Here is a 219,925-nt window from a genome sequence, read left to right as displayed (position 1 = left end):
CTGCACCCGGGAGGGTGTGGGAGAGTAGGTCACCGCCGGAACATCATTAAAACGGTCGAGAGCCCCCCAACCACCAGGTTGGGGGGCTCTCCCACTTTAACCACCACACCACAAACACCCCCCACGCACAGACAACCAGGCCCGGCACCCAACCGAAGACGCGGCACCCAACACACCCGCCGCCGTGGCACCCACCACACGCTCCGCCGTCGTGCACCACACAACCCGGCACCCGAAGTGACAGAGCGTCCGGCTGAACGTCGCACGAACTTAGAGAGCATCCGGCGGAACACTGCAGGAACTGCGAGAGCGTCCGCTGAGGGCGCAATTCCCCCGCAATTCCCCGGAAAACCGGTGATTTTAGTCAAAAAATGGCGGAAACACGCGGAAGTTGCGGACCTCGCGGGCCCAAGCTGGTAAGTTTTCGAAGAGTGGCTTGCACGCATGCCGCGTTCAGGCTCCAGAAATCGTGACCGTCCAGGAGGACATCAATGGCTAAGAACCGTAGTGAACTTGTTTCAGAGGTAGCAGGCAAGGCCGGCACCAGCCAGGCAGCCGTCAACTCCGTCCTCGATGCACTGTTCGAGGTATTCGAGACTTCCGTCGCCGCCGGCGAGAAGATCACCATCCCGGGCTGGCTCGCAGTTGAGCGCACCGACCGTGCAGCACGCACCGGCCGCAACCCGCAGACCGGCGAGACCATCCAGATCGCGGCAGGCCACAGCGTCAAGCTGACCGCCGGCTCCAAGCTGAAGGCTGCAGTCGCCAAGAAGAAGTAGTCTTCTTCAGCAACATCAGCAAAGGAGCGGCAACCTCAGGGTTGCCGCTCCTTTGCTTTAAGCCGATTCTGCTTTAATCCGATTCGCCGCCTGGGCACCCGTAGCGGACAATGGATAGGTGCCTTCTGCAGCAAAATCCCGTCCCACAGCACCCCAGCCAGGCCCCGACAGGGGCGCGTCGGCCCGGGCTGGCGGCGTCGTGGGGATTTCCCGGCCGTGGCAGCTCGCGGGCCTTGCAGCCCTCTTCCTGGGACTGACGGCGGCACTCCTTTTCTCCGGCGCCGCCGCGGCCCGTGAGGTCTCTGACCCCGGAGCCCTGGTCCGCTGGGGGCTTCCCGTCAGCAAGGCCATCCACAACGTGGCACTGGCGACCGTGATTGGCGGACTGATCTTCGCCGTCGGCATCCTCCCCAGAACTGTGGGTTCCCGGTCCCGGACCCACAAAGGCGACGCTCCGGAACATCCGGCGTTCGCCCGGGCCCTGGCCATTGCTGCCGCTGCGGGTGCTGCCTGGACGCTGTCGGCGGTGGCCGTACTGGTCCTCACCTACTCAGACGTTGCGGGCCAGGCCGTCGGCGGGGACGCCGAGTTCACCCGCGCCCTGGTGTACTTCATGACGGACATCGAGACCGGCCGGGCATGGCTGAGCGTGACCGTCATCGCGGCCGTGGTGACCACCGCGCTGTTCGGCGTCAGATCCCTTGGCGGCCTTGCCCTCACGCTGATCCTGGCGCTGGCCGGGCTGGTTCCCGCCGCGCTGATCGGCCACTCCTCAAGCTCGTCGGACCATGAAGGCGCCATCAACTCCTTGGGCCTGCACCTTGTGGGCGTCAGCGCGTGGGTTGGCGGCATCGTCGTCCTGGCGCTGCTGTCCGGAATCTTGACCGGTTCGAAGCCCGGCACGGCCGCCGACATCACCGAATCTACGCTGCGGCGGTTCTCCTCCCTGGCCGGCTTTGCGTTTGTGCTCGTCTTTGCCTCCGGCGTCATCAATGCCAGCGTCCGCATCACCAACTGGGGTGACCTTTTTGGTTCCCCCTACGGCCGATTGATCCTTGCGAAGTCGGCTGCCACCCTGGTTCTTGGCGGCATCGGCCTGATGCACCGGCAATGGGTGATCCCCCAGCTTGGCCGCAAAGGCTCGGCCATGTCCTCACGCCGCGTGCTGTGGCAGCTGGTGCTTGTGGAACTCCTGGTTATGGGAGCCACCTCCGGCGTCGCCGTGGCCCTGAGCCGGTCGGCACCGCCGCAGCCCACCACGTTTGCACCGGACGCGTCGCCGGCCTTCATACTCACGGGCTACGAGCTGCCGCCTGAACTGACGCCGGAACGCTGGCTGACAGAGTGGCGCTTTGACTGGCTCTGGGTGGCCGTGGTGCTCTTCGGGCTGGTGGCCTATTTCCTGGGCGTCGCCAAGGTGCTTCGACGCGGCGACAAGTGGCAGTGGTTCCGCGCCGTGAACTGGGTGATCGGCCTCCTGGTGCTGACCTTCATCACGTCAGGGCCGCCGTCGGTCTATGGCAGGATCCTCTTCTCCGCGCACATGGTGGACCACATGGCGCTGACCATGGTGGCACCCATCTTCCTGGTGCTCGGCGCCCCGGTGACGCTGGCCCTGCGAGCGTTGCCTGCCCGCGGCGACGGCACCCGGGGCGCGCGCGAGTGGCTGCTCGTGTTTATCCACTCCAGGTTCTCCCAACTGGTCACGCACCCCATCTTCGCGGCGGCCAACTTCGCGGGCTCCATCGTGCTGTTCTACTACTCGGACGCGTTCGGCTTCGCCATGCGGGACCACGTGGGCCACGAGCTCATGATCCTTCACTTCTCGCTCACGGGTTACATCTTCATCCTGAGCATGATCGGCACGGACCCGTTGCCCCGCCGCGCACCGTACCCCATGCGCCTGCTCCTGCTGCTGGCGACCATGGGCTTCCACGCGTTCTTCGGCGTCGCCATCATGGGCGGCACCAGCCTGCTGGCGGCCGACTACTTCGGCAACCTTGGCCGCGCCTGGGGGCCGTCCGCTCTCCTGGACCAGCAAATGGGAGGGGCCGTGGCCTGGGGCATCGGCGAAGTCCCCACCCTCCTGGTGGCTCTTGGCGTGGCCATCATGTGGTCCCGGTCCGATCAACGGGAGACCAAGCGCGTGGATCGGGCGGCGGACAGGAATAACGACGCCGATCTCACCGCTTACAACGATATGTTTGCCAAATTGGCTGAACGCGATGCCAGATTGGCTGAACGCAACTCAAAGCTGGAAGGACGCTGATGAGCGAAACCGTACGCACCCAACTCCGGGTCCGCGCTTCCGAACTGGTGGGCCGTAACTGGCTGAACACCGGCGGCAAATCGCTGGACCTCGAAGCCCTGCGCGGCAAGATCGTGCTGCTCGACTTCTGGACCTTCTGCTGCATCAACTGCCTGCACGTCCTCGATGAGCTGCGCCCGCTCGAGGAACAGTACTCCGACGTCCTGGTCACCGTGGGCGTCCACTCGCCCAAATTTGAGCACGAAGCAGATCCCGTGGCCCTCGCCGCCGCTGTGGAGCGCTACGAGATCCACCACCCCGTCCTGGACGATCCCGAGCTGGAGACCTGGAAGGCGTACACGGCGCGCGCCTGGCCCACCCTGGTGGTCATCGACCCCGAGGGCTACATCGTGGCGCACCTGTCCGGCGAAGGCCACGCTGACGGTCTGGCCGTGCTCATCCCTGAGCTGATCGCCGAGCACGAGGCCAAAGGCACGCTGCACCGCGGCTCCGGCCCGTACGTGGCGCCGGAAGCGACCTCGGGCACGCTGCGCTTCCCCGGGAAGGCGCTGTTCCTGCCCGCCGGGCGCGGTTCCGCCGGACCCGGTTCAGGCGCCCAGGGTTCAGGCGCGCAGGGAACGTCCGACGGCGGGACTCCCGCCGCCGCTGATACCGCCACCGACGGTTCCTGGCTGGTAACCGACACCGGGCACCACCGACTTGTGGAGCTGGGCACCGACTTCGAGACCGTCCTGGCGACGTTCGGCTCCGGTACCAGGGGCCACGCTGACGGCCCGGCCGCCGCCGTCGACTCCGTCGAGCCCACCGCACGGTTCAACGAGCCGCAGGGCCTCGTGCTGCTTCCGGAAGAGGTGGCAGCGAAGGCGGGCTACGACGTCGTCATTGCAGACTCGGTCAACCACCGCCTCCGGGGACTCTCGCTGGGGGACGGCAAGGCCACGACGATTGTTGGGAACGGCGTGCAGCGCCTGCTGGAAACCGGCCCCGCGCGGGTGGACGAGGACGCCGCCGGCTTCACGGGCCAGCTCAGCGAGCACCCGCTGGAGGTTTCCCTCAGCTCGCCGTGGGATGTCGTCTGGTCCACCAAGCTCAACGCCGTGGTGATCGCCATGGCCGGCACGCACCAGATCTTCAGCTTCGACCCCCTCACCGGCGCCGTGGCAATTATTGCGGGCAACGGCTTGGAGGGCCTGCTGGACGGCCCCGCCCACGAAGCCTGGTTCGCGCAGCCGTCCGGCCTGGCCGAGGACGCCGACGGCAACATCTGGGTGGCGGACTCCGAAACCTCCGCCATCCGCAAGCTGGTCATTGACGACGGCGGCACGGTCACCGTGGTGACTGCCGTGGGCAAGGGCCTGTTCGACTTCGGCTTCCGCGACGGCCCCGCGTCCGAGGCACGCCTCCAGCACCCCCTCGGCGTCACCGTCCTGCCTGACGGCTCCATTGCCATCGCCGACACCTACAACGGGGCTGTGCGGCGTTACGACCCCGCCGCCGGGACCGTGTCCACGCTTGCCCGCGGACTCTCGGAACCCTCCGACGTGATTGTGGACCACACGCACGCCGCCGGCTCCGAGCCGCTGCTGGTAGTGGTGGAGGCCAACCAGCACCAGCTCGTCTACGTGCCCATCCCCAAGGAAGCCCAGCAGGTGGACGAGGGCGCCTCGCAGACCCACCGGCCCAAGAGCCCCGTAGCCCCCGGGCTGCTCGAGCTCACCGTGCGCTTCACCGCACCCACCGGGCAGAAGCTCGACGACCGCTGGGGCGACCCCACGCAGCTGAAGATCTCCTCCACGCCGCCGGAGCTGCTTGTTGCCGGCGGAGGAACCTCCGTGGGGCTGCTCCGCACGCTGGAGCTGGCTTCCGGCATCCCGGAGGGCATCCTGCACATCACCGCCCGCGCCGCGGCCTGCGACGGCCCGGAGGATGCGGACGGCGAGATCCCGGACCACGCCGCCTGCCACCTGTACCAGCAGGACTGGGGCATCCCTGTTCTCCTGACGGACGACGGCGACACGGAGTTGGTCCTGGACCTGCGCGGAATGGACTGATCACCGCCGCCGTGCATTAACCAGGCGCTGAACTGGCCCGGTTTTCGACCCCCGGTGGTTGGGAACCGGGCCAGTTCTGTCACTGCCGGCGGAAAGCGGGCCAGTGTGGGCTGTGCCGTCTTGTCCACATAGCCCGCTTCGGCCCTGTCGGCAGGCTTGGGCGGCCGACATTGTGGACTTATGGACGCAACGGAGATCCTCCGGTCGGCTGGAGGAGTGCTGCTCACACGGGATGTGCTGGCCGCAGGTGCAACGCAAACAAGCCTTCGCAGGGCGGTACGGAGCGGGGATGTGGTCCGTCTGGAGCGAGGGCTTCTGTCCGTCCCGGGCGCTGATCCGGAGTTGGTGGCCGCAGGACGCGCCCGCGGGCTCCTGACATGCGTGTCGGCCGCCCCAATGTTCGGGCTCTGGCAGCTTCGTCCCCCGGTGCGGCCTCACTATTGGCAAAGCAACGGTAGAAACGCCGCCCGCTGTGTCAGCCATCGTCTTGCGCTGACGCAACCACCCGACCATGGGACTCTTGCAGCACTCCCGGATGTACTGCTGCATGCGCTGCTGTGCCTGCCGGAACTCGAATCCTTGGTCATGGTGGAATGTGCCTACAACCGGGGTGACATCGACCCCGTTTTTCTTCTCCGCCACCTGACCGGCAATCGTTCAGGCAAGGCGCGGAACGTGCTGTCCAAGGTTGACCGGGGCGCCGATTCACTCCTTGAGTCCTTGGCCAGAGTGCTGTTCAGGGACGCCGGCATTTCCACTGAAACCCAGGTCTGGATTGACGGAATTGGGCGGGTGGACTTCCTCTTGGAGGGTTTCCTGATCGTGGAAATTGACGGGCTCGCCTTCCACCTCGGAGCGCGGCAATTTAAGAAGGACCGCCGCAGGGACAACTCGGCAACACTTCAGGGACTGCCCGTGCTCAGGTTCTTCTACGATGATGTGGTTCACGCGCCCGAAACTGTCCTGGTGCAGGTCCGGGAGGTGCTGGCGCGGGGTTCGCTGCGATGGCCACAACCGAACCGGCCCAGTTTCCAACGCAACCATGTCCGGAGCGGCTGGTGATGCAACAACCTCCCAGCCAAAACTGGGCCAGTGCGGCCGGCGGACGGAGCCGCGGGCCCGCCGATAGCCGGGGCTGGAGCTAGTAGCTCAGGAGCGGGGTGACCCTGATGGTGTCGCCGGCGACGTCCAGGCGGGTGGTGAAGCTGAAGTCCACCTCTTCGTTGAGCGGGGACCAGGCGCCCGTGAAGGAACTCTGCTGGACCGCCTCCACCTTGGCCTTCCCGTCGAGGGGAGCAACCACCCAGCGGCCGTCAAAGGGCTCGATGGATATCTCCGGGTACTCCGTGATGGTCCACTTGATGGTGCCGTCGTCCACGTTGTTGGTGCTGGCGAAGTAGAAGGGGCAGTCCGGCTGCAGCTTTTGCTGCTTCACGGCTTCGGCGGCGCAGGTGTCCAGAAACTCCTGTACCTTCGCGCCCACATCCTTCCGCAGCTGGTCGGTGGCCTCGGTCAGCAGGTTCAACGGAGCCGACGGGACATCACGGGATGTCACCGTGGCGCGTGTGGCGGGCGCGGCGAAGTATTCACCGTTCAGGGATGCTTCGTATTCACCCGGATAGAACACGGCGAACGAATTTCTGCCTTGGGGCATGTTCACCGGCACGCCGTTGAGGTTGGCTTCGCTGGCGTTGACCACCGTCAAACCCACCGTGGGCAGTCTCGACGGCACAAACGCCCACGTGTTAAAGAACAGCCATTCGGTGCCGGTCTTCTCCAGCAGGAACTCGGTGCGAAGCCTGCTGCCATCGATCGTGTACTGCACGGGCACCATGACCTGGTTGCCTGAGCGTTCCTCGGCATCGCCGATGCTGACGTTCGCCAGCCGGGAAGAGGCCGTCTGCAGCGCTGTGCCGTCGAGCATGGCGGCGTTGCTGGGCGGCACAGTGGCCCGCAACAGACCCAGCGCCTTGCCGCCGTCGCCCTCGTGGAGGGCGTCCAGATACTCCCGGACAGGCTGCTGTGGACTCGCCACCGTACTGTTCACCACGTTGACCCCAACGACGGCCGCGGCCACGGCTAGCATGAGGCCAAGCAGCCACCCTGCTGCCATCCTCACCAACGCCTGACTCATCTGCACTTCCCTTACGTTACCTGCAAGCCCGCTGAACACAGGTGTTGCCGTCGCCCCGTGTAGTGGGGTGCGGCGGCTTTCCTGATGCCCGACGGCGGGAAGTCCAGGGTGGGACATCGTCCGGTTTTGCCTACCGGCGGCGCCGGGACGAGGTGCCGAAGACGCCGCGGAGCAGCTCCCGGCCAAGCTGGGTGCCCAGGGAACGGACCATACTCTTCAGCCCGCCGCCCAGTGCCCCGCCGAGTGTACCGGCGATGTCGCCCACCATCCCGCCGCCGGCCGGGGCCGCAGGCTCCGGTGCACGCCGCGCGGGCGCATCAGTGCCGGCACCACGATCCGGCGCGGGACGGCTGCTGGGCCGGCCCAGGATTTCCTCTTCGATCCTGCGGGCCTCGGCGTCGACGTCGGCCTGGTCCGAACCTGCCTGCCCCGAATCTGGCTGCCCGGAAGTCCCCGGAACCGGGGGCTCGCCGGGCGCGGCTCCGCCGGTGGGCGCAGCGCCCCTGCCGGTGAGCTTCTCGTAGGCGGAGACGTTGTCCACGGCGGTCCCATACTTGGCGAGCAACGCGGACCCGCCCACCGTGCTCTTGATGAGCTCCTCAGTGCTGGGGCCCATGACGGATTCCGGGGCGCGCAGCCGAGTGTGCGCGACCGGCGTCGGGGCGCCCTTCTCATTCATGACGGTAATGACGGCCTCGCCGATCCCCGCGGACGTGAGGGTCTCCTCGAGGTCATAATCGCTCATCGGGAACGTGGACACGGTGGCTTTCAGGGCCTTGGCGTCCTCCGGGGTGAAGGCGCGGAGGGCGTGCTGGATGCGGTTGGCCAGCTGGCCCAGGACGTCGGCGGGGACGTCTTTGGGTGTCTGGGTGACGAAGAAGATCCCCACACCCTTGGAACGGATCAGCCGGACTGTGGTGGTGATGGCGTTCAGGAAGGCCTTGGATGCGCCGTTGAACAGCAGGTGGGCCTCATCGAGGAAGAACACCAGCTTGGGCTTGTCCAGGTCGCCGGCCTCGGGGAGGTCCTCGAACAGGTCAGCCAGCAGCCACATCAGGAAGGTCGAGAACAGCATCGGTTTGGTCTGCAGCGTGGGCAGCTCCAGGCAGGTGATAACGCCGCGCCCGTCCGGGGCGGTCCGCAGCAGCTCGGCGGTGTCGAACTCAGGCTCGCCGAAGAACCTTTCCAGGCCCTGTGCTTCAAGATTCACCAGTTCGCGGAGGATGACGCCGGCGGTGGCCTTGGACAGGCCGCCCAGTTCCTCCAGCTCGTCCTTGCCCTCGTCCGAGGTGAGGAACTGGATGACCGCGCGGAGGTCCTTGAGATCGATCAGCTCAAGGTTGTTCTTGTCCGCAAAGTGGAAGACCAGCTGCAGGCTGGATTCCTGGGTGTCGTTGAGCTCCATCACACGAGAGAGCAGGATGGGGCCAAACGAGGTGATGGTGGCACGGACGGGAATGCCGTTGCCGTCGCCGCCCAGGGCCAGGAACTCCACCGGGAACGTCTTGCCGGCCCAGGCCTGGCCGATGCTGTCCGTGCGCGCCTTCAGCTTCTCACTGCCGGCGGCCGCCGTGGCCAGGCCGGACAGGTCACCCTTGATGTCCGCGAGGAACACGGGAACTCCGGCCGCGGACAGCTGCTCGGCCATCATGTGCAGCGTGACGGTCTTGCCGGTGCCGGTGGCGCCGGCTACCAGGCCGTGCCTGTTCATCATGGCCAGCGGCAGGCGGACCTGGGCTTCCTTGTGGAGTTCGCCGTCAACAATGGCGGCACCCAACTCGATGGTGGCACCTTCCAGGGTGTAGCCCTTCTGGATGGTGGCGAGCTTTTCTGCAGTGGTTTTGTTGGCCATGCCGCTAGCCTAGCGGGGCCGCCGGGAGATCCTTGGTGAACGCGAGCGACCTGATGATCTCCGGATCCTGGTCCAGGTCGAACTGCGGCTCATAACCCGAGGTGAGGTACAGGTGCCTGGCTTCAGGCTGGCGCGGACCGGTGGTCAGGAAGACTCGACGGTAGCCCCGGCGGGCCGCCAGCGCCTCCAGCTCCGCCAGGACGAAACGGGCGAGCCCGCGGCGGCGGTGCGCCGAGTGCGTCCAGATCCGTTTGAACTCCGCCGTCTCGTTGTTCTACCGGCGGAACGCCCCGCCGGCTATGGACTCGCCGTTTTCCTGGGCCATCAGCAGCGCACCGCCCGGTCCCTTGAATTCCGACGCCGGGTAGCGGTTGAGTTCCTCGGCCGCGGCTCCGCGGCCAAAGAGGTCGCCGTAGTGGGAGTCGTATTCCACGGCCAGCTCATCGAGGAGCGGGCGGACCCGCGGATCGTGCATGGGTAAGTTGTGGACGGTCAGCGCGGACCTGTTCAGGGCTGCCGGGTTCAGTGGCGCCTGTGTGAGGGCGTCCGGCCTCAGTGCCGCCGGGCTGGCGGGGATGCTGGTTTGCACGTTCATTCTTCAGGACCTTCCGACGGCGGCGGGTTCGGCAGATGCGTTCTGGCCGGCGGTGCGGGAGGAAGCCAGTTCCGCCGCGACGCCCAGGACAGTCCTGGCCAGGGCATCGTTCTCGCGGAACGGGGCGGCGTTGGTGCCCGGCCTGGCAAAGGCGCCGGCACCCCAGCCGGATGTTCCCGGCCCCACGCTGAAGAGCCGGCCGGCTGCCCTGCCGTGCCCGTCCAGCAGCTCGTGCCGGTCCGAGACGAGCAGCTTTCCGGTGGAGTGGATGCCGTCCGCCGTGAGCAGCTGCTGTCACACCACGTCAAGAGACGCAAGAAACCGACTAATGACGCGGACTGTGGGCCACCCCACCGCAGGCCGCAGAAATAACCCGGGAGCCGCCGTCGTTGTCCACAATGTGCCCGCCGCGACCCGGCCGGCCACCCTACGCAACGCATTGAAAGGCCGGCACCGACGTGACGCTTCCCCTCTCCATCCTTGACCTGGCAACCATCGGCAAAGGCCAGACGGCGGCGGAAAGTTTCGCGGGCAGTGTGGCCATGGCACAGCGTGCCGAGGAGCTTGGCTACCGGCGGATCTGGTACGCCGAGCACCACAACATGTCCGCGATCGCGTCGTCGGCCACCAGCGTCCTGATCGCCCACGTCGCCGCCCACACCAAGACCATCAGGCTGGGCGCCGGCGGCGTCATGCTGCCCAACCACTCGCCGCTGACCATCGCCGAGCAGTTCGGCACCCTGGAAACGCTGCACACGGGCCGGATCGACCTTGGCCTGGGCCGCGCCCCCGGCAGCGACCAGAACACCATGCGCGCGCTGCGCCGGGACCCCATGTCCGCGGACACTTTCCCCCAAGACGTCCTGGAGCTGCAGGGCTACCTCACCGGTCCCACACGGATCCAGGGCGTGGAGGCCACACCCGGCAAGGGCACCAACGTCCCGCTGTACATCCTCGGATCGTCGCTGTTCGGAGCCCGCCTCGCCGCCCAGCTGGGCCTGCCGTACGCCTTCGCCTCGCACTTCGCCCCCAACTCCCTGCAAGATGCCGTGGCGCTCTACCGCACCGAATTCAAGCCGTCGGCCCAGCTCGATGCCCCGCACGTGATCGCCGGCGTCAACGTGGTGGCCGCCGATTCCGCTGCCGAAGCCCAGTCGGCTTTCCGGGCCACGCTGCGCGCCCGCGTCGGTCTGTTCTTTGGCGGCGGGCGCGAGTTCACCGACGACGAAGCGGACATGATCCTGGACTCCCCGCAGGGCCAGCACGTCTCGCAGATGATGATGTACTCGGCCATTGGCACCCCGGACGTTGTGAACGACTACCTCGAGGAGTTCGCCAAGCACTCCGACGCCGACGAACTCATCGTGGCGCACCAGAACACCGGCACCGAGGCCAGGATCCGCTCCGTGGAACTGCTGGCGGAGGTTGCCGGGCTGGCCCGGGTCTAGGTCCCGCGCCACCAGCAAGCGGGGACGCGCCCGCGTCACGCCAAGCACCCTTTTGGAAAGCCCGACGGCGGGGTCGCCCGGAATCACGCGGCGGGCGCCGCCGTCGTGGTCCAAAAGCGCGCCCTGCGTGACGCGATTCGTATCCGTAGGTCCGCCGGGCCCTTGACATCCTTCAGCTGAACCGGTTAAGTAGAGCCTACTGAACCGGTTCAGTGGCGTGAGTCACGGGACCCGAAACCCGAAGGGCCCCACATCATGGCAGTAACCATCAGCGACGTCGCCCACGCGGCCGGCGTCAGCAAAGGTGCTGTCTCGTATGCGCTCAACGGCCAGCCCGGCGTCAGCGACGCCACCCGGGGCCGGATCCTCCAGGTCGCCAAAGAGCTTGGCTGGAAGCCGAGCCTCCGCGCCAAGGGCCTGTCCTCCGCGAAGGCGTACGCCTTGGGCCTGGTGGTGGCCCGCGATCCCAAGCTCCTGGGCACGGACCCGTTCTTCCCGGCGTTCATTGCGGGCATCGAAACGACCCTCGCCGAGCACGATTACACGCTAGTCCTGAGCGTTGCCACCGCCCCCGGTGCCGAAGAGCGGGCCTACCGCAAACTGGCCGACGGCGGCCGCGTGGACGGCGTGATCCTGACCGATGTGCGGCACAACGATTCCCGGATCGGCCTGCTGCGCGAGCTCAAGCTGCCGGCGGTGACGCTCAACAGGCCGGATTCGGACTCACCCTTCCCTGCGGTATCCATGGACGACACGGACGGCATCACGGACGCCGTCGAACATCTTCTGGCCCTGGGGCACGTCCGGATCGGCCATGTGGGCGGCGCCCAGGAATACATCCACGGCCGCAGCCGCCGCCAGGCCTGGGAGTCGGCTATGGCCGCTGCTGGCCTGGCCGCAGATCTGTTCGCGGAGGCTGATTTCACGGCGCCCGGGGGAGTGGCCGCCACCGCGGAACTGCTCCGCCGGCCGGACCGCCCCACCGCGATTGTCTATGCGAACGACCTCATGGCGACGTCCGGCCAGTCCTTCGCCCAGTCTCAGGGCCTGAACGTCCCGGGTGACCTGTCAGTCACCGGCTACGACAACGCAGAGTTCACCCAGTACCTCAACCCGCCCCTCACCACTATCTCCACTGACCCCATGCGCTGGGGCAGAGTTGCCGCGCAGGCCCTCCTGGACCAGCTCAACGGCACCCACTCCGGTGAGGATACGGACCTGCAGGCACCCTCCCTGCTGATCCGGGCCTCCACCGGCCCCGCCCCATCCATAACCACCAAGCCAGCCCCCTAGCAATCCCCAAAGCAAGCAAAAAAGCACACCAACCAGTAGAAGTTCCCCACCGGGACCAGTACCAAGGAGTCGCAATGAAGCGCTTTACCAAAGCCACGCGAATATTGTCAGTGGCCGCCCTGACCGTAATGGGGGCGGGCCTGGCTGCCTGCGGCGGCAGCGGAGGGGGCGGCGACGGTGGCTCCGCCATATCCGCCAAGGGCCCCATCAAGATCTGGTACTCCAACAACGAGTTCGAGGTTAAGTGGGGCAAGGCCATGGTGGAATCCTGGAACTCCGCCCACCCGGACGAGAAGATCGATGCGCAGGAGATCCCTGCCGGCAAGAGCTCCGAGGAGGTCATCGGCGCAGCCATCACGGCCGGCAACGCTCCCTGCCTGGTCTTCAACACCGCGCCTGTGGCAGTTCCCCAGTTCCAGAAGCAGGGCGGTTTGGTGGCCCTGGATGAGTTCCCGGACGGGCTCCAGTACATCAAGGACCGCACCGGTGACCTGGCGGACCAGTACAAGTCCGCGGACGGCAAGATGTACCAGCTGCCGTGGAAGTCCAATCCCGTAGTCCTGTTCTACAACAAGGACATGTTTGCCAAGGCAGGGCTGGATCCGGAGAACCCGAAGCTGGGGACCCACCAGGAACTGCTGGACACAGCCCGGACCCTGGTGTCCTCGGGTGCTGCCACCAATGCCATCTGGCCATCACCGGCCAGTGACTTCTTCCAGGCCTGGTTCGACTTCTACTCCTTCTACGCCGCCAACTCCGACGGCACCCCGCTGGTGAAGGACGGCAAGGCCACGTTCGACAGCAAGGAGGGCAAGCAGGTAGCCACCATGTTCGAGACCCTTTACAAGGAGAACCTCGCCTCCAAGGAGGTCTACCAGGGTGACTCCTTCGCCGAGGGCAAGGCGGCCATGTCAATGGCCGGGCCCTGGGCCATCGCGGCCTACAAGGACAAGGTGAACTGGGGTGCAGTTCCGGTCCCGGCGGCCACGGCCAAGGCTGATACCTCAACCTTTTCCGACGCCAAGAACGTGGCCATCTACTCCGCCTGCGGGAACCAGGGCACCGCTTGGGAGGTCCTGAAATTCGCCACCAGTAAGGAGCAGGACGGCAAGCTGCTGACTGACACCGGCCAGATGCCGATGCGCAAGGACCTTCCCACGGCCTACGCGGACTACTTCGCCAAGAACCCGGCGTACACCCAGTTCGCCGAACAGGCTGGGCGGACGGTGGAGGTCCCGAACGTCTCGAACTCCGTCGAAGTCTGGCAGACCTTCCGCACCGCCTACGCCAAGGCCGTGATTTTCGGGAACGAAAGCATCGACACCGCGTTCAAGGACGCGGCAGACAAGATCAACCAACTGGTAGCCCAGAAGTAGCGTTGACCCCCAATGTCACTCCGCTCTTCCAGTGGTAACCCCGTCACGGGGAAACCGGTTGGCGGGACGGCGGACCGGCGGCTGGTGCCCAGGAAGCGTAAGAACTTCCTGGGTCCCCAGCCGCTGGGGCTGCTGTTCAGCGCCCCCTATGTCATCTACATCCTGGCTGTCCTGGCGTTTCCCCTCGGCTACGCCGTCTACATTTCCTTCCACGATTTCTTCTTCACCGCACCGCGGGTCACGGTGGACAGGCCTTTCGTGGGGTTCGACAACTACATCACCGTCCTGTCAGACCCCGCCGTCCAGCGTTCCTTCCTGAACATCGGCGTCTTCCTCATCATCAACGTCCCGCTCACGGTGGGCCTGTCCCTGCTGCTGGCCAACGCACTGAACCGCGTCACCCGGCTCAAGACGTTCTTCCGGCTCAGCTACTACGTGCCCTACGTGACGGCGAGTGTCGCCGTCGTGGGTGTCTGGCTGTTCCTGTTCCAGGGAAACGGGCTCCTCAACACCCTGCTCGGACCGCTCGCTCCCACCCCGTCCTGGCTGGTGAATTCGTGGCTGGCCATGCCCACCGTGGCGCTCTACGTGACGTGGAAACAGCTGGGATTCTTCATCCTGCTCTATCTCGCGGCGCTACAGAACATCCCCGATGAGCTGTACGAATCAGCGGCTGTGGACGGCGGCAACAAGTGGGTCCAATTCTGGAACATCACAGTGCCCGGCGTCCGGCCCGCCAGCGTCCTGGTCACGCTGCTGGCCACCATCACCGGCGCGAACCTCTTCACCGAGCCGTACCTGCTCACCGGCGGCGGCGGCCCGGACGGGGCCTCGGCCTCCCCGGTGTTCATCATGTACCAACGGGGCATCCTGCAGGGGAACCCCGACGTCGCAGCCGCGCTGGGCGTGGTGCTGGTGATCGGCGTCCTGCTGATCGCCCTGATCCAGAAACGCCTCGTGGGCGGGAAGGAGGACTGAGAATGTCCGTCACCAATGCGCAAAACGCCAAGAACGACGACGACGCCAGCCGGCTCCCGGAATCAGCGGAAGCCGTCCTTCGTCACGGCTCGGGCGTCGAAAAGCGCCGCAACCTGGGCGTGGGCAGTTTCATCCTGCTGGGCGTGGGCGCTTTCGTTTTCCTCTTCCCATTCTATTATATGCTCATCGGTTCACTGCAGACAGCTCCGGACACGTCGATTTTCGGCGCGTTTCCCAATCCGGCCAACATCACCGGGGCGAACTATGTGCAGATCAACGAGTCCATCAACCTGTTCCGCGGCCTGCTCAACTCCGGCATCTTCACCGGCGGCGTCATCTTCTTCACGGTGATTTTCGGGCTGCTGGTGGGCTATGCCCTGGCGCAGATGAAGTTCCGTGGCCGCGGCGCGGTCTTCGGGATGATGCTGCTGGTCCAGATGATCCCGTTCCAGCTGCTGCTCATCCCGCTCTACGTCATGATCGTGCGCGATTACGGCCTGGCGGACAGCTTCCTGGGCATGATCCTGCCGTTCGCCATCAACTCCACGGCGGTGTTTGTGTTCCGCCAGTACTTCCTCCAGTTGCCCTCGACCCTGTTTGAGGCGGCCCGGATCGATGGCGCCTCGGAGCTGCGGATCCTGTGGCAGATCGCCATTCCGCTGGTCCGTCCTGCCATTGTCACCGCCGTGCTGCTGACCTTTATCGGCCCCTGGAACGAATTCCTGTGGCCGTTCCTGGTCACCAAGGAGCAGTCCCTGCAGCCCCTGGCAGTGTCCCTGGCCAACTTCATCTCCAACATTGCCGGCCAGGCCGGCAACCCGTTCGGTGCCATCCTTGCCGGTGCCTGCGTCCTGGCGGCCCCCGCCGTCGCGCTGTTCATTTTCTTCCAGCGCCAGTTCATTTCCACCAATATCGGTTCCAGCGTAAAGGGCTAATCCATGACTTCCCCCCATACTTCTGCACTCCCCGCTGTCCCCTTCACCCTCACCCGCGCCGGCGTCATCATGACCCCCGAACCCGGCAACGACTTCGAGGCCGAGGGCGTCCTCAACCCCGCCAGTGGCCGCGGCCCGGACGGCGAGCTGTACCTGCTGCCGCGGCTTGTAGCCACGGGCAACGTGTCCCGCGTGGGCCTCGCCAAGGTGGTCATCAACGACGAGGGCGTGCCCACCGGCGTGGAACGCGAGGGCGTGGTCCTGTCCCCGGACGAGGGCTGGGAACGCGGCATGAACAACGCCGGCACCGAGGACCCGCGCACCACCTGGGTGCCCGCCCTTGGCAAGCACCTCATGACCTACGTGGCCTACGGCCCGCTGGGTCCCCGCCTCGCCTTCGCCCACTCTGAGGACCTCCGGAACTGGGAGCGGCTGGGCCCGTGCTTCTTCGAGTATCAGGCCGATCTCTCCATGGACCTGAACCTGTTTCCCAACAAGGATGCGGTGTTCTTCCCGGAGCCGGTGAACGACCCCGACGGCGTGCCCTCCTACGCCATGCTGCACCGCCCCATGTGGGACCTGGGCTGGATCCGTCCCGGCGAAGGCGAGCACCTGCCCGCCGGCGTCACGGACAACCGCCCCGGCATCTGGATCTCCTACGTGGCCGTGGCCGACGTCGAGCGCGACCTGCGCAATCTGGTCCACATGGGCAAGCACCGGCTGGTGGCCCTCAGCGAGTTCCCCTTTGAGGAACTGAAGATCGGCGGCGGCCCGCCCCCCATCCGCGTGGACGAGGGCTGGCTCCTGATCCACCACGGCGTGGCCGGCAAGATGGCCGCCTCCGCCTTCGAGCAGCAGCAGAACGTCAACTACACCGCGGCGGCCATGATCCTGTCCGCGGACGACCCGTCCAGGGTCATCGCCCGCAGCGACAAGCCTTTGTTGGCGCCGGAAACCGAGGACGAGATTTCCGGGATCGTGCCGAACGTGGTATTCCCTACCGCGATCGAAAAAATCGGCGACCAGCTGTTTGTGTTCTACGGGATGGCCGACTCCAAAATCGGTGTGGCCAAACTGGACAGGGTCTGACGGTGATGCTTTCACCGAAGGCCACGCGGCCGGTGGTGACGGCGGTGGCCGTTTCCCTGCTGGCTGTTTCGCTCCAGGCCAGTGCCGTCACGGCGGCCCCTCCCGCGCCGCCGTCGTCCGTCAGCACTGTCACCGCACCCGCGGCGCCTGTCCTGGCCGACGGCGGCAGCCTGACCAACCTGGACCACCTGGACTTCCTGCTGGACACGGTTCCGCTGGCGCCGGTGGCCGGGCACACCACCTACCGGCTGGAGCAGGACCCCGAGGCCGAAGCGCCGTGGACCTACGCCGACAGGAACGACGACGGCAGTTATGACCGCGTGGGCGGCGGGAATCTGGACCCGGTCACGGGCGACTGGACCCAGGGCGCCTACAACGCGGACGACATCGCCCGCACCGCCGTGGTGTACCTGCGGCACTGGAAACAGACAGGGGACCTGGCGAGCAAGGAGCACGCCTTCCAGAACCTTCGTACGCTCACCTACCTGCAGACGGTGGACGGCCCGAACGCCGGCAACGTCATCCTCTGGCAGCAGGCGGACGGCAGCCTGAACCCCAGCGCCATTCCCGTGGAACTGCCGGATCCGTCCGACTCCGCGGAATCCTACTGGCTGGCCCGCACGGTCTGGGCCCTGGGCGAAGGCATCGCAGGGTTTGCCGAGTCCGATCCGGAGTTCGCCGCGTTCCTGCAGGACCGGCTGCACCTCTCCCTGGGCGCACTGAACCGCCAGTCCCTCGCCAAGTACGGCACGTTCGACACCGCCGACGGCGTCCAGGTCCCGGCCTGGCTCATCGCCGGCGGCGCGGATGCCTCCGCCGAGGCCGTGCTGGGCCTGGCCGCCTATGTGGAGACCGTTCCGTCCGATGCCGTGGCCACCACGGCGCTGTCCCAGCTGAGCGAGGGTGTGGCCGCGATGTCTTCCGGCTCGGCCACCCAATGGCCGTTCGGCGCGATCATGCCGTGGAACAAGTCGCAGAGCCTCTGGCATGCGTGGGGCGGCATGGCCCCGGCCGCTGTGGCCACCGCATCCACTGTCCTGGACCGGCCTGACCTGCTGACGGCAGCCGTGAAGGACACCGCGCAGTTCACGCCGCAGCTGCTCGCTGCGGGCGGACCGGACAACGCGTGGAGCCCCGCTCCCGGCGAGGCCCAGATCGCGTACGGCGTGGACTCCCGCGTCCAAAGCCTGGTGGCGACGGCGGAAGCCGCTGATGCCCCGGGCCTCCTGGACGTGGCCGCCATCGCCGCGGGCTGGTTCTTCGGCGCCAACCCCAACGGCGCCCCCGCCTACAACCCGGCCACAGGCACGGCCATCGACGGGATCGAAACGGACGGCCGGATCAACCCCAACTCCGGCGCCGAATCCACCATCCATGCCCTGCTCACCATGCTGGCCCTCGACGCCGACCCGCAACTCCGGGCCAAGGCCTTGGGGATCAGCGTGACCGAAGGGACCAACGGGCTCAGCGTGGTGGAAGCCGAAGCCGGCACCATCACAGGCAACGGCACAGTGGTGCGGCCGCCGTCGTCCTGGACCGGCGAAGCGAACATCTCCGGCGGGGCATATGTCGACCTGAACGCTGGCGGCAGCCTTTCCATCCCGTTGCCGGCAGCGGACCAGCCCAGCAACATCTTCGCCATCGTGAACCAGGCAATTGCGCCCGCGGGCACCACCACCTGGACCTCGGCCAAGGGCCCGCTGGGCACCACGGCCAACGGCGGGGCAGGGGCGCAGGGCATCACCGACGCCCCCGGCATCCTCATCCCGCTCACGCTGAGGCGCGCCCTGGCTGCCGGACTGACTTCGGTCACCGCCACCACCGACGGCCACGCGGCACTGGACGCACTCCTGGTCCAGCCGCTGATCTCCACGGTGCGGGTCTCCGGTTCCGGCGGCGACTCAACGCTGTACGTCAGCGCGGCCAAGTCCACTACGGACCAGCAAGTGAGCGTGCCGGAAGGGTTTGTGCTGGTCCAGCGCCAGTACGACTCCGCCGGCCAGCCCGTCAAGGGCTCCAAGGACAACGCCGGCACCACGTCCGGACGCGTCACGGTGGCCCCGGGCGGCTTCACCCTGGTGACGCTGACCGCCGGCTGAGGATTGGTCGGCTGAGATTCACTTCCAGCGGACCGGCGTCACGCACGGCACCCATTTGGAAAGCACGACGGCGCCCTGCCGCGGATTTGCGCGGTGGGGCGCCGTCGTCGGGCGTTAAAGCCTGCCCTGCGTGACGTGACGCGACGCCACGTGAGGCCAGCGGCGGAAGGGAGGTCCGCCGTCGGACTTTTACACAGCCGCAATAAGTGGGACTTTCGGGGGTAATCGTCCGGGCGGACAATTAGATTGCCCCTCCGGCCTTTCCGGGCCAGGCCCTGCTTAAGGAGTGCACGCATGGCTACGCCGTTGAACCAGAGCGTGGCGGATTCCGCCCTGCTGACCAGATCGCTGCCGCTGGGCCTGCTGCGGACGTTCATCCAGTCGGACCTGGCGGACGAAGGTTTCACGCCCACTCTCCTGGCCGAACTGAAGGTCCTCGCCCGTGTCCCCGGGCTGCTGGTGGCCTGCAACTACGGCGGAACACTGTGCGACGCGGAGGGAATCTCCACCGAGACCCTACCCCTGGGGAGCGCTGCGATCGCGCTCCGCGCCCTGGCCGCCCTGCCCAACACCCATGCCGCCGTCATCTCGGGGCGCTCACTGCGTGACCTCGCCGCAGTGTCGCGGCTGCCCGCGGAGGTGCATCTCATCGGATCGCACGGCGCGGAGTCGGACATGGCCTACGCCCATGTCCAGGACCTTGCCACCGAAGCCACGCTCCACACGGTAAGCACAGCCCTGACTGAGGCTGTGGGTTACCAGGAGGGGATCTGGATCGAGCGGAAGCCGGTGGCCGTGTCCGTGCACACCCGGCCGGCCTCGCCCGAAGTGGTGCAGGTGGTGACGGAAACGGCGCGGGAGATAGCCAAAGCGCATGGGCTGTTCTTCATCGTGGACGGTTCGGTCCTGGACCTCTCGGTAATGGAACCGGCCAAGGCGGACGCCCTGGAAAACCTCCGGTCCCGGCTGGGCGCCAGTGCGGCGTTGTACGCCGGGGACGCCTACAGCGACGAACTGGCCATCGCCACGCTCCGCGGTCCGGACCTGGGGTTGCGTGTGGGCCCGGGGGAGACCCGCGCTTCCCACCGGCTGCGGGACCCGGAATCCTTCGCCCGCGTCCTCGCCCTCCTGTTCGAGCTGCGGCGGGCCTGGCTTTTCGGCGAGGACGCAGTAGGGCTCGAGCGGCACACGATGATCGGCAACGGATCCTCCACCGCTTTGGTCACGCCGGATGCCAAGGTCTGCTGGATGAGCCACCCGCTCCCGGATTCAGGGTCGCTGTTCGCCCACATCCTGGGCGGGGACTCCGCCGGGCACTTCTCGGTGGAGCCGGTCAAAGCTTCGCAGGTTCTGGGCCAGCGCTACGTGGACAGCACCATGATCGTGGAGACGCGCTGGGCGGACGTGACCGTCACGGACTACCTGGAGCCGGCACCGGACGGGATCACCAGCCTGGTCCGGGTGCTCTCCGGCACCGGCGGCGCCAAGATCGTCTTCGCGCCACGGCCGGACTACGCCAACGCGCCGTTCAGCATGGAAGCCCGCCGCGACGAACTCCATGTGGTGGGAACCTCCGATCCCATCATCCTTTTTGCCCCCGGTGTCAGCTTCACCATCACCTCGGATGGCCTCCACGCCACGGCCACCGCTTCGGTCAACCTCCAGGACGGGCCGGTGGTCCTCAACCTGCGCTGCGGCGACACCGAGCCTGCGCTGGCGGACCCCGCCGGGGAGAACGACCGGCGGGCGGGAGTAGCGCTCCACTCCCGCCGCTGGGTGCAGGAACTGGAATTGCCCTCGGTGAAGCCATCGCTGGTCCGCCGCTCAGCGCTGGTCCTCCGCGCCCTCGTGCACGAGCCCACGGGTGCCGTGCTGGCCGCACCCACCACGTCGCTGCCCGAAGGAATCGGCGGCACACGGAACTGGGATTACCGCTACTGCTGGCTGCGGGACGGCTCCATGACGGTGAACGCGCTGGTGGACCTGGGCTCGACGGCGGAGGCGGCCGGGTTCCTCAGCTGGCTGGGCCGGATCCTCGAACATGCACCGGGCCCGGAATGGCTGCATCCCCTGTACTCGGTGACGGGGGCGCCGTTGTCCACGGAGGCCGTCATCGACAGCCTGCCCGGGTATGCGGGGTCCCGGCCGGTCCGGATCGGCAACGCCGCGGATCACCAGGTCCAGCTGGATGTCTTCGGGCCGGTGGCTGAGCTGATCCACGGCGTCAGTTCGCGGAATGGTGGCCTCGAGGATGACCACTGGGACCTGATGGTGCAGATGGCGGCCGCAGTCCTGGCAAGGTGGCACGAGCCTGACCACGGCATCTGGGAAGCCCGGCGGCCGCCGCGGCACCACGTCTACACCAAGGTGATGTGCTGGGTGACGCTGGACCGCGCACTGCGGACCGCCGCCCGGCACGGCAGGACGCCGGATTCGTCGTGGGAACCCACGGCCCGGATCATCCGGGAGGAAGTCCTGCGCGAAGGCTGGGATGATTCGGCCGCGTCCTATACGGTGGCCTACGACAGCCCGGACCTGGATGCAGCCGTCCTGCACATCGGGCTCTCCGGCCTGCTGGATGTCACTGACCAGCGGTTCCTGGACACCGTCACCGCCGTGGAACGGGAACTGCGGGTGGGTCCCACCGTGTTCCGGTACAGGTACGACGACGGCCTGCCGGGTTTGGAGGGCGGCTTCCACATCTGCACCACCTGGTTGATTGAGGCGTACGTTGCGGTGGGCAGGATCGAGGAGGCCTGGGACCTGTTCGACCAGCTGGTGAACCTCTTCGGCCCCACCGGTCTGCTGCCCGAAGAATACGATCCCAGTACGGAAACGCACCTGGGGAACCACCCGCAGGCCTACTCGCACCTGGGGTTCATCCGCTGCGCCCGGATCCTGGACCGGCACAAGCCAGAGGCTAAAAGGCCCTAGCCCCGCGGGCTCATTGGCGCCCCTTCGTGCCGGTGTGTCACGCAGGTTTGTCACGCGCGGCACCCTTTTGGGAAGCACGACGGCGGCCTGCCGCGGAACTGCGCGGTGGGCGCCGCCGTCGGGGGCTAAGAGCCTGCCTGGCGTGACGCGGGAACCTACCGGAGGGCGCAAGCCGCTGGTCAGTTCAGCAGCAAATCAGTTAAGCAGCAGGGCGACCCCGGTCATGGCGGGTACCGCCACCACCGTGGTGATCAGGACGGTGTCCTTGGCCACGGTGATGCCGGTCTGGTAGCGGCTGGCCGCAACAAAGACGTTCTGCGCCGTGGGCAGGGACGCAACCACCACGGCCGCGAACAGGGCCTGGCCTTCGACGCCCAAGGCGAAGCGGGCAAAAACGTAGGCGATGGCCGGCTGGACCACCAGTTTGAAGGCACTGGCCAGGAGGGTGTCCACGCGCCTGCCCGCGGCGGCCTGCAATGGCCGGCTGCCGTTCAGGCTCATGCCGAACGCGATCAGCATGGCCGGAATCGCGGCGCCGCCAATGAGGTGGATCGGCTCAAGGAGCAGCGGCGGAACCCGCCAGCCCGTCCCCGCCACCAGGAGGCCCAGGCCGGAGCCAACAATCATCGGGTTCCGCAGGATCATAAGAATGAATCCCCAGGGCGTGGTGCGGTGTGAGCTGGTACTGGCGTCCAGGATCATCAGGAAAATCGGCGTGAAGAACGCCAGCTGGAAGATCAGCAGCGGCGCCACGTAACTGGCGTCGCCCAGGACGTAGACCGCGATGGGGATGCCAAGGTTCGCGGAGTTGGCCAAGGACGCGGCCATCGAGGACATCAGGGCTTCCGGCAGCGCGCGTTTCAGGACGAACTTCACGATGCTGAAGAAGACAAGGGCGGTGCAGACGGCGGACACCGCCGTGACCAGTAACGGTTCCGCGAAGACTTCCCGCAGCTGCGCCTTGCTGAGGGTCTCGAAGAGCAGGGCAGGGCTGGCCACAAAGAAGGTCAGGCCACTGAGGACCTGGCGGGCGTTGTCGCCCAGGATCCGTTGGCGGCCCACAAACCAGCCCACCATGATGATGAACCAGACAACAAAGAAGCCCTGCAGCACACCTACCAGGAAAAGCCTCCGAGGCTGCGGCGGCGGTGTCTGCCCGGACTCACGCTCCGGCTACAGGGCGGCGTTGTTCAGTGCGAATGGCGGACGCATCAGGCCCGGTGTGAGGCCCTCGGCCGGATCGTTTCCGATCCGGACAATCTTGTTGTCCTTATCCACATGGATAACCTTCGGGTTGTAGGCCTTTGCCTCTTCCGTGGTCATCTGGGCATAGGTGATCAGGATGACAACGTCGTTCTCGTGCATCAGGTGCGCGGCTGCCCCGTTAATGCCAATGACACCTGAGCCGCGCTCGCCGGCGATGGTGTAGGTCTCCAGGCGCGCACCGTTGGTCACGTCCACGATGGCCACGAGCTCGCCGGGAAGGATGTCGGCAGCATCCAGGAGGTCCAGGTCAACAGTGACCGATCCTACGTAGTGCAGGTCGGCATGCGTGACGGTGGCCCGGTGGATTTTGGACTTGAACATTGTGCGATTCATAACCCGCCCAGTCTAGCGCCGGCACCCGGATCGCGCTGTGACGCACTGAACATGGCAGCGGAGACTGTTTCCCCGCCTGCCCGGCAAGTGGCCGGGCGATCCGGCACCTAACTGGATGCGCCGCCGTCGTCCGTCCTTGCTACTGATATGGCGGTGGCCGCCAGCGTCTCGCGGGCGGCGAGGATGGCCGGCCGCTGCGCGCTGGAGCGGCGCACCGATGTGAACACGGTGCGGTGCGGATTGCCCGGCAGGTCCAGCAACAGGGCGGTGGTACCGCGGCCGGTCCAGACGAGGTCCGGCATCAGCGCCACGGCATTTCCGGACTCGATCAGCCTGATCTGCGCCTGGAGGTCGGCTGTTTCGAAGCGCACATCGGGTTCGAACCCGGCACTCCGGCAGGCCTGCTCTGCCCAGTGCCGGGAGGCCGCGCCGCGGGGCTCCATTACCCAGGGCAGCGCGGCAGTATCCTCCAGCGACGTGATGGGCGGCCGGCCGGGAGCGGCCGGCGGAACGGCCAGCCGGATCGCGTCAGTGGTCAGCTTGATGCGGTCCAGCTCCGGGTACCGCGGGGCGGCGTGGCCCGGATACTGTTCGGCGATGACCAGGTCAAAATCGCGCGCCCACGTCTCATGAAGTGCCGTTTCGGGTTCGCGCTGGATCATTTCGATCCGGACCTCCGGGTACTCCGCCGTCATCCGCGAGAGCGTGTCCGGCATCAGCGCCAGGGCCGCGGACTGGAACACCGCAATCCGGACGGTTCCCGTGACAGTGGTCAGCGACGCCGCCAGGTCTGCTTCCGCCTGCTCCATGGTTTCGAGCAGCTGGGCGGTGTGGGCCACCAGGACTTCGGCCTGGGGCGTCAGCTGCACGCGCCGCCCCGTCTTCCGGAGCAGCTCCACGCCCACTTCCTTTTCCAGCAGGGCAAGCTGCTGGGAGACCGACGACGGGCTGTACTGCAGTGCCTCCGCCACCTCCGCCAGGGTGCCCCGGATCTTCAATTCGCGGAGAAGCCGCAGGCGCCGGACATCGAGCATGGCCACATTCCTTGATGAATCTAATGAATACTAATTAGAAGTAGTCACTTTATCTAATGCAAGTGCGCTTGCATACTGATGAGGATGAGTTACCCCCGTCACAGTCCGTTCACAGGGCGCCGCGACGGGGTCGCACCCCAAGCAGGAGTTCCTGATGAGCACTAAAGACATGACCCAATCGATCATGAGGCGCAAGCCCATCGACGACATTGAAGTGGAGAACAAGCACAGCGGGCTTTTCAAGTCCCTCGGCCTCTGGCAGCTCACCGCCATCGGTGTCGGCGGCATTATCGGCGTCGGCATCTTCTCCCTGGCAGGGCTGGTGGCGGCAGGCAGCGAAGATGCACCGGGTGTGGGGCCCGCGGTGCTCTTCTCCTTCCTGATCGCCGGCCTGGCATCGGCGGCGGCAGCACTGTCCTACGCAGAGTTCGCCGGCATGATCCCCAGGGCTGGCTCCGCCTACACCTACGGATACGTTGCTCTGGGTGAGGTGATTGGATGGTTCATCGGCTGGGACCTGCTGCTGGAGTACATCGCCATTGTTGCCGTGGTGGCCATCGGTATCTCGGGCTACTTCGACGCGTTCCTGTCCGGAATCGGCATCCATATGCCTATCTGGATGACGTCAACGCCGGATGAGGGCAAGGGCGGCATTGTGAACCTTCCCGCCATCCTGGTCTGCCTTCTGGTGACCTGGATCCTCTCCCGCGGGACGAAAGCATTCGGCCGGTTCGAACTGGTGGCCGTTGCCGTCAAGGTTGTCCTGATCCTGTTCATTATCGGCCTCGGTGTTTTCTACATCGACACCAACAACTACAACCCGTTTATGCCCAGCGGCTTTGGGCCGGTCCTGGCCGGTTCCGCCACCGTCTTCTTCGCGGTGTTCGGGTACGACGCCATGAGTACCGCGGCGGAAGAGGCAACCGACGGCAAGAAGCACATGCCGAAGGCCATCATCCTGTCGCTGATCATTGCCATGCTGCTCTACGTCGCGGCCACCCTCGTCCTGACCGGCATGCAAAACTACCAGGACATCGATCCCAAGGCCGGATTTGCTTCCGCCTTCACCAGTGTGGGCCTGCCCGTCATCGCCACCATCATTTCTGTTTTCGCCGTCCTCTCCATCCTCACGGTGATGCTGACCTTCCTCCTGGGCGTCACGCGTGTCTGGTTCTCCATGAGCCGCGATGGCCTGCTGCCAGGCTGGTTCGCCAAGACGGACCGGCACGGAACCCCGCAGCGCGTTACCTGGATTGCCGGCGTCGCCTCCGCCCTGCTGGCCGGCGTGTTCCCCATCAAGGCCGTCGCGGACCTCACGAACATTGGCATCCTGGCCGCGTTCGTCGTCGTCTGCTTCGCCGTGATCGTGTTCCGCTACAAGAAGCCGGACGCCCCGCGCACCTTCCGCCTGCCGCTGATGCCCGTTATTCCGGCCTTCGGTGTGCTGGCGTCCGCCTTCCTCATGTTCCAGCTGCACTGGGAGACCTGGGCGCGGTTCGGTGTCTGGCTCGTCATCGGCCTGGCCATCTACTTCTTCTACGGCCGCAAGCACTCCCTGATGAACCCGGACAGCCCGCGCCACGAAGAAGCCGTGGAGATGCACCGCCCCATCAGCTGACCCCCCTACGCGTTGCTCTATCACTTTTGGTCCCTAAACCCACGTTTTAGGAACCAAGAGTGATAGAGCAACTCGTGTTTAAGGGGCGGTGGAACCGTTGGTTTTTCTAACCTGTATCGCTTAGAAAACATCGCTTTATCTTATGTGATTGCAAGCTCATACTGATGGATAAGACCCCTTCCACACCAAGGAAAGAACGAGCAAACCATGACTCACACTGCAACGGAAGCCACCGGACAGACAGACGTCCCGCAGGCCCGTGCCCTCGCGGCGGACACCATCACCTTGGTGCGCCGCTGGCTGACCGAGGCTTCGAAAGTTCCTGTTGATGCCTCGGCCGAGCAGCTCGCCGGTGTGCTGAAGGACCCGAACGGCCTGGACTTCACCGTTGGCTTTGTGGACGGCGTGGTTCGTCCCGAAGACCTGCACGTCGCTGCCCGCAACCTGGCTGCCCTCGCGCCAAAGGTCCCGGCGTTCCTGCCCTGGTACATGCGCAGCGCCGTCCGGCTCGGCGGCACCATGGCCCCGGTCCTGCCCCAGGTGGTCATCCCGATCGCCCGCCGCGTGCTCCGCGAAATGGTGGGCCACCTGATCGTCGACGCCACCGACGCCAAGCTGGGCCCGGCCATCGCCAAGATCCGCAAGGACGGCATCAAGCTCAATGTGAACCTCCTCGGCGAGGCCGTCCTGGGCGAGCACGAGGCTTCCCGCCGGCTCGCGGGAACCCACACACTCCTGGCCCGCCCGGACGTGGACTACGTTTCCATCAAGGTTTCCTCCACCGTGGCCCCGCACTCCGCGTGGGCGTTCGACGAGGCCGTGGAGCACGTCGTCGAGAAGCTCACGCCGCTGTTCACCAAAGCCGCCTCCTTCGCGGGCGCCGGGAAGAACGCCAAGTTCATCAACCTGGACATGGAGGAATACAAGGACCTGGACATGACCATCGCGGTCTTCACCCGGATCCTGGACAAGCCCGAGTTCAAGAACCTGGAAGCCGGCATCGTGCTGCAGGCCTACCTGCCCGACGCCCTTTCCGCCATGATCCGCCTGCAGGACTGGGCCGCCGAACGCCGCGCCAACGGCGGCGCCGCCATCAAGGTCCGCGTGGTCAAGGGCGCCAACCTGCCCATGGAACACGTGGAGTCCTCGCTGCACGACTGGCCGCTGGCCACCTGGCACACCAAACAGGATTCGGACACCAACTACAAGCGCGTCATCAACTACTCGCTGCACCCGGACCGGATCAACAACGTCCGGATCGGCGTGGCCGGCCACAACCTCTTCGACATCGCCTTCTCCTGGCTGCTCGCGAAGCAGCGAGGCGTGGAGTCCGGCATCGAATTCGAGATGCTGCTGGGCATGGCGCAGGGCCAGGCTGAAGCGGTCAAGAAGGACGTCGGCTCGCTGCTGCTGTACACCCCGGTGGTGCACCCGGCCGAGTTCGACGTCGCCATCGCCTACCTGATCCGCCGTCTCGAAGAGGGTGCCAGCCAGGACAACTTCATGTCCGCCGTGTTTGAGCTCAGTGAAAACGAAGTGCTGTTCGAGCGCGAGAAGCGGCGCTTCCTCGCCTCCCTGGACACGCTCGACGACGAGGTCCCCCCGGCCAACCGGCAGCAGAACCGCAGCCTCCCGCCGCAGCCCCTGCCGCGTGACACGTTCGCGAACACCCCGGACACCGACCCGTCGCTGCCCGCCAACCGCACCTGGGGCCGGGCCATCCTGGACCGTGTCCCGTCCTCCACGCTGGGCAACGCCGCCGTCGACGCCGCTACCATCAATGACGCGGATACTCTCAACACCGTCATCGCCACCGCCGTCGAGAAGGGCAAGGCCTGGGGCGCCCTGTCCTGCGACGAGCGCGCCGAGATCCTGCACCGCGCCGGCGACGTCCTCGAGGCCCGCCGCGCGGACCTCCTGGAGGTCATGGCCAGCGAAACCGGCAAAACCATCGACCAAGGCGATCCTGAGGTCAGCGAAGCGGTGGACTTCGCGCACTACTACGCCGAGTCTGCCCGGAAGCTGGAAAAGGTCGACGGCGCCACGTTCGTCCCGGCCAAACTCACCGTGGTGACCCCGCCGTGGAACTTCCCGGTGGCCATCCCGGCAGGGTCCACCCTCGCGGCACTCGCCGCCGGCTCCGCCGTCGTGATCAAACCCGCGAAGCAGGCCCGCCGCAGCGGTGCCGTGATGATCGAAGCACTCTGGGAAGCCGGCGTCCCGAAGGACGTGCTGACCATGGTCCAGCTCGGCGAGCGTGAACTCGGCCAGCAGCTGATCTCACACCCGTCCGTGGACCGCGTGATCCTGACCGGCGGCTACGAGACCGCGGAACTCTTCCGCTCCTTCCGCAAGGACCTGCCGCTCCTGGCCGAAACCAGCGGCAAGAACGCCATCATCGTCACGCCCAGCGCTGACCTGGACCTGGCCGCCAAGGACGTGGCGTACTCGGCGTTCGGCCACGCCGGCCAGAAGTGCTCGGCCGCGTCCCTGGTGATCCTGGTGGGCTCGGTGGCCAAGTCCAAGCGCTTCCACAACCAGCTCGTCGACGCCGTCACGTCCCTCAAGGTGGGCTACCCGCAGGACCCCACCAGCCAGATGGGCCCCATCATCGAGCCCGCCAACGGCAAGCTCCTTAACGCCCTCGCCACCCTCGGCGAAGGCGAAACCTGGGCCGTGGAACCCCGCAAGCTCGACGAAACCGGCCGCCTCTGGAGCCCCGGCGTGCGCTACGGCGTCCGCCGCGGATCCTACTTCCACCTCACCGAATTCTTCGGCCCGGTCCTGGGCGTCATGACCGCTGACACGCTGGAAGAGGCCATCGCCATCCAGAACCAGGTCGATTACGGCCTCACCGCCGGCCTGCACTCCCTGAACCCGGACGAGCTCGGCACCTGGCTGGACTCCATCCAGGCCGGAAACCTCTACGTGAACCGCGGCATCACCGGCGCGATCGTGCTGCGCCAGCCTTTCGGCGGCTGGAAGAAGTCCGCCGTCGGCGCCGGCACCAAGGCTGGCGGACCCAACTACCTCGCCGGCCTCGGCGACTGGGTCAGCGCGGACGCCTCAGCTACGCGAGCCGTCACGAACGCAGGCGTCGGCCGCATCCAGAACGCCGTGGCAGGAGAACTGGAGCCCACCGAGATTGATTCGCTGCAGCGCTCCCTCGGGTCTGATGCCCTGGCCTGGGCCCACGAGTTCGGCACCGCCAAGGACGTTTCCGGCCTGAGCGCGGAACGGAACATCTTCCGCTATCGCGCGCTGCCGGTCACCGTGCGGCTCTCCGAAGGTGCCCCGCTGGCCCACCTCGCGCGGACCGTGGCGGCCGGTGTCCTGGCCGGCTCGGCACTGACCGTGTCCACCGCCGTCGAACTTCCCGCCCAGCTGCGCGCCGTGCTCACCGGGCTGGACATCACGGTCACGGTGGAGTCCGACGCCGGCTGGCTGGCTTCGGCGGCACGCCTCGCCGCGGCGGGCAAACTCTCCGGCGCGCGGATCCGCCTGATCGGCGGGGACGCCACCGCCCTCGCCGAGGCCACGGACGGGCGTCCTGACCTGGCGATCTACGCCCACGCGGTTACCGAGGCCGGACGGGTAGAGCTGCTGCCGTTCCTGCACGAGCAGGCCATCAGCATCACGGCCCACCGCTTCGGCACCCCGAACCACCTCTCCGATGAGCTGATCTAGGGCGGACCGAAACCCAACAAAACACGAAAGGCCCGGTGGCCGCCATCGGGGCGGGTGCCGGGCCTTCGCTATTGAATAGTTGAGTAGTGATCAGTTGGCTGCGCTCGGCGAGCCTGGAGACCGTAGTTAGTCAGCCCAGATACCAGCCTGGGGGAGTCCACGATGCAGGAACATTGTGGGCGGAGAAATCTTCGCAACGGGTGCAGGTGTAGGCGACTTCGCCCAGTGTCCTGACCGCCCCGTCACGCCGGTAAACCGGTGGAATGTAGGACTCGAGATAGATGAATTCATCCGTGCCACATTTGTCGCACGTGGGCTTGCCGATGTACTCGGCGGCCCGCGAAATACCGGCGTTATGGCTGGAATGATGCGTGACCAGCGGCCGTCCAGTGCTGTGTCGCTGGGTATGTACCGTGTGTAAATGGGTGTTCTCGGCTGTCGTCATTGGCTGCCTATCCCGAGTGCGGCCGCATCATGGGCTGCATGGCGCACTCGTAGTGTTGAACCGGCCACTGCTTGACCCATGGATATTCCAGCATAGGCGAGGCGGGCTTTTACTTCAATGGTTCGTTTCCAGCCCTGATTCCTGCGGCAAATTCGGTCAAACCGACTTCTTGAGCGTCCGCCCGACGATGGTCTGGGTCAGCGCATCGATCACTTCGGCGTTGGCCAGCGGGTTACGGATCAGGGTGAAATCCACGTCGCCCACTGGAGGCAGGTCGAACCGGCGGGTGATGATCTTGAGGTCTTCGGGAACCAGCGACGTCGGCATCACGGCAACGCCGATGCCTGCCCGGAGTGCCGCCAGGACGCCACTGATCTGCCGGGTAGTGCACGTGATCCGCCAGGTCCGGCCGCTTGATTCGAGTGCATCGATGGCCAGTTTCCGGCTGAGGCTGGGGGAGGGGTAGGAGATCAGCGGTACGGGGTGCCCGGGCTCCAGTGACGTCTGTTCCAGCCCCACCCAGCAAAAGGTGTCGTGCTGGACCACGGTGCCGTCTTTGACGCCAGCCACCCACTTCACAAACACCAGGTCCAGCTGGCCGGCATTGAGTTTCTTGTACAGCTGGTCGCTCTGGCCAACGGTGAGCTCGAGGTTGATCTGTGGATAGACCTGGCGGAACTCCCGAAGGATCCGGGGGAGACCGGTGATGGCGAGGTCGTCCGCCGTGCCGAACCGCAGCCGGCCCCGCATGGCCGAGCCGGAGAAGTATCGGGTGGCGGCATCGTGGGCCGAAAGGATGGTGCGGGCGAAGCCGGCCATCGCGTCACCGTTGTCCGTGAGCCGGACATCGCGGGTGTCCCTGCTGATGAGGATGCGCTTCGCCGCCGTCTCTAGCTTGCGGACATGCTGGCTGACGGTCGGCTGTGCCAGGCCCAGGCGCTCCGCGGCCTTGGTGAAGCTGAGCGTCTCGGCCACGGCCAGGAAGGAACGGAGCTGGGTGGGTTCGTACACAGTGGACTCCTTTGGCTACGGGCTGACTGTCCACCCACGTCAGCGTGGGTGCTATTACGCTTTGTAATGGTAGTTATAGTCGTGATAGGGCTACATAATCACCTGGAACCAGCCTAGCGTGGGAAGCATCCCAGTCCGCCCGCTTCCCTGAGGACATCCCTGTGGCACCCCCACCGCCAACGTCGGCAACCGTCAGCCAGCCCGTCATCGACTCCGCCTCCGCTACCACCGCCTCCACACAGACCCAACCCATCGCCGTCGTCAGTGAACACCTTCCCTGGCGGCACACGTTTATCTCCCTGAGAGTCCCCAATTTCCGGATCTTCGCGATCGGGCACTTTGTCGCCGTGATCGCCCTCTGGATGCAGCGGATCGCCCAGGACTGGCTGGTGCTGGAACTGTCCGGTTCCGTTACCGCCGTGGGCATCACCGTGGCGCTGCAGTTCATGCCGTCGCTGCTCTTGGGGCCGTGGGGCGGCATGATGGCGGACCGGTTCGCCAAGCGCCGGATCCTCATCCTGTGCCAGAGTCTCGCCGCGGTCCTCGCCGCGGCGCTCGCGGCGCTTGCCCTGACCGGCGCCATCGAAGTATGGCACGTGTACGTCATCGCGCTTCTGCTGGGCCTGGTCACCGTGCTGGATCAGCCCGCGCGCCAGGTGTTCGTCAACGAGCTGGTGGGCCCCAAATACCTCCGGAACGCCATCAGCGTCAACTCCACTACGTTCCAGCTGGGCGGGCTGATCGGCCCGGCACTGGCGGGACTGCTGCTCACCGCCGTCGGCGCCGGCTGGGCCTTCGCCGCGAATGCGCTGGCCTGCTGCTCCACGGTGGCCATGCTGCTGCTCCTGCGCAAGGACCAGCTGTTCGTCAGTGCCGCCGCGCCCAAGAAGAAGGGCATGTTGCGCGAAGGACTGCAGTACGCGCTCAGCAAGCCCACGATCTACTGGCCATGGCTGATGGCCGGCTTCATCTCCGTCTTCGCCATGAGCCTGCCCGTGCTGCTCGCCGCGTTCGCGGACCACGTGTTCGACGTCGGCGCCGGCGGCTATGGCCTGCTGAACGCCCTCGTGGCACTGGGTGCGTTGGCCGGTGCAGTCGCGTCCACGCGGCGCCGCCAGTTACGGCTCCGTTCCGTCGTGTTCTGCGCCGGCATGTATGGCCTGATGCTGTGCCTGGCCGCGCTGGCGCCGTCCATGGTGTGGTTCAGCGTGGTGATGGTCCTGTCCGGATTCTGGTGCCTGATGTTCCTCACCGGATCCAACCAGCTCGTCCAGATCAGCTCCAACATGGGCATCCGCGGCCGGGTCATGAGCCTGTACATCATGGTGCTGATCGGCGGCCAGGCCATCGGCGGGCCCATGCTCGGGTGGATCGCCGAGCACGTGGACCCGCACGTGGCACTCATGGTGTCCGGCGGGGTGCCGGCGCTCGCCGCGGTGACTGTCGCCGTCGTCCTGGCCCGAAAAGGCGCGCTGGCGCTCCGGGTGGACCTCAAGGACCGCCGCCACCCGCTGCGGATCGTCCGCCAGGTGGCCACGGCGTAAAGGGCTATGGCGTTAAGGGCCGCGGGGTAGGCGCCGCGGCCCAAAGCGGCAGAGCCTAAGCCGGCAGGTGCGGGTACTCGGCCTCGCGCCGCTGGAACTCCAGCACGTCCTTGTTGAGGACCACGCCCTCGCGGATTTCGATGGCGCGGGAAATGGTTTCGTTCCCGTCCCACTCCGCGGGGCCGCCGATGACCGTCTCAAGGAACGGCAGCAGGGCTTGGCTGATCTCCCAGCTGGAGGAATTCCAGAGGTAGGACGGGCTGTGGTCCACCGCGTAATAGTTGATGTGGTCGCCGATGGTAAACATCGGTTCTGCGAACGTGGTGGACCGCGCCCAGCTGAAGCCCATCCCCTCATCGCACGAAACGTCCACGATCAGGCTGCCCGGGCTGAACGCCGCGAGGTCCTCAGTCCGCAAATACGTCAGCGGATTGTTCGGATCCTGCAGCGTGCAGTTGACCACGATGTCGCTCTCGGCCAGGAACGGCGCCAGCGGAACCCGGCCCCGCTCGGTGATGACCTGGCTCAGGAAGGGGGCCTCGTCGTCGTGATCAAACTGGACGATGTTCACCGAGTGGATCGGGGCGCCAACCGCCGCAACTCCGCGGTTGGTCAGCACCTGCACGTCATGGATGCCATGCGCGTTCAGCGCGGTCACGGCGCCGCGGGCGGTCGCGCCGAAGCCGATCACCACGGCACTGAGCCGGCGGCCGTAGTCACCCGTGGAGCCGGTGAGCGACAGCGCATGAAGCACCGAGCAGTAGCCGGCCAGCTCGTTGTTTTTGTGGAACACGTGCAGCCCGAAACCGCCGTCGCTCGCCCAGTGGTTCATCGCTTCGAAGGCGATGAGCGTGAGCTTCTTGTCGATGGCCAGCTGGGTGATGGCGCGGTCCTGGACACAGTGCGGCCAGCCCCAGAGGATCTGGCCGTCGCGCAGTCCCGCGAGGTCCTCCGGCTGCGGCTTGGGCAGGAGTACGACGTCGGCCTCCGCCAGCAGCGCTTCCTTCGTGGCCATTTTGCCCACGAGGGTTGCGAGCTGGTCATCCGAGACGCCGAAGCGCTCACCATAGCCCTGCTCCAGGATGATGCGCTGGCGCAGTTCCGGAGCGATCCGCTCGAAATGCAGGGGGTGGATGGGGAGGCGGCGTTCGTCCGGTTTCCGGGTGGATGCCAGTACGCCGAGGGCCAGGTGGCTCTGTTGGCCACTCACTTCTTTTTTGCGGCCTTGGACGTGATGTCCAGGGACGTGGCTGGCGCTCCGGCGGCCCGCTTGTCGGCGCGCTTTTCCTTGATGGACTTGCCGGCTTTTTTGGATGCTGCTTGACGCGGGGACTTGTCAGCCATGATTGCTCCTGTAGCGGAACCGAAGAGGTTCCTGACTTCTGACGATACACGGCTGGGCCTAACGGCCCCCGGGTGATGGCCGTATGGAGTGGGAGTCGACCCGCCGGCGCGCCAGCTGCTGTGGTGCGAAAAACGGTGGTGAGAAACATTGGAGCGGCTGACGGGAATCGGACCCGCGTATCAAGCTTGGGAAGCTAGCGCTCTACCATTGAGCTACAGCCGCATCGCCCCGTTTCGAGCGGGGCAGAACTCAGCTTAGCGCAGATGCGATCACGCGCCAGCAACCGTGACCACGCACTGGACCCGTGTCCGCCGGGATGGCCGCTACCGGCCGCGTCATCCAGTAACTCTTCAATAACGGCGCCGGCGGTGGCTAGGTCCGGGGCGGGCCGAGTGGCTACTCTGAACCCGTTAGCTGCGGTGTCATGGGGGTGGGGCGGGCTACCACCTGACCAGCCGCTAACTAAGGACTCCCATGGCATTTGCAGAGCACGAGGTGCTTATCCGGTGCGACGCAATGACCGTGTACGCGTTCCTGGTGGACGGAATGAACCTTCCCCTATGGCGCAAGGGCATCCGCAGCATCGGCCTGATGTCCGGTGCCGCCGGAACCAAGGGCGCTGTGTACCGGCAGACCACCACGGGCCGGTCAGGACGGACAATCCCCGCCGACTTCGAAATAACGCAGGCCAGGCCGGGCGCCGAGATCCAGTTCCGTGTGATCTCGGGACCGTCGCAGCCCACCGGCGGGTACTACCTCAGCAGCGAACCGGCCGGCACCCGGGTCAGGTTCGCCCTCGAATACCAGCCCAAAGGCCTCCTGGGCCTGATGAACACCGGCATCCAGCGCACCATCAAGGCTGAGGTGTCCCAGCTCGCCCGGCTCAAAGATGTCCTGGAAGTACGGACGGCCGCCTGAGGCTACTGTGCCAGCCGCTGGCCCGCCCAGCTTCCGGTGATGTTCGACGGCGACGCCAGGGTTCCGGTGCTCAGGTTCCAGTACTGCACCACGTCATTGGCCCGGCGCAGCGCCACCCCCGTGGAGTTCAGGGCTGTCACGTCGCGCAACGGACGGATCCCGGTGACATCAGTCCAGCCGGTGGCGACGGTGAGCCGTGCTTCGGCGCGTGGCGCCGGAGCACCAGCTCCGCGGTAAAGCTGCACACCGCCGTCGGACCTAATGGCCAGGAGATCCTGGAAACCGTCGGCGTCATAATCCACCATGCTCAGCTTCCTGGCCGCCACGCCGGACGCCATGAGGGTGCGTGAGGACATGTCGACCAGGCCCACGTTCGGGTAGAGGTAGAGGTTGCCGGCAGTATCCAGGGCGACCAGTTGGGGAAGCCGGTTGTTGGCGCACCAGCCGCCGACGGACAGCGTCAGGGTTTCCCAACCGCCACTGCCCAGGGTGACCGACGCCTGGAACCCGCCGGTGGCGATACCTCGGTGCAGGGTCAGCCGGCCGTCGTTCCACTGCGTCAGGAGGTCATAGGCGCCGTCGCGGTCCCAGTCCGTGGTGAACACTTCCTTGGCCGTTCCGAAGCCGGAGCCGATGACCTTGGCAGCACCAAAGGTCCTGTTCCCTGTGGAGGGGCGGTTGATGAGCTGGCCTGAGGCGTTGATGGTCACCAGATCAGCGGCACTGTTGATCGCCGCGCTGCTCAAATCCAGGGTGGGCGGCATGTGTTTGACGGCCGGATCGCACACGGTTGGCGTTGGGGCGGGGAAAGCGCCCCCGCCGGCGGAGCTGCCTCCGGGGGAGGTGACGGTGCCGGCGGGCAGGGTGGTGTAGCCGAAGAAGTTCACCACACCCCAGATGGTGTACAGGCTGTTCGTGTAGGAGATCCCGGCGCCCATGACGTTGAACCGCGGATCGAGCAGCATGGCGTTGTGGCCGGGCGAGGTTTTCCACCACTCCACCAGCTGCGCCGCGTTGCGGTCCGTGCGGATGGCAATGACCTCACCGGCGCTGGTCGGGTTCAGGGCGCGGGGGTCGGTCCAGAAGCTGGCGCGGTGCTCAATGACGTCGCGGGATGCGATGCTGTCGGACCATTCCTGCGCCATGCCGGCCACGGTGGGGTGGTACTTGACCGGGGCCAGGCTGTTGGCCGCCCTGTAATTGTTGATTTCGTTGAAAACCGTGAGGATGGCGGCCGTGTTGCTGTCCGGCACCAGGGCCTCGGTGCCAAGGGATTCGGTAGTGAGGGATTCCGTTGCGGGGGCTGGAGCGGTGGGAGCCGCGGTCTTGTTGTGGGCCAGTTCGGTTTCGGGGGCCCAGAGGGGTGGCAGGGAGGGCGGCTCGGGCGCGATTGGTTCGGACGTGGTGGTCTCGGGTGCAGCCACCGTCGTCGCCGGCGGCGCCGCTGCGGTCCCTGACGTGCCTTCTCCGGCGGGTGACGCCGGAGTGATAACCGGTTCCACGGCTGGGGCGAGCGGGGAACCGGTACCGGTATCCGCGTCGGCCCCGCCGCCGTCGTCCGCTGTTCCCGACGGTCCCAACGTGACCGTGCGCGGTCCAAAGGCACCTGCCTGGACTGACAGCGCATTCGCTGGCGGGCCGGAATACATGCCGGCGGCCGGGGACACGAGTGCGAGCACGCACAACATCGCCACAACGGCGGGCGCCGCAAATTTATTCAAAACCAACCCCAGATCAGTTCAGTTGTACCAACCGGGAGACCATCCGGCGGCTGACATACTGAGGCAACATTAGCCCCACTAGGTGACAGCAACAACGAAAAAGTGTGCGCTGTGGACAACGCATAGTAATTTGGGACGGTGCTGATCTCTGACCGCGACATTCGTGCCGAACTAGACACCCAACGGATCGTCCTCGAACCGTACGATCCCGCGATGGTCCAGCCATCCTCGGTGGACGTGCGGATCGACCGGTTCTTCCGACTTTTCGACAACCATAAGTACGCGCACATCGACCCCGCCGAAGAGCAGCCCGAGCTGACGCGGCTTGTGGAGGTGGAGAGCGGTGAGCCGTTCATCCTGCACCCCGGCGAGTTTGTCCTGGGTTCCACCTACGAGGCCGTCACGTTGCCGGACGACATCGCTGCGCGGTTGGAAGGCAAGTCCTCCCTGGGCCGTCTGGGCCTGCTGACGCACTCCACGGCCGGGTTCATTGATCCGGGATTTTCCGGCCACGTCACGCTGGAGCTGTCCAACATGGCCACGCTGCCCATCAAGCTGTGGCCCGGTATGAAGATCGGCCAGCTGTGCTTCTTCCGGCTGACCTCTGCTGCTGAGTTCCCGTACGGCTCCGGCGAATACGGCAACCGCTACCAGGGCCAGCGCGGGCCGACAGCCAGCCGCAGCCACCTGAACTTCCACCGCACCGAGGTCTGAGCCTTTTCCTTCGAGGGGTGAGGTCTCGGCTCTAACCGTCCGTCTTGGCGCCGAGATCTAACCTCTCGGTGCGGCAGCTTGGGAACCACTACTCCTCCACTCTGTGGATAACCGGGTTGGGGCAGCCCGGCTGTGCCAACAATGGGTCATGCGGCAGCCCTCACCTCTTCCGGACCACCTCGCTGGACGTTCCTTTACCCTTCATGAGCAGGTCCACGCCGGCGTCCCCGCTGCGCGTGCATGGCGGAGTGATCTCCGCGTGGCAAGCCGCGGAGTACGGGTTCCCTGGGGTGCGTCGCAGCCTCTTCACCACACCTGCGCATTGCTGGCCACACTTTCTCCCGGTCTCGTCTGCTGTCTGGCCACCGCGGCGCTGCTGTGGGGCTGCCCGCTGCCATTGGCACTTCAGAACGAACTGAAATTCCACTTGGCGAAGATCGGCGGAGGCGCCCGGCCGGTGCGCAAGGGGGTATCCGGTCACCGGCTGGCCCTTCGCAGCCAGGATGTGGGGGAACTCGACGGCGTCCCGGTCACCTGCCCTGCGCGGACGTGGCTGGACTTGGCCGCGGTCCTGGACTTGGAGGATTTGGTGGCGGCGGCGGACTACTTCATCTGCAGCCAATCGAGGAGCTTCGGACCTAAGAAGGACGCGCTGTGTTCACTCGGGGACCTTCTCAAGCAGGTCCACTCCACTCCGGGCGCCCGCGGTATCCGGAAAGCCAGGCAGGCTCTGGAACTGTGCCGGGTCGGGGCCGATTCCGCGCCGGAGACCCGGCTGCGGCTGGCCATCGGGAGGCTCGGACTGCCGGAACCCGCGCTGAGGTACGTGGTGCAGGACGCTACTGGGTGGGAACTTGCCTGGCCAGACGTGGCGTTTCCGGACTTCAAGGTGGCCGTTAATTACGATGGCCGGCATCACTTGGAAGAACGCCAGCGTGAGTCAGACATCCGGCGGGACGAGTCCATCGCGGCCATCGGCTGGGCATCGGTGACCGTCACAGCCGGGCATGTACGCCAGTGGGGCTTCGATGGGTGCGCCCACCGCGTACTGGACTCCCTTGCTCGGGCGGGATGGCGGATCGAGGGGTGAGGTCTCGGCGCCAACGGTCCGTTATAGCGCCGAGATCTCACGTCTCGGTGCGGGGAGCGTGGTGGCCTACGCCTTCGCGGCCAACCGGACAGGCCCGCCGAACGCCTTGACCATCGGCTCCACGTAACGCGCTGCCAACGGCCCCAGAATGGCCATGATCAGCACGTAAGCCGTGGCCAGGGCTGCGAGCTCGTCCGGGACCACGCCGGACGCCACTGCCAGGCCGGCGATGACGATGGAAAACTCGCCGCGGGCAATCAGTGCCGCACCTGCACGGAAGCGGCCGGGACGGGCAATGCCAGCGCGCTTGGCGGCCCAGATGCCGGTGAGCATTTTGGTCGCGGCGGTGACAACGGCCAGAACCAGCGCCCAGCCGAGCACCGGCGGGATCGAGGAAGGATCCGTGTTAAGGCCGAAGGCGACAAAGAAAAGCGCCGCGAACAGATCCCTCAAGGGCTCCAGGATCCGGGTGGCGCTGTGGGCCGTGGCGCCCGAAATGGCGATGCCGAGCATGAACGCCCCTACGGCTGCCGAAACCTGCATGGCCGAGGCCACGCCCGCCACCAGCAGTGCGGCACCGAGCAGGTTGAGTAGGAACACTTCGGAGTTTTCGCTGTGCACCGCTTTTGATACACGGTGGCCGTGCCGCAGCGCCACCATTAACACGACGGTGACCACCGCCAGGGAGATTGCTACCGTGGTGAGCCCGCCCAGGAAGCTCACGCCCGCGAGGGTGGCGGTGAGGATGGGCAGGTACACGGCCATGGCCAGGTCCTCGAATACCAGGATGGACAGCACCACGGGGGTCTCGCGGTTACCGATCCGGCCCAGGTCCGTGATGACCTTGGCGGCGATCCCTGAGGACGATATGTACGTGACACCGCCCATAACCATGGCGCCCACCGTTCCCCAGCCCAGCAGGAAAGCCAGCGCCGCACCCGGCAGGAAATTCAAGACCAGGTCAAGAACACCGGCCTGCCAGGACCTGCGCAGACCGGTGAAAAGCTCGGCAGCCGTATATTCCAATCCGAGCATAAGCAGCAGCAGGATCACGCCGATTTCGCCGGAGAGATGTGCGAATTCCTGCATACCTTCGAGCTTGACCACGCCGCCTGCGCCGAAGGCGAGTCCGCCAACGAGGTAGAGCGGGATGGGTGACATTCCGAGCCGTCCGGCCAGCCTGGCCAGGAGGCCAAGGCAGAACACAATGGCCCCCAGTTCAATGAGGGTCAGGGCCAGCGGGTCCATGACGCTCAGCCGTTGCGCAGGATATCGGCCGCCGAATCGAGGCCTTCTTGCGTTCCAACTGCAACGAGGAGGTCGCCGGAGTGAAGCACGACGTCGGGTCCCGGCGACGGGAGCACTTCGCCTTCACGCATGATCGCCACGATCGACACTCCGCAGCGGGTGCGGATGCAGGCCTTCCCCATGGGCTGGTTCTGGAACGGGGATTCCGGCGCGATGGAGAACTGCCGGGTCACGATGCCCGGGATTTCCCGGTGCTCTTCAGTCAGCTTCATGGCAAGGTGCTGCCCGCCCAGGAGGTTACCCAGGGTGGCGGCCTCATCGCCGGTCAGGGGAATCGACGCCTGGCAGGTGTCGGGATCGTCCCAAGTGGAAACGATGAGTTCCATCGTGCCCTCGCGCAGCTCCACGACGCCGATGCGGCGGCCGGAAGTCGTCATGAAGTCCTTCCGCCGGCCCAGGCCGGGGAGGTCAGTCTCGTCCACGTTCATACCACCAGCCTAGTCTTTGCAGGCCGGTTTCGGGCGGGTGTGCGCAAGGCGGCGCGAGCGGACAGTTGCGGCCCTCGGCGCACACACACGCAGCGCTGCCAGTTCGCGCTTCAAGGGTGTGGGGCCTAAGCGGCCGTTCGCGCTAGGAGGCTGGAACCACGGCGATGGCGGTCTTGTCCGGTGACTTCACCGGCAGCAGGACCAGCAGCCCGGCGAGCAGCACCACCATGATGCCCAGGATCCCCCACCGCTGGGCCTCGCCGGGCGCAACCAGCGGCGTGGCCAGGGCGATGCACAGGGTGAACAGCGCCGGGGCCAGGAAACTGACGGCACGGCCGGTGGTGGCGTAGAGGCCAAACAGTTCGCCGGACTCGCCGTGCGGCGCCAGCCGGGCCAGGTAAGCCCGCGATGAGGACTGGGCAGGCCCCACAAACAGGCACAGGAACAGCCCGAAGACCCAGAAGGTGGTGCTGCCGGCCCACGCCGTGCCAAAGAAGATGTAGCTTTCGTTGCCGAGGACCAGGATCATGGTCCCGGCGACCAGCAGCCCCACCAAGGAACCCATGATCACGGCCTTGGGCCCCACCCGATCGTCCAGGAACCCGCCGATGATGGCGCCCACGGCAGCCACCACATTGCCGAAGATGGCAAAGAAGATGACCTGGGACAATTCGAAGCCAAACGTGCCGGCCGCGATGATCCCGCCGAAGGTGAACACGGCCGCGAGGCCGTCCCGGAACACTGCGCTGGCCAGGAGGAAGTAAATGGTGTGCGGGCTGGTGGCGTAGATGGCCTTGATCCGGCGGATCAGCAGGCGGTAGGAGGCCAGGAAACCCAGCGGTTGGGCCCGCTCCGGCCGCGGCAGCTCCGGGACGGCGAACAGCACCGGCAGAGCAAAGATGAAGAACCACAGGGCGGAGAACACGGCCACCAGCCGGATGTTCAGGCTGTCCTCGGTGGAGGCGCCGAACCAGTCGAAGCTCGGCTGCACAAACAGCTGCAGCACAATCAGCAGGGCCACGATGCCGCCCAGGTAGCCCATGCCCCAGCCGAATCCGCTGACCTTGCCGATGTTTTTCGGGGTGGAGATCTGGGCCAGCATGGCGTTGTAGTTGACGCCGGCGAACTCAAAGAACACATTCGCCAGCGCGATCAGGGAAACGCCCAGCAGCAGGAACTCCGGCCGCGGGAACACAAAGAAGCACAGGCCCGTCAGGATGGCGACGGCGGCCGTGTTGACCCCCAGCCACAGCTTGCGGCGCCCGCCGTTGTCCGAGCGCTGCCCGGTCACCGGAGCGAGCAGCGCGATGGCGATCCCCGCAATGGCCAGCGCACCGCCAAGAACGGCCGAAGCCTGATCTTTGCCGCCGAAGGCATTGGAGGTGAGGTAGACGGTGAAAACGAAGGTGGTCATGATCGCGTTGAAGGCCGCAGATCCCCAGTCCCAGGCGGCCCAGGCGAGGACTCGGCCCTTGCCCGTGGCCTGGGTTCCGGACGCGAGTTCCGATGACGGCTGCATGGCCTCAGGAGCGCTGGCGGTGTTCATAGGCTGAATCGTATCCGCCCCCTGGCGAACATCGCGGAGATGGTACGCCGGACACCGGGGAAATTCCAGGGACCCACGGTCCGGGGCGGGAAAAGTGTCAGTGGTGCCTTGATAAACTGTGGCCACCGAACCTGACGAATGACCGCCTGCCCTAACTTTTTGACAATCGAATCCCTGACGTTGCGGAGATACCAGTGATCACAGTCCTTGCCGTGCACTTTGCGGTTGCTGCCGTGGCGCCGTTTCTCTTCAGGGCATGGGGCCGCAACGCTTTTTATTCGCTGGCCGCTGTTCCTGCCGTTTCGTTTGGCTGGCTGCTGTTCCAGCACGGCGCCGTGTACTCGGACGCCGGCGCGGTCTCGGAAGTCTTCCCGTGGATCCCCGGGCTGGATCTTGAATTCGCCTTCCGGCTCGATCCCCTTGCCTGGGTGATGTCGCTCCTTATCCTGGGCATCGGCGCCTTGGTGCTCGTCTATTGCGCGCGATACTTCAGCCTCAAGGACCAGGACCTCGGAAGCTTCGGCGCCCAGTTCCTCGCCTTCGCGGGAGTGATGTTCGGCCTGGTGATCGCTGACGGTCTTCTTCTGATGTTCATTTTCTGGGAACTCACCACCATCCTGTCCTACCTGCTGATCGGCTTCGCCCGCACCAGGCTGGCGGCCCGCCGTTCTGCGCTGCAAGCTTTGATGGCAACCACAGCGGGCGGGCTGGCCATGCTGGTGGGCCTGATTATGCTGGGCCACAGTGCCGGCACGTACCGGATCTCGGCGATCCTGGCTCAGGCTCCCACGCTGATAAGCGGACCTTCCGGCGCAATCGTTGCCGCCGCCGTCGTACTTATCCTGGCGGGCGCCATCAGCAAGTCCGCGCTGGTTCCTTTCCACTTCTGGCTTCCGGGAGCCATGGCGGCCCCCACTCCGGTGAGCGCGTACCTCCACGCCGCGGCTATGGTGAAGGCCGGGATCTACCTGGTGGCGCGGCTTGCTCCGGGATTTTCCGACACCGCCTACTGGCAGTCCATTGTGCTGGGCCTGGGCCTGGCCACCATGCTGGTTGGCGGCTACCGGGCGCTCCGGCAGACCGACATCAAACTCATCCTGGCCTACGGCACCGTCAGCCAGCTGGGTTTCCTGACCATGGTTGTGGGGCTGGGCACGCCGGACGCGGCCCTCGCCGGCCTCGCGATGCTCCTCGCCCACGGATTGTTCAAGGCCACCCTGTTCCTGGTGGTGGGCATCATCGACCACCAGGCCGGTACCCGCGATGTGCGCCAGCTTTCCGGCGTGTTCCGGCAGTCCCGGGCGCTCGGAATTGTGGCCGGCATCGGTGCCGCCTCGATGGCCGGCGTCCCGCTGCTCGCCGGATTTGTGGCCAAGGAATCAGTCCTGGAAGCCTTTGTCCACCACGCTTCCGGCGGCGAGGCCTGGAGCATGGTGGTGCTCGTGGGCATCGTCCTCGGGTCCATTCTCACGTTCGCCTACAGCGCACGCTTTATGTGGGGAGCGTTCGCGGTGAAGCCCGGGATTGAGCGGACAACGTTCAAGGCGGTCAAGCCTTCCTTCCTGGCAGCCCCGGCCGTCCTCAGCGTCCTCAGCATCGTCTACGGCCTCTGGCCGGCGGCGGTGGACGCCTGGGTCCAGCCCTACGCCGCGCTGTTCGCCTCCACCGCGTCCGACGCCGGCACACCGGCCGAGCAGGCCGGCCACCTTGCGCTGTGGCACGGTTTCACCTCCGCCCTGGGACTGACCGCCCTCACGTTTGCCCTGGGCCTGGCGATGTACTTCGGACGGAACCTTGTGGCCCGCGCGCAGTCCCGCGTTCCCGGCTGGATCGACGGCGACCGCATGTACCAGCTCACCATCGGCGCCCTGGACGACACCGCGGTCTGGATTACGGGCCGCACGCAGCGTGGTTCCCTGTACTTCTACCTCGCCGTGATCCTCACGATGGCGTTTGCGCTGCCGCTGGCCGCCATGGTGCTGGCGGGCAAGCCGCTGCCGGGCAACCTGTACTTCATCGATCCCTACTCGCCGCTGCAGCCCGTGGTCGGGGCGGGAATTGTGATCGGCGCGCTGGCCGCGGTCAAGGCCAACAAAAGGTTCCTCGCCGTGCTGATGGTGTCCGTGACCGGATACGGGATCGCCCTGATGTTCGCGCTCCAGGGCGCACCGGACCTGGCCCTCACGCAGATGCTTGTGGAAACCATCATCCTGGTGGCCTTTGTCCTGGCCATGCGCAGCCTGCCCGCCGAACTCCGTGACCGCACCGGCGGCAAGTACCGGGTGATCCGAGTGATCATCGGGGCGGCTTTCGGAGTCACCATGGTCTTCGCCGCCATCCAAGCCATGGGCGCCCGGGTGGCCGTGCCCGTGTCCCTGGAATTCCCCCGGCTCGCCTATGAAGGCGGCGGCGGGCTGAACATCGTCAACGTGACCCTGGTGGACATCCGCGCCTGGGACACCTTCGGTGAAATATCCGTCCTTGCCCTGGCCGCCACAGGTGTTGCCAGCCTCATCTTCGTCCGCGGCCGCGGCGACCGGAGCAGGGTCTCTGAAACCATTGCCGAGGGCAGTGTAGGCCGCCAGGTTGCGGTGGATCCCGGGTCGCGGGAGGCAGCGGCGCTGGCCATCAGCCGCAAATTCGCAGCCTCCGCCCGGGATGCCTGGATCGTGGCAGGGCGGACCCTGGCACCGGAACGGCGCTCCATCATCTTTGAAGTGGTCACGCGGCTGATCTACCACTCCCTGATCATCTTCTCGCTCTACCTCCTCCTGGCCGGCCACAACCTCCCCGGCGGCGGCTTCGCTGGCGGCCTGACTGCCGGGCTTGCCCTGGCCATCCGCTACCTGGCCGGCGGCCGGTTCGAACTGCGCGAGGCCACGCCCGTCGGCGCCGGAACGCTGCTGGGGATCGGGCTCGCCACTGCGGCGGCATCCGGTGTGGTGCCGCTGCTGCTCGGCGGCCAGGTATTCCAGACCGCCATCATCGAACTCTGGCTTCCGGTGTTCGGGGACATCAAGTTCGTTACGTCCACCATCTTCGACATCGGCGTCTACATTGTGGTGATCGGCCTGGTGCTGGACGTGCTGCGCAGCCTGGGCTCCGAGATCGACGAACACTTTGAAGAGCAGAGAACGGCGCCCGCCGAGGACGCGCCAAGCGACGACGCTCCTGCCGCTGCCGGGGTGCAGGCGGACGTGCAGGCGGACGTGCACGCCAAGGAACCCGTGGGCGTCCACGCCGAAACCACCGCGAAGGGCCAAGGATGAGCGTCAACCTGACCCTGCTGACCGTGATGGGTGCCCTGTATGCGTGCGGCATCTACCTAATCCTGGAACGCAGCCTCACCCGGGTGCTGCTCGGGCTGATGCTGCTGGCCAACGCCACCAACCTGCTGATCCTGGCCACCGGCGGCTATGCCGGCCTGGCGCCGCTGTACAACAAGGACACCGGCGCGCAGGAATACGCGGACCCGCTTCCGCAGGCCCTGATCCTCACGTCGATCGTGATCTCCTTCGCCGTGACGGCTTTTATGCTCGGCATCATCTACCGCACGTGGGTCCTGGCGCGCCAGGATGAGATCCAGGACGACGTCGAGGACCTCCGCGTCGCCGAGACGCCTAGGTTCGACGCCGAGGACGATGCCCCGATTCCGGCCGAGACTTCCGAGTTTCCCCTGACGATGCTTGGCAGCGACGGGAGCTCCGTCTCGGACCACGCCTCGACGTCGGACGGCCCGGATGAGGCCGGTTCCGTCACGGCCGGTGCCAAGGAGATTCCTGCCGCGGATGCCGCCGCTGAAGAGCAACCCGGCTCGCGGAACGTAACCCCTGGTCCCGAAGGAGGTGTGAAGTGAACATCGCAAGCTTTGCCCCGCTCGCCGTCGTACTTCCCATCCTCGGTGCCGCCCTGGCCTTCCTGCTGATCCGGCACTCCAGCGCCCAGCGCGCAGTGAGCATCGCCGTGCTGTCCCTGACGCTCCTGCTGGAGTGCCTGCTGCTGGCCTCCGTGTGGGACGGCGGAACCGCCGCCGTGAACATCGGTGGCTGGCTGCCGCCGTGGGGCATCACGATGGTGGTGGACCAGTTCTCGTCCCTCATGCTCGTGGTGTCCTCCGCTATCAGCCTCGCGGTGCTGGTCTACGCCACCGGGCAGGGCATGGCCGACGGCGACCAGGACGCACCGGTGTCGATCTTCCACCCCACCTACCTGATCCTGGTGGCCGGCGTGTCCAACGCGTTCCTGTCCGGGGACCTGTTCAACCTGTACGTCGGCTTCGAGATCCTGCTTACGGCAAGCTACGTACTGATGACACTTGGCGGAACCGGCCCCCGCATCCGCGCTGGCGTCACCTACGTGGTGGTTTCCGTGGTGTCTTCGGTGCTGTTCCTGATCTCCATCGCCATGGTCTACGGCGCCACCGGAACCGTGAACATGGCCGACCTCGCCATCAAGCTCGCGGACCTGGACGAGGGAACCCAGACCCTGCTGCACGTGATGCTGCTGGTGGCCTTCGGCATCAAGGCGGCCGTGTTCCCGCTCTCGTTCTGGCTGCCCGACTCCTACCCCACGGCGCCGGCGCCGGTCACTGCCGTGTTCGCCGGACTGCTGACCAAAGTCGGCGTGTACGCAATGGTGCGCACTGAAACCCTGCTCTTCCCCGGGGACAGCCTGAACACTCCGCTGATGGTGGCGGCGCTGCTGACCATGGTGGTGGGAATCCTTGGCGCCCTGGCCCAGAGCGACATCAAACGTCTGTTGTCCTTCACCCTGGTGAGCCACATCGGCTACATGGTGTTCGGCCTGGCCATGTCCTCGGTGGCCGGGCTGGGCGCCGCCGTGTTCTACGTGGCCCACCACATCACCATCCAGACGAGCCTCTTCCTGGTCACGGGCCTGATCGAACGCCGCGGCGGCAGCTCCTCCGTGGACCGGCTGGCAGGTCTGGCCAAGCTGTCACCCATCCTGGCCCTGCTCTTCTTTATCCCCGCCATGAACTTGGCCGGAATCCCGCCGTTCTCCGGGTTCCTGGGCAAGGTGGGGCTCATCCAGGCGGGCATCGAACTGGGCACGCCCCTGGCCTACACCCTGGTGATCGGCGGCGTGGTCACCAGCCTCCTGACTTTGCTGGCCGTTGCGAGGGTCTGGAACCGCGCGTTCTGGCGCAAGCCCTCGGACGCTGAGCACCCGGACCCGGTCCTGCTGGCCGAGCTTAAGGACTCTGATACCGGCAGCCGGGCCGGCCGCAAGAACGTCACGCTGCTGCCCCGAACCATGGTGGGCTCAACCTTGGGCCTGGTGATCCTGGGCGTGTCACTCACGGTCTTCGCGGGCCCGCTGTTCACCGTCTCGGACCAGGCCGCCCACGAAATGCTGGACAGGTCCGCCTACATCCAGGCCGTACTGGGCGAGGACACGCAAGTTCCCCCGCTGGCCCTGAAAGACGGAGGGGGCAAATGAGCCGCCGCCGGATTTCCCTGCGCCAGGAACTGCCCCTGCTGGTATGGCTGGTGATTGTCTGGGCTGCCCTGTGGCAGGACTTCAGCCCCGGCAACCTGCTCTTCGGCGCGTTGCTGGCCGTGCTCGTGGCCCGGATGTTCTACCTGCCGCCGGTGGAACTCAGCGGCCGCTTCAACATTCTGCACGCCGTGCCATTTGCCCTGCGTTTCCTGGGCAGGGTGGCGGCTGCCAGCATCGAGGTCATGTATCTGGCGGCTGTCCGCGGCCCGAAGGTGATCAACGCCGTCGTCGCAGTCCCGTTGCGAAGCCATCAGGACCTGATGGTCACCGCCACCGGGCACGTGATTTCGCTGATCCCGGGCTCCCTGGTGGTGGAAGTGGACCGGTCAACGTCCACCCTGTACCTCCACGCGCTCAACGTCAGCAGCCCGGATGAGGTGGAGAACCTGCGCAAGGAAGTCCGCTCCATCGAAGCGGGCCTGATCAGGATCATGGGCACCCGCGAAGAACTCGAAGCAATCCGGCAGGAGGCCGCAGCATGATGCAGACCGTCCTGGCTGTCACGGCAGTCATTCTTTCGCTGGCAGCGGCAGGCGCCATCATCAGGATCTCCCGCGGCCCGTCGCTGCTGGACAGGGTCCTGGCCTCCGACGTCCTGCTCGCGATCCTCGGCGCTGCCCTGTGCATCGATATGGCCGTCAACCGGCACCTGAACAACCTGATGCTGCTGGTGGCGCTGTCCGTGGCTGGCTTCATCGGTTCGGTGACCGTTGCGCGCTTCGTGGCCGACCGGCGGGAGCAAGCCAATGAGTCCTGAGGCCAGCGTGGTTGATAACGTCATCGATACTGTGTCGGCGGTGTTCCTGGTGGTGGGTGCCCTTATGTCGCTCGCCGCCGCCGTGGGCCTGCTCCGCTTCCCGGATCTGCTGAGCCGGATGCACGCGGCCACCAAGCCCCAGGTGCTGGGCCTGTTCCTGCTCCTGGCGGCCATCGGCCTGCAGCTGCGCACCTGGTGGGTGTGGCCGGTGCTGCTGGTGGCCTGGATTTTCCAGCTGCTGACCGTGCCGGTTTCCGCCCATATGGTGGGCCGCGCCGGTTACCGGACCAAACACCTGCACCGCGAGCTGCTCAGCTCCGATGAACTCGAAGCCGTGGTTCAGAAGGCGGCGCAGTCCGCCCGGGATGAGTCATCCCGGGATGACGAGTCCGATGGCGGCCGGCGGGACTGAGCGTCACGCGCAGCCCCCAGCGTCCCGTGTAGGTTTTTTGTCCAGATAATCGTATATCTCGGCCGGTTCGGGCCGATTATCTGGACGAAAACTCCGGGGTGGTGATGCGGCTAGACGATGTCCTGGGACTTGGCGAAGCGGGTGATGGCCCGCTGCGTGCCACGGTTGGCGAGCACCTGGATGATAGTGCTGACCGAGGCCGAAATGAGCGCGAACGTCAGCGCCGAGCGAAGGCTCGTGGGGGTGTCTTCATCCCTGCCGGTCGGGGGCTTCCGGCCGGTGGACTTTTCCCATACGGTATTGACCATCTTGGTGCCGACGAATCCGGCGCCGAGGCTGATTGCAGTGCCGAGCAGCTTGATGAACAGGTTCATTCGTTGAACTCCTTGTGAGCGGATCCGGGACTGCCTTAGCCTAACCCGGCCGCATCGACTCCAGAATCTCCCGCAAGGCCTCCACCACGAGATCATGGTCCTGCTGCTGGGGCAGGCCCGAGACCGTCACTGTGGCCACTGCACCCACGCCGGTGACGTAGACCGGGAAGCAGCCGCCATGCGGGGCGTAGGTGGACTCATCGAACCAGCCGTGGTCCTCGATCCGGCCGCCGTGCAGCCGGCCGCGGAGGCCCACCAACAACGACGGGATCTCATACCTGGCGGCGGTGCGCTGCTTCGCCCGGATCCAGCGCTCGTTGTCCGGGGTGGCGCCGTCCAGGGCCACGTGGAAAAGGACCTGGTCACCCTTGGTGATGTCGATCGCGATGGGCAGCTTTCGGCTCTTGCCCAACTCCACCAGGAGCAGCCCGAGGTTGAGGGAGTCGTCCTTGCTGAAATGCGGAAACTGCAGCTCGTTGATCTCGGCTTCGATCCGAGCAATCAGGGCCTCAAGCAGCCCCGCCGGCTGGGGCACCGTCGAATCGGGATTGAACGCAGTCACAGTCGGATTGTTGGCAGTCATGGCCCACAATCTACCCCGCCCGCGGTGTAAACTGGATCACGCCCATCAGGGCAGATTTATTACGACAGGGGAGCGCCGCCGTCGGACATCACTGGCATTGCCAGGGAACCGCAGGTGGGCGCTGAGAGTGCGGACAGCCGCAGACCCTCGAACCTGATCCGGTTAGTACCGGCGCAAGGGAGTCGAGTTCTCGAAGTGTCCGGAAACGGCGGCAGCGCCGCACGCCGGGGCACTTTCCCCTCCTGTTCCTCAGGAGGACCGAATGACAACTGCAGCATTCAAAAAGACCGGCAACACCTGGCGCGTTGTGGACATCGTGGTGGCGGCGCTCATCGCCATCACCGGCGGCGTGATCTTCTGGGCCTGGTCCCAGGGCGCCGGCATCGTCTCCGCCCCCATGAACGCCGTTTACCCCCCGCTGACCGGCCTGATCGCCGGCGGCTGGATGATCCCGGCAGTGCTGGGGATGCTCATCATCCGCAAACCCGGCGCGGCGCTCTTCTGCGAAGCGGTGGCCGCCACCGGCGAACTCATCATGGGCTCGCAGTACGGCGCCACGGTGCTGATCTCCGGACTCCTCCAGGGCCTGGGCGCCGAACTGGTGTTCTTCCTGCTGGTGTACGGCAACTTCCGGTTCAAGTCCTTCCTGCACCAGAAGTACAACCTCATCGCCGCACTGCTGGCCGGTGCCGGGGCGGGCCTGTTCTGCGGCCTCAATGACTCCTTCCTGCCGTGGGGCTGGAACATCGCCTACGAGCCCGGCGACAAGCTCGCGTACATCGTGTTCTGCACCATCTCCGGCGCGGTCATTGCGGGTGCGCTGTCCTGGATCGCCACCCGCGGCCTGGCCAAGACCGGCGTGCTGAGCTCGTTCGCGTCCCGGAAGGCAGCGTCGGAGCCCGTCTTCAACTGATGACCGCTTCCGACGCCGGCGCCTCCGCAGTGCGCCCCGCCGCGGTATCCGCCCGTGGCTGGGGCTGGCGGCATTCCGGACGTTCCGCGCCCGCCGTCCACGGGCTCGACCTCGACATCGCTCCCGGCGAGCGGGTGCTGCTGCTGGGCCCGTCGGGCGCGGGCAAGTCAACGCTGCTGCACGCGCTCGCGGGGGTGCTTGGGGATGAAGGGGACGACGCCGATGAGACCGGTTCGCTGCTGATCGACGGTGTGGTGCCTCGCGGGCAGCGCGGCCGCTCCGGCCTGATGCAGCAGGACCCCGAAACGCAGGTGGTCCTCTCCCGCTTGGGTGACGACGTCGCCTTCGGCGCCGAGAACCTCGCCGTGCCGCGGGACGAGATCTGGCGGCGCGTCCACGAGGCGCTCGACGACGTCGGGCTGCGAAGTGCCGGGGGCGGCGGTTTGAACGCCGACGGCGGCGCTGGTGCCGGCGGGCTCCCGCTGGACCACCCGACGTCGGCCCTGTCCGGCGGGCAGAAGCAGCGCCTGGCGCTGGCCGGGATCCTCGCAATGCGGCCCGGGCTGATCCTGCTGGATGAGCCCACCGCAAACCTCGATCCCGCCGGCGTGCTGGAAGTCCGCGACGCCGTGGGCCGCTGCCTGGACAAAACCGGAGCCACACTCGTTGTGGTGGAACACCGCGTGTCCGTCTGGAAGGACCTGGTGGACCGGATTGTGGTGCTCCAGCCGGGCTCGGTTGCGGGCTCCGCTGGAAGTTCCGCCGCCACGTCCGCAGTCCTGCTGGACGGGCCGCCGGACCAGGTGCTTGCGGAGGCACGGGACATGCTGATCGGCGCGGGCGTCTGGGTGCCGGGCTATGTTCCGGCAACCCGTCGCCGCGTGTCCGCAGGCTCCGGTGACCTGCTGCTGGCTGCCGAGGACCTGGCCGTCTCCCGCGAGCGTCCGAGGCGCCGCGGCTTCCGGACCATCCCGCCCGTGCCGGTGCAGCAGGGCATTACCGCCCAGGTCCGTTCCGGCCAGGCACTCACCGTCACGGGGCCCAACGGCGCCGGCAAGTCAACGTTTGCGCTGACGCTCGCCGGGCTTCTGGCGCCGGTGGCGGGGAAGGTGTCCGCCGCCGTCGAGCTTTCCGAGGGGGCCGGGATCGATCCCTTCAAATGGAAAGCCAACCAGCTGATTTCTCGCATCGGAACCGTGTTCCAGGAGCCCGAGCACCAGTTCGTCACCGGCCGCGTGCTGGACGAACTGATGTTCGGCCCGCGGCATCTGGGCCATGGCGAGGAGCGGGTTGATGAACTGCTGGAACGGCTGCGCCTGACGCACCTGGTGGACGCCAATCCGTACACACTGTCCGGCGGCGAAAAGCGGCGCCTCTCGGTGGCCACTGTCCTCGCGGCCCACCCTCGTGTGCTGGTCCTCGACGAGCCGACCTTCGGCCAGGATGCCAACACCTGGGCCGAGCTCGCATCGTTCCTCTCAGAATTGCTCGACGCCGGGACCTCCGTGGTTTCCGTGACCCACGACCAGGAATTCAGCGCCGTTCTGGGCGGGGCTGAACTGCGGCTTGGCCCGGCCTCGCGCGGCGGCGCCCGCCAGGAAGCAGGTGCGGCATGAGGGGTGCCCTGACCCTCCGCGACAACCACGCGCTGCTGACGCGCGCCAACCCGCTGGCCAAGTTCGCCGTCGTCTTCTTCATCACCCTGGTGCTGGCGCTCTCCATCGACTGGGTGTCTGCCACCACCGCGCTCGTGGCGGAACTGGCACTCTTTCCGCTGGCCGGCCTCACCCTTCGCCTGCTGTGGCAACGGGGCTGGCCGCTCATCATCGCGGCAGCCCTGGGCGGCTGGAGCACGGCGATCGTCGCGGCGGACAGCGGCGCTGTACTGCTCGACGTCGGGATCTGGTCCATCAGCGAAGGTTCCCTGCAGCTGGGAATCGGTTTTATGCTGCGCGGCCTCGCGATAGCCCTGCCGGCGATCCTGCTCATGACCTGCACAGATCCGACCGACCTCGCCGATGCACTGGCCCAGAAGGCCCGGCTGCCGCACCGTTTTGTCCTTGGCACGCTGGCCGCGATGCGGCTGGTAGGGCTCATGGCCGAGGAATGGCAGACCATCGGCATGGCGCGGCGGGCCCGCGGCGTGGGCTCGCAGGGCAGCCCGCTGCAACGGCTGCGGGCCACCCTCGGGCAGAGCTTCGGGCTCCTGGTCCAGGCCATCCGCCGCGCGTCCCGGCTGGCCATCACCATGGAAGCGCGCGGTTTCGGCACCGGGCAGCGGACGTGGGCGCGGGAATCCACGTATTCGCCGCTGGACGCCTGGGTTCTGGTGGGCGGCGCCCTGATCGCGGCGGCTGCTGTGGTTGCCGCGGCTGTAATGGGGACCTGGAACTTCGTCTGGCGCTAGTAAGGGCGGGCCATGCTTCCGGATTCTGGCTACGGCGCGCAGTGCTTGCTAAATGCACGAGTGGTTGTAGTCGAAGCCCCTGGAGACGAACTGGGTCAGGGTGACTGTGCCACCGGGGTTCAACGGCGCATTCGAGCAGTTGGCCGTGGCTCCGAAGGCATTGAGGGCGCCTGCCAGCCAGGTGGGCAGGGCATAAAGGTTGCTGGAGCTGCTGACGGTGCCCACGATCTGTCCCCATTGATAGGCCGAGGAGTAGATGCCGACGTCGGCGCCGATGCTGTGAAAAAGGTCGGTCATACCTTCCAGGACGGCACGGTTGGCATTCTTGTCGAGGGACCAACTGTTGCCGGTTTCAACATCGAGCCACCACAGGTAGTCCGAGGGGCTGCTGATGCCGCGGATGTAGGCGTCGTCGTACGCCTTGGCGTAGCCGTACATGTATGCGCACGCCGTGCCAACGTCCTTGTCCTTGCAGGTGCCGTAGGGGTTGGATACAGCGTGGGCTGCGGGGTAGTTGTTACTGGTGGGCCACCAGGAGCCAGCGTGCCCCGGGTTGGCGGTGTTGACGTAAAGGGCCACGGACGGCTGATCGGTCGGGTTCACCGTGATGGCTTCGGCCCAGCGGAGCAGTTCGGCGAGGCAGGGGTTAGTGGTGCTGGCCAGGCCATTGTTGACGCCCACGATCCCGAAAGCTGGAGCGGCGGGAAGCGCCTTGTTGCACTGAGGCCACGAGACATCGTTACCCAGTGCTTGCTCGGCGCCCTCGCCGGGTGAAGGGGTGGCCACGGACGCCGGCGCCACGATAATCCCGCAAAGGGCCAAGAGCAGGCACAAGATGGCACACGCTAAAGCACGGGATGCTGTAGCCGCATTCCCATACATGGCAGGCCTCCTGCATGGCATTCTTCCGCTTTTCGGGTGGACCCGATGTTTCAGTCTCCCGCCGAGCGAGTGGCGGGGTCAAGGACAACCATCAAGGAGCGGCTATCTCATGAGTCGGGTATTTGCTGGGAGTTCAGTCGCCACTCCGATTTCATATCCCATAAAATAGCTCATTTGTGATATTTTTTTGTTATGACTCAGGAAACTGCCGAGCACATCGCCGCCACGCTCAAGGATGCCCGGACCGAGAAGGGCTGGACCCAGGGCCAGCTCGCCGCCGCGCTGGGAACCAGCCAAAGCGCCGTCGCCCGGATGGAACAGGGCAAGCAGAACCTCAGCCTCAAAATGATCCAGCGGCTCGAAACGATCTTCGACCGCAGCATCGTCAAAGTGGGCAAACCGCAGATGACGCACCTGCGGATCGAAGGCGGCCGCACGCTTTCCGGGGCGGTGGATGTCAACAGCAGCAAAAACGCCGGTGTGGCGCTGCTGTGCGCCAGCCTGATCAACCGCGGCACCACCGTCCTGCGCCGACTCGCCCGGATCGAAGAGGTCAACCGGATCGTGGAGGTCCTGACCAGCATCGGCGTCGAGTGCACGTGGCTTAACGACACCGATCTCCAGCTCCGCCGCCCCGCCGTCCTGGACCTCAAGGCCATGGATGTGGACGCGGCGCGCCGCACTCGCAGCGTGATTATGCTCCTGGGCCCGCTTCTTGACGAATCCGCGGAATACCGTCTGCCGTATGCCGGCGGTTGCGATCTGGGCACCCGCACCGTGGAGCCGCACATGCAGGCGTTGCGCCAGTTCGGGCTCTCCGTGGAAGCCACTGCCGGTTTCTACGCCGTGCAGGCTCCGCTGCCTGACACTGACGACCGGTCCTTTGTGCTGACCGAGCGTGGGGACACTGTCACCGAGAACGCGATCATGGCAGCGGCGCACCGCCGCGGCACCACCGTCATCCGCAACGCCAGTCCCAACTACATGGTTCAGGACCTCTGCTTCTACCTCGAGATGCTGGGCGTGAAGATCGACGGCGTGGGCACCACCACACTGAAGATCACCGGGCAGCCGCTGATCGACGTCGACATTGAGTACTTCCCGTCCGAGGACCCCATTGAGGCCATGAGCCTCATCACCGCCGGGATCGTCACCAACTCAGAGGTGACCATCCGCCGCGTCCCCATCGAGTTCATGGAGATCGAGCTGGCCACACTGGAGCAGATGGGCCAGCAGCTGGAGATTTCCGGCGAGTACGTGGCGCGCAACGGCCGCACCCGGCTGGTGGATGTGACCACCAAACCGTCCGAGCTGCGGGCGCCCGAGGACAAGATCCACCCCATGCCGTTCCCCGGACTGAACATCGACAACCTGCCCTTCTTCGCGGTCATCGCCGCGAACGCCCACGGCCAGACCATGATCCACGACTGGGTCTATGAGAACCGGGCCATCTACCTCACGGAACTCAACCGGCTCGGCGCCCAGGTGCAGCTGCTGGACCCGCACCGGATCTACGTCAACGGCCCCACGAAGTGGCGAGCCGCCGAGGTTGGCTGCCCGCCGGCACTCCGCCCCGCCGCCTGCCTGCTGCTGGCCATGCTCGCGGCGCGGGGTGTTTCGGAGCTGCGGAACATCTACGTGATCGAGCGCGGCTACGAAGACCTGGCGGAACGGCTCAACACCATCGGCGCCAAGGTGGAGTACTTCCAGGACTAGGGCGAACGTACACTTGCGGCCCTCCGCCCCGCGCGAACTGGCAGATAACGACCCCTAGAGGCGGATTTGAGCGCTTTATCTGCCGGTTCGCGCTTCGTCATGATCGGCAGTAACCGGGTCAACCTGGCGGGCGTTGCAGCACAATATAAGCATGCGTACATTCGGCGTCGAGGAAGAGCTCCTGATCGTTGATCCGGACACGGGGGAGCCGCTTGCCCTCGCGGACGCGATGCTGTCCGGCCACCGGATGGCAGCCGACGACGCCCCGGAACGTCCCTATGCGCTGGCAGCCAAGGAAAAAGCCGCTCGCGACGACGGTACTGGCCTGACCGCCGAGCTGAAGCTTGAGCAGATCGAGACCCAAACCCGTCCCTGCCTCGAGTACTCAGAACTGCTGCAGCAGATTCGGGCCGGCCGGCTGCTGGCGGACCAGGCGGCCACCAAAAACGGTGCAAGGGTCGCCGCGCTTGCCACGTCTCCGTTTGGCCTTGCGAGCCACACCACCCCGGACGCCCGCTATGCCCGGATGCTCGAACGCTTCGGCCTGACCGCGCAGGAGCAGCTGACCTGCGGCTTCCACGTCCACACGTTCATCGAATCCAAGGACGAGGGCGTGGCCGTGCTGGACAGGATCCGGGACAAGCTGGCAGTCCTCACGGCACTGAGCGCGAATTCGCCGTTCTGGAACGGGATGCCCACAGGATTCGAGAGCTACCGCACCCAGGCCTGGAACCGCTGGCCCATGTCCGGCCCTTCGGCCATTTTCAGCACGTACTCCGCATATCGGAGGGTGGTCACGCGTCTGCTGGACAGTGGCGTGCTGCTGGATGAAGGCATGATCTACTTCGACGCCCGACTGTCCCGGAACCACCCCACGGTTGAGGTCCGGGTGGCCGACGTCTGCCTCCGCGCCGAGGACGCTGCCCTGATCGCGGTGCTGGTGCGGGCCTTGGTCGAATCGGCCAGCCGTGAATGGCGCGACGGCGTGGAGCCGGCCCCGGTGCCCACTGTGCTGCTGCGGATGGCGGCATGGCAGGCGAGCAGCAGTGGCCTGAACGGTGAGTTGCTGGATTTTGGCACGTTCAGGCCGGCGCCGGCCGTCGACGTGGTGCGATCCTTGGTGGACTATCTGGCTCCGGTCCTCGCCGAGCAGGACGAGCTTTCCCTGGCCCGGCAGGGCGTCGAGGACATCATTGCCCGCGGCACCGGCTCCTCCGAACAGCGCAGGGTGCGGGACGCGGTGATGGAAGAATCGGCGCCCGACGACGGCGGGCTGGGGGCCGTGGTTGCCCACGCCGTGCGTGTCACGATGCGCGGCACCTCCGGGTTGCGTGAGGCGGACGAAGTCCCGGAGCTGCTGCGCGTGCGCCTGTCCTGAGTTCCTCCGATACCCTTGCGCGAACTGGCAGGTAATGCCCTGTTTTTCGTGTTCTGGGGTCATTATCTGCCCGTTCGCGCCGGCTCCAGCGTCAACGCCTGGGGAGTGCGTCCGTGTGGTCCTCGGACGGAGCCATGGGTTCCTCGTAGCGCATCAGCTGGACTCCCACCGCGGTTTCCACCAGGTAGAAAGCGAACGGCGGAATGTCCTTGGTGCCGGCCAGGATTGCAGCAAAGACGGGCGCGCTGGCGGCCGCCGTGATGCCGGTCCAGGGCTTCAGCGGCAAGAGCAGCAGCCCGGCTCCCAGGGCTGCGAGTCCGCTGATGTGCAGCCCTGAATATGTAAGGAACGGCCAGTTGGAACCCCGCCGATAGGCGAACCTCTCCAGGTCCGAGGCGCGGTCCGCCAAGGCCACGACGAACAGCGGTGCGCCCGCGAGCAGTGCAGCTGCTGCGCCGGCGGCCAGTGTCTTGGCGGGGCCGGGGGCGGGGCCGGAACGGATGGATTGGGCGAACCGGGAAAATCCGACGGGAACGGCCATGGTCCCGGCGGCTGCCAGGAATTGTCCGGCAACCCAAAGACCTCGGTGGCGCTCCAGCATGGCCAGCCTCGCGGCAGGGTCTCGGGTGGCGTGCACGTTCCCCACGAAGGAGATTCCGAGCCCCCAGCAAGCGCCCGCCGCGACGATGACTGCTCCGGCCTTTTGATAAGGCTTGCTGCCCTGCACTGGCTGGTTTCCGTTCATGGCTGGCTTTCGGTCCGGCGGATGCGTTGGCCCAGCAACATCGCGGTGGTGACCATGAAGCTACGCCGCACTGCCGCCGAGGTCAACGGCAATGCTCGAACGGGCAGATAATGCCCTGTTTTTCGCGTTTTGGAGTCGTTATCTGCCGGTTCGCGCCAAGAAACGACGTCGTCACGCACCGACTGCCAGGCGCATACCCAGCGTGAGCATGACCGCAGCGACGAGCCCGTCCAGGATGCGCCACGAGGCGGGCCGCGCGAAGAACGGCCGGAGGACCCTGGCAGCGAATCCCAGCGCACTGAACCAGGCGATGCTGGCGGCAATGGCTCCGCCCCCGAACCACCAACGCAAATCCTGTGCCTGCTGGTTGGCCACCGATCCGAGCAGCAGTACCGTGTCCAGGTAGACATGCGGGTTGAGCCACGTCAGGGCCAGTACCGTGCTGAGGGCGGCGCCGAGGCCGACGGCAGGCTGCCGCCCCGACGCCGTTAGTGCTCCAGGACGAATCGCCCGGCGCGCCGCCATAACGCCGTAGCCCACCAGGAAGGCGGCGCCGGCAAATCGGACCACGTCTACGATCACGGGACTCGACTGGAGCAGCGCCCCCACTCCGGCGATGCCCGCAGCGATGAGCAGCGCGCATCGGAGACGCTGCAGACCAGGACGACGGCGGCCACATGCTCGCCGCGGATGCCCTGCCGGAGGACAAAGGCGTTCTGGCTGCCGATGGCCACGATGAGGGCGAGGCCCGTGCCGAAGCCCAGCACGGTGGGGCCGATAAATGCAGTCAGATCCATATCCTCCAACGTACGGGCGGACGTATGATTACTCCAGCTAAATATTCTTAGCTCTATTAAGGAAAGCTAATGAAGATGTTCCAGTTCGAGCAGCTCCGTACCTTCGCGGCCGTCGTGGACGAGGGGACGCTCGAGGCGGCGGCCCGCAGCCTGTACGTCACGCCGTCGGCCATTTCCCAGCGTCTCAAGGCGATGGAGGACGCGGCCGGCCAGATCCTGTTGCAGCGCACCAACCCCGTCCGCCCCACCGTGGCCGGGGAGGCGGTCCTGCGGTTCGCCCGGCAGCTCCGGCAACTGGAATGGGACGCCCGCCGGGAGCTCGGTGACAGCGGTGGCAGTCACGGCGCGCCCATTCCCCTGGTGGTGAACGCCGATTCGCTGTCCACGTGGTTTCTGAAGGCCCTGGCAAGCCTTCCCGCCGACGTCGGCGCCTTCTTTGAACTGCACAGGGAGGACGAACAGCATTCCACGCAGCTCCTGCGCACCGGGGCGGTGATGGCTGCCGTGACCGCAACTCCGGAACCGGTCCAGGGCTGCAGCGTGGAACCGCTGGGTTCCCTGCGATACCGTGCGGTGGCAAGCCCCGGGTACCTCCGTCATTGGTGGCCGGACGGGCCGGAACTTGTTGCAGGGAGCCAGGCCCCCGTGGTGGACTTTGACCGAAAAGATGACCTGCAGGACCGGTTCTTCCGCACGATGACCGGCGCGGAACTGACCGCGCCGCGGCACTATGTGCCGTCGTCGGCCGAGTTCGCCCAGGCCATCCGGCTGGGACTGGGATGGGGGCTGCTGCCGGAGCAACAGTGCCTGGCAGACCTCCGCAGCGGCGCCCTCGTGGAGCTGGCCTCCGCGAGCCCCGTTGACGTGTCCTTGTACTGGCAGCGCTGGAAAATCGACTCCCCGGTTCTCAACCAGCTGACCGCCGCCGTCCGGGAGACGGCCTCCCGGGAACTGCGCCAGCCAGGCGCCTAAGCCACCGTTCTCCTCACGCGCCATTCGCCTGGCCCGGCCATGACAGGGGATGCGTCCGGCAACGCGGCATGCCATACTCAGGCCGTGACGTCGTCGTACTCATTCCGGGCCGGACTGTGGCGCTATCGCGACGAATCCGGCTGGCACTTCCTGACCCTCCCGGCGGAGGTCGCAGACGACCTCCGGGAAGAGGCAGCGGCGTTCCGGAAGGGCTTCGGCTCGGTCAAAGTCACGGCGGAAATCTCCGGCTGCAGCTGGCAGACCTCGGTCTTTCCGGACAGCAAAAGCCGCTCCTACCTGTTGCCCGTCAAGAAGGCCGTCAGGGACGCGGCGGGCATCAGCGACGGGGATGAAGTGGCAGTCCGGCTCGCCATCCACGGCGAAGGCGAGGCACGTACCGGGGAACGGACAAGCGGTACTGGCTGAACTCCACCGGGAACGACGCCGCCAGGATCTCTTCTTCTCGAAGCACCCCGCGGTGCACTGCGACGGAAGCCAACGGAAGTGCAGCCACCATCCAGGCATCATCGCGCAGCAGCCCAATTCCCAGGTGCGCCAGGGCCCAGCCCACGTACATCGGGTTCCGCGAGTGCGCATAGGGCCCGGCGGTTAGCAACGCATCGGGCCGGGACAACCGGGTGTTCCGGGCAGCCAGCAACGCCCAGGTGACGATTGCGCCACCCGTCGCCAACGATGCAGCGCCGATGGTCCGTACCAGAAAGTCTGGCCCGCCGAGCCGGAGCGGCATCAAACGCTGAAGGACCACGCCGACGGCGATTCCCGCCAGGTTCTGCTCGGGCAGCGGGATGTTGGACAGCAGCCGGCCCCAGTCCCGGTGTGCGTTCATACGTCACCGCCTCCCGGCGCGAACGTGCAGATAATCCCCTCAAAACGCCTCGAACAGGGCATTATCTGCCAGTTCGCGCCAACCGTTCGCGCGCACGAGATCTGCGCCAATCAGAACCAAGCCGATCAAATGTGCTTCAGGGCCTGCTCCAGGTCGCCGATGAGGTCGTCCACGTCCTCCAGGCCCACGGACAGCCGCACCACGCCATCGCTGAGCCCGATGGCGGCTCGGCCCTCGGGACCCATGGCGCGGTGCGTGGTGGTGGCCGGATGGGTGATGAGGGACTTGGCGTCGCCCAGGTTGTTGGAGATGTCGATGATCCGCAGGGCGTCCAGCAGCGCAAAGGCGGCGTCCTTGCCCGAGCGGCCGCCCGTCGTCGCAAGTTCCAGCGTGAGGACGGTGCCGCCGGCCTTCATCTGCTTGGCGGCGAGCTCGTACTGCGGGTGTGACTTCAGCAGCGGGTACCTGACCCAGCTGACGGCCGGCTGCTGTTCGAGCCATTCGGCGATCCGCAGTGCGGACGTGGAGGAGTGTTTGACGCGCAGCGCCATGGTCTCCAGGCCCTTGGTGAGCACCCAGGCGTTGAATGCGGAGAGAGCCGGGCCGGTGTGCCGCATGAGCTGCTTGACCGGGCCGTCGATGAATTCCTTGGTGCCCAGGATGGCGCCGCCCAGGACGCGTCCCTGGCCGTCGATGTGCTTTGTGCCGGAGTACACAATCACGTCCGCGCCCAGCTGGCCGCAGCGCTGCAGGAGGGGAGTGGCAAAGACATTGTCGACGACGACGGTGGCCCCGGCGGCGTGCGCCAGCTCGCTGACCGCGGCGATGTCCACGATTTCCTGCATCGGGTTGGACGGGGATTCGAAAAACACTGCGGTGGTGGGCTCCGACAGGGCAACCCGCCATTGCTCGAGGTCCGGGCCGTCAACAAACACGGTTTCCACGCCCCAGCGCGGCAGGATCTCGTTCAGGATCACAAAGCAGGAGCCGAACAGCGATCGCGCGGCAACCACCCGGTCCCCGGCCGCCAACAGGGCGCCCAGTGCGGTGAACACAGCTGACATGCCCGACGCCGTCGCAAAGCACGCTTCGGTGCCTTCGAGCAGGCGGAGGCGTTCCTGGAAAGTGGCCACGGACGGGTTGCCGTACCGGGAGTAGACGAAGCGTTCGTCCTCGCCGGTGAAGGCGCGCTCGGCGGCGGCAGCGGACTCGTAGACGAAGCCCGAGTTCAGGAAGACCGGCTCGGTGGTCTCCTGGAAGTTGGTGCGGTCCAGCCCGCCGCGGACCGCCTGCGTCTCGGCGCTCCAGCCGGCGGCGTCTGGGTTGAAGGTCACTTGGCTATTCCCAGGTTGGTGGGCAGGCCGCGGTTCTTCCAGCCGTTGACGGTGCGCTCGCCGTAGCGGTCCGGCTCGCCTTCGAAACCCTCCAGGACGTTGTAGGAGGTGAAGCCGGCCTGCGTCGCGGCGATGGCGGCGGCGATGGAGCGCTGGCCCGAGCGGCAGAGGAATACCAGCTCCGCGCCGTCGTCCTCCGGGGCCTGCTGCGTCAGGTCGGTGATGAAATCCGGGTTGGGGATGCCGCCGGGGAACGTCCACGGGATGAACAGGGGATCGTTGTCCGTGGCCTTCGTGTCGGGGATGCCGATGTGGGCCCATTCGCCTTCGGTCCGGACATCCACCAGGATGGCGCCCTGCTCCAGCTTGGCCCAGGCCTGCTGCGGGGTGAGGTCTCCGGCGTAGCTCATGCGTGGCCCTCGCCGTCGAAATCGAGGTCATCCACGGCGGAGGCGACGGCGGCATCAGCGGTGGCGATGGCCGACGGGAGGATGAGTGCCTGCGCAACAATCACAACGCCGCCGTTGGACGTCGCGGCCGGGCTGCCGTGCAGGACATACCCTTCGGCCAGGGCAGTGGAAATCCGTTCACAGAAAGACCTGTCATCCGGTCCGGTGACAAGCCGGTACGACAGTTTCTCTTCAGGGGCGGGGGCGGGGGCGTCAGACACGACGGAACTCCTTCTTTCACGCTTGCAGCTCGAATGGGTCGATATGCCGAGTATTCACCTGAGGCACCCCGCCGCGAAAGGGAGGGTTGCCGACCGGCCAGTCAGGGCTTGGCGCCGGTTCTCATTACTCCCCAAAAACGTAACATCCGGGCCGCCCGGCCGCACCGCCGCCGACGTCATGTTCCGTAACCAACGCGTGCTTCCGTGACCCCGCCGTGCTTCCGTAACGCCGGCGCCCTGCATGCCGCCGGAGTTTTCCGTCTCGCCTGCCGCCGCCAAACCCGGCAACCAGATCACCGTCAGCGCCCCGGATACCACTTGCGATGCCCGCTACGGCACCGATGCGCAGGTCCAGGTGACGGTCAAGGATGCGACCGGTACCGCGGTGCTGGAAGAGCTCGCTCCCATGTCCGACGACGGCGGCTTCACTTTCGTGTTCACCGTCCCGGCTGGCGTGGCTCCCGGGAAGGCCGGGGTCACCGCTTACCCGTACAACCTGGACTGGTGCGACGACACCGGAGTGAACAACCGGGCGGCTCAGGGGCCGGCGGAACTGGTCCGGGTTTCGTGCGCGGAACGCCTGGTGCCCCTCATAGTGCTTCGATCCGGAGCCTGAACCTGGCGTCAGGCTTTGAGGATCAGGGCGTCGCCCTGGCCGCCGCCGCCGCACAACGCAACCACGCCTGTCCCGCCGCCGCGCCGGTTCAGCGCGAGTGCCTGATGCAGGACCAGACGGGCCCCCGAGGCGCCCACCGGGTGGCCCAGGGCGATGGCGCCGCCGTCGGCGTTGATCCTGTCCGCGTCGATCCCCAGGTCCGTGGCGGACTGCAGCACCACCGAGGCGAAGGCTTCGTTGATCTCAATGAGGTCCACGTCGTCAATGGTCATCCCTTCGAGTTTCAGGGCTCGCTCAATGGCGCGGGACGGCTGGGAATGCAGGGATCCGTCCGGTCCGGCGGTCTGGCCGTGGCTGCCGATTTCCGCGATCCAGCTGAGGCCGGCCGCTTCCGCAGCTGCCTTGCTGGCCACTACCACTGCGGCGGCGCCGTCTGACAGCGGGGAGGCCGAACCGGCGGTGATGGTGGCCGCCGGATCCTTGGAGAAGGCGGGCTTCAGTGCCGCCAGCATCTCGATGGTGGTACCGGCGCGGATGCCTTCGTCGGCATCAATCACGACGGCGGGTCCCCGGCGCTGCGGGACCTCCACCGGAGCGATCTCCTCAGCCAGGATGCCGGCCGCCCGGGCGGCCTCCGCCCGCTGGTGCGAAAGGGCGGCGACGGCGTCCTGGTCCTCGCGGCTGATGCCCAGGCGGGCGTTCCCGGCGTCCGTGGCGGAGCCCATCAGTTCACCTGAGACGGGGTCCTGCAGGCCGTCAAAGTTCAGCGAATCCAGCAGCGGCACATCGCCGATGGCCACGCCGCCGCGAAGCCGGGGGAGCAGGTGCGGAGCGTTGGTCATGGACTCCTGGCCCGCCGCCACAACGAAATCAGCCTCGCCGGCGCGGATCATCCGGGCGGCATCAATCACGGCAGTCAGGCCGGACAAGCACAGTTTGTTGATGGTCACGGTGGGCACATCCCAACCGATGCCGGCGGCGAGGCTGGCCTGCCGGGCGGGTCCCTGGCCAGCGCCCGCCTGGATAACCTGGCCCACGATGACGGCCTGGATCTGTTCCGGCGCCACGCCGGACCGTTCCAGTGCGTTCCGGATGGCGTGGGCACCCAGTTCGCTGGAGGTGAGCCCGGAGAGGCTGCCGCGGAACTTGCCGAAGGGGGTCCGTGCGCCGCCCAGGATGACGGGGATGTGAGCGTCGTTGCTCATGGTCTGCCTTTCGGTTGCGGATTCAAGAGTGCTTGAGGCCAGCTTAGGCGAACCGTGAGGGCCGGTGAGGTGGCGCGGGCGCTGTGGATTCGGCCGCGATCGCGTCAGCCGTGGAGGAGCAGTTGGTGGAGCAGGTGGTCCTGCCAGCGGCCGGCGATCTTCAGGTACTGCGGCGCCACGCCGATTTCCCGAAACCCGGCGCGTTTGAGGATTTTGCGTGAGGGCTCATTGTGGAGCAGCGTTGCCGCCTGGACCCGGTGGAGGCCCAGTTCTGTCCGGGCATGATCCGTGGCGAAGCGGACCGCGGCAGCTCCGATGCCCCGCCGGTTGAGGCTGGAATCAACCCAGTACCCGAGGTTGGCGTTGAGGAACGGCCCACGGACGATGCCGGTAAGGGTGACGGCGCCGACGATGTACGCGGGATCGTCGCGGTTCACCAGCACCCACGGAACTTCCTGGTCCACGGAATGCTGGGCGAGCTTGGCCCGGATGATGTCCAGCTGATGCCTGGGAGTGAAAAAGGCTTCGTCCCGCTCCGGTTCCCACGCAGCGAGGTGCTGTCGGTTCCGGAGGTAGGCCTTACTCAGGCCGGCCGCATCGCTCCGCCGCAGCAGCCGGATCCGGACCCCCGGGACGAGCGGAGCGGGGGCTTCGCCGCCCATAAGCTCTCCCGCGCTACTCGAAGGAAGCACGACGGCGGTCCGACAACCGGGTGTTCCAAACGTCCGGTTTGGCAACCTGGAAGCGGCGGCCAGTAAGTGCGAGCGGGTTTAGCCGGATGTAGTAGTCCTTGGGTCCGGGCTGCCAGGGCTCCAGATGCAGGGCGTCAACGGCGTCCTTGTCAGCCTGTGCCTCGATCACTTCGGTGTCTCCGCGCACCACCACACTCCAGGCCACCTCCGTGCGGGGATCGTATCCATCGATCTCCAGCGCCGCGGGACGGTCTGCCTTGGCGCCCCACAGTTTGGTGCCGCCGGCGCTGCGGAAGACGATGCTCCTGCGGTCCAGGACGTAGTTGACCGGAAAGATCTCCGGATGGCCGTCCACTACAAGGGCCAGGCGCCCCAGTGTGTCCCCGGCAAGGAATTCCCAGCATTCGTCGAACGTCAATTTGGTGGTCGGCTGCGTGTGAGAGTTCATGCACCAAACCATACGGACCTGCGGGACGGACCAACAGGGTATTGCCACGCTTTAACCCCCAGGCCCGGGCCTGGGCAGGTCGACTCAGGGCAATCCAACATGCTCCAGCAGGGCGTCCAGGAGGGGAAGCTGGCCCTTGACCAGCTTGCTACGGGCCTCGGATTCCGTCACCCACCGGGCATCGTCCACCTCGGGAAAGTCCTGGATGACGCCGGATCCTTTGGGCCACTCCAGCGGGAACGTGTTGCTCACAATCCGTTCGGGCTGGAAGTCAGACTCCGCGGCGAACACTGTGATGATCTTTCCCGACGGTTGCCTGAACGCGCCCAGCTCAAAGTAGGCAACAGCTGGCGGCGGCGTGCCGATTTCTTCGGCAAACTCGCGCAGCGCGGCCAGCAGGGGTTCCTCGTCGGGAAGGTACTCGCCCTTGGGAACCGACCAGGACTGGGTTTGTTTGCGGGCCCAGAACGGTCCGCCCATGTGCGCTATCCACACTTCCAGCCCGTCTGCTCCCTGCCGGTACAGAAGGATCCCTGCACTGCGAACCGCCATGGCCTCAGACCTCCCTGCTGAACTTCGGAAAACTACGGGATCCGGGAAACTGCTGAATCCCGGAACCTACTGGATCCCGGCCAACAATGCGTTGAGTTCGGCCGTCAGCTGCTTCTGCACCGCAGGCGTCCCGACTTCCTTGCCGTCAATGTGGTTCACCGGCGCGAGCAGCCTGATGCTGGAAATCAGCCACACGGCGTCGGCGTCCAGAAGGTCCCGCGGCTCCAGCGGCCCGTAGCCGAGCTCCCAGCCGGCTGCCTTGGCCGCCGCGAACAGGGCACCCTGGGAGGTCCCGGGGAGAATCCCGCTGTCCAGCTGCGGGGTGATGAGGCGGCGCACCGTGCGGGAGGTGCCGGCGCCGTCGTCGGCGGTTTCCAGATGTGCCAGCAGCACCGTGGACGTGGGGCCCTCCAGGACCCGGCCGTCGGAGGAGGTGAAGATGACGTCGTCGGCGCCCTGTTTGTGGGCGTATCGCAGGGCAGCCATGTTCGTGGCATAGGACAGGGTCTTGGCGCCGAGCAGCAGCCACGGGGCACGCTCAGCCACATCGCTGTTGTAGCCGCGGTCCAGGAGGATGACGTCGATGCCTGTTTCGCGCTGGCGGCGTCCGAGGGCGCCTACCGGGGAGACCTGAACCCAGCACGTGGGGGACTCTGCGCCTTCCGGGCCGCGGGTGACCACGAGTTTCACCACCAGCTCGTCCTCGGCGGGCGACGGCGCGGGGTGCTGCGTGCGGTGCCCCGCGAGGCCCGTGGCGATCGCCGCCCGCCACGCATCCTGCGCCGGAATCACCAGGTCCAGGGCGTCCGCGGACCCGCCGAGCCGGTCCAGATGCGCCTGCAGCTTCCGCACCGCGCCGCCCACCGCAAGCATCGACTCGAACACGCCGTCTCCGCGGGTGGCGCCCTGGTCCGTGGCCATCAGCTGGGGCTGCGCAGCGTCGGCCAGCCGGCCGTCCGGGAACGCTGGGTCAAGGAAAACGAGCACCACGGGCGCAGGAGAAGTCATGGCTCCAGCTTAGTAGGGCCGGCCGCGGCTAAGCTGTGGTCATTGCCCCGCCGGAACCGGTCCGCGGGTGCGCGCAATCCGGGGGTATTCCAGTGCTGTGGCCAGTTTCGCTTGTCGGTACCGCGCCGATGTGGGTGGTGGTGGTGCTCAGCATTGCGGACCTGGTGATCCGGGTTCTGGCCATCGGCATCATCCCCGGCAACAGGCGCCCCACCACGGCCATGGCCTGGCTGCTGGGTATCTTCTTCATACCGTTCCTGGGCCTGGTCCTTTTCCTGCTGTTCGGAAACTTCAAGCTCTCCAGCCGCCGCCGCCAGCAGCAGGAGATCATCAACACCCGTGTGCGGTCCGGCATCTCGGCGCTCGCCGACGTCGTCAGTGAATATGAAGGACCCGAATGGGTGACGTCCGCCGGGGAACTGAACCGTCGGCTCGGCTCCCTCCCCATGGTGGACGGCAACTCCGTGGACCTCCTTCCCGGCTATCCGGACTCGATCCTGGCCATGACCCAGGCCGTGCGGAAGGCCAAGACGTTCGTCAACGCCGAGTTCTACATCATGAGCACGGACCACGTCACCGATGACCTGCTGACCGCCCTGGAGGAGGCCGCCGAGCGGGGCGTGGAAGTGCGCGTGCTGTTTGACCACATCGGCACGCTCCGTGTCAAGGGTTACCGCGACCTGCTCAAACGGCTGCGGGCGGGAAAGATCCAGTGGAAGCGCATGCTCCCGGTGCTGCCCATCCACGGACAATGGCGCCGCCCGGACCTTCGGAACCACCGCAAAATCATGGTGGTCGACGGCGAACTCGCCTTCACGGGCTCGCAGAACCTGATCGAGCCCTCCTACAACAACCCCAAACACCGTAAGGCCGGCCGCGAATGGGTGGAGCTGATGGCCTGCCTGCGCGGACCGATCGTCTCCACGCTCAACGTGGTGTTCGCCACGGACTGGCTGAGCGAAACCGATGAGTCCCTGGAACACCAGCTGCAGCTCCCGGCCAACCCCGAACCGGGCAACGTCACGGCCCAGGTGGTGCCCAGCGGACCCGGGTTCAGCACCGAAAACAATCTGCGGCTCTTCAACACCCTGATCTACTCAGCCCAGCACCGGATCTCCATCTGCAGCCCGTATTTCGTGCCCGATGACTCCCTGCTCTACGCCATCACCACCGCAGCCCAGCGGGGCGTGGACGTGGAGCTGTTCGTCTCCGAAAAGGGCGATCAGTTCCTGGTCCACCACGCCCAGCGCTCCTATTACGAGGCGCTGCTGGAGGCCGGCGTCCGGATCTACCTCTACAAAGCGCCCTTTGTGCTGCACGCCAAGCACTTCACCATCGACGACGAAGTGGCCGTCCTGGGCTCCAGCAACATGGACATGCGCTCCTTCTCGCTGAACATGGAGGTCTCGGTGATGCTGCTCGGCGCGGAAATCGTGAACAACATGCGCGCGGTCGAAGACACATACCGCGACATTTCCAACGAGCTCATACTTGAGGACTGGCTGCAGCGCCCCCTCGCTGCCCGCTATGTCGATAACGTCGCCAGGCTGACCGCCACGCTCCAGTAACTCCGGGGGTCAGGCGGTGGGAAAGTCCGCACCCAGCGCGGAAAGCACACCGTGCGCCTTCACGCGGATTTCGTCGTACTCCTCGTCAGGTACCGAGTCGGCAGTGATGGCGCCGCCGACGCCGAGGGTGAGTTCCGCCGTCGCCGCTTGTTCGCTGCCGTCCCCGGCCTCCGCGGTGGTTACCAGGGTGCGGATCGCCACCGCCAGGTCCGTGGCCCCGTTGAGGGAAAAGTAGCCGATCGCGCCGGAATACAGGCCGCGCGGGCCCTCCTCCAACCGGTCCAGGATTGCCATGGTGCTGATTTTCGGGGCGCCGGTCATGGAGCCGGCCGGGAAACAGGCGGCCACCGCCTCGGCCCGCGGCGAGCCGGGCAGGAGCCGCGCGTCGATGGTGCTGACCATCTGGTGCACCGTGGCGTAGCTTTCGATCTCGCACAGCCTGCTGACCGTTACCGATCCGGGCTCCGCGAAGTGGCTGAGGTCGTTCCGCAGCAGGTCCACAATCATGATGTTTTCCGCGCGGTCCTTCAGCGAGGTCGCCAGGTCCTCCCGCAGCTGCCTGTCACGCTCCGGATCAGCACCCCGGCGGCGGGTGCCCTTGATCGGTTCGGCGCGCATGCCGCCGTCGGACGTTATCCTCAGGAACCGCTCCGGCGACGTGCTGGCCACCGTCAGCCCGCCGAACCGCAGGTAGCTGGCGAACGGCGCGGGATTCTTCCGCCGCAGCGCGAGGTACGTGGGCCAGGGGGCCGCCGCGGCGGCGGGCAGCCGGGCCGTGAGCGTGGTGGTCAGGCACACCTCGTATGAGTTCCCCTCACGGATTTCGTGCTGGGCGGCCGCGATTTTGGCCAGGTAGGACGGCTCCGTGTCGCGGCTGCTGAACGCGGGCCCAACGGGACGGACGACGCCGTTGCTGCCGCCGGCGTGCGTGCGTTGGTCTCCTGGGCCTGGTGTGCTCGCGGCGACGGCGACGGGGGCGGCGGCGGCAGCGACGGCGGCGCGGGCGGCGGTCAGCCAGTGGTCGGCGTCGGGCGCTTCCAGGGCAAGGAGCCAGGCCGTTCGTTCCACGTGGTCCAAAACGACGGCCCGGCCCGCGAAGATCAGGGCCGCGTCGGGAGTCGGCGCCGCCACGTCCGTTCCGCCGGTTTCGCGCTTGAGCTCATAGCCCAGGCAGCCCAGCCAGCCCAGGGTGAAGTCGCCCGGGTAGCCGTCCGGCGTGCGGACTGCCCGGCGCCCCCAGACGGTGTCCAGCCAGCGGAAAAAAGGCCCCGGCACGCGCGCCGTGGCGGAGCCTGCCGTGATGACGCTTTCGCCGGACCGGTGCGTGACGGCCTGGCCGTAGGTCCCGCCGTCGTCCGCCAGGATGCTGAAGCGGCTCCGCTCAGTGGCGGGCGACGGCTGCGGGAGCGGCCCGGCGGGTGACTGCTCCCGAGGTGACACGGCAGGTGCGCCGGCGGACGTGTTTGGGGAGTCTGCGTTGGTGATGTCCGCGCCAGCCACTCCTGCGTTGGAGGAGTCCAGCCAGACGGCATTTGCCGAGCCGCCGTACAGGTTCTCGAAGAGCACCGCGGCGTCCGGCCTGGCGTCCAGCCGTTCTGCGCGCAGCCTGAGGCCGCGGCGGGCGGCAAGCTCGGGAACAAGCGCCGGTCCGAGAGCGGGCAGGTACGCGAGGGCCTGCATGACGTCGGCGGTGGCGGAACCGTCGGCATTGTTGAGGACGCGGATATCGGCTTGGTAGGGGACGTCGTCGGCGGCGAGCCAGGCTTCCTCCTGCTCAGCCCACTGGTCCCAAAACGGCTCATACGTGCCGCCGTCGCGGTCCAGGGCCCGCTTCCGGCGGATGTCGTCCGGCGAGTCTGCCCAGATGACAGCGCTGAGCAGGGGCCGGGCGTCCGCAGCCGCCGCCCCCACTCCCTCAATGATCACGATCTCGGCGGGCAGCGTGACCCGCGTGTCGCCGTCGTAATGCCTTTCCCAGTCCCAGCTGGTCCAGGTGGCGGGCTCGGCGCGGCTCAACGGCGTGAGCACCGTGGAAACGTAGCGCTCGATGCCAGCGGTGAGGCCGTTCCAGCCCGGGTAGATGTCCTCCAGGTGGAAGAGCGCGACTTTGTGATGGTTCCGCAGCTGCGCGGCCAGTTCGATGGCCAGAGTGGTTTTCCCTGCGCCGGATCGCCCGTCAATGGCGATGATCACAGGTGCGGGGGTCATGAAATAGAGCGTACCTGCTGCTGCATCAGCTGCTGTCGCGGCGCCGCCTGGCCAAGGACCGTGCGGACATGCGCGACGATGCCGGGCACAGCGCCGCGGATCTGCTCCCAGATGGTGTCAAAATCGGAATCCGTCCGTCCTTCTGCCTTCCAGGATCGGCCTTGCTAGGCGTCCCGCAGCGGGCGCCGCGCCAGCCATGCTGCCACGATCGCGCCGGAGATGTTGTGCCAGAGCGAGAAAACGGCGGACGGCAGTGCGGCCAGCGGGGTGAAATGCGCGGTGGCCAGCGTGGCGGCCAACCCAGAGTTCTGCATGCCCACTTCGAAGGCGAGCGCCCTCCGTGCTTTATCGTCCAGCCGGCCCAATTTGCCCGCCAGGTAGCCCAGGCCCAGGCCGAAGCCGTTGTGGAGGACCACTGCGAGGAACACAATGCCGCCCGCGGCCACGATCTTGGAGGCGCTGCCCGCCACAACAATCGCAACAATGAAGGAAATTACGACGGCGGATGCCCAGGGCAGTGCCGGCAGCAGCTTGGCGATGAGGTTCTTGAAGAACAGCCGCGCCAGCAGCCCGGCGATGACGGGCAGGAGCACCGTCTTGACGATGTCCAGGACCATGCTCCCGGCGTCGATTTCCAGGAACGATCCGGCCAGGAACAGGACCAGCAGCGGCGTAACCACCGGTGCGATGAGAGTGGATACCGAAGCGACGGCTACGGACAGGGCCACGTCCCCCTTGGCCAGGAATGCCATCACATTCGAGGCGGTGCCGGATGGTGCGCAGCCCACCAGGATCAGGCCCACGGCAAGCTCCGGCGGAAGCTGGAGCGCCACGGCAATCAGCCAGCCCGCGCCGGGCATGATCACATAGTGCGCCACGATGCCCAGAACCACTGCCCACGGACGCTTCACTACCGAAGCAAAATCCGGCGGCGTCAGGGTCAGGCCCATGCAGAACATGATGATGCCCAGCAGGTACGGGACGCTGGGCCCCAGCGGCTGGAAAGTTGCTGGCACAAGGAAGCCGGCGACGCCCGCCACGACCACCAGCGCCGGGAAGATCGTGACGGCAAGCCGTGCGATTTTCGCCTCGGCGGCCAGCGCCGGGTTGGTGGGTGCAGGGGTGGAATCTTTGCCGGATTGTGTCGATGTGGGGGATTTGGTTGCCTCGAGCATTTATCGATCGTGGCATTGATGTCCGGCAGGTGGCCACTTCATGACCACGCTCCGGGCAAAAATGTCAGACATATGCGCGTTGGTGGACTTCAGTGGATCAGCGCGAGGAGAATGCCTACCGCCACAAAGAGCACCCCGAAGATCCGGCTCAGGATCTTCTGGCCGCGGGCGTTGTGCGTGAACCGCTGGAAGGACTTGGCGGCAAAGGCGAAGAAGAACCACATGACCAGGATGTCGATCACCACCACGGTGGCTGTGAGCACAAGATACTGCGGCAGGAGCGGCTGTTCCGGGCGGATGAACTGTGGCATAAACGCGAGGAAGAAAACGATGGCCTTCGGGTTGAGCAGGTTGACCCAGAGGCCGCGCCGGAACATTGACCAGGCGGGCTCGTTCCGGAGAGCGGCGGCCTGTTCCTGGTCCACTACCGGCTTGCTCAGGAACTGACGGATGCCCAGGTACACCAGGTAGGCGGCTCCGGCGTAACGGATCACATTGAAGGCCACCGGGGAGCTTGCCACCAGCACGCCGACGCCCAACGCCACGATCACCACGTGGACAACCAAGGCTGCTTGTTGGCCGAGGATCCCCCAGATGGAGCGGCGGAACCCGGACGTCAGCGAGTTGCTCATCGTGTTGATGGCGCCGGCGCCGGGCGTGAAACTGATCAGGACGCCAGCGCCCGCGAGGGCGAGCCAAAGGGAGAATTGCACTTGGCAAGTTTAGTGCCGCTCTCACCAGAAGAGCGCCGTCAGCACCTCAACAGTGCCGCCCTCACCACAGGGTGGTCACGGGCTCAAATGCCTGGAGTGCCTCATCTGCTGTAACAAGTGTGAGCCCCTCCACCAGGGCTTGTGCAGCCAGGATCCGGTCAAAGGGATCCTTATGTTCCCAATCCAACTGGCCGGCGGCCAAAGCGTGCGGGGCGGAGACGGCCAGCTCCGAGGCGTACAAGTGGGCCAGTTGACGTCCGAAACTTGCCACTATCGCTGCCCCTGACGGCAGCTTGCCCAGATGGTGTTTGTAGGACAGCTCGTATGCCGTTATCGGCGAGACGTATACGGAGTTCTCCAACGTGGTGATGGCGTTCCTGGCCTTGGTGGACAGTTTCTTGGGTTCGGCGATGGCCCATAGGAAGACATGCGTGTCCAGGAGGAGGCGTTTCACAGTCCGCTACCTGCCACGTCACCCATTTCCTCCTCGGTCCACGGATCGTAGAATTCATCCGGGATCTGGAGCGGCGCCAAGAAGCCCAGCTCACGCTTGTGTGGGCGCTCGATTTTCACGAGCCGGGCCACTGGGCGGCCTGCCTTGGCAATGACCACATCCTCGCCGTTTTCAACGAGGTTCAACAGCTCAGACAGGCGGGTTTTTGCCTCTTGGACGTTGTATTGTCCCATGTTGACCAAGTCTAGTTGGTCAACCTCGGCTGTGTAAGGCTCTGCCCAGTATTCGTTCTCTCCGTAATAGCTCATACTCCGACGCTATTGCCGCCAGTGCTGGGTTGATAGGCGTTGTCATGCCTATGTGGAAATCATGCCCGGGCGATGACCTCACCGTTCGGGATCAGGAACCAGCCGTCGTCGGTGGATCCCCAGCGGTGCCAGCCTGCCGAAATCCGGGCCAGGTCCGCTGGATTTGCGAAGCCGTATTCAAGGGCCTGCTCCGCGAAGGCCGAATGCAGCACTCGTTCGCCCCAGACCCGGGCCTGCCATCTCCGCTGTTGCCCGGTGGCATACAGCCAGTTGCTGCTGGTGGGCGCCACGTTGCTGAAGCCTGCGGACTGGGCCCAGGACACGAGCCGGCGGCCGGCATCGGGCTCGGCCCCGTTGCGTCGTGCGATCCGCTGGTACAGGTCCATCCATTCGTCCAGCTCAGGGATGGCGGGGTACCAGCTCATGCCGTGGAAGTCGGCGTCGCGCACTGCCACTATGCCGCCCGGCTTCGCCACCCGGCGCATCTCGCGCAGCGCCTCCACCGGGTCGGTCAGGTGCTGGAGCACCTGGTGGGCATGGACGACGTCGAACGTTTCGTTCTCGAAGTCGAGGTCGTAGATGTTGCCGGCCAGGAACTCCGCATTGGCCACGCCGCGTTCGGCGGCCAGCGCCGTGGCCTGGGCGATGATGTCCGGTGACCGGTCCAGGCCGGTGACCTTTCCGGGCGACACCAGCCCGGCGAAATCGCAGGTGATGCTCCCAGGGCCGCAGCCGACGTCGAGCACTGAAACCCCGGGCGTGAGGTGCGGAATGACAAAGGCCGCGGAGTTCTCCGCTGTCCTGGAGGCGTGGGCGCGGACCACCGACTCGTGGTGGCCGTGCGTGTACACATCGTCGTCAGGCTGCTGCGTACTCATAACCAAACGCTACCGCCGCAGTGGCGCGAATGGGAGGAGCCTGCGCGGCGGCAACCCCAATGTCCTGCCGCGGCGTGGAGCCCGGACGAAGCGCGGCCGCACTCCGCCGCCACGGCCATGCGGCGTCACGCCAGGCACGCTTTTGGCTGCTGACGAACGGTACGGCCCCGAAATTCCGCGTCTCGCTTTTTTGGCCGGGCCAAAAGCTTGCTTCGCGTGACGCGGACTCTGCCTGAAGGGCGGGCCTCACCCCTGCGCGCGCCACCAGGCCACCGTGGTCGCCGCCGCCTCGGCCGGGGGTGTCGGGCGGAGGCCAAACCCGGCTTCACTGGCGGCCGAGTCCATCACAAAGGGCTGCTCGAACTGATAGAGCAGTTCCGCCAGTTCCCGCATGTCCTTCGAGAACACACCCATGGCCCGGAGCGCCCAGCCCGGTATGGCTCCAAGCTTCGGCGCCAGTACACCGCCCGCCTCGGTGAACGCTGTGGCCAACTGCCGCTGCGTGACTGCCGGACCCGCGGGCGCGTGCCACACGTTGTTCCACAGCGACGGCGTGGCCGCGGCATGGATCATCGCGGCGGCCAGGTCCGGGACGTACGTGAACGAATGGGGCTGATCGGCGTTCCCGATGACCCAGACTTTCTTGCCGGCCAGGACTGCGGGGACTATGCGCTCGCCGGCATGTGAGGTTCGCACGCGCGGGCCAAAGAAATCGCCGGCAACCACGCTGACAGTGTTGGTCGGCGAGGCGTCCCGTGCCTTGAGCAGCGCGGTCCGGACGCCCCGCTTGCCGCCCCCGGCAGTCCGCGGACCCGCCTCGATCATGGGGCGTCCAGGCTCGCTGTACGAGTAAAGGCTTTCGGGAAAAACGACGACGGCGCCTGCCTCCCCTGCTGCGGACAGCACCGTTTGCTCGGCCCGGGGCAGTTCTGCTTGCCACGCGTCCACGGTGTAGGAGGAGCCATGGATGCAGTGGAAGACGGCGGTGGCGCCCGCGAAGGCGTCCCGCAGTTGGGCGGCGTTCTGGACGTCGGCCTTCACCCGCTCCACCAGCGGGTGCTTGGGGCCGCTGCCCGAACGGGTGAGGATTCTGACGTTTTTCCCCTGCTCCGCGAGCTGTTCTGCGACTGTCCAGCCCACAGGCCCCGCGCCCGTTACTACGTATACATCGTTCATGACTTCCCCTTCAGGATTCGCTATTGAGAGCACCGCTCTCCAATAGCGTGCACCCCCGGCTGACGCCTGTCAAGAGCGGTGCTCTCAATTGTTGACACTGCTCTGCTTTGTGCGATGCTGGACCCATGAACGCCCCTGCCGCGGACGCGGAAACCACGCTTCGGACACCGCGGGAGCGCGCCCGCGCCCAGACCATTGCTGACATCGTCAGGCTGGGCAGGGAACACCTGGCGACGCAGGGCGCGGCCGCCTTGTCCCTCCGCGCCGTGGCAAGGGATCTTGGCGTGGTCTCCTCCGCGGTCTACCGCTACGTGGCCAACCGCGACGAGCTTCTCACGCTGCTTCTGGTGGACGCCTACAGTGAGCTCGGCGACTCCGTGGATGCCGCGGTGAACGCGTTGCCGGAGCGCGACTTCGATGGCAGGTTCAGGGCGCTCGGCCGGGCAGTCAGGGCATGGGCGTTGCGAGAGCCGGCGCGGTACGGTCTCCTTTTCGGGAGTCCGGTCCCCGGCTACCAGGCTCCCTCGGGCCAGACCACACCCCCGGGAACGCGCGTGATCTACCGCCTGATCGACATTCTCGACGGCGCCCACCGGGCAGGTGAGCTGACCGCGGCGGCGCGCACCGCCGTCGTACCTTCTGCTTTGTCCGCCGATCTGGAGGCGATCCGCAGCGAACTCGGGCTCGCCATGCCGGACGAACTCCAGGCGAACGGTGCCCTCGTGTGGACGTCGCTCTTCGGGGCCGTGAGTTTCGAGGTCTTTGGCCAATATGGAGCGGATACGTTCCGTGCCCGGGACGAACTCTTTGAACACCACCTCACCGTCCTCGCAGGGATGGCCGGGCTCGTGCCTGACAGAAACCCGCGGGACGCCCCGAAGTCTGCGGCCACCCCTGTTTAGCCCGCCTCCGGCTGAGTAGACTCCAAATGCGCCCGGATGGACGCGGAAACTCAAAGGAGAGGTCACGTCATGAGTGAGAACACCGCACCTGAAGAAGATCGCCGCAAGGGCAGTACCGAGCCCGGGCTGGAGGGTGAAGGCGGCCAGTATGAGGAAGGCGATTACGGCGAGGCCGGCGTCGTAGGCGGCGCGGAGAACCAGCCCGAGGAGGGCGACTATCCCGAAGGCGACTACGGCGAGGCCGGCTCTGTTGACAGCGCGCGCGAGGTGGAAGTGGACGAGGACAAGAACCGGTAGCGGCCGTTCACGCACAGCGAACTACTGCCAGGGAAGCGGATTTCCCTCCTGAAATCCCCGGGATTCCGGGGGTTCGACTGAGGGTGCCGTGACCCAAAAATCCAAAGTTGAGCGTACTCCGCTCAACTTTGGATTGACATCGCCTACGCCCGGAGTAAAGTTGAGTGCAGAACGCTCAACACGAGCGCCAGCAAGTTTCCAAGGAAAGAAGGAAGCAACACATGTCACGTGCAGTAGGTATCGACCTCGGAACCACCAACTCCGTCGTCTCCGTTCTCGAAGGTGGCGAGCCCACCGTTATTGCCAACGCCGAGGGCGGCCGCACCACGCCGTCCGTCGTTGCATTCTCCAAGTCCGGCGAAGTCCTGGTTGGCGAGATCGCCAAGCGCCAGGCCGTCAACAACATCGACCGCACCATCGCCTCCGTCAAGCGCCACATGGGCACCGACTGGGGCGTCGGCATTGACGACAAGAAGTACACCCCGCAGGAAATCTCCGCCCGTATCCTGATGAAGCTGAAGAACGACGCCGAGTCCTACCTGGGCGAAAAGGTCACCGACGCTGTTATCACCGTCCCGGCCTACTTCAACGACGCCGAACGCCAGGCCACGAAGGAAGCCGGCGAAATCGCGGGACTCAAGGTCCTCCGCATTGTCAACGAGCCCACCGCGGCTGCACTGGCATACGGCCTGGACAAGGGCAAGGAAGACGAACTCATCCTGGTCTTCGACCTCGGCGGCGGCACGTTTGACGTCTCCCTCCTTGAGGTCGGCAAGGACGAAGACAACTTCTCCACCATCCAGGTCCGCTCCACTGCGGGCGAAAACCACCTCGGCGGCGACGACTGGGACCAGCGCGTTGTCGACTACCTGCTGAACCAACTCAAGGTCAAGGGCATCGACCTGTCCAAGGATAAGATCGCCCTGCAGCGCCTCCGTGAAGCTGCCGAGCAGGCCAAGAAGGAGCTCTCTTCTTCCAGCAGCACCAACGTTTCGCTCCAGTACCTCTCCGTCACCCCCGACGGCCCGGTCCACCTGGACGAGCAGCTGACCCGCGCCAAGTTCCAGGACCTCACCAAGGACCTGCTGGAGCGCACCAAGAAGCCGTTCCATGACGTCATCAAAGAAGCCGGCATCAAGCTCTCCGAGATCGACCACATCGTCCTCGTTGGCGGATCCACCCGTATGCCTGCTGTCTACGACCTGGTCAAGGAGCTGGCTGGCGGCAAGGAGCCGAACAAGGGCGTCAACCCGGACGAAGTTGTAGCCGTTGGCGCAGCACTCCAGGCCGGCGTCCTGAAGGGCGAGCGCAAGGACGTCCTGCTGATCGACGTCACCCCGCTGTCCCTGGGCATCGAAACCAAGGGTGGCGTGATGACGCACCTGATCGAGCGCAACACCGCCATCCCCACCAAACGGTCCGAGACCTTCACCACGGCTGACGACAACCAGCCGTCCGTGGCCATCCAGGTCTTCCAGGGCGAGCGCGAGTTCACCCGCGACAACAAGCCGCTGGGCACGTTTGAGCTGACCGGCATCGCGCCGGCTCCGCGCGGCGTCCCGCAGGTCGAGGTCACGTTCGACATCGACGCCAATGGCATCGTCCACGTCTCCGCGAAGGACAAGGGCACCGGTAAGGAACAGTCCATGACCATCACCGGTGGCACCGCGCTCTCCAAGGAAGACATTGAGCGCATGGTCAAGGACGCCGAGGAGCACGCGGCCGAGGACAAGGCCCGCCGTGAGGCGACCGACACCCGCAACACCGCCGAGCAGCTCGCCTACTCCGTGGACAAGCTGATCGCCGACAATGCCGACAAGTTGCCCGAAGAGGTCAAGACCGCGGTCCAGGCCGACGTCGACGAGCTCAAGAAGGCCCTCGAAGGCACCGATGACGCAGCCGTGAAGACCGCGTTCGAGAAGCTCCAGGCTTCCCAGTCGAAGCTCGGCGAGGCCATCTACGCCCAGGCCGGTTCGCCGGACGGTGCCACCGGTGCCGCAGGTGCCGAAGGTGGTGCCGCTGGTGGCGCCCCCGCCGGGGACAAGGCTGCTGATGAGGACATCGTCGACGCCGAGATCATCGACGAAGACGAAGCGAAGAAGTAGCCATGCCGCACCACGGTAACGAGGAAGAGCACAACTCATCCGCGAACCAGGAGCCGGTCATCCGGGACAACCGCAAGGTTGATCCGGTGACCGGGCAGGCCCGGCACCCGGAAGGCGAATCAGCCGGCAAGGCTGACGCCCCGGCCGGATCTGGCCCGGCGGCCGGGCCCGTCGACACCGACGGCGATGCACTCGCCCAGGCCGAGGAAATCCTCAACGGCATCGAGGTGCCGGCCGAGGAATCGGTGGCACAGGGGGTTTCGGCAGGCTCAACCACCAACGCTGAAGCTGCCGAGCTGAAAAACGATCTCCTCCGCCTCCAGGCTGAATACGTCAACTACCGCAAGCGCGTTGAGCGCGACCGGGCCGTGGCAGGGGAGATGGCCGTTATCGGCGTCCTGAACTCCCTGCTGCCGGTGCTGGACGACGTCGATGCTGCCCGCCAGCACGGTGACCTGACCGACGGCCCGTTCGCCGCGATCGCCACCAAGCTGGAGAGCGCGCTGAAGACGTACGGCCTGGTCCGCATTGATGAGACCGGAGTGGAGTTCGATCCCACGATCCACGAGGCCCTCATCCAGCAGCCGGGCGAGGACATCGAGGTTGACACCGTCAGCCAGGTCCTCCGCTCCGGCTACCGGTCAGGCGAACGCGTCCTCCGCGCAGCACAGGTCATCGTCGCAGTTCCTGCGTAGCATTACCTCCGGTGGTTGAGCTTGTCGAAACCCAGGTTTCGGCAAGCTCAACCACCGACCCATAACTTTTGAAAGGAAACGCCATTGGCTAGCCAGGATTGGGTGGACAAGGACTTTTACGCGATCCTTGGTATCGCCAAGGACGCTTCCGACGCCGACATCAAGAAGGCCTACCGGAAACTTGCCCGCCAGCACCACCCGGACACCAACTCGGGAGACGTTGCGTCGGAGAAGAAGTTCAAGGACATCTCCGAGGCCTATTCAGTGCTGTCTGATCCGAACGAGCGCCAGCAGTATGACGCCATCCGGGCCATGGGTGGCGGCGCGCGGTTCGCTCCCGGCGGTGCAGGTGCCGGTGCCGGTAACGGCGGCTTCGAGGACATGTTCGGCGGCCTGTTCACCGGCGGCGCGCGGCGTCAGCCCGGCGGGTTCAACACCTCAGGCGGCATCCCGCCCGAGTTTGCTGACCTGTTTGGCGGCGGCGGCTTCGGCGGGCAGACGGGCTTCCAGCGTCCGCCTTCGAAGGGTGCCGACCGTACGGCGACCACCAGCATTTCCTTCTCCGGGTCCATCCGCGGCACCACTATCGGCCTGCGCGAACCCAGCGGTGACGTCATCGACGTCCGCGTTCCCGCCGGCATCAAGGACGGCCAGAAAGTGCGCGTCCGCGGCAAGGGCCAGCCAGGTTCCGCCGGCAACGGCGACCTCATGGTGGCCGTGTCCGTCAAGCCCCACGAGTTTTACACGCGCGACGGCGACAACCTCCGCATCCATGTCCCGGTCACCTTCCCGGAAGCTGCCTTGGGCGCCGACATCCAGGTCCCCACCATCGACGGCGAGACCGTCAAGGTCCGCGTTCCGGCCGGCACACCCTCGGGGCGTACGCTCCGGGTCAAAGGCCACGGGGTGAAGACCTCCAAGGTCACCGGCGATCTCCTGGTGACCATCGACGTCGCGGTTCCGAAGAACCTGAACAAGGAAGCCGAAGCGGCCGTGAAGGCCTTTGCCGAAGCCACCGCCGACGCCGATGTCCGTGAAGGCCTGGCCGCCAAGGCCCGGCTCTAAGCAACGGAGCAGACCGTGGACATCAGCGCTGACCAGCCGATCTTCGTGATCTCCGTCGCGGCTGAACTGGCGGATATGCACCCGCAGACGCTCCGGCAGTATGACCGGCTGGGCATTGTCTCGCCCAGCCGGGCGCCGGGGAAGTCGCGCCGCTATTCGCAGCGGGACATCAACATGCTGCGTGAAGTCCAGCGGCTGTCCCACGAAGGCGTCTCCCTTGAAGGCATCAAACGGATCCTTGAGCTCGAGAACCAGGTGGCCGCGCTGCAGCGCAGGGTGGGCGAGCTGACCGAGGAGCTGGGCCGCCGTCGTGATCCCCTTGATTCGCGGATCTTCGCGGCCGGTGCCGCCGGCGATGTTGTGAGCCTGGCCCGCGGCCAGCGCCCCCGCGCGCGGTCCCAGGCCGTGGTGGTTTGGCGGCCCAGGGCGCTGGGCGAATAGTCGCCACTCAGGCCGTTCGATCGACGCATAAATAGCCCGGTCCACAGCTCGGGTGCTGCGCATAGCCGCAGGTGAGAACAGCTTAACGGCGCCCAGACCGGATTGTGTCCGGCTGCCGGGCGAAAGTTACGCCGCGGCAGGTTTCCCGCAGGTTAACTCTCTGCCCCGTGCTTTCCCGCGGTTTTCTCCCGCACAGCTGTCGTGCGCCTCAACTCCCGGCCGGCCCGGCGAGCCGCCCCGAAACGGTCTCGAAACCAACCGGGCAGGCGCCGAAACAATTCGCTCCTACGTTCATCGCAAGGGGTCACTTCTGACGGACCTCGGAGGCGAGTCGCTGCCCAGCGCAGCGGCGGAGTGAGAAGCAGGTACACATGAGTTTTTCGGTCACCAAACGCGCTTTCCTTCCTCTGGCGGCAGCCGCCATGGCCACTGTCCTGGCAGGTTGCGGCAGCCAGATAGCCGATCCGGCGTCCGCCGGCTCCACCGCGAGCAGCGGCAGTTCCTGTGTCAACACCTCAGGCAGCAGCATCAAGGTGGGGTTCATCAACTCGCTCTCAGGCACCATGGCCATCAGCGAGAGCACCGTCTTCGACTCCCTGACCCTGGCCGCCGAGGAGATCAACGCTTCCGGCGGTGTCCTGGGCAAACAGCTTGAGGTCATCAGTGAGGACGGCGCCAGCGAACCGACCAAGTTCGCGGAGCGCGCCGGGAAACTGATCCAGCAGGACTGCACCGCCGCGGTGTTCGGCGGCTGGACCTCGTCAAGCCGCAAGGCGATGCTCCCCGTGTTTGAGGCCAACGACGCGCTGCTGTTCTATCCGGTGCAGTACGAGGGCCTGGAGTCGTCGAAGAACATCTTCTACACCGGGGCCACCACCAACCAGCAGATCATTCCTGCCTTGGACTACCTGGCCGAGCAGGGAACCAAGTCCCTTTTCCTGGTTGGCAGTGACTACGTCTTCCCGCGAACAGCCAACAAAATCATCCAAGCCTACGCCGCGGCCAAGGGCATCGAAGTCCTCGGCGAAGAGTACGCCCCGCTGGGCTCCACGGAATTTTCCACCATCGTCAACAAAGTCCGGGACTCCAAGGCCGACGCGGTCTTCAACACCCTCAACGGCGACAGCAACGTGGCCTTCTTCCGCCAGTACAAGAGCGTTGGCCTGACGGCGGACAGCATGCCCGTGGTCTCTGTTTCCATCGCCGAAGAGGAAGTCCCCGGCGTCGGCCTGGACAACGTCGAAGGCCAACTGACGGCCTGGGATTACTACCAGACCCTGGACTCGCCGGCCAACAAGAAGTTCGTGGCGGCGTTCAAGGCGAAGTTCGGCACCGAGCGCGTAACGAGCGACCCCATGGAAGCCGCCTACACCTCCCTGTACCTCTGGAAGGCAATGGTGGAGAAGGCGGGATCCTTTGAGGTGGACAAGGTGCAGGCCGCCGCGGACGGTGTGACCTTCGAAGCGCCTGAAGGCCTGGTCACGGTCAACGGGGAGAACAACCACATCACCAAGACACCCCGCATCGGCAAGATCAATTCAGCGGGCCTGATCGACACGGTGTGGTCATCGCCCGCGGCCGTTGAACCGGATCCGTATCTGTCCACCTACGACTGGGCCAAGAGCCTGGCCAAGTAGCGGCCGCGGAAAACATCGACGAAAGGCCTGCTGGAATGGAACTCCTAATAGGGCAGATGTTCGCCGGACTCAGCCTCGGCTCGGTGCTGCTCCTGGCGGCACTGGGACTGTCGTTGACCTTCGGCCAGATGGGGGTCATCAACATGGCCCACGGCGAGTTCATGATGGCCGGGGCCTACACGGCCTTTGTGGTCCAGCAGGCCATCTCCGACGCCGGCGTATCGCTGCTGGTTTCCATTCCCGCAGGCTTCCTGGTGGGAGGTGTCCTGGGGCTGGTGCTCGAGGCGGTGCTGTTGCGCCGCATGTACCACCGGCCCCTGGACACCCTCCTGGTAACTTTCGGGGTGGCCCTCATCCTGCAGCAGGCCGCACGTGACATTTTCGGCGCACCCAGCGTCGATGTCCGCGCACCGGGGTGGCTGCAGGGAAACATCGAGTTGCTGGGCGCTCCCATCCCGCTGACCCGGCTCTTTATCCTGGGGCTCTCGCTGCTGTGCCTCGCCGGCCTGGTCCTCCTCCTGAAGGCCACGCCGCTCGGGCGCCGTATCCGGGCCGTTGTGCTGAACCGGGACCTCGCGGAAACGAGTGGGGTGTCAACCCGGCGCAGCGACCAACTGACGTTCTTCATCGGTTCGGGCCTGGCCGGCATCGCCGGCGTCGCGGTCACTCTAATAGGTTCAACAAGCCCGTACCTCGGCACCAACTACATAGTGGATGCCTTCCTGGTGGTGGTGGCCGGGGGTATCGGCCAGATCAAGGGGGCCGTCATCGCTGCCTTTGCCCTGGGAGTGCTGCAGTCCGTCTTCGAGTACTCGACGACGGCCAGCATCGGCAAGGTCCTGATCCTGATCGTGATCGTGGTGTTCCTCCAGCTTCGGCCGCAGGGCATCTTCAGCCTCAAAACAAGGAGCCTGGCATGAAAAGCCTGTTGCGCGGGCGGTTGGGAACCGTGGCCGGATTCACCCTTGGTGCGGTCCTGCTCCTGGGAGTTGCACCCGCGGTGCTTCCGGCGTTCAACCTCGGCCTGCTAGGGAAGTTCCTCTGCTTTGCCATCGTGGCAGTCGGCATCGGCCTGGCGTGGGGACGCGGCGGCATGCTGACCCTGGGCCAGGGCGTGTTTTTCGGGCTTGGCGCCTACATTATGGCCATGCACATGAAGCTGGCCGACGCATCGCTCTTCGGCGGCTCCGGGGTGCCGGACTTTATGTCCCTCTACGGCAGCGGCGAGGTTCCCGGCTGGTGGGAACCGTTCCGGAGCCCCGCGGTGACGCTCCTCGCCGTGGTCCTGGTTCCGGGGCTGGTGGCACTTGTCCTGGGCCTGGCGATTTTCAAGCGCCGCGTCAAAGGTGCCTATTTCGCAATTCTCAGCCAGGCCCTGGCGGCCGCCTTCGCCGTGTTCCTGATCGGCCAGCAGGCAACAACCGGCGGTTCCAACGGACTCAACGGGTTCCGGTCCTTCTTCGGTTTTGACCTGAAGGACCCGAACAACAAGCTCATGCTGTACATGATCGCGGCGGTGGTCCTACTGCTGTCGCTCGCCATCGCCCGGCAGCTGATGCGCAGCCGTTTCGGCGAGCTGCTGGTGGCGGTCCGGGACCAGGAGGAGCGCGTCCGTTTCCTGGGCTACGATCCGGCGACCGTCAAAACCGTCATCTACGTTGTTGCAGCTGTCCTGGCAGGCGTTGCCGGGGCGCTGTTCGTCCCGCTGGTCGGGATAATCTCACCGGCGGATGTGGGCGTGATCCCGTCCATTGCATTCCTGATCGGCGTCGCGATCGGCGGCCGCGGCACCCTCCTGGGGCCGGTCCTCGGCGCCGTCTGCGTCGCCGCGGCCCAGTCCAGCCTGTCATCCACTTTCCCGTCCTTCTGGGTGTACTTCCAGGGCCTGCTGTTTGTCCTGGTCATCGGGTTTATGCCGGGCGGGCTTGCCTCATTGCCGGCGCTGCTGGGCAGGCGGCGCAGAACGCCGCCCGAAGCGTCAGCGCCTGGTTCCAAAGCGCCCAGTGCCGCGCCGCCAGATCCCGTAGCGCCGCCCTACGCGCCAGATCCCGACGTTGAGGAGCGAGCCACCAAGCCTGAGGAGGTCAGCAGATGACGACGCCCACGCTGCTCCCTGACGGGGAGCCCCAGGCCGGGGGCTGGCGCCGCGGCCGGCCAAAATACCTCGAAGTCCGTAACCTCTCGGTTTCCTTTGACGGATTCCCCGCCGTGGACAACGTCAACCTTGATGTGATCCAGGGTGACCTGCGGTTCCTGATCGGACCCAATGGTGCCGGGAAAACGACGGTAATTGATGCCATCACCGGGCTGGTGCCGGCTACGGGATCGGTGAACCACACCGGCACAGAGATCCTCGGCCGCAAAGTGCACAAGATCGCCCGGCTCGGTGTGGGGCGCACGTTCCAGACCGCAAGTGTGTTTGAGAACCTCTCCGTACTCCAGAACCTCGACATCGCTGCCGGGTCCGGCCGCAGCCCGCTGCAGATGCTCCGCCGCCGGACGTCCGTGGACCCGGCCGTGGAAGAGGCCCTGGAAATCATCGGCCTGGCAGGCGCGGCGGACAAGAAGGCAGGCATCCTCGCCCACGGACAGAAGCAGTGGCTGGAAATCGGCATGCTCCTGGTGCAGAACTCGGACGTGCTCCTGCTGGACGAGCCAATCGCGGGGATGAGCCAGGACGAGCGCGGGGAAACCGGCGAGCTGCTGCGCCGCATCGCAGCCAACCGGATCACCCTGGTAATTGAGCACGATATGGACTTCGTCCGGGAGTTCGCCACGTCAGTCTCTGTCCTTGCCGCGGGCAAGGTCCTCAGTGAGGGAAGCGTAGCGCAGGTGCAGGCCGACAAGAAGGTGCAGGACGTGTACCTGGGGACCTCGGCAACGGAAGGCCAATGATGCTCGAAATCGAAAATCTGCAGACCGGTTACGGCCGTACCCAGGTGATCTCCGGGGTGAGCGTGACCGTCCGGGAGGGAGCCGTCGTCTCGGTTCTGGGGCACAACGGCGCCGGCAAAACGACGCTGCTGCGCGCCGTCGTCGGGCTCCTCAAACCCATGGCCGGACGCATCACCCTGGACGGGGAGGACATCTCGGCCCTCCGCCCACACCAGCGGGTGGCGCGGGGCATGGCCTATGTACCGCAGGGCCAGCAGTCATTCGGGCAGCTGTCCGTTATGGAGAATCTGCAGCTCATCGCGGACGGGCGCAGAAACGGCAATGAACGCGTGGCAGAGGCCCTCGATATGTTTCCCGCGCTCCGGCCGCTGCTGGCACGGCGGGCCGGGCTGTTGTCGGGTGGCCAGCGGCAGCAGCTTGCCATTGCCCGGGCGTTGATCACCGGGCCGCGCCTTCTGATCCTGGACGAACCAACCGAAGGCATCCAGCCCAACGTTGTGGCCGAGATCGAACGGACCATCCTCAAGCTGTCCCAGCGCAACGGCATGAGCATCCTCCTGGTGGAGCAGCACATCGGTTTTGCCCTCCATGCCGCGGACAGCTACTACGTCCTTTCGGCCGGAAGGGTTTCCTCCTCGGGAGCCGGCGGCGCCGGATCAGCGGGCAATGTGCGGCAGGCGATGCTCATCTGAGGCGAGAACAATGCTTGTCTGATGCCGAAAAGCGAGTACTCACTACTCGTGACCGGACCACCCCCACTGGCTTGAATGGAACTTCAGCTAGGTCTCACAGTGCAGGTTCGAGCCTTTGGGGGTTTTCGCGTGTTTGGTTCTTCAGTCGTTATGTTCGCAGGGTCCAGTGCCGGGCTGATCCTGCTTGCCATCGGTCAGACCGTCGTTGTGGTTTGCATGTGCTTTGACATGGTGCGGGCGCTGTCCGTGCCGAGGTCGCACCGGCGCTATGTGGCCAGCACGGTCTTCCGGACGCTGGCCGTTCCGTCCATCATCGCCGCGGGGATGAGCGTGCTGATCGACGCACTGGCGTGGTCCTGGATGGACGTTGGCATGTCGATGTTCGTGATGGTGGCGATCATCTTCCGCCTGCACCACGACAAGGACGAGGACAACTGGTGGAAGGGCAAGGGCAAAAAACTCGCCCGCTGGGCCCGCCGACAGCTCAGTTCCGGAACGTCGGTAGCGCCGGCGATGGGGTAGGACTCCGCTGGTCCCGGCTCACGGTCGCACGGGCCGGTTGTGGCTTGCATCACGGCCGCGTAGACTTCCACTTCAGGGCAGGATTCATATATAGAACATCAAGTTCTATTATCGAACTCGATACCTGCCAGCCGCACAACGAAGTGAGGAAAGCCCGTGCAGTTCCACCACCACGGTTACGTATCCGGTGACCCGCGGGTCCAGCCGGCCGCCGGCGAAGGCCTGGACCGTCCCGCAGAGCTTCCCGACGAAGTGGACGTGCTCATCGTCGGCACCGGTCCTGCGGGCATGCTCACTGCGGCCCAGCTCTCCCGGTTCCCCGGCGTCACCACGCGCATCGTGGAGCGCCGCCCCGGGCGGCTCGTCATCGGCCAGGCGGACGGTATCCAGGCCCGCAGCGTCGAAACCTTTCAGGCGTTCGGGTTCGCGGAGCGCATCATCGCCGAGGCGTACCGCATCACCGAAATGGCGTTCTGGAAGCCGGACCCCGCCGACCATTCCCGGATCGCCCGCGCCGCCCGCACGCCGGACGACCCCACGGGCATCAGCGAGTTCCCGCACCTGATCGTCAACCAGGCCCGCGTGCTGGACTACTTCGCCGAGTACATGGCCAACGCGCCAGCGCGGATGTCGCCCGACTACGGCTATGAGTTCCGCAGCCTCGAAATCGGCGACGGCGACCACCCCGTCACCGTGAGGCTCGTCCACACTTCAGGACCTGAGGAGGGCCAGGTGCGTGTGGTCCGCGCCAGGTACGTCGTCGGCGCGGACGGCGCACGCAGCAAGGTGCGCGAATCGATCGGCTGCACCATGGCCGGCGACCAGGCCCATCACGCGTGGGGAGTCATGGACGTCCTCGCCGTCACCGACTTCCCCGACATCCGCACAAAATGTGCCATCCAGTCCGGTGCGGGCGGCAGCATCCTGCTGATCCCGCGCGAAGGCGGCCACCTCTTCCGCATGTACGTTGACCTCGGCGAGGTCGCGCCGGAGGACCACGGGGCCGTGCGCAGCACCACCATCGAGCAGATCATCAGCCACGCGAACACCATCCTGCACCCCTACACCCTGGACGTCCGCAACGTCGCCTGGCACAGCGTGTATGAGGTCGCCCACCGCCTCACGGACAGGTTCGACGACGTCCTTCCGGACCAGCGCGGGACGCGCACACCCCGCGTGTTCATCACCGGCGATGCCTGCCACACGCACAGCGCCAAAGCCGGCCAGGGCATGAACGTCTCCCTGCAGGACGGCTTCAACCTCGGCTGGAAGCTCGGCCATGTGCTCGAGGGCCGCAGCCCCGCCAGCCTGCTGGCCACGTACTCGGCCGAGCGCCAGGTGGTGGCGAAGAACCTGATCGACTTCGACAAAGAGTGGTCCACCATGATGGCGAAGAAGCCGGAGGAGTTTGCGAACCCCTCCGAGCTTGAGGACTTCTACGTCAATACCGCCGAGTTCCCCGCGGGCTTTATGACCCAGTACACGCCGTCCATGATTACCGCAGAACCGGTGCACCAGCACCTGGCCGCCGGCTTCCCCATCGGCAAACGGTTCAAGTCCGCGCCCGTGGTGCGGGTGTGCGACGGCAACCCGATGCATCTCGGCCACCACGCCACGGCGGACGGCCGGTGGCGCATCTACGTCTTCGCCGACGCGGCAGCACCCCAGACGGCGTCGCCGCCCACAGAACATCCGACGCCGGGACAACGGGATGCCGGACAGCCGACGGCAGGACAGCAGGCGCCGCCGTCGGCCGTCGTCGACTTCGCCGAGTGGATCGCGAACTCGCCGGAATCGCCGCTGGCCGCGACGCCGTCGGGCGCTGACCGTGACGCGTGGTTCGACGTGAAGGTCATCTACCAGCAGGACCACACGAGCGTTGATATCGGTGCCGTTCCGGCGGCGTTCAAACCCGCCGTCGGGCCATTCCAGCTGACCGACTACGAGAAGGTCTACGCCACCGATCCCGCCGCTGACATCTTCGAGCTCCGCGGCCTGGACCGCGGCGGCGTGGTGGTGGTGGTGCGGCCAGACCAGTACGTGGCGAACGTCCTGCCGTTGGGTGCGACGGCGGAACTCGCCGCGTTTTTCGCTCCCCTCCTACTGCTCCGCGAGACGCGGGAGCTGCCCAAGGAGGCATGACCGGCGGGGCATCGGTCCGCGGTCCCAACTTCGAGAATCGCCCTCCCGCTCCAGCGGCCAGCGATCAGGCAGTGACTGTCTGCGCGGTCCGGAACTCGGCAGCGGGATAGACACCCAGGATGCGGACTTCGGTGGTAAAGAAATCCAGTTCCTCAAGGGCCAGGCGCAACGGCAGGTCCTCGGGGTGTCCTTCGACGTCCACCATGAACATCGTGGCGGCGAATTCGTCGCCCACCATGTAGCTTTCCAGCCGCGTCATGTTCACACCGTTCGTGGCGAATCCGCCCAGGGCCTTGAACAGCGCCGACGGGACATTCCTGACGCGGAACACAAAGCTGGTCACCGCCGGTCCGGGCAGCTCTTCTCGGGTGGGCAGTTCCTTTTCCCGCGCCAGGACCACAAAACGGGTGGTGTTGGACGGGTCGTCCTCGACCCGCGACGCCAGCACCTCGAGGCCATAGATCTCGGCCGCGAGCGGGGGAGCGAGGGACAGTTTGGTGGGGTCGTTCCACTCCCGGACCTCCCGGGCGGATCCGGCGGTGTCCCCGGCAATGACCGGACGCAGCCCGGCCTCCCGGATCAGGCGGCGGCACTGACCCAGGGCGTGGATGTGGCTGTGGACCTCGGTGGCCGCCTCGAGGGTGCTGCCCGGAATGCCCAGCAGGTCAAAGTGGATGGGCAGGAAGAACTCGCCCACGATCTGCAGGTGCGACTGGGGGAGCAGGATGTGGATGTCCGCCACCCTGCCGGCGATCGAGTTCTCAATCGGAATCATCGCCAGCTCCGCCTCGCCGCTGGAGACCAGCTCGAAGGCGTCCTCAAAGCTGGCGCAGGGAACACTGTCCAGCTGGGGGAACATCTGCTTGCACGCGATATTGGAGTTGGCGCCGGGCTCACCCTGGTACGCAATCTTCTGGGCCATGGTCCGTATGGTTTCACGGCAGGTGCCTGCCCACCCAACTGAGTAGCGTCAAGTGCCGTTTTGAGGGTCCAAGACGGCAGATAGCGCTACTCAGTTGGGGAATCAGAGGTGGGTGACGCGGAGCCAGAGGCATTGGTGCGGCGCAGCAGTCTTGGCTTAGCCCGCGCCCAGCCGCATGGATACCTGGTACCGGTCGGAGCGGTACGTTGAGACGGCGTATTCGATGGGCGTGCCGGGGTCCTCCTGGCCGGTGAACGAACGGCGCCGGAAGAGCAGGACGGGTGCCCCCGGTTCGATGTCCAGCAGCGCGGCGGTCTCGTCAGGGGCGGCGGCAGCCTCGACGGTCTGCTCCGCATGCTGCACCGGGTGCCCCGCGGCGCCAAGGGCCCGGTATAGGGATCCCGTCAGGTCTTCCGAGAGTAGCCCGGGGACCAGCGCGGGCGGCAGCCACGATTCGTCCACACTGACGGGCGCGCCGTTCGCGAGCCGCAGCCTGCGGACGCGATACGCCGCTTCCCCGGGCGCCAGGCCGAGGTGATCGGCGGCCGCCGCCGGCGGCATTGCGGTGGTGGCGTTGATGACCCGTGTGCTGGGTTCGAATCCGGCTGCCCGCATGTCCTCGTTGAACGAGGCCAGGTGCAGGGTGGAACGCACCAGCCCGTGGGAGACGAACGTGCCCTTCCCCTTGATCCGCACCAGCGCGCCGTCCTGGACCAGATCCGAAATGGCCCGGCGCACCGTGATGCGGGAGACGCCGAACTGCTCCTCCAGTTGCCGCTCACCCAGCAGGGCGTCCCCGGGCCGCATTGTGGCGGCCACCAGATGCTGGAGTTGCCTGCGGACCCAGACGTGTTTTAGTTCCCCTGCCGTTTCCATGTCTCCTATTTTCCGGGAATTTTGAACAGGTGGCCGCCTGCTTCCACGCGGCCACCGGAGGCCGGAGGTTCGATGGCGTCCGCCCTGCTGTCCAGGACGACCACGGGACTGCACATGCTCAGGTCCTTTGAGCGGACGAATGTGACGTCCACGGTGATCATGGGGTCCCCGGCACGGACCTGGTCGCCCTTCTGCGCGAGCACGGTGAAGCCCTCGCCCTTCAGGCCGACGGTGTCGATGCCGACGTGGACCAGCACTGCGGGCCCGGACGCGTGCTGGACGATGTAGGCGTGCGGCATGACCTTGATGACCCGGCCGTCCAGCGGTGCGACGGCGGTGAGGACGCCGGCGTCGTCGTCGGGAATTACGGCGGCGCCGCCACCTACAAGCCCCTTGGCGAACACGGGGTCCGGCACCTCGTTCAGGGGAATGAGCCGGCCCGGCAGGGGGGCGACAACGCTGATGACCTGGGCCGGTGCTTCCGTGCCCACATCAGGCGTGCTCACGTCAGGCGTGCTCACCTCAGGACTGCTCACATCAGGTCCTGGATGTCTTCGGCGAGGCTTTCGGCTTCCGGGCCCACAACCACTTGGACCACCGTGCCGGACATCATGACGCCGTGGGCACCCGCGGCCTTGAGTGCGGCCTCGTCAACCCGGGAGGAGTCCACCACCTCGGTGCGAAGGCGGGTGATGCACCCTTCGATTTCTTCGACGTTCTCGGCGCCGCCAAGGGCGGCGAGGATGATTTCTGCTTTGGACATGTCCACTCCTGAATTCGTTTCGCGGTGAATGACGCCGGGTCCGGAAGCTTTTTTACGGCCTGAGGTTGACAACTGAGGTCGGCGCCCTTCACAGTGATGGTTGTCACTGGTTATAACCAGTTAGCTAGACTCTACTGAATCAAGCATCCACGCACAAGCACCACCCTCTTCGAGACGAGGAACATCATGACCACGGAAAACCCATCAGCTTCCGCCGGGGCCGGCTCGCTGGCCGCCCCCGCCCCCGCCCCGGGCAAGGGCAAGGGCAGCGGAAAAGCGCTGCAGAACATGCAGCGCTTCGGCCGCAGCCTTATGCTCCCCATCGCCGCCCTGCCCGCCGCGGCGCTGCTTTTGCGCCTGGGCCAAGACGACCTGCTGGGCAGGTTCGAATCCCTGACCACCGTCGCCCAGGTCATCGGCGCCGCCGGCGGCGCCCTGTTCGAGAACCTGCCGCTGCTCTTCGCCGTCGGCATCTCCTTCGGTTTCGCCAAAAAGGGTGACGGTTCCACGGCCCTTGCCGCCGTCGTCGGATACCTGGTCCTCACCAACGTCTTCAAGGTCATGGCCCCGCTGGTGCTGGGAGCCGCCCCCGAGGGCGGCAAGGATCCCGTCATCAATTACGGCGTGCTGGCAGGCATTGTGATGGGCCTGACGACGGCGCTGCTGTGGCAGCGTTTCCACCGCACCACCCTGCCGGACTGGCTGGGCTTCTTCGCGGGCCGCCGCCTGGTGCCCATCCTGACGTCCTTCGCCGCCATCGTGATCGGCGTGGCCATGGCGCTGCTGTATCCGCTGTTCAACAACGGGCTGACTGCCGTGGGCAACACGGTGGCGGACAACACCGTGGTGGGCAGCGGGGTCTACGGCGTCCTCAACCGGCTGCTCATTCCGCTGGGCCTGCACCACATCCTGAACTCCATCGTCTGGTTCATTATCGGCGACTACGACGGCGCCCACGGCGACCTGAACCGGTTCTTCGCCGGGGACCCCACCGCTGGCGTCTTTATGACCGGCTTCTTCCCCATCATGATGTTCGCCCTGCCCGCAGCCGCCCTCGCCATCTGGCAGGAAGCCAAGCCGTCGCAGAGGAAGATCGTGGGCGGCGTGATGCTCTCCACCGGCCTCACGGCCTTCCTCACCGGGATCACTGAACCGCTGGAATTCTCGTTTATGTTTGTGGCCTGGCCGCTGTACGTCGTCCACGCCTTCCTGACCGGGACGTCCATGATGCTGGTCAACTTCCTCGGCATCCATCACGGGTTCGGCTTCTCAGCAGGAGCGATCGACTATGTCCTGAACTTCGGCATCGCACAGAATCCGCTGTGGCTGATCCCCATCGGGCTGGTCTACGCCGCGGTGTACTACGTGGTGTTCCGCTTTGTGATCCGTCGCTGGAACCTGCGCACCATGGGTCGCGAAGATGAAAACGACGAGAACGGCTCAATGGCCAAAGCCGATGCCAGCTGACCGGCCGGTGACCCTGGACGCCGACGGCGGGGTGGGGCTGCGGGGCCACCTCGTCACCGGCCGCCCGGGTGACGAAGTTATCGACGACGGCACCGTGGTGATGGCCGGAGGGAACATCATGTGGTGCGGCCCGACGGCAGACCTGCCCGAAGGTTTCGACGCCGACATCCGGCAAGTGCCGCTCATCCTGCCCGGACTCGTGGACGTGCACTGCCACGGTGCCGTGGGGCACACTTTCTCCGCGGATGCGGACGGTGCACGCCTGGCTGCCGGCCACCACGCAGCGCAGGGCACGACGTCGGTACTCGCCTCGCTCGTCTCGGCGCCGTCGCAGGTGCTACTGGAACAGATCGCTGTGCTGCGGGACCTGGTGCAGGACGGCACCCTGGCCGGCCTGCACCTGGAAGGGCCGTTCATCACCAAAAGCATGTGCGGGGCCCAGGACCCGGCAGCCATCATCGACGGCGACCCGGCGCTCCTGCAGCAGTGGCTTGAGGCGGGACACGGGACCGTGCGGTCAATGACTCTTGCCCCCGAAACCCCGCACTTTGCCGAGCTGGTGCAGCTCTGCCGGGATCACGGCGTCGTGCCTTCCCTTGGCCACACCGCCGCTACGGCTTCCCGCACCCGGGAAGTCCTGGGCGGCGTAGACGGTGGGGTTGGCGGCCCGTGGTCGGCCACGCACCTGTTCAACCGGATGCCCCCGCTGGGCCACCGCACGCCCGGGCCCATCGCGGTCCTGTTGCAGGCGGCCGAACAGTCACCCGGGCAGGTGGTGCTGGAACTGATTGCCGACGGCGTGCACCTGGACCCGGAGATCGTCCGCATGGTCTTCGGGCTGGTGGGACCCCGCTCCATTGCGCTCATTACGGATGCGATGGCAGCGGCGGGCATGTCCGACGGCCACTACACTCTCGGCAGCCTGGACGTGCTGGTCCAGGACCGTGTGGCACGGCTGGCCGGCACCGCCGACGCCGGTCCCGGGGCGATCGCCGGCGCGACGAGCCTGCTGCTGGAAAACGTGCGCCGCTGCGTTGAGTGGGGCGTTCCCCTGGCCGATGCCGTCATGGCGGCTACCTCAACCCCGGCGCGGCTGATGGGCCTGGATCGGCCTGGCCCCAACCGGGTGGGCGCCATTGCCCAGGGTTTCCGGGCGGACGTGCTGGTGACCACCGAAGAACTTGAACTCGTGCAGGCCTACCGCGCCGGCACACCACAAACGCAGGAAAGGAATGACCGTGCAGATAGTTCTGTGTGAGTCCGCCGATCACGTAGGAGCCCGCGCGGCGGACATCATCGAGGCCAGGGTCCGGCAAGGACCGGCCGTGCTGGGGCTGGCGACCGGCGGCTCCCCGCGATCCACCTACCAGGAGCTCATCCGGCGGCACCGCGAGGAACAACTCAGCTTCAGCCAGGTCACCGGCTTCACGCTGGACGAATACGCGGGTCTGCCGCCGGAGCACGGCCAGTCGTACTACTCCACCATCCGGCGGGAGTTCGTCGACCATGTGGACCTGCCCTTGGAACGGCTCTTTACCCCGCAGGGGGACGCGCCGGACCTGGTGGCCGAAGCTGACCGTTATGACGCAGCCATCGCCACCGGCGGGGGTGTGGACATCCAGATCCTGGGCATCGGCGCCAACGGCCACATAGGCTTCAACGAGCCGACGTCGTCACTGGCTTCCCGCACGAGGGTGAAGACCCTCGCCGGGGCCACTCGGGCTGACAACGCGCGGTTCTTTTCCGACGGCGATGTTCCGCGGCTGTGCCTGACGCAGGGCCTCGGGACCATCCGCGACGCCAAACTGGCTGTGCTGGTGGCGATGGGGGAGAACAAGGCCGCCGCTGTCCGGGCCATGGTGGAAGGGCCGGTCAGCGCCCACTGCCCCGCCTCGGTGCTCCAGCTGCACCGCAGGGCCGTGGTCATCCTGGACCCGGGAGCCGCTTCCCAGCTGAGCCTGCTGGATTACTACCGGGAAGCCCAGGAGTTCAACGACAAGCTGGGCCAAACACCCACAAGGCCCTGGCTCCAGCAGCCGGTCAGCCGTTGATGACCTGCGGCATGCCGAGGGCTTTGAGGCCTTCGATGCCGAACTCCAGGCCGTAGCCGGACTGCTTGGCTCCGCCGAAGGGGACGCGGGGGTCAACTGCGCCGTGCTTGTTGATCCAGACCAGGCCGGCTTCGAAGCGTGAGGCCACTTCGCGTGCGGCGGACCGGCGTTTCCTCTGTGGAAGCCGGATCGGTGTGGGACGTCGACGCAACGGTGGCGCTGCCGTGCGCCACGCAGAACGAGCTCGACGGCGATGCCTGCCGCGCGGTTGGTCCGCAACGGCCTGGTCGCCGTCGGCGAAGGCGCCAACATGCCCTCCACCCGTGACGCTGTCTCAGTGTTCCAGGATGCCGGTGTGTGCTGTTCGGGCCGGGCAAGGCCGCCAACGCAGGCGGCGTGGCGATGCCGTCGCCGGAGATGCAGCAGAACGCCAGCGGCGATTCCTGGTCCTTCGAGCACACCGAGCAGCGGCTCACCGAGATCATGGTGGGAATCCACTACCGCTGCGCGTCAACGGCGGACGAGTACGGCGACCCCGGCAACTACGTGCTGGGCGCCAACATCGGCGGCTTCGTCAAGGTTGCTGACTCCATGCATGCGCAGGGGCATATCTAGGCAGGGGTTATCTGGGCCGGGCTTATCTAGCTCCTGCACCACGACCGAACGCGTTTCAGTGCGACCACGGACCCAACAACGGGTCCGTGGTCGCACTGCGTTGTGGGACCTGGGTTTGTGGGGCGCCTGGATCAGGCGCTGACGACGAGTTGCCAGTTCGGGAACGGGTCTTCGGGCAACGGTCCGTCCGGGAGCGCGCCGTCTGGGAACAGTGCATAGTAGAGCAGCGCATTGTCGGGGAGGTCTTCGTCGGGCAGTTCATGGTCGGGCAGTTGGAGGTCGACGAGGTGAAGATCCGGATCCGGGTCCTCCGGCAGCGGATAGTCCGGACGTGGATCTTCGGGGACGCCGTGCTCTTCCGGTACGCCGGGATCTTCGAATCCGGCCCGATCAGCACGGAGGACGGCGTCTGGCCATGGCTGTGGCCAGTGGGGTGGTTCCCAGTCGGGGTGTTCGCTTTGGTAGTGGCGTCCGGTGGGTGATGTCCAGCCGGGTGGTTCATTCTTGGTTGCTGCTTTGGGTGTCCAGCCGCTGGTGTGTTTCAGCCTGTGGTGTTTGGGGCATGGCTGTCCGAGATTTGATATGCCGGTGGTGCCGCCGTGCGCCCACGCGAGGAGGTGGTCCGCTTCGTTGTCGAGGGAGTGGTTGCCGCAGCCAGGGAACGGACACTTCCCGTCCCGCAGCCGAAGCCATTGGCGTTGGGCTTTCGTGAGCCGGTAGCTGGTCCGCCCGATCTCCAGCGGAGCCCCGTCGCGGGGGTCGATCAGGACCCGGTGGAAGGACTCGGCTCCGTCGGCGATGAGCTGCCGGGCCATGGACGGTGGGATCGGGCCGTAGCCGTCCAACATGGCGGGCTCCTCAGTGAGGCCCAGCAGCGACATCACCGGGACCGTGACAAGGACCTGTGCCCGCGGCGACGGAACACCGACCCCCATGTTTCCCCCGTCGCTGCCGGCCGCATCACCGGTCCCGCAGAGGAGCCAGGTGGCGACGGTGTCAGCGCGGAGCTGGCTGAGGGTCCGCCCTTCCTCCGGGCCCTGCAGGGCCCTGGCGGCGGCAGTAGTCCGGTCCCAGATCCCTGCCGCCTGATCCGCGGGAAGGTAGGCGGAGAGCCAGGCCATACCGTCACGGTCCGGGGCATACTCCAACCGCCGGTCGGCGGCGCACCTGGTGTGGCGCTTTTCGATGCTGACCGGATGATGGCGCTCCCGCCAGGTCCTGGCCTTGTGCCGGAACCTGCCGGGGGCGAGCTCACCGGCCGGGCACCCACGTGCCGGATTCTCGACGTCGGGGTCCAGGAAATGCTGTTCGAGGGCTTGGGCACCCGCAGGGTCGAGGTTCACGGTTTCGTCGATCATGATCCGGGCGTGCTGCCACGAAATGCTCCCGGCCTGCAGCGCCGAGAACGTCACCGGCAGGGCGGTGGTCAGCGCGTGCGCCTCCGCGAGCAGGGCACCGGCACTGCGTTCGCTGACCGTCAGGGCACAGGCCACCTCAGCGACCACGGCCATCTCCTGACCTCTGTGGTCCTGCGGCGACTCAGCAGGACCCGCAAGGGCCTGTGCCGCCCCGCTGTAACCGGCAGCCAGCCAGGCCTTCAGGGCGGCACTTTTCGCGTCCAGCCGTGAGATCTCGGTCAGCCCGTCCAGGAAACCATCCGCCCTCCGGCGCAGCGGATCAGCATCCCAGGAACCCGAGGAAACGGGCCGGCCGCGGAGCGCCACAGCAAGCTCAGCGAAAGACGCCGCAAGCGCCTCCGCCGTCGCCACAGCTCCTCTGATATCCATACCCAAAGCATCCCAGCAGGGTCTGACAAAAACGGAGAGGATAAACGCCTATGTGGATAACTCCGCTGACATCATTCTTGAAGTGCCGGCGGGGCGGCAGTGGCCACAAGTGTCCGTTCGCGCAGGGGCAAAGGGCGCGGAGCTTAAGTGTCCGTTCGCGCTCAGTCCTTGAACAGCCCCGCGAGGTCCTCGGCCGTGATCGACCCGCTGGACAGGGCGTCGCCCTCCATCACATCCGCGAACAGCTGCGACTTCCGGGCCTTCAGCGCCATGACCTTTTCCTCGATCGTGTCCTTGGCCACCAGCCGGTAGACCATGACATTCCGAGCTTGCCCGATCCGGTGCGTCCGGTCCACGGCCTGCGCCTCCGACGCGGGGTTCCACCAGGGATCGAGCAGGAAAACGTAGTCGGCCTCGGTCAGGTTCAGGCCAAAGCCGCCGGCCTTCAGCGAAATCAGGAACACCGGCGCGCTGCCGTTCTTGAATTCGTTGACGACGTCGGTTCGGTTCCGGGTGCCGCCGTCGAGATAGCAGAACTCGATCTTCTCCTCCACAAGCCGCTCGCGGACCTTGCCCAGGAACCCGGTGAACTGGCTGAAGATCAGCGCCCGGTGGCCCTCCGCAACCAGATCCTCCAGCTGCTCGAACAGCACGTCCAGTTTGCTGGACCGGACGCCGGACAGCGACGGATCGACCAGCGACGCGTCCAGGCTGAGCTGACGCAGCAGGGTCAGTGACTGGAAGATGGTGAACCGGTTCTTGTTCACGTCCTCGATCAGGCCCAGGATCTTCTGCCGTTCACGCTGCAGGTGCGTCTGGTAGACCTTCTGGTGGCGCGGGTTCAGCACCACCTCCAGGATCTGCTCCTGCTTCGGCGGCAGGTCCTGGATGACCTGGTCCTTGGTGCGGCGCATCATGAGCGGACGGACCCGACGGCGGAGCTTGTCCAGCTGCCCCTTGTCGCCGTTCTTTTCCACCGGCTTCTGGTAGTACTCGGCAAACCGTTTGGGGCTGGAGAACAGGCCCGGCGCCACGATGGACGTCAGCGCCCAGAACTCCATGAGGTTGTTCTCCAGCGGGGTGCCGGTGATGGCCAGCTTGAACGCCGCGGGCAGCTTCCGGGCGCACTGGTAGGCCTTGGACTGGTGGTTCTTCACAAACTGGGCCTCATCGAGCACCAGACCCGCCCAGGTCTTGGAAGCATAGGAATCGTAGTCGATCCGGAACAGCGCGTAGGACGTGATCACGATGTCCGCGCCGGCGAGTTCAACGGCCGCATCCTGGCTGTTCTTGGCAAAGGTTTCGCTTACGATGCGAACAGTGAGGCCCGGAGCGAAGCGCGCGGCTTCCGCCGCCCAGTTGCCCACGACGCTGGTGGGGGCAACCACCAAAAAGGGAGTCACGCCGTCGGGCGCTGGAACATCGGACGCTGCTACCTGAGCCGGCGCGCCCGCTGCTGATCCCGGAGCCGTGCGAGCGGCCGCAAGCTCAGCAGCCTGCTCCTTCGCCGCGCACATCAGGGCGAGTGCCTGCACGGTCTTGCCCAGGCCCATGTCGTCGGCGAGGATCCCGCCGAGGCTGTGCCGGTACAGGAAGCTGAGCCAGTTGTAGCCCTCGAGCTGGTACGGCCGCAGCTCGGCATTGAGCGAGGGAGGCAGCGGCAGCCCGTTGATCCCGCCTTCGAGCAGCCCGCCCACGGCCTCACGCCAGGCGGCGGCCTGTTCATCGACAATGCCAAGCTGCGCGAGCTCGTCCCAGAGCCCGGCCTGGAAACGGCTGATCTGCAGCGGGGCATCCTTGTTATCCTGCAGCGAGCGGGCCTCCTCGATCAGGGCGCGCAGCTGGTGCAGTTCCGGCAGGTCCAGCGAGAAGTAGGCGCCGCTGGGCAGGAGCATCTTGGTCTGGCCCGCGGCCAATGCGGAGAACACGGCGGCGAAGGACACCGGCTGGCCCTCGAGCGAAATCTGGATGCCAAGGTCGAACCAGTCGCGCTGTTCGGTGGCCTTGGTGGAGATGGAAACGACCGGTGCTTCCTCGGCCTCGCGGTAGTCGGCGATGTCCCCGGCAGTGTCCACTGAAACGTCCGGCGCGTTCCGGAGCTCGGGCAGGACGTCCTCGGTGAAGGCCAGGGTGTCCAGGCCGTTCAGTTCGGCGGACGCGGACAGGCGTGGCGTGCCCCAGCCGCCGGTGGCCGATTCGCCCAGGGCCGGGACAACGTTCCACGGCTGGCCGATGCCCTCCAGAATGCGGGCCTCGGCGGTGTCGTCGCGGTAGCCGTGGTCGCCGGGGTGCCGCCACAGCGGTTGGGCCGTGACCAGGTTTCCGGACTTGTAGTGCCATTCCCAATGCAGCCGGACCCGGTGGTCCGCGCCGTAATTGGCCAGCAGGGAAAGGGTCGGGAGGGCCAGGGCGGGCAGCGCCACCGACTCGTCCGTCGCCGTGACCCGGGCAGCCTGCTTCAGCTTCGGGTAGAAGCCGGTGAGGAAGCGCGTCTCGTCCTTCGCCGGAATGTGCAGCGTGCTGCCGGCCGTGACGAAGGTCAGCAGCTCCTCGCTCAGCCCGCTCTCCAGCGGGGCCAGCGTGATCACATTCTCCGCGGAAACCCCGGGCAAAGCCTCCCCGCCCGTGGTCAGGAAAATGCCGTGCGCGGGGCGGCCAATGGTCCCCACCGACGCCGGATCAACGTCTTCCCCCTCAACGGTGATGGTGGGCGCGAGCTCCAGCCCGCCGTCGTCGTGCGTTGCGCCGGGAGCCGCAGCGTCCCCACCCACGGGTGAGCCGTATCGGCTCAAATTAAGCCCGACGGCGGCGGGAGACTCGGCGAGCCGCACCGGCTCGGTGCCGCGGCCGTGCACCAGGGCGAGGCCGATCTTTTTGGCGTCGGTGAGCAGGCTCCACATGTTCTTCCCGGCGAACGTGTTCAGGCCCAGCCACAGCGCGGAGGAGTTATGAACCCGGTTGGCGGCGGCGGTGTGTGCGGCCAGGAATGCCTGCATCCACTCGATGTGCGCCTCGTTGCATTCGCGGCGGAAGTTCAGGTAGCTCAGGGTGTTCCAGGAGACGTCGCCGCGGATCCACTTGCCCTTGGCGCCCATGATCACGGGCCGGGCCTTGAGCTGGCGGACGCTGCGGAGCGGGTCGCGGCGGCCTGTGTAGGAGAAGTGCGGCGCCGGTTCCTCGATCTCGAACTGGAGGGCCAGCGGGATGCCGCTGATGGACTGGGTGATGCCCGGCTGCGAAATGAGCGGGCTGAGGGCCTGCTCCCAGTCGGCCAGGTCCAGGTTGGCGGGCTGGCGGGAAAGCCGGGAAACTTCAGCCGGGGCCAGGAGCTGGACGCGGATGGCCGGGTTGTCCTCGGCGGCGAACAGCAGCGCGGCCACATGCTTGCAGTCCTTGCGGACGGGGCAGCTGCAGACACCCACGGTGCAGCTCCAGCCGCCCGATTTCCGCACCAGCTTGGCCGTGGTGGAGTAAGGGACGTCGGCACCTCCCCGGACCTTGCCCAGCATGAGCCCGGTGGCGGCGTCGAACGACATTCCGGAAACCCGGCTTCCCATGGCATACGCCAACCCGGCCGCGAGGGAGCGGTCGTTAATGGCGGGGGTCTGTATTGCCAGTGCCGCACTCTCGTCCGGTTGGGATGGCATGGTGCGCGCTACTTTCAGCTGGCCACGGGGGTGCCGTGTCCGATCGGAGGTTATCTGCTTCATCTTAGTTCGCCCGGCAGGAGCCTGAAACTTCGCCTGACGTTCACTTCCGCCTCAACACACCGCCGCCCCCGCCGACGTAGCGTGAAAGTGTCCTGAGCAGCACCGAAGCATTCAGCAGTGAGGAATCCCATGACCATGAGCCAGAACCCTGTCGTCCTGACCAAGGCCAGCATCGATGCAGGCAGCGAGGAGGTCGTAGATGCCAACGTTCATGTGGTGAACGCCATGTACGGGAAACTGCTCGACGCCGGCGAGATCGCGCCCGCGGCACTGGGCAGCTACTACGTTGACTTCTACGTCACGCAGTCCTTGGAGGGCGGCTTCGCCCAGTACGTGTTCACCGCGGACCGGGACGAAGTGGACCCGCTCATCCGCGAGGGCCTCGCCGGGATGGGCGCAACGGCCCACCTGGAACTCTTCAACCGGACCGTTGCGGCGTTTGATGCCTTGTCCGAAGAGGACGAAGAGCGCTACCTCGACGGCGACCTGGACACCGAGGAAGAGTCCAACGGCGCCGTGCGCACCATCGAAGAGCTCGATGGCGAGTTCGAGGAGCTGTTCGAAACCGAAAACATCACGGCGCTCAACGCCGCCTGGCTCCTGTCCCAGGAGGGCCTGCTGGTGCTCGACGACGAGGAGCTCGACGCGTACATCGAGCGTCAGGTTGCGCTCATCCCCAACCTCGAGGAGCGCCAGGCGGCGGCCGACGAGGAAGCGCTGGAGGACGCCCCGGACTTCGAGGTCATCATCCGCGAACTGTGCGACATCGCCGGCTACACGCTGCAGAAGATCACCATGGGCGACCCCAACTACATGCACGACGGCGAGAAGACGCTGGCCTGGCACTTCACCACGGACCACGGCGACTTCATCATGGTCGAGGATGACGAAGAGGCGTTCATGATCAACCCGGAGACTCAGGAAATCGTCGCCGCCGTTGAGTTCGAGGAAGCGGACGACGACGAGATGATCGACGCGTAGGGACCTCACCACGGTCCCGGGCCGGGTTCGTCGGAAGTTTCCGGCGACCCGGCCCGCCGTCGTTTCAGCTATTAGATGTTCTGGTCCAGCGCCCTGGCCAGGATTTCCAGCAGTTCCTCATCCACCTGGTCCACAGACGTGAGCCGGACGCGGCGGTCGAAGGGATCATCGGCCCGGGCCTTCAGGGCTTCCAAACGCCCTCCGGCGGCTGCGTCGAGGCGGAGCGCGACGTCCACGGCGGTGTTGGTGGTCCGGGTGACCTGGGCGAACTTCCGGCGCGGGCTGTGCAGCGAGACGTAGCCCTTCCGCATCTGGATCTCCACGCCCTCGGTGGCCGCCGCCCACGCCAGGAGCGCATCGGCGATGGGCCGGAGCCGGGCCCTGGAAAGAAATTTGGGAGGCGCCGTAACTTTCCCGGTCCGGCCAGCGATGAAGGGGGTGAAGGGTTCCTCACGGAGCCGGATCTGAATTGTTCTCTAGGTTTTGGAGTGTCACATGTCGTTGTTCACTGTTCTCGCAACCAGCAAAATCGCCGCCGGAGTACTCGCCGCGGGCACCCTGGCCGTCGGTGGAACCGGCGTCGCAGCAGCTTCCGGCGCCCTCCCGGCCGATGCACAGCAGACCGCCCACGAACTGCTCGGCGCCCCGGCCCCCAAGCTGGCCGCTGACGCCACCGAGTCGGCTTCCGCAAACGCTTCCGGTGATGCAGCAGTAACCGGCGAAGCAGCCGTCTCCGACGATGAGGTCGCAGCCGAGGCCAACGCATCCGCCGCTGCCGGCACCGCAGTGGACGCAGCTGGCGCCGCAGCCTTTGGCCTCTGCACCGCCTTCGCCAACGGTGGACTGAACGTTGCCTCCGAGGGCTTCTCGTCGCTGGTCATCGCCGCCGAGGGCGAAGGCAACGTTGACGCTTTCTGCACGGACGTCGTCGCACAGGGTGCCGCCTCTGCCGATGCCGACGCCGCTGGCGAGGGCTCTGCCTCCGCCAAGGCTGAGCGCCCCGAGCTGCCCGCTGTTCCCGCCGTACCGGCAGTTCCGGGTGTCGACGGCGAGCCTTCCGTTCCCGCCGTTCCTGCTGTTCCCGCCGTGCCGGGCGACGTTGTAGACGTTCCCGCCGTTTCGGGCCGCTAGGACCTGCTCAGCTAGTGTGGACTGCGGGAACCGGCTCCGGACGGACCGGATTCCCGCAGTCCACATGGCAGCCAGATAGCTGACCGACCGCAGCTGACCGACAGCAGCGGAGCACGCCGCGCCGAATACCGGGATGAGCGACTACGCTGCCCGGGATGGAGGAGCCACTGGTGCTAGACACTTTGGCCGAAGAAGACATAGATACATTTGCAGACACAGCCGGTGCTGATCCGGCTGTGCTCTTCGGCGCTGTCTATCGAACCTTGTCCGGAGCGGTCCTGGGTTACCTCAAGGCCCGTGGCGTGGATGATCCCGAGGCTGTCACCCAGGATGTGTTCCTGGCGTTTTTCCCCAAGATTGGTGAGCTGACCGGCGGCCTCCAGGGCGCCAAGTCGTTGGTATTCTCCATCGCCCACGCCCGGATGGTGGATTACTACCGGCGGGTTGAACGCAGGCCGGACTTCACTCCGTACGACCCCCTGCAGGACGGGCGCAGCACGGCGTCCGCGGAGGACCACGCCTTGGGCCACGGCGGCGGCGCGGCCCACTTGCTGGCAGGCCTGACCGATGAACACCGCCAGGTCCTGGCACTGCGGGTGGTGGCCGACCTCTCCATCGAACAGGTGGCCGGCATCATGGGCAAGTCCCAGGGTGCCATCAAGCAGCTCCAACGCAGGGCGCTGCAAAACCTCAAGGACCAGACTCTTAGAAGAAACCAGGCAGATCATGAGTGACACCGCAGGCTCACGCAACGGTTCCCGCGAGGACGCGTCTGTTGACCGGTTGCTGCTGGAGGCAGGGCTGCACGACGACGGCGGCCTCCGCCCCGTCCTGCTGGAGCTCCGGGCGCTCGCAGCCGAGCGGCCGGTACCTTCCGATGCGGTTGCCGCGCTTATGAGGCCTGCCGTGACACAGACTCCTGCCGTGACACACACTGCTGTCCCGACGCCTGCGCCGAGCCGCGCGGCAGCCACCCGTCACCTGGCGGTGGCGGCATCCCCTCAATCAGAGCCCACCGTAGCCCCCGCCGAGGCAACCGGCCAGCTCACGACCGCCACCGACGAGCTCGCCGCCCGCCGTCGGGCCAAGCGGAGGATCACCCTCACCACGCTGTCCGTGGCCGTTTCGCTGGCGGCCGGCGGCGCCGTTGCCGTGGCCTCCGACCAGGGGATCCGGGATTCCATCGGCCAGGTCAACCACGCAGTAACATCCTTCGTGTCCACCGTTGGCGGCGGGCCTGCCCCCGCGCCGGTGGAGACCCCGGCTCCGGGACCGGGCCAGCCCGCCGTCCCTGCCGTAGGACCCACCGGGACGGCTGACACTGTGCCGGTTCCGGCCGTACCGGGATCCGGTTCCAGCCAGGCCACGCAGCCCGCTCCGGCCCCTTCAGGTTCAGCGCCGGCAGTGCCCCTGCCGGACCTTCCCCTCCCCGAAAACGTCACGCCGGGTATGCCGGGTGGGCCGCTGAACGGCGAGGGACAGCCCCCGGCTCTGCCCCTGCCGGCCACGCCTCCAGTCCCGCTGCCCGGCCTCCATCCTTAAGCGGTCAATCCGTAGGCGGTCGATCCGTAAGCGCCAGAACTGTCAGTAGCCTGACGCCGCTGTCCGGATCATTTCCCCGGCCGGCGTGGCCAGGTACCAGACGTCGTTGACGCCCTGCCCCAGGACGTCGCCGGGATTCTTATCCTTCGCGAAGTAGTACAGCGGCAGTCCATTCAGGGTCACCTGCTTGGCCCCGTCCGGCGTCGTGATTGTCCCGAGCGTGCCGGTGACGCCTTCTGCGGCAGGCTTGGCCGCGGTGGTGAGGAGCGGTGGCCACGCGGTCAGGCACGCTCCCGTGCAGGCGCTGGTGCCGGAATCCTTCACGTCCTTGGTGAAGAAATAGACGCTCATGCCCGCGGAATCCACCACGATGTTGCCGGCGCTGGAGGATGCTGTCTTGAGGTCGACGGCGGCCGCTGCGGTGGGGGAGCCAGCGGTCGGGGCGGCGGAGGTTGCCGCTGGGCTGGTGGCCGCCGGAGTGGTGGTGGTGGTTCCGGGGCTGCCGCCGCAGCCTGCAAGTGCGGCTATGAGAGCCGCTGCGGCAAGACCTGTGCTCAAATGCTGTTTCATGGGGATGCTCCTTGGCTGGGGCCCGGCGTAGGATACCGGGCACTAACCGGTACGACGCACCAGGGTGAAGAATGGTTCAAAGTGAACCGTTTGCCGTCCGCCGACGTTATATCGCATGAGTGCACGGAGCTTCAGCGTCGTTGTAGTCGCGCATTTGTAACCGCAGACCGGATCAGGGACAGGAGGGCGGCATGCCGCTGGATGAGGACGTGGTGGCTGCGATCTACCGCGAACACGGCTCCGCCCTGCGCCGTTTTGTGCTCAGCGCGTCCCGGGACCCGCAGCTGGCCGAGGACGTGGTCCAGGAGACCGTGCTGCGCGTCTGGCAGCAGGCCCCGGACATCACCGGAAGCCTGCGCAGCTACCTGTTCCGTACAGCGCGGAACATCATGATCGACAACTACCGCAAAGCCCAAAGGCGCCCGGCCGAAGTGATGGAACGCGAACTCGCCGATCCCGCCGAGGCCGTGGAACGCGTGGATGAACTCCTGAACCGTGTGCTGATGGAAGAGGCGCTGCTGCGGCTCAGTACCGAACACCGCGATGTCCTCGTGGCCCTCCACTACCGCCGTTTCACTGTCAACGAGGCCGCCGTGCAGCTGAACATCCCCAGCGGAACCGTGAAGTCCCGGGCCTATTACGCCGTCAGGGCGCTGCGGACCATCCTCGATGAGATGGGGGTGGAGCGGTGAACGCCTCTGAGCTGCACCAGCTGCTGGGCGCCTACGTGCTCGGCGGGCTTGACCCCGCGGATTCGCAACGTTTCGAAGCCCACCTCGAGGACTGCGCGGACTGCCGGACCGAACTCGCCGAGCTTGAAAGCCTGCCGGCCCTGCTGGATGCGCTTCCCGTCCCGGACGCGGTGGCGCTCACCGGGAGCGCCCGCCCCGGGGTGGCCCCTGAGCCAGCCAGCTCCGTGCCGCGCAGGGTCCTCGATGAACTGGCCACCCGGCGTCGTAAATTACGACTGCGGTGGGCGGCCGTGGTGGGCGCCGTCGCCGCGGCGTGCCTCGCCTTGGGGGTGGCCGCGGCCCCGCTGCTCAGCCGGCCGCCGGAGCCGGACGCCAGCTACTCGGTCCAGTCCGGCAATGGCCTTCAGTTCAGCATCGACCTTGCCCGGAAAACATGGGGCACCGAGCTGGCCGTGAACGGCAGCAAACTGCCGCTGGACGGAACCCTCTCGCTCTGGATCCGGGACCGCGACGGCGGCGAGGACCGGGCATTTGCCTGGACCGCGACGCCGAGCGGGAGGGTGAAGGTCATGGGCGCCACGCCACTTCAGCTGGCCAGCATCGCCAGCCTGGAACTGCGGGACGAAACCCAGCACGCCGTGGCTGTGATTACGGTGCCGTGATCCCTTTGCCGGCGATCACGGTCCGGTGTTCACGGTGCTTGGCGGGCGCGGAACTCGGCCACCAGGGCCGGATCCTCGCAGGCCCGGGCAAACGCGTCGATCCTCTTAGTGATCTCACGGCCCAAAAGCCAGGCGCCCATCCGTTCAGCCACCGGCCGCAACCAGGCCGGGCGGCACGAAAAGGTGTACTTCCAGACCGCGCGGGTGCCGCCGTCGTCCGCGGTGAAACGCCAGCCGCCACCGAACCTCCCGAAAAACCACGGTCCGGACACCATGGTCATACCCACGTTCCTGGGTGGCGAATAGGAAACGTATTCGCTCACCATCACCAGGCCCAGGCGGGACACGGTCCGTGTCCGGACGCCCTTTCCGGCGGACGTTGCGCTGTTCAGGAAACCTTGGGCCGAGATGAACGGGTCCCATTTGAGCCGGAACGCGCCGGTGGTCTGGGAGAGGGCAAAGACTGTCTCCGGATCGAGGCGGATGAGTCGTTCGGCGCGTACCTGGGGCATGGACCCACCCTAACCGGAGGCCGGGTGTTCCGGGTTGGTGGGCATTCCGGGCCGGTCCCGGAGAATGCGCCCATCCCTACATTTTGGCCAGGCGTGCCCGGACCACCATATAGAGTCCGTAGCAGGTGAGGCCGGCGCCCACTGCGGCCAGCAGGTACACGCCGAAGGGCTGTTCGCGCAGGGCCCTGAGTCCACCGTCCAGGCCGGTGGATTGATCCGGATGGGCCTGCAGGGTGGCGATGGAGATGAGCATCCCGGTCAGCAGCAGGACTATGCCTTTGGCGACGTAGCCGGTCACGCCCAAGGCGGAGACGGCCGTCCGGGCAGAGCGGGAAACGGGCATCGTGAGGTGCTTCTCGAACGTCTTCTTGATTCCGCGGATGCCGTAGATGATCCCGGTGATGGCCATGCCCAGACCCACGAGGACCAGCAGTGCTACGCCGCCGGGGGCCTTCATGACGGCGACGGTGAGGTCGCTCGCCGATTGCTGGTTGTCGCCGCCGGATCCTGTGCCCATGGCGAAGCTGGCCAGGGTCACGGCGAGCCCGGCAAACACCACGGCCTGCGCTGCCGCTTTGGCCTTTTTACCGACTTTGTCCTTGGTGGGCAGTCGGTTGTAGTCGAAGACGGCGTCGCTGGCCTGCCAGACGGCAAGGGCCGCGCAGGCGGCAAAGCTTGCCCACAGGAGGAACGGCCCGGCGGGCTGGCTGGCCAGTTCGGAAACAGCCCCGCTGAAGTCAGCATTCCCCGAACCACCCATGGCGAGGCGGATTGCGATGGCGCCCACCAGGAAGTGCAATAGGCCGCTTACCGCGAAACCCACCCTCGCCAGCAACTCCAGTGCGCGTGAGTTGGTGACGTCCTCCGCCGCGCCTGCGGCGTCTTTGAGTTCTCTTTTGATGGCGCTTCCTTCGGGCCAGCGCCGCAGGGGCGCAGATTTGCGTGCCCCCCGCACAACCCCATCGTGCCACGCGAAGCCGGCCCCGAACAGTACCAACTTTTGCGCACCGCGGACCGACAGTAACTGCGTGTGCGTTGGTGTGCCCGGCGATGGGGAGGGTTCCCCATCGCGGGAGAATTGCCACCATGCGACGATATGTCCAGCGATAGAACTAACTCTTAATACTCTCCGGGGGAGACACCATGACTTTTTACGGCGCGGACGTCAGTCAGTTGCGGGAGCTGGCGAGGGCCGTTGACAAGGCGGCCGCGCTGCTCAGCAGCCGGGCCAGCTCCCTGCAGGGCCAGATCCAGTCCGCGCCATGGAAGGGTGCCGACGGCGAGCTGTTCCGGCAGGACTGGTCCGGCAACCACCGCCCCAGCCTGGAGCGGGTGGCATCCAGCCTCCGCCACAACTCCAAGCTGCTCCTGCAGCACGCAAACGAACAGGAACAGTCCTCCGCCGCGACCGGCGGCGGCAGCAGTGGCGGTGGCGGGACCAGCGTCCTGGACAAAATCAAGGACCTGGGCAGCCGCGCCCAGAACTGGCTGGAGGAACGGGTAGCGAAGGCGGCAGCGGCTGAGGCCTACCGCCAGGAGCTGAAGGAGGACATGGATGGCATGCTCAAGGCCAGCCCGGAAGAGCAAGCCAAGTGGTGGGCCAGCCTGTCCGAGGCGGACCGGAAATACCTGATCGAAGGCGAAGACGGGAACGGCCCGTTCGCCGATGACCTCATGAGGATGGACGGCGGAATTCCCCAGTCCGCCCAGGATCAGGCGAGTGCCCACCTCCGGGAACTCGCCAAGACCGAAACTCCCGTATACACGGAGTCTGGCAAGGCCTCCCTTGATGCCCGGGTTGCCTGGTTCCACGCCGGCGCGGAGGTAGGCACCGTCGTCGTAGAGAATGCAGACGGTTCGGCCACCATGAAGGTCTACGGGAACGTGGGCGTAGGAGTGAACGACACCACCGGCACGGCCGGGGTCACGCTGAACGGAGAGGCCTCGCGCGAGTACAAGTTCGGCAGCCTGGAGGAGGCCATGGCCGCCCGCAACCAGATTTATACGGATCTCCCGCCGGACAGCGTCGGTGAGATCAAGGATGTGGCAGGCAACCCGCCCGGCTACATCCTGGACACCATCAACGATGCTGCGGACGACAACGGCTCCACCGGCCACGACGACAAAGCCAAGGGAACGCTCTCCCTCGAAGCCAAAGGTGAATCCGGCCCGGCTTCGGGCTCGGCGAAGCTGGACCTTGCCTACGAGCGGAACCTGACGGACGGCACGGCCACCGCCAGCGCCGAGGTGTCGGCCCAGGGCAAGCTGGACCTTGACGGCAAGGTGTTCGAGGCCTCGGGCAAGGGCGGCCTGGAAGTGAACCTGGATAAGAACGGCAACATGGAATCGGTCGCCGTATCCATGGAGGGCACGGTTGCGGGGGGCGCCAGCGCGGGTGCCGACCTCCAGGGCGCAAAGGCTGAGTCCAGCGTGACAGTGGGCACTCAGGGCACCGTGAAGATCAATGTTGAGTACTCGCCGGAGAACGCGCCTGTGATCGATAGCTACATGCGCAATATGGCGTTGGGAGACACGGTTGCGGCCGGCCACGACGCCGCCAAGCTCTACGCGGCAGGTTCCGCCACGGTCCAGGTGAACAGTGTGGTGACAGCATCCAACGAGTTCGGTGTTGACCTCAAGGCCGGCGAGGTGGAGGTCAAAACCGAGAACAAGGCAACCACCAACGTGTCCACGTACTATAAGGTCCCGAACGACACCAAGCTCGAGAAGCTCTGACGTCCCGTGCCGGATCCGCACGTGCCAGCCAGCCCAGCCAAGACTTACCGCTAAGGAGCAACCATGTCAGTTCATATCGAGTCCCCGCTGGGATTCACGGCAGACTTCCCCGAGCACACCCAGGTTCTGGAGGACTCCGCCGCCGGGCCAAACACGGAGCAGTATGGCCTGCTGGGCGGTGTTCTGGTGACGGTCATCAAGGACGACACCTCAGTGACCGGCGCCGCCCAGGCCAACGGCTGGGCACACCTGATGTCAGGCTTCTACCTTGAAGACCGGGCCGGGACCATCCTCACCGAAGGCGAACTGAACGTACCCGGTAAGTCCTCGTACGCCGTCGTGGTTGGATACACGGATCCGGCAGGCGAGGCGAGGGTCGCGGCCACTGTGGGTGTTTGGGAGAACAACCGCTTCATCGGTGTTGTGGTGATCTGGCCGTGCGTGAACCCGGAGATCGAGCCGCGGCTGGGGATGCTCAAGGAGATCGTCGCCTCCATCAGCGTGAACTGACCCCAACTAAGTAGCGCTAACTGCCGTTCTGAGCCTTCAAAACGGCAGTTGGCGCTACTTACATTTCAAGGCTCAGCGCCGGCGGTAGCAGAGGTCGAAGATCAGCCGGCCGGCCTCGTGGGCCTTCGCCTCGAAACTCGTGCGGATCCGGCCTTCAAAGCGCGGCGCCCAGCCGCCCGTTTCATCAACACCCTCGTTGGGACCTGTATGCGCGGTACTCACCGGCGCCCGGCCTTCGCGGACGGGCGCGCCGCCCACCAGGGTTTCGACGCCGGATTGCCACACCTGGGTGAGCGGACTTTCCGGGCCGTGGCGCTCGCCGGTGTGGAGGTTTTCGAAGTCCGGCGAGTCCGCGAGGACGTCGCGGACGTGGACAGCGTAGTTGGACCAGTCCGTGGCGACCCGCCACAGTCCGCCCTTGGTGAGTGCCCGTGCCGCCAGTTCGGCGAACTCCGGCTGGATGAGGCGGCGTTTGTGGTGCCGTGACTTGTGCCAGGGATCGGGGAAGAACACCCACAGCTCGCTGACGGATCCTGCCGGCAGCATGGTGGCGAGGACCTCGGGCGCGTTGGCTTCCACCACCCGGACGTTGTTCAGCCCGCGGCTGTTGATCTTGATGATGGTGTTGGCCAGCCCCGGGGTATAGACCTCGACCGCCAGGAAGTCCGTGTCCGGGTTTTCCTCGGCCGCGTGGCAGATGGCATCGCCCAGCCCCGAACCGATTTCCACAATCAGCGGTGCCTTGCGGCCGAACTCGGCCTCAGCGTCGAAGGTGTAGTCCGGGTGGACCGACGTGTTCGCGATGTGCCGGGGCACGTCCAGCGCCCACCGGTCCGAGTGCTCTTCCCACGCCGTCTGACGGCGCCCCTGGAGGCGGGTTCCGCGGCGCACAAAGCTCACCGGCCTGCCGCCGTAAGTGCCGAAAGACGCCTGGGTACCGGGCGTCACCGGGCGCGGGACATGCGGAGGCTGGGGGGATTCTGGGGATTCGCTCATCCCTTCCAGAATACCCGGGGGTGCGCCGCCGGCCTGGGCCCTTCAGGCCGAGCGTCACCGGATAACTCCACAGCACCAACGGTGCAAACGAGTCCAGACCCCCAGCGCCGTCAGACGGTGATGATGGCACCCACCAACGAAAGCTCCCAGCGGCTCACTGAACATGCCCAGGTGGCGGCCCTCCAGTTGCGGCGTGAGGAATCCAGCCCGGGGCGCGTCTTACTTGTGACGGCGCCACTGGACGCCGCCGCCCTTCTCCATAGCCCGCCCAAAATATGACATGGGACACAGGGCGACAACTGAGGCTACGATCCTCGACACTTGTCGATCCGTGCCGGGACTAGCCGAAGCACCGCGCAAAGAATCCAGAACCCTCAACAGGCAGCTTCCGCCGTCGTCGCAAATTCCCGACACGCCAGCGAAGAACGCACTTCTCGGAGCACGCAAGGGGGCCGCCCCTCCGGCAGTGCCGCCGACAGGGACCACCCCGTAGCGCCGGTTGGCCGAACCGCCGCGACGCCGGGGCGCCGGAATACCGGCCCTAGTCTTAACCCACCCGCAAAAACTGTTACCTCCGTCACGCCCACGACGGATCCGTGCGGACCGCGATGCCGAATTCCCATCCCGCATCCCACCGCCTGTGACAAGGAAGAAGCCTAATGTCTGAACGCACCACCACGGCCGCCCCGCCCACTGCATCAGAATCTGCCCCCGGGAGCCACGGCCAAGAACCGCATCTCGCCCGCGCCCTGGGCAACCGCCATATCCAGCTGCTCGCCATCGGCGGCGCGATCGGCACCGGCCTGTTCATGGGCTCCGGCAAGACCATCTCCCTGGCCGGCCCGTCCGTCATCTTCGTCTACATGATCATCGGCTTCATGCTGTTTTTCGTCATGCGGGCCATGGGCGAGATCCTGCTGTCCAACCTGAACTACAAATCCTTCAGTGACTTCGCGGGCGACCTCCTCGGACCCTGGGCAGGCTTCTTCACCGGCTGGTCGTACTGGTTCTTCTGGGTGGTTACCGGCGTGGCCGACATCGTGGCCATCGCCGGGTACGTGGACAAGCTCGCGCCGGGCACACCACTGTGGATCCCGGCCTTGATCACCCCCGTGGTGTTGATCCTGCTGAATCTGCCAAGTGTCAAGGCGTTCGGCGAGGCGGAGTTCTGGTTCGCCATAATCAAGGTGGTGGCGATCCTGGCACTCATCGCCACCGGCGTGGTGATGATCGCCACGCACTTCACGTCGCCTAGCGGCGCCGTCGCCAATCTGGCCAACATCTGGAACGACGGCGGCATGTTCCCGCACGGCATGTTCGGCTTCATCCTCGGCTTCCAGATTGCCATTTTCGCCTTCGCCGGCATCGAGTTGGTGGGCACCGCAGCCGCGGAAACCAAGAACCCGGAAAAGAACCTGCCGCGGGCCATCAATTCCATCCCCGTCCGGGTCCTGCTGTTCTACGTAGGCGCCTTGGTGGTCATCATGGCCGTCAACCCGTGGCGCAGCATCGATCCGGCCAGCAGCCCGTTCATCGGCATGTTCACACTGGCCGGTCTGGGCATCGCCGCGGTGGTCGTCAACCTCGTGGTGCTGACCTCCGCAGCCTCCAGCGCCAACTCCGGCATTTACTCCACCTCCCGCATGATTTACGGCCTGGCCCAGGACGGCAACGCACCGAAAGCATTCGGAAAGCTGAGCATCCGCAAGGTCCCGCAGAACGCGCTGCTGTTCTCCTGCATCTTCCTGCTGGCCGGACTGGTCCTGCTCTACGCCGGTGATTCCGTCATTGGCGCCTTCACCATCGTCACCTCGGTGGCTTCTGTGCTGACCATGTTCGTCTGGTCCATGATCCTCGTCAGCTACCTCGCATTCCGCAGGCGCCGGCCGGCGCTGCACGCCGCCTCGACATTCAAGATGCCCGGGTCCGCCTTCATGCCCTACGTGGTGCTGGCGTTCTTCGTCTTCATGCTGGTGGCGCTGGCCCAGGCTGATGACACCCGGCTCGCGCTGGTGATAGCCCCGGTCTGGTTCCTGTTGCTCGGCGCAGCCTGGTACTTCAACCGGCAGACCCCGCTGCAGCAGGCCCGGATTGAGGAATGGAAGGCCGTCCGCTCGGCCGAGGAAGCCCCCGTGGCCGTCTGACCACCGCATCCCACTCAAGCATGGAGCCCTGGCCGGTTGTTTCCGGCCGGGGCTCCTTTGCGTGTACGCCCGGCATGGGCATTTGCTTGGAGGAGAAAGTGGTTTAACTGCATCCCCAGGCCCTTGATGGCTTTCGGGGTGTTCATCGGATTCCTCTCGTAAACGGCATGGTGGTGATCAGGGCCAGATCCTGGCGCTGATCCATCCAGTCAATGAACTCGATCCCGGCATCGGCACGTCTTCCGAGCCGTCCGTGACGACGCCGGCCTTTGCTACCTGCTTCTCTTTGGCACGGTCCATTGCCGCGTCCGTGCGGGCCTTCCCGCGTGCCTTCCGGGCGTCTTCGAGTTCCATGACCATGGACACCGAATGCACCACGGCCGGCTGAATACCAGGGCAGAGACCGGAATGGCTTCGGAGCTGAAGGCCGAGGCCGGCACGTACCCGGTGCGGGTGTGCCAGTGCCCATTGACGATGACAGACACGGGCGCGTCACCGTCCAGGTGCTGCCAGCAGTCCATCAGGTCCGCGTCCTCATAGTCGGCAATATCAAAATCAGGATCCTGCAGGTGCCGCAGCAGAGCGGCCATCTGATCCGGACCCAAGGGCCGGAAGCCCCGATTAGAGCCCATCATCGAGGCATGCGCCATAGCGGAACGGACTTCCTGATAGATCGCCTGGCCTACGCCTTAGCTCCTCCGCCGAGTTGATCCGCACGGCCCATCAAGGTCTCGGACCGGGGAAGCGGAACGTCTCATAGATGCGGTGCTGTTCGGAGCGGGACTGCACCGCGTCCACCAGGTCACCGTAGGACTCCAGCAGCACCCGGGGCACATTCGCGGCCCGGCGCTTCTTGATCCAGACCAGGTGATCGGCCGAGTCCAACGGCACTGCACGGGACAGGGACTGCACATGCGATACCAGCGGCTGCCGGCGGGCGCAATGAGGCTGAAGGCCAGGCTCGCTGTTCCTTCGCCGCTGCCGTGGGCCTTCGGCGCGGCCGACGTCAGGGCAAGTCCGGGCGGCAAGGCGGGACAGCGTGCAGTGACAGAATGGGTCCCGTGACCCGTGCTGACAACGTTGACGTGCCTGGACTGCTGATCGACGCCGAAATCGACGACATCCCCCCAGCGGCCCCGACGCGCCTTCCGGGCCAGTCGGGCGGCGGACCGGAGAGCCCGCACGGCAGCCGGCGTTCGCTCGTGTACCTGGGCCTCTGCCTGGTGCTTATCGGGCTGAACCTCCGCACGGTTTTCTCCAGTTTCGCCGCGGTTCTTCCGGAGATCACGTCCGACGCCGGCCTGCCGGGCTGGGCCGTCGTGGTGCTCACCACCGTGCCCGTGACGCTCCTGGGTGTCTTCGCACCGCTGGCCCCTGTCCTGGCCCGCCGGTTCGGCGCCGAACGCGTCCTGCTTGGTGCCATGGCAGTACTCACGGCGGGGCTGCTGCTGCGGCCCGCGGACATCGGCGGCCTGGTGCCCGGTGCCGGCCATCTGCCTACCTTGCTGGCGGGAACTGCTGCCTGCGGTGCCGCCATCGCCCTGTGCAACGTGTTGCTGCCAGGGCTGGTGAAGCGCGATTTCCCGCATCGGCTGGGTCTCATGGGCGGCCTGTACACCACGGCGATCTGCGCGTCGGCCGCCATCGGAGCCGGCTTTACCTACCCGGTCTTCACGGCGACGGGGGAGTGGACCTCGGCGCTGTGGTTCTGGGCGGTTCCTGCCGCCGTCGTACTTTTGCTGTTCCTTCCGGTGGCACTGCGCCAGCACCCCGTCCGGCACCAGGCCGCCAACCTCGGCGTCAACGTGTGGGGTTCGGCGGTGGCATGGCAGGTGACCATCTTTATGGTGCTGCAGGCCATGATGTCCTTCAGCGTCTTTGCGTGGCTGGCGCCGATCCTGCGCGAACGCGGCGTGGACGGCGCAACGGCCGGCCTGATGGTCTCTGTTTCAATCGTGCTCCAGATGATGGGCTCGCTGTTCGCCCCGGCGCTGGCGGCGCGGTTCCGTGACCAGCGGGCCATCAACGTGGTGGTGGCGCTCATGACCGGCGGCGGGTTCGCGCTGAGCATCTTCGGACCCCTGGAACTCATCTGGGTGTGGACCGGGCTGCTCGGCCTGGGACAGGGAAGCCTCACCGCGGCTGCCCTGACCATGATCATGCTGCGGACCCGCGACGGGCACACGGCCGCGCACCTGTCCGGGATGATGCAGGGCGTGGGCTACGGGCTGGGTTCCACCGGCACGCTGATGGTGGGCCAGCTGCACCAGGCCACGGGATCGTTCACGGCCGCCGGGGTCCTGTTCCTGGTGGTCGGTTCGCTGGCCGCGGTGTTCGGCTACCGCGCGGGCCGGAACCGCTACATCGGCGACTCCAGCCGATCGGGCCAATAGCGTGCCCGATTCCGCCCTGCCGGCCACGCATTCCGCCACCACAGCCGGGATCCTGCAGCGACCGTACCTGTGGGTGACCATCGGCGCATGTGCCCTGGTGTTCCTCGCGGCCTTCGAATCGCTCGCCGTGACCACCATCATGCCTGTCGTCAGCCGCGAGCTCGACGGCGCCAGCCTGTATGCGCTGGCCTTCGCCGGGCCGCTGGCCACCGGCGTGATCGGGATGGTGGCGGCCGGAAACTGGTCGGACCGCCGCGGCCCAACAGTCCCGCTGTACGCCTCCGTGGCGTTGTTCGTGCTGGGCCTGATCATCGCGGGCACTGCCGTGTCCATGCCCATGCTGGTTGCCGGCCGCCTGGTGCAGGGGCTTGGCGGCGGCGCGCTGACGGTTGCGCTCTACGTGGTGGTGGCCCGCGTCTACCCGGCCGTCCTGCACCCCGGGATTTTTGCCGCCTTCTCCGCCGCATGGGTGATCCCGTCCCTGGTGGGCCCGTTCGCGGCCGGCATCGTGGCGGAGGTCCTGAGCTGGCACTGGGTGTTCCTGGGCGTGGTGGGGCTGGTGGTGCCGGCCGTGGTGATGATTGTTCCGGTGCTCCGCGGCATCGACCGGCCTTCTGAGCAGGCCACGGTCCCGCCCTGGGCGCTGGGCCGCCTGGCCTGGGCGGCGCTCGCCGCGCTCGCTGTGCTGGGGCTGAACCTCTCCGCCGGAGTCACTATCGCGGCCGTTCCCACAGCCCCGGCACTCCTGGCCGCGGCCGCCGTCGTGATTGCCCTCGTGGCCGTGCGGCCGCTGGTACCGCGCGGAACACTGCTCGCCCGCCGCGGCCTGCCCAGCGTGATCCTGACCCGCGGCCTGGCGTCTGCCGCATTCTTCGGTGCCGAGGTCTACCTGCCGTACCTGCTGATCGAGGAGTACCAGTTCCCGCCGACGTTCGCCGGCCTGGCACTCACCGGAGGCGCGTTGTCGTGGGCGGCCGCTGCCGCCATCCAGGGCCGCCTCGGCACCCGGCTGCAGCACCGGGCGGCGGTGCGCATCGGCTCAGCGCTGGTCCTGGGAGCCATTCTCCTCACGTTGGCGACGTCGGCGCTGCACTGGCCTGCCGCCGTCGCGATTGCCGGCTGGCTCTTCGCCGGCGGCGGCATGGGGCTGCTGTATCCGCGGCTCAGCGTGATGACGCTCGCCACGTCCACCAAGGAAAACGAAGGCTTCAACAGCTCGGCGATGTCCATCTCGGACTCGCTGGGCGGGGCGCTGGCGCTCGCCGCCACGGGCATCGTGTTCGCGGCATTTACGACGACGGCGGAATCGTTCGCGGGGGTCTTCGCGCTGACGGCGGTGGTGGCCGTCGCCGCGGTTGCGGTGGCGCCGCGGGTTTCCCGCTAACCCCCCGGAGTTTTTGTCCACATAACCCGAGTTGCGGGCCGCGAAGGCGCTTTATCTGGACAAAAACTCAAGCCAGCCGGGTGGCGCGGAGCACGGTGTCGCCGATGACTGCTTCCTCGCCGTCCGGACCTGAAGCCGTCCGCTCCCGCGTGGTGTTGACCTCGAGTTGCCAGTCCGGGGAATCCAGGCCGAGCTCCGCCACGAGCTGCGCCGGGGTGTAGAACATCTCCGGTCTGGTGTGGTTTCCCCACGGCGGCAGGTGGTCCGGATGATGGCCCACGATCAGCAGCGTGCCGCCCGGCTTGACCGCCGCAGCCGCCGTCCGCAGCGGACCCTGCCACGCCAGGTGCGGCGAATGCAGGAACTGGGAGGACACCAGATCGAAGGTTGCCGTGGGCTGCCACTCCTCCAGATCACACTGTTCCCAGTGGATGCGGCTGGGAATTTCACCGGCTCCTTCGGCGTGCACACTTTCACGGTCCAGGGCCGCCTTTTCGTGGACCAGCGCCCGTTCCAGCGCCACGGCGGAAACGTCGACGGCGGTGACGGTCCAGCCCTGCTGGGCGAGCCAGATGGCGTCGGCACCTTCGCCGCAGCCCAGATCCAGCGCCTTGCCCGGCCGCAGTCCCGCGCCTTCGCGGACCAGTTGCGGGTTGGGTTTCCCGCTCCAGAATTTCGGCTTGCTCCGGTACCTTTCGTCCCACGCCTCGGCGGCACTGCGCTGCGGTTCATCCCCAATCCGGGTGCCGCCGTCGTCGGTTGTGTGGTGGTGGTGGTGGTCCGCACCCCGTTCAGTCATGCCTCAAGCCTGCGCCTGCCGGGCACCCAAAGGCAACGCCAGCACCCCCTGCACCACGTGCTTGAAAGAGGCCAAGGCGCGGGGATGGTACGCTTAGGGGACTTGATGTGCAGTGATGCCCGCTCGTCCCTTCATTTGGGAAGCGGGTTTTTTCATGTGAGAGGCACATCCTGCGTCGATGAACGCGTTCCATTTGGTCCCAGCCGCCGCCCTGAATTGGGCAGCAGCACGGTTGATCACCTGACTTTTCTTCGGCGAAACCCTTGAGCCAACCGGCATCGGGGGCCGATATCCGCACGGATACCGCCTGAAAGACCATGAAATATATGACTACTTTTGCTGCCCTCGGCACGCCCAAAGAACTTGCCGACACCCTCACGGCACAGGGAATTGTTGAGCCGTTCCCCATCCAGGTCAAGACCCTCCCGGACACCCTGGCCGGACGCGACGTCCTGGGCCGCGGCCGCACCGGCTCCGGCAAGACCATCGCTTTCGCCATCCCGCTTGTAGCACGACTCGCTGAGCGGGAAGCCAAGCACTTCCGCAAGCCCGGCCGCCCCATGGGCCTGGTCCTGGCACCGACCCGTGAACTGGCCACCCAGATCAACGCCACCATCGAGCCGATGGCCAAGGCCATGGGCCTGACCACCACCGTGATCTACGGCGGCATCTCCCAGGCACGCCAGGAAAAGGCACTGCGCGCCGGCGTCGACATCGTCATCGCCTGCCCGGGCCGCCTGGAGGACCTGATCCGCCAGCGCATCCTGACCCTCGAAGGCGTCGAGATCACCGTCCTGGACGAGGCCGACCACATGGCCGACCTCGGCTTCCTCCCGGTGGTCAAGAAGCTCATGGACATGACCCCCAGCCAGGGCCAGCGCCTGCTGTTCTCCGCCACCCTGGACAACGGCGTGGACAAGATCGTCCAGCGCTACCTGTCCAACCCGCTGACCCACGCCGTGGATGAGTCACAGGCCGCCGTGACCACCATGGAGCACCACGTCCTGGTGGTCAACGACCAGACCGTCAAGAAGCAGCTGATCGTTGAGCTCGCCTCGGGTTCCGGCCGCCGCGTCCTCTTTATGCGGACCAAGCACCACGCCCGCAAGCTGGCCAAGACCCTGACCGACGCCGGGATCCCCGCCGTCGATCTGCACGGCAACCTCTCGCAGAACGCCCGTGACCGCAACCTGGCCGAGTTTTCCTCCGGTGACGTCCGCGTCCTGGTGGCCACCGACGTCGCAGCCCGCGGCGTCCACGTGGACGACGTCGAACTGGTGATCCACGTGGATCCGCCCACAGAGCACAAGGCATACCTCCACCGCTCAGGCCGTACGGCCCGCGCAGGTTCGGACGGCACCGTTGTCACGCTGACCCTCCCGGAGCAGCAGTCCGACGTCAAGAAGCTCATGAAGGCTGCCGGCGTCGAGGTTAACTTCGAGCGCGTCACCGCCAACTCCCCGCTGGTTGCTGAGCTCGTGGGCGAAATGGCCGACAAGATCGATCCGCGCACCCGCGCCGCTCTTCTCGCCAAAAAGTCCGCGCAGGGTGGCGGCACCTCCACGGGTGCCAACGCCGAGCGCAAGCGCGCCCGCCGCAGCCAGGAAGGCCCCACCGCCGGTGGCCGTGGCGGCCGGGGCGGACGTGGACGCGTCTCCGCTGAGCCGACCCGCACGGATCTTCCGCGCGCCGAGCGCCGCGCTGTTGCCTACGAAGGCCGCACCGAGGCACGGGCAGCATTTGACCGTGTAGCCGAGCAGAACGAGGACCGCGCCATTGCAGCAGCTGCTGCTCGCCGCAATTCCCGCGGCCACGGCGCCACAGGCTCCACGCACCGCAACGACGTCCCCGCAGCAGGTGGCCGTGCAGCGGCCGGCCGCGGTTCAGACGGCCGCGCTGCTGAAGGCCGCACGGATTCACGCGTTACCCGCAGCGATGCCCCCCGTGGCGGCACGGGCCGCCCGGCTACCACCGGCGGACAGCGCGGCGGACGTCCGGCAACGGGCCAGCGCGCAGCCGGGGCCCGCACCGCAGGCGCCGGTGCAGGTGCCCGCACGGGTGGATCCGGCCAGCGCGCCGGAGCCTCCACGGGCAACTCGGGCAACGGCGGCAACGCCGGGAACAAGGCTGTTTGGTCCTCCAACACCGGCGGCACGTCCGGTGGCTCGTACGCCGGTAACGGTGGCGGCAGTGGCCGTCCGGCACGCAGCGGTCCCCGCCGCGCGTCGGCTCCGGCCTCGAACGAACGCCGCAGCCGCTAACCAGCACTAACTCGGTTTCGACAGGCTCAACCACCGGGTTTCGACAGGCTCAACCACCGGGTTTCGACAGGCTCAACCACCGGGTTTCGACAGGCTCAACCACCGGGTTTCGACAGGCTCAACCACCGGTGGTTGAGCCTGTCGAAACCTTTTCCGTAGGCTCGATCACCGACTTCCCTACCAGCCGCGGGCGCGCCACTCCTCCAGGTGCGGGCGTTCCGCACCCAGGGTGGTGGGGCTGCCATGGCCCGGGTGCACCAATGTGTCATCCGGGTAGGCCTCAAACAACCGCGCGGTGACGTCGTCCAGCAGCGACGTGAACCGCTCAGGATCCTTCTGGGTGTTGCCCACGCCGCCCGGGAACAATGAATCCCCGCTGAAGATGTGGGCAGGCCCTTCCGGGTCCTGGTACACAAACGCGATCGATCCCGGGGTATGGCCGCGCAGGTGCACGGCGGTGAGCTCGAATCCGTCCACGGCGCAGGTGTCCCCATGCTCCAGGATCCGGTCCACGGGCACTGGCAGCGCCTCGGCGTCGTCCTTTCCGGCAACGGTTGGGGCGCCGGTCGCTTCCATCAACGCCGGCAGTGCCCGGACGTGGTCCCAATGCTGGTGCGTCGTTGCAATCTGCACCAGTTTGGGCGTGGCCGCGGTATCCGCAGCGGCGTCCGCCAGCAACGCCTGGATGGCCGGAAGATCGTCCGCGGCATCAATGAGCAGCTGTGCGCCGCTGGCCTTCGCGGTCAGCAGGTACACGTTGTTGTTCATCTCGCTGACGGAGATGCTGCGGATGGTGATGTCGCGTAGGTCGTGAATGAGCGTGTCCATGGGCTTCAGTCTATTCACGGCCCTGGGACACCCACTTGGGGTCCGCCGAGCGGGAGCCGACGACGGCGTCCGCAGCCTGGTCAAGCGCCTCCAGTTGCGCCGGGGTCAGGTCCAGGGACAGTGCGCCCAGGTTTTCGTCGATCCGGTGCGTTTTGCGCGTGCCGGGGATGGGGACCACGGCCAGTCCCCGCCGTTTGCCCTGCTCCAGCAGCCACGCGAGTGCAACCTGGGCGGGCGTAGCGGACAGCTCGGCCGCGACCGATCGCACGGCCGCCACGACTCCCTGGTTCGCGTCAAAGGCGTCCGCGGCGAACCGCGGGATCCGGCGTCGGAAGTCGTTGGCTCCCAGGCTGGAAGCGTCCACCGTGCCGGTGAGGAATCCCCGGCCCAGTGGCGAATACGGCACAAAGCCCACTCCCAGGCTGGCCGCGGCCGGAACTACGTTGCGTTCCACGTCGCGGCTCCAGATGGACCATTCGCTTTGGACCGCGGCGATGGGGTGCACGGAGTGGGCTTCGGCCAGCTCCTGCGCGGTCACCTCTGACAGGCCAAGGTGTTTGACCTTGCCCTGCTGCACCAGCCCCGCCATGGCCTCCACGGTTTCCACAATCGGAACGCGGAGGTCACGGCGGTGCATGTAGTAGAGGTCGATCACGTCCGTGCCGAGCCGTTTCAGGCTGGCGTCGACGGCCTGCCGGACGTAGGCGGTATCTCCCCGGACATCCGTGTAGCCATCAGCCGGCGAGCCCACCAGGGAAAACTTGGTGGCGAGCTGTACTTCACCCCGGCGCTGCTTGAGCAGCTGCGCGATGAGTTGCTCGTTGCTGCCTCCGCCGTAGATGTCCGCGGTGTCGATGAAGCTGACGCCGGCATCCACGGCATGATGCAGGGTTTTGAGGGCATCGTGCGGGTCAACTTCGCCGTAGACCGGGGTGAGGGCCATGCCGCCGAAACCCAGGGGGCTGACGTTAAGGCCGTCGCCGAGGTGTACCAATGGTGCAGTCATGAGCGCTCTCCATTCGTTGTGGACTCTCGTCCCAGCCAAGAACCCCGGTCCTTGCCCCGGTATTCCTAGCCGATGTCCTGGCCCCACGGGATGATCCGGTCGGCGCCCTGCCGCGTTGCCTCGATCATCACCGCGTTGGCCTCATCCGGTCCCGCCGCCCACGCCTCCGCTGCGGCCCGCTCCATGCCGAACTCCACGTGCCGGTCCACCAGCCGGGCCAGCCGCAGCGCGGGAGGGGAATCCATGAACCAGACCTCATCCAGCTGCGCCCGGACATCCTTCCACTCGGGCGTCTCCGCCAGCAGGTAGTTTCCTTCGGTGATTACCAGCGGCACGGACGCGGGGACTGCGATGGACGCGGCCACCGGTTCGTCCAAAGTCCGCCGGAACTCGGGCGCGTACACCACTGCCTCGTCCCGGCGCACGAGCCGCTGCAACAGCGACAGGTACCCGCCGACGTCGAACGTGTCCATTGCGCCTTTGCGCTGCCGCAGCGGTGTGCCGTTGATGATCGCGTTGCCCAGGTGGAAGCCGTCCATCGGCACCACGACGGCGAGGTCCGGGCCGAACTCCTGCTGTAGTCGGGCCGCAAAGGTGGACTTGCCGGAGCCGGGCGCACCCGTGATGCCCAGGAGTAGCCGCCGGCCGCCGTCGAGCCTGTGCCGCAGGGCGTCGAGTGCCTGCTGTACTTCGGGGGAGTCCATGGCAAAAGCCTAAACCGGCCGCTGGTTCTCCCCGGTTTCCACTATCGGAACGAGGAGGTCACGGCGGTGTGGGTGCAGTCATCTTCGTACCGGACTGCAGCCATGAGAGACTTCGTGGACCCACGCATTCACCGCTGGCTCCCTCTTTTCCGCTTGATCTGGCCCTGTGCACCCCCTACGTCGGCTCCGTAGGTTTATGGCTACACCAGGAGGAGTGATCTGAATCACCCAGTGATTGCAGTACGGTCCGAACCTCCGGTGGACCTGGCTTCGCGCTTCGTGGCGCGGGCACCGAAGTGCACTTCAACGGGTTTCGTCAGAGTATCTTGGAGGAAACGTGTATCAAGCCGAACCCCGGCAGGCCGACAATGCCGGCCTTAGCAAGGGCCTCAAGAACAGACACATGAATTTGATCGCCATTGGGGGCGTCATTGGTGCCGGGTTGTTCGTCGGCAGTGGCGTGGTGATCAGCAGCACCGGCCCGGCGGCCATCGTCTCGTTTGCGATCGCAGGAGTCATCACCTTGCTCCTCATGCGGATGCTGGCCGAAATGGCCGTAGCGCGTCCGGTGGTGGGCTCTTTTTATGTCTACGCACGCCAGGCACTGGGACAGCGGGCCGGTTTCGCCACCGGCTGGATGTACTGGTACTTCTTTGTGATTGTGGTGGCAGTCGAGGCGATTGCCGGTGGCCGGATCATCCAGCTGTGGTTCCCCATGGTTCCGTTGTGGATGCTCAGCCTGGGCCTGATGGTGGTACTGAGCGCGACGAACATGGCTTCGGCCCGCTCCTTCGGCGAGTTCGAGTACTGGTTCAGCTCCATCAAAGTTGTGGCCATCGTCCTGTTCCTAGGGCTGGGCGTACTGTGGATCACCGGCCTATGGCCCGAGTCGACGCCGGGGATCGGCAACCTCTTTGACCACGGCGGTTTCACGCCGCTGGGCTGGGGTGCCGTGCTGGCCGCCGTCGTTCCCTGTGTGGCCTTCTACACCGGCGCGGAAATCATCACCATTGCGGCCGCCGAGTCCGAAGACCCCGAGCGTTCCGTCAAGAAGGCCATGCGCTCCATCGTTGCCCGGGTGGTGACCTTCTACGTCGGCTCGATCTTCGTGGTGGTGGCGATCCAGAGGTGGGATGCCGAGAGCGTCGGCGTGAGCCCTTACGCGGCCGTGCTGGACGTCCTGGGTATCCCGGCGGTGTCCACCATCATGAACTTCATTGTCCTCACGGCAGTGCTCTCGTGCCTGAACTCAGCCCTGTACACCACATCGCGCATGCTGTTTGCGCTCACCCGCAACGGCGATGCGCCCAAGTTCTTCACCAAGCTGTCACGGAGCGGCGTTCCGCGCCGTGCCATCCTGCTGGGCACCACCGTGGGCTACGTTTCGGTGGTCTGTGTCTACGTGTGGGGCGATGTGGTGTTCGCCTTCCTGGTGAACTCCTACGGTGCCGTGGCGCTCTTCGTCTACCTGGCGATCGCACTGTCACAGGTGGTGCTGCGCAAGAGACTGGACCGCGACGACCCCGGGGCGCTGAAGCTTAAGATGTGGCTGTTTCCATGGCTGAGCTACGCAACCATCGCGCTCATGCTCTTGGTCATCGCCGCCATGGCCCTGCTGCCCAGCACCCAGACCCAGTTCGTGATGAGCGGCGTGACGCTCGTGATCATCCTCCTCAGCTACGAGCTACGCCGGCGCTACGGCCGCAAGCCAGGAGAAGAGGCCGGCAACGACGCCGCCGACCTTCCGGCGGATCCGTCCGTGGACCCCTCGGCTGAAGGGCTCGAGGAGGAGCCCGACAAGCAGCCGGTAGCGGCCCGCCCCTGATCTTCAGGCCGGATGTCCGTCCGGTCCGTAAAGCCCGCCGCGGGGAAGTGCCAATGGAGGCGCGTCCCCGCGGCGGGCTTTTGCGTTGAGCGGCTTCGCCGCACGGAGGTAGCGTCAGCGGCGTCCGGCAAGCATGGCCAGGACCTGCCCGACGACGGCGGCACTGTTTCCGCGCGAGAGGTCCAGTGCGATGTTCCTGCGGTAGTACGGCGAGAGATCCAGCCCCACGCCCAGTCCGAAGATCTCCGCGTTGCCGGCGGCTTCGTGCGCCGCCACGACATCCCGTAGATGCTGTTCCAGGTAGTGGCCGTCGTTGGCCAGTGCGGTGGCGCCGTCCATCGGGCTGCCGTCGGACACCACCAGCAGGATCCGCCTTTCGGAGCCGTTGCTTCCCGTGCCGCCGTTCCCAGGGCCGCCCCTGAGCCGAGCGCAGGCCCAGTCCACGGCCTCGCCGTCGACTCCTTCACGGAACAGGTCCTTCTTCATGAGCCCGGCAATGGCCGGGCGGGCCCGCCGCCACGGGGTGTCTGCGTCCTTGAAGACCAGGTGCCGCACCTCGTTGAGCCGCCCCGGATGCGGGGGCCTGCCGATACGGATCCAGTCCTTCCCGGCGCGGCCGCCGTTCCAGGCAGCTGTGGTGAAGCCGAGGACTTCGCAGCGCGCGCCCGCCACTTCCAGGGCGCGCGCGTAGACGTCCACCAGCGCGGCCACGGCGGCGCTGTGCTCCTTCATGGAACCGGAGCAGTCCACCAGGAACGTCACCGCGGCGTCGGTCCGGGGTTCGATCCGTTCGGTCCGGAACACCCTGCGGTCCCCGGATGCCGTGACCAGCCGGGCGAGCCTGCTGCCGTCGAGCCGGCCCTCAATGGCGTCGCCGTCCCAGCCGTCGTGGACGGCCGTGGACAGGACCGCGCCCAGGGCACGGCCCAGCCGGGGCACGTTGATGCCCTGCCTGGCAATGTCGTCGTCCAGCTGCTGCCGATAACCGCGCAGCAGTTCGGCGCGGACCACGTCCGTGGCCTGGAGCTCGCGGTCATAGGCCGTGGTGAACTTTCGGTAGCCGTCCCCTCCGGCTTCCAGCGCATCGCTGCGCCCATACCCGGCGGTGGGGACGGCGTCGTCGTTGCTGTCCTGATCGAAGAGCAGCTGGAACTGCGGCACGCGGCCGCCGGAACGGGAGGGCCGCGCTTCCCGGGCTTCCAGGTGCTCGCTGATGGCAGCGACGGTCTCCGCGATGGCGAGGGCATGGCGGCCGAAGCCCGGCTGGGAGAACCGTTCCCGCCGCAGGGCGGCCAGATGCGTGCCGAGGTGCGGGGCAAGCTCGGCCCGGGTGGATTCAATCCGGTCCTCGAAGTCCGGGGACATCGGCTCCGCGGTGATCCTCGCCCGGCAGACCTGGGCCACGGTAAAGAGAATGAGTCCCAGGTCCGTGTCCGCCAGGGTGGACGCCTCGAACGCCCGGGACCATTGCTGGAAGCGGCGGTTCAGGTTGGCCCGGACCCCCGGCATGGCGGCGTCGGCCAGCGACTCGGTACGGAACTGTTCGAGCATCTCAAACACCAGCATTCGTGCCGGCGTTGCGGGGCAGAACTCCGCATGCAGAGCGGCATCGCTGTGCTGCAGCCGCAGCGCCATGCCGTCCGCCGCGCCGCGGAAGGCGTCCAAGGTAACGGCGTCCGTTCCCGGGTGGAGATGGGGCGCCGGCATGGCCACCGGGGCGCTCTCGCGGTACAGCGCGGGGCCGCGGAAGTGCAGGCCGCCCTGCCCGCTGAGCCCGCGCATGGCTGCGGCGCACAGTTCAAGGGTCTGCTTGCGGCGGCGCAGCGAGGTGGCTGCGAGCTGCCGGGAGGCGGTCTCCGCCCGTTCCCTCTCCGCCTGCTCCGTCTGTTCCACCAGGGAGGCCATGCGCGGCCCTAGCCGGCCGCGGCGGCAGCGAAGGCGTGGGTTGGCAGGACCTCGGCGGGCAGGTACCCCGAGGTCCGTGGTGCTTCCAGCTCACGGTCAAAGCATCGCTGAAAGAATTCGGCAATGAGCGGCTGCTCGGCTTCATCGCACTTGTTGACGAAGGACAGCTGGAACGCCTTGCCGGGATCGCCGAAGATCCCGATGTTCTCGGCCCAGGTGATGACGGTGCGCGGGGACATCAGGGTGGACAGATCGCCCACCCGGAAACCGTCCCGCGTCAGCTTGGCCACGGCCACCATGGACGCCACCAGTTTCCGGCCGGCTGCGTCGTCCAGTTCAGGGACCCTCGCCAGTACGATCCCGATCTCGTCCTCCGCCGGGGGATGGTTCAGGGCGGCCACGATGTTCCAGCGGTCGATCTGGGCATGGTTGAGCCGCTGGACGCCGTGGTACATGCCGTTGAGGTTTCCCAGTCCCACGGTGTTGGCCGTGGCAAAGAGCCGGAACCCGGGGTGCACGTCAAGGACCCTGTTCTGGTCCAGCAGGGTCAGCTTGCCGTCGCGTTCCAGGAGCCGCTGGATCACGAACATCACGTCCGGGCGGCCGGCGTCGTACTCGTCCAGGATCAGGGCCACCGGCCGTTGGATGGCCCAGGGGACAATCCCTTCCTGGAACTCGGTGACCTGTTTGCCGTCCTTCAGCACCACGGTGTCGCGGCCCACCAGGTCAAGGCGGCTGATGTGGCCGTCCAGGTTCACCCGGACACAGGGCCAGTTCAGCCGCGCGGCCACCTGCTCGATGTGCGTGGACTTGCCTGTGCCGTGCAGGCCCTGGAGCAGCATCCGCCGGTTCCGGGTGAAGGCGGCCAGGATGGCCAGGGTGACGTCGTGGTTGAAACGGTAGGCGGGGTCCACCTCGGGGACGTGCTCGTCGGCTTCCCGGAAGGCCGCCACCTTGAGGTCCGAATCGAGATTGAACACCTCGCGGACTGAAACCATCTCGTCCGGCATCAGGCGCGTCAGCTGGTCCACAGCTCGTCCTCCACGCCGTCAGTGTGGCCCGCGTCGATGCCGGCCACCCCGGCCGGGCTGCCCCCGGTGGTGCTGCCGCCGTCGACGGTTCCTTCCGCGGTGCCGGAACCGGCCTCGGCCTCGATCAGACCGATCGCCGCCGCAGCACGCTGCAGGGCCGGGAGCAGCTTCAGCCCCTTCTCGGGGGTGAGCCGCATGACCGGCGCCTGGACCGCGACGCAGAGATTGGACACGGTGTTCGCTGTGGGAACCAGCACGGCCACGCACACCATGCCGGGGAGGAATTCCTCGTCGTCGATCGCGTAGCCGTCCCGGCGGACGCGCTGGAGTTCCTCCTCGATCAGCTCGGGGTCCGTCACGGTCTTGTTCGTGTAGCGTTCCAGCGGCGCGGCGGCAATGAGGCGCCTGCGCTGTGCCGGGCTGAGCTGGGAGAGGATCATCTTCCCGCTGGCCGAGCAGTGCACCGGCACGCGGGAGCCGGGCTGGAGGGTGATCCGCAGCGGTTCGGACGTCTCGATGCGGTCCAGATAGACCACTTCGCTGCCGGACACCGCCGTCACGTTGCAGCTCTCGCCCAGTTCCGCGACCAGGTTCCGCAGCACCGCGTGGCGTGCGCCGTGGTGCATGTCGTTGATCAGCAGGTTCTCCGCCATGCGCCGCAGCCGTACGCCGGTGCCGTAGTGCCGGCCGTTGTTCTCCCGGATCAGAAGGCCGGAGCTCTCCAGTTGCTGCAGCATGCGGTGCAGCGTGGGCTTGGGTGTGCCGGTTTCCTCCACCAGGCCCTGGAGCGTGAAGAGCTGGTCCTTGGTGGCGATGAGTTCCAGCAGGGAGAACAGCCGCATGGTGGGGGTGTCCCCGGCCAGCTCCGTCGGCGCCTGCAGGGCGGGCTCGCCCAGCCTGTGAATCTCAGCCATTTTTTGTCCTCCACGTGGTCAAGCCGCACCGTAATTGGCATCTGGTTCAAGAATATCGTACGCAGCGTTCCGAATAATTGAAATACCCGTTGACGTTGTTGTTCTTTTGCCATAATCTCGGCATCAGCACCAAAACGGGAACGCTACGTTCCATTTTTTATAGTCAAACGCATCTGGGCGAAATCCTGGAGGAGGAGCAATCATCATGAGCCAAGACACCGTCGAACTCTCATCCGTTGCCAACGACGGCACGGCGGAAGCGCTCGTCACCGACTCATCCGAGGGGCAGGGCAAAGGCGCCCCGGCCCAGGCAGCACCGGCCAAGGCCGCCCGCGAAGTTGCCAAGGGCGTGCAGAAAATGACACCGTCGGAGGCCTTCGTGGAGACCATGGTCGCCAACGACGTCACCGACATTTTCGGCATCATGGGTTCAGCCTTTATGGACGCCATGGACATCTTCGCCCCCGCAGGCATCCGCCTGGTTCCGGTGGTCCACGAGCAGGGCGCAGCCCACATGGCTGACGGCTATGCCCGTGCCAGCGGCCGCCACGGCGTGGTCATCGGCCAGAACGGCCCGGGCATCAGCAACTGCGTCACCGGCATCGCAGCAGCATTCTGGGCCCACAGTCCGGTGGTCATCGTGACGCCGGAAGCCGGCACCACGGGCATCGGCCTCGGCGGTTTCCAGGAGGCCAAGCAGCTGCCCATGTTCCAGGAATTCACCAAATACCAGGGCCACGTGACCCACCCGGCCCGCATGGCCGAATTCACCGGCCGCTGCTTCGACCGCGCCATGTCTGAAAACGGCCCCACCCAGCTGAACATCCCGCGTGACTACTTCTACGGCGAGATCACTGTGGAGATCCCGCAGCCGCGCCGCGTGGACCGCGGCGCCGGCGGTACCAAGAGCCTGGACGAGGCAGCGGCCCTGCTCGCCACGGCCAAGTTCCCCGTGATCGTCTCCGGCGGCGGCGTCGTCATGGCCGACGGCGTGGAGGAATGCAAGGCCCTGGCCGAACGCCTGGGCGCCCCGGTGGTCAACAGCTACCAGCACAACGACTCTTTCCCTGCCAGCCACCCCCTCTGGGCCGGACCGCTGGGCTACCAGGGATCCAAGGCGGGAATGAAGCTCATTTCCCAGGCCGACGTCGTGATCGCCCTCGGCACCCGCCTGGGCCCGTTCGGCACCCTGCCGCAGTACGGCCAGGCGTACTGGCCCACCGAAGCGAAGATCATCCAGATCGACGCCGACCACACCATGCTGGGCCTGGTCAAGAAGATCAGCGTGGGCATCTGTGGCGATGCCAAGGCCGTGGCACTTGAACTGGGCAAGCGCCTGGACCAGCTCACCCTCGCTTGCGACGCCACGAAGGCCGAGCGTGCCGCCACCATCAAGGCTGAGAAGGAAAGCTGGGAAGAGGAACTCACCGCGTGGACGCACGAAAAGGATGAGTACAGCCTCGACATGCTCGAGGAGCACAAGAACGAGGACGGCAACTGGCTGTCCCCGCGCCAGGTGCTCCGCGAGCTGGAGAAGGCCATGCCGGAGAACGTCATGATCTCCACGGACATCGGCAATATCAACTCCGTGGCCCACAGCTACCTGCGCTTCGAGAAGCCGCGCAGCTTCTTCGCCCCGATGAGCTTCGGCAACTGCGGCTACGCGCTGCCGACCATGATCGGCGCCAAGGCTGCATCCATGGACCGTCCCGCCGTGGCCTACGCCGGTGACGGTGCCTGGGCCATGAGCATGGGTGAGGTCCTCACCGCAGTGCGGCACGACATCCCGGTTACCGCCGTCGTCTTCCGCAACCGCCAGTGGGGTGCGGAGAAGAAGAACCAGGTGGAGTTCTACAACCGCCGCTTCATTGCTGGCGAGCTCGACAACGGCGAGAGCTTCGCTGCCATGGCCCAGACCATGGGAGCCGAAGGCATTGTGGTCGACCAGCTCGAGGAGGTGGGCCCCGCGCTCAAGCGCGCGCTCGCCGCCCAGATGGAAGAAGGCAAGACCACGGTCATCGAGATCATGTGCACCCGCGAACTGGGAGACCCCTTCCGCCGCGATGCCCTCGCGAAGCCGGTCCGTACGCTCGAGAAGTACAAGGACTACGTGTAAATCCTCACGTCAGTCCAGCCTTGCCTGTGGAGGTCTTCCGTGTGGAGGCCTCCACAGGCCTGCTTCTGGAGTTGTAGCAAGACGGAGGCGGACGCCGTGGTCCTGACTTACGGCTCCTCCTGCACGGTGCTGGTCCAGCAGCTCAGTCTTCCAGGCCCGGCCGCGACAGGGCCAGATTTCTCGGCCCGACCCCATAGAAAAGGACGCTCATGAGTATCCAGTCAACGACCAACTCCCGGACCTCGCAGCAGGCGCTTGACGCCATCGCCACCGTCAGCACCGGCCTGTTCATCGACGGCGAATGGGCCGAAGCGGCGTCCGGGGCCCGTTTCGACGTCGTAAATCCCGCCACTGAAGAGGTCATCGCCACGATAGCTGACGGCGGTCCCGAAGACGCCCGCCGGGCCATCGAAACCGCCGGCCGCGTACAGAAGGAATGGGCCAAGACCTCGCCGCGCGAGCGGAGCGAGATTCTCCGCCGTGCCTACGACCTGATCACGGCCCGCCAGGATGAGCTCGCTCTCATCATGACCTCCGAGATGGGCAAGCCGTTCCCGGAGGCCAAGGGCGAAGTGGCCTACGCCGCGGAGTTCTTCCGCTGGTTCTCCGAGGAGGCCGTGCGGATCGGCGGCGACCTGACCACCACCGGCGACGGCAAGAACCGCATCCTCGTCTCCAAGGAGCCCGTGGGCCCCTGCGTGCTGGTCACGCCGTGGAACTTCCCCCTGGCCATGGGCACCCGGAAGATCGGCCCGGCCATCGCGGCCGGCTGCACCATGGTGTTCAAGCCCGCCAACCTCGCCCCGCTGTCCTCCCTGGCGCTCGTGGACATCCTGATCGAGGCCGGCCTGCCCAGGGGTGTGCTCAACGTTGTCTGCACCACCAAGGCCGCGGAGGTGGTGTCGCCTTGGATGGCCAGCGGCATCGCCCGCAAGGTCAGCTTCACGGGCTCCACCGAAGTCGGTGTGCGCCTGCTCCAGCAGGCATCGCAGCACGTCATGCGCTCCTCGATGGAACTGGGCGGGAACGCCCCGTTCATCGTGTTCGAGGACGCTGACCTGGACCGCGCCGTGGATGGCGCCGTCGCCGCGAAGATGCGCAACATGGGCGAGGCCTGCACGGCAGCCAACCGGCTCTTTGTGCAGCGCCCCATCGCGGACGAATTCGCCCGACGGCTGGCCGCCCGCCTCAGTGCCCTTTCGGTGGGCGACGGAGCCGACTCCGGCACCGACGTCGGGCCCCTCGTCGAAGAGAAGGCACTCACTAAAATGCAGGAACTGGTGGACGACGCCGTGTCCAAGGGCGCCACGGTGGTGTGCGGTGGCTCCCGCCCGGACCGCCCCGGCTACTTCTACACTCCTACTGTTTTGTCCGGCGTCAGCCCGGATTCCGACCTGATGAGCCAGGAGATCTTCGGGCCCGTGGCTCCTGTGGTTCCCTTCGACACCGAAGAGGAAGTCACCCGGCTGGCCAACGACACCCCGTGGGGGCTGGTGGGCTATCTCTTCACACAGGACGTGGACCGGGGCTTCCGCATGGGCGACGCCCTTGAAGTTGGCATGGTTGGGCTCAACACTGGAATTGTCTCCAACCCTGCGGCGCCCTTCGGCGGCATCAAGGCCTCCGGCCTGGGCCGCGAGGGTGGCCGGGTCGGAATCGAGGAATTCCTCGAGACCAAGTACATGGCTATTCCCCGCGTCTAAGCCCAGGCTAAGGCGCGGCCGGCTGCTGCCGTGGGGCTACCAGAAGCTGGTGCCCCACGGCATACCGGGATGTCTGGCGCTATTCAGCGGCGATTTTGGGTCTGCCGTCTCTCCCGGCAAGCAGGATCTTTGCTTCCTCGCCGACCAATGCCAAACCCTCCGCAATTGAGCGCGAGGGAATGGCGCCAAAACCAATCCTGAAGCAATTCCGCGGTGCGTCCGGTTGGATGAAATAAATATCGCCACGTTCAATGAGCACTCCGCGCTTTTCTACGGCGCGGACCAACTCCAAGGCATCCAGCCCGGGTGGCCCCTCCACCCAAAGACTGACGCCGCCGGGCGGGTACGGGCCCTGCTCCCAGGGCAGGCACTGCGCGGCGACCTCGGTGACCGTCTCCCAGCGCGTCTTCAGCTGCCGCCGGTGACGGCGCAGGGCGCGGTGGTAATCGCCGCTGTCGATCATCAGGGCGAGGGCGCGCTGCATGTGCCCGGGAGGGTGGCGTACCTGGTACCGCCGCACGCGCCGCAGTTCGGTGATCAGTTCCGCGGGCCCCACCAGGAACCCCAGCCGCAGCCCCGGGGAGAGGAACTTGGAGAATGTGCCCAGGTACAGCACGTCGCCGGTGGAGTCCAGCGCCTTCAGCGCGGGGCTGGGGCTGCCTTCGTAACGGAATTCGCTGTCGTAGTCGTCCTCGATGAGGACCGTTCCGGAGGCGGCGGCGAGCTTGAGCAGGCGACGGCGGCGCTCCATGCTGAGCGTGACGTTGGTGGGGTGGTGGTGGCTCGGGGTGACATACAGGAGGGCAGTGCCGCTGAGCGTCTCGGGGAGGCAGAGGCCGTCGCCGTCGACGTCGATGCCGTAGACCTGGGCGCCGGTGCGCAGGAAGATGTGGCGGGCGTCAAGATAGCCGGGGTTCTCGATGGCCACGCGCTGGTGCGGGCCCAGCAGTGTCCTGGCCAGCAGGTCCAGTCCCTGCTGGGAGCCGACCGTGATGAGGATTTCATCCGGTCCGGCCTCGATGCCGCGTGCGGGAAGGATCTGGCGGCGGATCATGTCGATGAGCATGGGGTCGTCCGCGCCCACGCTGTCCTGGAGGCTGGCGAAGCGGTGGGGCTGGTACAGGGCTTCCCGCAGGCTCCGCACCCAGGCGGTGGCGGGGAAGCTGTTGACATCCACCTGGCCGGCGACGAACGGGTACGGGTACGTGTACCAGTCCGGGGTTTTTTCAACCTCCGGGATACCCTCGTCGGCGTAGCGGCGCATCCGGGAGGACCAGTCGATCATCGAATCAGTGGCCGGCACCTCGGCCTCCGCCGCGGCCATCATCTCAGGGTTGACGAAGATCCCGCTGCGCTCATGGCTGATGACCAGGCCCTCGGTGAGCAACTCCTGGTAGGCCAGGTTGATGGTGTTGCGGGCAACCTTGAGCTCGGCGGCCAGCTCGCGGGAGCTGGGGAGCCTGCGGCGTGAATCGAAGATACCGACGGCGATGCCGTGCTCGATGACGCGGCGGACCTGCCGGTACAGGGGTTCGCTGGAACTGCGGTCAATCTCTATGAGTGTCCGTGGCACGATTCGCCTCCCAAGCAGCGCGATGAAGTATCAGGACCGAAAGAAGCGGGGGAGTTCAGTATGAACTCCCCCGCCAAGAATTTCTCTTTGTACTTTAGCTACGGGCCAAAGATTCCAGTGAATCAACGACGTCGATGCCATGCGCCGCGCCGACCGCGGTGTTGGTCAGGCGGCCGCCCAGGGTGCTCAGGCCTGCGCGCAGTGCCGCATTCTCGGCCACGGCCCGCTCCACGCCCTTGTCGGCGATCTGCAGAACGTACGGAAGCGTGACGTTGGTCAGCGCGTAGGTGGAGGTGTGGGGGACGGCGCCCGGCATGTTGGCCACGCAGTAGAAGACGGAGCCGTGGACGCGGAAGGTGGGTTCCTGATGCGTGGTCGGGTGCGAATCCTCGAAGCAGCCGCCCTGGTCAATGGCGATGTCCACCAGGACGCTGCCGGGCTTCATACGGGAGACCAGCTCGTTGGAGATGATCTTGGGTGCCTTGGCCCCGGGGACCAGCACGGCGCCGATGACCAGGTCGGCCTGGATGACCTCCTGCTCGATGGCGAGCTGGTTGGCGGCGAGGGTGCGGACCCGGCCCTGGTACATGCGGTCCGCTGCGCGCAGCTTGTCCACGTTCTTGTCGAAGAGGACCACGTCCGCCCACATGCCGGCAGCCACGGCAACGGCGTTCATGCCGGACACACCGGCGCCGATGATGACCACGCGGGCCGGTGCCACACCGGAGACGCCGCCGATCAGCACGCCGCGGCCACCCTCGGGGCGGGTCAGGCACTGTGCGCCCACCAGGGGAGCCAGCCGGCCGGCCACTTCACTCATGGGGAACAGCAGCGGCAGCGAGCCGTCTTCGAGCTGGACCGTCTCGTAGGCAATGGAGGTGCTGCCGGCGTCGAGCAGGGCCCGGGTGCAGGCCTCGTCGGCGGCCAGGTGCAAGTAAGTGAAGATCGTCAGGTCCCGCCGCATGCGGTGGTATTCCGCCGCGATCGGTTCCTTGACCTTGAGCAGCAGATCGGCGGCGGCCCAGACCTCGTCGGCCGTCTGAAGGATGGTGGCTCCCGCTACCGTATAGGCGTCATCAGAGATGGACGAGCCTTCTCCAGCGCCGGCCTCAATAAACACATCGTGCCCGTGGGCAATGAGCTCGTGGACGCCGGCCGGCGTGACGGCTACTCGGTATTCGTGGGACTTGATTTCCTTCGGGATGCCGATCTTCATTGTGACCTCCATGATGTTGATGGGTGCTGTGCAGATAAGTCCGCCGTGCGGGCTGCGCAGCGTTATCGAAGTATGGTCCGGTCCAGGATGGGACCAGAAGCACCAGATGTGCGCCGGCTGACGGGACCAAACTGGACCCATCAGCCGGGCACGATGTGGCCCTGATGCCCGGTGTGGCCGCCAGCCTATGCTTCGATCATCGCTACTCACCTCGACAAGAAGGAGATAGTTTTGGACGCCACCACACTCCGGGCCCAGGCCCGGCGCCACCTCGGACCCCACTTCACCCGCAAGGACACCTGGGACAGCGAGTTCCCGATTTTTGTCCGGGGCGAAGGCAGCTACCTCATCGACACCGAAGGGGACCGCTATCTGGACGGCCTCGCCGGGCTCTTCTGCGTAAACATGGGCCACGGCCGCCAGGACATCGCCAAGGCAGCCAGCGAGCAGATCAGCACCCTGGCCTACGCCTCCAACTGGGGCTCGGCGCACCCGCCGGCCATTGAGGCCGCCGCGCTCATCGCGGACCTGGCCCCCGGCGACCTGGGCACCACGTTCTTCGTCAACTCCGGCTCCGAGGCCGTGGAGACGGCCCTGAAGTTTGCCCGCCAGTACTTCCGCAGCCAGGGCCAGCCTCAGCGCACCAAAGTCATCAGCCGCGACATGGCCTACCACGGCACCACCATGGGTGCCCTGTCCATCACGCAGCTGCCCAAGATCAAGGAACCGTTCGGCGAGCTCCTGCCAGGAATCCGCAGCGTCCCGAACACCCTCGGTTTCACCGGCGACTGCGGCCCGGTCACGGAGCTGGACTGCTTCCGCGCCATTGAGCGGGTGGTCCTCGAAGAGGGCCCCGAAACCATTGCGGCCATCTTTGCGGAGCCGGTCCAGAACGGCCGCGGAGCCCTCGTGGCACCTGACGGCTACTGGCCGGCACTGCGCGCACTGTGCGACAAGTACGGGATCCTCCTGGTCTCCGACGAAGTCATCTGCTCCTTCGGCCGGCTTGGCCACTTCTTCGGCTACGGCGTCACCGGCGTGGTCCCGGACCTGGTCACCTTCGCCAAAGGCTCCACTTCCGGCTACGCACCCCTGGGCGGCCTGATCGTCCGCGAGCAGCTGGTCCAGGAGCTGTTCAACTCATCCACGGGCGGCGTCTTCACGCACGGCGCCACCTGGGGCGGGCACCCGGTCTCCACCGCCGTCGCGGTCGCCAACATCACCGCCATGCGCGACGAAAACGTCCTGGGCAACGTCCAGGAACAGGGCCCGAAGCTCATGGAGGCCCTGGAATCGCTGAAGAACTCGCACCGCTGCGTCAAGGCAGTCCGGGGCACGGGCTTCTTCTACGCGATCGAACTCATGGCGGACAGCTTCAGCGGCCGCGAACTGACCCAAGCCGAGTCGCTGAAGGTCCTTCGCGAAGTCCTTCCCGAGTCCTTCAAGCGGACCAAGGTGATCCTTCGCGGGGACGACCGCGGTGCCACCATGATCATGATCTCCCCGCCGCTCGTGGCCGACGCAGAGGTCCTGTCCGCGCTGCTGCATGGTGTGGACGGCATGCTCACCGACATCGAGAAGGCCATCCAGCCCTAACCATCGCATCCGGTTCTTCGCCTGCGGAGGGCGCCCCCTCGTGGACGCCTCCGCAGGATCCGATGTGACCTCCGCAGGTTCGAGATAAGAGGTACAACCATGGCGACGGCGATTGTTGAGAAGCGCATTCCGCAGGCAGCGCCGCCCGCGGGAAGCGCGCTGTTTGAGCGCTGGCGCCAGGAGCTGTCCGGCCGCGGCCGGGTGGTCGGATTCGCCGACGGCGAGGACGAGCGTGCCGTCCGCGCTGCCAGTGCGCTGGCCGCGGAAGGAATCATCAGCCCCAGGCTCATTGGCCGGAGCCATGAAATCCGGCGGGTGGCGGCCGAACTGGACTGTGTGCTGCCCGGCGACGCCATCCTCGACGTCGGCGGGCTGGCCGGCGACAGCAGCATCGCCGCTCTGATCGGGGAGGCTTACTCCCGCAAACCCGAGCAGTTGACCCACGCCAGTCAGGAACCGGTCCATGTTGCCGCGGCCGCGTTGCGGGCCGGGTATCTGGACGCCTGTGTTGCCGGTGCCGGGACGCCCACGGCGCTGGTGCTCCGGGCCGCGCTGCGCGTGGTGGGCCTGGACCCCGGCTGCACCACCCTGAGCAGCTCGTTCCTGATGCTGCTGCCCGACGGAAGGGAACTGACGTTCGGCGATTGCGCCGTCGTTCCCGATCCTTCCGCCGAACAGCTGGCGGACATCGCCGCCTCGGCAGCCGCCATGCACCAGGCGCTGACGGGGCAGTCGCCGAAGGTGGCCATGCTGTCCTTCAGCACCCGGGGCAGCGCTATCCACTCACACGTGGACAAGGTCAGGTCCGCGATGGAAATCCTGCGGACCCGCCACCCGCTGCTGCACGTGGATGGCGAGCTGCAGTTTGATGCCGCGCTGGTCCCCTCCATCGGGGCGGCGAAAGCGCCCGGCTCGGAGGTGGCGGGTCAGGCAAATGTGCTGGTGTTCCCCAGCCTGGACGCCGGAAACATCGGCTACAAGATCACCGAACGGCTCGGGGGAGCCGTGGCCGTGGGCCCGATCCTGCAGGGGCTGGCAGCGCCCCTGAACGATCTGTCCCGTGGTTGCAGCGCCGGGGACATCGCGTCCGTTGGCCTGTTGAGCGCCATGCAGTCGCTCTCCGTACTCGACAGAAAGGAGATCCGCCCTGAGCACGGCGCAAGCCCGCTCCGGGAGGATCGCAGACGACCATGACACAAGACGTTGCCACGCCCGTAGGACGCGACAAGCCGGAAGGAAGCGGCAAACAGCGTGGATTTCTCCCGCGAGGCCTGCGGGACAGGCGGCTGCCCGGGCTCGCACTGGCGGCCGCTGCCGTGGCCGTCGCGTGGCTTGTCCACGCGGCCGTCCCGGTGCTCCCCTTCCTCACGGTGGCCGTCATCCTCGGCATCCTTTCCGCCAACCTGCCCGGGATCGGCCCCGCAGTCGAAGGAGTCATGCAACCCGGACTGGTGCTGGCCGCCAAGAGGTTCATGAGGCTCGGAATCGTGCTGCTCGGACTGAAGCTGAGCCTCATAGACGTCGCGGCCCTCGGCTGGGCGACGCTGGGGATCGTGGTGGGCATCGTGCTGCTGACCTTCGTGGGCACCTTGCTGCTGGGCAAGGCGTTCAGGCTTCCGGGGGACCAGCCCTTGCTCCTGGCCGCAGGCTTTTCCATCTGCGGCGCGTCCGCCATCGGGGCCATGAGCGGAGTGACCAGAACGGATCACCGCGGCACCGTGGTGCCCATCGCGCTCGTGACCCTGTGCGGGACGCTTGCCATCGCCGTGCTACCGGCCCTCAAGGGTCCTCTCGGCTTGGACGAGGTGCAGTTCGGGCATTGGGTGGGGGCCAGCGTCCATGACGTGGGGCAGGTTGTCGCGACGGCACAGACGGCAGGCACCGCGGCCCTGGCCGGGGCCCTGGTCATCAAGCTCACCCGTGTCCTGATGCTCGCCCCGATGGTCACCGCTGCCGCTTTAGTGCAGCGCTGCCGCAATCGTTCCCGGCGCAATCGTTCCCAGCACAGCAAGGCGGCCGCCGGCATCGAAGAAGGCAAGCTCAAATTCCCACCCTTGATCCCGCTGTTCGTGGCGGGGTTCATGGCGATGATCGTGTTGCGGACGCTGGGAATCCTGCCGCATGCGGTCCTGGAAGGTGCTGCGCTCGCCCAGGACCTTCTGCTCGCTACAGCGTTGTTCGGGCTGGGAACATCCGTGCAAATACGGTCAATTCTCCACACCAGCGGCAGGGCGATCGTCGTCGCCATGCTCTCCTGGGGCCTCATCGGAGTACTCGCCTACGTGGGAGTGCAATTCATCTAGGAACGGACATCATGACCACCACGGAACTCACCATCGCGGCTCTCATAGTTGCCGTCGCCGTGGTGGCCCAGGCCGGCACCGGGTCCGGATTTGGCATCGTCTCCTCGCCGCTGCTGCTGATGATCAGCCCACAGCTGGTGCCCGGCCCACTGCTTCTCGTTTCGGTGGTGGTCATGCTATTCGTGAGCTGGCAGAACCGGAGGGGCCTAAGGCACGTGGATCTCAAGGTGGCCATTGCCGGGTGCCTGCCCGGTGCCGTTGCCGGACTATGTGTATTGCCCCTGCTGAACGGCAAATGGACCGGGATGATCGTGGGCGGGCTGGTGGTGGCCAGCGTTCTCACCGGACTCAAGGGATTCCGCATCCCGCAAAACCGCTTTTCCCTGTTCGCGGCCGGCCTGCTCGGTGGAGTGCTGGGTACGGTTGCCTCCACCTCAGGGCCGCCGCTTGTGGTGGTTTACCGGAGCGAGGACGCCGCCCGCTACCGCGCCAACCTCTCCCTGTTTTTTCTGGTGTCGTCGTTGGTCTCGCTGCTCGCCCTGGCGGGCGCCGGTTCCTTCGGCACGGAGGAGCTGCTGCTCACCAGCTGGCTGCTGCCGGGCGTTGCCCTCGGGGCGCTGGCATCGCGGCCGGTGGTGAAGCGGATTTCCGCCGCCACCATCCGTCCCGCGGCCCTCAGCCTGTGTCTGGTTGCCGGGGTGAGCCTGCTGATCAAAGGCGCTCTGGCCTGACGGCCACGGTTCCCGACGCCGGCGTGTCCTCGGTGGCTGGCTCAGTGTTCTTGCCGGCCGGCAGCGCCTTCAGCCCCGCCGCGCAGCCGACAATCCCCGCGATGAACAGCACTTTCAGGACACTGAAGGGTTCGACGCCGGTGGCCATCGCCCAGCCCACCGTAAGGGCAGCCCCGATCCCCACCCACACGGCGTAGGCGGTGCCGAGCGGGATGCTGCGGATGGCCAGGCCGAGGCCGATCATGCTCAGGGTGGCCGTCACGCCGAAAACAAGAGTGGGCAGGGGGCGGGTGAAGCCGTCGGACTGGCCCAGCGCGGTGGCCCAGACGGCTTCCAGCACGGCGGAGGCCAGCAGCATCAGCCACGCAGCGGAACGCTTATTCATTACGCCACCACCTTCAGGCCAACCACGCACGCGGCGATGCCGGTGAGCAGCATCAGGCGCGCCGTCGTCGGACGTTCCGCCTTCGTGGTGATCGCGTAGGCGGAGGTCAGCACCACGCCCACGCCCACCCACACGGCGTACGCGGTGCCGGTGGGGATGGACTGCATGGCGATGGCGAGGCCGGCCATGCTCACGAGGACGGAGACCAGGAAGAGGAGCGCGGGGGCGAGCCGGCGTCGGCCGGAGGCCTGGAACGTCCGGTGCAGAGCTGCGGCCCAGACGGCTTCCAGCGCCCCGGAAAGAATGAGAATTACCCACGACATGACAGATCCTTTAGCCAGTCTTGTCGCGTGCCGGGTACTGAACCGTCGTCCGGAGGGTCCTGTGCGGAGCCTTGTTTCCAGCATAGCAACGCCCGACGGCGGGTGGCCGGGTTGGTGGCCAACCTCACCGCCAGGGTTCCGGCCCAAGTAGGTAGCGCTAACTGTCGTAATGAGCCTTCAAAACGTCAGTTAGCGCTACTCAGTTGGGGATGGGGGGACGTTCAGAGGGCGCCGCCGGCTGTCTCCGGGGCGGAGGAGTCGCGGCCCCCGTTGCCCACGGTTTCGCGGGCGATGAAGTTCTCGATGTCGAACAGGTTGTCCGCGCGCTCGGCGATGTTAAAGAGGGTGGTCATGGCGGCGACCTCCTCCACCTGCTCCTTGAGGAACCAGAGCATAAACTGCTCGCCCAGGGCGTCGTCCTCGGAACGGGCGGCGCGGAACAGGGCCTCGATCGCGGCCGTCACTTCCTTCTCCTGCTCCAGCGCCAGGGCCAGCGGCTCGGTCACGGAGGAGAAGTCGTTGCGCACGGTGGGGACGCCCGGGATGGTGAACTCGATGTCGCGGTCCAGCATGTACTGCACCATCATCATGGCGTGGTTCCGCTCTTCCACCGACTGCCGGTAGAAGTAGCGGGCCAGCTGCGGGAGGTCCTGGTTGGCGAACCAGGTGGCCACGGCAATGTACTGCTGCGAGGCCGCGAATTCGTTGCCGATCTGGGTGGACAGGAGCGCATTAAAGGGTGTGGAGGTCATAGCCAGAGTCTAGGAGCGCCGCGTGCCGCTGACCAGTGTGGAAAGGCTCAGATAACGAAGGCGAGGCTAGCCTGCAGCGCTGGATCAGGCAGTCGCGCGGTCGATCGAAACCACGGCCAGGAAGCCGCGGCCCAGGATTTCGGGGGTCCCGGTATCGGAGCCGACGACGGCGTCATAGCGGTTGAGTGCCTCGGGTTCCGTGGGGCTGGGGGCAGTTTCGTCGGCGTCGGCTTCTGCGGCGGCGGCAGCGGCTCCCGCGGCCTCCGCGCTGACGCTGAGGCTGCCCGCGCTGACGGTGGCCTGGCCCTGCAGCAGCACAGCAAGCTGGCCCTCAAAAACCGGGTGCGCGCGCTTCTTGGAGAGCTCGATGATGGACGTGAAGCCCTTGAAGGACCCCGTCCGGGTGATGACATTCAGGTCGCGGATGTCCCCGGTGGGCAGGGCACCGTGCGCAGCAGCTTCGCCGGAGAACCTGAACGGCCGTTACTTTTCCAGCGGGTGCTCGGCGCCGTCCACGGTGAGAAGGAGCAGCTCGCCGTCGATCACGGTCAGCACGCGTTCCATGCCCGGGAACGCCGAGAAATCCCCGGCCTTGCTGACGTCGGCGATGCTGACCCGCCAGTCCCAGGCGCCGTCCTGCGCCGAGGCGGCTTTCGGGTGGCTGGCAAGCTCACGGGTCACCCCGCCGCCGTTACGCCACGGTTCGGACCTGAGTTCTGCGAAGCGGATGATCTCCATCGGACCAGCCTAGTTTGTTTGGGCGGCCCCGCCACGCGTGGCATGCTGGGCAAATGCGCCAGGGGATCACCGACGGACAGAGCCGCCTGCTGACATCCTGGCTTGGGGAATTCAGCACCGTGCAGGACTACTCCTGGCCCCTGCAGGACACGAACGTCCTCCACGTTGTCACGCCGTCGGGCGAAGGATTCATCGTCAAGGCGAGCACCACAAGCCACCATATCCGCCGCGAGATCGCCGCCCATGCCGGCGGGTTCGAAGGGCTCCACGGGCGGGTTCCGGCGTTACGCCATGCTTCGGCTGCGTCGGGCATCCTGGTGACGGAGTTCCTGCCGGGGGTCCTGGTCGAGGGGACGCCGGCCGAGGATGATCCGGAAACGTACCGCCAGGCGGGGGCGCTGCTGGCGACGATTCACCGGCCCGCCGGGGTCTCGTCCACGTACGCATCAGCCCTCACGGCCAAGACCCGTGCGTGGATGGACCGTGGCCACGGGCTGCTGCCGGGATCCCAACTCGACAGCTTTGAGCAGGCGCTCGATGCACTGCGGCCGGGCGTGGCGCGGCTGGTGGCAACGCACGGCGATTACCAGCCGAGGAACTGGCTGCAGGACAACGGTCAGATCAAGGTCATCGACTTCGGCCGTGCTGAACCGCGTCCGTGGGTGCACGATCTGGTGCGGCTCAGCCACCAGCAGTTCGTTGGCAGGCCCGACCTGGCGGACGCGTTCCATTCAGGCCTGGGCAAAACGGTGGCACCGGCGGAGGCTGACCTGTGGCGGCTGGAGAACCTGCACCAGGCCATCGGCACGGTGGTGTGGGCCAACCAAGTGGGCGACACCGCATTTGAACAGACGGGCCGCGCCATGGTGGAGCGCGTGCTGTCCGGCGCCTGAAATGGAACCGACCCACATCGGCGCAGGGGGCACTTCCCTGCTACTCTCCTCCCGGGGGACGTCACGAAGACAGCCTGAAGGAGCCGGAAATGTTCGTCAAAGTCTGTGGTCTCAGTACGCCCGAATCAGTCCGTGCCGCCGTGGAGGCTGGGGCGGACGCCGTCGGGTTTGTCCTGACGGCCAGCCCGCGGGTGGTCTCGCCGTCGCAGGTTTCCACTCTTCTGGCCGATGTGCCGGAAGGCATGGTTGCCGTCGGCGTTTTCCGGCATGAACCTGTCGCCGATGCCCTTGCCATCGCCCGTTCCGCCGGACTCGAGTGGGTCCAACTCCACGCAGACCTCACCCCGGAAGACGTAACCACAGTGCACGACGCCGGCATGAAGCTGATCAGGGCGGTCACCATGGCAGCCACTGCGGACGCGTTCGCCGACTGGGGCGAGGAACTCCTGTTGATTGACGCCGCCGTGCCCGGGTCCGGACAGGCCTGGGACTACGCCTCCATGGTGGACGTGACGGCGCTCCAGGACCGCAAGTGGCTGCTGGCCGGCGGGCTGGATCCGGACACCGTGGCGAACGCCACTGCAGCCTCAGGCGCGTGGGGCGTGGACGTCTCCTCCGGCGTCGAGGTTTCCCGTGGCGTGAAGGACCTGGACAAGATCCGGGCCTTCGTGAAGGCCGCCAAGGGCTGAGGCCCGGTCCAAGCTTCAGGTCCCAAGTTCAGGGGCCAATCAGGGCAGACCCCTACGTTTTTGTCAGACCCCGCGGGGCACAATGGACAGATGAAGACACTGCTCAACATCATCTGGCTGGTATTCGGCGGACTCTGGCTTGCCCTGGGCTATTTCCTCGCCGGCATCATCTGCTGCCTGCTGATCGTCACCATTCCGTGGGGCATCGCGTCGTTCCGGATTGCGGCGTACACGCTCTGGCCGTTCGGGCGCATGGTGGTGGACAAGCCGGGCGGGACGGGCGTGTTCCCTCTCCTGGGGAATGTCATCTGGCTGGTGGTGGCGGGCATCTGGATCGCGATCGGCCACGTGCTGACAGCCATTGCCATGGCGGTCACCATCATCGGCATCCCGCTGGCCATCGCCAACCTCAAGCTCATCCCGGTCAGCCTGATGCCGCTCGGCAAGCAGATCGTTCCGACCAACAGCCCGTTCGTTACCGCGTACCGTTAGCCGGCGGCATTCCCAGGGGTTTCGCTGAACCCGGGGACCAGTCCCTGGGCTTCGAGCTCTTCTGAACGCAACGCGCGCAGCACACAGAACTCGTTGCCGTCCGGGTCGGCCATGACCACCCAGGTCACCTCCGGCCCCTGCCCGACAAAAATGCGCGACGCGCCCAGGGCTTCCAGCCGCTGCACCTCCTCGGCCTGGTCATCCGGACGGAGGTCCAGATGCAGCCTGTTCTTGAGCTCCTTCCGCTCGGGCACCTTTAGGAACAGCAGGTCCGGGCTGACGCCGTCGGCCGGGCTGCCGGCGGGCGGTTCCAGTACGATTTCGTCTTCCACCTCGTAGGTGCGGCGCCACCCCAGGGCCTTCTCCCAGAAGTCGGCGGGCACTTTGGGGTCGGTGGAATCGATGCTGACGGCTTGGATGCGCAGGTTCATCCGAGCAGTCTTGCACCGGCCGGGGCGGCCGTAAAGGCTTCGGGCGGTTGCGCGAAGAGTCAGGCCAGCTCGCCCTGCAGGTTCCGGCGGGCGGCGTCGAGCCACAGTTCCCGTGCGCGGTCGCTGTGGAACAAGGGGTCCAGTTCCAGCAGGTGACGGACGACGGCGGCGCGGCCGGCCGCGAAGTCGGCGTCGCCGATGTGCGCGTAGTCTTCCCGGACGGCGGCCACATACCGGGCGTAGGGCTCAGGTTCGCCGCCGAGGACTGACAGGTCCGCGTCGCAGAGGAGGGCGCCGCCGTCGTCCCCTGGTTCCGGGCGGTGGTCCGATGTCAGCCGCACCAGCCGGGCCACCTCGTCAACATCGGCGGCCGGGAGCCCCGCGTCCGTGAGGCGCTCCTCTGCGAGCCGGGCCGATTCCTCCTCGTCCTGGCCGGCGACCCCGCGGTACACGGCATCGTGGAACCAGGCTGCGAGCAGCACTGTCCGCGGCGGATCGGCGGGGTCGGTGAGCAGGTCCATGGCCTCAAGTACGGCCAGCAGGTGCGTGCAGCCGTGATACCGGCGGTGGTCCTCGCTCCAGCGGTCCAGCAGGTCAAGGAAGAGGGCGTCGTGGCCGGGCATGATGGCTTCCCAGCGGTTCAGCAGCGGGACCTTGAGTGACTTGTTGCGCCGCCGGGCCGGGATGCGCAGCCCGCTGGCGATGAGCTTGCGGACCAGGATCCGGGCTTCCACGGCGATGGCGCCCGCGGCGACGAGGTCGTCGAACCGGCGCTCGGCAACGTCGTAGTGGTCGCCGTCGAACGCCCGGTCCGGGATGCCGGCCGCGGCGGCGAAGGCGTGCAGTTCCGCCAGCGACGTGTCCGAGATGAGGTGCGAAAAGTGCGTGCCGTGGGCGGGCCACAGCGGCGGATCAAGGTAAATCGCCATGGGGGAAGTCTAGTGCGGCGGCTCTCCGCGGGGCCGGTCAGGAGCCGGCCGGCAGGATGTTCTGGTTTCCCTGGAAGACGTTCCGCGGATCGAAGTCACGCTTGACCCTGGCCAGCCGCGCGTAATTCCCGTTTCCGAACGCGGCGCGGATGCGCTCCTGGCCCTCGTTGCCGATGAAATTGAGCCACACCCCGCCTGTGGCATAGGGCGCAATCTTGCCGCGGAAGTCCTTCACCCAGGCCTTGGCCAGCTGGCCTTCCTCGGGTGTTGGCGAGATGCCGTAGGGATGGCTCACCCAGGCCGCGTTCCGGTTGATCAGGGGCGTGGCCGCGCCAGCGTTCCCGCCGACGGCGCCGCCCCACCGGGCGATGAGCTGCTGGGACGTGGCATCGGGAAGGTTCCGGGCGGATTCCACGAACAAGTCCAGGGCCGCGTCGGGAAGTTCGTTGTGGTAGTCCGCGCTCCAGTAGTTGTAGTGGTCCGGCGGATCGTCCAGGGAGGACTGGAAATCGGCGTACGGGGTGTCGGCCACGAGGTCCACTGCAGGCCCGAGCTCGCGGAACGGCCGCGCGTGCTCGGAGCCTTCCTCGGGCTCACCCGCGTAGAGGTAGGCAATGAGAGTGGCCATCTTTCCCACGAGGTGCTCGGGTACAAACGGCTCCGGTGGTGCCGTGAAATAGAGGAGCGCCAGGCCAACACCGTCAGGGGCTGCCAAGGCCAGGTCCCGGAACGCCCGGGAAACGTCGGTGGCCGCCTCCCCGGGCCACAGCCACATCCCGGCGTGGACCACCGGGCCGAGCCGGTGGGCCTGGAACGTGAAGGACGTGGCCACCCCGAAATTGCCGCCGCCGCCGTGGAGCGCCCAGAAGAGTTCGGGGTTTTCCCGGGCGCTCGCGGTGACGCGCTCGCCGTCGGCCGTCACCAGGTCCACCGAGACGAGACTGTCGCACGCGAACCCGAAGGACCGCTCCAGCCAGCCTGACCCGCCGCCCAGGGTGAAGCCGGCGACGCCGGTGGTGGAGGCCCGCCCGCCGGTGACGGCCAGGGCATGCTCCTGGGTGGCGCGGTCGAACTCGCCCCATGTGACGCCTGCCCCGGCGGTGACGATGCCGGATTCGGGGTCCACGTTGATCGACTTCATGGGCCGGACATCGATTACCAGGCCGTCGTTGTTCATGGACATTCCGGCCACTGAGTGGCCGCCGGCACGGATGGCGATGGCGAGGGAATTTTCCCGTCCATAGCGGAGGGCTTCGGCCACGTCCGCGTCATTCGAACACTGGGCAATCACCGCCGGACGCCGGGCAATCATGGCGTTGAAGACCTTCCGGGCCGGGTCATAGTCGGGGCTGTCAGGCCTGATCCACTTCATCACAACGCTCCTCAGCGACCGCGCCCCTCCCCCTCCACATAGCGTAGGACTTCGGCCCACGACGTTCCATAGGCAGCCAACTTAAGCCTCGCGCGGGGGAACGAAACCAGCGTGAACGTCATTTTCTGATCCGCGGCGAAAACTATTAAGAAAACCCGCAAATGCGGACTAGGATCATGAAATGCCCACTATTCGCGTATCCGAAGCAGCACGGTTCCTCGGCGTCAGTGACGACACTGTCCGGCGCTGGACAGAGAACGGCAGCCTCACCCCCGTGAAGGACGACGCCGGCCGGCTGGCAGTCGACGGCCTGGAACTGGCAAGGCACGCCCAGAAGCTCGCGCAGCTTCCCGAGGACCCGCACCGTTCAGGAAGTTCGGCGCGCAACAGGTTCGTCGGCCTGGTCACGGGGATCACTGCGGACAAAGTCATGGCCCAGGTGGAACTCCAGTGCGGGCCGTTCCGGGTGGTGTCGCTGATGAGCAGCGAAGCCGTCCGCGACCTGGGCCTGGAACTGGGCTCCGTGGCCACCGCGGTGGTCAAAGCAACCACGGTCATCATCGAAACCCCGCACGGAAAGAGCATCATTTGAGCACCCTCAAACACGGCACCCCCGTCATAATCGCAGCCGCCCTCATGCTGGGCCTGGCCGCGTGCGCTCCGGCGCCCACGACGCCCACGGCCACGCAGCCTGCCACCTCGCAGTCCCCGGACGCCACCGGACAGGTGTCCGGGACCATCACGGTCTTCGCGGCCGCGTCGCTCAAAGCCACGTTCACCCGGCTGGCCGGCGACTTTGAGGCGAAGAACCCGGGAACCAAGATCGTGCTGAGCTTCGCCGGCTCCTCGGACCTGGTCACCCAGATCACCCAGGGCGCACCGGCCGATGTTTTTGCCTCCGCCGACACCAAGAACATGATCAAGCTTGCCGACGCCAAGCTCCTGGACGGGGCCGCGAAGAACTTCGCCACGAACGTCCTGGAGATCGCCGTCCCGCCGTCCAATCCGGCGTCGATCGCGTCCTTCGCCGACCTCGCCAGACCGGGCGTCAAGGTGGTTGTCTGCGCCAGCCAGGTTCCGTGCGGGGCCGCAGCGGACACCGTGGAAAAGGCCGCGGGCGTGACCCTCTCGCCGGTCAGCGAGGAATCATCCGTGACGGACGTTCTGGGCAAGGTCACCTCGGGCGAGGCCGACGCCGGCCTGGTCTACGTCACCGACGTCAAAGGCGCCGGAGACAAGGTCAAGGGAATCCTGTTCGACGAATCCGACAAGGCAGTTAACACCTATCCCATCGCCACAGTAGGCTCGAGCCGGAACAAGGAACTGGCGGCAGCCTTCATCGCCATGGTGACCGGTGCCGACGGGCAGAAAACCCTCGGTGAGGCTGGCTTCGGCGCCCCGTAGCAACCCGTCCCGTAGGCAACCCCGCACCGTAGGCAACCCGCCCACAAGGAGACCATGAGACAGGCCAGGAACGGCAGGCACGGCGGCGTCCCGCGCTGGATTTACGTCCTTGCGGCTGCCGGCGGCCTGTTCGTTGTGCTGCCGCTGGCAGCCATGGTGGCCAAGGTCAACTGGGCCCAGTTCATCCCGCTGGTCACGTCGGAAGCGTCGCTGCAGGCCCTTGGGCTGAGCCTGCGCACGTCGGCGGCCAGCACCGGCCTGTGCATCGTGCTGGGTGTGCCGCTCGCCCTGGTCCTGGCCCGCGGCAGCTTCCCCGGCCAGCGCGTCCTCCGTTCGCTGGTCCTCCTGCCTCTGGTGCTTCCGCCCGTGGTGGGCGGCATCGCCCTGCTGTACACCTTCGGGCGGCAGGGGCTGCTGGGCCGGACGCTGGAAGTGGCAGGCCTGCAGATCGCCTTTTCGACGACGGCGGTCATCCTGGCCCAGACGTTTGTGGCCCTTCCGTTCCTGGTGGTCAGCCTCGAGGGTGCCTTGCGGACCGCTGGGAACCGATACGAAGCGGTGGCCGCGACGCTCGGCGCGGGTCCCACCACGGTGCTCCGCAGGGTCACCCTCCCGCTCGTGCTGCCGGGACTCGCGTCCGGTGCGGTGCTGTCCTTCGCCCGCAGCCTGGGCGAATTCGGCGCCACCCTCACGTTCGCCGGCAGCCTCCAAGGGGTGACCCGGACCCTGCCGCTGGAAATCTACCTGCAGCGGGAAACGGATGCCGATGCCGCCGTCGCGCTTTCCCTGGTCCTCGTGGCGGTAGCAGTGGTTGTGGTGGCGCTCGCGTACCGCAGTCCCCGCGCAGCCGAACAGGCCCCCGCCCTGCGCGGCGAACGTACGACGACGGCGCCGGCCCAGGGCGGTGCGGTCCGGTGACGTTCTCGGTTCAGGCCGCCGTGGCTGGCCGCGGGTTCGACGTCTCCCTCGCGGTGGGGCCGGCCGAAACGGTGGCCGTTATGGGAGCCAACGGCGCGGGCAAGTCCACCCTGCTGAACGTTATCGCGGGCCTGCTGCACCCGGACTCGGGCACGGCCGAACTCGACGGCAGGACGCTGTTTGACCTCACCGCCGGGCGCGGCCAGTGGACGGCTCCGCACCGGCGCGGCACGGCGCTCCTGGCCCAGGAACCGCTGCTTTTCCCGCACCTGAGCGTGCTGGAGAATGTGGCTTTTGGGCCCCGGAGTGCGGGGGCTTCGAAGCAGGCTGCAAGGGAGTCCGCCCTGCGGTGGCTCGCGGAAGTGGAGGCGACGGAGCTGCAGGCCCGCCGCCCGGCCGAGCTCTCCGGCGGCCAGGCGCAGCGCGTTGCGGTGGCCCGGGCGCTTGCCGCCGACCCCGGGCTCCTCCTCCTGGACGAACCGATGGCCGCGCTGGATATCCACGCCGCGCCGCTGCTCCGGCGCCTGCTCAAGCGCGTGCTGGCCGGCCGCCGCGCCATCATCATCACGCACGACGTCCTCGATGCCCTGATGCTGGCCGACCGTGTGGTCATCCTCGAAAACGGGCGGATCAGCGAGGAAGGCACCACCCGCGACGTCCTCCAGCGCCCGCGCAGCCGGTTCGCGGCCGGGCTCGCCGGGCTCAACTTTGTGGCCGGCCACCTCACCGAACACGGTCTGCGGGCCGGTGACCTCAACCTTTATGGACACCACGACGCAGCCGCCCCGCTCCCCACCGGGCAGCCGGGCGTGGCTGTCTTCCCGCCGTCGGCCGTTTCCGTATTCCTCACCGAGGCGCATGGCAGCCCGCGGAACTCCTTCGCCGTGACCATCACCGACCTGGAACCGCGCGGGGACGGGATCCGCGTCCGCGCCGGGGAAGGCGGGCAGCTGAGCGCGGACATCACCCCGGCGGCCTCTGTTGATCTCGGGTTGGCACCGGGCATGCAGGTGTACTTCGTGATCAAGGCCGGCGCGGTCGCCATCTACCCCAGCTGAAGGGGCGGGGATCCGCGGGTAGGCTGGTCGGCGTCGCCCGGACGCGGCGGCGGTATTTGGGGGAACATGAAGAAAATTACGACGGCGGCTGCCGCACTTGCGCTGCTGGCGGGCCTGTCCGGGTGCAACCTGCTTCCTTCCCCACGGCCACCGCCGGACATTGCCCCGGCCACGCCCATGTCCGTGCTGCCACCGGAGAACCCGTCCGACTACACGCGCTACTACAACGACCACGCCTCGATCGCCAGCAATCTGTCCTGGATCACCAGCGTCTCAGGGGTTGCCGGCTCCTGATCTGACTGGCCTAACAGACCATCGGGCGGGTGGCTCATTGGGGGAGCCGTCTGCCCGGCATGTTTGATCCCTGCGCCCTGCACCCCCGGGATATGGCGGCATCCAGATCCTCGGCCTGGATGAGGCTGTAGCCGCCGACCGTTGCTGCGGTATCAGCGACGGACGAGCCGTCCAGGACGTTCGTGGCGCCCAGCGGTGTGCCCAGGTCAACGATGCCGTCGCCGGCCTTGGCCGCCCAATCCATCCACATTTTCATGCCGGCCTCGGCCGCTTCGGGACTCGCTTCGGCCAGGGCCTTGCCGGCCGTGGCGGCAGGGGTGCCGGGAACCGATTGTCGCGGGGCGGTGGACGGCTCTGGACAGGCAGTTCGCCGTCGGCAAACATGGGGCGTAGAGGGCATTTCCTCAAAGTTGAGCGTTATAGACTCAACTTAGCAAAAAATGCGCATCCCGGAAGGAGCTCTCTTTGGACGTCAAATTCACCACCAAGAGTCAGGAGGCTCTTTCGGCAGCAGCCATGAACGCCTCCACGGCAGGGAATCCCCAGGTGGAACCCGCCCACCTGCTCAAGGCGCTGATGGATCAGCGGGAGGGCGTCGCCGTCGCACTTCTCCGCGCCACGGGCGCCGACCCGGATGCCGTCAGCGTGCAGGCGAGCGGCGCCATCAAGGCGCTGCCGGCATCGTCGGGCGGCTCCACGCAGCAGGCCCAGCTGTCCCGGCCCGCGCTGCAGGCCATCCAGAACGCCAAGAATGAAGCGGACCGGCTGGGCGATACGTATGTCTCCACCGAAGTGCTGCTGCTGGGGCTCTCTGCCGGAAGCGACGCCGTCGGGCGGTTAATGCGCGACGCCGGTGCCTCCCATGAAGCGCTGCTAGCCGCCCTGCCGGGTGTCCGCGGCGACCGCAAGGTCACCACGCCGGATCCGGAAAACACGTTCCAGTCGCTGGAGAGGTTTGGCACGGACCTCACCGCGATGGCGCGGGCGGGCAAGCTGGACCCTGTGATCGGCCGCGACACCGAGATCCGGCGCATCATCCAGGTGCTGAGCCGCCGCACCAAGAACAACCCGGTGATCATCGGCGAGCCTGGGGTGGGCAAGACTGCCGTCGTCGAAGGACTCGCCCAGCGGATCGTGGCCGGCGATGTCCCGGAAAGCCTGCGGGGCAAGACGCTGATTGCCCTCGACCTCGCGTCCATGGTGGCCGGCGCGAAGTACCGCGGCGAGTTCGAGGAGCGCCTTAAGGCCGTCCTGGAGGAGATCAAGAATTCGGACGGGCAGATCGTCACGTTCATCGACGAGATCCACACGGTGGTGGGCGCCGGTGCAACGGGGGAGTCCTCGATGGATGCCGGCAACATGCTTAAGCCCATGCTGGCCCGCGGTGAGCTGCGCCTGATCGGTGCCACCACGCTGGATGAGTACCGCGAAAACATCGAGAAGGACCCGGCACTGGAGCGCCGGTTCCAGCAGGTGTACGTGGGCGAGCCCAGCGTGGAGGACACCATCGGCATCCTCCGCGGCCTGAAGGAACGCTACGAAGCGCACCACAAGGTGACCATCGCGGACTCCGCGCTGGTGGCCGCGGCAACCCTTTCCAACCGCTACATTTCGGGCCGCCAGTTGCCGGACAAGGCCATCGACCTGATGGATGAGGCCGCCTCCCGTCTGCGTATGGAGATCGACTCTGCGCCGGAGGAGATCGACCAGCTGCGCCGCGTCGTGGACAGGCTCACCATGGAGGAACTGGCTCTCGCGAACGAGAAGGACGCCGCCTCGGTGGAGCGCCTGGCGGCCCTCCGGGCGGACAAGGCGGACAAGAGCGAAGAGCTGGACGCGCTGAATGCCCGCTGGGCAGCCGAGCGCGCCGGGCTTAACCGGGTGGGCGACCTGAAAGCCAGGCTGGACGAGCTCCGATCCACGGCGGACAAGGCCCAGCGCGAAGGCGATCTGGAGACGGCGTCGAGGGTGCTCTACGGCGAGATTCCGGCAGTGGAACGGGAGCTGAACGCGGCCGCGGCAGCCGAAGAAGCGGTCTCGGAAAAGCCTGCCCAGATGGTGGCTGACGAGGTCACGGCGGACGACATTGCCGAGGTTATTTCCGCGTGGACCGGTATTCCCGCCGGGCGCATGCTGCAGGGTGAAAGCCAGAAGCTGCTCCATATGGAGCAGGACCTCGGCAAACGCCTGATCGGCCAGTCCAAAGCGGTGGCCGCGGTGTCCGACGCCGTCCGCCGTGCGCGGGCCGGCATCAGCGATCCCAACCGGCCCACGGGTTCGTTCCTGTTCCTGGGGCCTACGGGCGTGGGTAAGACGGAGCTGGCCAAGGCGCTCGCGGATTTCCTGTTCGACGACGAACGCGCCATGGTGCGGCTGGACATGTCCGAGTATGGCGAGAAGCACTCGGTGGCGCGGCTGGTGGGCGCCCCTCCCGGGTACGTGGGCTACGAGGAGGGCGGCCAGCTGACTGAGGCCGTCCGCCGTCGGCCGTACTCCGTGATTCTGCTGGACGAGGTGGAGAAGGCCCACCCGGAGGTTTTCGACATCCTGCTGCAGGTGCTCGACGACGGCCGCCTCACCGATGGCCAGGGCCGCACCGTGGACTTCCGCAACGCCATCCTGGTGCTGACGTCCAACCTGGGCAGCCAGTTCCTGGTGGACCAGTCGCTGGATGCTCAGGCCAAACGCACCGCGGTCATGGCCACCGTCAACGCCTCCTTCAAGCCCGAGTTCCTGAACCGGCTGGACGAGATTGTGCTGTTTGAAGCCCTGACCGTCGACGAACTGGCGCAGATTGTGGAACTGCAGGTGGCCGAACTCGGCAGGAGGCTGCACGAGCGCCGGCTCTCCCTGGACGTGTCCGATGGCGCCCGCGCCTGGCTGGCCATGTCCGGCTTCGATTCCGCGTACGGTGCCCGGCCGCTCCGCCGGCTGGTGCAGCGGGAGATCGGTGACCGCCTGGCCAAGGCCATCCTGTCCGGTGACATCGCGGACGGCGACACGGTGCTCGTGGACACCGCGGCCGACGTCGACGAACTCACCATCGAAGGGCTGGAGGCTCTGGCAGGGCCCGACGGCGGCGCTCCCGCCGGCACAGGGCTCGTGGTGCGGCGGAAGGAATAGGGGTCCTGCGAGGCTCGGGCGAACCCTATTTCAGGGCAGCAGATTCCCGTATTTCATAGCTGAGGTTTTGGTGGTCCGCATCCATTTTCGTTGACTTGGATGCGGTATCCGTCGGGGTCATTGACAGTGATGAAACGGCCGAAGGTTTCGTCCATGATGTCCGACGGGGCGTATCCGGCAGCTCTTAGCCGCTCTGCGGTGAGCTCCAGCTTTTCGTCGGTGGAGAATTGCAGTGCTACCGCTCCGGCATCTGAGCGTGTGGTTCCCGCTTGGGCAATGTGGAGCCAAAGTTGCCCGCCGTTGCCGTGCAGGTCCGCCCAGGTTCCGCTTGTTGCCATGGCTAGAATGCCAGCAATCTAGCAATCCAGCAATCGATGCACAAGGGCGAGCGTGCTGGGGCGCCTGTAGGCTTCGTAGGTGATTCCCGGAAAGACGTCCCGGCTTCGATTCCGGCAGATGGCGTCAGCAGACCTGGACAACATGACTGCGCTTCTGGGTGATCCTGCTGTCATGACTTATTATCCTGCGCCCAAGACGCGGGAAGAGGCCGCGCAGTGGATCGCCTGGAATGAAGCGAACTACGCCATGCGCGGCTACGGCCTTTGGATTGTGGAAACCCTCGATGGCGAGTTTCTGGGCGACTGCGGACTTACCTGGCAGCAGGTCAATGGTCGCGCCGAATTGGAGGTGGGATTTCACATCCGAGCGGCATTGTGGGGCCGGGGATATGCGACCGAAGCGGCCGCGGCGTGCAAGGAATTCGCACGCGACGAGCTCGGTGTTGAGCAGCTCGTCGCCATTATCCATCCGGAAAATATGGCTTCTCGTCGGGTGGCGGAGAAAATCGGCATGAGCTACGTCGAGGACGATCATGGCGGCACCATCGCGACCCGGATGGTTCTCGGAGTTCAGCTGGCGGCCGGTAGGGGTTCCACGTGAACGCTAGGCTGCGGGGAAGTAGCATCGTGCTTACACAGGAGCCTGAGGGGCAGCGCCATCACACCGGATGCACAACGGGTGGCGCACGCGAGGGAGAACTCGTGAAAACCAGTGGGCCAGATCAGGAATCGACCATTCTCGTTTCCGACGGATATGACACCAGCGAGCTTGAAGCATCCGGCTGGACAAGAATTCACGACAACATCCTCGTCTCCGACGGTTAGCGCCGCTCAACTGTTTTCGCGGGCAGCAGGCTGTTATTCGCGGCTTTCCTCCCTTAGCGGCTTGAGGTGCGCCGGGATCGCTGTGCCGGAAAGAGGCGGATACGTGCACGTGAACTCGCCCCGGTATCCGAAGAGAAATCCGACGACGGGGTTCCGCACCTGCATCTGAATCGTGAACACCCCGCGAATGTCATCGAAGCTCTCGTACAGGTCTGCGGTACCTGTGCAGAAGGCCGGAAACGTGAATCCTGCGAAGCCTTCGTAGAACCGCTGCGCCCCCGATTGCAGGTGCAGCGATCCATCGGCCAAGACCTCCAGCTCGAGGTCGGTGGCCAGATGCTGGTGGGTGCCGAGGTAGTCGACAATCCCACCACTTCGTTCGCTGTGCACCATAGTGGCGTCGAAGCGGCGTCTCTTGGACGAGGGCAGTTCCAAAGTCCTGACGAACGTGACGGTAGGGCGGCCAAACCCGTCAATGTAGGGATAGTTCTCGATCGTGAACGGGATGTCATTGCCCTGGTCCGGGAAGAGAATATTGCGGTAGGCACCCAGTCGCAGAAACGGTACCGTCCACCACGCACCCCGGCGGACTTCGGAGAAGACCCCGTGCCCGACGCATCCGTAGCCCGCTTCGGTGTCAACGCCGAAGCGCTTCTGCAGCATGGGGTGCAGCCTTTGGAAGTCTTGCCCCAATGCCACCTCAAAGATCGAAGCCACGGCTATTCGCCTCTTTCAGTCTGAGAGCGGAAATCACCTGTGGGTGCAGCTAACCCGGCCAGGGCAGAGGGGGCGCGGCCTGAGCGCGCGTCTGGAGCACTCCGCAGGCAGCGCCCTGCCCTCGGCACAGTCCAATGGGACGGGAACATCCAGGTGGTCAGAGCCACCGTCACTCCTAGGGCTGCCAGGCCAGCGGTTCGACTGGCGAGGGCCCTGCGGAGCAGGGCGCCGGCTGCCAGAATGCCGCCTGCTCTCGCTGCGGCGTCGACAAACCACCGGTTGCGGGAGTCTGTAGGATCCAGATCTGCCTCCGCCCACAGTCTCAGGCGGTCGAAGCTTATTGCTGTTGCCCAACCCAGAGCGGGCCGGAACACTTGCGAGTCCAGGACTTTTCCGAGAGCGCCCATTCCCGGCTGATAGTTGTACCCCGTGATAAACCGAAGGCCATCCTCTGTCGGCACATACCGCCAATACCCCGAACCAGACCCAATGGGAGACAAGGGGTCGGCAGTATCGAACTTCAGCACCGATGTGGCCTGCCCATCGGATCGATGCCTATGCCCCAGCGATGTTCCGTTCCCCCGGATGATGTGTAGTGGAAGGCGGAACTCGTAACGAAAATGGAGAAGTCCCTGATCATCTCCTCCGGTGGGGACTATTCGGGAGAATCGCAGATCCCACCGGGCGTGCGGTGCCGGGTCCTGGCTAAGAGCCCATACGCGTTCCATAGGGGCACGGATGCTGGTCTCAACGTAGATCGGCTTGTGTTTCGCAGGCTCATTCCCGCCAAAGTTTCCCCCCATTCCAGCATCATAAGGTGCAACTTGAGGTCACTCCCGTTCATGGGGCGCGACAATTATCTGGACGTCGTCTTCATACAACAGCCGCCCTGGATCGTTTGAATGGAGCACCTGCCACTCAACGTCATACCGGCTAAGAAGGTCCGTGTAGAACTCAACGCGGACGAGCAAATGCACAGCTGTGCACTTGAACCAAGCCTCCGCTGTCGGGTTTATTGCATGGTCGTAAATCGATCTGTCCACCGGGCCGTCGACGGGTTCAAGTACGCGGAGTCGTAATGGTCATTTGAGCGCCGCCACGAAGCCCAGTCCTGGCTGCTGAGTCTGCCGTTGTTTGCTAAACCGTTGGCGAGATTAAAGATTCCCGGGTAGCGTCCACGGCCATTGGGGAGGCCTGCCTGGTAGCGCACATACTTTGAGTCCATGGTTCCCAGCAAATCACTCGTCCGGTATTTCGTAGGCGCTGACTCTATCGTCCGGCTTGGCGTGCAGCGGTCTCAATCCGGGATCGATAGGTAGTCCATTCTTCCGGCGTGCGGCTTGGCACGTTCGGATCTTGCGGTCCGTTGCCCGCTGCGCCGTCGATCACCTCGGTCGATTCCCCTATTTGCTCTGCAACCCACGCGGCCCGCAGACGGATGAGGCTAGGCGTATCGGCGGTGGTTGCCTGGCGAATCAGGAGCATCCGCCTACTGTAGCTACCACGGGAGGTCCGGTTCCCCGAGCGAGCAGAACCGTGGCGAGGCGCGGTCACCAGAGTCGACGAGTTCTCGTAGTTGCCCAGCAGCGGTTCGAGGGTCCTTGGACGCGTCAGTCTGTCCCATGTCGCTCGCCAGTTTGCCCGGGTGCACTGCCCAGCACCGGACGCGCCCCTGAAGGTCCTGAGCCAACGCGATGGTCAGCATGTTTTGCGCCGCTTTGGAGATCTTGTAGGCATAACTTGTTGACAGGTCTGCGAACGTACCGCTGGCCTGGGCCGACAGGGAGCCCAGGCGTGAGGTCACGTTGACGATGATCGGGTCGGGCGCCGCCAGCAGGTTTGGCAACAGGAACTGCGCCAGTCGTAACGGACCCGCGGCGTTGACATCGACCGCGTTCAAGACCCCATCGGCTGGAATCGATCCCAGCTCATCATGGGGCGCTCCTTGGGCCGCGTTGTTGATCAGCAAATCGACGGGGCGGCCGTCCAGGACTTCCAGAAGCTCTGAGGCATCGTTGGATCGAACATCGTGCCGCACGGTTACGACGTCGGACGGAGCGGCCACGGCGTCTGGCTCTGGTGAACGCCTAAGGGCGATGACGCTCCAGCCACCCTCCGAGAACTCATTCACGAGGGACAGTCCCAGCCCTCGGTTAGCGCCAGTGACGACAGCCAGCTTCTTCATCCGATCAGGCCAGGTCTTCAGGGCAGCGCGCTGGCGTTGATGACGTTCCCGCCGTCGGCCGTGACGTAGCAGTCCACGCGCCGGTCGCCTGATTCCCAACTGGTGCTGCTGGGGTAGGCCCGCTGGAAGTTCAGCGTGTACTCGTTCGCTGCCGGTGCCAGCTTCGCCGCCTGGCAGGCCTCCAGGGCCTTGGCGGCGAGGGCCTCCCGGCCCGGATAGGAGCCGACGGCGGGGTAGCGGAAAACGGCCACAAGCTGGGCTGAGTGGCCTGTTTCGCAGGCCACCACCGTTGACCGCAAAGCCTCGGGGTCAAAATCCTTGAAGCAGTCGCCCAGCCGGTAGTCCGGCGGCTCCACACCCTCACGGGGGAGGGGGAGCGGGGTGGCCAGGGGAGTGGGTGAGGTTTCCACGATCACGGAGCCGCCGTCGCCGGTCGTTTCCGGTGCCCCGGAATCCAGCCACGCGGCGAGCCACACCAGGCCTCCCACCACACCGAGCAGAACCACCACGAAGACAGTCTTCAGGAGCGTAGATGCGACCCGCCGGGGCTTCCGTGCCGGCGGCTCCACCGCAGTTGCCGGAACAGCCACCTGCGGCAATCCGGCGGTGGGCGGAGCGGCAGGTTTGGGCGGGACGGGGCGCGGTTCCTGGTTGTCCATCCGGATACCCCTCCTGGGTGTCGCCTCGGGATGCTGGATTCTCCGGGCACCCGGATCGGCAGCTGATGAAGAGACTCTATCCAACAAAAAAGCCGGGAACCGTGCGCGTCGCGGCGGAAAGGGTACCCGACATGGCGTCCGCGCGCACGGGCCGGGGCGCACCGTGCGCGGAAAGCATGTAATCTAGGTGTTACGACAAATTGACCAAACATTCCGGGGCCTCACCGATAGCCAAGGTGACCACCTCCGGTCCGAGTACAAAAGGGGGTCACGCCATGGGGCGCGGCCGTCAAAAGGCAAAAGCTACCAAGCAGGCTCGGGATATTAAGTACTATTCCCCGAACACTGACTATTCGGCCCTTCAGCGAGAGCTCAAAGGTCCTGAAGGTCGTGCCACGAGCCATTTCGCGAATGACCCGGTTGAACCGGACTATTCGGCTTATGTGGATAAGTACGCGGACGATTTGGAAGAAGACGACGACGAGGTACACACCCGTCGGATCGGCTAGTTGTTGCACGCCGGTCCCGCCGCAAGGCGCCCGGCCCCGCGACGCTGCAGTACGTTCGGACGCCGTTCGTTAGTACAACGCTTCTTTTCAGCACCCCGGATCCCAGCGGAACCGCGGTGCTGGCCTCAGTTATCAGGCCCGTTGCCTGCGCCGGAACCCGGTGCCGGCGGCGGGCTTTTTGGTGTTGACTGGAGGCGTTGATGCGTGTGCCGCCCGCGAAAGGACCTCCCATGCCAGGAAACTCCTCATCCACCAGCTACCGCCACGGTGAACCGTGCTGGGCTGACGTCCAGACCCGGGACGTGGAGGCAGCCAAGGCCTTCTACGCAGCGGTGTTCGGGTGGACCTTCAAGGACCTGCCCACGCCCGATGGCCGCAGCTATGCCCAGGCGTTCGTGGGGGAGGACCTGGTGGCCGTGGTGGCGCCGCAGAACCCGCACCAGGAATCTCTCGGCACGCATGCCCAATGGAACATCTACTTCGCGGCCGAGGACGCCGGTGCGCTGGCCGAGGAAGTTCCCCACGCCGGCGGCGCAGTGCAGTTCGGCCCTGAGGAAGTGGCGGACACCGGCGTGATGGTGTTTGTGGATCCTCCCGGCGGCGGGACCACCGGCGTGTGGCAGCCCGGAACGCACACGGGCTCCGGCCGGTACAACGAGGCCGGTGCGCTGTCCTGGACGGAGCTGCTGACGCCCGAGCCGCGGGCCGCCGTCGCGTTCTTCCAGCAGCTGTTCGGCCACGAGGTGACCGAGTATCCCCAGGACGACGGCGGGACGTACAGCACGCTGATGGTGAACGGCGCGGAGGTGGCCGGGATCGTCGCGGCCGAGGCGCCTGCCAGGTGGCAGATCTACTTCGGCGTCACCGACGTGGCCGAGGCCGTGCGGAAGGCCGTGGCGGCGGGGGCGGAAGTGCTGATCGCGCCGGAGCCGGATGACGACGATACGCCCGGCGCCACGGCAACCCTCCAGGACCCGCAGGGCGGTGTGTTCAGCCTGCTGGAGGTTTAGCGCCTGAGGCTTAACGCATCGAGTGCTCCGCTACCGCCGTTTTCAAGGTTCAAAAGGGCTGTTGCGGAGCACTCGATGAGGAGTTAGGCGTAGGCGTTGACCAAACGGACGGCGCCGCCGTCCACACCCTTGGCACCCTGGACGTAGTCCGGACCGGTCTTGAGGATGGAATCCGAGTCCGCGGTGACGGTGCCCATGATCCAGGACGGGACGCCGCGGTCGTTGAGGCGGGCCACGGCGGCGTCGGCGGCTTCGGCGGACACGATGGCCACCATGCCCACGCCGAGGTTCAGCGTGCGCTCCAGGTCGGCCAGCGGGACGTTGCCCAGCTCGGAGACCAGCTTGAAGATGGCCGGAAGCTCCCAGGTGGCGCGGTCCACGGTGGCCACGAGGCCCTGCGGCAGGACGCGGGCCAGGTTGGCGGCCAGGCCGCCGCCGGTGACGTGGCTGAAGCCGTGCACGGCGTTGGCGCTGTTCACCGGGAAGGCGCGGGCAAGGTCCAGGCAGTCTGCAGCGTAGACGCGGGTGGGTTCCAGCAGTTCCTCGCCCAGCGTGCGGCCGAGTTCGGAGACCTGGCGGTCCAGTGCCCAGCCGGCGTGGTTGATGACGCGGCGGACCAGGGAGTAGCCGTTGGAGTGCAGGCCGGAGGAGGCCATGCCGATCACAACGTCGCCGGCGCGGACGCGGTCCGGGCCCAGCAGGTCGGAGGCCTCGACAACACCGGTGGCGGCACCGGCAACGTCGTATTCGTGCTCGCCCAGCAGACCGGGGTGCTCGGCGGTTTCGCCGCCCACCAGGGCGGTGCCGGCGACGGAGCAGGCCGCGGCGATGCCACGGACGATGTCCGCGATACGTTCCGGGACAACCTTGCCGCAGGCAATGTAGTCGGTCATAAAGAGCGGCTCGGCGCCCACTACGACGATGTCGTCAACCACCATGCCCACCAGGTCAAAGCCGATGGTGTCGTGGATGTCCATGGCCTGGGCGATGGCAACCTTGGTGCCCACGCCGTCGGTGGACGTGGCCAGCAGCGGGCGCTTGAAGGTCAGCAGGCGCGAGACGTCGTACAGGCCGGCGAAGCCGCCCACACCGCCGATGACGGAGGAATTGTGGGTGGCCTTCACGGCACCCTTCATCAGCTCCACGGCGCGGTCGCCGGCTTCAACGTCAACACCGGCGGAGGCGTACGTGATGCCTGCGGGGCTCAGGGGGCTGTTACCGGCGGCGGGGGTTGCGGAAGTCATACGGACTCTTTCTTTTCAGCGCCGGGGGTGGTGGCTTCGTGGTGGATCGCGGGCACGTGGTCTTCTTCGGTGAGCAGGTTCTCGAACTCGGCGTCCGGTCCCGGATCGCAGCCGGTGGCGCCGGCCTTCTCCGCCGGGTCCTCTTTGTTATCGATGGCCAGTGCCGCCGTTGCGCCGGGGAGGGCAGAGGGCGACGGCGTGAGGCCGCCGAGGTCCGTGCGCTCCAGGAGGTTCTTGCCCAGTTTGTCCGCGCCCGGGAGCTCGATGGGGTACTGGCCGGTGAAGCAGGCGGTGCAGAGGCGCTCGCGCGGTTGCATGGTGGCGTTGATCATGCCGTCTTCGGAGATGTACGCGAGGGAATCGGCGCCGATGGCCTGGGAGATTTCCTCGATGGTGGCGCCGTTGGCGATCAGCTCCGCCCGGGAGGCGAAGTCGATGCCGTAGAAGCACGGCCATTTGACCGGCGGGGAGGAAATCTTGATGTGGACGGACGCGGCACCGGCTTCGCGGAGCATCCGCACGATGGCGCGCTGGGTGTTGCCGCGGACGATCGAGTCATCCACCACCACGACGCGCTTGCCGCGGATCACGGACTCAAGGGCATTCAGCTTGAGCCGGATGCCCAGCTGGCGCAGGGTCTGCGAGGGCTGGATGAACGTGCGGCCCACGTAGGAGTTCTTGACGAAGCCATGCGCAAACGGGATGCCGGATTCCTCGGCGTAACCCACGGCCGCGGGCGTGCCGGACTCCGGGACCGGGATGACGATGTCCGCGTCCTGGGTGTTTTCGCGGGCCAGCTGGCGGCCCATCTCCACACGGGACTCGTACACGGAGCGTCCCGCGATGGCGGCGTCCGGACGCGCGAGGTAAACGTATTCGAAAACGCAGCCGGCCGGCGTCGCCTCCGCGAAGCGCTTGGAACGCACGCCGTCCTCGTCGATGGCGATGAATTCGCCCGGCTCGATTTCGCGGATGAAGCTGGCGCCCACGGTGGCCAGGGCGGACTGCTCGGAGGCAACCACCCATCCGCGCTCCAGCCGGCCCAGAACCAGCGGGCGGATGCCGTACGTATCGCGTGCGGCGTAGAGGGTGCCTTCGTCCATAAACACGAAGCAGAAGCCGCCCTTGATCTTCGGCAGCAGCTCCATGGCGGTCTGTTCGAGGGTCTTGCCCTCCTCGCCTTCGAGCAGCGCCGTGACCAGGGCGGTGTCCGAGGTGTTGCCCTGCTTCATTTCGCCGCTAAGCTGGCCGCCGTTGCGTTCCATGATCATGGCGTTGAGCTCGGCCGTGTTGGTCAGGTTGCCGTTGTGCGCCAGGGCAACCGTGCCAGTGCTGGTGGCGCCGAGGGTGGGCTGGGCGTTGGCCCAGTGGCTGGCTCCGGTGGTGGAGTAGCGGCAGTGTCCCACCGCCAGGTGCCCGGTCAGGGTGTTCAGCGTGGTCTCGTCGAAGACCTGGGAAACGAGGCCCATGTCCTTGTAGACGTTGATCCGCTTGCCGTCACTGGTAGCTATACCAGCCGACTCCTGACCGCGGTGCTGCAATGCATACAGCCCGTAATAGGTAAGTTTTGCTACTTCTTCACCTGGTGCCCAGACCCCGAAAACGCCACAAGCGTCCTGAGGTCCCTTTTCGCCAGGGAGAAGATCATGAGAAAGTTTTCCATCGCCGCGTGCCACTGGTCGATTATCGCACGAGATGCGGTACGACTTTTCCGCCGCCGGCATTGTGACCGGACCGCAGGCCGGGCGTCTGTGTTGGTGCCTACGGCTGGGCGCCGTCGTCGGGCTCTGAATCCGGGACCGCTTCCACGATGGCGCGTTTCTGGCGCTTGACGCTCCGCCGGTCCAGCAGCAGGGCCACCACGGCGCCCAGCACCGCGCCGCCCGCGCCGAACATCACCAGGAAGAAGCCGAACACCGAGCCGCGCTCGAAGGATTCGTCACCGGGGAGACCGTATGCGACGGCGGCAGCCACCGCTGCGCCCACCAGGGCGCCGAGGATGAGGAACGGCACATATTTCGGTGCCCTGCGGACGGTGACCTCGCGGCGCTCAGCGGGGGTTTCTTCAAAAGCCATGCCCTCTAGCCTACTCATCATTGGTGTCAGGGCTGTGACGTCCGGGACAGGATCCAGGTGTTGGTGCCGTCCTGGCGTTCGAAGGTCACGGTGGTGACCAGCGCCTCGATGAGTGCCAGGCCGCGGCCGGACTCGGAATCGTCGTCGGGGGTTCCCGCCTCCATGGGACCGAACGGGGGCTTGGCGAAGAAGGCGCTAACCCGGGCCTGCAGGAGCCTGGGCTGGACGCTGATGTCCACTCCCAGTTCCACCGGTTTCTGCGCCTTGGCCGGCCGCGCGTGCTGGACGATGTTGGACGCGGACTCGATCACCGCCGTGGTGAAGGTCATCTGGTCCATGGCCTGGACGAACGGGGCGTCCTCCCAGAGTTTGTCCAGTTCGTTGTGGACGGAGTCGATGGACTCAGCGGCGGACAGTCCCCGGAAGCTCCGCCGGGCCAGGACCTCAGTCATTGCTGAACGCCTCGTCGGCGGAGGCGTAGGCAGTCAGCACCCGGTCCATGCTGGTCAGCTCAAGAACCATTTTGACCTGCGGCTGGACGGCGGCGATGCGCAGGTCCCCGCCGGCCTGACGGGCGGCCTTGAGGCAGCCGATCAGCGCGCCGAGGCCGGAGGAATCCATAAACGCCGTGTTCTCCAGGTTCACCACGATCCGCGAGGAACCGCCGGCGATCACATCGGTGACGAATTCGCGCAGCTTGGGTGCCGACACCATGTTCAGCCGCCCGTCCGCCCTGACCTCCGCGTACGAATCCTTGACCTCGTAACTAAACTCCATCGGCTTTCCTCTCTCCAGCATCAACGTCCACAGCGGGTTCGTAGCCCTTGTACAAAACAGCCCGGACCAGGATGCTCATGACCACCAGGTCAAAAATAACCCAGCCCACGTTCACCAGCGTGCCAAGCGGCTCGGCAAGTCCCGTGGCCAGGCGGATAATCCCGACGACGGCGGCCACCGCCAGCAGCACGCTCACCACAATCTGGGGCCGGATGAGGCTCCAGCTGGGGCCGCCGGTCTGGCGGGCTTTGGGGGTGACGGCGAACCCCAGGGGACGGCCGAACCAGACGTTCCGGGCCGCCGTCGAACACGCCTTGATCCAGGTGGGGAACAGCGCCAGGCTGTACTGTTGCCCGCGCCACGTGGGAATTCCCCGGCCGGCCACGGCGAACAGCAGCTGGTTGGCGACCATAAACGGGATGAACCGGATGAAGAAGTCCCAGCTGAGGCTGGCCACGGGCAGGACGCCCAGCAGCAGGTAGATGATGGGGGCGGCGAAGTAGATGATCGCCGCGTAGCCGCTGAGGTAGGTCCACATGGTGGCGAAGTACATCAGCCGCTGGCCGATCTTCAGGCCCTTCTGCACCAGCGGGTTCTCGCGGAGCAGGACCTGCATGGTCCCCTGCGCCCAGCGGAGGCGCTGCGTCAGCATGGTCTTGAGGTCCTCGGGCGCCAGGCCATAGGCCAGGATCTCGTGGTGGTAGACGCTTTCCCAGCCCATGGCGTGCATGCGCATGGCCGTGGCCATGTCCTCGGTGACGGAGATGGTGGCCAGCGGCATGACCGGCTGGGCTTCGTCGTTCCGCTCAACGCTGAGGGCGTCCAGGACGGCCTGCACGGATTCCAGGGCGCCGAGCGGGGACCAGTCCCGGGCCGACATACGCTGGACGGCGTCGTCGGCAACCACCGGGACGCCGGCGTCACCCACATGCGCCAGTTCCATGGCGGCGATCTCTTCGAGGTCGGCCTGCAGGGCGGACATGTCAGCCTGGACCAGCGTCTGCACGGCCGCGTCCACGCGCTGGCGGACCCGGTACGTGATCTCACTCATGGCCTCGCCGGCCGCCATCTGTTCCTGGGCTTCCAGCGTGGCGGCCTCCACCGCGTCCAGGACTTCGGTCACGAGCGGTGTGTTGATGTCCGCGGATTTGCGTGCCTGGCGGATGGCGGAACGGGAGGCGGTGAGCGCACGGCGGATGCTCTTTTCGGTCTCTTTGACATAGCCCACCAGGCCCAGCTGCATCAGGGCCTCGCGCCGCAGGATGGCGTTGGAGCCGCAGAAGAAGGCGGCATTCCAGCCGTCCTTGCCCTGCTGGATGGGCCCGTAGAACAGGGGTGCCTGGCTGCCGAGGGGATCGTGGGCGGGCACGTTGCTGAAGTACTGCGGCGTCTGGACCAGGGCCACCCGGCGGTTGTTGAAATAGCCCAGGGTCTTTTCCAGGATGTCCGGCTCGGGGATCTGGTCCGCATCCAGGATCAGCAGGAATTCGCCGTGCGTGACCATCATGGCGTTGTTCAGGTTGCCGGCTTTGGCGTGGCGCGGCACCTGGGCGGTCCAGTCCTCGCTCCGGGTCACATAACCCAGCCCGTGCTGTTCAGCGAGGGCTTTCAGCTCGGGGCGGGCGCCGTCGTCGAGAATCCAGGTGCTGTGCGGGTGCCGGATCTTCTGGGCCGCCAGGGCAGTGGTCATCACCATGTCCAGGTCTTCGTTGTATGTGGTGATGAAGACGTCCACGGTGGCATCGTGGGGCGGCGCGGGTGCTCCCTTGCGGATCTTGAGCTGCCACACGGTCATCCCGAACAGCATCACGTCGATCAGGCTGTAGGTCTCAGCCAGCACCAGGGGAACGGCGATCCACCAGGCATCCCAGTTCAGCGACGACGCCCAGCGCCAGCCCACATAGTTCAGGCCGAAGATGACCGTCAGGACCACAACCAGGCGGGTCCAGAAGCGCGTCATGCCGGGGCTGGCTCAGGCAGGCGGCGGACCACCACTACGGTGACGTCATCCTCGGCGGTTTCGGCAGGGGCCAGTGCCATGATGGCGTCGCTGGCGGACTGCGCAGAAACCTGGCCATGGGCTGCGGCGAGCACCGCCTCGGTGAATTGCTCCACCGAGTCAAAAACGTCCAGCACGCCGTCGCTGGCCACCACCAGGGAGTCTCCCGGGGCCAGGCCGACGGCGGACTGCGGCCAGGCGGATCCGGCCCAGGCGCCCACGGGCGGACCGCCGCTGGGAAGACGGTGCGCCGACCCCTCGGCGGTGACATGCAGCGCCAGTCCGTGGCCGGCGTCGACATAGCTGACGACGCCGGATGCGGCGTCCAGGCGGGCGTGGAAGAGGGTGACAAACGAGTTGGAGGAATCCAGGTCCGCCGCGATGGTGGTGCTGGCGGAGGCGAAGGCCGCGTCCAGGTCCTGGCGCTGTCCCGTGGACCGCATCACTGCCCTGACGGTGGCCGCGATGAGGGCTGCGCCCATGCCCTTGCCCATGGCATCGGCGAACGTCAGGTGCAGGCCCTCGGGCGTCCGGTACCAGTCGTAGAAGTCCCCGCCCACGCTGCGCGAGGGGCGGAAGACGCCGGCGACGTCATAGCCGTCCACACGGACGTCCTCGTTGGGCAGCAGACTCTGCTGGACTTCGGTGGCGCGCTCCAGCTCGCTCGCCACGGCTGTGTCAGCGGCTGTGTCCGCGGCGGACGGCTGCCGGCGGCGGAACAGGGCGTTGATCCTGGATTGGAGTTCGCGCGGGCTGAATGGCTTGCTGATGTAGTCATCGGCGCCGTTGTCCAAGCCCGTGAGCTTGTCCAGTTCGTCGGCACGGGCGGTGAGCATCACGATGAAGGCATCAGAGAATTCACGGAGGAGTTTGCAGACTTCCAGCCCGTCCACGTCCGGGAGGTTCACGTCCAGTGTGATGAGATCCGGCTTGGCGCGGCGGACCTCCTCCACGCCGGGCAGGCCGGCTTCAGCGTGGGTGACCTCGAAACCCTGCTTGGTCAGGATCCGGACAAGGAGGCCTCGGATGTCCGGATCGTCCTCAATCACAACGGCACGGCGCGGTTCGGGCATGGAAGGCATGCCTCTACTTCTACAGTACTAGGGCCCGTGAAGCATGTCATAGACCTGACAACGAGGGTTGAAAGTCGGGTGCAGCACTCGACATTCCGGGGCGGTCGGCCATTGACCGGCCTGGCGTGGGCCCAGACTTGCCGGAATACTTGCCCGCCCTTGATGGGACCTTGAGGCTCCTTGGCCACACTCGAAGGACCAGCTTTGAAGGAATGTGCGGATAGCCGGAGGACGGTGCAGGACTCATGGAACCAACGGAATCCGTCAGACTGCCGGGCGGGCTGGGGCACTGGTGGCGGCGGCTCTTGAAGCAGGGCTGCCGCCCGCGCAGCACCGTTCACTACCTGAGCCATTCCTGGAAGCTCCGCTTGCTGTCCCGCTCGCTGGCCCAAGCCCTGGGGGAGTCCTGGGAGGCCTCGAGCTGGCCGGGGGACCGGCTGGAGGTTGGCGTCGAGCTCTCGGAAAAAGTCGAGCAGCTGACCCGCCTCCTCAACCGCGAAACCGAAGTTCACGGCCGCCTGGCGGCGCTCGCAAAGTAGCCGTTCCCTGCTGACCTTTTCCGTGCCACACTGAAGGACAATCACGTGGCTGGGGGATAACCAGGTCAGGAGATTGCCGTGCATTGGTACACAGGGTGGGCTTACCTTTTAGCTGGACTCATGACCATGGACGCGATGCTGCTGGCCTTGTGGTTCATAGACAACGACTGGCCGAGTAACTGGCGGAAGAAGCCCTGATTCAGCGGATGTTGCGTCAGTGCAGGTCCAGGCGCATCAGGACGCGCGGGAACCCGTTGAGCACCGAAGCCGTATCCGCTGCCTTGACGAACCCGGCCTTCTCGAAGAGTTTGCGCGTGCCCACGTACGCCATGGTGAGGTCCACTTTGCTGCCGCCGTTGTCCACCGGGTACCCCTCAATTGCGGGGGGGCCGTATCCGCGGGCCAGCTCCACGGCACCTTTGAGCAGGTGGTGGGAGATCCCTTTGCCGCGGTAACCGGGCCGGACCCGGATGCACCACACAGACCAAACATCGACGTCGTCCACGTGCGGAATCCTGCGGTTGCGGGCAAAGCTGGTGTCGGCGCGCGGGTGGACAGCTGCCCACCCCACTACTTCGCCGCCGTCGTACGCCAGAACCCCTGGCGGCGGATCCTGCGCCACCAGCTCCTTCACCAGGTCGCCGCGGGCCGTTCCGCGCAGCGCAAGGTTCTGCTTGGACGGGATGCGGTAGCTCAGGCACCAGCAGACGTTGGCATCGGGCCGCTTGGGTCCAACCAGCGTTTTGACGTCTTCGAACAGCGTTCCCGGACGGACTTCGATCGCCATGCCTGACTCCCGGTTGGTGGGCTACCTGTGCCCAGCCAGACTAGACCCCCAGGGACTCCCGGAGGGCAGCGACGTGACCCTGCGCCTTGACCTGGTACTGGGCCAGCGACACGTTGCCGTCGGGGTCCACCACCACGGTGGAGCGGACGAGGCCTTCGACGATCTCGCCGTCGACCAGCTTTTCGCCCCACGCGCCGTACGCGAGGGCTACAGCGTGGTCCTCGTCGGAGAGCAGAGGGAAGGTCAGGTTGAAGTCGCCGGTGAAGTTGGCCAGCTTCTCCGGGGCGTCGGGGGAGATGCCCAGGACTTCATAACCGGAGGACTGCAGGGATGAGAGGCTGTCGCGGAAATCGCAGGCCTCGGTGGTGCACCCGGGGGTTGCCGCCTCCGGGTAGAAGTACACGATGACGTTCTTGCCGCGGTAGTTGGCCAGGGAGGTTTCCTTGCCCTCGGCGTCCTGCAGCGTGAACTCGGGGGCCTGGGTACCTGGCTGAAGTTTGATGGTCAGTTGGGGGCTCATGGCGTTCCTTTGGGAGACTCTGATGGCAAAAGACAGGAAACCTGTGAATCGGCTTTCCACTTTGAACAACAACTCCGGCGTCATTTGAAGTATTCCGGCTGGTCCGGGGCAGGGACCTGTGCAGGGGTCAGTTACCCGTTCTGCGAATGTCCGGCGGTCCATTGACTTGAGGCGCCGTATGGATACGGTTAGAGGTACGCACTTCTGGTCTCCGCAGTACGTGATCCGCACTACGTAGCCGCTAGCCGGCATCCACGCACAACCGCTTGGTCCCAGCCCTAAGCGCCCGCCGCAAATGATCCCAAGGCTGTTTCCCCATGACCGCAAATTTCATCAGAGCACTGGCTGTTAAATCCCTTGACATCCCGGACAAGAAGCGGTGTCCGGACAAGGCCGAGTTCGATCTCGTCACGGTTGACGACTACTCGGTGGCCCGCCTCATCCTCGCTCCAGGCTGGCGCTGGTCCGAGTCCGCCAAGCCTACTGAACTGACGGACTTCTGCGAGCACAACCACCTCGGTTACTGTGTGTCCGGAAGCCTGGAGATTCAAACGTCCGACGGCGTGAGGTCCACCATCCGCGCCCATGACACCTATGCGCTGCCTCCCGGGCACGATGAGTGGGTGGTTGGCTCCGAGCCGTTCGTCGCCATTGAATTCCTGGGTACGGCGTCCTTCGGTCGGCCGCGGAGCAGGGGATCCCACGCGCTGATTTGAGCGCGCTGATTTGAGCCGGAGCTGGCCTGCCGGGGCTAGGGTGGGGGCTATACGGCGACGGCAGTTTCCGCACGCACGATTCCGTGGTGCACGATCCGCTTGAGCCTGGCCACAACCTCGGCGGGTGGGCAGTCGGCGTCGAGCTGTACGAAACCCGGGTATTCCGGCATGGAGCGGTAGGCGTCGCGCAGTTCCACCAGGTCAGCCAGTGTCTCCGAATCAGTGCCGCGGGCCACGATGCGCTGGTGTGCCAGCGCGGGCTCAACGTCCAGGTGCACCACGGCGTCAGGGGCCGGCAGGGACGAAATCAGCCAGGGGAGCAGGCTGCCACGCCGCAGACCTTTGGCCGTGCGCAGGGCCAGCTGGCAGTGGACGTGCCGGTCCATCACCACCAGTCCGTCGACGCGGCTGGCCCGGGCATGGGACACCAGCACGTTGGCCACGCGGAGGGTGGTCTCCACGGCGTCGGCCGGGCGGCGCGGCCAGCGGATGCCCAGCCGTTCAGCCAGCACGGACATGCTCCGCCTACCGGCATGGTTGCTGAGCAACAGGGCGTTTTCGCCGTCAGCCTGGGCCGCATCTACCAAGGCGCGGGCAGCCGTGGATTTTCCCGAGCCGTCGATTCCGGTTAAGACAATAAGCACATGGCCTCCTTTCGCCAATGGTTTAACGGAAGGGACAGCGTGATCGTCCCATCATGAGGCGGAGGTCACATTAAGCTGACGTCCATACGGTGCCTGCAACGGGCCGGCAGCGCACCAAGGAGAATGGGGATTCGATGCAGCTATCCCAGCTTGCCGCGACTACCGCGTGTGTACTATTGGCCGCGCTCGCCGTTTTTCAGGCCGCCCTGGTTGCGGGAGCGCCGCTGGGAAGGTTCGCGTGGGGCGGCCAGCACAACGTCCTGCCCACCAAGCTGCGGATCGGGAGCGCCACCTCGATCATCCTTTACGTCCTCTTCGCCTATGTTGCCCTTGCCAAGGCTGGCATGGCGGCACCGCTGGTGAACCAAGGCTTCACGGACGTCTTCTGTTGGGTGCTGACGGCTTATTTCGCGGTGGGCATCGTGCTGAACGGAATCTCCCGCAGCAAACCGGAGCGCCTGGTCATGACCCCCGCCCTGGTTATCCTGACAGTCCTCTACCTGGCCGTGTCCCTGAACTAAGGCCGGCACGAGGGCCGGCCACAGGGGACCCGTTCCAGGGAACGGTATCAGTGCTGTGGTTCGAGGGCGAGCCGCAGCCCGAAACCGATCAGGACGGTGCCGGTGATGCGGTCGATGATCCGGAGGCTGCGGGCGCTTTTCAGCCATTTGGAGGCGAAACCTGCTCCGAAAATCAGGAAGGTCAGCCACGCAAGGCCCAGGACGCAGTGGACGCCGGCGAGCAAAATTCCCATCAGCAGCGGAGGTGTGCCCGGCGGGATAAACTGGGGAATCGTGGCGATGTAGAAAACCCCCACCTTCGGGTTAAGCAGATTAGTGCCTGTCCCGGTCAGCCAGCCCTGGAACAGTTGATGGCGGGAGGCGGCGGGCACTCCAACCTCGGCGGCAGGCGAGGCGGACGACGGGTCCTTGGCCCGGCTCTTCCACAGCAGGGAAGCGCCAAGCCAGACCATGTAGGCGGCACCGGCGATGGTGAGCGCCCGGTACGCCAGCTCAGATGCTGCCAGCAGCGCCGAGACGCCCACAGCTGCCCCGATTCCCCACACCATCAGTCCGGTGGAGATGCCCAGGGCCGTCGCGAAGGCGAAACCGCGCGTCCTGGCGAGGGACGAACGGAGCACCAGTGCCGTATCGATGCCCGGAACCAGCGTCAGGACTCCGGCCACAAGGCCGAACGAGAGCAGTGACTGATAGAGATCCACGAGCCAAGGATAAGCCAACGACGGCGGCCAACCGGCCGCCGTCGAACGTTAGCGCAGGAGGCGTCTTAGCTGCAGTGCTTCGTGAACGCGGCGCCGGCTTCACGGTACTTGGCCTCCAGCTCGGCGAGCTTGGCCTCGTCCGGGGCTTCCTTGGCGGACTCGTCCGTGAACTCGATGATGGATCCGAGCGCAGGCTTGAGGTCATCCGATGCCACAACTTCGATGGGCCGGATCTGGTTGGCGAGACGCACCAGGCCGGTCTTGCCCACATTGTTAGCGGGGTTCGCCAGGACAGCCTTGACGCGGTCGCAGGTTTCGGGGGTGGAAAGTTTGGTGGGCGTGGTGCACGCAGAAGCGGAAAGCACGAGGCCGGCAGCGATCAGGGCGGTGGCGAGTTTCTTCATGGGTCCCTCAGTAGTTGATTGAGGTTTCGATTGTAAGCAGAGACCGCGGCAGCTTGCCGCTCCACAGGCTCCGGAGGGCGGAGTATGACCCGGCAGAGAGGGGGCCCCGGGCTCTGGCGGGCCGGTTCTCAGGGTGCATAGACTGGCAGGACAATCGTGCGGGCCTGCCGCAGGTTGGCCCGTGCGGATCACCCAAATTCAAGGAAGAATCATGGCCCGCACAACCCAGAATTCAGGAAAAGTACAGCGCCGTACCGCCATTGGGTTCATTGCACTCATGGGGCTGTTGGCACCTGTCCTCCCGGCCTCGGCGTCGCCGCCGGAAGACTCAGTCATTGTGCTCAAGGGCGCCACCTCCGCCGAGGGGATCGCCGCCGGCAGCGGAACCACCTTCTACGCCGGCGACCTGGCCCTCGGAGACATTTACCGCGGCGACATCCGTAAAGACAAAGCGCGGTTGTTCATCGACGTATCGGACTTTGATTCGCAGCCCAGGGCCGCCGTCGGCATGAAGGCCGATACCCGAAACAACCTGCTGTTTGTAGCGGGCGGCGGCACCGGCAAGGCCTTCGTCTATGACACTGAATCAGGCGAGCCTGTTGAGGATTTCACGCTGGCTCCGGGGTTCATCAACGACGTCGCCCTGACACGGGACGGCGCCTGGTTCACGAACTCCGCCGCCGGCGAGCTCTACTTCCTCCCGGTGGGCAGGCACGGCGAACTGGGCGATGTTGAGACCCTTCGACTGAGCGGACCCGCTGCCGGGCTGACTGGTCCCTTCAACCTCAACGGCATTGCTGCCGCCAATGGCGACCGGGTCCTGATTGTGGCTCATTCGAACAACAAGTCCCTCTACACCGTGGACCCGGACACGGGTGTAAGCGCGAGGATCGACGGCGTGGATGTACCGAATGTTGACGGCATCCTGGTCCGTGGCCACACAGTCTGGGCGGTGCAGAACTTCCTGAACCAGATCGTCCGGATCGACCTCTCCAACGATCTGTCGTCCGGCGAGATCGAAGACACCATCACCAGCCCCGCTTTCGATGTCCCCACCACGGTGGCGCGGTTCGGAAACACGCTGGCTGCCGTGAATGCGCAGTTTGAACGGCCGGCCAGTCCGCATGAAGTGGTGCTGGTACCGGCCAGGGACTAGGCGGATCACGTAAGGACGGTCCTGCCCCGCACGAACGGTGCTGGGCAGGACCGCTTGTGCGGGGCAGGGCAGCTGATGCCACGTACCCTGTGCCGCGCACCCTGATACCGCGTACGACGGCGGGGTGGCGCCTTAGGTGCGACTCCGCCCGTCAGCGGTCGCCCAGGTTGCCGCCGAGGGGCGGGATAGTGCCGCCGTCGTTCGGTTTACGGACCTTGCGTTCGGCCGCGCTGCGGATCTCGCCCTCCGCCGACTCGTCCGACTCGCCCTCAAGATCCACCAGGCCGCCGGTCTGGTCGAACGGGTGCGTGTACCGGTTGTACGCCGACGGCTCGCGCGTGGGCACGGATTCCCGCCAGGCGCCCGTGGCATGGCCCTCGTGCTCGATGAATTCCTTGAACTTAATCAGGTCGTGCTCCGCCTGGCGGGCCACGACGTGGAGGAGGTCGCCCACCTTCTCCACCACGCCCTCCGGCTGGTACTCCAGGGTGAGGGAGAGCTCGGTCTTGTTGCCGCCTGCGTCGGAGAATTCCACGGCACCGGAGTTCGTGGCGCCTTCGGTGGACGCCCACTCGATCCTGCGGTCCGGGATCTGCTCCACGATGGTGGCTTCCCACTGACGGCGGACCCCGGCGATATGGGCCACCCACTTCAGGCGGTCGGCACTGAGCTGGGTCACGCTCTCCACGCCACCCATGAACCGCGGAAAATCCTCGAACTGGGTCCACTGGTTGTAGGCGGTGCTGACCGGCACGTCAACCACAATCCGCTTCTCGACTTTGCTGCTCACAACGTCTCCTTTGACTGGAACGGTCTGATGACAAACTGAATACAGTCAGTATGCTTACCTATCGCCGTTGCGGGCTAAGGCGTCAGAGGCAAGGCTTCAGGGGCGGGGCGAGCCAGAGGGGAGGGCGACGGCGGCTAGTCGTCGTCGGTGTCGGCGCCTTCGGCGGGTTCCTGGGAGTGCATGCGGATGTCGGTGGGGTCCGCCGTCTCGTCCCCTTCGGCCGGAGCCTCGCTGTGGATGCGCTGCGCCACGACTGGTTTTTCCTTCATCTCAACCGCTCCTATGGTGTGTGGAATGTGCCTCAATCATCATTCAGCGCCTCTCAAAGCGGCGTGTCAATATCCATTCCAGTGCTCTGGCCGCGGCACGTGTTCTGTGCTGGCCGCGCCCTCAAGGACGCGATCGAGGCCTCGGACGGCATCCTGGACGCGCCCCAGCTGAACGCCCCGGAGGTCTACATCCACTTCAAGCCGGAAGCCTTCTCTGTCGAGGGCGAGGTGCGGGATGAGGGCACGGCCAAGTTCCTGCGGCACTACATGGAGGAATACGCCGCGTTCGTGGAGCGCGTGCTGGCAGCGAACGCCCCGGGCCACATCGGCGACCTCGAGCCGGACCCGGAGAAGCTGTCCCGGTAAGTTACGGCGTCAGTCCAGGGGAAGGGTGACCGTCACGGTGGTGCCCTCCCCCGGCTTCGAACAGACGCTGACGGTGCCGCCGGCCTCATGTACTGCCACGGACATCAGCCGCAGCCCGTAGCCGTGGTTCTTGCCGCTTAACGCGAGGTTGCAGTCAAAGCCCGTGCCGTCGTCGGACACTACAAGACGGATGCCGTGGTCAACGGCGGACAACTGGACGGTGAGCTCGGCGGCGTCGGAGTACTTGAAAGCGTTGCTCAGCGCCTCGCGGGCCGATTGGTAGAGGAGGAGCGCGCAGTCCGCCGGGATCTCGATGCCCCAGTGCGGAGTATCCCAGCGGACTGCCGTTCCTTGCTGGCGGAGGGGGCCGGTCAGCCGGTCAATGCAACCGGCCAGCCCCAAGGTGTGGAAGTCGAGTGGGTGGTGATCCGTGATCACTCCTCCCACTGCGTCGACCTCGCCCAGAGCTGATTCCTTCCCCATGAATCTTCCTGCTTCCCCGCCGTTTTCTTGTGGTGATAAATCCAGCGTGGACCGCCAACTGCATGAGTTGCCAAGGGTTGGCTCAAGGTTGGATCAATTTTTCGGGGAGTTTGCCGCCGGCATCAGCGGCACTGTTGGGCGCCGCCCGGCCCCGGCGGTCAGGGCCGCGTTAGCCGCTGCGATCAGGAAAATACCGGCCCACTGCACAATCCCCAGCGCTTCACCCAGGGCCAGCGCCCCGAGCAATGCGGCAAAGACGGGGTTGATGCTCATCAGAACGCCGAACAGGCTGGTGGGGATGCGGCGCAGGGTGATCACGTCCGCGACGTACGGGACCACGGACGCCAGTACGCCGGCGCCTGTAGCGCAGAGGATGGTGAACGCGTCCGGCTGGTCGTTGAGGAACGTCACCACCCCCACGGGGAGGAAGAGTGCGGCCGACACTCCGGTTGCGGCAGCCGTCCCCTGGATGCCCGGGATCCGCGTGCCCACCGTCCTGTTCAGGAGAATGTAGGCGGCCCAGCTGCAGGCGGCAACCAGGGCCAGGCCGATGCCCACGTAGTCCGTGGATGCTTCCGGCTGGGTGATGGCCACAACCCCGCCAGCGGCAAGGATGGAGCAGGCGGCGCTCGCCTTGGTCCGTGAACCGATCAGCGCGAGGGCCAGTGGACCCAGGAATTCGAGTGTCACCGCGAGGCCCAGCCCGATTCGCTCTACGGCCGCGTACAGGGAGAGGTTCATCGTCCCGAACACCAGCGCCAGCAGAAGAATGGGCCACCACTGGTGGCGGGTGAAGGAGAAGATGCGTGGCCGGACGAGGGGCAGCAGCACCGCCGCGGCTATGAGCTGCCGCGCCGCGACCACGCCCACCGGGCCTATTGCGGGGAAGGCCAGTGAACCGCTGGCCGCACCCAGCTGGTTTGAGAGCGCGCTCGCCACGAGGATGGCGCCGGCCCGGCCTCGGTCGGCAGTAAGTGTGTTGTCCATCCTTGGAGTGTGGGGCCGCCGGGGTTGCGTCCAAAATGCATAGACGGGCTCTCTTATGCGTCCAGCGTATGAATAGAATGAGCTTATGGACATGGAGCTGCGGCACCTGCGTTGCCTGGTTGGGGTGGCCGAAGCGGGCACGTTTACTGACGCCGCCATTGAGCTGGGCATGTCGCAGGCGGCGGTGTCGCGCAATATCGCTGCGCTGGAGCGCGCCTTGGGGGTGCGCCTGATGCACCGCACCACCAGGAGCATTGAGTTCACTGCCGCCGGCGACCGGACGGTCCGGCATGCCCGCCGTGTTCTCTCGATTTTGGAGGCCATCCAGCAGGAGGCGGCCGACGGCGGCGGCACAGTCCGGATCGGCTACGCCTGGTCCGCGCTGGGCCGGCACACCACGGAATTCCAGCGCAGGTGGGCGGATGCGTTTCCCAACACGGAGCTGCGCCTCATCCGGACCAACACCCCCACGGCGGGACTGGCGGAAGGAACCAGCGACTTCGCCATCCTGCGGCGGGTCCCCGACACGGCGGCCATCAGCCTTGTCCTCATCGGGCTGGAGAGCCGCTTCTGTGCCATGGCAGCGGACGACGCCCTTGCCGGCAAGCGAAGCATCACCCTTGCAGAAGCCGCGACCAAACCGATTGCCCTGGACCGGCGCACCGGCAGCACGCGCCTGGACCTGTGGCCGGAAGGCCAGCAGCCGCGGCGCACTATCGCCACGGACGACGTCGACGATTGGCTGACGGCGATCGGCAGCGGCAAAGCACGGGGCATCACGGCAGAATCAACGGCGCACCAGTACCGGCGCAAGGGTGTTGTGTACCGGCACGTGCGCGACGCCGCCCCGGTCCCCGTCTACGTCGCCTGGTCCAAGACCGACCCGCCAGCCGGGACGCAGGCCGTCGTCGAGCTGCTCGCGGCCCTCTACTCCTGACCGGTGCGGTTGCGGGATCCGTTTGTTATCCCCGCAACGGTTCGGCGCCAATCGGGCCGCCGCCGGATCCTGGCGCGCCCGCCGGCCCCACAATTTAAGGACCAAACTCGGACCCAAAGGAGGGTGTGATGCGCAGTCCCGCCGTGTCAGGCGCGGTTTTTTCTACAGCCATTCTGATGGCTTTGCTCTTCACGGGCTGCGGCCCGCAGGCAGGCCCGACGTCGAGTCCCAGCCCCACCGTCACCTCAGCGACGGCCACCGGAACCACAACTGCCATGCCGACGGCGACAGTCTCGCCGAGCGCCACCGGCACCGCGCCGGCGTCGGCCGCCTGGTCCAGCTACACCACGGCGGACGGCCAGCTGACGTTCGAACACCCGGCCGCGTGGAGCGTGCGGGACCCGGCCGGCGAACTGCCGGAGGGCGGCGGCGCGTTCGCCGAGGTGACCAACCAGGCCGGCAAGCCGCTTGCGACGCTCCGGACCAACATGGCCACCGGGTCCACGTGCCTGGAGCGGTTCCCGTACGAGGTGCTGGAGTCTGAAGAATTGCCGCTGCTGGCACAGGGCGGCACGGCGCCCTGGTTTGTTTTTGAGACCCGCGGCAACGATGCTGCGCCGGGTCCGGCCAACACGCCGGCTGCGGCCTACGGCATCGCGTGGGCGGCGCCCACGGGCGACTCGGCCTGCGCCATCTTCCACTTCTTCACGTGGCCGCCCACCGCTGCCATGTTCGGAGCGTTCTACAACCCCGCGAACAACGTGACGCCGGGGGCCGAGTCCCTGCCGTATCTGGAGCAGGCCAAGAAGTACGCGGCGACCCCGGAGTACCAGGACATCAAACGGATGATCACCTCATTGAGGCCTGCGGGTTAGGGGCATGCGGCTGGCTCAAGGTTCACACAAGATTTCGGCGAGCAGGCCATTTTCGACCTATGCGCCCGCCCGGAGTCGGTAGATTGATCTCGGTTTCGGTCCCCCCCGCCCGAAGCCCCGGAAGCCCCCGCGCTCGAGTCCACTCGCGTGGGGGCTTCCAACCAAAAACCAACGTCCGACGGCGGCGGCCGGATATGACGGCAGCCTCCCCGCACGCAGCCGGACGGGCCAGGGGCGACCGGTCATCCTGGCGGCTGCATAGCCGAGAAGCGGCCACCCACCTGCTCCGTCCATCGTCCGTTAGCCCTCCATGGCTCCCGACGCGTTGTCATCCAGCAGTTGCTGACCGCACAACACACCATTCATTGCCCTCCGGATCTTGGAGCACTTGGAACGTACCCACGGCACTTGCATGGATCGTGCCCACTCTGACAGCTCCGAGAGCTTCAGCGGCAACGGAGGCTGCCGGCACATCGTCAACGTGCACGTCAATATGAAGACGGTTCTTCCCTTGCTTGGTCTCGGGCACACGTTGGAAGGCTAGGCGCGTCCATCCCGGCGGATCGACGAAGGACCACGCATCGCTTCGATGCACTGGTTTGCCACCGAGGACCGAGGACCAGAACTCCGCGAGTGCGGCGGGCTTTTGGCAATCCACTACGACCTCATCAACGCGTCCAATCATTTCCTGAGCCTATCGCCGCGCCGGGCCTCCTCGGTAGAGAGCACCACGCCGTCGGTTCCAACTCCCGGCTGTCGCCTCGTGCCCAGCGAGAACTTGGGCGTCGCGGCGATCAGGAGGGCAGCCACGGCCACCGCGGCGCTCAGGATCAGACCCGGTCGGTACTGTTCCAGCATCGCGGCCGCATCGACGGCGGCACCTGCGTCGGGCGCATTGCCGTGACCGCTCACCATTGCCGTGGTGACGGCCAGCACCAGGGCGGCACCGACTTGGGTGCTGGTCTGGATCAGGCCTGCGGCCAGACCTTGCTCGGCATCCCGGATGCCAGCGGTGGCCTGGACGTTGATGGACGGGAAGGCCAGGGCGAAACCGACCCCCAGCAGCAGGACGGACGGCAGAATGTCGGTCACGTAATTGGGCGAGGTGCCTACGCGAAGGAACAGCACGTATCCGAGCGTCAACGAGGCCAGTCCCGTCAGGATCAGCCGCGGGGCGCCGAATCTCTCGATGAGCCGGTCCGCGAAGGGTGCGCTCGAGGCAACCAGCAGGCCGGTCGGGAGCAGCGCCAGGGCCATGCCAAGGGGGCTCCATCCCAGCACGGACTGCAGGTAGAGCGTCAGGATGAACTGGAAACTCAGGTAGGAACCGAACAGCCCCACGGCGCTGAGGTTGGCCCGGGCAACCCAGCCTTCCTTGAGGATGCTGAACCGGATCAGGGGGTGCCTGACGCGGTTTTCGATCACGCCGAACGCTGCCAGCACCGCTGTGGAGGCCACGAATCCGGCGATAGTTGCCACAGATCCCCAGCCGTTCCCCGGCGCCGATACCAGCGTGTACACCAGCCCCAGCATGCCGCCCGCGAGCGTGATGGCCCCCCAGACGTCATGCCCGCTCTCTTGCTCCCCGTCTGCGGCCTGGCCTGAGGCTCCGTCCCGGGGGATGTACCTCAGGCCAAGGAACACAACGGCGACTGCCACCGGAACGGAGACCAGGAAGGTCCAGCGCCAGCTCAGGGCGGTCATGAGGCCACCTACAACCAGGCCGAGGGAGAATCCGCTGGCGCCGAACGTGGTGAAGATGGACAAGGCACGGTTGCGTTCGCGCCCTTCAGCGAAGTTGGTGGTGATGATCGAGAAGGCAGCGGGAGCCGTGAATGCGGCGGCCAGGCCCTTGACGAACCGGGTGGCGATCAGCAGGGCCGGGTCATCCACCAGCCCGCCGAGGAGGGATGCTGCGGCGAAAACGCTGAGCGCAATCAGGAAGATGCGCCGCCGGCCGAGCAGGTCCGCCATCCGTCCGCCCAGCAGGAGCAGGCTTCCGTAGCCGAGCACGTAGGCGGAGACGATCCACTGGAGGGATTCGGTTCCGAGATGAAGTTCGTTGCCGATCGAGGGCAGGGCCACGCCGACCATTGATACGTCCAGTGCGTCGAGTGCCAGGACGGTGCACAGGACCAGGAGGAGCATCCATTGTGCGCGGGTCCAACGCACAGCTGTAAGCCGGTCTCCGGCTGTTCTTTCAAGGGTGGAAGTTGAAGTCATGGCAACAACTTATATGACACGTCATTGAATGACAAGGAATATTATGACGTGGACTTTTAATTGGTCATGAACTAGAGTTGCTGCATGGCAAAACCGCAGGACCGCCAGCTGGTTGAGCAATGGCGCAGCATCCAGACCACGTACTTCAACACGGCAGGGGCGCTGGAGCGTGCGCTGGAGTCGAAGTTCAGCATCGGCCTGACGGAGTTTGAAATCCTGGATCTCGTGGCCGAAAGCACCGACGCGGCATGCCGCATGAAGCAACTCGGTGAGCGCACCCCCATGACCCAGAGCGCCATGTCCAAGGTGGTGGACCGGCTCGACAAAGCCGGACTGATTTCCCGCCAGTCCTGTGAAGATGACCGGCGCTCACTGTATCTGGAACTCACCGAGGCCGGCCGCGCGCTCCACAGGCAAGCCGCCATCGAGCACCGCGCCCTGCTCAGGGAAAACCTGGGCAAAGACTAACCGTCAGCCCTTGCCGTCCTGGCCGGGCTCTTCCGCATCCCGGCCGGCGCTGGCAGCGTCGTCCGAGGTGGCGGATTTGATTGGGCGCCTCAGTGATCGTCGATAAAGATCTCTTCGATCTTCAGGTCGAACAGCCTGGCGAGGCGGAAGGCGACTGGGAGGCTTGGGTCGAACTTCCCTGTTTCGATTGCGTTGATCGTCTGCCTCGACACGCTGACCCGCTGAGCCAGGTCAGCCTGCGTCCAGGCGCGTTCGGTCCGAAGGTCCGTGAGGCGGTTCTTCATCGGTATCTGATCATGCCGACGACGAAGGTGATCAAGTAGACGACTCCCAAGAGCGCGGGGAAGACCGCGATATCGACGTCGTACGCGACGAGGCCGGCAGCGTCCGCGACGACGTAGGCGAATCCGCCGACCCACCCCACTCCGAGGGTGACCACCAGCGCATCCTGGATGATCTTCCGTTGCAACTCATCAATTCCTCGGAGAAATCGCGTGAAGGCGACGACCCATCCGATGCCGACGACAAGATTGGCAGCAACCGCGGTCCAGCTCGCCGCCGGCTGCGAATCCCAGAAGAGTTCGGGGCCGAACTTGGCCAAGGCAAGGGTCGCCAGCCAGGCGAGTGTCCAGGATACAAGTCCAGCGGTTATCTTGAGCGATTCCCGATAGTCGCCGGTCTCGTTGCGTGTTTGCACGAGAATCCTCCTGTAGCGCGAAGTCAAGTCCACTTGACACGGTAGTAGGCGCCGCCCGCGGTGTCAAGCACACTTGACATGGGGCCATGTCGGCCCGAGTAGAGCCGCATGGTCGCGCGCGTCCCCAGGAGCATCGACTAGTGAGAAACGGATAGACCGGCTTTCTGGCAGGTCCCGAGAAGGTTGATGGCGCAGCGGCTTTTGGTGAGCGGCAGGTTCGGATTGCCACCAGACGCGGCGCGAGGGGCCGGTAGGTGCCTGATGCCATGGCCGGTGTTCCCGTAGGCCAGGCCTCGGTCACATAGCCTCGATGTCAAGCCCTCAGCGGCCACCAACAATTCTTCGACGCGCGCGATTTAGACTGCACCCATGTCCGAAACTGAACGAACCATCACAGACCCGGTCTTCGAGGCTGCCTACGAGGCCGCACAAAAGAGCCTCCGAGAGGGCGGCATCCCGATCGGTGCTGCCTTGGCCCGCGGCGGGGTCGTCATTGCCAGCGGCCACAACGAGCGTGTCCAGCATGGCGATCCAATCGCCCACGGAGAGATGTCTGCGTTGCGGGCTGCCGGACGCCAGAAGAGCTACCGGGACACAACCCTCTACACCACCCTGGCGCCGTGTGCGATGTGTACCGGGACCATCATCCAATTCAAGATTCCGCGCGTGGTGGTGGGCGAGGCCGAGACGTTCCCCGGCGAATTCGAACTTCTCCGCTCACGCGGCGTCGAAGTGGTGGTGTTGAATGATGCCCGATGCGTTGAGATGATGCGCACCTTCCAGGACGAACACCCTGAACTATGGGCAGAAGACATCGCCGAGTAGTCCACGCACAAAGGAGCACCGGTGAAATAGATCAGACCCGGCCAAAGCTATCGCGTGGGCGCTGCTTGTCCTGATCGCTGCAGCCATGACGGCCTGTGGGCTGGCCGCCTCGTTCAATTTCATCGTCCGGTCACCAACGCACGCGGTGGGGCACCGCCTGGTGTTGCTCGGCGCGCTCGCCTTTGCGGCCACGGCCGTGTGGGCGCGGCTGCGGGGCTGGCCCATCTGGGTCTCGGCCCTGACCGGCCTCCCCGCGGTGGTGGTGGGCGGGCTGGCGTATGAGCTTCCCGACGGCCTGTACGCCCACCTCGCTGGACTGGTCCTGATCCCGGCCGCCATGCTCTGGAAACTGCTTGTTGAATACCTGCGGCCGCACCGGCAGCTGCTGATCGCCGTCGTGATTTTCCAGCTGGCGCAATCCATCGCGTCGCTGTACCTGCCCACGCTGAACGCGGACATCATCGATGAGGGCGTGGCCAAGGGGGGACGCCGGCGTCATCCTCCGCCTGGGCGGCCTGATGCTGGGGATCACGCTGCTGCAGATTGTGTGCGCCGTGATTGCCGTGTACTTCGGGGCGAAGGCGGCCATCGCGCCCATGTTGAGCATCTTTCCGTCTTGCTCCTCACCGGCTGCGCGCCGCCGCCATCGGAATCCTGGACAATCTTCACCATGGCCGATGGTCAGCTGACCTTGGCCACAGGTTCCACCTGCATTGAGCGGTTCTCGTACGGGGTGCTGGAGTCCGAAGAGTTGCCTCTGCTGACGGCATCACATCGGTCCCGTCGCCGACCGGTGACTCGACGTGCGCCATCTTCCGCTTCTTCACCTGGCCGCCCACCGCTGACATGTTGGGTGCGTTCTACAACCCCGAGAACAACGAGACGACGGGGGCCAATCTCTGCCGTATCTGGAGCAGGCCAAGAAGTACTTGGAAACGGACGAGTACCAGGACATCAAGCGGATGATCACGTCGCTGGCCGGCGGGGTAACGCCGGCCGTGTGAACCGCACGGCCCAGATGACGGCGGCCGGCTCAAGGTTGACTGAAGATTTCCCGGAAACTCCCCGTCTGGCCACTGTGATTATGAAGGGCCAGTACATTGCTGACGGCCGCTTCGGCCGGTGCTGGCCATACATGGCCATGGACCGTCCAAACTTGGTCCGCCAACCGAAAAGCTGCCACTGCATTTGGGCTCCTTTACATATTTTGGGGGAGCCCGCCTCGATAGCATGAGGTGACCGGACAGAGCCGTCCGGCCAGATCGACGCAGAAGGAAGCCCATGGCAGCGGTTACGGTGGACGATATCCTCTCGGACCTCCCCTTGGGTTTCGCCAGCCTCATCCTCCGGCCTGCCCCGGCCGGCTCTGCGATCGAACGGTTCCTGATCGTGGATGCGGATGATGAAACGTACGACGGCGGCGCAGCCTTTGTCCTGCTGATCGGCGTCCGCGGCCGCTCGGCTTTGCCCGCGCTGCGGCGGCTCCTGAAGAACCCTCCGCCGGTTGTGGCCGTCAAGGGAATACGTGAAGAGCTCGCCGAAGCCGAAGAACTGCTCCGCGATGCCGGCACGGGCCTGCTCCTGGTGGATCCGGGGGCTGACTGGGACCGGCTGCTGTCCATCGCCAAGGACCGCATCCAGCCGCGCAGCTACCAGAGCGAAGTGCTGACGCTGCTGGAAGAGGACCTGTTTGCCATCGCCCAGACCACCGCCAGGCTCACATCCAGCCACGTGGTCATCGAAGACGCCGCCAACAAGGTGCTGGCATACTCCACTGTTTCGAATGACATCGACGAGCTGCGCAAGGCCTCCATCCTGGCCCGGCGCGGTCCGCGAAAATACGAGCTGCTGCTGAAGGACCTGGGCGCCTACCGAGAACTGCACAGAACCCGGCTGCCGGTGCGGGTACCGGCCCGTCCCCAGGACGGGCTGCGGGAACGGGTGGCCGTCACACTGTTCGCCGGGGACCGGATCATGGGCTACATCTGGCTGCAGGAAACGGGGGCGGGCTTCGGCGCGGACGTTGATCACGTGCTCACCGGATCTGCTGCGCGGGCCTCCGCCGAGCTGATCCGTTTCCGCAACCAGCAGTCCGTACACATGCGCGAAGACCGCATTGCGCGGATTTTGTCAGGTGCGGCGGAAGCCGCGGCCAGTGCGCACAGCGAGAAGATCTCCGCTGAGCGCCCGGCGGCACTGATCCTGATAGGAATGTCCGATGGCGATGCTCAGGCCGACGACGCAGCACTGAAGCACGGCGAACTGGCCAATCTGGCGTCCATCCACGCGGCCGCCTACAAGGCGTCCGCCGTCGTGGGCCAGTTCAAGGGCGACACTGCCGTGATTGTCCCTGGCCTGCAGTCAACCGCCGCGGAGCCCGGGCTGCGCAGACTGGCCGAATCCATCGTCCGGGATGCCGGCAAGCACCTCGGCATCAGCCCGTTCGCAGCCGTCGGTCCCGTGGTCCCGGACCTGCTGTCCCTACACTCAACCACCCATATCACCGAGGCCCTGTTGAGTTGCGTAGGCACGTCTCCGGACAGGACGGTTGCCACCGTGGACGACTTCGAGGGAGAGATCCTCTTCCGCGAGGCGGTTCAGCATTTCACGTCCTCCACATTCCGCCACCGCAGCCTTTCCGCGCTACTGCGGCAGGACGGCGAACTCGCGGAGACCCTGCACGCATACTTCGAAGCCTCACTCGATGTCGCCGAGTGTGCCAGCAGGATGGGGCTGCACAAGAACACCGTCTACTACCGGATCAGCAAGGCATCCCGGGCGACCGGCCTGAACTTCGGCAACCCCCGGGACTCGCTGGTGGCCCTGCTCCATATCCAGGAATGGGCCAGCACACACAAAGAACAATTGGGCAGGAAATGACCACAGCACTCGAGGCACCGCCGTTGGACCGGATACTGGACGACATCGTCCGCAGCCACAGGCCGCAGCGGGAAAGTGGGTCCGTGCCGGCCAACATTCCCTTGCTCGCAGCAGTACCCTTCAACAGGTTCGGGATCGCCGTTGCCACCGCTTCCGGCGAGGTGTTCAGTTCCGGCGATGCCGACGTTCCGTTCTCCATCCAGAGCATTTCCAAGGTGTTCACCCTGGCAATGGCGCTTCAAGGGGACAGCTCAGGATCACTGTGGTCCCGCGTTCTGCGCGAACCCTCCGGCACATCGTTCAACTCCCTGGTCCAGCTGGAAGTGGAGCACGGCATCCCGCGGAACCCGTTCATCAACGCCGGCGCCCTGGTGGTTACCGATCACCTGATGGAAGAAACGTCCGACGCCGCCACCCAGGTGTTGCGGTTCCTCACCGCCCAGGCAGCAAGCACTGGGCCCTTCATCGATGAGGCCGCCGCAGCCAGCGAGCTTTCCAGCAGCAGCCGCAATCTGGCGTTGGCGCACTTCCTGAAGGACTTCGGCAACCTGAAGCAGGCCGCGGAATCAGTGGTGGAAAACTACGTGCGCCAATGCTCCATCATGATGACCTGCGTTGAACTCGCCAAGGCCGGGCTCTTCCTCGCCCGGGACGGCCAGGGAACGCTCGGAACAGTGGTTTCCCCCAGCGAAGCGAAACGCATCGGCTCCATCATGCTGACGTGCGGCATGTACGACGCCGCGGGCGAGTTCGCCTACCGCGTGGGCCTTCCGGGAAAAAGCGGTGTGGGCGGCGGGATCCTGGCCATCGTTCCGGGTGTTTGCGCCATCTGCGTCTGGAGTCCGCGGCTGGACGCCAAAGGGAACTCCCTTGCCGGCACCGCCGCCCTCGCCGACCTTTCCGACCGCACCGGCTGGTCCGTTTTCTAAAACACAGGCTGCCCACACCCCACAACTTCCTTCCCAACCCAGCAGGATCTTCTCCGTATCGAAAGGATCAACCATGCCCATCAACCCCAATGACGAGGTTGTACTGAAACAGGCCGACGGCGGCCACGCGCACGCCTCAGAGACGGCCCTGCACGCGGAGGACAAGGGCTACCACAAGAGCCTCAAGCCGCGGCAGATCCAGATGATCGCGATCGGCGGCGCGATCGGCACCGGCCTGTTCCTCGGCGCCGGCGGCCGGCTGAACGCCGCCGGCCCGTCGCTGGTCATCGCCTACGCAGTGTGCGGTTTCTTCGCGTTCCTCATCCTGCGGGCGCTTGGCGAACTGGTCCTGCACCGCCCGTCGTCGGGCTCGTTTGTTTCCTACGCCCGTGAATTCTTCGGCGAGAAGGCCGCGTTCGTCTCCGGCTGGTTCTACTGGATCAACTGGGCCACCACCACCATCGTGGACATCACCGCCGCCGCGCTCTACATGAACTTCTTCGGCCACTACATCCCCTGGATGGCGGCCGTCCCGCAATGGGCCTGGGCCCTGATCGCCCTGCTGGTGGTCCTCGCCCTGAACCTCGTCTCCGTCAAGGTCTTCGGCGAAATGGAATTCTGGTTCGCCATCATCAAAGTCGCCGCACTGGTGGTCTTCCTCGTGGTGGGCACCTACTTCGTCATCTTCGGCACCCCCGTGGACGGCCAGCCGGTGGGCCTGAGCCTCCTCTCGGACAACGGCGGCGTCTTCCCCAACGGCCTGCTCCCCATGATCATCCTCATGCAGGGCGTCCTGTTCGCCTACGCCTCCATCGAACTCGTGGGCACCGCCGCCGGCGAGACCGAAAACCCGGAAAAGATCATGCCCAAAGCCATCAACTCCGTGGTCTTCCGGATCGCCGTCTTCTACGTCGGCTCCGTCATCCTGCTCGCCCTCCTGCTCCCGTACACGTCCTACGAAAAGGGCGTCAGCCCCTTCGTGACGTTCTTCGGTTCCATCGGCATCCAGGGCGTGGACGTCATCATGAACCTGGTGGTCCTCACCGCCGCGCTCTCCTCACTCAACGCCGGCCTGTACTCCACCGGACGCATCCTTCGCTCCATGTCCGTGAACGGCTCCGCCCCGAAGTTCGCGGGCCGGATGAACAAAGCCGGCGTCCCCTACGGCGGCATCGCCATCACCGCCGGCGTGTCCCTCCTCGGCGTCCCGCTGAACTACCTCGTACCCGCCCAGGCCTTCGAGATCGTGCTGAACGTCGCATCCGTGGGCATCGTCATGACCTGGGCAACCATCGTGCTCTGCCAAATCCAGCTCCAACGCTGGGCGAACAAAGGCTGGCTCACACGCCCCTCGTTCAGGATGTTCGGCGCCCCGTACACCGGCTACCTCTCGCTGCTCTTTCTGGCGAGCGTGCTGGTGATGGTCTTCATCGATTCACCCCTCACCATGCTGGTCACCGCCATCGCCTCCGTGCTGATGGTGTTCGGCTGGTACGCCTGCCGCCAGCGGATCCGTGAGATCGCCGAAACCCGCGAGGGCTTCACCGGCACAGCTCCCGTCATCGCCAACCCGCCCGCGGAGTCCTTCAGATAAAGCCCGCACCATCCGCTACGAACGCCAAACCAGCCCGAACAGCCAAAGAAAGCCCATGACAACGGAAACCGAAGCAACCCTGACCGCATCCCACACCCTGCCTGCCGCCGTCGTAATTTCCGATCAAGGCTCCCGGCAGGCGAGCCATGTGGCCGAGCCCAAAGCCGGCTCCCGCCAGGCACTGAAATCAGCCGGGCACGTGATTGTTGATTCGCTGGTGGCCCACGGGGTGGAGCGCACCTACGTGGTTCCCGGCGAAAGCTTCCTGGACGTCCTGGACGGCCTGCACAACTCGGACATTGAAACCATCGTCTGCCGGCACGAGGGCGGTGCAGCCTACATGGCCGAGGCCGACGGGAAAATGCGCCAGCGCCCGGGCATAGCGATGGTGACCCGCGGGCCCGGAGCGGCCAACGCGCATGTGGGGCTGCACACCGCATGGCAGGACTCCACCCCCATGCTGCTGTTCGTCGGCCTGATCCCCTTCGCACACCGGGACCGCGAGGCGTTCCAGGAGTTCGACATCAAGGCCTGGTTCGATACGGGAGCGAAGCGCGTCATGGTCCTGGACCATGCGGAGCGGGCGTCCGAGATCGTGGCCGAGGCGATGTTTGCGGCCATGAGCGGGCGGCCGGGCCCGGTGGTGGTGGGCCTGCCGGAGGACATCATCCGGCAGCAGATTGACCCGGCGCTGCACCCCGCCATTCCCGTGGCTGCCGGCGGCATGAGCCGCACCGACGCCGCCGCCCTGGAGGCCGCGCTGGCAGCGTCCAGCAAGCCGCTTTTTGTCACCGGCGGCAACGACTGGACGCAGGCAGCCGCGGATCAGCTGACGGGATGGCTGGAACGGCACCACATCCCGGCCGCGGCTGAATGGCGGACGCAGGGAACGGTCTCCTTCGATTCGCCCTCCTACGTGGGCCCCATTGGCTACGGCCGCCCCCGCCCCACGTACGACCTGCTGGAGGAAACCGACCTGCTGGTGTTTGTGGGGACAGTGCCGGGCGATGTGATTACGGACGGATTCGTCTGCCGGCAGGACTGGAGCAAAAAGAACTTCCTGGTCACAGTCGACCCCTCACTCCGTGGCCGGTCGGGCCCCGTTTCGCGGCAGATCCTGGCCAAGCCCGAGGCCTTTGTCCGCGACGTTGTGGGGATTGACCTGCCGGCGAAGGACGAGTGGAAAGCGTGGACGAACCGGATGCGGGGCGAGCAGGAGCGGTTCGCCGCGCTGCCCCCGGCTGCGCCGGCAGCGGGGCAGGCGAGGATGGACACTTTGATGGCGAACCTGGTGCCAAGGCTGCCCGAGGACTCACTGGTGACGTTCGGCGCGGGGGAGCACACCAACTGGGCACACCGCTACTTTCCTACCCGCCGCTATGCCTCCATGATCAGTGCGCGTAACGGCTCAATGGGCTACTCGGTCCCCTCGGCCATCGCGGCATCACTTGCCGAACCCCGGCGCCGCGTGGTGACCATCGCCGGGGACGGGGAGTTCCTTATGAACGGCCAGGAGCTGGCCACCGCGGCGCAGTACGGGGCCACACCGTTGGTGATCGTTATGGACAACCAGGAATACGGCACCATCCGCACCCACCAGGAGCGGCACTATCCCTCCCGCGTGTCCGGGACCCAGCTGAAGAATCCGGACTTCGGTCTGATGGCCCGGGCCTTCGGCGGGTTCGGGATCACTGTCACCGAGGACTGTGACGTTCCGGCCGCACTGGACGCCGCCCTGGCGGCCATCGATGAGGACGGCGTCTTCGCCCTCATCCATCTCATCGTGGAGCAGCGCGTTAAGGCTTACTGAGCCAGCTCCTGACAGAGCAGCGGACGACGGCGGGACATTCCGCCGTCGTCCGCTGCTCTCTGACCCGGGTCACGCCCGCCGAATTCCGCCCTCCCATTCCCCGCCGACGGACGTAAGCCAACCTTCGCACTACTTCTCGACCGCGCTTCCAGCGGGCAGAACCTTAGAGCCGCCATGCTCTCTGGTCCCGTCGTGCGCGGCCGGCTACCGGGCGTGCCTGGTACGAGCTCTGGTGGTTGTACCGACGGGCCCTCCGCCGGTCAGAGGTCAGCAGCTGGCGGTCCCCTTTGCAGCCTGGTCGCAACCTTTGAAGTTCTAGCATGGGGGCCAGGACGAAGACGTCTGTTTTCCAGAGGAGTGACCATGACTGTTTATGTACAGCCCGGCCAAGAAGGATCCAAGGTCCAGTTCAAGGACCGCTACGAGAACTGGATCGGCGGAGAATGGGTGGCTCCAACTACCGGCCAATACATCGAGAACGTTTCCCCGGTGAACGGAAAGCAATTCACCGAGGTGGCCCGCGGCGCCGCCGCGGACGTAGAGCTCGCACTAGATGCCGCGCACAAGGCCGCACCGGCGTGGGGCAAGACTTCGGCCACGGAGCGCGCCGCCGTGCTGAACAGGATCGCCGACCGGATCGACGCGAACCTTGAGATGCTGGCCGTCGCCGAATCGTGGGACAACGGCAAGCCCATCCGCGAAACCTTGAATGCGGACATCCCGCTCGCGGCGGACCACTTTCGGTACTTTGCCTCCGCCATCCGCGCCCAGGAAGGCCGGCTGTCCCAGCTCGACGACGACACCACGGCCTACCACTTCCACGAGCCGCTCGGCGTCGTGGGCCAGATCATCCCCTGGAACTTCCCCATTCTCATGGCTGTCTGGAAAATGGCTCCGGCCCTGGCCGCCGGCAACGCCGTCGTCCTGAAGCCCGCGTCCAATACCCCGGCCTCCATCCTGGTCCTGGCGGAACTCATCGCGGACCTGCTGCCCGCTGGCCTGCTGAATATCGTCAACGGCTTCGGGGTGGAGGTGGGCAAGCCGCTGGCGTCCAGCCCGCGGATCCGCAAGATCGCGTTCACCGGCGAGACCTCCACCGGGCGCCTGATCAGCCAGTACGCCAGCCAGAACCTGATCCCGGTCACCCTGGAACTGGGCGGCAAGAGCCCGAACATCTTCTTCAACGATGTTGCCGAGTCCAACGACGCGTTCTACGACAAGGCACTGGAGGGCTTCACCCTTTACGCCTTCAACCAGGGCGAAGTCTGCAGCAGCCCGTCCCGTGCCCTCGTCCAGGACGGTATCTACGATTCCTTCATGGCTGATGCCGTGGCCAGGACGCAACAGATCATCCAAGGCAACCCGCTGGACACCAACACCCAGATCGGCGCCCAGGCATCCGTGGGCCAGATGGAGAAGATCCTTTCCTACATCGACATCGGACTCGAAGAGGGCGCAAAAATCCTGGCCGGCGGTGCACGGACGGAGCTTGACGGGGACCTGGCCGGCGGTTTCTACGTCCAGCCGACCATTTTTGAGGGCCAGAACTGGATGCGGATCTTCCAGGAGGAGATCTTCGGCCCGGTGGTCTCCGTTGCACGCTTCAGCGATTACAACGACGCCGTCAGCATCGCCAACGACACCCTGTACGGCCTTGGCGCCGGCGTCTGGTCGCGTAACGGCAACGTGGCCTACCGTGCTGGGCGCGAGATCCAGGCCGGCCGGGTGTGGGTGAACAACTACCATGCCTACCCTGCCGGGGCCGCGTTCGGCGGCTATAAGTCATCCGGTATCGGCCGTGAGAACCACTCCATGATGCTGGACCACTACCAGCAGACGAAGAATCTCCTGGTCAGCCACTCAGAGAACAAGCTCGGCTTCTTCTAGTCCGGTCAGGGACCACAGCAAGCGTTCAACAAACAGGTACCACGAAGGGGCTTTACATGACGAGAATGCTGATTATCGGACCTCCCGGTTCGGGCAAGGGAACGCAGGCCGAACGGATCTCGGAGCGCCTCGGTGTGGCCGCGATCTCCACAGGCGACATCTTCCGTGCCAACGTCAAGGGCGAGACTCCGCTGGGAATCGAAGCCAAGGAGTATATGGACGCCGGGGACTTCGTTCCGGACAGCGTGACCAACAAGATGGTCCGGGACCGCCTCAACGAAGCCGACGTCGAAAACGGCTTCCTCCTGGACGGCTACCCGCGCACCACGGCGCAGGTGGACTACCTTGACGGGATCCTCGCGAACAGCGAGGAGAAGCTCGACGTCGTCCTGCAGCTCACGGCCGACGACGAGGAACTCGTCTCGCGCCTGTTGGGCCGTGCCAAGGAAACCGGCCGGAGCGACGACAACGAAGCCGTCATCCGCCACCGCCTTGACCTGTACCACGGGCAGACCGAGGCCGTGGTGGCCAAGTATGCCGAACGCGGAATCCTGGCCAGGGTTGATGGGATTGGCGGGGTCGGTGAGGTCACGGACAGAGTGATGGGCACGCTCGGAGATCTTCTTCAGGTCTCCGCCGTAATCGGACGGTAGTACTCAACCGCCTGCACCGCTGATCAGTAGCGGTGATCGAGCCTGTCGGAAACCACCACCGGAATCCGACAGGCTCGACTGCGTGGCACATAGTTCCGTCGTCCGAGCAGCCAGCGGCTGCAGACCGGGTATCGGGATTAGGATGCAACACTAAACCCCGAGAGTCAACGAAATCCGGGGCAGTCCCACCGACCATCCGGGCACAACCAAATGATTCTTCGATAAGCGCTACGCGGGCATCTTGACGGTGATCCCTTGGGAGGACGCCGCCGGCCGCCCCCAGACAACCCAAGGGCCGACTTAGCGGCCTACGTGCATGGCCTCGTGGATTTGAAGCGCAAACCAAAGCTGGGCCAAGGCGGAGGTCTCGGTCATGTCCAGGCCCGTCAGTTCGCCGACTTTACGGATGCGATAAATGACGGTTTGCCTGTGTGCGAACAGCGCCGCCGCGGTCTTTTGCCACGATCTCTGGGTGTCCAGGTACGTCCTTAACGTCACGATGAGGTCGCCTTCCTGGCTCTGTTCGTACGCGAAGATCGGACCCAGCAGCCGTTCCACCAGGGCGGTCCCTTCCTCGAAGCTCGTGAGCCCCAGCCAGGACGGGCCTTCCGCGTACCGGGCCAGATTCATGGCGTTGCCCTTGGCCGCGCCGAGCGCCCACAGCGACTCCTGCAGGGCACGCTGGATCCCGGGCGCAGCCGTCGGCGAGCTGATGCCGATCCGGACCTCGGGACCCGCGCAATGGACCAAAATACCGTCGGTCACCGCCGCGGACACCGCCACATGAAGTGTGTTGAAGCGCCGCAGGCAAGCGGCCGGAAAGCCGTGGCGCCACAGTTCGACGTGGACGTTCGCCAGCCGCTCGCCGTCGTCGGCCGATATCGAAACCATCAGGAAATCCTGCGCCGGAACATCAAAGGCCGTGAGCCGGCTTTCCAGTTCCGCCGTTCCCAGGCGACCGTCGACCGCTTGGAACAGGAATTCGCTCGCCAGGCGGTTCCGGCTTTCCAGGGACAGGACTTTTCGTGAAAGTTCCAGACCCAGCACCGTTGCCGCATGAAGCAGCACGACGGCGTCCGGGTGCGGATCGCCGCTGGGCAGCACCACCAGGAGCGCATTGGCGTGCGTGGGGATATCCATCATCAACACATGCCTGTCCCGAAGCCGATGCCACTGGAACTTCTTCCCGGCCAAGGATATTCGCCCGGTCAGCTGGGCCAATTCCGCCTGCAGGAAATCCGGCAGCGGCTGGCCGTCCGGATGCCACGGATGAAGGCAGCGCCGGTCCACGACGAACAGATCTGCATCGAGCTCAGCCGCGAGGCCACGAAGAAGGCCCTGCAAGTGGTCCTCGGATGCTCCGGCAGTGCGGAGCAGGTCGTAAATCCGGGCCGTCTGTCGCAGGCGCCGCGACTCCTCCAGCAGGGAAGATTCAGCCACCGTTCGCGCGATGGCGATGAAGGGCAGCGGATAGGGCACGTTGATCAGCGGCAGCGGCAGCCTCTCACAAGCGGCCAGGAACTCCGGCAACAGCTCCGGCGCGTGCATCTTCTCTCCGATGGCCAGCGCACTGGCGCCCGCATCCACCAGCGCTTCGGCGAGCGCAACCTGACCCGCAGCATCGGCCGGGATGGAGAGGCCGTTGGTCATCATCAGCTCGCCGCCGGTGACCCATTCCCACAGCCTCGGCAAGTCAGACGTGTGGGCCCACGTGATCCGGTTGCCGCTGCCTGCGGATCCGGCCAGCAGCGTGAGTCCCAGCTGGGGTTCCGCCACGAGCTCGGCCACTGTAATCGCCATGGAATTGCGCTCCCAGCTCCTTGGTTTCCGGCCCGCGAAAGGCTCTTAGACATATGTATAAGAGCCTCGGCCATTTGTAGTCAATCTACCGCTATACGCCGTGACGCGCGTCACCAAGAATTGGATTACTTACTTCCCGCTCAACATTCCCGCTCAACGGCGAGCGAGCCAGCACCTCCCCCGAATCGCCGCCGGCGTCACCGCCCGGCAGCACAGCAACCGAAGGATCCCCGCATGACAACGCACAAGCCCATCGGCCCCGTCGACGCAACAAAAGTCCCCCGGTATGCAGGCCTCGGCACGTTCGCCAGGCTTCCCCAGATCGACCGCGTTCCGGACTACGACATTGCGATCGTCGGTGTACCGTTCGACGGCGGGACCTCCTTCCGGCCCGGCGCCCGTTTCGGTCCTGCCGCAGTCCGCGAAGCCTCCCGGCTCCTTCGCCCCGGCTACCACCCCGAGCTCGACGTTGAGCCTGTCTACGAAGTCCAGGTTGTAGACGCCGGCGACATCGCCTGCACGCCCTACGACATCACACGGGCGGTCCGCGAAATTGAAGAACAGGCACTGCCCCTGATCAGTGAAGACAAGAAGCTCATCTCCATCGGTGGCGACCACACCATTGCCCTCCCGATGCTGCGGGCATTGAACACGGTCCACGGACCGGTCGCGCTGTTGCACTTCGACGCCCATCTGGACACGTGGGACACCTACTTCGACCAGCCGGTCACCCACGGAACCATCTTCCGCCGGGCATTCGAGGAAGGACTCCTGGTGGAAGACAAGTCCATGCACGTCGGCATCCGCGGGCCGGTCTACGACCGCAACGACTTCCTCCGCGACCACGAGTTCGGCTTCCAGATCATCCGCTGCTCGGACCTGGACGTCATCGGCGTCCCGGCAGCCATCCAACAGGTCAAAGAGAGGCTAGGCGACACCCCCGTCTACGTCTCCATCGACATCGACGTCCTGGACCCGGCCTACGCACCGGGCACCGGCACCCCCGAAATGGGCGGACTCCACTCCCGCGAACTCCTTGCTCTTCTCCGCGGACTGAACGGCATCAACATCGTGGGCGCCGACGTCGTCGAGGTCGCTCCCGCTTACGATCACGCAGACATCACCACGGTCGCCGCGGCCACCCTCGTCTTCGACCTGCTCGCCCTGATGGTGAACCGCAGTAAGGTCGAAACGAACACCGTCCGTGAACTGCAAGCAGCATCCTGGAACGCATCATGAGCACTCGAACCACTCCCGTTGCCGCGGCCGAAGTACCCCGGCTCGAGGACAAGACCATCCAGCCCATCCCCGCGGACGAACGCCACGGGAAAGCCCGGGACCTCTTCACCATCTGGTTCGGTTCCAACATCATGATCATGACCATCGTGACCGGCGGCCTCGCCACCACGGTGTTCGGCCTCCAATTTGTGCCCGCGATCGTGGGAATCATCATTGGGAACGTCGTCGGCGGCATCTTCATGGCCCTGCATTCCGCCCAAGGCCCGCAACTGGGCGTGGCGCAGATGATCCAGACCCGCGGCCAGTTCGGTTCGTACGGGGCGCTGCTGATCGTTGTCATCGTGGTGATCATGTACGTCGGGTTTTTCGCGGCGAACCTCGTCTTTGGCGGGGAAGCAATGGCCGCGGTCAACCCCGGCATCAGTGTTGACGCAGGCATCATCGGCATCGGCATCGTCAGCGTCGTTGCCACGATTTTCGGCTACCGGCTCATTCACGCCTATGCACGCATCCTGAGCGTCGTGGCGGGTGTAGCGCTGTTGCTTGCCTTTGCCTGGATCCTGTTCGTCCAGGGACTGCCGGCCAGCTTCCTGGACCAGGGAAACTTCAACTGGGTTGGCTTCATGGCCACCATCTCCGTATCCGCCCTGTGGCAGCTCGCTTACGCCCCCTACGTCTCGGATTATTCCCGCTACATGCCCAAGGGCACCGGCTCGGCCCCGGCCTTCTGGGCGTCGTATTCGGGCTGCGTCTTGGGTACTTTGTTCCCCATGGTCTTAGGTGCCCTGGTGGGAACGCTTGCCGCGACGATGAGCAGCGACGCCGGCAACGTCGAGATCGTCGGCAGCCTGGGAGCGTTTCTCCAACCCTGGACCATGATCGTCATCGGAATCTTCTGCCTCGGGGTTGCGGCTTCGAACGCCATGAATCTTTACTGCGGCGTCCTGTGCAGCCTCACCATTGGCCAGACGTTCAAGCCGAACTGGTTGCCCCGCGCCAAGACCCGAAGCGTTGCGGCGCTCATCCTCTTCACGCTCGCCGTCCTGATCGCGCTGTTCGCCCGCGACAATTTCATCCTCTTCTACACGAATTTCCTCTCCTTCCTGATGTACGTGCTGGTTCCCTGGACGGCCATCAACCTGGTGGACTACTACCTTCTCCGGCACGGCGACTACAGGGTGGAAGACTTCTTCAAGCGCGACGGCGGCGTGTACGGACGGTTCAACTGGGTCGCCATGGGCGCCTACGTGGCCGGCGCCCTGATCCAGGTTCCCTTCTCCGCAACAGCGATCTACACAGGCCCGCTGGCCGCCGCGATGGGCGGCGTGGACATCTCCTGGATCGTCGGACTGGTGGTAGTTGCCCCGCTCTACTACTTCGCGGCCCGCGTGTTCCGGAAGAAGTCGGATGCCGACCCCGTTCAGACCCCCGCATTCGCAACTGAACTGATTTGACGCACCGCGGGCTAACGGCCCGCACCCAACCACGGGCCAACCGCCCGCACCACACACACTCCCGACGCCGCGACCGGCGCAGAAAGCAAAGGCCAAACACCATGACACTCACTCACACCGAGCCGTTCACTGTCCGACGCTCCCCCCTAGATCACGGCCCTGTGGATCACAGCCCTGCAGGGGTGCTGCCGCTCCCTCTGCCTCCCGGCGGGCACTTCATTGGAGGATCGTTTGTTCCGGGGTCCTCCACCGAACTCATCGACGTCGTAGACCCCACCACTGAGCGGGTCATCGCGTCCGTGCAGGCCGGCACAGCTGCCGATGTTGATGTTGCTGTCGAAGCTGCCGTGGTGGCCCAGAAGTCCTGGGGTGCCACCACCCCGAAAGAACGCTCCGAGGTGCTGAACCTGATCGCCAACATCATCGAAGCCAACCGGGAAGCCTTCGAACTCATCGAGTCAGCCAACACCGGTAAACCGCGAACCGTCGCGGAGGACGACGTCTCAAGCACCATCGATACGTTCCGTTTCATGGCTGGAGCTTCCCGCACGCTGACGTCCATGGCCGGCGGTGACTACGCAACCGGGCACACTTCGGTCATCCTCAGGGAACCCGTGGGCGTCGTCGGCGTCATCACCCCGTGGAACTACCCGCTGCTGATGGCCGCTTGGAAGATCGCGCCCATCCTGGCTGCAGGAAACAGCATCGTCCTGAAGCCTTCCGAGCAGACGCCCCTGTCCACACTGAAGCTCGCAGAACTCCTGGCCGGACGCATTCCCGATGGAATTCTCAACGTCGTGACGGGACAAGGCCGAACCGTCGGACAGCGGCTCGCGGAACATCCTGATGTTGCCCTCGTTGCCTTGACAGGGAGTGTCGTCAGCGGACAGGCCGTTGCGGAGACCGCGGCCAGGTCCGTCAAACGAGTTCATTTGGAACTCGGCGGCAAGGCTCCGGTTGTTGTCTTTCCCGACGCCGACCTCCGCGCGGCCGCCGCCGGGGTGCGCAATGCCGGCTTCTGGAATGCCGGTCAGGACTGTGGCGCTGCCTGCCGCGTGCTCGTGCACGAGTCGGTGGCCGAGGAGTTCACTGAGCACCTGGTACGCGAAGTCAGCACTCTGGTCGTAGGAGCGCCAGAGGCGGGCGACGACGTGGAAATCGGTCCCATGATTTCGCGCCCCCATTTCGAACGCGTGCAGGAATCGCTGGCCGAGGCCAAGGCTGCTGGCCTGAATGTAGCCATCGGCGGCTCTGCCCTGGAAGGTCCCGGTTACTTCATCGAACCCACGGTAATCAGCCAAGTTCCCGTCGGAGCACATATAGCCACACACGAAATATTTGGTCCCGTAGTCACGGTCGAGACCTTCAGCTCCACCGAAGAGGCCATCACACGGGCAAACGAGAGCCCCTACGGCCTGTCCGCCTCGGTATGGACCCGGGACTCAAGCCTCTCGCTCAGAGTTCCAAAGCAGCTCGATTTCGGCACCGTCTGGGTCAACTCACACCTGGTACTGGCCTGCGAGGTACCGTGGGGCGGATTCAAGGGATCCGGCTACGGTCGCGACCTCTCGCTCTACGCGTTGGACGATTATTCCCGCACCAAGCACGTCATGATCAACCACGGCGCATAAGCGTTCAGACCAGCATCGGAGCTGAGCAATGACCACGACGAACCTTCCCAACAACGCGACGACCCGCGCCGCGACTCCGTCCGCTCCCTTCGGGACGGACGTAACGTGGACCAACTGGGGCGGAAACCAGAGTGCCACGCCAGCATTCACCGTGCGACCGCGGACTGAACAGGAAGCGCTCGACGCCGTTCGCTTCGCCATCCGCGAAGGCCTCCCTGTGCGGGCGGTCGGCTCAGGACATTCGTCCTCTCCGCTGGTTCAGACCGGCGGCGTCCTGATGGACATGTCGGCACTCTCGGCGATCACGGGAACCGACCCTGCGCGGCGTCGCGCAAGAGCCCTGGCCGGCACCACCATCAGCGCCTTCGGCGATCCTCTGTGGGAGCAGGGGCTGGCGCTGGGAAACCAGGGCGACATCGACAAACAGCAGATCGCCGGGGCACTCTCAACCAGCACACACGGCTCGGGCAAGGATCTGGGCAGCTTTTCGTCAAGCCTTCGCTGGGTCAAGCTGATCAACGGCCTCGGTGAAATCGTCGAAATCGGTGAGGGGCAGCTCCGAGAACTCCGGGCGGCGCAGGTCGCGCTGGGTACGCTCGGAGTTTTCCTGGAGGTCGAGCTGGCGGTCGAGGACCGCTATTACCTGCAGGAGGAGATTACTTATCCCACATGGTCAGAGACGGCTGCAACCTGGCAGACCGACATCGATGCAAACAGGCATTACTCGTTCTTATGGTGCCCTGAAGACAGTTCATGCGAACTCCTGGACCTTCCCGGTGCGCCCGGCGAAAGCATGGCGAACCGCAGTTACACCAAGCGGTACAACACCGCCCAGATCCAGGACGAACGTGAGATTTCAAGCAAGGAGGGCGCACGGCTGGACCGGTCGTACCGCATCTACCCCGGCGGATTCACCACACCCTTCCATGAACTCGAGTACTTCGTTTCCAGCGAGCACGGCCTGGCGGCCGTTGAGGCTGTCCAAGAGTTGATCCGCACCAAGCATTCTGCTCAGAAGTACCCTGTTGAGGTCCGGTGGGTGAAAGCCGACGAAGGCTACTTGTCCCAGTTTCAGGGTCGGGACACAACCGTCATCACCCTGACCACCGAACCGGGAACTGACTATTGGCCCTTCTTCCGGGACGCCGATGCTCTGCTGCAGGAATTCGAGCCACGTGCGCACTGGGGCAAGATCCACTTCATGACCAGGAACCGACTGGAACGTCTCTACCCGGAACTTGACACTTTCATCCAAATACGCCGGGAGTTCGACCCCCGCGGAATGTTCCTTAACGACCACACCCGCGCCCTCGTAGGCTAACGCCCACAGGCCCACAGGCCCACAGGCAACGACTGGACGCAGGCAGCCGCGGACCAGCTGACGGGATGGCTGGAGCGGCACCATATCCCGGCAGCTGCTGAATGGCGGACGCAGGGAACGGTTTCCTTTGATTCCCCCTCGTATGTGGGCCCCATTGGCTACGGCCGCCCCCGCCCTACGTACGACCTGCTGGAGGAAACCGACCTGCTGGTGTTTGTGGGGACGGTGCCGGATGGCTTCGAAATCGAACTCGTGGCCACGGTACAGGCCGGGGATTAGTACGAGAACGAATATGCACCGTTACCAGTATGTATATCCGAAGAAGTAGCCCTCTATTGACTCGATTTGTAGGGCTCTTCCGCGGACCCTTGCGCGCGGCGGTAGACCATCAGCTACCGTCAGTCCATGTAACGGATCCGCTGGAACGAAGGGCTGTGGGCGCTGATTGTCCTGCTCGCTGCCGCCTTGATGGCCTGCGGACTGGCCGACACGTTCACTTTCAACGTCGAGCCGCCCACCTATCCGGTGGGGCACCGGCTGGTGCTGCTCGGAGCCCTCGGGTTTGCGGCCTCAGCCATGTGGGCATGGCTGAGGCCAGCTCCCCAATGGGTAACGGTCCTCACGGCCCTGCCCGCGGTGGTGATCGGCGGGCTCGCCCTGCAGTTTGAGGATGGCAGCTGGGGCGTCCTGGCCGGGCTGGTCCTCATCCCGGCCGCACTCATAGGGATGCTGGTGGAGCTGCTCTACCCGTCCGATGTCGTGCGGCCAGCCAAGTAGGCGAACGCGCCCAGCGGGTCCGCGAATACGCTGTCGGAGAACCGGCCCATTTTCTCCACCGCGGCCCGGATGAATCCCAGCCTCCGGACGTAAACTGACCTTCGCACCACCTCCAGCTCGAACACCAGCGGGACAGAACCTTTGGAGCCACATTGCTCTGGAAACTGCTTGTTGAATACCTGCGGCCGCACCGGCAGCTGCTGGTCGCCGTCGTGGTTTTCCAGCTGGCGCAGTCCATCGCGTCGCTGTACCTGCCCACGCTGAACGCGGACATCATCGATGAGGGAGTGGCCAAGGGCGACACTGGCGTCATCCTCAGCCTGGGCGGCCTGATGCTGGCGATCACGCTGCTGCAGATCATCTGCTCGGTGATTGCCGTGTACTTCGGGGCGAAGGCGGCCATGGGCGCGGGCCGGGACCTGCGCGGGGCCATCTTCACGCGCGTGGGGGAGTTCTCCGAGCAGGAAGTCACGAAGTTCGGCGCGCCCAGCCTGATCACCCGGTCCACCAACGACGTCCAGCAGGTCCAGCAGCTGGTGCTGATGGCCGCCACCATGATGGTGGCCGCGCCCATGCTCGCCATCGGCGGCGTGATCATGGCCGTCCGGCAGGACGTGCAGCTGTCCTGGCTGATCGCCGTCGCCGTGCCCGTGCTCATGATCGGCGTAGGGCTGATCATCACCCGGATGGTGCCGCTGTTCCGGAAGATGCAGAAGCGGATCGACACGGTGAACCGGGTGCTCCGCGAGCAGCTGACCGGCATCCGCGTGGTGCGCGCGTTCGTCCGCGAGGACATCGAGAGCGCCCGCTTTGCCCAGGCCAACGAGGATGTCACAGACACCGCGCTGCGTGCCGGCCGGCTGATGGCGCTCGCGTTCCCCGTGGTGATGCTGGTGCTGAACGTGTCCAGTGTGGCGGTGATCTGGTTCGGCTCGTTCCGGATCGAGGACGGCTCCATGCAGGTGGGCACCCTCATCGCGTTCCTGAGCTACCTGATGCAGATCCTGATGTCCGTCATGATGGCCACCTTCATGGCGGTGATGATCCCGCGCGCCGCGGTCTCGGCGGACCGGATCGGCGAGGTGCTGGGCGCCGAGTCGAGCGTCCGGCCGCCGCTGCATCCCGTGAGCAGCGCGGTTCCGTCCGACGGGCACCGCCGCGGGCAGCTGGAAATGCGCGACGTCGGATTCGCCTACCCGGGTGCCGACCAGCCCGTCCTCTCCGGGCTCAGCTTCACCGCCAGGGCAGGGCAGACGACCGCGATCATCGGCAGCACCGGCGCCGGCAAAACCACCCTGGTGAACCTCATGCCGAGGCTGTTCGACGCCACCACCGGCTCGGTCCGGATGGACGGCGTGGACGTCCGGGAGCTGCACCCGGACCTGCTCTGGGGGCACATCGGCCTGGTGCCGCAGCGGCCCTACCTGTTCACCGGCACCGTCCGCAGCAACCTGCAGTACGGCAAGCCGGACGCCACCGAGGACGAGCTCTGGACCGCGCTGGAGATTGCCCAGGCGCGGGACTTCGTGGAGGAGATGGAGGGCGGGCTGGACGCACCCATCTCCCAGGGCGGCACCAATGTCTCGGGCGGGCAGCGGCAGCGGCTGGCCATCGCCCGGGCCCTGGTGAAACGGCCCGAGCTGTACATCTTCGACGATTCGTTCTCCTCGCTGGACACCGGCACCGACGCCCGGCTCCGCCAGGCCCTCAAGCGCAACACCGCCGGCGCCACGCTGGTGATCATCGCCCAGCGCGTGTCCAGCATCGTGGATGCGGACCAGATCTTAGTGCTCGACGACGGCAGGATCGTGGGGCGCGGAACGCACCGCGGGCTGCTGGAGACATCCGAGACGTACCGGGAGATCGTCTCCTCCCAGCTGGCAGCGGAGGAGACGGTATGAGCACGCAGAACCGGCCGACGTCGGGCGCCCCCCACACAGCCGCCCCCGGCGGAACCGCAGCGGCCTCCAAAACCGGGACTGCCGACGTCGTACGCATCCCCCGTCCGGCGGGCGGACCGGGACGCGGCGGACCGTTCGCGGGGATGAACGTCCCGGCGGAGAAGGCGATGAACTTCGGGCCGTCGGCCAAGCGGCTGGTGGGCACGCTGCGGCCGGAGCGGGCCTGGCTGCTGCTGGTGCTGGTCATGGGCGTGGCCAGCGTGACGCTGTCGGTGATCGGGCCGCGGCTGCTGGGGGAGGGCACCAACCTGATTTTCGCCGGCGTGGTGTCGCGGGAGCTGCCCGCCGGGGTGAGCAAGGCGGAGCTGATCGCGCAGCTGCGGGCCGCCGGGGAGAACCAGCGGGCGGACATGCTGACGCCGATGGCGCTGACGCCGGGGCAGGGGATCGACTTCGCGGCGCTGTCCGGCGTGCTGGCGTGGGCGCTGGTGCTGTACGTGCTGGCGTCGGCGTTTATGTGGGTGCAGGCGTATGTGCTGAACGGGGTGGTGCAGCGGACGGTGTTCGGGCTGCGCGAGGAGATCGAGGCGAAGATCCACCGGCTGCCGCTGCGGTATTTCGATTCCATCCAGCGCGGCGAGCTGCTGAGCCGGGTGACCAACGACGTGGACAACATCTCCCAGAGCCTGCAGCAGTCCATCAGCCAGGCGGTCACGTCCGTCCTGACAGTGGTGGGCGTGCTGGTGATGATGTTCATCCTCTCGCCCACGCTGGCGCTGATCGCGCTGGTGACCGTGCCGCTGACGCTGGGGATCACGGCGCTGATCGCCAAGCGCTCGCAGAAGCTGTTTGTGGCGCAGTGGAAGCACACGGGGGAGCTGAACGGGCAGATCGAGGAAACGTACACCGGGCATGCGCTGGTGAAGGTGTTCGGCCGGCAGCGGGAGGTGGAGGAGCGGTTCCGGCAGAAGAACGTGGAGCTGTACGACGCGAGCTTCGGCGCGCAGTTCATCTCCGGGCTGATCATGCCGGCCATGACGTTCATCGGGAACCTGGTGTACGTGGGGATCGCGGTGGTGGGCGGCCTGCAGGTGGCGTCCGGGGCCATGCAGCTGGGCGACGTGCAGGCGTTCATCCAGTACTCGCGGCAGTTCACCATGCCGCTGGCGCAGCTGGGGTCCATGGCCAACCTGCTGCAGTCCGGAGTGGCGTCCGCCGAGCGGGTTTTCTCGTTGTTGGATGAGGACGAGGAGTCTGCGGAGCCTCCTACCTCGTCTGGTCCGGTTTTTGGGCGGGGGCGGCTGGTGTTTGAGGACGTTTCGTTCTCATACTCGCCGGATAAGCCGCTGATTTCTTCTTTGTCTCTGGTGGCGGAGCCGGGGCAGACGGTGGCGATTGTCGGGCCGACCGGGGCGGGGAAGACCACCCTGGTGAACCTGATGATGCGGTTCTACGAGCTGGATGCGGGGCGGATAACGCTCGACGGCGTGGACGTCACCTCAGTCCCCCGGCGCGAGCTGCACTCGCGGCTGGGCATGGTGCTGCAGGATACGTGGCTGTTCGGCGGGACCATCCGCGACAACATTGCGTACGGTCGGCCGACGGCTACCGAGGAGGAGATCCTGGAGGCAGCGCGGGCGACGTATGTGGACCGGTTCGTGCACTCGCTGCCGGAGGGGTATGACACGGTTTTGGAGGACGAGGGTTCCAACGTGTCCGCCGGGGAGAAGCAGTTGCTGACGATCGCCCGGGCGTTCCTGGCCCGGCCGTCTGTTTTGATTCTGGACGAGGCGACTTCTTCAGTGGACACCCGCACCGAGGTGCTGGTGCAGAAGGCGATGCGGGCCCTGCGGTCAGACCGGACGAGCTTTGTGATCGCGCACCGCCTGTCCACGATCCGCGACGCCGACCTCATCCTGGTGATGGAGGCCGGGCAGATCGTGGAGCAGGGGACGCACGCTTCGCTTTTGGCTGCCGGCGGGGCATACGCGCGGCTGTATGAGGCGCAGTTCGCGGCTCCGGTGGCGGAGGTTTAGGTCCTGCTCAGCGCCCAGAACCGTTCTCATCATCCTTTTTCAGCCCGGCCATGTCTGTCCGGATTGGAACGCTGCCTACCAGCGCATACCTCGGGACCGCGGCACGTCGGTCCCGCCAAGTTCCAGTTCGAAATCAACGTCGACAACTTGCATCGACCTGCACTTCTTCCCCAGGCCGTGGAGCGTCCAGTTCGAACCAAGAGCAGTCTGCGCCCGCCGAAACATTGCGCGGGCACCGTCGTAGCTCAGCGGATGTTTCGTCTTCCCTTGGAGGTTCCACCAGATGGCGTCACAACGCCGGGCGGGTTGCCCCTCAGCCATATAGCAGGCGAGCCATACGAACGCATCCACGCTCGCCGGGATCCCCGCGAGCGCCCTACTGCCTTGCTTACGACAGTGATCGTGTTCACCGAAGTCATAGTCGCCGTGCCTCATCGTAAGAAGCTCGCTAGCCCGAGCGCCGCTCGTCAACCAAAATGAAAATAGCGCTCGGTCCCGGTCGGAGCGAAGTGCGTCAAAGATGGCCTCGATCTTTTCATCGGGGATTCCCCTGTAAAAGGCTTCGGGGTCCGTTGTCGGTAGGTGCCGCGACGGGATGGCTGGAAGGGGTGCTGGGATTTCTGGTGTGCATGTGCTCGGCCATGTGTGCCTCGTGTGCCGGGACCGGATTCATGATGGGACCGAGATCGGTTTCGTAAGCGAAATCGTAGAGACTCCAGAGCACCGAGAGCGTCGGTGGTTGATCGTTCGAGGCGCGAAAGCGACGCTTGGGGCGGCTTTCGGGTTACGTCATTAGGAAGGCATGCCTCGTTGAGACCACGCCTGAATGACGTCGCAGTCGCAGTCGGAGCCGTGCGCATGCAGCTCCGAAGTGTCGTAACACTGCAATCCGAAGCTGCGCGGTGGCGCAAGAACAGCGAGGCGGCCTCAAACTCGACGTCTCGAAAACTCGATGCGATAAGGCAGCCCCGTATCGTGCTTCGTTACACGACCGGGCCGGCCCGTCATGACGGTCATCTTTCCACATACCGAAGAAAACGTCGCTCATTGACACGGGATTCACGCGCGCCCGATCAACCTCGCTAGAACGGGGGTACTGTCATCGTGCAATTACAAACGGGACGTGGGTGAGCTACTAGCAGTGCGGGTCGCGGGTGGCTCGGTTAGCCACGTAGCTGTTTCAATTATTCTCTTTCTTACGACGCTCCAGCGTTGCTTATCTGGGGGTGGCGCCTCCGTGCCAGCCAGAGCGTGGGCATATCCGTGGGGTTCGTCCGTTTGTGGATCTCGCTTCACGCGGCCGTCAGCAGAACGAACAACCTGGGCGGTGAAACCGAATGCCGTCCGTTCGCTGTCACAAATTTGCTGCGGAGGGATGCGTAACTCCAGTTCGGTGTGGAGCAGAACGGAAAGCCCATCCTTCTCATAACGAAGCGAGGCAATATGCGGAAGTACTCGACCTGTCACTGGGTCTTTGGTGATGAACGCCGGCCGCACCAGAACCTTCCGATACAAGGTTTCCTCATCCTGAACGGAAGGATCGTCCTCGACGCCCGACGCGTATTCTGTCAAGCGAAGTGCTCTCTCCAACTGGGGTTACGGACCTCCACGTACCGTGTGAGACGCGTCAGGTGGTCCCTGATCTGCTCCGTTGGTGGCAGGCCCTTGCCCTCGCCTGAGGCGACAATTTCATCGTGGTTATAAGCGACGAACGAATAGCACTTATCTGAATCAACTTCTATTTCCAAGGAAAGATGATTTGCCACCCAATGCAAGGCAAGACCTCCCGCAAAATCGGGAGCGATTGACGGATAGACGGTGGAGTTCGAGGCAATTCTTCGAAGCAAGTCAACTGTCCAATGTGCTAGCTCTTCGTGCATCTCTCCCAGCGCGTCCGTTTCGCGAATTTTTTCGAGTTGAAGTCGCGCGTCGCGCAGTAGCAGGCTGGATTCACTCAAGGACACAGAGTTGCGAGCGAAATCGTCTAGGACCTCAGGGCGAGTCTTAAACGCCAAGAGTCGTTTTGGATGAGGCTTTGCATCTGCCCAACGAGAGTCAAACATCGTCATTTGAATTCGCCCCAGCCTTTTCGTAGTTGTTCATTAGTGTATTGTTTGAACGCTCGGATCAGCTCTTCGTGAGCCGTGTCCATCCCATCTATGGAGTTGGATTCCGTTTCTAAACGATCCCGCGTTACCTTGATCCACAGTTCGGTGGAGTCTTCATCCTCCGATGAATCCACGCCGGCAAGCGTCGATAGGTTATCTTCGCGCTCCTTGTGACGGTACTCGAACCGAGCCCCCAAGTATGACGATTCACCCAAGGTTGTTGGTGCCGCAGTCCAGTTGCTTAGTATTCCGGCCGCCAAATCGGGACCGGACACCTCTGTGATGGCGTTCTCGTAGAAGCACTCGAAACGCCGTATGGAGATGTCCTCATTGACAGCGTTCTTTATGGCGTGACGATACTCCTCGAGGAGTTGGTGCAGGTTCTTCTTGAGTTCCTCATAGCCCGGATAAGGTGACTTAGAAGACTCAAAACTCCATGTCACGACCATGCGATCGGTCTGAAGTGCGATAGAGGAACCCTTGTCATCGCTTAGTACTAAAAGGGGAAATGGCCACGAAGAACCGGGAGTGACGAAGTTAACCTGGTCAACCGATAGTCCGCGCCACGGTTCTAGAGGTGCACGTTCCGCAACATCCGAGTAGGTTGACTTCAGATTCTGTATGTACCCAGCAAGGTGGCTTACTTGAACTTCGGCCTCTAGATCAAAGTAGACGGCCAGCCGAGCTTTACGCACTGGCGGCCGCTCAAATTGGAGGAGCTCCATACTTACAGTCCTTCACCGGTAGGGATGCGGCTAGCGTATCTCAGAGCACCAAATCGGGTGACAAATATGGCGTTGAACCTACCGCACGAGTGGGGCTTTGGGCCGTCTTTGGCGGCCGATCTTGTATCCGGAGCGGACGCTGTCCTCGATGCCGGCGGCTTCGACCGCTTCCTCGCATCCGCAGACGCCGTGGTGGTCGGGGAAGGGCGCCGGGATTCCCAAACCGGCGAAGGAAAAATCATCTCCGCAACCCTTAATCGGTTCAGCGTTCAGGCCGGAAGATATCGGTCATCGCCGTTGTTGGTTCGGTAACTGAAGACTTGGGGAGTTACGCAGAAAACTTCGCCGGCATCCGCATGGCCACGGATGCCGCGGCCATGCGGACAGCCGGAAAGACCATCGCCGAGGGCCAGGACGGTCGCGTTTCCGGGCGGGGCTTACGATTTGCCAGGAAATCGGCCGCCAATCAGCCTGATCATGTGTTCCGCCGTTTTGAGCATGGCTCCACCCAGGCCGCGGTTCCGCCGCCGGCGCCGCCTACACCGCGTCCAAGCACGCCGTCGTCGGCTTGACCACGAACTCGGCTGTGATGTACGGGCCCAAGGGCCTGCGCTTCAACGCCGTGGCCGCGGCCCCACCATCACCAACATCGTGGCGAACTGGGGTTCCCAGCTGACGGCCGAACGCCTCGGTCCGCTGATGCAGGCCACCGTCCCCACACCCGCCACGGCGGCGCAGCTCGCAGCGTCCATCACGTTCCTGCTCAGCGACGACGGCACCAACGTCAATCCCGCCATCCTCGCGTTCGGCGGCGGCTGGTCGGCACTGTAGGGGGCGGCACCAAAGGCAAGCGGACGACGGCGAGATGCGGCCCCGTCGTCCACCCGCGCGGACACCGGCTCCAAATGTTCCTGAACGCTGGGGGTGTCTGATGGACACTGCCACCGCGTCCTCGTGCTGCCTACCGTGGAACTTGTGGACAGAAATGAAGAGATCCGTGAGTTCCTGATCTCGCGTCGTGCGAAGGTCAGCCCGGAGCAGGCGGGGATCCCCAGCTATGGGGAACTGCGGCGTGTGCCGGGCTTGCGCCGTGAGGAAGTGGCGCAGCTCGCCGGTGTGAGCACGGACTACTACACGCGGCTGGAACGCGGTAGCCTCCGCGGCGTCTCCGACTCGGTGCTCGAGGCTGTGGCCTCCGCCCTTCAGCTGGACGAGGCCGAGCGGGCACACCTGATGGACCTGGCGCGGACGGCCAACGCGCCGTCGGGCCGGACGCCCCGCCGTCCGGCGCAGCAGCGGGTCCGTCCCGGAGTGCTTCGTCTGCTGGACGGGATGACCGGAGTGGCCGGCATGGTGCAGAACGGCCGCGGCGACGTGCTCGCGGCCAACATGCTGGGACGGGCCCTGTACTCCGAGGTATTTAACTCACCTGTGTCGTTTGGTCGGGACACTCCGGGCCGGCTGCCGAACCAGGCCCGCTACATCTTCCTCGATCCGCGCGCCGCCGATTTTTACCCCGACTGGAACGCGATCGCGGCCATCATGGTCGCGATGCTGCGCCTGGAATCTGGCCGGAATCCCCACGACCGCGCCCTGAACGAGCTGGTCGGCGAGCTCACCACAGGCAGCGGCCTGTTCGCCGCGCTGTGGGCCGGGCACGATGTTCGGATCCACACCACGGGAACCAAGCGCTTCCACCACCCGGTGGCCGGCGACCTGTCCCTGCAATACGAGACGCTGGCCCTCCCCGGCGACGAAGGACAGGTCGTGTTCACCTTCACGGCCGAGCCCGGCTCCGCGTCCGCAAACGCGCTGGCATTCCTCGCTAGCTGGGCGGCATCGCCACCCGAAGAAACCACCCAAACAGCCACCGCCGGTGATCCTGCCGACGGATCCACCGCCCCCGCGCGCTCCCACGCGCAGCCGGGGCGCACCACAGGAAAGACAGAACCCTCCCATGACTGAACAAAACACCACCATTCAGCAGGCCAACACCACCGGCAAAAAGGTCTGGTTCATCACCGGCGCCGGCCGCGGCATGGGCACCGACATCGCGAAGGCAGCCCTCGCCGCCGGCCACGCCGTGGTCGCCACCGGCCGCAAACCCGAAAAGGTCACACAGGCCGTCGGCGACAACGAGGACCTCCTCGCGGTCAAGCTCGACGTCACCGATCCCGCCGACGCGGCCGCCGCCATCCAGGCCGCCGTGGACCGGTTCGGCCGGATTGACGTCCTGGTGAACAACGCCGGCAACTTCTACGCCGGGTTCTTCGAGGAAATCACCCCGGCGGACTTCCGGGCACAGATCGAAACCACCATGTTCGGTCCAATGAACGTCACCCGCGCGGCCCTGCCGGTCCTGCGGGCCCAGCGCTCCGGCCTGGTGGTCACCATCTCCTCCACCGCCGGCCTGGCAGGCGGGGAGTTCCTGTCCGCCTACGCTGCGTCGAAATTCGGCGTGGAAGGATGGGCGGAATCCCTGGCCCCCGAGGTCGCACCGTTCGGCATCCGCTCCATGATCGTGGAGCCGGGGTTCTTCCGCACCGAACTGCTCACCCCGGAATCCACCAGCTACGCCGAATCCACCATCGGGGACTACGCCGAACGCACCGCGCAGACGGTCACCGCGTGGAAGGGCATGAACGGACTGCAGGGCGGGGACCCGGCCAAACTCGCCGACGCGCTGATCCAGCTGGCCGAGCTGGACGAGCCGCCGCTGCGGTTCGCCGCCGGCGCCGATGCCGTTGGCACCTTCGAGACCCGGGCCAAGGCTCTCCAAGAGCAGGCCGACGCGCACCGCGAACTCTCCAGCAACCTCGCCCTAAGCGACGCCTGACAAAACGGAAACGGACGACGGCGGGAGGTCCCGCCGTCGTCCACTCACCACCGCAAGGCCCCACCACAGTTCAGCCGGCCGCCGGCGGCTCCAACCCGTCCTGTGCTGCATGGTGGCGGAGATGCGTGCTGAAGGTTAGCTATTGACTGAAAATTCAGTCAGGCCTTATGGTTGATGCAATACATCAACGTGATGTAGCTCACGAAAGGCTTGCCATGATCAGCACGCGCTTCCGCAAAGACGCGGATTCCGTCGGTGCCGCATCCGCGCACAAGGACCGCTTCGGCCGCATTGAATCGGCCGGCATTGAGTTCATTCCCGACGAACAACGCACCTCCCGCCCCCGGAACCTGTTCACCGTGTTCTTCGGCGGCAACTTCGCCTTCTCGGTCATCGTTTTCGGCTGGCTTCCCATCACCTTCGGCCTGGACTTCGTCGGCGCCGCCACGGCCAGCCTCACCGGTCTCCTCGTTGGTACAGCCCTGATCGCCCCGATGGCCCTCCTGGGGCCACGGACCGGCACCAACAACACCGTTTCCAGCGCCGCACACTTCGGCACCCGCGGGCGCTTGATAGGTTCCGCCCTGACCCTGGTGTTCGCTCTTGCCTACGCCGCCATCGCGGTCTGGACTTCGGGCGACGCGCTGGTTGCCGCCGCCGAACGGCTGCTCGGGATACCCGTCGACGGCGTCACGCTCGCCATCGGCTACGCCGTGATCTCCGTGGAAATTGTTCTCGTGGCGCTCTTCGGCCACGGCACCGTGGTGGCGATGCAGAAGTTCGTCGCACCCGTCGTCGGCGTTCTGCTCCTCATCGGCGTCGTCGCCTTCGCACCGACGTTCAGCCCCACAACAGTCCATGCCGACTACCTCCTGGGCGACTTCTGGCCCACGTGGATCCTCTCGGCCGTCATTTCCGTCGGCGGCCCCCTCTCCTATGCACCCACACTGGGCGACTACAGCCGGCGCATCTCGCGGACCAGGCACTCGGACCGTTCGGTGGTGACCTCGGCATGCCTCGGCGTCTTCCTCGGGCTCTTCGTCACTGCCCTTTTCGGTGCCTTCACGGCCTCGGCGTTGCCGGAGCTTGGCGGCTCGTACGTCGCCGATCTCGTGAAATCATCCCCGGCCTGGTACCTGCTCCCAATCCTCATCATCGCGTTGGCCGGCGGGCTAGGCCAGGGCGTGCTCAACCTCTACGCCAGCGGCCTGGACCTCGAAGCACTCTTCCCCCGCCTGCGCCGCATCCACACCACGCTCATCACGTCGGTGATCGCCGTCGGACTCCTCTACCTTGGTGTCTTCGTGTTCAACGCGGTGGACTCCATCACCGCCATGACCCTGGTGCTCAACGGATTCGCCGGCCCCTGGGTGGCCATCAACGTCCTTGGCTTCCTGGTCGCCCGCCGCGGCACATACCACGCCGCAGACCTCCAGCTCTTTCGCGCCAGCGGACCGCGCGGACGCTACTGGTTCAGCAACGGCTGGAACCTGCGCGCGGTAATTCCCTGGGCCATCGGTTCAGTCTTCGGCCTGCTCGCGACGGACACGTCCCTGTACACCGGGCCGTTCTCGCAGCTCGCCGGGGGAATCGATCTCAGTTTCATCGGGTCCACGATCATCGGAGCGGCAGGCTATCTGCTGGCCTTGCGGTTCTGGCCCGAACCCGCCGCAACGAGGGAGTCCGCACGGGAGGAAGGTGAGCACGTATTACTGTCAAACCATGACTGACAAACTAGCCCAGATCCTCACCGCCGCCACCACCTGCATCGCCAGGAACGGCGTCCGGGGAATGCGGGTCAACGATGTGGCTGCAGAAGCCGGTGTTTCGCCGGGCCTCCTGTACTACCACTTCACCGACCGGGCCGGCCTGCTTGCCGCAACGCTTGAACACATCAACAAGCAGGTCAGCAAGGACGACGCCGCCCCCGCCTCCCCTGACGCGGAAGTCCGCGCCCGGCACTTCAGGCACCTGCTCCTTGACGAAATCAAGGACGACGCTGATGTCCGCCGGAATTCGGTGGCCTGGAACGAGCTGCGGGCGTGCTCCATCTTCGAACAGGAGCTGGCGGAACCGCTTTCCCGGACAACGGCGGAATGGAACCGCGAGATCGCCCAGGCCATCGTGGCCGCCAGCGAAGGCACCAGCGAGGACGAGGCCGCAGTCACTGCTGAGATCCTCACCAGTTTGGTGGAAGGAATCTCCGGCCGCTGGCTCAACGGTTTCATCACCACAGACCACGCGCGTTCCCTGTTGACGACGGCCATCGGCGCACTCACCACGGCACGCCCGTCCACCCTGCAGGAACCTTCCGGACAGGGTCTGGGCAAATGAACTACCGACCCAACTCTCAACCACTTATCAAACGACGCGATTCCAGCGGAATCCCGCGATTATGCAAGGACCCCTAGGGTCCCGTTAGGAAGCACCACCATGGACATCATCGCCAACACCGAAGCGCCCGCCTCCTTCGCCCGGAGCCAGGAAAGCACCCGCCGGCCGCTCCGAGTGGCCCTGGTCCAGCACCGCTGGCGCGAAAACGCCGCCGAGCTCAGGTCGGTGCTGAACGGGGCCATCGGCAAAGCCGCCGACGCCGGTGCCAGGGCCGTGTTCCTGCCGGAACTTACGCTCTCCAAATATCCTGCCAACGTCCGGGCCGGCAGTAACCCCGCCCGGAATGCCGAGGACTTGCTCAGCGGCCCCACCTTCGAGTTCGCCGCCAACGCGGCCCGGAAACACTGCGTCACCGTCCACGCCTCGCTCTACGAGCGCTCAGACGGAAACGACGGGCTGGGCTTCAACACCGCCATCCTCGTCTCGCCCCAGGGCGAGCTGCTGGCACGCACGCGCAAGACCCACATTCCCGTCAGCGCCGGCTACTACGAGGACACGTACTTCCGTGCCGGGCCGGCCGTCGACGCCTACCCCGTGCACCGCCCCGCGGAACTGGACGGGGCCGCTGTCGGACTCCCCACCTGCTGGGACGAATGGTTCCCGGAGGTCGCCCGGCTGTATTCGCTGGCCGGCGCGGAAATCCTGGTCTACCCCACGGCTATCGGCTCGGAGCCGACCTTCCCGGAGTTCGACCACCAGCCGCTGTGGCAGCACGTGATCACAGGCCACGGCATCACGAACGGCACGTTCATGGTGGTCCCCAACCGGACGGGCGACGAAGGCGACATCAACTTCTACGGTTCCTCGTTCATTTCCGATCCCTACGGCCGCGTCCTGGTCCAAGCGCCGCGGGACCGGGAAGCCGTCCTGGTGGCCGACCTTGACCTGGACCAGCGCAAGGACTGGCTGGACCTGTTCCCGTTCCTGACCACGCGCCGCCCCGACACCTATGCCGAGCTCACCCGGGACGTCGATTTCGACCGTCCGTACGGGGCGGTATCCGCACAGCAGACCGCGGCCCAGCCATGACCTGGATGATGCCGAGCGAAACGGCACCCCAGGAAAGGGTCTGGATGGCATTTCCGCCGGAGCGATCCTCGATAGGGCACACCGCGGAGGAAACCCATGAGGCCCGCACGGCGTGGGCAGCGGTGGCGCATGCTGTGGCGGATTTCGAGCCTGTCACCATGGTCGTGGACCCGCCGGACATGACTGCCGCGCGGACTTATCTTTCGGCTGGCATTGACCTGGTGGAAGCGCCCCTCGACGATGCCTGGATGCGGGACATCGGGCCCACATTCGTGACCGGCGACGACGGCCGGCTGGGCGGGGTGGACTGGGTCTTCAACGGCTGGGGGCAGCAGGAATGGGCCAGCTGGGGCAAGGATTCCGGGGTCGGCGCGGAAGTGGTGAGGGAGGCCGGTGCGGAGCTGCTGGACAGCCCGCTGGTCAATGAAGGCGGCGGGATCCAGGTGGACGGTCTGGGCACCGTGCTGGTCACCGAGACGGTGCAGCTGGATAAGTTCCGGAACCCGCACCTGACCAAGGCTGACGTCGAAGCCGAGCTGGCCCGCACCATCGGCGCCACGCATGTCATCTGGCTGCCACGTGGGCTGACCCGTGATTCGCAGGAACTCGGAACCCGCGGACACGTGGACATCGTGGCCGCTATCCCGTCGCCCGGTGTGCTGCTGGTCCACTCCCAGCGCAACCCATCACACCCGGACTTCCAGATCACCGCCGATATCATCGCGATGCTCGCCGGGACCCGGGACGCGCAGGGCCGTGTCTGGGACATCGTGGAGGTACCGGCCCCGGACACGCTGCGCGACGAGCTCGACTGGGTGGACTACAGCTACATCAACCATCTGGTGGTGAACGGAGGCGTCATCGCCTGCAGTTTCGACGACCCCGCGGACGCGGGAGCCCGCCGGATCCTGGAGCAGGCGTATCCGGGCCGCGAAGTGGTGATGGTCGATGCCCGCGCCATCTTCGCCCGGGGCGGCGGCATCCATTGCATCACCCAGCAGCAGCCGGCCGTCTGACCGCGGCAGCCATGAAGACCCCTGCTGTGGGCGACGTGCCCGCCGCCCACAGCAGGGGCTTTCCACGGCAATACCACCGGTAGTCTCGCCTGAGCCGTTGGACGCTCAGTTGCACTCGGCAACTGACTTATGTTTCCGACCGCCGTGTACGGGCCCAAGGGCCTGCACTTCAACGCCGTCGCCCCCGGCCCCACGATCACCAACATCGTGGCCAACTGGGGATCCCAGCTCGCGGCCGAACGCCTTGGCCCGCTGATGCAGGCCACCGTCCCGACGCCTGCCACCGCGGCCCAGCTCGCCACGTCCATCACGTTCCTGCTCAGCGACGGCGGCACCAACGTCAACGGCACCATCCTCGCCTCCGACGGCGGCTGGTCGGCGCTGTAGGGGAGCCGCACCCAACGCAAACGGACGACGGCGGGGTGTCCCGCCGTCGTCCGTTTGAGGACTGGTGGTGTGTGCGGGAGCGCCTAAGCCGTGGCAGCGACCTGCCAAGGGCAAACACAAGAAGCACATCAACCTGTCCTTCGACGAGTGGAACGTTTGGTACCAGCGCGGCCTGGACACCGAGGACCAGCCGCACAACGTCGCCAAGGCCGGCTGGCGCGAGCACCCCCGCGTCATCGAGGACAAGTACAACGTGACGGACGCCGTGGTGGTGGGGCCTTGAGGAAGCTGGCCGACGTCGAGGTCGCCCTGCGCGGGTTCGACGCCCGCCGGGTGGTCCGTGCCGAGGTCCTGGAAATTCCGGAGGGCGGGGACCGTTTCACGGCCAATACCCAGAGCCGTCAGGACCAGGTGGGGCTCAAGCCGCTGGAAGGCGCGAAGGCGAGCGGCTCCGAGCTCCGGCTCACGCTGCCGGCGCTGTCCTGGGCCGTGATCGAGCTGGACGTCGTCAAGAACTGACTCTTGCCGCACCAGCTCTGAGCGGACGACGGCGGGACCTCCCGCCGTCGTCCGCTCTGCAGTTTCTGGGACTGGGGACGCCGCCGGCGCTCAGGGGAGCGCGTACACGCGGCGGGCGTTGTTGTGTGCGACGAGTTGCACGATCTTGCGGGCGTCCGCCTCGGAACAGTCGTCGTCGTCGATCCATCCGCCGACTACCTTGGTGATTGCGTTGCGCCACAGTCTCGCGCCGAGGTAGTGGAGTTCGGCCGGGCCCAACGCGTCGGAGGAGTAAAGGATTTTCGTGAAGGGAGCCAGTTCGAATGAGCGGGCCACCAGATCCCGGCTCCGTGACCCGGTGAAGTTCACGGCAAGGCCCACATCGATGTAGACGTTTTCAAAGGCGTGGGCTAAATAGCCGGCTTCGCGCTCGAATGGATAGCAGTGGAGCAGCATGATTGGTGTGTCCCGGACTTCGGGGGACCGCAGAAAATCCAGGAGGTACAGGGGATTGGTTTTGTGGAGGTCCAGGTCGCGGTCACCGAATCCAACATGGAATTGCAGCGGAAGCTTCATCGACACAGCCGTGTAGATCCCGTGGGCAATGAGCGTCACATCGGTGAGCTTCGGGTTGGTGCCGGCGCGCGGGTTCTCCTGCCAGCGGCGGGCTGCTTCAACAACCGCAGCCGGTGCCGGTCGGCTGAGATTCTGGTCGAAGCCTCCGCGGTAGGCGAGAACTGTTTTGAATCCCACGGCGCTGCGGGTGAGCTCTTGAAGCCGCTGACCGAACTCTTCGACGTAATCTGCAGGATTGGCAATCTCCTGGATCAGCGACTCGGCGACAAGTTCCAGCCGAACGATCTCGTGGGTCCGCCCACCGGAGACGCCGGCCATGCCCGCCTTGCCGAGGTAGTCAGCGGCATCCAAGCCTGTATCGATCAGCCAGTCGCTCACGCCAGCAGCGCGGGTCATGCGGCGGCACACCTCGAGTTCTGAAAGTTCGGAGCGCCGGCTCCAGTAGGCCGCCGGTGAGGCGTGCCGTGGCAGATCAAGAATGCCGCTGCACCAGCGCCGGATGGCGAGCCCGATTTGGGTGTTGTAGGTGTCCTCGGGCTTGGCCAGTGGTTCGGTGTTTCCCTCGTTGAGCGAGTTCTGAAAGCGTGTCTCATCACCGTCAGCGTGAAACGCGCCATGCACGTGGTGATCAATAAGCCTGACTTGTTCGACGAAGTCCGGGAAAGAACCGCCCGCCATTAGATCGACCAGGAGAGTCGAAAGCGTTCAGCAAGCTCGTCCGGCGAGAGGTCCGCCGAGATTCGCTGTTCGTAGCGCCGGACGGCCACCGTGGCATCCACGATGGCGTCTCCGAGAAGCCCGCGTGCCAGGCGTGACTTGTCCAGCGTGTCGATGATGGCGGTGGGGGAGCCTGAGAGCAGCCGGACGTTGGCCCGGTCCCGCTCGCTTCCCGAAAGCCGTCCGGGGTCACCCGGGATCTCTGCCGGAAGCCTGCGCCCGCCGCGGATGCCGTCAAGGGCGAGCGCAAGGATGGATGCGGACGCCAGATACACGTTTGCCGACGGGTCGACGATTTTCACCTCGACGTTGGCTCCATGCGGATTGCTGTTGCCCTCGTTCAGAAAACGCACTGAGGCCTCCCGGTTTTCCAGGCCCCAGCATAAGTAGGCACCCGACCACGTGCCGGGTGTCAACCGGCTTCCGGACAAAATTGATCCCGTGAGGAAGCCCTGGATATCGGGGAGTCCTGCGATGATTCCGCCAATGGCCGCGCCTCCCTCGGGGCAGATGCCGTGCGGTCCGCTGCCGCCGGAGAACAGCGGCAGGCCGTTCTTGTGGAGCGAAAAGTGCTGGTGGGCGCCGTTTCCGACGGTGCCGGGAAAGGGCAACGGGGAGAACGAGGCCTGCATGCTGTGGGCCCGGGCGACGATGCCAACAATGATCTTGGCAACGACCACGGTGTCCGCTGCCTGAACCGGCGAAGCAGGGGGAAGCGAAAACTCGAACTGGTTCCTGCCGTACTCGGCATGGATCTGCTCCATCGGAATGCCGGCATGGTTCAGCACCGACAGCAGATCATCGAGGAATTCCGATCGGTCCAGAAGGCCGGTTGCCCCGTACGGAACCCAGGGTGCGGTTTCCAGCGCTGAACCGTCCGGGGCGACGAGGAAGAATTCCAGTTCGTGGCCCACGAATGCCTGGTATCCGGCCTCGTCGAGGCTGCCGGCGACGTCGGCCAGAAGACTGCGGGCACAGGCCGGAGACGCGGCGCCGTCCTGTTCGAAAAGGCTGCCCGGCGCCCATGCCCGGCCAGCCTGCAGGACACGGAGTCCCCCGATATCGATCTTGAGGCGCATATCGCCAACGGGGGTGATGCTGTCCGTGAACGCTATCCCGCCGTCGATGGTGAAAACATGCCAGACGGGGGCAGCGCCCATCCCGGATTGGTGGAAGGCTTTGAGCCGGGCTAACGGAACGCTCTTGGCAAGCGTGATGCCCGAAGCATTCACCACCGTGCCGATAACGGTGCGGACGCCGGCCGCTTCGAGCTCGCGCTGAGCCTTGGCAACAGCGGATTCGTCGGCTGATGCGATTTCAGTCATGCGCCTATCATGCGGCCCCTCCCCGTCCAATGAAAGGTTCGGAAGGTCTGCCGCTCCGCCAGTTTCTGGCCTACGTGCTGAGGTTCCAGTGGACCCGGATGGCCTCGGCCATTGGGCCGGCGCTGACGTCGACCCGGAAAGCAACGGGCGCGGTCCCCGTCTCTTCGATGACCGAGTCACGGTACACGCGGCCGCATGACGGACACAGCGTGTAGAGCTCCCCATCCGCCGGCCATTCCGCCAGTTCCGCAGGGACCGGGCGGCTCTCTCCGATGAAGACCGGGACGCCTTCTGAGTTCGCCTGAATCAACCCGTCCTTGCTGACGGTGTTGCCGCACACGCAGGTGATGGTGGTGACATCATGACCGATAACATCGGCGGTTTCAGTGTCCACGATGACCTCCCGGCGCTGGAAGAGACGTTCTTTCAATTAGCTTATGCCTGCTGATCCGTGCGGGCGCCCAAACAGAAGCCATTCGCCTAAGCGGTGACCCTCTGCAGAGGGTCTGCCAATCCGACGCCTCCTGTTCACCGTCCCGAAACCGTTGGCGCCATGCCCGTTCTCCGGCAGCAGGAAGTCTTTTCACGCACCGCCGCCCAGCGCCCCCATCGCCTGGGAAATGAACCGACCCTGCTGTCCCAAGGAGAACCCCGTGTTCCTGAAAAGCGCCGTCACAGCCCTCGTAGCCCTTACCTCCCTGACCGGAATCGCCGCCCCGCCGGCCGCAAATCCCGCCAACGCGCCGTCGTCCGTGGTCCTCGGACAGCCGCTGGCCGCAGCCCATGCCCACAACGACTATGAGCACGACCGACCCCTGTTCGACGCCCTGGAGCACGGCTTCACCAGCGTCGAAGCCGACGTGTGGCTGGTGGACGGCGAACTTCTGGTGGCACACGACCTCAAGGACGCCAAGCCCGGAGTAACTCTCGAGAGCCTCTACCTCGATCCCCTGGACGACCTGGTCCGGAACCAGGGCCACAGCGTATACCCCCACTGGGACGGCAGCCTGCAGCTCCTGATCGACATCAAGAGTGAAGGTGAGGCCACCTACGCCGCCATCGAGCAGGAACTGGCCGAGCACCGGGACATCATGAGCCGCTACAGCAACGGCACCGCCAAAACCGGGCCCGTCACCGCCGTCATCAGCGGAAACCGCCCCTTGGCCACCATGCAGGCGCAGGAAAAGCGGTTCGGCTTCTATGACGGACGCTCCGCCGACCTCACCTCCGGCATGCCTGCCGGGCTGATGCCGCTGATCAGCGACAACTGGACCAAGCTCTTCACCTGGCAGGGCGTGGGCCCCATGCCCGAGGCCGAACGCACCAAGCTGCACGCCTACGTGGCCGAAGCACACGCCAAGGGCTACCCGGTTCGCTTCTGGGCCACCCCTGACCAGCCCGGCGCCGCACGCGAAGCTGTCTGGAACGAACTCTTCGAGGCCGGCGTGGACCACATCAACACCGACGACCTTGAGGCGCTGGAACAGTTCCTCGCCGCCCGCACGCTCTAAAGCCGCCCCCACCCAGCAGACACAGGAACACCATCATGTCTTCAAAGTCCGTGAAAACGACGACGGCGGCGGGGGCCGTCCTGGCGCTCGGCCTCCTTGCGTCCCAGCCCGCCATCGCAGCCAATAACATCTCTGACAGCCAGGCGTTCAGCTTTGGCGTCCTCGGCGACATCCCTTACGGCGACGCCGAAATCGCCAAATTCCCGTCCCGCATCCAGGACATCAACGCCGACAGCGCACTGAAGTTCGTCACCCATGTGGGCGACATCAAGAACGGCTCCTCGGTGTGCTCAGACGAGTACTTCGCCAACATCCGCTCCCAGTTCGATACCTTCGAGCACCCGCTGGTCTTCACCCCGGGCGACAACGAGTGGGTGGACTGCCACCGCACCAACAACGGCGCCTACAACCCGCTGGAACGGCTGGACGAGCTGCGGGAGGTCTTCTTCGACGAGCCCGGCAAGACCCTGGGCGCAACCATGCCGGTCAAGACCCAGAAGAAGCTTGGGCTTCCGGAAAATGTCCGCTTCACCCAGAACCGTGTGGCCTTCTCCGTGGTGAACGTCCAGGGCAGCAACAACTCGCTGCTTCCATGGAGCGGCCTGGGCGAAACCACACCCACGCCCGAGCAGCTGGCCGAAGTTGAGCACCGGACGGATGCCGTCCTGGGCCAGATACGTGACACGTTCACCGACGCCGAGCGCCGCAACGACCGCGCCGTGGTGCTGATGACGCAGGCCGACATGTTCGACCCGTCGCTGCTCGCCGCGGCCACTGCCAACCCGGAAACGGTCTCCGGGTTCCGGGAGATCGTTGCGGCCATCATTGAAGAGACCAACCGCTTTGACCGCCCGGTCTATCTCATCAACGGCGACAGCCACGTCTTTGCCGAGAACCAGCCGCTGGCGGAAGGCTCACCATGGCTGGAGGTCTATGGCCAGCCCGCCGCGGATGACCTGCAGCGCATCACCGTGGACGGATCGGCCAACGCCACCAACTACGTCAGGTTCACGGTTGTCGGCAACAGCAGCGACGGCGATGATGTCCTGAGCTGGGAGAAGGTCCCCTTCAGCCAGTAGGCACCAAACGGAAGCGGGCGACGGCGGGGGGGCGCCCCCCCCCCCCCCCCCCCCCCCCCCCCCCCCCGCCCCCCCCCCCCCCCCCCCCCCCGCCCCCCCCCCCCCCCCCCGCACCCCCCCCCAACCCCGCGCACAACTACCGCAGGGCCGCGGACCTTCGTGCCGCCCACTCCCACGGCCCCCGGCTTGACAGAT

Annotated in this window: 204 protein-coding genes, 1 tRNA gene, 11 pseudogenes and 3 riboswitches; of the genes and pseudogenes, 118 read left to right on the top strand and 98 right to left on the bottom strand. The window is 65.9% G+C overall.

Features of this window, described 5'->3' with window-relative positions; all coding sequences use genetic code 11:
* The first annotated feature begins 491 nt into the window (after positions 1–491).
* The 5 genes and pseudogenes from ACVWY0_RS05230 (at position 492) to ACVWY0_RS05210 (ending at position 6,161) form a co-directional block, all read left to right on the top strand.
* A complete protein-coding gene (locus ACVWY0_RS05230; RefSeq protein ID WP_056341443.1) occupies positions 492–779 on the top strand; it encodes an HU family DNA-binding protein in 288 nt (95 codons plus the stop codon).
* A gap of 118 nt (positions 780–897) precedes the next feature.
* The gene (locus tag ACVWY0_RS05225; protein WP_485835722.1) at positions 898–3,048 is read left to right on the top strand and encodes a bifunctional copper resistance protein CopD/cytochrome c oxidase assembly protein; all 2,151 of its coding nucleotides are present in this window, start codon (positions 898–900) and stop codon (positions 3,046–3,048) included.
* The gene (locus ACVWY0_RS05220; RefSeq protein ID WP_485835721.1) at positions 3,048–5,099 is read left to right on the top strand and encodes an NHL domain-containing thioredoxin family protein; all 2,052 of its coding nucleotides are present in this window, start codon (positions 3,048–3,050) and stop codon (positions 5,097–5,099) included. The genes ACVWY0_RS05225 and ACVWY0_RS05220 overlap by 1 nt, the downstream gene beginning before the upstream one ends.
* A gap of 180 nt (positions 5,100–5,279) precedes the next feature.
* Positions 5,280–5,402: pseudogene (locus ACVWY0_RS05215) on the top strand (type IV toxin-antitoxin system AbiEi family antitoxin domain-containing protein); the annotation flags it as partial.
* 282 nt (positions 5,403–5,684) lie between these two features.
* Positions 5,685–6,161, top strand: a complete 477-nt coding sequence (locus ACVWY0_RS05210) for an endonuclease domain-containing protein (RefSeq protein WP_485835732.1) — start codon at positions 5,685–5,687, stop codon at positions 6,159–6,161.
* 79 nt (positions 6,162–6,240) lie between these two features.
* Here ACVWY0_RS05210 and ACVWY0_RS05205 read toward each other — a convergent pair whose 3' ends face one another.
* The 4 genes and pseudogenes from ACVWY0_RS05205 to ACVWY0_RS05190 form a co-directional block, all read right to left on the bottom strand.
* On the bottom strand, positions 6,241–7,233 hold the full coding sequence (locus ACVWY0_RS05205; protein ID WP_485835720.1) for a hypothetical protein: 993 nt from the start codon (positions 7,231–7,233) through the stop codon (positions 6,241–6,243).
* Positions 7,234–7,363: 130 nt separating this feature from the next.
* Positions 7,364–9,085, bottom strand: a complete 1,722-nt coding sequence (locus ACVWY0_RS05200) for a helicase HerA-like domain-containing protein (RefSeq protein ID WP_485835719.1) — start codon at positions 9,083–9,085, stop codon at positions 7,364–7,366.
* A 4-nt stretch (positions 9,086–9,089) separates the two neighbouring features.
* Positions 9,090–9,680, bottom strand: a pseudogene (locus ACVWY0_RS05195) (GNAT family N-acetyltransferase).
* Positions 9,681–9,683: 3 nt separating this feature from the next.
* Positions 9,684–9,866: a hypothetical protein gene (locus ACVWY0_RS05190; protein ID WP_485835718.1), complete on the bottom strand. Its 183-nt coding sequence runs from the start codon at positions 9,864–9,866 to the stop codon at positions 9,684–9,686.
* Positions 9,867–10,138: 272 nt separating this feature from the next.
* On the opposite strand from ACVWY0_RS05190, the gene ACVWY0_RS05185 reads away from it, so the two are divergent.
* The 8 genes from ACVWY0_RS05185 (at position 10,139) to ACVWY0_RS05150 (ending at position 21,832) form a co-directional block, all read left to right on the top strand.
* Positions 10,139–11,128, top strand: coding sequence for an LLM class flavin-dependent oxidoreductase (locus ACVWY0_RS05185; RefSeq protein ID WP_485835717.1), 990 nt, complete (start codon positions 10,139–10,141; stop codon positions 11,126–11,128).
* Between the two features lie 255 nt (positions 11,129–11,383).
* A complete protein-coding gene (locus tag ACVWY0_RS05180) occupies positions 11,384–12,421 on the top strand; it encodes a LacI family DNA-binding transcriptional regulator (RefSeq protein WP_485835716.1) in 1,038 nt (345 codons plus the stop codon).
* A 74-nt stretch (positions 12,422–12,495) separates the two neighbouring features.
* A complete protein-coding gene (locus tag ACVWY0_RS05175; protein ID WP_485835715.1) occupies positions 12,496–13,797 on the top strand; it encodes an ABC transporter substrate-binding protein in 1,302 nt (433 codons plus the stop codon).
* Between the two features lie 12 nt (positions 13,798–13,809).
* Complete coding sequence (locus ACVWY0_RS05170) at positions 13,810–14,775, top strand: carbohydrate ABC transporter permease (protein ID WP_485835714.1); 966 nt, start codon at positions 13,810–13,812, stop codon at positions 14,773–14,775.
* Positions 14,776–14,777: 2 nt separating this feature from the next.
* Positions 14,778–15,710 carry a carbohydrate ABC transporter permease gene (locus ACVWY0_RS05165; RefSeq protein ID WP_485835713.1) on the top strand — a complete coding sequence of 311 codons (933 nt, stop codon included), beginning with the start codon at positions 14,778–14,780 and terminating at the stop codon, positions 15,708–15,710.
* Between the two features lie 3 nt (positions 15,711–15,713).
* Complete coding sequence (locus ACVWY0_RS05160; protein ID WP_485835712.1) at positions 15,714–16,799, top strand: glycoside hydrolase family 130 protein; 1,086 nt, start codon at positions 15,714–15,716, stop codon at positions 16,797–16,799.
* A gap of 5 nt (positions 16,800–16,804) precedes the next feature.
* Positions 16,805–18,898 carry a hypothetical protein gene (locus tag ACVWY0_RS05155; protein WP_485835731.1) on the top strand — a complete coding sequence of 698 codons (2,094 nt, stop codon included), beginning with the start codon at positions 16,805–16,807 and terminating at the stop codon, positions 18,896–18,898.
* A gap of 294 nt (positions 18,899–19,192) precedes the next feature.
* Positions 19,193–21,832 carry a trehalase-like domain-containing protein gene (locus ACVWY0_RS05150; RefSeq protein WP_485835711.1) on the top strand — a complete coding sequence of 880 codons (2,640 nt, stop codon included), beginning with the start codon at positions 19,193–19,195 and terminating at the stop codon, positions 21,830–21,832.
* A gap of 195 nt (positions 21,833–22,027) precedes the next feature.
* Here the strand turns inward: ACVWY0_RS05150 and ACVWY0_RS05145 are convergent, their stop codons facing one another.
* The 3 genes from ACVWY0_RS05145 to ACVWY0_RS05135 form a co-directional block, all read right to left on the bottom strand.
* Positions 22,028–22,954 (bottom strand): AEC family transporter, encoded by a 927-nt coding sequence (locus tag ACVWY0_RS05145; protein ID WP_485835730.1) that lies wholly within the window; start codon positions 22,952–22,954, stop codon positions 22,028–22,030.
* A 51-nt stretch (positions 22,955–23,005) separates the two neighbouring features.
* Positions 23,006–23,431 (bottom strand): aspartate 1-decarboxylase, encoded by a 426-nt coding sequence (gene panD, locus ACVWY0_RS05140; protein ID WP_252568668.1) that lies wholly within the window; start codon positions 23,429–23,431, stop codon positions 23,006–23,008.
* A gap of 107 nt (positions 23,432–23,538) precedes the next feature.
* The gene (locus ACVWY0_RS05135; RefSeq protein ID WP_485835710.1) at positions 23,539–24,465 is read right to left on the bottom strand and encodes a LysR substrate-binding domain-containing protein; all 927 of its coding nucleotides are present in this window, start codon (positions 24,463–24,465) and stop codon (positions 23,539–23,541) included.
* A gap of 154 nt (positions 24,466–24,619) precedes the next feature.
* Between ACVWY0_RS05135 and ACVWY0_RS05130 the strand changes: the two genes are divergently transcribed.
* Both ACVWY0_RS05130 and ACVWY0_RS05125 read left to right on the top strand, forming a co-directional pair.
* The gene (locus ACVWY0_RS05130; protein WP_485835709.1) at positions 24,620–26,083 is read left to right on the top strand and encodes an amino acid permease; all 1,464 of its coding nucleotides are present in this window, start codon (positions 24,620–24,622) and stop codon (positions 26,081–26,083) included.
* A 207-nt stretch (positions 26,084–26,290) separates the two neighbouring features.
* A complete protein-coding gene (locus ACVWY0_RS05125) occupies positions 26,291–29,770 on the top strand; it encodes a proline dehydrogenase family protein (RefSeq protein WP_485835708.1) in 3,480 nt (1,159 codons plus the stop codon).
* A gap of 601 nt (positions 29,771–30,371) precedes the next feature.
* Here the strand turns inward: ACVWY0_RS05125 and ACVWY0_RS05120 are convergent.
* Positions 30,372–31,226 (bottom strand): LysR family transcriptional regulator, encoded by an 855-nt coding sequence (locus ACVWY0_RS05120; protein WP_485835707.1) that lies wholly within the window; start codon positions 31,224–31,226, stop codon positions 30,372–30,374.
* Positions 31,227–31,387: 161 nt separating this feature from the next.
* Between ACVWY0_RS05120 and ACVWY0_RS05115 the strand changes: the two genes are divergently transcribed.
* Positions 31,388–32,770 carry an MFS transporter gene (locus tag ACVWY0_RS05115; RefSeq protein WP_485835706.1) on the top strand — a complete coding sequence of 461 codons (1,383 nt, stop codon included), beginning with the start codon at positions 31,388–31,390 and terminating at the stop codon, positions 32,768–32,770.
* 55 nt (positions 32,771–32,825) lie between these two features.
* On the opposite strand, the gene ACVWY0_RS05110 is transcribed toward ACVWY0_RS05115, so the two are convergent.
* From ACVWY0_RS05110 to ACVWY0_RS05100, 3 genes are all read right to left on the bottom strand, one after another.
* A complete protein-coding gene (locus ACVWY0_RS05110) occupies positions 32,826–33,980 on the bottom strand; it encodes a N(5)-(carboxyethyl)ornithine synthase (RefSeq protein WP_485835705.1) in 1,155 nt (384 codons plus the stop codon).
* On the bottom strand, positions 33,977–34,114 hold the full coding sequence (locus ACVWY0_RS05105; RefSeq protein ID WP_167349828.1) for a hypothetical protein: 138 nt from the start codon (positions 34,112–34,114) through the stop codon (positions 33,977–33,979). The genes ACVWY0_RS05110 and ACVWY0_RS05105 overlap by 4 nt, the downstream gene beginning before the upstream one ends.
* Positions 34,115–34,263: 149 nt before the next feature.
* Positions 34,264–34,337: transfer RNA gene (locus ACVWY0_RS05100), tRNA-Gly, on the bottom strand.
* A 252-nt stretch (positions 34,338–34,589) separates the two neighbouring features.
* On the opposite strand from ACVWY0_RS05100, the gene ACVWY0_RS05095 reads away from it, so the two are divergent.
* Positions 34,590–35,033 (top strand): SRPBCC family protein, encoded by a 444-nt coding sequence (locus tag ACVWY0_RS05095; protein WP_252568661.1) that lies wholly within the window; start codon positions 34,590–34,592, stop codon positions 35,031–35,033.
* Between the two features lie 2 nt (positions 35,034–35,035).
* On the opposite strand, the gene ACVWY0_RS05090 is transcribed toward ACVWY0_RS05095, so the two are convergent.
* Positions 35,036–36,754 (bottom strand): CAP domain-containing protein, encoded by a 1,719-nt coding sequence (locus ACVWY0_RS05090; RefSeq protein ID WP_485835704.1) that lies wholly within the window; start codon positions 36,752–36,754, stop codon positions 35,036–35,038.
* Positions 36,755–36,892: 138 nt separating this feature from the next.
* Here ACVWY0_RS05090 and dcd point away from each other — a divergent pair, with 138 nt between their 5' ends.
* Entirely contained in the window at positions 36,893–37,468 is a 576-nt protein-coding gene (gene dcd / locus ACVWY0_RS05085; RefSeq protein WP_104063269.1) for a dCTP deaminase, read from the top strand.
* Between the two features lie 322 nt (positions 37,469–37,790).
* The gene (locus ACVWY0_RS05080; protein ID WP_485835703.1) at positions 37,791–38,558 is read left to right on the top strand and encodes a hypothetical protein; all 768 of its coding nucleotides are present in this window, start codon (positions 37,791–37,793) and stop codon (positions 38,556–38,558) included.
* A 66-nt stretch (positions 38,559–38,624) separates the two neighbouring features.
* Here the strand turns inward: ACVWY0_RS05080 and ACVWY0_RS05075 are convergent, their stop codons facing one another.
* The 3 genes from ACVWY0_RS05075 to ACVWY0_RS05065 all read right to left on the bottom strand — a co-directional run bounded on the left by ACVWY0_RS05075 (position 38,625) and on the right by ACVWY0_RS05065 (position 41,840).
* The gene (locus ACVWY0_RS05075; protein ID WP_485835702.1) at positions 38,625–39,806 is read right to left on the bottom strand and encodes a cation:proton antiporter; all 1,182 of its coding nucleotides are present in this window, start codon (positions 39,804–39,806) and stop codon (positions 38,625–38,627) included.
* Positions 39,807–39,811: 5 nt separating this feature from the next.
* Positions 39,812–40,294: a cation:proton antiporter regulatory subunit gene (locus ACVWY0_RS05070; RefSeq protein WP_056341364.1), complete on the bottom strand. Its 483-nt coding sequence runs from the start codon at positions 40,292–40,294 to the stop codon at positions 39,812–39,814.
* 142 nt (positions 40,295–40,436) lie between these two features.
* Positions 40,437–41,840, bottom strand: coding sequence for an MFS transporter (locus ACVWY0_RS05065; RefSeq protein WP_485835701.1), 1,404 nt, complete (start codon positions 41,838–41,840; stop codon positions 40,437–40,439).
* A gap of 194 nt (positions 41,841–42,034) precedes the next feature.
* Here ACVWY0_RS05065 and ACVWY0_RS05060 point away from each other — a divergent pair, with 194 nt between their 5' ends.
* From ACVWY0_RS05060 to mnhG, 6 genes are read left to right on the top strand one after another with little or no spacing between them, the layout of a single operon-like run.
* On the top strand, positions 42,035–45,109 hold the full coding sequence (locus ACVWY0_RS05060) for a Na+/H+ antiporter subunit A (protein ID WP_485835700.1): 3,075 nt from the start codon (positions 42,035–42,037) through the stop codon (positions 45,107–45,109).
* The gene (locus ACVWY0_RS05055) at positions 45,106–45,696 is read left to right on the top strand and encodes a Na(+)/H(+) antiporter subunit C (protein ID WP_485835699.1); all 591 of its coding nucleotides are present in this window, start codon (positions 45,106–45,108) and stop codon (positions 45,694–45,696) included. The genes ACVWY0_RS05060 and ACVWY0_RS05055 overlap by 4 nt, the downstream gene beginning before the upstream one ends.
* The gene (locus ACVWY0_RS05050; protein WP_485835698.1) at positions 45,693–47,300 is read left to right on the top strand and encodes a Na+/H+ antiporter subunit D; all 1,608 of its coding nucleotides are present in this window, start codon (positions 45,693–45,695) and stop codon (positions 47,298–47,300) included. The genes ACVWY0_RS05055 and ACVWY0_RS05050 overlap by 4 nt, the downstream gene beginning before the upstream one ends.
* A complete protein-coding gene (locus tag ACVWY0_RS05045) occupies positions 47,297–47,842 on the top strand; it encodes a Na+/H+ antiporter subunit E (protein ID WP_485835697.1) in 546 nt (181 codons plus the stop codon). Before ACVWY0_RS05050 ends, ACVWY0_RS05045 begins: the two co-directional genes overlap by 4 nt.
* Positions 47,839–48,117, top strand: a complete 279-nt coding sequence (locus ACVWY0_RS05040; protein ID WP_485835696.1) for an MrpF/PhaF family protein — start codon at positions 47,839–47,841, stop codon at positions 48,115–48,117. Before ACVWY0_RS05045 ends, ACVWY0_RS05040 begins: the two co-directional genes overlap by 4 nt.
* Entirely contained in the window at positions 48,107–48,529 is a 423-nt protein-coding gene (mnhG, locus tag ACVWY0_RS05035) for a monovalent cation/H(+) antiporter subunit G (RefSeq protein ID WP_485835695.1), read from the top strand. Before ACVWY0_RS05040 ends, mnhG begins: the two co-directional genes overlap by 11 nt.
* 110 nt (positions 48,530–48,639) lie before the next feature.
* Here mnhG and ACVWY0_RS05030 read toward each other — a convergent pair whose 3' ends face one another.
* Together ACVWY0_RS05030 and ACVWY0_RS05025 are read right to left on the bottom strand one after the other, a co-directional pair.
* The gene (locus ACVWY0_RS05030) at positions 48,640–48,903 is read right to left on the bottom strand and encodes a DUF4235 domain-containing protein (RefSeq protein WP_056341347.1); all 264 of its coding nucleotides are present in this window, start codon (positions 48,901–48,903) and stop codon (positions 48,640–48,642) included.
* Between the two features lie 40 nt (positions 48,904–48,943).
* Positions 48,944–49,486: a heme-degrading domain-containing protein gene (locus ACVWY0_RS05025; protein ID WP_485835694.1), complete on the bottom strand. Its 543-nt coding sequence runs from the start codon at positions 49,484–49,486 to the stop codon at positions 48,944–48,946.
* A gap of 56 nt (positions 49,487–49,542) precedes the next feature.
* Positions 49,543–49,684: riboswitch (TPP riboswitch) on the top strand.
* A 64-nt stretch (positions 49,685–49,748) separates the two neighbouring features.
* On the opposite strand from ACVWY0_RS05025, the gene ACVWY0_RS05020 reads away from it, so the two are divergent.
* Genes ACVWY0_RS05020 through ACVWY0_RS05010 form a run of 3 tightly spaced genes read left to right on the top strand, consistent with a single transcriptional unit; the run spans position 49,749 to position 52,806 of the window.
* The gene (locus tag ACVWY0_RS05020; protein WP_485835693.1) at positions 49,749–50,399 is read left to right on the top strand and encodes an ECF transporter S component; all 651 of its coding nucleotides are present in this window, start codon (positions 49,749–49,751) and stop codon (positions 50,397–50,399) included.
* The gene (locus tag ACVWY0_RS05015) at positions 50,399–52,015 is read left to right on the top strand and encodes an ABC transporter ATP-binding protein (RefSeq protein WP_485835692.1); all 1,617 of its coding nucleotides are present in this window, start codon (positions 50,399–50,401) and stop codon (positions 52,013–52,015) included. The genes ACVWY0_RS05020 and ACVWY0_RS05015 overlap by 1 nt, the downstream gene beginning before the upstream one ends.
* Positions 52,012–52,806 carry an energy-coupling factor transporter transmembrane component T family protein gene (locus ACVWY0_RS05010; RefSeq protein ID WP_485835691.1) on the top strand — a complete coding sequence of 265 codons (795 nt, stop codon included), beginning with the start codon at positions 52,012–52,014 and terminating at the stop codon, positions 52,804–52,806. Before ACVWY0_RS05015 ends, ACVWY0_RS05010 begins: the two co-directional genes overlap by 4 nt.
* A 48-nt stretch (positions 52,807–52,854) precedes the next feature.
* Here ACVWY0_RS05010 and ACVWY0_RS05005 read toward each other — a convergent pair whose 3' ends face one another.
* Positions 52,855–53,592, bottom strand: coding sequence for a glycoside hydrolase family 25 domain-containing protein (locus ACVWY0_RS05005; RefSeq protein ID WP_485835690.1), 738 nt, complete (start codon positions 53,590–53,592; stop codon positions 52,855–52,857).
* 288 nt (positions 53,593–53,880) lie between these two features.
* On the opposite strand from ACVWY0_RS05005, the gene ACVWY0_RS05000 reads away from it, so the two are divergent.
* A complete protein-coding gene (locus tag ACVWY0_RS05000) occupies positions 53,881–55,404 on the top strand; it encodes a UDP-N-acetylglucosamine 1-carboxyvinyltransferase (protein ID WP_485835689.1) in 1,524 nt (507 codons plus the stop codon).
* A gap of 151 nt (positions 55,405–55,555) precedes the next feature.
* On the top strand, positions 55,556–56,782 hold the full coding sequence (locus ACVWY0_RS04995) for a glutamate--cysteine ligase 2 (RefSeq protein ID WP_485835688.1): 1,227 nt from the start codon (positions 55,556–55,558) through the stop codon (positions 56,780–56,782).
* 91 nt (positions 56,783–56,873) lie between these two features.
* On the opposite strand, the gene ACVWY0_RS04990 is transcribed toward ACVWY0_RS04995, so the two are convergent.
* Together ACVWY0_RS04990 and ACVWY0_RS04985 are read right to left on the bottom strand one after the other, a co-directional pair.
* Complete coding sequence (locus ACVWY0_RS04990; protein WP_485835687.1) at positions 56,874–57,527, bottom strand: hypothetical protein; 654 nt, start codon at positions 57,525–57,527, stop codon at positions 56,874–56,876.
* Between the two features lie 171 nt (positions 57,528–57,698).
* Positions 57,699–58,324, bottom strand: a pseudogene (locus ACVWY0_RS04985) (LysE/ArgO family amino acid transporter).
* 69 nt (positions 58,325–58,393) lie between these two features.
* Here ACVWY0_RS04985 and ACVWY0_RS04980 point away from each other — a divergent pair.
* Both ACVWY0_RS04980 and ACVWY0_RS04975 read left to right on the top strand, forming a co-directional pair.
* Positions 58,394–59,296 carry a LysR family transcriptional regulator ArgP gene (locus ACVWY0_RS04980; RefSeq protein ID WP_485835686.1) on the top strand — a complete coding sequence of 301 codons (903 nt, stop codon included), beginning with the start codon at positions 58,394–58,396 and terminating at the stop codon, positions 59,294–59,296.
* Between the two features lie 84 nt (positions 59,297–59,380).
* Positions 59,381–59,722, top strand: a complete 342-nt coding sequence (locus ACVWY0_RS04975) for a DUF1905 domain-containing protein (RefSeq protein ID WP_485835685.1) — start codon at positions 59,381–59,383, stop codon at positions 59,720–59,722.
* Here ACVWY0_RS04975 and ACVWY0_RS04970 read toward each other — a convergent pair.
* From ACVWY0_RS04970 to ACVWY0_RS04955, 4 genes are all read right to left on the bottom strand, one after another.
* A complete protein-coding gene (locus tag ACVWY0_RS04970) occupies positions 59,634–60,143 on the bottom strand; it encodes a methyltransferase family protein (RefSeq protein WP_485835684.1) in 510 nt (169 codons plus the stop codon). The genes ACVWY0_RS04975 and ACVWY0_RS04970 overlap by 89 nt on opposite strands.
* A gap of 125 nt (positions 60,144–60,268) precedes the next feature.
* Entirely contained in the window at positions 60,269–61,477 is a 1,209-nt protein-coding gene (locus ACVWY0_RS04965; protein WP_485835683.1) for an O-succinylhomoserine sulfhydrylase, read from the bottom strand.
* On the bottom strand, positions 61,474–61,887 hold the full coding sequence (locus ACVWY0_RS04960; RefSeq protein WP_058930870.1) for a rhodanese-like domain-containing protein: 414 nt from the start codon (positions 61,885–61,887) through the stop codon (positions 61,474–61,476). The genes ACVWY0_RS04965 and ACVWY0_RS04960 overlap by 4 nt, the downstream gene beginning before the upstream one ends.
* Complete coding sequence (locus ACVWY0_RS04955; RefSeq protein ID WP_485835682.1) at positions 61,884–62,147, bottom strand: DUF1737 domain-containing protein; 264 nt, start codon at positions 62,145–62,147, stop codon at positions 61,884–61,886. Before ACVWY0_RS04955 ends, ACVWY0_RS04960 begins: the two co-directional genes overlap by 4 nt.
* A gap of 13 nt (positions 62,148–62,160) precedes the next feature.
* A riboswitch (SAM riboswitch) is annotated at positions 62,161–62,276 on the bottom strand.
* A 112-nt stretch (positions 62,277–62,388) separates the two neighbouring features.
* Here ACVWY0_RS04955 and ACVWY0_RS04950 point away from each other — a divergent pair.
* Entirely contained in the window at positions 62,389–62,763 is a 375-nt protein-coding gene (locus tag ACVWY0_RS04950) for a hypothetical protein (RefSeq protein WP_485835681.1), read from the top strand.
* 8 nt (positions 62,764–62,771) lie between these two features.
* Here ACVWY0_RS04950 and ACVWY0_RS04945 read toward each other — a convergent pair whose 3' ends face one another.
* From ACVWY0_RS04945 to ACVWY0_RS04925, 5 genes are all read right to left on the bottom strand, one after another.
* The gene (locus ACVWY0_RS04945) at positions 62,772–63,968 is read right to left on the bottom strand and encodes an acetyl-CoA C-acetyltransferase (protein WP_485835680.1); all 1,197 of its coding nucleotides are present in this window, start codon (positions 63,966–63,968) and stop codon (positions 62,772–62,774) included.
* Between the two features lie 104 nt (positions 63,969–64,072).
* Positions 64,073–64,630: a GNAT family N-acetyltransferase gene (locus ACVWY0_RS04940; RefSeq protein WP_485835679.1), complete on the bottom strand. Its 558-nt coding sequence runs from the start codon at positions 64,628–64,630 to the stop codon at positions 64,073–64,075.
* A gap of 13 nt (positions 64,631–64,643) precedes the next feature.
* Positions 64,644–65,108, bottom strand: a complete 465-nt coding sequence (locus ACVWY0_RS04935) for a pyridoxamine 5'-phosphate oxidase family protein (protein WP_485835678.1) — start codon at positions 65,106–65,108, stop codon at positions 64,644–64,646.
* Positions 65,109–65,192: 84 nt separating this feature from the next.
* Entirely contained in the window at positions 65,193–65,660 is a 468-nt protein-coding gene (locus ACVWY0_RS04930) for an NUDIX hydrolase (protein ID WP_485835677.1), read from the bottom strand.
* A 66-nt stretch (positions 65,661–65,726) separates the two neighbouring features.
* The gene (locus tag ACVWY0_RS04925) at positions 65,727–66,668 is read right to left on the bottom strand and encodes an aminodeoxychorismate lyase (protein ID WP_485835676.1); all 942 of its coding nucleotides are present in this window, start codon (positions 66,666–66,668) and stop codon (positions 65,727–65,729) included.
* 128 nt (positions 66,669–66,796) lie between these two features.
* On the opposite strand from ACVWY0_RS04925, the gene cls reads away from it, so the two are divergent.
* Positions 66,797–68,236 carry a cardiolipin synthase gene (cls, locus tag ACVWY0_RS04920; RefSeq protein WP_485835729.1) on the top strand — a complete coding sequence of 480 codons (1,440 nt, stop codon included), beginning with the start codon at positions 66,797–66,799 and terminating at the stop codon, positions 68,234–68,236.
* A gap of 9 nt (positions 68,237–68,245) precedes the next feature.
* Here cls and ACVWY0_RS04915 read toward each other — a convergent pair whose 3' ends face one another.
* The 7 genes from ACVWY0_RS04915 to ACVWY0_RS04885 all read right to left on the bottom strand — a co-directional run bounded on the left by ACVWY0_RS04915 (position 68,246) and on the right by ACVWY0_RS04885 (position 75,148).
* Positions 68,246–70,444: a chorismate-binding protein gene (locus tag ACVWY0_RS04915; RefSeq protein WP_485835675.1), complete on the bottom strand. Its 2,199-nt coding sequence runs from the start codon at positions 70,442–70,444 to the stop codon at positions 68,246–68,248.
* 164 nt (positions 70,445–70,608) lie between these two features.
* Positions 70,609–71,619: a bile acid:sodium symporter family protein gene (locus ACVWY0_RS04910; RefSeq protein ID WP_485835674.1), complete on the bottom strand. Its 1,011-nt coding sequence runs from the start codon at positions 71,617–71,619 to the stop codon at positions 70,609–70,611.
* An 89-nt stretch (positions 71,620–71,708) separates the two neighbouring features.
* Positions 71,709–72,332 carry a LysE family transporter gene (locus ACVWY0_RS04905; protein WP_485835673.1) on the bottom strand — a complete coding sequence of 208 codons (624 nt, stop codon included), beginning with the start codon at positions 72,330–72,332 and terminating at the stop codon, positions 71,709–71,711.
* Positions 72,333–72,393: 61 nt separating this feature from the next.
* On the bottom strand, positions 72,394–72,786 hold the full coding sequence (locus ACVWY0_RS04900; protein ID WP_485835672.1) for a type II toxin-antitoxin system VapC family toxin: 393 nt from the start codon (positions 72,784–72,786) through the stop codon (positions 72,394–72,396).
* On the bottom strand, positions 72,783–73,094 hold the full coding sequence (locus ACVWY0_RS04895) for a type II toxin-antitoxin system Phd/YefM family antitoxin (protein ID WP_485835671.1): 312 nt from the start codon (positions 73,092–73,094) through the stop codon (positions 72,783–72,785). The genes ACVWY0_RS04900 and ACVWY0_RS04895 overlap by 4 nt, the downstream gene beginning before the upstream one ends.
* 59 nt (positions 73,095–73,153) lie before the next feature.
* Positions 73,154–73,972, bottom strand: a complete 819-nt coding sequence (locus tag ACVWY0_RS04890) for a methyltransferase domain-containing protein (RefSeq protein ID WP_485835670.1) — start codon at positions 73,970–73,972, stop codon at positions 73,154–73,156.
* A gap of 246 nt (positions 73,973–74,218) precedes the next feature.
* Entirely contained in the window at positions 74,219–75,148 is a 930-nt protein-coding gene (locus tag ACVWY0_RS04885; RefSeq protein WP_485835669.1) for an NAD-dependent epimerase/dehydratase family protein, read from the bottom strand.
* A gap of 125 nt (positions 75,149–75,273) precedes the next feature.
* Between ACVWY0_RS04885 and ACVWY0_RS04880 the strand changes: the two genes are divergently transcribed.
* From ACVWY0_RS04880 to ACVWY0_RS04820, 13 genes are all read left to right on the top strand, one after another.
* On the top strand, positions 75,274–76,050 hold the full coding sequence (locus tag ACVWY0_RS04880) for a TetR/AcrR family transcriptional regulator (protein ID WP_485835668.1): 777 nt from the start codon (positions 75,274–75,276) through the stop codon (positions 76,048–76,050).
* A 69-nt stretch (positions 76,051–76,119) separates the two neighbouring features.
* Positions 76,120–76,347, top strand: a complete 228-nt coding sequence (locus ACVWY0_RS04875; RefSeq protein WP_252568622.1) for a hypothetical protein — start codon at positions 76,120–76,122, stop codon at positions 76,345–76,347.
* Between the two features lie 221 nt (positions 76,348–76,568).
* Positions 76,569–78,452, top strand: coding sequence for a molecular chaperone DnaK (gene dnaK / locus ACVWY0_RS04870; RefSeq protein ID WP_485835667.1), 1,884 nt, complete (start codon positions 76,569–76,571; stop codon positions 78,450–78,452).
* A 2-nt stretch (positions 78,453–78,454) separates the two neighbouring features.
* The gene (locus ACVWY0_RS04865) at positions 78,455–79,147 is read left to right on the top strand and encodes a nucleotide exchange factor GrpE (protein ID WP_485835666.1); all 693 of its coding nucleotides are present in this window, start codon (positions 78,455–78,457) and stop codon (positions 79,145–79,147) included.
* Between the two features lie 84 nt (positions 79,148–79,231).
* Positions 79,232–80,212 carry a DnaJ C-terminal domain-containing protein gene (locus ACVWY0_RS04860; protein ID WP_485835665.1) on the top strand — a complete coding sequence of 327 codons (981 nt, stop codon included), beginning with the start codon at positions 79,232–79,234 and terminating at the stop codon, positions 80,210–80,212.
* A 15-nt stretch (positions 80,213–80,227) separates the two neighbouring features.
* Positions 80,228–80,653, top strand: coding sequence for a heat shock protein transcriptional repressor HspR (locus tag ACVWY0_RS04855; protein WP_485835664.1), 426 nt, complete (start codon positions 80,228–80,230; stop codon positions 80,651–80,653).
* Positions 80,654–81,024: 371 nt separating this feature from the next.
* Positions 81,025–82,290, top strand: coding sequence for an urea ABC transporter substrate-binding protein (gene urtA, locus ACVWY0_RS04850; RefSeq protein WP_485835663.1), 1,266 nt, complete (start codon positions 81,025–81,027; stop codon positions 82,288–82,290).
* Positions 82,291–82,325: 35 nt separating this feature from the next.
* A complete protein-coding gene (urtB, locus tag ACVWY0_RS04845; RefSeq protein WP_056341284.1) occupies positions 82,326–83,210 on the top strand; it encodes an urea ABC transporter permease subunit UrtB in 885 nt (294 codons plus the stop codon).
* A complete protein-coding gene (urtC, locus tag ACVWY0_RS04840) occupies positions 83,207–84,385 on the top strand; it encodes an urea ABC transporter permease subunit UrtC (protein WP_485835662.1) in 1,179 nt (392 codons plus the stop codon). Before urtB ends, urtC begins: the two co-directional genes overlap by 4 nt.
* Positions 84,382–85,185, top strand: coding sequence for an urea ABC transporter ATP-binding protein UrtD (gene urtD / locus ACVWY0_RS04835; protein ID WP_485835661.1), 804 nt, complete (start codon positions 84,382–84,384; stop codon positions 85,183–85,185). The genes urtC and urtD overlap by 4 nt, the downstream gene beginning before the upstream one ends.
* On the top strand, positions 85,182–85,877 hold the full coding sequence (urtE, locus tag ACVWY0_RS04830; protein ID WP_485835660.1) for an urea ABC transporter ATP-binding subunit UrtE: 696 nt from the start codon (positions 85,182–85,184) through the stop codon (positions 85,875–85,877). The genes urtD and urtE overlap by 4 nt, the downstream gene beginning before the upstream one ends.
* Positions 85,878–86,027: 150 nt before the next feature.
* A complete protein-coding gene (locus ACVWY0_RS04825) occupies positions 86,028–86,399 on the top strand; it encodes a hypothetical protein (RefSeq protein WP_485835728.1) in 372 nt (123 codons plus the stop codon).
* Positions 86,400–86,555: 156 nt separating this feature from the next.
* The gene (locus ACVWY0_RS04820; RefSeq protein ID WP_485835659.1) at positions 86,556–88,541 is read left to right on the top strand and encodes an FAD-binding monooxygenase; all 1,986 of its coding nucleotides are present in this window, start codon (positions 86,556–86,558) and stop codon (positions 88,539–88,541) included.
* Positions 88,542–88,605: 64 nt separating this feature from the next.
* Here ACVWY0_RS04820 and ACVWY0_RS04815 read toward each other — a convergent pair whose 3' ends face one another.
* From ACVWY0_RS04815 to ACVWY0_RS04800, 4 genes are all read right to left on the bottom strand, one after another.
* A complete protein-coding gene (locus ACVWY0_RS04815; RefSeq protein ID WP_485835658.1) occupies positions 88,606–89,463 on the bottom strand; it encodes a prephenate dehydratase in 858 nt (285 codons plus the stop codon).
* A gap of 156 nt (positions 89,464–89,619) precedes the next feature.
* Positions 89,620–90,339, bottom strand: a complete 720-nt coding sequence (locus ACVWY0_RS04810) for a GntR family transcriptional regulator (protein WP_485835657.1) — start codon at positions 90,337–90,339, stop codon at positions 89,620–89,622.
* A 5-nt stretch (positions 90,340–90,344) separates the two neighbouring features.
* The gene (locus ACVWY0_RS04805; RefSeq protein WP_485835656.1) at positions 90,345–90,845 is read right to left on the bottom strand and encodes a PTS sugar transporter subunit IIA; all 501 of its coding nucleotides are present in this window, start codon (positions 90,843–90,845) and stop codon (positions 90,345–90,347) included.
* Between the two features lie 26 nt (positions 90,846–90,871).
* Entirely contained in the window at positions 90,872–91,174 is a 303-nt protein-coding gene (locus ACVWY0_RS04800; RefSeq protein ID WP_485835655.1) for a PTS sugar transporter subunit IIB, read from the bottom strand.
* Between the two features lie 114 nt (positions 91,175–91,288).
* On the opposite strand from ACVWY0_RS04800, the gene ACVWY0_RS04795 reads away from it, so the two are divergent.
* The 3 genes from ACVWY0_RS04795 to nagB are packed head-to-tail and all read left to right on the top strand — an operon-like array spanning position 91,289 to position 94,620.
* On the top strand, positions 91,289–92,569 hold the full coding sequence (locus ACVWY0_RS04795; RefSeq protein WP_485835654.1) for a PTS transporter subunit EIIC: 1,281 nt from the start codon (positions 91,289–91,291) through the stop codon (positions 92,567–92,569).
* A complete protein-coding gene (locus ACVWY0_RS04790; RefSeq protein WP_485835653.1) occupies positions 92,559–93,827 on the top strand; it encodes an N-acetylglucosamine-6-phosphate deacetylase in 1,269 nt (422 codons plus the stop codon). Before ACVWY0_RS04795 ends, ACVWY0_RS04790 begins: the two co-directional genes overlap by 11 nt.
* Positions 93,808–94,620, top strand: coding sequence for a glucosamine-6-phosphate deaminase (gene nagB / locus ACVWY0_RS04785; protein ID WP_485835652.1), 813 nt, complete (start codon positions 93,808–93,810; stop codon positions 94,618–94,620). The genes ACVWY0_RS04790 and nagB overlap by 20 nt, the downstream gene beginning before the upstream one ends.
* Here nagB and ACVWY0_RS04780 read toward each other — a convergent pair.
* A pseudogene (locus tag ACVWY0_RS04780) lies at positions 94,610–94,783 on the bottom strand (aldehyde dehydrogenase family protein); the annotation flags it as partial. The gene nagB and the pseudogene ACVWY0_RS04780 overlap by 11 nt on opposite strands.
* Between ACVWY0_RS04780 and ACVWY0_RS04775 the strand changes: the two are divergent.
* Positions 94,780–95,235: pseudogene (locus tag ACVWY0_RS04775) on the top strand (NADP-specific glutamate dehydrogenase); the annotation flags it as partial. The pseudogenes ACVWY0_RS04780 and ACVWY0_RS04775 overlap by 4 nt on opposite strands.
* Before the next feature lie 131 nt (positions 95,236–95,366).
* Here ACVWY0_RS04775 and ACVWY0_RS04770 read toward each other — a convergent pair.
* Together ACVWY0_RS04770 and ACVWY0_RS04765 are read right to left on the bottom strand one after the other, a co-directional pair.
* On the bottom strand, positions 95,367–97,022 hold the full coding sequence (locus ACVWY0_RS04770) for an HNH endonuclease signature motif containing protein (RefSeq protein ID WP_485835651.1): 1,656 nt from the start codon (positions 97,020–97,022) through the stop codon (positions 95,367–95,369).
* 161 nt (positions 97,023–97,183) lie between these two features.
* On the bottom strand, positions 97,184–100,669 hold the full coding sequence (locus ACVWY0_RS04765) for a DEAD/DEAH box helicase (protein WP_485835650.1): 3,486 nt from the start codon (positions 100,667–100,669) through the stop codon (positions 97,184–97,186).
* A 192-nt stretch (positions 100,670–100,861) separates the two neighbouring features.
* Between ACVWY0_RS04765 and ACVWY0_RS04760 the strand changes: the two genes are divergently transcribed.
* Entirely contained in the window at positions 100,862–101,713 is an 852-nt protein-coding gene (locus ACVWY0_RS04760) for a DMP19 family protein (RefSeq protein WP_485835649.1), read from the top strand.
* A 71-nt stretch (positions 101,714–101,784) separates the two neighbouring features.
* Here the strand turns inward: ACVWY0_RS04760 and ACVWY0_RS04755 are convergent, their stop codons facing one another.
* Entirely contained in the window at positions 101,785–102,144 is a 360-nt protein-coding gene (locus ACVWY0_RS04755; protein ID WP_485835727.1) for a DUF5655 domain-containing protein, read from the bottom strand.
* Positions 102,145–102,208: 64 nt separating this feature from the next.
* Here ACVWY0_RS04755 and ACVWY0_RS04750 point away from each other — a divergent pair, with 64 nt between their 5' ends.
* The 3 genes from ACVWY0_RS04750 (at position 102,209) to ACVWY0_RS04740 (ending at position 104,386) form a co-directional block, all read left to right on the top strand.
* A complete protein-coding gene (locus ACVWY0_RS04750; RefSeq protein WP_485835648.1) occupies positions 102,209–102,844 on the top strand; it encodes a protein tyrosine phosphatase in 636 nt (211 codons plus the stop codon).
* Between the two features lie 155 nt (positions 102,845–102,999).
* Positions 103,000–103,578, top strand: a complete 579-nt coding sequence (locus ACVWY0_RS04745) for an RNA polymerase sigma factor (RefSeq protein ID WP_485835647.1) — start codon at positions 103,000–103,002, stop codon at positions 103,576–103,578.
* Positions 103,571–104,386 (top strand): hypothetical protein, encoded by an 816-nt coding sequence (locus ACVWY0_RS04740; RefSeq protein ID WP_485835646.1) that lies wholly within the window; start codon positions 103,571–103,573, stop codon positions 104,384–104,386. The genes ACVWY0_RS04745 and ACVWY0_RS04740 overlap by 8 nt, the downstream gene beginning before the upstream one ends.
* Before the next feature lie 42 nt (positions 104,387–104,428).
* Here ACVWY0_RS04740 and ACVWY0_RS04735 read toward each other — a convergent pair whose 3' ends face one another.
* Positions 104,429–104,956, bottom strand: coding sequence for a COG4315 family predicted lipoprotein (locus ACVWY0_RS04735; RefSeq protein WP_485835645.1), 528 nt, complete (start codon positions 104,954–104,956; stop codon positions 104,429–104,431).
* A 191-nt stretch (positions 104,957–105,147) separates the two neighbouring features.
* Between ACVWY0_RS04735 and ACVWY0_RS04730 the strand changes: the two genes are divergently transcribed.
* Together ACVWY0_RS04730 and ACVWY0_RS04725 are read left to right on the top strand one after the other, a co-directional pair.
* Positions 105,148–105,648, top strand: coding sequence for a sigma-70 family RNA polymerase sigma factor (locus tag ACVWY0_RS04730; protein ID WP_058930911.1), 501 nt, complete (start codon positions 105,148–105,150; stop codon positions 105,646–105,648).
* On the top strand, positions 105,645–106,310 hold the full coding sequence (locus ACVWY0_RS04725; protein ID WP_485835644.1) for an anti-sigma factor family protein: 666 nt from the start codon (positions 105,645–105,647) through the stop codon (positions 106,308–106,310). Before ACVWY0_RS04730 ends, ACVWY0_RS04725 begins: the two co-directional genes overlap by 4 nt.
* A 29-nt stretch (positions 106,311–106,339) precedes the next feature.
* On the opposite strand, the gene ACVWY0_RS04720 is transcribed toward ACVWY0_RS04725, so the two are convergent.
* Together ACVWY0_RS04720 and ACVWY0_RS04715 are read right to left on the bottom strand one after the other, a co-directional pair.
* The gene (locus ACVWY0_RS04720; RefSeq protein ID WP_485835643.1) at positions 106,340–106,822 is read right to left on the bottom strand and encodes a type II toxin-antitoxin system RatA family toxin; all 483 of its coding nucleotides are present in this window, start codon (positions 106,820–106,822) and stop codon (positions 106,340–106,342) included.
* 76 nt (positions 106,823–106,898) lie between these two features.
* A complete protein-coding gene (locus ACVWY0_RS04715) occupies positions 106,899–107,777 on the bottom strand; it encodes a DUF1206 domain-containing protein (RefSeq protein WP_485835642.1) in 879 nt (292 codons plus the stop codon).
* Positions 107,778–107,965: 188 nt separating this feature from the next.
* Here ACVWY0_RS04715 and ACVWY0_RS04710 point away from each other — a divergent pair, with 188 nt between their 5' ends.
* Positions 107,966–109,558 (top strand): hypothetical protein, encoded by a 1,593-nt coding sequence (locus ACVWY0_RS04710; RefSeq protein ID WP_485835641.1) that lies wholly within the window; start codon positions 107,966–107,968, stop codon positions 109,556–109,558.
* A 63-nt stretch (positions 109,559–109,621) separates the two neighbouring features.
* Positions 109,622–110,068, top strand: a complete 447-nt coding sequence (locus tag ACVWY0_RS04705) for a hypothetical protein (RefSeq protein ID WP_485835640.1) — start codon at positions 109,622–109,624, stop codon at positions 110,066–110,068.
* A 72-nt stretch (positions 110,069–110,140) separates the two neighbouring features.
* Here ACVWY0_RS04705 and trmB read toward each other — a convergent pair whose 3' ends face one another.
* Complete coding sequence (gene trmB / locus ACVWY0_RS04700) at positions 110,141–111,064, bottom strand: tRNA (guanosine(46)-N7)-methyltransferase TrmB (protein ID WP_104063208.1); 924 nt, start codon at positions 111,062–111,064, stop codon at positions 110,141–110,143.
* A gap of 659 nt (positions 111,065–111,723) precedes the next feature.
* Between trmB and ACVWY0_RS04695 the strand changes: the two genes are divergently transcribed.
* A complete protein-coding gene (locus tag ACVWY0_RS04695) occupies positions 111,724–113,208 on the top strand; it encodes an amino acid permease (RefSeq protein ID WP_485835639.1) in 1,485 nt (494 codons plus the stop codon).
* A gap of 177 nt (positions 113,209–113,385) precedes the next feature.
* Here the strand turns inward: ACVWY0_RS04695 and ACVWY0_RS04690 are convergent, their stop codons facing one another.
* A complete protein-coding gene (locus ACVWY0_RS04690) occupies positions 113,386–113,586 on the bottom strand; it encodes a hypothetical protein (RefSeq protein ID WP_485835638.1) in 201 nt (66 codons plus the stop codon).
* 345 nt (positions 113,587–113,931) lie between these two features.
* Positions 113,932–114,120: a hypothetical protein gene (locus tag ACVWY0_RS04685; RefSeq protein ID WP_485835637.1), complete on the bottom strand. Its 189-nt coding sequence runs from the start codon at positions 114,118–114,120 to the stop codon at positions 113,932–113,934.
* A gap of 140 nt (positions 114,121–114,260) precedes the next feature.
* Between ACVWY0_RS04685 and ACVWY0_RS04680 the strand changes: the two genes are divergently transcribed.
* Both ACVWY0_RS04680 and ACVWY0_RS04675 read left to right on the top strand, forming a co-directional pair.
* Positions 114,261–115,601, top strand: coding sequence for an MFS transporter (locus tag ACVWY0_RS04680; RefSeq protein ID WP_485835636.1), 1,341 nt, complete (start codon positions 114,261–114,263; stop codon positions 115,599–115,601).
* A 1-nt stretch (position 115,602) separates the two neighbouring features.
* Complete coding sequence (locus tag ACVWY0_RS04675; protein WP_485835635.1) at positions 115,603–116,985, top strand: MFS transporter; 1,383 nt, start codon at positions 115,603–115,605, stop codon at positions 116,983–116,985.
* Between the two features lie 67 nt (positions 116,986–117,052).
* Here ACVWY0_RS04675 and ACVWY0_RS04670 read toward each other — a convergent pair whose 3' ends face one another.
* A complete protein-coding gene (locus ACVWY0_RS04670) occupies positions 117,053–117,784 on the bottom strand; it encodes an SAM-dependent methyltransferase (RefSeq protein WP_485835634.1) in 732 nt (243 codons plus the stop codon).
* 326 nt (positions 117,785–118,110) lie between these two features.
* Between ACVWY0_RS04670 and ACVWY0_RS04665 the strand changes: the two genes are divergently transcribed.
* A complete protein-coding gene (locus tag ACVWY0_RS04665; protein WP_485835633.1) occupies positions 118,111–120,045 on the top strand; it encodes a DEAD/DEAH box helicase in 1,935 nt (644 codons plus the stop codon).
* Between the two features lie 177 nt (positions 120,046–120,222).
* On the opposite strand, the gene ACVWY0_RS04660 is transcribed toward ACVWY0_RS04665, so the two are convergent.
* The 3 genes from ACVWY0_RS04660 to ACVWY0_RS04650 all read right to left on the bottom strand — a co-directional run bounded on the left by ACVWY0_RS04660 (position 120,223) and on the right by ACVWY0_RS04650 (position 122,583).
* Positions 120,223–120,873 (bottom strand): MBL fold metallo-hydrolase, encoded by a 651-nt coding sequence (locus ACVWY0_RS04660; RefSeq protein ID WP_485835632.1) that lies wholly within the window; start codon positions 120,871–120,873, stop codon positions 120,223–120,225.
* Positions 120,874–120,883: 10 nt separating this feature from the next.
* Complete coding sequence (locus ACVWY0_RS04655; protein WP_485835631.1) at positions 120,884–121,879, bottom strand: aldo/keto reductase; 996 nt, start codon at positions 121,877–121,879, stop codon at positions 120,884–120,886.
* A 65-nt stretch (positions 121,880–121,944) separates the two neighbouring features.
* Complete coding sequence (locus ACVWY0_RS04650; RefSeq protein ID WP_485835630.1) at positions 121,945–122,583, bottom strand: nucleoside/nucleotide kinase family protein; 639 nt, start codon at positions 122,581–122,583, stop codon at positions 121,945–121,947.
* Positions 122,584–122,986: 403 nt separating this feature from the next.
* On the opposite strand from ACVWY0_RS04650, the gene ACVWY0_RS04645 reads away from it, so the two are divergent.
* Positions 122,987–124,408 carry an amino acid permease gene (locus ACVWY0_RS04645; protein ID WP_485835629.1) on the top strand — a complete coding sequence of 474 codons (1,422 nt, stop codon included), beginning with the start codon at positions 122,987–122,989 and terminating at the stop codon, positions 124,406–124,408.
* Between the two features lie 114 nt (positions 124,409–124,522).
* Here the strand turns inward: ACVWY0_RS04645 and ACVWY0_RS04640 are convergent, their stop codons facing one another.
* The 3 genes from ACVWY0_RS04640 to ACVWY0_RS04630 are packed head-to-tail and all read right to left on the bottom strand — an operon-like array spanning position 124,523 to position 128,258.
* Positions 124,523–126,313, bottom strand: a complete 1,791-nt coding sequence (locus ACVWY0_RS04640; protein WP_485835628.1) for a cobaltochelatase CobT-related protein — start codon at positions 126,311–126,313, stop codon at positions 124,523–124,525.
* Between the two features lie 8 nt (positions 126,314–126,321).
* Positions 126,322–127,344: an AAA family ATPase gene (locus tag ACVWY0_RS04635; RefSeq protein ID WP_485835627.1), complete on the bottom strand. Its 1,023-nt coding sequence runs from the start codon at positions 127,342–127,344 to the stop codon at positions 126,322–126,324.
* Complete coding sequence (locus ACVWY0_RS04630) at positions 127,332–128,258, bottom strand: IclR family transcriptional regulator (protein WP_485835626.1); 927 nt, start codon at positions 128,256–128,258, stop codon at positions 127,332–127,334. The genes ACVWY0_RS04635 and ACVWY0_RS04630 overlap by 13 nt, the downstream gene beginning before the upstream one ends.
* Before the next feature lie 205 nt (positions 128,259–128,463).
* Here ACVWY0_RS04630 and xsc point away from each other — a divergent pair, with 205 nt between their 5' ends.
* Together xsc and ACVWY0_RS04620 are read left to right on the top strand one after the other, a co-directional pair.
* Entirely contained in the window at positions 128,464–130,374 is a 1,911-nt protein-coding gene (gene xsc / locus ACVWY0_RS04625; RefSeq protein ID WP_485835625.1) for a sulfoacetaldehyde acetyltransferase, read from the top strand.
* A 209-nt stretch (positions 130,375–130,583) separates the two neighbouring features.
* Positions 130,584–132,077: an NAD-dependent succinate-semialdehyde dehydrogenase gene (locus ACVWY0_RS04620; protein WP_252568563.1), complete on the top strand. Its 1,494-nt coding sequence runs from the start codon at positions 130,584–130,586 to the stop codon at positions 132,075–132,077.
* 79 nt (positions 132,078–132,156) lie between these two features.
* Here ACVWY0_RS04620 and pdxR read toward each other — a convergent pair whose 3' ends face one another.
* A complete protein-coding gene (gene pdxR, locus ACVWY0_RS04615) occupies positions 132,157–133,650 on the bottom strand; it encodes a MocR-like pyridoxine biosynthesis transcription factor PdxR (RefSeq protein ID WP_485835624.1) in 1,494 nt (497 codons plus the stop codon).
* 94 nt (positions 133,651–133,744) lie between these two features.
* Positions 133,745–134,866 carry an alanine dehydrogenase gene (ald, locus tag ACVWY0_RS04610; RefSeq protein ID WP_485835623.1) on the bottom strand — a complete coding sequence of 374 codons (1,122 nt, stop codon included), beginning with the start codon at positions 134,864–134,866 and terminating at the stop codon, positions 133,745–133,747.
* Positions 134,867–135,097: 231 nt separating this feature from the next.
* On the opposite strand from ald, the gene ACVWY0_RS04605 reads away from it, so the two are divergent.
* From ACVWY0_RS04605 to ACVWY0_RS04590, 4 genes are all read left to right on the top strand, one after another.
* Complete coding sequence (locus tag ACVWY0_RS04605) at positions 135,098–136,462, top strand: aspartate aminotransferase family protein (protein WP_485835622.1); 1,365 nt, start codon at positions 135,098–135,100, stop codon at positions 136,460–136,462.
* 99 nt (positions 136,463–136,561) lie between these two features.
* On the top strand, positions 136,562–137,656 hold the full coding sequence (locus tag ACVWY0_RS04600) for a phosphotransacetylase (RefSeq protein ID WP_485835621.1): 1,095 nt from the start codon (positions 136,562–136,564) through the stop codon (positions 137,654–137,656).
* On the top strand, positions 137,653–138,765 hold the full coding sequence (locus ACVWY0_RS04595) for a YeiH family protein (RefSeq protein ID WP_485835620.1): 1,113 nt from the start codon (positions 137,653–137,655) through the stop codon (positions 138,763–138,765). The genes ACVWY0_RS04600 and ACVWY0_RS04595 overlap by 4 nt, the downstream gene beginning before the upstream one ends.
* Before the next feature lie 11 nt (positions 138,766–138,776).
* The gene (locus ACVWY0_RS04590) at positions 138,777–139,496 is read left to right on the top strand and encodes a TSUP family transporter (protein WP_485835619.1); all 720 of its coding nucleotides are present in this window, start codon (positions 138,777–138,779) and stop codon (positions 139,494–139,496) included.
* Here the strand turns inward: ACVWY0_RS04590 and ACVWY0_RS04585 are convergent.
* The 4 genes and pseudogenes from ACVWY0_RS04585 to ACVWY0_RS04570 all read right to left on the bottom strand — a co-directional run bounded on the left by ACVWY0_RS04585 (position 139,477) and on the right by ACVWY0_RS04570 (position 141,694).
* A complete protein-coding gene (locus ACVWY0_RS04585) occupies positions 139,477–139,881 on the bottom strand; it encodes a DMT family transporter (RefSeq protein WP_485835618.1) in 405 nt (134 codons plus the stop codon). The genes ACVWY0_RS04590 and ACVWY0_RS04585 overlap by 20 nt on opposite strands.
* On the bottom strand, positions 139,881–140,204 hold the full coding sequence (locus tag ACVWY0_RS04580; protein WP_485835617.1) for a DMT family transporter: 324 nt from the start codon (positions 140,202–140,204) through the stop codon (positions 139,881–139,883). The genes ACVWY0_RS04585 and ACVWY0_RS04580 overlap by 1 nt, the downstream gene beginning before the upstream one ends.
* A 10-nt stretch (positions 140,205–140,214) precedes the next feature.
* Positions 140,215–140,279: riboswitch (guanidine-III (ykkC-III) riboswitch) on the bottom strand.
* 146 nt (positions 140,280–140,425) lie between these two features.
* On the bottom strand, positions 140,426–140,956 hold the full coding sequence (locus tag ACVWY0_RS04575; protein ID WP_248763759.1) for a ferritin: 531 nt from the start codon (positions 140,954–140,956) through the stop codon (positions 140,426–140,428).
* 84 nt (positions 140,957–141,040) lie between these two features.
* Positions 141,041–141,694 (bottom strand): annotated as a pseudogene (locus tag ACVWY0_RS04570) (HutD/Ves family protein).
* Between the two features lie 53 nt (positions 141,695–141,747).
* Between ACVWY0_RS04570 and ACVWY0_RS04565 the strand changes: the two are divergent.
* From ACVWY0_RS04565 to ACVWY0_RS04555, 3 genes are all read left to right on the top strand, one after another.
* Positions 141,748–142,587 (top strand): aminoglycoside phosphotransferase family protein, encoded by an 840-nt coding sequence (locus tag ACVWY0_RS04565; RefSeq protein WP_485835616.1) that lies wholly within the window; start codon positions 141,748–141,750, stop codon positions 142,585–142,587.
* Positions 142,588–142,676: 89 nt separating this feature from the next.
* Complete coding sequence (locus ACVWY0_RS04560; protein WP_459309976.1) at positions 142,677–143,276, top strand: phosphoribosylanthranilate isomerase; 600 nt, start codon at positions 142,677–142,679, stop codon at positions 143,274–143,276.
* Positions 143,277–143,366: 90 nt separating this feature from the next.
* Complete coding sequence (locus ACVWY0_RS04555) at positions 143,367–143,768, top strand: YccF domain-containing protein (RefSeq protein WP_248763765.1); 402 nt, start codon at positions 143,367–143,369, stop codon at positions 143,766–143,768.
* Here ACVWY0_RS04555 and ACVWY0_RS04550 read toward each other — a convergent pair.
* Genes ACVWY0_RS04550 through ACVWY0_RS04540 form a run of 3 tightly spaced genes read right to left on the bottom strand, consistent with a single transcriptional unit; the run spans position 143,765 to position 146,500 of the window.
* The gene (locus tag ACVWY0_RS04550) at positions 143,765–144,199 is read right to left on the bottom strand and encodes a VOC family protein (RefSeq protein WP_485835615.1); all 435 of its coding nucleotides are present in this window, start codon (positions 144,197–144,199) and stop codon (positions 143,765–143,767) included. The two genes, ACVWY0_RS04555 and ACVWY0_RS04550, sit on opposite strands and share 4 nt — an antisense overlap.
* Positions 144,200–144,258: 59 nt before the next feature.
* Positions 144,259–145,128: a DUF4031 domain-containing protein gene (locus ACVWY0_RS04545; protein ID WP_485835614.1), complete on the bottom strand. Its 870-nt coding sequence runs from the start codon at positions 145,126–145,128 to the stop codon at positions 144,259–144,261.
* 37 nt (positions 145,129–145,165) lie between these two features.
* A complete protein-coding gene (locus ACVWY0_RS04540) occupies positions 145,166–146,500 on the bottom strand; it encodes an FAD-binding oxidoreductase (protein WP_485835613.1) in 1,335 nt (444 codons plus the stop codon).
* Positions 146,501–146,681: 181 nt separating this feature from the next.
* Here ACVWY0_RS04540 and ACVWY0_RS04535 point away from each other — a divergent pair, with 181 nt between their 5' ends.
* The 5 genes from ACVWY0_RS04535 (at position 146,682) to ACVWY0_RS04515 (ending at position 150,174) form a co-directional block, all read left to right on the top strand.
* Entirely contained in the window at positions 146,682–147,092 is a 411-nt protein-coding gene (locus ACVWY0_RS04535; RefSeq protein ID WP_056341185.1) for a TOBE domain-containing protein, read from the top strand.
* 44 nt (positions 147,093–147,136) lie between these two features.
* Positions 147,137–147,904, top strand: coding sequence for a molybdate ABC transporter substrate-binding protein (gene modA / locus ACVWY0_RS04530; protein ID WP_485835726.1), 768 nt, complete (start codon positions 147,137–147,139; stop codon positions 147,902–147,904).
* Positions 147,905–147,958: 54 nt separating this feature from the next.
* Positions 147,959–148,822 (top strand): ABC transporter permease, encoded by an 864-nt coding sequence (locus tag ACVWY0_RS04525; RefSeq protein ID WP_485835612.1) that lies wholly within the window; start codon positions 147,959–147,961, stop codon positions 148,820–148,822.
* Positions 148,819–149,880 carry a sulfate/molybdate ABC transporter ATP-binding protein gene (locus tag ACVWY0_RS04520; RefSeq protein ID WP_485835611.1) on the top strand — a complete coding sequence of 354 codons (1,062 nt, stop codon included), beginning with the start codon at positions 148,819–148,821 and terminating at the stop codon, positions 149,878–149,880. The genes ACVWY0_RS04525 and ACVWY0_RS04520 overlap by 4 nt, the downstream gene beginning before the upstream one ends.
* Before the next feature lie 66 nt (positions 149,881–149,946).
* Positions 149,947–150,174 carry a hypothetical protein gene (locus ACVWY0_RS04515; protein ID WP_485835610.1) on the top strand — a complete coding sequence of 76 codons (228 nt, stop codon included), beginning with the start codon at positions 149,947–149,949 and terminating at the stop codon, positions 150,172–150,174.
* A 34-nt stretch (positions 150,175–150,208) separates the two neighbouring features.
* Here ACVWY0_RS04515 and ACVWY0_RS04510 read toward each other — a convergent pair whose 3' ends face one another.
* Positions 150,209–150,574, bottom strand: a complete 366-nt coding sequence (locus ACVWY0_RS04510; RefSeq protein WP_485835609.1) for a hypothetical protein — start codon at positions 150,572–150,574, stop codon at positions 150,209–150,211.
* Positions 150,575–150,639: 65 nt separating this feature from the next.
* On the opposite strand from ACVWY0_RS04510, the gene clpB reads away from it, so the two are divergent.
* A complete protein-coding gene (clpB, locus tag ACVWY0_RS04505) occupies positions 150,640–153,297 on the top strand; it encodes an ATP-dependent chaperone ClpB (RefSeq protein WP_485835608.1) in 2,658 nt (885 codons plus the stop codon).
* Positions 153,298–153,350: 53 nt separating this feature from the next.
* Here the strand turns inward: clpB and ACVWY0_RS04500 are convergent, their stop codons facing one another.
* The gene (locus ACVWY0_RS04500; RefSeq protein ID WP_485835607.1) at positions 153,351–153,635 is read right to left on the bottom strand and encodes a VOC family protein; all 285 of its coding nucleotides are present in this window, start codon (positions 153,633–153,635) and stop codon (positions 153,351–153,353) included.
* A gap of 79 nt (positions 153,636–153,714) precedes the next feature.
* Here ACVWY0_RS04500 and ACVWY0_RS04495 point away from each other — a divergent pair, with 79 nt between their 5' ends.
* Positions 153,715–154,236: a GNAT family N-acetyltransferase gene (locus tag ACVWY0_RS04495; protein WP_485835606.1), complete on the top strand. Its 522-nt coding sequence runs from the start codon at positions 153,715–153,717 to the stop codon at positions 154,234–154,236.
* A gap of 257 nt (positions 154,237–154,493) precedes the next feature.
* On the opposite strand, the gene ACVWY0_RS04490 is transcribed toward ACVWY0_RS04495, so the two are convergent.
* The 3 genes from ACVWY0_RS04490 to ACVWY0_RS04480 all read right to left on the bottom strand — a co-directional run bounded on the left by ACVWY0_RS04490 (position 154,494) and on the right by ACVWY0_RS04480 (position 158,021).
* Positions 154,494–155,177, bottom strand: coding sequence for a DUF4166 domain-containing protein (locus ACVWY0_RS04490; RefSeq protein ID WP_485835605.1), 684 nt, complete (start codon positions 155,175–155,177; stop codon positions 154,494–154,496).
* A gap of 1,498 nt (positions 155,178–156,675) precedes the next feature.
* Positions 156,676–157,362 (bottom strand): SDR family NAD(P)-dependent oxidoreductase, encoded by a 687-nt coding sequence (locus ACVWY0_RS04485; protein WP_485835604.1) that lies wholly within the window; start codon positions 157,360–157,362, stop codon positions 156,676–156,678.
* A gap of 17 nt (positions 157,363–157,379) precedes the next feature.
* Positions 157,380–158,021 carry a septum formation family protein gene (locus tag ACVWY0_RS04480; RefSeq protein ID WP_485835603.1) on the bottom strand — a complete coding sequence of 214 codons (642 nt, stop codon included), beginning with the start codon at positions 158,019–158,021 and terminating at the stop codon, positions 157,380–157,382.
* 275 nt (positions 158,022–158,296) lie between these two features.
* Between ACVWY0_RS04480 and ACVWY0_RS04475 the strand changes: the two genes are divergently transcribed.
* Positions 158,297–158,530, top strand: coding sequence for a DUF3073 domain-containing protein (locus tag ACVWY0_RS04475; RefSeq protein ID WP_056341155.1), 234 nt, complete (start codon positions 158,297–158,299; stop codon positions 158,528–158,530).
* A gap of 230 nt (positions 158,531–158,760) precedes the next feature.
* Entirely contained in the window at positions 158,761–159,540 is a 780-nt protein-coding gene (locus ACVWY0_RS04470) for a VOC family protein (protein ID WP_485835602.1), read from the top strand.
* Positions 159,541–159,623: 83 nt separating this feature from the next.
* On the opposite strand, the gene purM is transcribed toward ACVWY0_RS04470, so the two are convergent.
* The 7 genes from purM to ACVWY0_RS04435 all read right to left on the bottom strand — a co-directional run bounded on the left by purM (position 159,624) and on the right by ACVWY0_RS04435 (position 166,718).
* Positions 159,624–160,784, bottom strand: coding sequence for a phosphoribosylformylglycinamidine cyclo-ligase (gene purM, locus ACVWY0_RS04465; RefSeq protein ID WP_058930962.1), 1,161 nt, complete (start codon positions 160,782–160,784; stop codon positions 159,624–159,626).
* Positions 160,781–162,460: an amidophosphoribosyltransferase gene (purF, locus tag ACVWY0_RS04460; protein WP_485835601.1), complete on the bottom strand. Its 1,680-nt coding sequence runs from the start codon at positions 162,458–162,460 to the stop codon at positions 160,781–160,783. The genes purM and purF overlap by 4 nt, the downstream gene beginning before the upstream one ends.
* 85 nt (positions 162,461–162,545) lie before the next feature.
* Positions 162,546–162,860, bottom strand: coding sequence for a hypothetical protein (locus ACVWY0_RS04455; RefSeq protein ID WP_058930964.1), 315 nt, complete (start codon positions 162,858–162,860; stop codon positions 162,546–162,548).
* A 26-nt stretch (positions 162,861–162,886) separates the two neighbouring features.
* Entirely contained in the window at positions 162,887–163,312 is a 426-nt protein-coding gene (locus ACVWY0_RS04450; RefSeq protein WP_485835600.1) for an ATP-binding protein, read from the bottom strand.
* Positions 163,305–163,637, bottom strand: coding sequence for an STAS domain-containing protein (locus ACVWY0_RS04445; RefSeq protein WP_485835599.1), 333 nt, complete (start codon positions 163,635–163,637; stop codon positions 163,305–163,307). Before ACVWY0_RS04445 ends, ACVWY0_RS04450 begins: the two co-directional genes overlap by 8 nt.
* Entirely contained in the window at positions 163,627–165,597 is a 1,971-nt protein-coding gene (locus tag ACVWY0_RS04440) for a glycosyltransferase family 2 protein (RefSeq protein WP_485835598.1), read from the bottom strand. Before ACVWY0_RS04440 ends, ACVWY0_RS04445 begins: the two co-directional genes overlap by 11 nt.
* Positions 165,594–166,718, bottom strand: a complete 1,125-nt coding sequence (locus ACVWY0_RS04435; protein ID WP_485835597.1) for a PP2C family protein-serine/threonine phosphatase — start codon at positions 166,716–166,718, stop codon at positions 165,594–165,596. The genes ACVWY0_RS04440 and ACVWY0_RS04435 overlap by 4 nt, the downstream gene beginning before the upstream one ends.
* A gap of 236 nt (positions 166,719–166,954) precedes the next feature.
* Here ACVWY0_RS04435 and ACVWY0_RS04430 point away from each other — a divergent pair, with 236 nt between their 5' ends.
* Positions 166,955–167,248, top strand: a complete 294-nt coding sequence (locus ACVWY0_RS04430; RefSeq protein WP_485835596.1) for a hypothetical protein — start codon at positions 166,955–166,957, stop codon at positions 167,246–167,248.
* 214 nt (positions 167,249–167,462) lie between these two features.
* On the opposite strand, the gene ACVWY0_RS04425 is transcribed toward ACVWY0_RS04430, so the two are convergent.
* Together ACVWY0_RS04425 and bcp are read right to left on the bottom strand one after the other, a co-directional pair.
* Positions 167,463–168,035 carry a GNAT family N-acetyltransferase gene (locus ACVWY0_RS04425; RefSeq protein ID WP_485835595.1) on the bottom strand — a complete coding sequence of 191 codons (573 nt, stop codon included), beginning with the start codon at positions 168,033–168,035 and terminating at the stop codon, positions 167,463–167,465.
* A gap of 40 nt (positions 168,036–168,075) precedes the next feature.
* Entirely contained in the window at positions 168,076–168,555 is a 480-nt protein-coding gene (gene bcp, locus ACVWY0_RS04420; RefSeq protein WP_485835594.1) for a thioredoxin-dependent thiol peroxidase, read from the bottom strand.
* A gap of 317 nt (positions 168,556–168,872) precedes the next feature.
* Between bcp and ACVWY0_RS04415 the strand changes: the two genes are divergently transcribed.
* The gene (locus ACVWY0_RS04415) at positions 168,873–169,271 is read left to right on the top strand and encodes a cupin domain-containing protein (RefSeq protein ID WP_056341140.1); all 399 of its coding nucleotides are present in this window, start codon (positions 168,873–168,875) and stop codon (positions 169,269–169,271) included.
* Positions 169,272–169,318: 47 nt separating this feature from the next.
* Here the strand turns inward: ACVWY0_RS04415 and ACVWY0_RS04410 are convergent, their stop codons facing one another.
* Positions 169,319–169,915 carry a dTMP kinase gene (locus ACVWY0_RS04410; protein ID WP_485835593.1) on the bottom strand — a complete coding sequence of 199 codons (597 nt, stop codon included), beginning with the start codon at positions 169,913–169,915 and terminating at the stop codon, positions 169,319–169,321.
* A 134-nt stretch (positions 169,916–170,049) separates the two neighbouring features.
* Here ACVWY0_RS04410 and ACVWY0_RS04405 point away from each other — a divergent pair, with 134 nt between their 5' ends.
* Positions 170,050–170,436, top strand: coding sequence for a hypothetical protein (locus ACVWY0_RS04405; protein WP_485835592.1), 387 nt, complete (start codon positions 170,050–170,052; stop codon positions 170,434–170,436).
* A gap of 47 nt (positions 170,437–170,483) precedes the next feature.
* On the opposite strand, the gene ACVWY0_RS04400 is transcribed toward ACVWY0_RS04405, so the two are convergent.
* On the bottom strand, positions 170,484–171,137 hold the full coding sequence (locus tag ACVWY0_RS04400) for a LysE family translocator (RefSeq protein WP_485835591.1): 654 nt from the start codon (positions 171,135–171,137) through the stop codon (positions 170,484–170,486).
* Between the two features lie 65 nt (positions 171,138–171,202).
* Entirely contained in the window at positions 171,203–171,541 is a 339-nt protein-coding gene (locus ACVWY0_RS04395) for a hypothetical protein (protein WP_485835590.1), read from the bottom strand.
* A 211-nt stretch (positions 171,542–171,752) separates the two neighbouring features.
* Between ACVWY0_RS04395 and ACVWY0_RS04390 the strand changes: the two genes are divergently transcribed.
* Positions 171,753–172,697 (top strand): SMP-30/gluconolactonase/LRE family protein, encoded by a 945-nt coding sequence (locus ACVWY0_RS04390; protein WP_485835589.1) that lies wholly within the window; start codon positions 171,753–171,755, stop codon positions 172,695–172,697.
* 151 nt (positions 172,698–172,848) lie between these two features.
* Here ACVWY0_RS04390 and ACVWY0_RS04385 read toward each other — a convergent pair whose 3' ends face one another.
* Together ACVWY0_RS04385 and ACVWY0_RS04380 are read right to left on the bottom strand one after the other, a co-directional pair.
* Positions 172,849–173,487 carry an SRPBCC family protein gene (locus tag ACVWY0_RS04385; protein WP_485835588.1) on the bottom strand — a complete coding sequence of 213 codons (639 nt, stop codon included), beginning with the start codon at positions 173,485–173,487 and terminating at the stop codon, positions 172,849–172,851.
* Between the two features lie 134 nt (positions 173,488–173,621).
* Positions 173,622–173,756 (bottom strand): hypothetical protein, encoded by a 135-nt coding sequence (locus ACVWY0_RS04380; RefSeq protein ID WP_354252682.1) that lies wholly within the window; start codon positions 173,754–173,756, stop codon positions 173,622–173,624.
* A 153-nt stretch (positions 173,757–173,909) separates the two neighbouring features.
* Between ACVWY0_RS04380 and ACVWY0_RS04375 the strand changes: the two are divergent.
* Positions 173,910–174,122 (top strand): annotated as a pseudogene (locus ACVWY0_RS04375) (ACP phosphodiesterase); the annotation flags it as partial.
* Positions 174,123–174,131: 9 nt separating this feature from the next.
* Here ACVWY0_RS04375 and ACVWY0_RS04370 read toward each other — a convergent pair.
* Both ACVWY0_RS04370 and ACVWY0_RS04365 read right to left on the bottom strand, forming a co-directional pair.
* The gene (locus ACVWY0_RS04370; RefSeq protein WP_485835587.1) at positions 174,132–174,605 is read right to left on the bottom strand and encodes a sensor histidine kinase; all 474 of its coding nucleotides are present in this window, start codon (positions 174,603–174,605) and stop codon (positions 174,132–174,134) included.
* A 93-nt stretch (positions 174,606–174,698) separates the two neighbouring features.
* On the bottom strand, positions 174,699–175,592 hold the full coding sequence (locus ACVWY0_RS04365; protein ID WP_485835586.1) for an EamA family transporter: 894 nt from the start codon (positions 175,590–175,592) through the stop codon (positions 174,699–174,701).
* An 85-nt stretch (positions 175,593–175,677) separates the two neighbouring features.
* On the opposite strand from ACVWY0_RS04365, the gene ACVWY0_RS04360 reads away from it, so the two are divergent.
* Both ACVWY0_RS04360 and ACVWY0_RS04355 read left to right on the top strand, forming a co-directional pair.
* Complete coding sequence (locus ACVWY0_RS04360) at positions 175,678–176,529, top strand: LysR family transcriptional regulator (RefSeq protein ID WP_485835585.1); 852 nt, start codon at positions 175,678–175,680, stop codon at positions 176,527–176,529.
* Between the two features lie 176 nt (positions 176,530–176,705).
* A complete protein-coding gene (locus ACVWY0_RS04355) occupies positions 176,706–177,404 on the top strand; it encodes a hypothetical protein (RefSeq protein WP_485835584.1) in 699 nt (232 codons plus the stop codon).
* 328 nt (positions 177,405–177,732) lie between these two features.
* Here the strand turns inward: ACVWY0_RS04355 and ACVWY0_RS04350 are convergent, their stop codons facing one another.
* Both ACVWY0_RS04350 and ACVWY0_RS04345 read right to left on the bottom strand, forming a co-directional pair.
* On the bottom strand, positions 177,733–178,089 hold the full coding sequence (locus ACVWY0_RS04350) for a VOC family protein (protein WP_485835583.1): 357 nt from the start codon (positions 178,087–178,089) through the stop codon (positions 177,733–177,735).
* On the bottom strand, positions 178,086–179,627 hold the full coding sequence (locus tag ACVWY0_RS04345) for an MFS transporter (protein WP_485835582.1): 1,542 nt from the start codon (positions 179,625–179,627) through the stop codon (positions 178,086–178,088). Before ACVWY0_RS04345 ends, ACVWY0_RS04350 begins: the two co-directional genes overlap by 4 nt.
* Positions 179,628–179,711: 84 nt before the next feature.
* Here ACVWY0_RS04345 and ACVWY0_RS04340 point away from each other — a divergent pair, with 84 nt between their 5' ends.
* Positions 179,712–180,095, top strand: a complete 384-nt coding sequence (locus ACVWY0_RS04340; protein ID WP_485835581.1) for a MarR family winged helix-turn-helix transcriptional regulator — start codon at positions 179,712–179,714, stop codon at positions 180,093–180,095.
* An 89-nt stretch (positions 180,096–180,184) separates the two neighbouring features.
* On the opposite strand, the gene ACVWY0_RS04335 is transcribed toward ACVWY0_RS04340, so the two are convergent.
* Together ACVWY0_RS04335 and ACVWY0_RS04330 are read right to left on the bottom strand one after the other, a co-directional pair.
* Positions 180,185–180,379, bottom strand: coding sequence for a helix-turn-helix transcriptional regulator (locus ACVWY0_RS04335; RefSeq protein ID WP_485835580.1), 195 nt, complete (start codon positions 180,377–180,379; stop codon positions 180,185–180,187).
* Positions 180,376–180,792, bottom strand: coding sequence for a hypothetical protein (locus tag ACVWY0_RS04330; RefSeq protein WP_485835579.1), 417 nt, complete (start codon positions 180,790–180,792; stop codon positions 180,376–180,378). The genes ACVWY0_RS04335 and ACVWY0_RS04330 overlap by 4 nt, the downstream gene beginning before the upstream one ends.
* Before the next feature lie 369 nt (positions 180,793–181,161).
* Here ACVWY0_RS04330 and ACVWY0_RS04325 point away from each other — a divergent pair, with 369 nt between their 5' ends.
* The 8 genes and pseudogenes from ACVWY0_RS04325 (at position 181,162) to ACVWY0_RS04290 (ending at position 191,370) form a co-directional block, all read left to right on the top strand.
* Positions 181,162–181,617 (top strand): nucleoside deaminase, encoded by a 456-nt coding sequence (locus ACVWY0_RS04325; RefSeq protein ID WP_485835578.1) that lies wholly within the window; start codon positions 181,162–181,164, stop codon positions 181,615–181,617.
* Positions 181,618–181,954: 337 nt separating this feature from the next.
* A pseudogene (locus tag ACVWY0_RS04320) lies at positions 181,955–182,207 on the top strand (ABC transporter ATP-binding protein); the annotation flags it as partial.
* A 691-nt stretch (positions 182,208–182,898) separates the two neighbouring features.
* Positions 182,899–184,497, top strand: a complete 1,599-nt coding sequence (locus tag ACVWY0_RS04315; protein ID WP_485835577.1) for a PucR family transcriptional regulator — start codon at positions 182,899–182,901, stop codon at positions 184,495–184,497.
* Positions 184,494–185,426, top strand: coding sequence for a glutaminase (locus ACVWY0_RS04310; protein WP_485835576.1), 933 nt, complete (start codon positions 184,494–184,496; stop codon positions 185,424–185,426). Before ACVWY0_RS04315 ends, ACVWY0_RS04310 begins: the two co-directional genes overlap by 4 nt.
* Positions 185,427–185,499: 73 nt before the next feature.
* The gene (locus ACVWY0_RS04305; protein ID WP_485835575.1) at positions 185,500–187,020 is read left to right on the top strand and encodes an amino acid permease; all 1,521 of its coding nucleotides are present in this window, start codon (positions 185,500–185,502) and stop codon (positions 187,018–187,020) included.
* 55 nt (positions 187,021–187,075) lie between these two features.
* Positions 187,076–188,830, top strand: coding sequence for a thiamine pyrophosphate-dependent enzyme (locus ACVWY0_RS04300; protein WP_485835574.1), 1,755 nt, complete (start codon positions 187,076–187,078; stop codon positions 188,828–188,830).
* A 363-nt stretch (positions 188,831–189,193) separates the two neighbouring features.
* A complete protein-coding gene (gene exaC, locus ACVWY0_RS04295; protein ID WP_485835573.1) occupies positions 189,194–190,717 on the top strand; it encodes an acetaldehyde dehydrogenase ExaC in 1,524 nt (507 codons plus the stop codon).
* 65 nt (positions 190,718–190,782) lie between these two features.
* Complete coding sequence (locus ACVWY0_RS04290) at positions 190,783–191,370, top strand: adenylate kinase (protein WP_485835725.1); 588 nt, start codon at positions 190,783–190,785, stop codon at positions 191,368–191,370.
* Between the two features lie 300 nt (positions 191,371–191,670).
* On the opposite strand, the gene ACVWY0_RS04285 is transcribed toward ACVWY0_RS04290, so the two are convergent.
* Positions 191,671–193,170: a PucR family transcriptional regulator gene (locus tag ACVWY0_RS04285; RefSeq protein ID WP_485835572.1), complete on the bottom strand. Its 1,500-nt coding sequence runs from the start codon at positions 193,168–193,170 to the stop codon at positions 191,671–191,673.
* Between the two features lie 234 nt (positions 193,171–193,404).
* Here ACVWY0_RS04285 and speB point away from each other — a divergent pair, with 234 nt between their 5' ends.
* The 8 genes and pseudogenes from speB to ACVWY0_RS04245 all read left to right on the top strand — a co-directional run bounded on the left by speB (position 193,405) and on the right by ACVWY0_RS04245 (position 203,529).
* Entirely contained in the window at positions 193,405–194,409 is a 1,005-nt protein-coding gene (speB, locus tag ACVWY0_RS04280) for an agmatinase (RefSeq protein WP_485835571.1), read from the top strand.
* Positions 194,406–195,863, top strand: a complete 1,458-nt coding sequence (locus ACVWY0_RS04275; protein ID WP_485835570.1) for a purine-cytosine permease family protein — start codon at positions 194,406–194,408, stop codon at positions 195,861–195,863. Before speB ends, ACVWY0_RS04275 begins: the two co-directional genes overlap by 4 nt.
* Before the next feature lie 101 nt (positions 195,864–195,964).
* Positions 195,965–197,494, top strand: a complete 1,530-nt coding sequence (locus tag ACVWY0_RS04270) for an aminobutyraldehyde dehydrogenase (protein WP_485835569.1) — start codon at positions 195,965–195,967, stop codon at positions 197,492–197,494.
* Between the two features lie 28 nt (positions 197,495–197,522).
* The gene (locus ACVWY0_RS04265; RefSeq protein WP_485835568.1) at positions 197,523–198,815 is read left to right on the top strand and encodes a D-arabinono-1,4-lactone oxidase; all 1,293 of its coding nucleotides are present in this window, start codon (positions 197,523–197,525) and stop codon (positions 198,813–198,815) included.
* Between the two features lie 24 nt (positions 198,816–198,839).
* A pseudogene (locus tag ACVWY0_RS04260) lies at positions 198,840–199,055 on the top strand (acetolactate synthase); the annotation flags it as partial.
* Between the two features lie 225 nt (positions 199,056–199,280).
* Complete coding sequence (locus ACVWY0_RS04255; protein ID WP_485835567.1) at positions 199,281–199,592, top strand: hypothetical protein; 312 nt, start codon at positions 199,281–199,283, stop codon at positions 199,590–199,592.
* Between the two features lie 152 nt (positions 199,593–199,744).
* Complete coding sequence (locus tag ACVWY0_RS04250) at positions 199,745–201,493, top strand: ABC transporter ATP-binding protein (protein ID WP_485835566.1); 1,749 nt, start codon at positions 199,745–199,747, stop codon at positions 201,491–201,493.
* Positions 201,490–203,529: an ABC transporter ATP-binding protein gene (locus ACVWY0_RS04245; protein WP_485835565.1), complete on the top strand. Its 2,040-nt coding sequence runs from the start codon at positions 201,490–201,492 to the stop codon at positions 203,527–203,529. The genes ACVWY0_RS04250 and ACVWY0_RS04245 overlap by 4 nt, the downstream gene beginning before the upstream one ends.
* 75 nt (positions 203,530–203,604) lie before the next feature.
* Here the strand turns inward: ACVWY0_RS04245 and ACVWY0_RS04240 are convergent, their stop codons facing one another.
* The 3 genes from ACVWY0_RS04240 to ACVWY0_RS04230 all read right to left on the bottom strand — a co-directional run bounded on the left by ACVWY0_RS04240 (position 203,605) and on the right by ACVWY0_RS04230 (position 206,362).
* Positions 203,605–204,060, bottom strand: a complete 456-nt coding sequence (locus ACVWY0_RS04240) for a hypothetical protein (RefSeq protein ID WP_485835724.1) — start codon at positions 204,058–204,060, stop codon at positions 203,605–203,607.
* A 1,037-nt stretch (positions 204,061–205,097) separates the two neighbouring features.
* Entirely contained in the window at positions 205,098–205,487 is a 390-nt protein-coding gene (locus tag ACVWY0_RS04235; protein WP_485835564.1) for a hypothetical protein, read from the bottom strand.
* Positions 205,488–205,594: 107 nt separating this feature from the next.
* Complete coding sequence (locus ACVWY0_RS04230; RefSeq protein ID WP_485835563.1) at positions 205,595–206,362, bottom strand: TIGR04255 family protein; 768 nt, start codon at positions 206,360–206,362, stop codon at positions 205,595–205,597.
* 24 nt (positions 206,363–206,386) lie between these two features.
* On the opposite strand from ACVWY0_RS04230, the gene ACVWY0_RS04225 reads away from it, so the two are divergent.
* The 10 genes and pseudogenes from ACVWY0_RS04225 to ACVWY0_RS04180 all read left to right on the top strand — a co-directional run.
* Positions 206,387–206,674, top strand: coding sequence for a glycerate kinase (locus ACVWY0_RS04225; RefSeq protein ID WP_485835723.1), 288 nt, complete (start codon positions 206,387–206,389; stop codon positions 206,672–206,674).
* A gap of 202 nt (positions 206,675–206,876) precedes the next feature.
* A pseudogene (locus ACVWY0_RS04220) lies at positions 206,877–207,193 on the top strand (SDR family oxidoreductase); the annotation flags it as partial.
* A 144-nt stretch (positions 207,194–207,337) separates the two neighbouring features.
* Positions 207,338–208,327 (top strand): helix-turn-helix transcriptional regulator, encoded by a 990-nt coding sequence (locus ACVWY0_RS04215; RefSeq protein WP_485835562.1) that lies wholly within the window; start codon positions 207,338–207,340, stop codon positions 208,325–208,327.
* Positions 208,320–209,198 (top strand): SDR family oxidoreductase, encoded by an 879-nt coding sequence (locus ACVWY0_RS04210; protein WP_485835561.1) that lies wholly within the window; start codon positions 208,320–208,322, stop codon positions 209,196–209,198. The genes ACVWY0_RS04215 and ACVWY0_RS04210 overlap by 8 nt, the downstream gene beginning before the upstream one ends.
* A gap of 215 nt (positions 209,199–209,413) precedes the next feature.
* On the top strand, positions 209,414–210,928 hold the full coding sequence (locus tag ACVWY0_RS04205) for a purine-cytosine permease family protein (RefSeq protein WP_485835560.1): 1,515 nt from the start codon (positions 209,414–209,416) through the stop codon (positions 210,926–210,928).
* Positions 210,921–211,532: a TetR/AcrR family transcriptional regulator gene (locus ACVWY0_RS04200; protein ID WP_485835559.1), complete on the top strand. Its 612-nt coding sequence runs from the start codon at positions 210,921–210,923 to the stop codon at positions 211,530–211,532. The genes ACVWY0_RS04205 and ACVWY0_RS04200 overlap by 8 nt, the downstream gene beginning before the upstream one ends.
* Before the next feature lie 99 nt (positions 211,533–211,631).
* Positions 211,632–212,621, top strand: coding sequence for a nitrilase-related carbon-nitrogen hydrolase (locus ACVWY0_RS04195; RefSeq protein WP_485835558.1), 990 nt, complete (start codon positions 211,632–211,634; stop codon positions 212,619–212,621).
* Complete coding sequence (locus ACVWY0_RS04190) at positions 212,618–213,637, top strand: agmatine deiminase family protein (RefSeq protein ID WP_485835557.1); 1,020 nt, start codon at positions 212,618–212,620, stop codon at positions 213,635–213,637. Before ACVWY0_RS04195 ends, ACVWY0_RS04190 begins: the two co-directional genes overlap by 4 nt.
* 129 nt (positions 213,638–213,766) lie before the next feature.
* Positions 213,767–214,024, top strand: a complete 258-nt coding sequence (locus tag ACVWY0_RS04185) for an SDR family oxidoreductase (RefSeq protein ID WP_485835556.1) — start codon at positions 213,767–213,769, stop codon at positions 214,022–214,024.
* A 103-nt stretch (positions 214,025–214,127) separates the two neighbouring features.
* Positions 214,128–214,543 (top strand): annotated as a pseudogene (locus ACVWY0_RS04180) (alpha-L-arabinofuranosidase); the annotation flags it as partial.
* A gap of 90 nt (positions 214,544–214,633) precedes the next feature.
* On the opposite strand, the gene ACVWY0_RS04175 reads toward ACVWY0_RS04180, so the two are convergent.
* The 3 genes from ACVWY0_RS04175 to ACVWY0_RS04165 form a co-directional block, all read right to left on the bottom strand.
* The gene (locus ACVWY0_RS04175) at positions 214,634–215,776 is read right to left on the bottom strand and encodes an amidohydrolase family protein (protein WP_485835555.1); all 1,143 of its coding nucleotides are present in this window, start codon (positions 215,774–215,776) and stop codon (positions 214,634–214,636) included.
* Positions 215,776–217,140, bottom strand: coding sequence for a type I glutamate--ammonia ligase (locus ACVWY0_RS04170; RefSeq protein ID WP_485835554.1), 1,365 nt, complete (start codon positions 217,138–217,140; stop codon positions 215,776–215,778). The genes ACVWY0_RS04175 and ACVWY0_RS04170 overlap by 1 nt, the downstream gene beginning before the upstream one ends.
* Positions 217,141–217,210: 70 nt before the next feature.
* A complete protein-coding gene (locus ACVWY0_RS04165) occupies positions 217,211–217,570 on the bottom strand; it encodes a hypothetical protein (protein ID WP_485835553.1) in 360 nt (119 codons plus the stop codon).
* A gap of 223 nt (positions 217,571–217,793) precedes the next feature.
* Between ACVWY0_RS04165 and ACVWY0_RS04160 the strand changes: the two genes are divergently transcribed.
* Together ACVWY0_RS04160 and ACVWY0_RS04155 are read left to right on the top strand one after the other, a co-directional pair.
* The gene (locus tag ACVWY0_RS04160) at positions 217,794–218,651 is read left to right on the top strand and encodes a phosphatidylinositol-specific phospholipase C/glycerophosphodiester phosphodiesterase family protein (RefSeq protein ID WP_485835552.1); all 858 of its coding nucleotides are present in this window, start codon (positions 217,794–217,796) and stop codon (positions 218,649–218,651) included.
* Between the two features lie 35 nt (positions 218,652–218,686).
* Complete coding sequence (locus tag ACVWY0_RS04155) at positions 218,687–219,730, top strand: hypothetical protein (protein ID WP_485835551.1); 1,044 nt, start codon at positions 218,687–218,689, stop codon at positions 219,728–219,730.
* Positions 219,731–219,925: the final 195 nt, after the last annotated feature.

This window comes from Arthrobacter sp. UYNi723, from assembly GCF_054057635.1.
This window is presented reverse-complemented; position numbering and strand designations above follow the sequence as displayed.

Coding starts and splice junctions, on each gene's coding strand:
- ACVWY0_RS04880 (WP_485835668.1), top strand. CDS start 75,274: ATGAACGCCCCTGCCGCGGACGCGGAAACCACGCTTCGGACACCGCGG.
- ACVWY0_RS04990 (WP_485835687.1), bottom strand. CDS start 57,527: ATGAACGGAAACCAGCCAGTGCAGGGCAGCAAGCCTTATCAAAAGGCC.
- ACVWY0_RS04440 (WP_485835598.1), bottom strand. CDS start 165,597: ATGACGCGCTTCTGGACCCGCCTGGTTGTGGTCCTGACGGTCATCTTC.
- ACVWY0_RS05150 (WP_485835711.1), top strand. CDS start 19,193: ATGGCTACGCCGTTGAACCAGAGCGTGGCGGATTCCGCCCTGCTGACC.
- ACVWY0_RS04500 (WP_485835607.1), bottom strand. CDS start 153,635: ATGGCAACAAGCGGAACCTGGGCGGACCTGCACGGCAACGGCGGGCAA.
- ACVWY0_RS05065 (WP_485835701.1), bottom strand. CDS start 41,840: ATGAACACCGCCAGCGCTCCTGAGGCCATGCAGCCGTCATCGGAACTC.
- ACVWY0_RS05175 (WP_485835715.1), top strand. CDS start 12,496: ATGAAGCGCTTTACCAAAGCCACGCGAATATTGTCAGTGGCCGCCCTG.
- ACVWY0_RS04750 (WP_485835648.1), top strand. CDS start 102,209: ATGTCGTTGTTCACTGTTCTCGCAACCAGCAAAATCGCCGCCGGAGTA.
- mnhG (WP_485835695.1), top strand. CDS start 48,107: ATGAGTCCTGAGGCCAGCGTGGTTGATAACGTCATCGATACTGTGTCG.
- ACVWY0_RS04980 (WP_485835686.1), top strand. CDS start 58,394: ATGAAGATGTTCCAGTTCGAGCAGCTCCGTACCTTCGCGGCCGTCGTG.
- ACVWY0_RS05165 (WP_485835713.1), top strand. CDS start 14,778: ATGTCCGTCACCAATGCGCAAAACGCCAAGAACGACGACGACGCCAGC.
- ACVWY0_RS05055 (WP_485835699.1), top strand. CDS start 45,106: ATGAGCGTCAACCTGACCCTGCTGACCGTGATGGGTGCCCTGTATGCG.
- ACVWY0_RS04525 (WP_485835612.1), top strand. CDS start 147,959: ATGAGACAGGCCAGGAACGGCAGGCACGGCGGCGTCCCGCGCTGGATT.
- ACVWY0_RS04735 (WP_485835645.1), bottom strand. CDS start 104,956: ATGAAACAGCATTTGAGCACAGGTCTTGCCGCAGCGGCTCTCATAGCC.
- ACVWY0_RS04745 (WP_485835647.1), top strand. CDS start 103,000: ATGGAGGAGCCACTGGTGCTAGACACTTTGGCCGAAGAAGACATAGAT.
- ACVWY0_RS04365 (WP_485835586.1), bottom strand. CDS start 175,592: ATGGACAACACACTTACTGCCGACCGAGGCCGGGCCGGCGCCATCCTC.
- purM (WP_058930962.1), bottom strand. CDS start 160,784: ATGACTTCCGCAACCCCCGCCGCCGGTAACAGCCCCCTGAGCCCCGCA.
- ACVWY0_RS05030 (WP_056341347.1), bottom strand. CDS start 48,903: ATGAACCTGTTCATCAAGCTGCTCGGCACTGCAATCAGCCTCGGCGCC.
- ACVWY0_RS04185 (WP_485835556.1), top strand. CDS start 213,767: ATGTTTCCGACCGCCGTGTACGGGCCCAAGGGCCTGCACTTCAACGCC.
- ACVWY0_RS05020 (WP_485835693.1), top strand. CDS start 49,749: ATGACAACTGCAGCATTCAAAAAGACCGGCAACACCTGGCGCGTTGTG.
- ACVWY0_RS04600 (WP_485835621.1), top strand. CDS start 136,562: ATGGCGACGGCGATTGTTGAGAAGCGCATTCCGCAGGCAGCGCCGCCC.
- urtE (WP_485835660.1), top strand. CDS start 85,182: ATGATGCTCGAAATCGAAAATCTGCAGACCGGTTACGGCCGTACCCAG.
- ACVWY0_RS05125 (WP_485835708.1), top strand. CDS start 26,291: ATGACTCACACTGCAACGGAAGCCACCGGACAGACAGACGTCCCGCAG.
- ACVWY0_RS04310 (WP_485835576.1), top strand. CDS start 184,494: ATGACCACAGCACTCGAGGCACCGCCGTTGGACCGGATACTGGACGAC.
- ACVWY0_RS04305 (WP_485835575.1), top strand. CDS start 185,500: ATGCCCATCAACCCCAATGACGAGGTTGTACTGAAACAGGCCGACGGC.
- ACVWY0_RS04590 (WP_485835619.1), top strand. CDS start 138,777: ATGACCACCACGGAACTCACCATCGCGGCTCTCATAGTTGCCGTCGCC.
- ACVWY0_RS05040 (WP_485835696.1), top strand. CDS start 47,839: ATGATGCAGACCGTCCTGGCTGTCACGGCAGTCATTCTTTCGCTGGCA.
- ACVWY0_RS04225 (WP_485835723.1), top strand. CDS start 206,387: ATGCGGCTAGCGTATCTCAGAGCACCAAATCGGGTGACAAATATGGCG.
- ACVWY0_RS04275 (WP_485835570.1), top strand. CDS start 194,406: ATGAGCACTCGAACCACTCCCGTTGCCGCGGCCGAAGTACCCCGGCTC.
- ACVWY0_RS05170 (WP_485835714.1), top strand. CDS start 13,810: ATGTCACTCCGCTCTTCCAGTGGTAACCCCGTCACGGGGAAACCGGTT.
- ACVWY0_RS04995 (WP_485835688.1), top strand. CDS start 55,556: ATGCGTACATTCGGCGTCGAGGAAGAGCTCCTGATCGTTGATCCGGAC.
- ACVWY0_RS04200 (WP_485835559.1), top strand. CDS start 210,921: ATGACTGACAAACTAGCCCAGATCCTCACCGCCGCCACCACCTGCATC.
- ACVWY0_RS04910 (WP_485835674.1), bottom strand. CDS start 71,619: ATGCTCGAGGCAACCAAATCCCCCACATCGACACAATCCGGCAAAGAT.
- ACVWY0_RS04415 (WP_056341140.1), top strand. CDS start 168,873: ATGACCGCAAATTTCATCAGAGCACTGGCTGTTAAATCCCTTGACATC.
- dnaK (WP_485835667.1), top strand. CDS start 76,569: ATGTCACGTGCAGTAGGTATCGACCTCGGAACCACCAACTCCGTCGTC.
- ACVWY0_RS04890 (WP_485835670.1), bottom strand. CDS start 73,972: ATGAGTACGCAGCAGCCTGACGACGATGTGTACACGCACGGCCACCAC.
- ACVWY0_RS05015 (WP_485835692.1), top strand. CDS start 50,399: ATGACCGCTTCCGACGCCGGCGCCTCCGCAGTGCGCCCCGCCGCGGTA.
- ACVWY0_RS04405 (WP_485835592.1), top strand. CDS start 170,050: ATGCAGCTATCCCAGCTTGCCGCGACTACCGCGTGTGTACTATTGGCC.
- ACVWY0_RS04290 (WP_485835725.1), top strand. CDS start 190,783: ATGCTGATTATCGGACCTCCCGGTTCGGGCAAGGGAACGCAGGCCGAA.
- ACVWY0_RS04470 (WP_485835602.1), top strand. CDS start 158,761: ATGCCAGGAAACTCCTCATCCACCAGCTACCGCCACGGTGAACCGTGC.
- ACVWY0_RS04485 (WP_485835604.1), bottom strand. CDS start 157,362: ATGAAGAAGCTGGCTGTCGTCACTGGCGCTAACCGAGGGCTGGGACTG.
- ACVWY0_RS04655 (WP_485835631.1), bottom strand. CDS start 121,879: ATGACTGCACCATTGGTACACCTCGGCGACGGCCTTAACGTCAGCCCC.
- urtB (WP_056341284.1), top strand. CDS start 82,326: ATGGAACTCCTAATAGGGCAGATGTTCGCCGGACTCAGCCTCGGCTCG.
- urtC (WP_485835662.1), top strand. CDS start 83,207: ATGAAAAGCCTGTTGCGCGGGCGGTTGGGAACCGTGGCCGGATTCACC.
- ACVWY0_RS05045 (WP_485835697.1), top strand. CDS start 47,297: ATGAGCCGCCGCCGGATTTCCCTGCGCCAGGAACTGCCCCTGCTGGTA.
- ACVWY0_RS05160 (WP_485835712.1), top strand. CDS start 15,714: ATGACTTCCCCCCATACTTCTGCACTCCCCGCTGTCCCCTTCACCCTC.
- ACVWY0_RS04825 (WP_485835728.1), top strand. CDS start 86,028: ATGTTCGCAGGGTCCAGTGCCGGGCTGATCCTGCTTGCCATCGGTCAG.
- ACVWY0_RS04435 (WP_485835597.1), bottom strand. CDS start 166,718: ATGCCTTCCATGCCCGAACCGCGCCGTGCCGTTGTGATTGAGGACGAT.
- ACVWY0_RS04935 (WP_485835678.1), bottom strand. CDS start 65,108: ATGAACTCTCACACGCAGCCGACCACCAAATTGACGTTCGACGAATGC.
- ACVWY0_RS04795 (WP_485835654.1), top strand. CDS start 91,289: ATGACCACGGAAAACCCATCAGCTTCCGCCGGGGCCGGCTCGCTGGCC.
- ACVWY0_RS04580 (WP_485835617.1), bottom strand. CDS start 140,204: ATGTCGTGGGTAATTCTCATTCTTTCCGGGGCGCTGGAAGCCGTCTGG.
- ACVWY0_RS04915 (WP_485835675.1), bottom strand. CDS start 70,444: ATGACCCCCGCACCTGTGATCATCGCCATTGACGGGCGATCCGGCGCA.
- ACVWY0_RS04445 (WP_485835599.1), bottom strand. CDS start 163,637: ATGGAGTTTAGTTACGAGGTCAAGGATTCGTACGCGGAGGTCAGGGCG.
- ACVWY0_RS04175 (WP_485835555.1), bottom strand. CDS start 215,776: ATGGCGGGCGGTTCTTTCCCGGACTTCGTCGAACAAGTCAGGCTTATT.
- ACVWY0_RS04710 (WP_485835641.1), top strand. CDS start 107,966: ATGACTTTTTACGGCGCGGACGTCAGTCAGTTGCGGGAGCTGGCGAGG.
- ACVWY0_RS05220 (WP_485835721.1), top strand. CDS start 3,048: ATGAGCGAAACCGTACGCACCCAACTCCGGGTCCGCGCTTCCGAACTG.
- ACVWY0_RS04670 (WP_485835634.1), bottom strand. CDS start 117,784: ATGACTGAACGGGGTGCGGACCACCACCACCACCACACAACCGACGAC.
- exaC (WP_485835573.1), top strand. CDS start 189,194: ATGACTGTTTATGTACAGCCCGGCCAAGAAGGATCCAAGGTCCAGTTC.
- ACVWY0_RS04350 (WP_485835583.1), bottom strand. CDS start 178,089: ATGATTGGACGCGTTGATGAGGTCGTAGTGGATTGCCAAAAGCCCGCC.
- ACVWY0_RS05210 (WP_485835732.1), top strand. CDS start 5,685: ATGGTGGAATGTGCCTACAACCGGGGTGACATCGACCCCGTTTTTCTT.
- ACVWY0_RS04680 (WP_485835636.1), top strand. CDS start 114,261: ATGGGTCCCGTGACCCGTGCTGACAACGTTGACGTGCCTGGACTGCTG.
- urtA (WP_485835663.1), top strand. CDS start 81,025: ATGAGTTTTTCGGTCACCAAACGCGCTTTCCTTCCTCTGGCGGCAGCC.
- ACVWY0_RS05095 (WP_252568661.1), top strand. CDS start 34,590: ATGGCATTTGCAGAGCACGAGGTGCTTATCCGGTGCGACGCAATGACC.
- ACVWY0_RS04665 (WP_485835633.1), top strand. CDS start 118,111: ATGACTACTTTTGCTGCCCTCGGCACGCCCAAAGAACTTGCCGACACC.
- ACVWY0_RS04270 (WP_485835569.1), top strand. CDS start 195,965: ATGACACTCACTCACACCGAGCCGTTCACTGTCCGACGCTCCCCCCTA.
- ACVWY0_RS04585 (WP_485835618.1), bottom strand. CDS start 139,881: ATGAATAAGCGTTCCGCTGCGTGGCTGATGCTGCTGGCCTCCGCCGTG.
- ACVWY0_RS04285 (WP_485835572.1), bottom strand. CDS start 193,170: ATGGCGATTACAGTGGCCGAGCTCGTGGCGGAACCCCAGCTGGGACTC.
- ACVWY0_RS04210 (WP_485835561.1), top strand. CDS start 208,320: ATGACTGAACAAAACACCACCATTCAGCAGGCCAACACCACCGGCAAA.
- speB (WP_485835571.1), top strand. CDS start 193,405: ATGACAACGCACAAGCCCATCGGCCCCGTCGACGCAACAAAAGTCCCC.
- ACVWY0_RS05000 (WP_485835689.1), top strand. CDS start 53,881: ATGACTCAGGAAACTGCCGAGCACATCGCCGCCACGCTCAAGGATGCC.
- xsc (WP_485835625.1), top strand. CDS start 128,464: ATGAGCCAAGACACCGTCGAACTCTCATCCGTTGCCAACGACGGCACG.
- ACVWY0_RS04265 (WP_485835568.1), top strand. CDS start 197,523: ATGACCACGACGAACCTTCCCAACAACGCGACGACCCGCGCCGCGACT.
- ACVWY0_RS05130 (WP_485835709.1), top strand. CDS start 24,620: ATGAGCACTAAAGACATGACCCAATCGATCATGAGGCGCAAGCCCATC.
- ACVWY0_RS04425 (WP_485835595.1), bottom strand. CDS start 168,035: ATGGCGATCGAAGTCCGTCCGGGAACGCTGTTCGAAGACGTCAAAACG.
- ACVWY0_RS05205 (WP_485835720.1), bottom strand. CDS start 7,233: ATGAGTCAGGCGTTGGTGAGGATGGCAGCAGGGTGGCTGCTTGGCCTC.
- ACVWY0_RS05200 (WP_485835719.1), bottom strand. CDS start 9,085: ATGGCCAACAAAACCACTGCAGAAAAGCTCGCCACCATCCAGAAGGGC.
- ACVWY0_RS04645 (WP_485835629.1), top strand. CDS start 122,987: ATGAATTTGATCGCCATTGGGGGCGTCATTGGTGCCGGGTTGTTCGTC.
- ACVWY0_RS05105 (WP_167349828.1), bottom strand. CDS start 34,114: ATGGCTGACAAGTCCCCGCGTCAAGCAGCATCCAAAAAAGCCGGCAAG.
- ACVWY0_RS04575 (WP_248763759.1), bottom strand. CDS start 140,956: ATGACCTCCACACCCTTTAATGCGCTCCTGTCCACCCAGATCGGCAAC.
- ACVWY0_RS04300 (WP_485835574.1), top strand. CDS start 187,076: ATGACAACGGAAACCGAAGCAACCCTGACCGCATCCCACACCCTGCCT.
- ACVWY0_RS04380 (WP_354252682.1), bottom strand. CDS start 173,756: ATGAAGGAAAAACCAGTCGTGGCGCAGCGCATCCACAGCGAGGCTCCG.
- ACVWY0_RS04620 (WP_252568563.1), top strand. CDS start 130,584: ATGAGTATCCAGTCAACGACCAACTCCCGGACCTCGCAGCAGGCGCTT.
- ACVWY0_RS04245 (WP_485835565.1), top strand. CDS start 201,490: ATGAGCACGCAGAACCGGCCGACGTCGGGCGCCCCCCACACAGCCGCC.
- ACVWY0_RS04640 (WP_485835628.1), bottom strand. CDS start 126,313: ATGGCCTCCCTGGTGGAACAGACGGAGCAGGCGGAGAGGGAACGGGCG.
- ACVWY0_RS04535 (WP_056341185.1), top strand. CDS start 146,682: ATGCCCACTATTCGCGTATCCGAAGCAGCACGGTTCCTCGGCGTCAGT.
- ACVWY0_RS04170 (WP_485835554.1), bottom strand. CDS start 217,140: ATGACTGAAATCGCATCAGCCGACGAATCCGCTGTTGCCAAGGCTCAG.
- ACVWY0_RS05155 (WP_485835731.1), top strand. CDS start 16,805: ATGCTTTCACCGAAGGCCACGCGGCCGGTGGTGACGGCGGTGGCCGTT.
- modA (WP_485835726.1), top strand. CDS start 147,137: ATGCTGGGCCTGGCCGCGTGCGCTCCGGCGCCCACGACGCCCACGGCC.
- ACVWY0_RS04560 (WP_459309976.1), top strand. CDS start 142,677: ATGTTCGTCAAAGTCTGTGGTCTCAGTACGCCCGAATCAGTCCGTGCC.
- ACVWY0_RS04595 (WP_485835620.1), top strand. CDS start 137,653: ATGACACAAGACGTTGCCACGCCCGTAGGACGCGACAAGCCGGAAGGA.
- ACVWY0_RS04540 (WP_485835613.1), bottom strand. CDS start 146,500: ATGAAGTGGATCAGGCCTGACAGCCCCGACTATGACCCGGCCCGGAAG.
- ACVWY0_RS04925 (WP_485835676.1), bottom strand. CDS start 66,668: ATGACTTCTCCTGCGCCCGTGGTGCTCGTTTTCCTTGACCCAGCGTTC.
- ACVWY0_RS04945 (WP_485835680.1), bottom strand. CDS start 63,968: ATGAGCAACGACGCTCACATCCCCGTCATCCTGGGCGGCGCACGGACC.
- ACVWY0_RS04390 (WP_485835589.1), top strand. CDS start 171,753: ATGGCCCGCACAACCCAGAATTCAGGAAAAGTACAGCGCCGTACCGCC.
- ACVWY0_RS04230 (WP_485835563.1), bottom strand. CDS start 206,362: ATGGAGCTCCTCCAATTTGAGCGGCCGCCAGTGCGTAAAGCTCGGCTG.
- ACVWY0_RS04190 (WP_485835557.1), top strand. CDS start 212,618: ATGACCTGGATGATGCCGAGCGAAACGGCACCCCAGGAAAGGGTCTGG.
- ACVWY0_RS04480 (WP_485835603.1), bottom strand. CDS start 158,021: ATGGACAACCAGGAACCGCGCCCCGTCCCGCCCAAACCTGCCGCTCCG.
- ACVWY0_RS04790 (WP_485835653.1), top strand. CDS start 92,559: ATGCCAGCTGACCGGCCGGTGACCCTGGACGCCGACGGCGGGGTGGGG.
- ACVWY0_RS04930 (WP_485835677.1), bottom strand. CDS start 65,660: ATGGCGGTTCGCAGTGCAGGGATCCTTCTGTACCGGCAGGGAGCAGAC.
- ACVWY0_RS04195 (WP_485835558.1), top strand. CDS start 211,632: ATGGACATCATCGCCAACACCGAAGCGCCCGCCTCCTTCGCCCGGAGC.
- ACVWY0_RS04355 (WP_485835584.1), top strand. CDS start 176,706: ATGGCTTTGCTCTTCACGGGCTGCGGCCCGCAGGCAGGCCCGACGTCG.
- ACVWY0_RS04395 (WP_485835590.1), bottom strand. CDS start 171,541: ATGAAGAAACTCGCCACCGCCCTGATCGCTGCCGGCCTCGTGCTTTCC.
- ACVWY0_RS05135 (WP_485835710.1), bottom strand. CDS start 24,465: ATGCTCGATGTCCGGCGCCTGCGGCTTCTCCGCGAATTGAAGATCCGG.
- ACVWY0_RS04345 (WP_485835582.1), bottom strand. CDS start 179,627: ATGACTTCAACTTCCACCCTTGAAAGAACAGCCGGAGACCGGCTTACA.
- ACVWY0_RS04815 (WP_485835658.1), bottom strand. CDS start 89,463: ATGGCCCAGAAGATTGCGTACCAGGGTGAGCCCGGCGCCAACTCCAAT.
- ACVWY0_RS05010 (WP_485835691.1), top strand. CDS start 52,012: ATGAGGGGTGCCCTGACCCTCCGCGACAACCACGCGCTGCTGACGCGC.
- ACVWY0_RS04895 (WP_485835671.1), bottom strand. CDS start 73,094: ATGAGCTATTACGGAGAGAACGAATACTGGGCAGAGCCTTACACAGCC.
- ACVWY0_RS04940 (WP_485835679.1), bottom strand. CDS start 64,630: ATGGGCGGCGAAGCCCCCGCTCCGCTCGTCCCGGGGGTCCGGATCCGG.
- trmB (WP_104063208.1), bottom strand. CDS start 111,064: ATGAGCGAATCCCCAGAATCCCCCCAGCCTCCGCATGTCCCGCGCCCG.
- ACVWY0_RS04475 (WP_056341155.1), top strand. CDS start 158,297: ATGGGGCGCGGCCGTCAAAAGGCAAAAGCTACCAAGCAGGCTCGGGAT.
- ACVWY0_RS04510 (WP_485835609.1), bottom strand. CDS start 150,574: ATGCCCTCTACGCCCCATGTTTGCCGACGGCGAACTGCCTGTCCAGAG.
- bcp (WP_485835594.1), bottom strand. CDS start 168,555: ATGAGCCCCCAACTGACCATCAAACTTCAGCCAGGTACCCAGGCCCCC.
- panD (WP_252568668.1), bottom strand. CDS start 23,431: ATGAATCGCACAATGTTCAAGTCCAAAATCCACCGGGCCACCGTCACG.
- ACVWY0_RS04765 (WP_485835650.1), bottom strand. CDS start 100,669: ATGCCATCCCAACCGGACGAGAGTGCGGCACTGGCAATACAGACCCCC.
- ACVWY0_RS04545 (WP_485835614.1), bottom strand. CDS start 145,128: ATGGCGATTTACCTTGATCCGCCGCTGTGGCCCGCCCACGGCACGCAC.
- ACVWY0_RS04335 (WP_485835580.1), bottom strand. CDS start 180,379: ATGAAGAACCGCCTCACGGACCTTCGGACCGAACGCGCCTGGACGCAG.
- ACVWY0_RS04740 (WP_485835646.1), top strand. CDS start 103,571: ATGAGTGACACCGCAGGCTCACGCAACGGTTCCCGCGAGGACGCGTCT.
- ACVWY0_RS04760 (WP_485835649.1), top strand. CDS start 100,862: ATGACCATGAGCCAGAACCCTGTCGTCCTGACCAAGGCCAGCATCGAT.
- ACVWY0_RS04340 (WP_485835581.1), top strand. CDS start 179,712: ATGGCAAAACCGCAGGACCGCCAGCTGGTTGAGCAATGGCGCAGCATC.
- ACVWY0_RS04770 (WP_485835651.1), bottom strand. CDS start 97,022: ATGGATATCAGAGGAGCTGTGGCGACGGCGGAGGCGCTTGCGGCGTCT.
- ACVWY0_RS04960 (WP_058930870.1), bottom strand. CDS start 61,887: ATGAGCTACGCCGGAGACCTCACCCCGCAGCAGGCCTGGGCCAAGCTG.
- ACVWY0_RS04970 (WP_485835684.1), bottom strand. CDS start 60,143: ATGAACGCACACCGGGACTGGGGCCGGCTGCTGTCCAACATCCCGCTG.
- ACVWY0_RS04550 (WP_485835615.1), bottom strand. CDS start 144,199: ATGAACCTGCGCATCCAAGCCGTCAGCATCGATTCCACCGACCCCAAA.
- ACVWY0_RS04430 (WP_485835596.1), top strand. CDS start 166,955: ATGGAACCAACGGAATCCGTCAGACTGCCGGGCGGGCTGGGGCACTGG.
- ACVWY0_RS04205 (WP_485835560.1), top strand. CDS start 209,414: ATGATCAGCACGCGCTTCCGCAAAGACGCGGATTCCGTCGGTGCCGCA.
- ACVWY0_RS04720 (WP_485835643.1), bottom strand. CDS start 106,822: ATGCCCCAGGTACGCGCCGAACGACTCATCCGCCTCGATCCGGAGACA.
- ACVWY0_RS04555 (WP_248763765.1), top strand. CDS start 143,367: ATGAAGACACTGCTCAACATCATCTGGCTGGTATTCGGCGGACTCTGG.
- ACVWY0_RS04155 (WP_485835551.1), top strand. CDS start 218,687: ATGTCTTCAAAGTCCGTGAAAACGACGACGGCGGCGGGGGCCGTCCTG.
- ACVWY0_RS05075 (WP_485835702.1), bottom strand. CDS start 39,806: ATGGACCCGCTGGCCCTGACCCTCATTGAACTGGGGGCCATTGTGTTC.
- ald (WP_485835623.1), bottom strand. CDS start 134,866: ATGAAGATCGGCATCCCGAAGGAAATCAAGTCCCACGAATACCGAGTA.
- ACVWY0_RS04810 (WP_485835657.1), bottom strand. CDS start 90,339: ATGGAAACGGCAGGGGAACTAAAACACGTCTGGGTCCGCAGGCAACTC.
- ACVWY0_RS04660 (WP_485835632.1), bottom strand. CDS start 120,873: ATGGACACGCTCATTCACGACCTACGCGACATCACCATCCGCAGCATC.
- ACVWY0_RS04875 (WP_252568622.1), top strand. CDS start 76,120: ATGAGTGAGAACACCGCACCTGAAGAAGATCGCCGCAAGGGCAGTACC.
- ACVWY0_RS04325 (WP_485835578.1), top strand. CDS start 181,162: ATGTCCGAAACTGAACGAACCATCACAGACCCGGTCTTCGAGGCTGCC.
- ACVWY0_RS05025 (WP_485835694.1), bottom strand. CDS start 49,486: ATGACTGCCAACAATCCGACTGTGACTGCGTTCAATCCCGATTCGACG.
- ACVWY0_RS04865 (WP_485835666.1), top strand. CDS start 78,455: ATGCCGCACCACGGTAACGAGGAAGAGCACAACTCATCCGCGAACCAG.
- ACVWY0_RS04315 (WP_485835577.1), top strand. CDS start 182,899: ATGGCAGCGGTTACGGTGGACGATATCCTCTCGGACCTCCCCTTGGGT.
- urtD (WP_485835661.1), top strand. CDS start 84,382: ATGACGACGCCCACGCTGCTCCCTGACGGGGAGCCCCAGGCCGGGGGC.
- ACVWY0_RS04450 (WP_485835600.1), bottom strand. CDS start 163,312: ATGACTGAGGTCCTGGCCCGGCGGAGCTTCCGGGGACTGTCCGCCGCT.
- ACVWY0_RS04705 (WP_485835640.1), top strand. CDS start 109,622: ATGTCAGTTCATATCGAGTCCCCGCTGGGATTCACGGCAGACTTCCCC.
- ACVWY0_RS04565 (WP_485835616.1), top strand. CDS start 141,748: ATGCGCCAGGGGATCACCGACGGACAGAGCCGCCTGCTGACATCCTGG.
- ACVWY0_RS04885 (WP_485835669.1), bottom strand. CDS start 75,148: ATGAACGATGTATACGTAGTAACGGGCGCGGGGCCTGTGGGCTGGACA.
- ACVWY0_RS04630 (WP_485835626.1), bottom strand. CDS start 128,258: ATGGCTGAGATTCACAGGCTGGGCGAGCCCGCCCTGCAGGCGCCGACG.
- ACVWY0_RS04515 (WP_485835610.1), top strand. CDS start 149,947: ATGAAGAAAATTACGACGGCGGCTGCCGCACTTGCGCTGCTGGCGGGC.
- ACVWY0_RS04730 (WP_058930911.1), top strand. CDS start 105,148: ATGCCGCTGGATGAGGACGTGGTGGCTGCGATCTACCGCGAACACGGC.
- ACVWY0_RS04360 (WP_485835585.1), top strand. CDS start 175,678: ATGGACATGGAGCTGCGGCACCTGCGTTGCCTGGTTGGGGTGGCCGAA.
- ACVWY0_RS05180 (WP_485835716.1), top strand. CDS start 11,384: ATGGCAGTAACCATCAGCGACGTCGCCCACGCGGCCGGCGTCAGCAAA.
- ACVWY0_RS04950 (WP_485835681.1), top strand. CDS start 62,389: ATGCCGCCGGAGTTTTCCGTCTCGCCTGCCGCCGCCAAACCCGGCAAC.
- ACVWY0_RS05230 (WP_056341443.1), top strand. CDS start 492: ATGGCTAAGAACCGTAGTGAACTTGTTTCAGAGGTAGCAGGCAAGGCC.
- ACVWY0_RS05070 (WP_056341364.1), bottom strand. CDS start 40,294: ATGAACGTGGACGAGACTGACCTCCCCGGCCTGGGCCGGCGGAAGGAC.
- ACVWY0_RS04370 (WP_485835587.1), bottom strand. CDS start 174,605: ATGGGGAAGGAATCAGCTCTGGGCGAGGTCGACGCAGTGGGAGGAGTG.
- ACVWY0_RS04455 (WP_058930964.1), bottom strand. CDS start 162,860: ATGGCTTTTGAAGAAACCCCCGCTGAGCGCCGCGAGGTCACCGTCCGC.
- ACVWY0_RS04695 (WP_485835639.1), top strand. CDS start 111,724: ATGTCTGAACGCACCACCACGGCCGCCCCGCCCACTGCATCAGAATCT.
- cls (WP_485835729.1), top strand. CDS start 66,797: ATGTGGGTGGTGGTGGTGCTCAGCATTGCGGACCTGGTGATCCGGGTT.
- ACVWY0_RS04650 (WP_485835630.1), bottom strand. CDS start 122,583: ATGGACTCCCCCGAAGTACAGCAGGCACTCGACGCCCTGCGGCACAGG.